This window comes from Stenotrophomonas sp. Steno-Z2 (genome assembly GCF_056393235.1).
The window spans coordinates 842848-1073533 of the sequence record NZ_JBWJOY010000001.1 but is presented as its reverse complement, the minus strand read 5'-3'; the positions used below and the strand labels follow the sequence as shown (position 1 = coordinate 1073533).

Sequence of the window (230686 nt, the reverse complement as noted above, 5' to 3'; positions counted from 1 at the left end):
GCTACCGCGAATACGAGCGGCGGCTGGCGCTGGGCCTGCAGCGCATCGGCCAGGCGCCGCTGGACGCCGGCGACCCGGCGGCGCTGGCGCCGCTGTTCGCGCGGCTGTTTCCGGGCAACGTGGACGCCACGCCACGCACCGCGTCCGTGCAGGGCGAGCTGTTCGCGCAGGCGCCCGCCGTCACGGCCTCAGAACCCGCGGAGGCCTCCATCGCCGTAGACCAGCAGGCCCGCGCCGCGGCGCTGGCCCTGCGCCACCCGCTGCTGCTGGTCACCGGCGGGCCCGGTACTGGCAAGACCACCACCATCGCGCGCCTGCTGGTGCTGCTGGCCGCGCAGGCCCAGGCCGCCGGCCGCGCGCCGCCGCGCGTGGCGCTGGCCGCGCCCACCGGCCGCGCCGCCGAGCGCATGGCCGAAAGCCTGCGCAACGCCGTGCAGCAGCTGCCGCGGCTGGGCGTGGACGCGGCGCTGTGCGCGCAGTTGCCGACCACCGGCACCACCCTGCACCGCCTGCTGGGCGTGATTCCGGATTCGCCGCGCTTCCGCCACCACGCCGACAACCCGCTGCCGTACGACACGATCGTGGTGGACGAGGCCTCGATGATCGACCTGCCGCTGATGGCCAAGCTGGTCGAGGCGGTGGCCGATGGCACCCGGCTGGTGCTGCTCGGCGACCCGGACCAGCTGCCCTCGGTGGAAGCCGGCGACGTGCTCGGCGCCATCCTGCGCGCCGCCGGCGACGGCACGCGCATCGCGCCCGACGACGCGCAGGCATTGCAGGGCCTGCTGGGCGCGCTGCCGGCGGCATCCATCGCGCCGCCGGCGACCGGTTTCGCCGGCACCCGCGTTCAGCTGCAGCGCGGCTACCGGCAGAGCGAGGCGCTGCAGCTGGCGCCGCTGGCCGCGGCGATGCGCGCGGGCGACGCCGCGCGCGCGCTGTCGCTGCTGCGCGACGGACAGCTGCCCGGCGTGCGTTTCCACGAGAACGAGGACGACCCGCTGCAGGCCTGGCGCGAACCGCTGCAACGCTACTGGGAGGCGCTGGCCGCCGCGCCGATGCCGGCGCAGGCGCTGGCCCTGGCCGGGCGCCTGCGCCTGCTCACCGCCGTGCGTGAAGGCCCGCAGGGCGCGCGCGGGCTCAACGCGCGCATCGAGGAACTGCTCGGCGGCACGACCCTGCGCGGCGGCGCCCCCGCCCACTTCCACGGCCGCCTGCTGCTGATCACCGAAAACAGCTACCGCCACCGCCTGTTCAACGGCGATGTCGGCATCTGCCTGCGCGAAGGTGATGGCGGCGCGCGCGGCGTCACCGCCTGGTTCCCGGGCGACGACCCCGACGCTCCGCGCCCGTTCCATCCGGCGGCACTGCCCGCGCACGAAAGCGCTTTCGCCATGACCGTGCACAAGGCGCAGGGTTCGGAGTTCGACGAGGTCTGGCTGCAGCTGCCGCGCCGCGACAACCGCGTGCTCAGCCGCGAACTGCTCTACACCGGCATCACCCGCGCCCGCCATGCCCTGCACTTGGCCGGCGAGGCGGCGGTGATCGACGCCGCGCTGTCGCGCCACGCCAGCCGCTGGTCGGGCCTGGCGCAGCGGCTGGGCCATCCCGGGTAGGAGCGCACTTCAGTGCGCGCGATGGGGCTTCACAGACAAGCCTCCGGCACGGCAGGCCGTGTTCCGCATGACCCGCCGTCCGGTTCCCTGTCGGCAGTAGCACACATGTGCTACTTTGGCCTGGAGCCAGCGATCCACCGGAGCACCCATGAGCACCACCACCATCCGCCTGCCTGACGAGCTGAAGGCCCGTGTCGCCGAGGTGGCGAAAGAAACCGGCATGACGCCGCATGGCTTCATCCTGGAAGCGATAGCCGAGAAAGCGGCGCTGGCCGAACGCCGCGCCGACTTCGAAGCCGAGGCGGAACGACGCCATGCCGGCATCGCCGCGTCGGGAAAAACCATCCCCTGGAACGAGATGCGCAGCTATCTGGAGCGTCGGGTGACGGGCCAGGCCGCCCGGCGCCCCGCCGCCCGCAAGCTGGCGGAATAGCGGTGACGCGGATCGAACTTGCGCCCGAGGTCGGGGAGGATTTCGAACGCATCCTCCTGCATCTCGAGCAGTACGATGCCGGACAACGCATGGCACGGCTTGGCGGCATCATCCAAGCCCTCAACGTGCTGGAAAGCAGCCCCCTGATCGGCCGCCCCTGTGGCGAGGACATGCACGAGCTGGTGATCGGCAGGGGCGCACGCGGATACGTGGCGTTGTACCGGTATGTTGCCGGTATCGACACCGTGTTCGTCCTCGCCATCAGGGCGCAGCGCGAGGCCGGGTACGTACGCTGATCCGCGGCGAGTCCAGAGGGTCTTCGGCCTGCTGGCTCGGCCGCAGGTTAGCGGCTGGCACCGGCGCCCGTCGCCCATGGCGCGCGTTCCAGGCGCGCGGCCAGGTAGTCGATCAGCCGCTGCACGCGCGCCGGCCGGCGCAGGCCGGGCGGGGTGACGATGTGCAGCGCGATCGGCTCCACCTGCCAGTCGTCCATCGCCGTTTCCAGGCGGCCGTCGCGCAGGTCTTCCCAGACCATGAACTCCGGCTGCAGCGCCAGCCCGAGGCCCTCGTGCAGCGCGACGGTGAACATCTCGGCGTTGTCGGCCTGCAACTGGCGCGGCACGGTCTGCGCGAACTCGCCATGGCGGCCGTGGCGGAAGCGCCAGGTGTTGCCGCCGCGGGTATGGCTGTACTGGAAGCCGCGGTGGCGGGCGAGGTCGCGCGGGTGCTTCGGCCTGCCGTGCTCGGCGAAATAGGCCGGCGCCCCCACCAGCAGGATGCGTACCTGGCACAGGCGCCGCGCGCGCAGGCTGGAATCGGCCAGGCTGGAAATGCGCAGCGCCATGTCGAAGCGCTCGGCCACCAGGTCCACCTGCGCGTCGCTGAGCCGGATGTCCAGTTCCACGTCCGGGTGCTCGCGCATGAACGCCGGCAGCAGCGGCGCCAGCTGCGCCACGCCGAACGACATCGGCGCGGCCACCCGCACCAGCCCGCGCAGCGTGGCCGAGCGGTCGGCGACCTCGGCTTCCACCGCCTCGCCCTCGTCGAGGATGCGCGCGGCGCGCTCCAGCGCCGCCTCGCCCGCGCCGGTCAGCGACATGCGCCGCGAGGTGCGGTGGAACAGGGTGGTGCCGATGCGCGTTTCCAGCCGGGTGATGGCCTTGGACACGGTGGCCTGCGACAGGCCCAGCGCCTCGGCGGCGCGGGCGAAGGAACCGGCCTCGGCGACCTTGGCGAAGATGGCCCAGGCTTCCAGATCGGGGAGTTGGCTCATGGTGGTGGCCGCAGGGGTGACCGGGAGATCATTGCACAAATGGAAAGAATGTCTTTTCAATCCTTCCATTCCGGATGCGAAGGTGCGCGCCTAGACTGGCCCCCATCGCAACCACCCATGCAGGAGAACGCCATGATCGAGCGTCGCCCGTTTGCCAGCCTTGGCGGAGCCAACCACGGTTGGCTGGATGCCAAGCACCACTTTTCCTTCGCCGGGTACCACGACCCGGCGCGCGTCCACTGGGGCGCCCTGCGGGTCTGGAACGACGACACCATCCAGGCGGGCACCGGCTTTCCGCCGCACCCGCACGCCGACATGGAAATCGTCACCTACGTGCGCGAAGGCGCCATCAGCCACCAGGACGACCAGGGCAACAAGGGCCGCACCGAGGCCGGCGACGTGCAGGTGATGAGCGCCGGCACCGGCATCCGCCACGCCGAATACAACATGGAGCCGGGCGTGACCCGCATCTTCCAGATCTGGATCATCCCCGACGAGCGCGGCGGCGCGCCGGCGTGGGGCACCAAGCCCTTCCCCAAGGGCGGGCGCTCCGGCCGTTTCATCGCCCTGGCCAGCGGCATCGCGGGCGACGAGGACGCCCTGCCGATTCGTGCCGACGCCCGCGTGCTGGGCGCGACGTTGAAGGCCGGCGAGAGCACCGAGTACCGCTTCAGCGACACCACCCGCCACGGCTACCTGGTGCCCAACACCGGCAGGGTGGAAGTGAACGGCGTGCTGCTCGATGCCCGCGACGGCGCCGCCATCGCCGGCGAGCACAGCATCACCGTCCGCGCGCTGGAAGACGCCGAACTGGTGCTGGTGGATACCGCCGCCTGAGCGGTGGCACCGCGCAGGACGGGATGAAGCGAAGGCGCGGGCAACCGCGCCTTCGCGTTGTGTGGCTCAACCCCGTTCGCGCTGTCCTGGCTCCGTGGAGAGGACGTCGCCCGCCTGCGCGCGGGTGACGTACGGAACATGGGGGTCACCGCCCCGGTCCGCCATCATCCACCGCGGCTCCGGAATCGCCGCCAGGCCACAACCCCGGTGCGGTATCGTGACGGCATGCGCGACCTCCTCTACTACTCGTCCCTGCTTCTTCTCGGATACGCCTGGTACCGGTTCGGGCAGAAGCAGCTCGCGAAAGTGCCATTCGACGAGAACGGCGCGCCGACCCAGGGGCTGGTCGGGCCGGTGGGTTTCCTGATGACCGCGGGCGTGGCGGGTTATGCGCTGTTCGCCGTCATGCGCGCGCTGGTGCGGGGCCAGGTGCCCTGCGTCGGCAAGGGCTGCGCCGGGCAGGTGTATACGCTGGTCGCGCATGCGGGCGCGTACTGGGCCAATGTCCTCTTCCTGGTGTGGCTGGTGCTGGCGCTGGGCTACGGGTTGTATGTGACGCTGAAGATCTGGTTCCGCTGATGATCCATCGCGTGCCGGGCGCTGCCCGTTGCACCCGGTGAGGCTGGCGCGCGTGCCCTGCCGGTAGTGCCGGCACCGCCGGATCGGGGCTCGGACACGAAGGCGCCTGCAATGGCGGCGCCCGCGGTACGTGCCTAGACTGCTTTCCCTGCCAACCAGGAATCCCGTCATGCAGGCCAAGGGCGAGTTCGACATCACGCGCGTTCCGCAGGAATCGCTGGACATCGGCGGCGGCGCGGTCGTCGGCCATGTGCGTTTCGACAAGCGGTTCCATGGCCCGCTGGACGCCACCAGCGTGGTGCACATGCTGGCGATGATGTCGCCGGCCTCCGGTTCCGGCGCCTACGTCGCCCTCGAGCGCATCGAGGGCACGCTCGGCGGCCGCCGCGGCAGCTTCCATGCCCAGCACAACGGCGTCATGGACCGCGGCACGCCCCGCCTCGATCTCAGCGTGGTGCCCGACAGCGGCACCGGGGAGCTGGTTGGCCTGCACGGCCGCATCGCCATCGACATCGTCGACGGCAGGCACCACTACACCTTCGATTACGGCTTCCGCGAGGATTGAGGCGGAAGCCCGCTGCCCGCTGCGGAAGGCGGGACCTTACGACTTCCTGCGCCGCGGGCTGCGCGCGGGCCTGCGGCCGGCCGCGGCGCCATCGTCGTCATTGCCGCCACCGGCCGTTCCGCCGCCCAGCTGCTCCAGCCACGACAGTGCATCGGCATAGGCGACGAAGTGCTGCAGGTAGTCCGGGCAGACCTCGCGCATCAGCGCCATCGCGCGGTAGGTGAGCACGCTGGAATGCAGCGGGCCGGCATCTTCCGGCAGGCCGTCCAGGCACTGGCGCAACAGGCCGTCGATGCGGATGCGGGTCCACAGCTGCTGGAACTCGTCCAGCACCGGCATCGGCGCGGTGATGTCGGCCGCCGGCGCGCGCTCTCCGCTTTCGCCGACCGGCAGCGGCACCGCCGCCGGCACGGGCGCGTCCAGCCGCGGTCCGTTGCCCAGCTGTTCCAGCAGTTGTTTCAGCGGACCGTCGCCGGTGCCACGCGGCGACGCTTCCGCGCGCGCGTGGGCCGGCAGCGCGGCATAGGCGTCGGCCAGTTCCCGCAGGCGCGCGTCCAGGCGTTGCCGCACCGCGCCGTCGTGGCGCGTCGCGCGCTGCGCCAGCGCACTCATCAGCGCGAAGCGCAGCGGATCGATGCGGTCGGCGCCCTGCCGGCGCCAGGCCTCGAGCCGTGCGTGCACGTCGGCGCCGTCAGCGGGCATCGGCCTTGCCATCGGGCGTTTCAGTGGGCCTGTGGCGCGGGATCGGCGCGATCTCCACGCGCCGGTTCTTCGCGCGGCCGGCCTCGTCGTCGTTGGAGCTGACCGGCTGTTCGGCGCCGAACGCGGCGGCGAACACCGACGAGGACGGCACGCCGTCCGCGATCAGGGTGCGGGTGACGGTGAGCGCGCGCGCCGCCGACAGTTCCAGGTTGTCGGCGAAGCGGGCGTTGGCCGCGCGCACCGGCTGGTTGTCGGTGAAGCCGCTGACCATCAGGATCTCGTCGCGCGCGGACAGGTAGTCGCGCAGCGGCCCGGCGATGCTCTGCAGCAGTTCGCGGCCCTCGGGCTGCAGCTGGTCGGAGTTGAGCGCGAACAGCACGCTGCCGCTGATGCCGATGCGGCCGTCGATCACGGTGACGCGGCCGGCGGCCAGCGGCGCGGCCAGCGCCTGTTCCAGCGTCTTCAGCCGCGCGGCCTCGGCCTGGCGCTGCTTCACTTCCTCGTCCAGGCGGTTGTGCAGCAGCAGCTGGATGCCGATGACGCTGGCCAGGATCAGCACGAACGCGCCCAGCAGCACCGACATCAGGTCGCCGAACGCGGCCCAGGTGGTGGCGCTGGATTCGGCGTCGAACTCGATCTCGTCGCTCATGCGCCGGCGGCCCCGTCGCGCGCGCCGGCCAGCTGCTGCAGCTCGCCGATGATCTGCTTCTGCGACAGCATGCTCAGCTCGATCACCTCGCGCGCCTGCGCCACGTAGTAGGCGAGCTGCTCGTCGCTGCGCGCCAGCGATTTCTCCAGCGCCGATTCGATGCCCTGCAAGCGTTCGTTCAAGGTCTCGGTGGACTGGCCGAACGCCTGCACCGCGCCGCCGAACGCCTCGCCCAGGCTCGCCACCTCCAGCGCGCTGCCGGTGACGTGCGCGGCGGCGGCATCGAGTCTGCCGGCCTCGCCTTCGACCTGCGCGGTGAAGCGGCTGCCGACGCGCTCGAGCAGTTCGGCCGAGGTGGAGACCAGCGCGTCGATGGCGCCGCGCTGTTCGGTGGAGGCGTGGTTGACCGCGTCCAGCAGGGTCTGCAGGGTTTCCAGCAGGCGCCCGCGCTCTTCCAGCATCGCGGTGTCGCGCACCATGCTGTCGGACAGTTTCTGGCGCAGCTCGGCGACCACTTCGGCCGCCGCACGCGGCGCCTCCGAGGCGGTGGCGACCAGCCGCGAGATCTCGGCCAGGGTGTCGCGGGCCTGCGCCTGCGCCTGCGCGTGGATCGCCTGGGTGGTCTGCACGAGCGTGTCGCAGACCTGCTGCTGCTGCGCGGCCACCTGCGCGCTGCTCTGTTCCCAGCGCTGGCCGAACTCGCCGGTCAGCTGGGCGAAGGCATCGCGCCACTGCGCCAGGCGCTCGCCGTCGCGTGCCTGCAGGGCGTCCTGCAGTTCGCCGTGCGAGCGCTGCAGGGCCTCGATCATCGTCTCGCTGCGCCGGGCGAAGGCCGCGGCCGCTTCGGTCAACGCCTGCGCGTTGCCGGCAATGCCGTCCAGCGCGCCGCCGGCCGCGGCCTGCAGCTGGGTCGAGACCTCGGCGGCGGTGCGGGCCAGCGCGTCGCACACCTGTTGCTGCTGCTGCGCCACCTGCGCGCCGTTGCGCTGCCAGCTTTCGTCCAGCGTGGCGAGCATGGCCGCCAGCGACTGCGACCATTGCGCCAGCCGCTGCTCGTCGCGCGCGGCCAGCGCCGACTGCAGCTCGCCGTGCGACTGCTGCAGGGTATCGACCAGGGCGCGGGCGTGCTGTTCGAAGCCGGTGGAGGCGGCGGCCAGCGCCTGTTCGTTGCGCCGGGCCAGCGCCTCGTGCGTTTCGTGCTGGCGGGCCAGCGCGCTGTTCCAGGCCTCGGCGGTGCGGGCGCTGCTGTCCTCCAGGCGCGTCGCCACGCCGTCGATCAGCGCCGCCGAGCGCTGCTCAAAGGTGCCGGCGAACTGCTGCAGCGCCTGCTGCAGGCCATCGGCCAGCGCGGTGTTGCCGCGCTGCTGCTCGGCGACCGCGGCGTTCCAGCTGTCGCGCGCGGCACTGGCCGCGCCCTGCACGGCGTTGTCCAGGCCGTCGAGCTGGCGGCGCACGGCCTGTTCGATGGCTGCGTGCAGCTGGCTGGATTTCTCGGCCAGCCCGGCCATGGTGGTGTCCACCACCGGCTGCAGCGCGGCGCCGACGGCGTTGGCCTGCTGCGCGATGCCCTCGCGCAGCGCCTGCTGCAGCGACGCGGCCAGCTGCGTCCACGCCGCTTCGCTGCGCTGGTGGAATTCCTGCTGGCTGGACTGCAGGCGGGCGCCGGCGTCGTGCTGCTGGCGTTCCAGCGTGTCGGCCAGGGCCTGCAGGCGTTCGACCAGCGCCGGCATCAGCGCGTTCTGTTCCTGCAGCAGGCGGAAGGTCTCGCGGCGCTGCGCCGACTGCGACAGATGCCCCAGCTGCGCGGCGATGCCGGCGTCCAGCTGCTGCACGGCCTGTGCGCGCTCGCGGCGCAGCAGCGCCGACAGCAGGCCCAGCGCGGCCGAGGTGGCGACGCCGGCGATCGAGGTGCCGAAGGCGAAGCCCAGGCCCTTGACCGGCGCGGCCAGCGAGCTGCGGATGGCATCCAGGTCGCTGGCGCTTTCCAGCGCCAGGCCGGTGCCGCGCAGGGTGGCCATCATGCCGAGCAGGGTGCCGAGCATGCCCAGCAGCACCAGCAGGCCGACCAGGTAGGGGGTCAGCGCCGGTGCCGGCAGGCCGGCGCGTTCGCCTTCGATGCGCAGGCGAACGCCGCTGCGCAGGCCCGGCTGCAGCCGCGACAGCCAGCCATCGAGGTTGCCGGCGGCCTCGTCCAGCGCCGGCAGCGCCTGCACCAGCGTGGCGGTGGCCTGGCGGTAGCGCAGCAGTTCGAAAGCGCCGACCAGGTAGCAGGCCGCGATCAGGGCAGCGACGGCGGCGGCCAGCGGGTGGCTGCCGAGGTAGCCGATGCCGATCCAGCACACGGCCAGCAGGCCGGTAAGGAATACGACGGGAGCGATGGGGTTTCTGGACATGGAGGGGCGGTTACCGGGTGCGCAGCGCGGCGAGCAGGCCGTCGATGGGGTGGAAGCGGACTTCCAGTTCGGCCAGCAGCGCGGTGCGCATGTCCTGGCGGAACCGTGCCAGCCAAGGGCCGGCAGGGGGAGCCGCGGGAGTATCGTCCGGCGCGTGGGCGCCGGCGGGATCGGGGGTGTCCGGGGCGCCGGCATCGCGCAGGCGCTGGAAGTGCAGGCCGAGCAGGCCGGGGACGATGGCCAGCAGCGCCTGTTCGCGCGGGCTGAGGGTGGCCTCCATCACCGCGTCCACCTCGGCCAGCCGCGCCTTGGCCGGCGACTGCAGCGCCAGCATGTCGCGCAGGCGGCCGCGCAGCAGGCCGGTGGCCGCCTGCATCGCGCGCTGCGCGGCCAGGCAGTGCTGGCGGTAGGGCAGGTAGCCGGGGTCGATGTTGGCGGCGCCGGCATCCTTGCGCCGCGGCGCGGACAGGTCGATGTCGGCGTCGATGGTGTCCAGCAGGGTCTGGCGCAGGCGCGCGCATTCGGCGTCCTGGGCGTCGTCGAACGCGGCGCCCGGCTCGGGCTCGGGCAGGCGGTTGTCGAGCGCGCGCGACAGGGTGATGGCGCGGTTCCAGTCGAACCACTGCGCCAGCCGCTCGGTCAGCACCGGCGGCGTGCGCGGAAGGTCGGCGTCGCCGAAACGGGCCAGCAGGCGGATGAACGCCGGGCCCAGCACGGGCGACCGTGTGGAAGCTTTCGCCATGGTCCTGACCGAAAAATCGGGCATTTTACATGCCCCGGCAGGAGGCGCCCCCGACCCCGCATTCATGCGCGGCGGGCGCCTGCGCAGGTACGGCCCCCTTCATCGGGCGTGGCGCTTGAGCAGTTCCAGCAGCACTTCGGCCTCGCCCGCGCGCCGGTCCGGGTCCGGCTCGGCGACGATGTGGTCGCTGAGATGGCCGGCCATCACCTCCAGCATCAGGCCGTGCATCGCGCCCTTGGCGGCGGCGATCTGCACCAGCACCGCGTCGCAGTCGTCGCCGGTTTCCAGCGCCTGCTCCAGCGCCACCACCTGGCCGGCGATGCGGCGCACGCGGGTGAGCAGCTTCTTCCGGTCGCGCTGGATATGGGCCATGACCGGGATCGTATACCCTATGGGGGTATATGAGAAGGCCGCCCCGATGAACCTTGAAGCCCTTGCCCGCTCCCGCCAGCACAGCCACGCCTTCAGCGAAGGCAACCCGATGGCGGAGAAGAACACCCGCCGTGCCATGGCGCTGACCCTGGTGATGATGGTGGTCGAGATCGCCGGCGGCTGGTGGTTCAACTCCATGGCGGTGCTGGCCGACGGCTGGCACATGAGCTCGCACGCGCTGGCGCTGGGCCTGGCCGCGTTCGCCTACGCCTGCGCGCGGCGCTACCGCGACGACCCGCGTTTCGCCTTCGGCACCTGGAAGATCGAAATCCTGGCCGGCTACACCAGTGCGATCCTGCTGCTGGGCGTGGCCGGGCTGATGGCCTTCGAGTCGATCGTGCGCGTGTTCAAGCCCAGCCCCATCCATTACCCGCAGGCCATCGCCATCGCCGTGGTCGGGCTGGCGGTGAACCTGCTGTGCGCGTGGTGGCTGCGCGACCAGCACGGCCACCACCATGGCCACGCGCACGACCATGGCCATCACCACGATCACGGCCATGGCCACCATCATCATCATCACCACCACGATCTCAACCAGCGCTCGGCCTACCTGCACGTGCTGGCCGATGCCGCCACCTCGGTGCTGGCGATCATCGCCCTGCTCGGCGGCCTGTACTTCAACGCGTCCTGGCTGGACCCGCTGATGGGCATCGTCGGCGCGGTGCTGGTGTCGGTGTGGGCCTGGGGCCTGATCCGGCAGACCGGCCGCGTGCTGCTGGACGCGGAAATGGACGCGCCGGTGGTGGCCGAAATCCGCGAGGCAGTGGAGCAGGGCGAGGTGCCGGCGCGCATCAGCGACCTGCACGTCTGGCAGGTCGGCCGTGGCCGCTTCGCCTGTTCGATGGAAGTGGCCACCGTGCCGGGCGTGGACGCGGCGGTGTTCCACCGCGCGCTGTCGGTCCACGAGGAGATCGTGCACGTTACCGTGGAAGTGCGCAGCACCGGGCCATGACCGCGGCAACGGCGGAAGCGTCCCTGCCCGCGCGAAAATTCTGTTTCCGGCGCCCCTGACAGATTTTCGATGCCGGGATGTATCGGGTACAACCTGTCCCGCAGCAGGTGTACCCCCCGCTCCCGTAAGATCCCGCGTGACCCCTCGCCTTCCTGGAGCGCGAATGAGCACGCCGCCGATCCCGTACAACCGACAGGCCAGCTTCATGGGCTTCTCGACCGAACAGCATCCAGCCATCGGGCAGGATCTCGAAGCCGAGTTCGGCGCGATCAGACAGTGCCTGGAGCAGACGCAGGATCGCCTCGCGCAGATCCTGCGCGATGACGGACTGCTCGCCAGCCTGTCCGTCCACCCGGATGCACCGAGCCAAGCGGTTCGCCCGATGCCCGGCGCCGAAGCCGGCACCCCGAAGGGCAACTGGCGGAGCGGCCTGGTCTACAACCCGAAGGACATCGTGCGGGTTGGCGCCACCCGCTATCTGGCCGTTGTCGAGCACGTGACCGGCGCCGACTTCAACGCCGACCTCGCCGCTGGCAAGTGGCTGCCGCTGTCTGCTTCCGGCGACGACGACACGCTGCGCATTGATCTGGCTGATGCCGGCAAGGGCGCCGCGCTGGTGCAGTACGACGCCGACGAGACGGTGAAGCAGCGCTTGGACGCGCTGGGCAACCTGCGCGCAGATCTCGCCAGCCCGAGCAACGGCGGCATGCTGATCGGCTTCCAGCAGGCAGGCGCCGGCGCCGTTGCGCGCACCGCGCGAGACAAGCTGCGCGAGTTCGTCAGCGTCAAGGACTTCGGCGCGCTGGGAAACGGGGTGGCCGACGACACCAACGCGATCAACGCCGCAATCACCTACGTTGGCACTGCTGGCGGCGGCACTGTGTTTCTTCCGGCCGGCACCTACCTGGTCAAGTTCCAGGGCACTGCGCTGATCGGTGACGACCGCGAGATCGCGATCAACATACAGTACAACAACGTCCACCTGCTCGGTGCCGGCCGTGGCTGCACGCTCATCAAGCAGATGACCGGCGCGATCCGCGCGCACGTCATCAAGATCGGCCGCCGCGTAGACATCCCGAACCCGGTCAGTGATTGTTCTATCCGCAGCATGACCATCGACGGCAACAAGAACACGCTGACTTCACCCAAACCGACGCCTGACGAGCGGAACGGCAACTGCATCGACGTTTCCACGGGCGCCTCGCGCGTGACTTTGGAAGACCTGCACATCAAGAACGCCGGCCACTATGGCATCGGCATGCAGCGCAACACCTTCACCGACTGCCACATCCGAAACTGCCTCATCACGGACACCAACGGCGACGGCATAGATTGGAAGATCGATACAAACTCCAGCAGCCGAAACAATACCGTTGAGAATGTGACGGTGCTGCGCTTCGGTCTGGATCGCGACTACGCCGCGCGCATGGGTTCACAGGCGGGTATCGACGTGCGCAACGGCGTAAGCGTGCTTCACTGCTACTGTGGCGAGTACCAAGATGACAGCACCGGCGTGCGCGTGCAGATCGGCGTCAACGATCTGGCCACCACCGTCCCGGTCCAGCGCAGCGTGGTGGAGGATGTCACCTGCATCGCCTCAGCGATCGGTACCGCCACCATAGGCGTTCAGCTCGGCGTGAACGGCGTCAAGGTCAACGGCGCGCACTGCTCTGGCAACAAGTGGAACTACCGCGTCCGCAGTAGCCTGAACACCGTCGAGAATATCAGCTCAGCCGGCGGCGAGATCGGCATTTGGGTGTTCGGCGACGCCAACGCCAAGCCGGACAACAACGTGTTCAGCAACATGATCGTCCGCAGCGCGACAAGCTACGGCGTCTTGGTTTCCGGTATCGCCGGCTTCGCGCCGGCCAACAACACGTTCGTTAACGTAATCTCTGCCAGCAACGCGAGCGACACGCACAACTTCGAAATCGCAGCGGCTGTCACTGGTACCCGCCTGATCGGTGGCAGCGTGGCGGCCGGCTACGTTGACGCCGGCACCGACACCGTGACCAGTGGCGTGCAGGGCCTGGTGACGTCATTGCGCGCCGGGCGGGAGATAGGCCAGCACGTCCTGATCTCTGGTGACGCGAGCACCAACTCGATCACCGGCATCTCGAAGCCGGGTTTGGCAAAACCAATGGCCGTCATGGCGGATGCCGAATCCGGCGACCTCTGGCTGCGCGCACTCAATGCCACTGCCGGCTCGCGTGTCCGTTTTGGAACGTACACGGCGAACGCAGACGCGCCCATCGTCGGCTATATCTCGATCAAGGACGACAGCGGCACGATCCGCAAGCTGGCGGTGATCTCATAAGCAACTTCAGCGCATTCGAGCTTATGGTCGGGGTTGAGGCCGGCGAGGTACATCCTGTCCCGCAGTAGCTGCGTACGCGCTCCGGTAAAATTCGGCGTGAACCATCGCCATCTGGAGCGTCCGTGAGTTCGCCACCAACTCCATACGGCCGCCAGTCGCACTTGGGCAACTTCGATTGAACCGTTCCTGACCGTTGGTCAGGACCTGGAGGAGGAAGTCAACAGCGTCGGCCGCGATGGCACCACCCAGCAGTGCCTAGTCGAGATCCAGCGCGCCGACGGTCGCTTGAAGAACCTGTCGGTGCATACCGACGCGCCGAGCGACGAAGTGAACGCGCAGCACCATCCCATGACCGCGGCAACGGCATTCAGATGATGCGCAGGGTGATCGCCTTGAGCACCGCGCGGGTGCGGTCGCGGGTATCCAGCTTGTCGAGGATGGCCGAGACGTAGTTCTTCACCGTGCCCTCGGCCAGGAACAGGCTGCCGGCGATCTCGCGGTTGCTGTAGCCGCCGGCCATCAGCCGCAGCACGGCCACTTCCTTCTGGCTGAACAGTTCCCTGGGCGCATCGTCGGCGTGGTAGCGATAGCGCTGCCGCACCGCGTCGGTGCTGACTGGCTGCAGCAGGGTCTGGCCGGCGACGATGCGCACGATGGCCTCGCGCAGGTCTTCCGGCGCGGCGTCCTTGAGCAGGAAGCCCTGCGCGCCGGCCTCGGTGGCGCGCAGCAGCAGGTCGCTCTCGTCGAAGGTGGTCAGGAACAGGCAGGGCGTGGTGTCGCCGCGCGCGCGCAGCGCCTGCAGCGCCTGGATGCCGTCCATGCCCGGCATGCGGATGTCCGAGACGATCAGCTGCACCGGCTGCTGCGGCAGCTGCGCCAGCAGGGTTTCGCCGCTCTCGGCCTCGAACGCGATGTCGATGCCCTGCTGCTGCAGCAGCGCGCGCAGGCCGGCGCGGATCAGGGCCTGGTCGTCGACCAGGGCGATGCGCGGGGCACCGCTCACGCCGCGAACTCCGCCTGGATGTGCAGCGCCCCGGCGGCGTTGCGCTGCAGCCGCAGCCGGCCGCCCTGTTCGGCGACGCGCTCGCGCATGCCGGTGAGGCCGTTGCCTTCGCGCAGCGCGCCGCGCAGCCGGCCGTCGTCGTGCATGTCCAGCCGCAGGCGGCCGTCCTGCTGGCGCAGGGCCACGTGCAGCACCTGCGCATCGCCGTGGCGCGCGCTGTTGGTAAGGGCCTCCTGCACGCAGCGCAGCAGCGCCTCGGCCATGGCGGTGTCGCGCACGTGCACGCCATCGTCCAGCTGCAGCTGCAGGCGTGGCCGCGGCAGCGGTGCGGCCAGCGCGTGCAGTGCGGTGGCGATGTCGAGCTCGCCGCTGCCGCGCAGCGACTGCACCACGGCGCGCAGGTCGCCCAGCAGTTCGGCGGACAGCCGCTCGCACAACGCCAGCCCGGCCGGCGCGTGCGCCTGCGCGGCCAGCGCGCGCAGCTGCAGGCGCAGCGCGGTGAGCTTGTGCCCGGCCACATCGTGCAGCTCGCGCGACAGCCGCAGGCGCTCGGCGTCGCGCGAGCTTTCGGCCAGCAGCGCGCGGGTGGCGAGCAGGTCGGCGTTGACCAGCGCCAGCCGGTCGCGGGCCTGCTCGGCGCTGCGCGCGTAATGCGTGGTGAGCATGGCGAAGGCCTGGAAGCCGGCGAAGATCATCACCACCACGCCGGCGTGTTCGTTGACCCCGCGCAGCACCAGGTACATGCCCACGTCCAGCATGGCGATGGCCAGCAGGGCGATGCGCAGCGGCCAGGTGGCGGCGACCTGCGCGGCCAGCATCACCAGCAGCGCCGGCGCCACGCCGCTGTAGTGCGCCAGCCGCACCAGCGCCAGCGCCGCGACGGCTTCCCCCAGCAGCAGCACCGCCCGTGGCCATGACGCCCTGGGCAGCGCCGTGGCCACCAGGAAGGCGGCCAGGAACAGCAGGGCGCAGCCCCAGCGCCACGGCTGCAGCGCGGCATCGCCGTGGGACAGGGTGGAGGCCACGGCGCACCAGGTGAGCAGGCCGGCCAGGTTGAGGGGATGAAGAAGTCCGCGCCAGCGCGACTGCGAGCCGATGTCCATGCTTGCATGCTGGTGGGCGCGCCCGCGGCCGGCAAGGGGGGCGATGCAGAAAGTGACTTCCGGCAGGGTCCGGGGGTGACCGCCGCGACTGCCGTGGCCGGCGCCGTTCCCCGAACCTGTGTCCGGGCCGCCGCATTCCGCCGGCCGTCACCGGAGGGAAGCGCCATGCCTGGATATTCGTTGTTCGTCGCGTTGCACATACTGGCCGGCGTGGTCGCCCTGGCCGGCTTCTGGTCGGCGGCGCTGATGAAAAAGGGGTCGCCGCGCCACCGCGCGCTGGGCAAGGTGTACCTGGTGGCGATGGCGGCGATCGTGGCCACCGCGCTGCCGATCACCGTGCAGTACGCCCTGTTCCGCCAGCAGCCGCTGTCGGCGCTGTTCCTGGCCTACCTGATGGCCATCACCGGCAATGCCACCTGGCTGGCGTGGCGCGCGGTCACCGACAAGCGCGACTGGAAGCGGCTGGTGGCGCGCATCGGCTGGAAGCTGGCGTTGTGGCCGATGGTGCTGCTGGCGCTGGTCACGCTGGTGGTGGGCATCCGCCAGGGCCAGCTGCTGTTCCTGGGTTTCTCGACGATTGGCCTGTGGGCCGGCTGGCGCATGCGGAAGTTCGCCCGCCGCGGCCCGGCGCGCCCGGACTGGGCGCTGCGCCAGCACTACCAGTCGATGCTGGGCGCGGGCATCGCCACCCACGTCGCCTTCCTCGGCATCGGCATGCGCCCGCTATGGCAGTGGCTGCAGGCGCACGCCACGGTACCGCCACTGCTGGTCGAGCTGTTCCCGTGGACGGCGCCGGTGCTGGTGGCGGTGGTCGTCGGCATCCGCCTGGACCGTAAATATGGTGGCCGGCGGGCCGCGATGGCGCAGGCGCCGAGGTGAGGCTTCAGGGAGGTAGGAGCGGCTTCAGCCGCGAAGAGGCATCCCCGGCAAAGCCCCTTCGCGGCTGAAGCCGCTCCTGCGGATGTGGGGTCAGACGTCGCCGCCGTCGGCCCAGCCTTCGCCGCTGCCGCGCTGGAACACCCGGTCGCCATCCTGCACCTCGCCGGCCGGGTAGTGCGCCTGTTCGGCGAGCCGCGCGTAGATCGGGGTGAAGTCCGGTTCGGTCGCCGCCATCAGCTGCTCGAAGCTGTCGATGACGAAGTAGGTCTTCTGGAAGGTGTCGATGCGGTAGCGGGTACGCATGATCCGCTCCAGATCGAAGCCGATCCGGTTGGGTGCGGCCGATTCCAGCGAGTACAGCGATTCGCCCTTGGACGAGACGATGCCGGCGCCGTAGATGCGCAGGCCTTCGCGCGTATCGATCAGGCCGAACTCCACCGTGTACCAGTACAGGCGGGTGAGGTTCTGCAGCGCCTCCGGGCCGATGGCGTGCGCCTTGACGCCGCCGCGGCCGTAGGCGGCCATGTAGTCGGCGAACACCGGGTTCATCAGCAGCGGCACATGGCCGAACAGGTCGTGGAACAGGTCCGGCTCGGCGATGTAGTCGATCTGGTCGGGGCGGCGGATCCACCACGTCACCGGGAAGCGGCGGTTGGCCAGGTGCTCGAAGAAATCCAGTTCCGGCAGCAGGCCTTCCACGCCCACCAGGGTCCAGCCGGTAGCCGCGCCCAGCACCTCGTTGAGCTGGTCGAAGCGCGGGATCATGTGCTCGCTCATGCCCATCTCGTCCTGGGCATCGAGGAATTCGCGGCAGGCGCGGCCGACCAGCAACTCGCGCTGGCGCCGGTACAGCGTGCTCCAGGTGGCATGGTCGTCGGCGCTGTAGCCGTCCCAGGGCTGCTCCACCACGGCGGTGGTATAGACCGGCACGTACCCCTTGTCGGTCTGTTGGTGTTCTACGCGGCGCGGGGTGGTGTCCATGGCGGTGTTCCGGAAAGTGGATCACCCCGATGGTAGGAAGCCGGCCGCGCAACAGGTGTGCGAAATTGCGCCGGATGCATGACATGGCGCAACATTGTTGCGTCGATTCGATGTTGCGGGGCAACAAATGAATGCCGTCTCCCTCGACCGCACCGATCTGCGCCTGCTGGCGGAAATCCAGCAGCACGGTCGCGCCACCAATGCCGAACTGGCCACCCGGGTGAACCTGTCGCCCTCGGCCTGCCTGCGCCGCGTGCAGCGGCTGGAAGCCGAGGGCGTGATCGCCGGTTACGGCGCGCGCCTGGAGCCGCGCGCCATCGGCCTGGGCCTGCAGGCCTTCGTGCGCGTGCAGCTGTCCAAGCACGGGCAGGCGGCGATCGGCCATTTCGTCGAGGCGGTGCAGCTGTGGGACGAAGTGGTGGCCTGCCACGCGCTCACCGGCGACATGGATTACCTGCTGCACATCTACGTGCGCGACCTGGACCACTTTTCCGCGTTCCTGCTCGACAAGCTGCTCGACGCCACCGGCGTGGCCGACGTCAACTCCAGCTTCGTGCTGCGCACGGTCAAGGAATTCCGCGCGCTGCCGCTGTCGCAGCTGAAGTAGGCGGCGCTCCGCGCAGGAGCGCACTGAAACGCGCTCCGGCGTCGTCCACCGGGAAGTCCAATCAAGGCGCGGAGAAGGACACGCCGGCCGCCGCTTCAGTGCGCCGGCGCGACGCAGTTGCCTTCCCTGCCACGCAGCTTGTCCAGCCGCGAGCGGCCGTCCAGGCAGCGCTGGTAGGCCTCGGCCGCCGCGGCGCTGGCGCGCGCATCGGCGTCGCGCGCGCGGGTCGCGTGCGCCTGCTGCAGGCGGGCGATGCCGGCGCGGATCTGCGGCATCGCCGCCATCGCTGCCTTCTCGCCTTCGAGGATGGCGCGGCCGCGCTGCTCGAAATCGGCCGCGCCGATGTCCAGCACCTGCGGGCGGATCACCACGTCGGCGCGCGCCAGTTCCTGCTCGCCCAGGCGCTGGCCCATGATGGCGATGGACTGGTTCACCGTGCCCAGCAGGCCGCTCGGGCGCTGGCCGCTGGCCTTGCTGGAAATGTCCACGGCGATGACGAACTCGGCGCCGAGCTGGCGCGCGGCGTCCACCGGCACCGGGCTGACCACGCCGCCGTCGACGAAGGTCCTGCCGCCGATGCTGACCGGCTCGAATACGCCCGGCACCGAACTGGAGGCGCGCACCGCCTGGCCGACGTTGCCGCGCACGAACACCGCGCGCTCGCCGGTCTCCAGCTGCGTGGCCACCGCCGCGAACGGCTTCTTCAGCTGCTCGGCCGGCTTGTTGCCGACCTGCGCGTTGACGTAGTCCTGCAGCTTCTGGCCCTGGATCAGGCCGCCGGAGAACAGGCGCACGTCGCGGATGCTGGCCTGGTCCAGCGACACCGCCTTCTGCTGCATGTCGAAGGCGTTCATGCCGCTGGCGTACAGCGCGCCGACCACGCTGCCGGCGCTGGTGCCGGCCACCACCACCGGCTCGAAGCCGTTGGCCTCCAGCATCTTGATCACGCCGATATGGGCGAAGCCCTTGGCCGCGCCGCCGCCCAGGGCCACGCCGATCTTCACCGGCTTGGCCGGCGTGCCCGGCACCGCCGCCTGCGCCGGCGTCGATGGCCGCGTGTTCTCGCCGCCGCAGGCAGCCAGCAGGCCGAACAGCGAAAGGGACAGCAGCAGGCGGGCGTTGCGCGGCTTCATGATGAATGGGTGTGCGGGAAAGGGCGCAAGCATAGCCGCAAGCGGCCAAACCGCGGGCCAACGGCCCGGGTCGTCAGAACCGGTTGTCGCCGTCCAGGATGCGCCCCAGCCCGCCCAGCACCGAGCCCTCGCCGCGGCTCTGGCCGCCGCCCTGCGGCGCGGCCGCATACATGCGCCCGGCCAGGCGCGAGAACGGCAGCGACTGCAGCCACACCTTGCCCGGGCCGGTGAGGGTGGCCAGGAACACGCCCTCGCCGCCGAAGAACATGCTCTTCAGGCCGGCCACGCGGCGCACGTCCATGTCCACGCCGGCGTGGTAGGCGACCACGCAGCCGGTGTCCACGTCGATGCGTTCGCCGGCGGCCAGCTCGCGCTCCACCACGCAGCCGCCGGCGTGCACGAACACCCAGCCGTCGCCCTCGAGCTTCTGCATGATGAAACCCTCGCCGCCGAACAGGCCGGTCATGACCTTGCGCTGGAAATGCACGCCGACCTGCACGCCGCGCGCGCCGGCCAGGAAGCTGTCCTTCTGGCAGATGAGCCGGCCGCCGTGCTCGTCGAGCTTCATCGGCAGCACGGTGCCGGGGTAGGGCGCGGCGAAGGCGACCCTGGCCTTGCCCTGGCCGGTGTGCGTGTAGAGCGTGGCGAACAGGCTTTCGCCGGTGATCACGCGCTTGCCGGCCGCCAGCAGCTTGTCCATCAGCCCGGCGCCCTGGCCTTCGTGGCGGCCGTCGCCGAACACGGTGTCCATCTGCACCGCCGCGTCCTTGTACATCAGCGCGCCGGCCTCGGCGATGGCGCTCTCGCCCGGGTCCAGTTCGATCTCCACGAACTGCATCTCGTGGCCGACGATGCGGAAGTCGATGTCGTCGGCGCGGTTGCGGCGCCCGCCCAGCGGCGGCGGCACCGGCGGTGGCGCGGCCTGGCCGCCGAACTCGGGCAGCGACGCCGCCGGCTGCCAGCCCTGCATGCCTTCGCGCCAGGCCAGGGCGTCGCGGTGCAGCTGCGCATGGCGGCGCGCGGCCTCGTCGTCGAGCGGGCCGACGCGGTCGGGCTGTCCGGGGGTGTGGAAATACCACTGGCTCATGGGCGCACCTGGCGGGGAGAGAGCCGACAGTCTATGCCGGAGCGGCGGCGCGCAGTGCCTGCGGCCGCGGCCGGCGCGCCCGCCGCCAACGGGCGTGGAACGGCCGAGTTCGCATTCATCTTTTTCCCTCGTTCTGCCGCTAAAGCGGCGGCGGCCAAGGCCGATAGCTTTCGCACCGCGCGGAAGGGCTGGACGCCATGCCACGCAGTTCTTGGCAATGCCGCCATGCTCGGTGGTTGCTGAACGGCAGCCATGAAGGCGCCACTCCATCCGCCCTGGGAAAGCGGACCGTGGCGACGGAATGAGTCAGGGCGTCCACTCATTCAAGGGGAACTTCATGTCGATCAAAACGCTGTTCATCAGTCTGTTCGCCGTCACCCTGGTCATCTTGGGCCTGGTGTTCGCCTCCATCTTCGAGGTCAAGGCGACCTCGGCGCGGTTGAAGGCGGCACAGCAGTCGCGCTACGACTCCTACCTGCTGGCCGACGAACTGCGCCAGAGCTCGGACGACCTCACCCGGCTCGCGCGCACCTACGTCGTCACCGGCGACGCGCGCGACGAGCAGGCTTACGCCGACATCGTCGCCGTCCGCAATGGCGGCAAGGCGCGCGCGGACGGCCAGGCCGTTTCCCTGCAGAAGCTGATGGAGAAGGCCGGCTTCACCGCCGCCGAATTCGCCAAGCTCAGGCAGGCCGAGGACCTGTCCAACCAGCTGGCCAAGGTGGAGAGCGCGGCCATGCACATGGTCAAGGGCCAGTACGACGACGGCAACGGCGGCTTCACCCTGGCGGGCGAACCGGACCTGGAACGCGCGCGCGCGCTGATGCACGACCAGGCCTACCAGGACACCAAGGCCGCGATCATGAAGCCGATCGGCGAGTTCTTCGTGCTGCTGGACCAGCGCACCGAAGGCCAGGTGCTGGCGGCGGAGAAGGCCAACGGCCTGTGGACCGGCATCGCCGTGACCTCGATCGTGGCCGCCCTGGTGGTGCTGCTGGGCGCGCTGCTGTTCGCCTTCCGGCGCATCATCGGCCAGCTCGGCGGCGAGCCGCAGGACGTGGTCAGGGCAGTGGGACGCATCGCCAACGGCGACCTGCAGACCCCCATTGCGCTGCGCCCGGGCGACACCTCCAGCCTGGTGCACTCGCTGCGCGCCATGCAGGGCAGCCTGACCTCCATCGTGGCCGACATCCAGTCGATGGCGGAGGCGGCGGTGCGCCGCGGCGACTTCAGCGTCAAGATGGACAGCGCCGGCCGCGCCGGCTTCATGAAGGACATCGCCGGCCTGCTCAACGAGCTGTCCGACGTGACCGAAGCCGGCCTGCAGGACATCAGCCGCGTGTCCGGCGCGCTGTCGGCGGGCGACCTCTCGCAGAAGATCGGGCAGGACTACCCGGGCCTGTTCGGCCACACCGCCGGCGCCGTCAACCACACGGTCGCGGTGCTGGCCGGGCTGGTCGATGAGATACGCGCCCTGGCCGACAGCGCCGGGCAGGGCGATTTCAGCCGCCGCATCGAACTGGACGGCAAGAAGGGCTTCGGCCAGGAGATCGGCCGCCTGCTCAACCAGCTGTCGGTCACCACCGACGCCGGCCTGCGCGACGTGCTGCGGGTCGCGCAGGCGCTGGCCCATGGCGACCTGACCCAGCGCATCGACACCGACTACCCCGGCCTGTTCGGCCAGGTGCGCGCCGGCATGAACGCCACCGTCGCCAACCTGCACCGCCTGGTGCAGCAGATCAAGGACGACGCCGACCAGATCGGGCTGGCCACCACCGAGATCGCCAACGGCAACCAGGACCTGTCCGCGCGTACCGAAACCCTGGCGGCCAACCTGGAAGAGACCGCCGCCAGCATGGAGGAGCTGACCTCCACCGTGCGCGACAACGAACTGCGCGTGGCCCGCGCCGGCGACATCACCCATTCGGCCACCGACGTGGCCGCGCGCGGCGGCGAGATCGTCAAGGCGTCGATCGCCACCATGGACGAGATCGCGCACAGTTCGCGGCAGATCGCCGAGATCATCGGCGTCATCGACGGCATTGCCTTCCAGACCAACATCCTGGCGCTCAACGCCGCGGTGGAAGCGGCGCGCGCCAGCGAACACGGCCGCGGTTTCGCCGTGGTGGCCTCGGAGGTGCGCAGCCTGGCGCAGCGCTCGGCCGAGGCGGCCAAGGACATCAAGAACCTGATCACCGATGCGGTGGCCAAGGCGGAGAACGGCACCGAGCGCGTGCACCGGGTCGGCGACGCGATGGACGAGATCGTCACCGGCATAGGCGGCGTGACCGCGATCATGTCCGAGATCCTGCTGGCCAGCCGCGAGCAGAGCAGCGGCATCAGCCAGGTGGCGCAGTCCACCACGCAGATGGACGAAGTGACCCAGAGCAACGCGGCGCTGGTGGAGGAAGTGGCGGCGGCGGCGACCTCGCTGCGTGACCGCGCGCAGAGCCTGCTGCAGTCGGTAGCGGCGTTCAACCTCGGCGGCAGCCTGCGCCTGGCGGCGTAAGCGACGCACCCCGTAGGAGCGGCTTCAGCCGCGAAAGGCTTTACCGGGAGAGCCTCTTCGCGGCTGAAGCCGCTCCTACGGGCTTTGATGGCCGGTGTCGTGCAGCGCCTTGTGCAGCACGTCCAGCAGCTGGCCGTCGTCCAGCCGGTGTTCCCAGTACATGATGCCGCCGAGCTTGTTGCGCTTGACGTACCCGGCCTTGATCGCCAGCGACTGCGGGTCGTCGTAGGTGATCAGCTGGCGGGTGGCGGGATTCCACAGCCACGGCACCTGCGCCTGCGCGTCCCAGTGGCGCTCCCAGCCCGGCGCGCCGAGCCGGCTGCGCACGATCTCGCTCCAGTCGATGAAGCCGCCTTCGCTGCCGAACGTCTGGTACAGGCCGGCATCGGCCGGCTCCACGTCGCCGAAGCGGCGGCCGTAGAACGGCACGCCGACGTTGATCTTGCCCGCCGGCACGCCGGCCTCCAGAAAGTAGCGCACCGCGCCTTCGGTGGTGCGTTCGTCCGCCGGCGCCAGCGCCGAACGCGCCAGCCCGCTCTGGTGGCCGGTGGTCGGGGTCAGGCTGCCGTGGAAGTCGTAGGTCATCAGGTTGATCCAGTCCAGCGACCGGGCAATGCGCGGCAGTTCCAGGCCCTCGGCGAAGCGACCTTCGGCCGCGGCGATGGTCAGCAGGTAGTGGCGCCGGCCGTCGCCCTCGCGGTCCAGGCGCGCGCGCAGCGCTTCCAGCAGCAGGGTGAAATTGCGGCGGTCGTCAGGGCTGTGGCTGATGTCGGCGTCGCCCAGGGTCGGGTATTCCCAGTCGATGTCCAGGCCGTCCAGGTCGAAGCGCCGCAGCAGGGCGACGCCGCTGTCGATGAAGCGCGTGCGCGCCGCTTCGGTGGCCGCCGCCTCGGAGAAGTTGCCGGCGCCCCAGCCGCCGATGGACAGCACGATCTTCAACGCGGGGTTGTCGGCGCGATGGGCGACGAGCGCGTGCACATGCGCCGGGTCGACCTTGTCGGGCAGGTACACGCTGCCGTCGGGCGCGACCCTGGCGAAGGCGAAGTTGACCACGTCCAGCTGCGCGGCCGGCAGCCGTGGCGGCGCCGGGCCGTCGGTGACGTAGCCGATCAGGCGGAAGGGCTGCGCCTGCGCGGCGGCGGCGAAGGCGAGCAGCGCGGTCGCCAGCAGGGCGCGCAGGCGGCGGTGGGGTGCGGACATGGAAGGCCCCGGCATGGATGAGGGGCCCACTCTAGCCGCTCCGGCCGACGCCGCTGCGCGCGGTAACGCCTGAAACCGGTGGTCACGACGCCTGCAGGAGCGACTTCAGTCGCGAAGGGGCGTTTCCAGTAGAGCCCCTTCGCGACTGAAGTCGCTCCTGCGGGGCGCGGCGGTCAGCGCGCTTCGGACAGGTCGGTTTCCAGCGTGGCGGCTTCGGTGGCGCAGTCGCGCGGCACCGGCAGCGCCTGTGCGCGCGCGGCGGCGATCTCGCGCCGCGCCGCGTCCAGGTCGGCGCGGAACTCGGCGTTGTCGTGCAGGCGCGCGACCGCGGCCGCGCCCATCGCCTGGCCCTGCTGCACGTCGCTGTACCAGTGCACGTTGCACACCAGCCGGCTGTGGCCGTAGTTGCGGCCGCGTTCGAGCAGCGCGGTGGCGCGTTCCGGGGCGATCTCCGACAGGATCAGCGCCCAGGCCCAGCCGATGGCGGTGTGGCCGGACGGATAGGAGCCGCTGCCGCGCAGGTGCGGCTCGTCGTCCGGGGTGCAGGTCGGCTGGCCGTTGACCATGAACGGGCGCGGCCGCCGGTAGTGGTTCTTGGCCGCGCGGGTTGCCGCGCTGGCGTCGATCAGGCTGCGTTGCAGCAGGCGGTACAGGGCCGGCGTGTGCGTGGCGTCCACCGGCACCCCGAGCGCGCAGCTGAACTGCCCGGCGCCGGTGGGGAAACGCAGGTCGGCGTCGGCGTGGGCCTGGCCGAAGCGCGCGCTGCCGCGCAGCGCGACGGCCTGGCGGGCGACCGCTTCGTCCAGTGCCGCCCAGGCCGACCCCGGCGCCGGCGGCGCGGGGCTCAGCGCCAGGCTGTCGGGGATCGCCTCACCCTGCAGGTAACCGGTCGGTGCCGACGCGGGGATTTCGCCGTGGCCGGTGGCGACGGGGGCGGGCGCGCTGGCGCAGGCGCCGAGCGCGGCGGCCAGGACGAAGGCCGCGCCCAGGCGCAGCGGAAACAGGGAACGGACCATCGTGGAAACGGGCATCGGCGGAACAGGCCGGCATCATCGCACCGATGCCGCCGGCCACCTAGACGGCGCGGGCCCAGGCGGTCAGCCGGCCGTCCTCCTCCTGCACGTCGATCGGGCCGCCGAACACCTCCGACAGCGGCCCGGCGCGCAGCAGTTCGCCGCGCGGGCCGTCGGCGAAGATGCGCCCGCCCTTCATCAGCACCACGCGCTGGATTTCCGGAATCACCTCCTCGATGTGGTGGGTGACCAGCACCAGGGTGATGCCCTGCGCGGCGAGGTGGCGCATGGTATCGATCAGGCGCTGGCGCGAGACCAGGTCCAGCCCGGTGGAGGGCTCGTCCAGCAGCAGCGCGCGCGGCTGGTTGACCAGCGCGCGGGCGATCAGCACGCGGCGGGTCTCGCCGGCGGACAGTTCGGCATAGCTGCGGCCCAGCAGCGACGAGGCGCGGGCCAGTGCCAGCGCGTGGCGCGCGCGTTCGCGCATGGCGTCGGTGACGTCGCGGTGCGCCGGCACCACGTAGCTGGCGAAGAAGCCCGAGATCACCGCCTCCTCCACGCCCAGCCCGGGCATGCCGGACAGGTTGCTGGACAGGTCGCCGGTGACGATGCCCAGCTGCGAGCGCAGCCGGTCCACCTGCCAGCGGGTCTGGCCCAGCACCTTGACCGGCACCTGCCCGTCGCCGCGCGCCAGCGGGTACAGCTCGCGCGTGATCAGCTTGATGAAGGAGGACTTGCCGCAGCCGTTGGGGCCGAGGATGGCGGTGTGCTGGCCCTGTTCGATGCGCAGGTCCAGTTCATGCAGGACCCGGACCTGGCCGCGGATGACGCAGGCGTGGTCCAGTTCGATCAGGGGGGCCGCGACGGCGGCGGGGGCGGTGGACGTCATTCAGGCAAGGGTGGCGTTGGCGGGGCAGCTGAAGGATTGGACCAAAGTAAACGCGCGGGGTGATGAAGTTTGCCGCGGCAGGCCCCATCATGTGTATCCACGGTTTCATCCGTCACCGAAACAGCCTGGAGTTCCGCGATGTCCGACACCCTCCTCGACTTCCTCACCGGCGGCGTCGCCGGCCTGGGCTGGTGGGGCATGCTGGCGGTGCTGCTGGTGTTCACCCAGCTCACCATCTTCGCGGTGACCCTGTACCTGCACCGCAGCCAGGCCCACCGCGGCGTGGACTTCCACCCGCTGGTCGCGCACTTCTTCCGCTTCTGGACCTGGCTGACCACCTCGATGATCACCCGCGAGTGGGTGGCCATCCACCGCAAGCACCACGCCAAGGTGGAAACCGACGAGGACCCGCACAGCCCGGTGACCAAGGGCATCGGCCGCGTGTTCTGGCGCGGCGTGGAGCTGTACCGCGAGGCGCGCACGATGCGCGCGGACATCGAGCAGTACGGCCGCGGCGCGCCGGAGGACTGGATCGAGCGCCACCTCTACACCCCGCACGCCAACCTCGGGCCGGTGCTGCTGTTCGCGCTGAACTTCGCGCTGTTCGGCCTGCCCGGCATCGCGCTGTGGGCGATCCAGATGGCGTGGATCCCGTTCTGGGCCGCCGGCGTGGTCAACGGCCTGGGCCACTGGTGGGGCTACCGCAACTTCGAATCGGCCGACACCTCGACCAACCTGACGCCGTGGGCGTTCTGGATCGGCGGCGAGGAACTGCACAACAACCACCATGCCTTCCCCAGCTCGGCGCGCTTCTCGATGCGCCGCTGGGAGTTCGACATCGGCTGGCAGGCGATCCGCCTGCTGCAGGCGCTGGGCCTGGCCAGGGTGCTGCGCGTGGCGCCGACCATGGACATCCGCCCCAACATCGCCGTGCCCGACGCCGACACGCTCAAGGCGCTGCTCTCGCACCGTTTCCAGGCGATGACCGACTACCAGCGCAACGTGTTCGCCCCGGCCCTGCGCGAGGAAGCCGCCGCCGCCGGCGCCAAGCTGCGCAAGCTGCTGCCGCGACGCATGCGCAGGGGCCTGGTCAACGATGGCCGCTGGCTGAAGCCGGCCTGCCGCGAACAGCTGCAGCAGTGGGTGAGCCAGCGCCCGCGCATCCAGCTTCTGGTCGAACACCGCGCGCGCCTGGCCGCGCTGCTGGAAGCGCGCACCCACGACGCCGCCGAACGCCTGCGGCACCTGCAGCAGTGGTGCCACGAGGCCGAGGCCAGCGGCGTGGCCGCCCTGCAGGCCTACGCGGCGCGGCTGAAGGGTTATTCGCTCAGCGCGGCATGACCTGCCGCGCATCCGCTTCCGCCCATGGACGCCGCCTCGTGCGGCGTCTGTCGTTCCTGCTGGCGGCGGCGACGCTGCCGTGGGCCGCGATGGCGCAGGTGCAGGACACCGCCGACTACCTGCGGCGCATGGACCTGGACGGCGACGGCCGGGTAAGCCCGGACGAATACCTGCAGTGGATGCTGTACGCCTTCGACCGCATGGACCGCGACGGCAACGGCGTGCTGGAGCCGGAAGAGCAGCCCGGCGGCCGCGGCAGGCCGATCACCCGCGAACAGCAGAAGCAGGTGATCCTGGAGCGCTTCCACAGGCAGGACGCCAATGGCGATGGCCATCTCAGCGCGCGCGAGCTGATGGCGCCGCCGCGCTGACCGCGGTTCTCCCGCTGTAGAAGCGGAGCACGTCCCGCACCTGCGATGTGCCTGGAGTAAAAAAGCCCCCTCTGAGACAGTGGGCGCGCCGAAGGCGAGGGGTGTGGCAGGCGAGAAACGGGGCCCGCGGTTTGCACCGCAGATCGTGGGGCGACAGCGCGCAGCGCTGGCGTGTCCCCGCACTACAATCGCTCCATGCCAGAACTCCCCGAAGTAGAAACCACCCGCCGCGGTCTGGAACCCCATCTGCAGGGACGCCGCATCCATGGCGTGATCCTGCGCCGGCCGGACCTGCGCTGGCCGATCCCGCCGCAGATCGAAGGCGCGCTGCCCGGCCAGCGCATCGCCGCGATCCGCCGCCGCGCCAAATACCTGCTGCTGGACACCGATGCCGGCAGCGCGCTGCTGCACCTGGGCATGTCCGGCAGCCTGCGCGTGCTGCCCGGCGATACGCCGGTGCGTGCGCACGACCACGTCGACATCAGCCTCGAGGACGGGCGCCTGCTGCGCTTCAACGACCCGCGCCGCTTCGGCTGCCTGCTGTGGCAGGCGCCGGGCGAGACCCACGAACTGCTGCGCGGGCTCGGCCCCGAACCGCTGGACGCGGCGTTCGACGGCGACTACCTGTTCGCGCGCAGCCGCGGCCGCAGCGCGCCGGTCAAGGCCTTCCTGATGGACCAGCGCATCGTCGTCGGCGTCGGCAACATCTATGCCGCCGAAAGCCTGTTCCTGGCCGGCATCAACCCGCTGCGCGAGGCCGGCAAGGTGTCGCGCGAGCGCTACCAGCGCCTGGCCACGGCGGTGAAAGGCATCCTCGGCCACGCCATCACCCGCGGCGGCACCACCCTGCGCGACTTCATCAGCCCCGACGGCGCGCCCGGCTACTTCGAGCAGGAACTGTCGGTATACGGCCGCGAGGGCGAGGCCTGCGTGCGCTGCGGGCGCGCGCTGCGCCATGCCAGCATCGGCCAGCGCGCCACTGTCTGGTGCGGCCACTGCCAGCGGTGAAGAGGCGAGGAACGAGTGGAGAGGAACGAGGAACGAGGGAAGGCAACAGCGGGAGCAGCGGCGGAGGCAGGGGCCGTCATTCCCGCGTAGGCGGGAATCGCGCTGGCTTCGCTCGTTCCTCGCTCCATTCACCCGCGCCTGCCTATCATCCGCACACCCCATTCCGGACGAACGCATGGATCGACGCGACTTCCTCCAGCGCGCCTCGCTGGCCCTGGCCGCCTTCGGCCTGCCGACGCTGCCGGCCTGCGCCGCCGCCGAACGGCAGCAGGGCCTGCGCCGCATCGGCCAGCCGCAGCCGTTCGATTTCGCCGCGCTGAAGGGCCAGGCGCGCGCGCTGGCGCAGGCGCCGTACCGCAGCCACAAGCGCAGCCTGCCGCCGGAAGTGGAAGCGCTGGACTGGGACCAGTACCAGTCCATCCGCTACCGCCAGGACCATGCACTGTGGGCCGACCAGCCCGGGAAATTCCAGGCCAGGTTCTTCCACCTGGGCCTGTACTTCCACACGCCGGTGCGCATGTTCGACGTGGTCGACGGCAAGGCGCAGGAATTGGCCTATGACGGCGCCGCGTTCGACTACGGCAGCAGCGGCCTCCACGGCGGGCGCCTGCCGGCGGACCTGGGCTTCGCCGGCTTCCGCCTCAATACCCGCAGCGATACCGAGCGCGACTTCGCCGCCTTCCTCGGCGCCAGCTACTTCCGCGCGGTGGGCAGGGAAGGCCAGTACGGCCAGTCCGCGCGCGGGCTGGCGATCGACACCGGCATGGGCCGGCCCGAGGAATTCCCCGACTTCATCGCCTATTACCTGGAACAGCCGGCCCGCGACTCGGACACCGTCGTCGTCTACGGCCTGCTCGACTCGCCCAGCGTGGCCGGCGCCTACCGCTTCGCCATCACCAACGGCGACGTGCTGCTGATGGACATCGACAGCGCGCTGTACCCGCGCCGGGAAATCGAGCGGCTGGGCATCGCGCCGTGCACCAGCATGTACCAGGTCGGCGAGAACGACCGCCGCATGGCCTGGGACTGGCGCCCGGAAATCCACGACACCGACGGCCTGTCGATGTGGAACGGCGCCGGCGAGTGGATCTGGCGCCCGCTGTGCAACCCCGCGCAGCTGCGCTTCAACATGTTCGTGGACCACAACCCGCGCGGCTTCGGCCTGCTGCAGCGCGACCGCGACTTCGACCACTACCAGGACGACGGCGTGTTCTACGAGAAGCGCCCGTGCCTGTGGGTGGAGCCGAAGGGGCAGTGGGGCGAGGGCTCGGTACAGCTGGTGGAGATTCCCACGGTCGACGAGACCTTCGACAACATCGTCGCGTTCTGGAACCCGAAGCAGAAGCCGCAGCCCGGGCAGGAACTGCTGGTCGGCTACCGCCTGTACTGGGGCGCGCAGCCGCCGGCGCGGCCGCCGCTGGCGCATTGCGTGGCCAGCCGCACCGGCCTGGGTGGGGTGATCGGCAAGAAGCGCGAGTACTTCTCCTGGCGCTTCGCGGTGGATTTCGAAGGCGGCGAACTGGCCGGCCTGATCGACAAGGCCGAGGTCGAGGCCGTGGTGGAAACCAGCCGCGGCCGCGTGGAAGTCGTCTCCGCCCGCCCGCTGCGCGAGATCAAAGGCTACCGCGCCATGTTCGACCTGGTGCCGCCGGACGACGGCACGCAGCAGATCGACATCCGCCTGTACCTGCGCAGCGGCGGCAGGACCCTCACCGAAACCTGGCTGTACCAGTACAGCCCGCCGCCGGTGGAACAGCGCACGCTGTACTGATCGATGCCCGCCACGACGCGGCGGGCCGTACGGCGCGACGCCGCGTCGTGATGGCCGCCGGTACCGCCGCCGGCGGTCTCCCGGCTGCGCGCTGATCGTGCTGCGTCGCAGCGAAAATTCCCCTTCCGACCCCACAATCGCAAGGCAGCCCGGCCTTGTGGCTATCACGTGCGGATAACGATTGACAGCGTTGTCAGCCGGCGCGTAAAACGACCTGCGCTCGGCCATGCCGCCGTGGCGAACATTCCGACGACCTTGGGGAGAGAGACCAGATGGCCAGCCAATGCCGGCAACATGCGCTTGCGCGCGCGATCTTCGCTGCACTGATCACCACCGCCACCGCATTGCCCGCCGCCGCGCAGTCGGCGCAGGAAGAAGGCAAGACCGAAGCCCGCGACGCGTCCACGCTCGACGCGGTGATCGTCACCGTCGAACGCCGCGAGCAGGATCTGCAGAAGTACGCCGGCACCGCGCAGGCGATCTCCGCCGACGACACGCGCGCGCTGGGCATCAACAACGAACTGCGCAACATCCAGGCGCTGGTGCCGGGCATGAGCATGGCCAACCAGGAAGGCAACCTGGAAATCTTCATCCGCGGCGTGGGCTCGTCCAACAACACCGAACTGGGCGATCCGGGCGCCGCGCCGCACATCAACGGTGCCTACATTCCGCGGCCGCGCGGGCTGGGCGGAATGTTCTATGACGTCGAGCGCGTGGAGATCAACAAGGGGCCGCAGGGCACGCTGCGCGGACGCAACGCGCTGGCCGGCACGCTCAACATCATCACCAAGCGCCCGGACCTGGAATCGTCCGGCGGCTACGTGCAGGCCGAGGCCGGCAACCGCGACCATCGCGGCGGCGAGTTCGCGTTGAACATGCCGCTGGGCGGCTGGGCCGCCATCCGCGTGGCCGGCTACAAGGTCGAGAAGGGCTCGTCGTTCGAGAACGCCGGCAGGATGCAGGAACTCGACCCGGCCGGCATCCAGGACGAGCGCGGCGCGCGCGTATCCTTCCTCTACCAGCCCGACGACAAGCTGTCGGTGTTCGCCATGGCCGACATGGGCAAGGAAGGCGGCACCGGCTACCCCGGCGCCACCGTCTACACCGCCGCCAAGGCCGGCTACATGCCCGACGACCTGGATCTGCGCAAGGTCGTCTACCGCGGCGCGCAGGGCACGCTGGACAGCACCAACTGGGGTGCGCAGACCAACGTCAGCTACGACTTCGGACCGGTGGCGCTGGAGTACAACGCCAGCTACCGCGATGTCGATTACCGCCAGACCAACGCGCAGAGCGAAGGCATCCTCTGGCCGGGCCGCAACATCGACCCGGTCTCGCCCGCCAATCCCGGCGGCATCGACTACGACAACTACTCCACCCAGTACTGGATGACCCAGTCGCAGTCCTACATCCACGAGCTGCGCCTGTCCTCGGCCGACGACGCGCGCCTGCGCTGGACCACCGGCCTGTTCCACTTCAACGAGGACCAGCAGGTCGGCTACCTGTCGCTGGTGGACAAGGGCAGGTGGTATTCGGGCACCGAATTCACCATGCCCAAGGTCAACGGCCGCTCCTCGGCCGCGTTCGCCGACGGCACCTTCGACGTCAATGACCGGCTGCGCCTGAAGGGCGGCCTGCGCTACACGCAGGAAGAAAAGTCGCGCTACGGCATCGGCGGCAACTGGGCGCTGGGCCTGCCGGGCGAAGGCGGCGATTTCGCCACCCGCCTCGGCACGCCGGGTTTCGTGCCGGCCTTCATGAAACGCCCCAACTTCGACGTCAGCAACATCACCTCGCAGGCGGACATGGCCCGCTTCCTGCTGCAGGGCATCCTGGCCCATGGCCGCAACGACACGCTCCTGCAGCAGATCGGCAACGTGCCCAATGGCGGCGCCTTCGGCTGCGTGGACCGCCCGGACATCGGCGGCGACACCATCGACTGCCCGTACAAGGACTGGGTGCAGGTGAGCGGCATCCCGGCGCAGCAGTTCGGCCGGAGCAAGTTCAACTTCACCGACTGGCGCGTGGGCTTCGAATACGACGTGTCCGACGACAGCCTGCTCTACGGGCTGATCTCCAGCGGCCACAAGGCGGGCGGCTTCAACGACACCTTCGACCCACAGGAGATCCCGGAGACGTTCAAGCCCGAGTCCATCGTCGCCTACGAGATCGGCAGCAAGAACACGTTCCAGATGCTGGGCCGCAGCTCCACCTTCAACGCCAGCGGTTTCTACTACGACTACAGCGACCAGGTGTTCCAGGACCTGGCGGTGATCGCCACCAACCCCACCACCGGCGAAGCCACCGGTTACTCGCTGGTCAACCGCAACGTCGGCAAGTCCGCCGTGTACGGCGTGGAGCTGGAGAGCGTACTGCGCTTCCCCGGCAACGTGATGCTGAACCTCAACGCGCTGTGGATGGACAGCGAGATCAAGGAAGGCGTCGTGGCCGACGTGCGCAGCCAGAACTACGACGCCGGCGGCGCCACCTCGTTGATCGACCTGTCCGGCAACGAACTGCCGCTGGCCTCGAAGCTGACTTTCAACGCGCGCCTGCAGCACACCGTGGAACTGCCGTTCGGCACCCTGGACTGGCAGGTGCTGGCCTCGTACCGCTCGGCCTACTACCTGACCCAGTACAACAACCGCGACGTGCAGTTCATCAGGAAGGACGCCGCCTCCGGCGAGATCGTGCCCGACCGCGTCGAAACCGCGCAGCAGGCCGGCTTCCCCGACCGCCAGCGCGCACGCACCACGGTCAATGCCGGCATCGGCCTGACCTCGCTGGACGGCCACTGGCGCGTGGAAGCCTGGGGCAACAACCTGCTGGACAACGACATCTCGCAGAAGGCGCTGGTCGGGTCGGGCATCAACGTGCGTTTCCTCAACGATCCGCGCAGCTACGGCCTGCGTCTGCGCTACCAGTTCTGATGTGACAGGATGGACCGCCCGCGGCGGATGCGCGTGGGCAACGCCACGCATGACGCCAACGTTCCGCCATGACGGAAAAGCCATGAGCCAAAAAACCCGCTGGTCGCAGTTCGGTGTACTCATCACGGTGTTCTTCTTCTGGGGCTTCGTCGCCGCCAGCAACGGCATCCTGATCCCCGTCTTCAAGAAGGCCTTCGACCTGACCCAGGCGCAGAGCATGTACGTGGCGATCGCGTTCTATGTCGCCTATACGGTCGGCTCGCTGATCTACGCGGCGGTTTCCAGGGCGATGGGCGTGGATGTGCTCAACCGCATCGGCTACAAGAACGGCATCTGCATCGGGCTGCTGATATCGGCGCTGGGTGCCGTGCTGTTCTACCCCGCGGCCAACCTGGGGTCGTTCAACCTGATGCTGTCCGGCCTGTTCATCGTCGGCCTGGGGTTCTCCCTGCAGCAGATCGCCGCCAACACCCTGGCCATCATCATGGGCGACCCGGCCACCGGTTCGCAGCGGCTGACCATGGCCGGCGGCGTCAACAACCTGGGCACCACCATCGGGCCGCTGCTGGTGAGCATCGCCATCTTCGGCAGCGTCGCCACCGGCAACACCGAGGCCAGCATCGAGAGCGTCAAGACGCCCTACCTGGTGCTGGGCGCGGCCTTCGTGCTGGTGGCGCTGTTCCTGAAGTTCTCCTCGGTGCCCAACCACATCGACCTGGAAAAACTGTCCGCGACCGAGGCGCAGGACAGCAGCAGGCTGATCCACGGGAAATCGGCGCTGGCCTACCCGCAGCTGGTGCTGGGCATGCTCGGCATCTTCCTCTACGTCGGCGTGGAGGTCTCCACCATCGACAACCTGCCGGCCTATCTGGAACTGCCGGTGGAGAAGGGCGGGCTGGGCCTGGAGACCGCGCTGATCGCGCCGTTCGTGTCGCTGTACTGGGCGAGCCTGATGATCGGCCGCTGGGGCGGTGCCACCGGCGCGTTCGACGTGGGCGCCGGCACGAAGAAGCTGCTGATGCTGGTGCTGCCGTTCGTCGCCTTCGGCGTGTACCTGGCGGTCAACGCGATCTCCGGCCACGACGCCTCGCAGTTCTTCCACTACGCGCCGGTGATCGTGCTGATGATCCTGGCCACGCTGGCCAGCCGGGGCAACCCGGCGCGCATGCTGCTGTACTTCGCCCTGTGCGGCATCGCCGCGCAGCTGGTGGGCATGTTCACCACCGGCATGACCAGCGTGATCGCCTTCATCAGCGTCGGCCTGTTCTGCAGCACGATGTGGCCGTGCATCTTCACCCTGGCCATCACCGGCCTGGGCAATGCCACCAACCAGGGCAGCAGCCTGCTGATCATGATGATCATGGGCGGCGGGCTGGTCAGCTGGGCGCAGGGCGCGCTCGCCGACAAGGTGGGCGTGCATTACAGCTTCATCGTCGGCGTGCTGTGTTTCGCCTACCTGGCCTTCTATGCCATCGCCGCCACGCGCACCCTGCGGCGCCAGGGCATCGACCTGGACAGGCTGGCGGCTCAAGGCGGGCATTGAGCGGCCCCCGGAGCCGGCCTTGCCCGCTCCGGGGGGAGCCCCGGCCTGACAGCGCAGTCACGCCGGGTCCTCCAGGCAGGGGCTGCCCCCCGGCATCCCGCTCACCGCTCTGCCGGGGTCAGCCCGGCGCGGGGCCGGTCGAGCGCCGCACCTGCAGGGTGTAGGCCACGTCGACCACGCCGCCGCTGCCCATCTCGCGGATTTCCTTGAGCAGTTCCTGCGCCGCCACCCGTCCCATGTCGCGGGTGGGCTGCCGCACGGTGGTCATCGCCGGGTAGATCTGGCGGGAGATGGGCGTGTCGTCGAAGCCGCAGACCGAAATATCGCCCGGTACCGACAGCCCGCGCTCGCACACGGCGCAGATGACGCCGGCCGCCATGTCGTCGTTGGCGGCGAAGATCGCGGTGGGCCGTTCGGGCAGGTCGAGCAGCGCGTTGGCGCCGGCGTAGCCCGATTCGTAGGAGAACTCGCCGTCCACCACCAGCGCCGCGTCGTAGCGCAGCCCGGCGCGGCGCAGGCCTTCGCGGTAGCCGGCCAGGCGCCACATGCTGGCGCCGTGCGCGGCATGGCCCTTGATGTGCGCGATGCGGGTATGGCCGAGCGCGGCCAGGTGCGCCATCAGCGCGCAGACCGCGCCGATCTCGTCCACCACCACGCCGACATGCCGGTTCTGTTCCCGGGCGGAGATGCTGGAATAGGGAATGCCCAGGTCGACCAGCCGTTCCAGCAGCGCCGCATCGTCGGTGAGCGGCGGGGTGAGCACGATGCCGTCCAGCTGCGACTGCATGATCAGCGACTCGACCTTGCCCACGATGTCCGCGGCGTCGTACACCAGCGGCGCCAGCATCAGGTTGTAGTGCTGCGCCTGGCAGGCGTCGAGCACGCCCAGTTCGATTTCCATCAGGTAGTTCGACGACGGGTTGTCGAACAGCATGGCGACCAGGTAGGAGCGCCGGCCGGCCAGCACGCGCGCCGACGGCAGCGGACGGTAGCGCAGCTTCTCCACCGCCGCTTCCACCAGCTTGCGGGTGCGCTCGGACACGTTCGGCTCGTTGTTGAGCACCCGCGAGACGGTCTTCATCGACACGCCCGCCGTTTCCGCCACGTCCTCGATGCGAACCCGCCCGGGTCTGCCCGCGGCCGCCTGCGTGGGTCCGGCCGCCGCCCGTTTCTTGCCAGTCATATGGTTCTCGGTTCCCGCCAGGCAGGTGCCATCGCGCTTGGATACAGGTGCAACTTTAGCCGCAATGCGGTGTGCCGCTATGCAGCAAGCCATCATCGTGGACTGGCGCTATTCTGCGCCTGCCTGACAACGCTGTCATGGTGGCGCGCACCATCGCGCGTTTCTCCAGCCTCCCGTCCAGGAAGACCCTCGCCCATGAAGCCCCGCCTTCCGCATCCCCGTTCCTCCGCCGGCCGCCGCCTGCGCCCGCTCCTGCTGGGCGCCGCGCTGGCCCTGGCCTGCGCGCCGGTCGCCGGCGCCGCGCCGGCACCGACAGACGCACCGGTCCGCATCGATCCGGCGCACTGGCCGCAGCCGGCCTGGCCGCTGGCGCTGGACCCGGCGATGGAGAAGCGCATCGACGCGCTCATGGCGGCGATGACGCTGGAGGAAAAGGTCGGCCAGGTGGTACAGGGCGATATCGCCAGCCTCACTCCGGAGGACGTGCGCAGGTACCGGCTCGGCTCGATCCTGGCCGGCGGCGGCTCCGATCCGGGCGGCCGCTACAACGCCAGTCCGGCCGAATGGCTGGCGCTGGCCGATGCCTTCTGGGAAGCGTCGATGGATACCCGCGGCGGCGGCAAGGCGATCCCGATCATCTGGGGCATCGACGCCATGCACGGCCAGAGCAACGTGGTCGGCGCCACCCTGTTCCCGCACAACATCGGCCTCGGTGCCGCGCGCAACCCGGAACTGCTGCGCGAGATCGCCCGCATCACCGCCGCCGAAACCCGTACCACCGGCATGGAATGGACCTTCGCGCCGACCGTGGCGGTACCGCGGGACGACCGCTGGGGCCGTGCCTACGAAGGCTACTCGGAAGATCCGGCGCTGGTGGCCAGCTATGCCGGCGTGTTCGTCGAAGGCCTGCAGGGCAAGGCCGGCGCTCCGGACTTCCTCGACGACCACCACGTGATGACCACGGTCAAGCATTTCCTCGGCGACGGCGGCACCGACAACGGCAAGGACCAGGGCGACACCACGGTGGACGAAGCGCAGCTGCGCGACATCCACGGCGCCGGCTACGCGCCGGCGATCGCCGCCGGCGCGCAGTCGGTGATGGCCTCGTTCAACAGCTTCCACGGCGAGAAGATGCATGGCCACAAGCCGCTGCTGACCGATGTGCTGAAGCAGCGCATGCAGTTCGGCGGCTTCGTCGTCGGCGACTGGAACGGCCACGGCCAGATCAAGGGCTGCAGCAACACCGACTGCGCGCAGACCTACATCGCCGGCCTGGACATGGCGATGGCGCCGGACAGCTGGAAGGGCATGTATGAAAGCACCCTGGCCCACGCCAGGGACGGCAGCCTGCCGATGGCGCGGCTGGACGACGCGGTGCGCCGCATCCTGCGCGTCAAGTTCCGCATGGGCCTGTTCGAGAAGCCGAAACCCTCGGCGCGCGCGCTGGGCGGCAGGTTCGAGCTGCTGGGCGCCCCGCAACACCGCGCGGTGGCGCGCCAGGCGGTGCGCGAATCGCTGGTGCTGCTGAAGAACCAGGGCGGCCTGCTGCCGCTGGCCCCGAAGCAGCGCGTGCTGGTGGCCGGCGACGGCGCCGACAACATGGCCAAGCAGGCCGGCGGCTGGACCCTGACCTGGCAGGGCGACGGCACGAAGCGCGCCGATTTCCCCAACGCCGACACCCTCTGGGACGGCCTGAAGGCGCAGGTGGAAGCGGCTGGCGGCAAGGCCGAGCTGGCCGTGGACGGGCGCTACAAGGCCAGGCCGGACGTGGCGGTGGTGGTGTTCGGCGAGGAGCCCTACGCCGAGTTCCAGGGCGACCTGCCCGACCTGATGTTCAAGGGCGGCAGGTCCGGCGACCTGGAGCTGATCAGGAAGCTGAAGGCCGACGGCATTCCGGTGGTGGCCGTCTTCCTGAGCGGCCGCCCGCTGTGGGTGAACCGCGAGATCAACGCCGCCGACGCCTTCGTCGCCGCCTGGCTGCCGGGCTCGGAGGGCGGCGGCGTCGCCGACGTGCTGCTGCGCCGGCCCGACGGCAGCGTGCAGCATGACTTCCGCGGCAAGCTCAGCTTCTCCTGGCCGCGCCGCGCGGACCAGTTCGCCAACAACGTCGGGCAGAAGGACTACGACCCGCAGTTCGCCTACGGCTACGGCCTGACCTACGCCGACAGCGGCGACCTGCCGGCATTGTCCGAGGAGCCGGGCATCGACCCGGCCGCCTCGCGCACCAGCGCCTGGTTCGACCGTGGCGTGGCGACCACCGGCCTGACCCTGCGCCTGGTCGGCGCCGATGGCGAAGCCTCGGACATCGTGCATCCCAATGCGGCGACCGCCGATGGTTCGGTGGTGATGACCGCGGTCAACACCGATGTGCAGGAGGGCGCGCGCCAGTTCGCGTTCCAGGGCGCCGGCCGTGTCGAGCTGCGCGCGAACACGCCGCTGGACCTGGTGCGGGAAACCAACGGCGACGTGCTGGCGATCGCCAGCGTGCGGGTCGAAGCGCTGCCCGCGGGCGCCAGGGTGGACTACCTCGTCAGCTGCGGCGACGGCTGCCGTGGCGAGGTCGCCATCGGCGACGCACTGGCGAAGCTGCCGCAGGGCCAGTGGGCGCGGCTGGGCGTGCCGCTCAAGTGCCTGCGCGGCGCCGGCGCGGACACCGCCCGGCTGGACATGCCGTTCGCGCTGCGCGGCAGCGCCGGCCTGCGCCTGTCGCTGGCAAAGGTGAGCATCGGGACGGACTACGAACAGAAGGTCGAATGCCCGGCGCCCTGAGTCCATTGCCTGCGAAAGCAGGCCCCGCCGGTGGCGAGGCGCAGGCCTGGCCACCGGCAGGGGAGCGATTCGGCCGGAAGGATCCGCCCGCGCTGCATTGGCCTGCCGGTGAAGGAGCGGAAGGAAGACGGCGGCTCCGATGAACGCAGGCGGATTGCCGCCTGCGCCCGCCTGTCGCGGCGGGGGGAACAACGAGGTCGCCTCCCGCGAGCGCGGGGCGATGGCCGCGCGGCGACGGTAGTCCGGGTGCAGCGGCTCCGGGCCGGACGATCAGGCTTCTTCCGGTGAACCCGGGCTGCGTCGCCGCGTCGCCGACGTCCGCAAGGCCAGCCAGCGCCGCGGCGTCATGCCGGTCAGGTCGCGGAAGCTGCGGCTGAAATGGGCCTGGTCGGCGAAACCCGAATCCAGTGCGATCGCCGCCAGCGGGCTGTGTTCCGCCATGCCGGCAAGCGCCTTCAGCAGCCGGCTGCGCATGCGGAACTCCACCGCGGTGATGCCGAACGCCTGGCGGAATCCGCGGCTGATGGTTTCCGGCCGAAGCCCCGCCTGCCCGGCCCATTCCTTGAGGCCCAGGTTGGGGTCGCGCCGCAGCTCCGCGGCCAGGCGGTCCGGCCAGTCGTCCGCGCTCACCGGTGAGGTCCGCAGTCCGGCCCTGAGCAGCGCCGATGCCCGGTGGATGTCCCGGTCCGCCAGCCGGGCGATGGCGTCGGCATCGTCGACGCTTCCCAGTGGCGATGCGATGGCGCCGCTCCATGGCAGGACGAGGACTTCGGCGCCGCCGCGGGCAACGGTGTTGAGGTGGGATTCGTAGGGACCATGCAGGATGACGTCGCCCGCGGCCACGCGCATGCGGCCGCGGTCGCCGGCCTCGATGTAACTGCCGCTGAGTACCAGCGCAGCGAAACCGCAGTCATGGCGATGACGGCCCAGCGTCTCGCCGGGGCGATGCCGCAGGCGTCCGGCGATCGTGGCGACGGTGCATTCACAGGCCATCCGCGCATGGTGGAAGCCCGCACGGGCCAGGTCAATCGTGTTCAAGCGCGCGCGCGGACGGGCGATTAACGTGCATTGCCCAGGCCATGGACCCTTGTCCGATGTTTTCCCGCACCCGCGCATGCCCCCGTGGATCGACGCCGCGTGCCGCCGTGGCCCGGCCCTGGTTCCTCGCCCCGCTCCTGCTGCTGCCGGTGTCCGTGGCGGGCGCCGCGGGATGGGCGCCGCCGCCGATGAGGCTGGAGGTCGATGCGCGCGAAGTGATGGCCGGTGTGCAACATGCGCAGCTCGTCGTTCCGGTCCGCCCGGGGCCGCTGGCGCTCGCCTATCCCAGGTGGCTGCCGGGGGAGCACCGGGCCAGCGGCCCGATCACCCAGCTGGTCAACCTGCGGATGGAAGCCGGCGGCAGGCCGCTGGCCTGGCGGCGCGATCCGCTCGATCCCTTCGTCTTCCGGGTGGAGGTGCCCGCCGGCAGCGACAGCCTCGATGTCCGCTTCGACTATCTGTCGCCCTCGGCGCCGTTCGGCAACGGCTTCGGCAAGGCCCCCAACATGACGCCGCATCTGCAATGGGTGCTGTTCAACCACCTGCTGCTGTATCCGGCCGATGCCGGCGCCCAGGACCTGCAGGTCCAGGCCAGCGTGAGGCTGCCCCCGGGATGGACGGCCGATGGCGCGCTGCCGGCGCGGATGCAGCGCGACGGCGCGCTGTCGTTGCCGGCCGTGAGCCTGGCCCGGCTTGTCGATTCGCCGATGCTGGCCGGGCAGTTCCTGCACTCCCTGCCGCTGCCGGCCGGGCGCCGCGCGAACGTGCGCATCAGCGTCGCCGCCGACAACCCGGCCGACGCGCGGATCGGGCTGCCGGTGCAGGAGGCGCTGCGGCGCCTGGTCGGCGAAACATTCCACCTGTTCGGCGAGGATGCGCTCCCGGGCGACGGCTACGCCTGGCTGGTTGCGCTCAGCGACCTGTTGACGCACGACGGGCTGGAGCACCTGGAGTCTGCGGATGTCCGCGCCGCGTCCGGCTTCTTCCGCGATGCGCGCCAGCGCGTGCAGTGGAGCGTGCTGTCGCATGAATTCTTCCACGCCTGGAACGGCAAGGCGGTACGCCCGGCGGAGCAGGCAGGCCGCAACTTCCAGCAGCCCATGCGCGACGGACTGCTGTGGTTCTACGAAGGATTGACCCGCTACTACGGCGACGTGGTCCTGCCGGCCCGCAGCGGCCTGGCGACGCCGCAGCAGGTGGGGAACTACCTGGCCTACGTCGCCGCGCAGATCGGCCAGGAGCGGCCTGGCCGCGCCTGGCGCAGCCTGGCCGATACCGCCGTCGCCACGCCCGCCTATGGCGAAGCGCCGCCGGAAGGCACGGCGGTCCGCCGCGGCAGCGACTATTACAACGAAATGCTGCTGGTCTGGCTGGAGGCCGACGTGCTGATCCGCCAGCGCAGCCATGGGCAACGCTCGCTGGACGACTTCTGCCGCCGGTTCTTCGCGCGCGCGCCGGGTGCCGACGGTACGCGGACCTACGCGCGTGAGGACATCGTGCGGTCGCTGCGCGCGGTGGAGGACCTGGACTGGGAGCAGTTCCTGCATGCGCGCATCGATGAGATCCGCCCGGAACCGCCGCTGGGCGGCCTGCTCGCAAGCGGTTGGAGCGTGGCTTACGACGATCGCCCCAACCCCTTCATCGATGATGTCGAGGCGGCGAACGCGTCCTACGATTTCATGACCTCGCTGGGCCTGCGGGTGGATGGCGCGGGCAGGGTGCAGGACGTGCTGCCGGGTTCGCCGGCGGCGGCGCTCCGGATCGGGCCCGGCATGCGCATCACCCGGGTCGGCCCGGCGCCGTGGTCGCTGGCGGCGCTGCGCGATGGCCTGCGCCTGTCGCCGGTGGCGCCGGTGGAACTGCAGGTGGCGTACGGCGACGTGGTGCGTACGTTGCCGGTTCCCTGGCGGGAAGGGCTGCGGGTGCCGCATCTGCGCCGCGATCCTTCGCGCCCGGACCTGCTGTCCGGTGTGCTGGCCCCGCAGGTGCCGCCGTCCGTTCCCCGCTCCGGCCCGAACAAGGAAAGATCTTTCCCATGACAGTCTCGATGAACAGGCGTTCCTTCCTGGCCCAGGCCGCCGCGGCCACGGCCGCAGGTGCCCTGCCCATGGCGGTCGCCTCCACCCCGCCGGCCGCCGGTGGTGGACTTGACGCCTTGATCCGCTACGAGCGCGCGGGAATCGTGGCGGCGATGGCCGCGCACGACATACCGGGCGTGGCGGTCTGCCTGCTCCACGGCGGCCGGCCGGCCTGGATCGAAGGCTTCGGCACGACCGGCGGCAGCGGGCCGGCAGCGGTGGACGAACGGACGATCTTCAGCATCCAGTCCACCTCCAAGAACTTCACCGCCGTGGCCGTGCTGCTCGCCGTCCAGGATGGCCTGCTGGACCTGGATGCGCCGGTTACCCGCTACCTGCCGGGCTTTTCGGTGCGCAGCCGTTTCGAGGCGCGGCCGCAGGAGCGGATGACGCTGCGGATGCTGCTGAGCCACCGCGCCGGCTTCACCCACGAGGCGCCCGTCGGCAACAACTACGAACCGGACTCCCCCGGTTTCCAGGCGCACGTGGACAGCATTTCCGATACCTGGCTGCGCTGCCCGGTCGGCGAGCGCTACCGCTACTCCAACCTGGGCTACGACCTGGCCGCGTCGATCCTGCAGGAGCGGACCGGCGTGGCCTATGCGGAATGGCTGCGCAGCAAGCTGTTCGCCCCGCTGGGGATGGACGACAGCACCGCCGCCGCGGACGTCTACACGACGCGGCGCAACCGCGCGCTGGGCCACGAGGCCGGCCATGACCGCGTGCCCGCGGTGACGCCGCTGCTGGCTTCCGGCGGCGTCTACACCAGCGCCCGCGACATGGCGGCCTACGCGGCATTCCTGCTGGGCCGCGGCAGGCGGGCGGGTACGGCCCTGCTCGATCCGCAGCTCTGGGAGGAAATGCACGGATTCGGCCTCGGCGGCGATTACGGGCTGGGCGTGATCCGCGCCGAGCTGCGCCATGGGCAGACGCCGCTGCGGATGTACAGCCACCAGGGCGGCGGATTCGGGTTCGGCTGCGTATTCGCCTATTGCCCGGACGCCGATCTGGCCTGGACCGCGATGTTCAACCGCCCGGTCTCGGCGCCCTACCGTTTCGGCCGGCGCCTGCTCGACGGCGCGTTGTCGCTGCGCTATGGCGCGCGGCAGCCGCGCCTGCCGGCGCGGGACGTCGCCTCGATCCGCCCGACGGCGGTACTGCACCGTCAACTGGTCGGCAGCTACGTGGGCCGGAACGTGAAGGCGGACATCCGCCTGCAGCCCGGCGGCCTGGTGTTCGAGGGCACCGGCAACGACACCCATGGGCCGCTGCTCGCCGTTTCGCCCGACGATTTCCTCGTGCCCGCCGCCGACGGGGAGCTGGCGGCCTACCGCTTCCATGCCGCCAGCCCCGGCCAGCCCGCGCACCTGGAGTGCTTCGAGGGCGAAGCCAGCCTGGACTTCAATGAAGGGCCGGAGGACCCGGAAGGCCCGGATGCCAGCCACTGGAAGCGTTTCGAAGGCCGCTACCGGGTCTTCCAGTGGGGGCGCCCGGCCTTCGACGTGACGGTCGAGCGGCGGCGCGGCTACCTGTACATCAACGGCATCCGCCTGGTGGTGGAAACCGAGCCGGGGCTGTTCTTCGCCAGCGATGGCGAGGCCGTCGATTTCCGGCCGGAAACACCGACCTGGCGCAGCCTGCGCCTGCAACGGCTGGCGAAGGCAACGACCTGAAGCTTCCTGGCGGCGCCGGCGGCAGGGGGGCCGCCCGGCCCAGGCTGCGGGCGTGGCCGGGGGGCGGCCGTCCGCCGATGGCCGCCGGCGCTACAGCGGCAGCGGCGCCTGCATCGGCTCGATGCGGCCCTCGCCGCGGGTGATCTTCTTGAACTCGGCGCGGCTGACCGACACGTAGCGCTCGTTGCCGCCGATCTCCACCTGCGGGCCGTCCTGCACGGCGAAGCCGTTCTCGTCCACGCGCACGGTCATGGTCGCCTTCTTGCCGCTGTGGCAGATGGTCTTGATCTCCTGCATCTCGTCGGCCCAGGCCAGCAGGTACTGGCTGCCCTCGAACAGCTCGCCGCGGAAATCGGTGCGCAGGCCGTAGCACAGCACCGGGATGCGCAGCTGGTCGACCACCTCGCTCAGCTGCCACACCTGCGCCTTGCTCAGGAACTGCGCCTCGTCCACCAGCACGCAGCCCAGCCGCCCATGCGCGGCCATGTCGCGCTCGACCAGCTGCTGCAGGTCGGTGGCAGGGTCGAAGGCGGTGGCCTCGGCCTGCAGCCCGATCCGCGAGGCGACCACGCCGCTGCCGGCGCGGTGGTCCAGGCGCGGGGTCAGGATCGCCACCCGCATGCCGCGCTCGCGGTAGTTGTGCGCCGACTGCAGCAGGGTGGTGGTCTTCCCGGCGTTCATCGCCGAGTAGTAGAAGTAGAGCTTGGCCATGGCGCATTTTAGCGTGCGCCGACCGCAACGGCCGATGGCTTACACTGCCGCCCTGCGACAGACCCGACCCCATGCTGGACTCCCTCAATCCCCCCCAACGCGCGGCGGTGCTGCACACCGAAGGCCCCCTGCTGGTGCTGGCCGGCGCCGGCAGCGGCAAGACCCGCGTGATCGTGGAGAAGATCGCCCACCTGATCGACTGCGGCCGCTACAGCGCCCGCCGCATCGCCGCGATCACCTTCACCAACAAGTCGGCCAAGGAAATGCGCGAGCGCGTGGCCAAGCGCCTGCGTGGCGGGCAGGCCGAGGAGGTGACCATCTGCACCTTCCACGCGCTGGGGCTGAAGTTCATGCAGATCGAGCACGCCGCGGTGGGCCTGAAGCGCGGTTTCTCGATCTTCGACGCCGACGACGCGGCGGCGCAGGTCAAGGACCTGCTCGGCGGCAGCAACGCCAAGCCCGACGACATCGAGGACATGAAGAACCTGATCTCGCGGGCCAAGAACGCCGGCCTGTCGCCGGAGCAGGCGATGGCGGCCGCGCGCAGCAACCGCGAGAAGGACGCGGCGACGGTCTACGCGCTGTACCAGGCGCGGCTGACCGCCTTCAACGCGGTCGACTTCGACGACCTGATCCGCCTGCCGGTGCAGGTGCTGGAAGAGAACCCGGACATCGCGCTGGCCTGGCGCGAACGCATCGGCTACCTGCTGGTGGACGAATGCCAGGACACCAACGACGCGCAGTACCGCCTGCTCAAGCAGCTGGCCGGCCCGGCCGGCAATTTCACCTGCGTGGGCGACGACGACCAGTCGATCTACGCCTGGCGCGGCGCCAACCCCGAGAACCTGCAGAACATGGCGGTGGAGTATCCATCGCTGCAGATCATCAAGCTGGAGCAGAACTACCGCTGCTCCAACCGCGTGCTGCGCGCAGCCAATGCGCTGATCGCGCACAACCCGCACGAACACCTGAAGACGCTGTGGTCCGACCAGGCCGATGGCGAGCGCATCCGCGTGTGGGAATGCCGCAACAGCGAGCACGAGGCGGAAAAGGTGGCCGCCGAGATCCAGTTCATCGCCACCAGCCGGCGCGTGCCGTGGAGCGATTTCTGCATCCTGTTCCGCGGCAACTTCCAGAGCCGGCCGCTGGAAAAGGCGCTGCAGATGGTCGGCGTGCCGTACCACCTGACCGGCGGCACCGTGTTCCTGGAACGGCAGGAAGTGAAGGACACCCTGGCCTGGCTGCGGCTGCTGGTGAACCCGGACGACGACACCGCCTTCATGCGCGCGGTGCAGGCGCCCAAGCGCGACGTCGGCGCCGGCACCCTGGCCAGGCTGGCCGAACTGGCGTCGGAGAAGGGCATGTCGATGGCGCAGGCCGCCGAGGCGATGGGCGCGCTGGCGCAGCTGCCGCCGCGCGCGGCCAACAGCCTGAGCCGGTTCACCGACATCCTGCGCGCGCTGCGCATGGACATGCGGCAGATGTCCTCCGGCGACCTGGTGCGGCGCGTGTCCAGGGATTCGGGCCTGCTGGCCGAACTGCGCCACCAGGCCAAGGACACCGCCGGCTACGAGCGCCGCGCCGCCAACCTCGAGGAACTGGCTTCGTGGTTCGAGAACGGCCCGCGCGGCGCCAGCGCCGTCGACATGGCCGCGCAGCTGGCGCTGATCTCGCGCAACGACAAGGACGACGGCGGCAACCAGGTGCGGATGATGACCCTGCACGCCTCCAAGGGCCTGGAGTTCCCGTACGTGTTCATCGTCGGCTGCGAGGACGGCGTGCTGCCGCACCAGGTCAGCCTCGACGAGGGCAACCTGCAGGAGGAACGGCGCCTGCTGTACGTGGGCATCACCCGCGCCAAGATCCAGCTGTGGATGAGCTACAGCCGCCTGACCCGCAAGTTCGGCGAACACGTGCGGCTCAAGCCCAGCCGCTTCTTCGACGAACTGCCGGCGGCCGAGATCCAGCGCGACGGCGCCGACCCGGTGGCCGACGCCGCGAACAAGAAGGAACGCGCGCAGGCCGGGCTGGCGGCGATCCAGGCGCTGTTCGACTGAATCCGGATCGGCCCGACGAGCGGCCGATCAGGGTGTGACGGTGGATGGCTGCCCGACTTCCACATCGGGCAGCCCCGTGGTGACCCGCAGGACCTGCTCCTGCCATGCCCAGTACTGCGCGGGCTCCCAGAAACGGGCCTGGTAGTAGCGGTGGGCGCTGATCCGCTCATTGCAGACGAACTGGTGATCCATGGTGATCCAGGATGTGCCGATGCACACGTCCATTTTTCCGGAGCGATGCGCGATGCGGGAGCCCACCGTTGCCAGCTGCGCCTTGCGCATCTCGCGTTCCAGCCGAGGCTGGGCCACGTCATCGGCGTACTCGTCGAAGATGGCCTTGCCGATGGCCAGCGCCCGCTGCCGCTGCGCCGTATCCAGCGCGTTCCAGAAGCGTTCGCGCTCGGCGAGGAAGAGCGGGGTGCGGCGCTCGGCGGCAAGATCCATCCAGACATAGGCGAGCGCGCGATCGGTCTCGCCCCCTTTGCCGTCCCACCACATCTGCGCCAGCATGGCCTGGGAGAGCTTGTCCGCATAACGCGACGCGAGGGTGAAGTGCCGCCTTGCCGCCACCGCGTCGCCCTCATGGAGCGCACCCTGCGCTTTCAGCCGATAGAGCTGGTCGGGATGGGCCGTGAGGAACGATTCGGTGCTGACGATCGTCACGTCTTCGCCGGTCAGTCCCGCGGCATGGGGCGGGACGTCGCTGGCCAGCGCAGTGGCGGCGAAGGGGATGCAGAGCGCAAGTGGCAGCGATCTGGGTGTCGTCATGGGCCTTCTCCTTGTCACCATGATGGGCAGGGTGGAGTATGCCCTTGCAGTGCCATCAGCTGCATGGGGCTCCATGGCCGGGCATGGATCGATAGAGGCGGGAAGACCATGATCGAAACCGAACGACTGCGCCTGCGCCTGCTGCGCGACGACGACGGCGATGCCGCGGCGATGTTGGAGCTGCTCAACGAGCCGGGCTTCCATCGCTACATCGGCGATCGCGGCGTGCGCACGCTGGCGCAGGCGCGCGACTACATCCGCAATGGGCCGCTGGTGAGTTACGGGCAGCACGGCTTTGGCATGTACGCGGTCGAGCGGCGCAGCGACGGCGCCTGGCTGGGCAATGCCGGGCTGGTGCACCGCGCCGCGCTGCCGCACGTGGATGTCGGCTATGCCCTGCTGGAACGCCATGCCGGCCACGGCTATGCGCTGGAGGCCGCGCGGGCGGTGCTGCGCCATGCGCGGGAAACGCTGGGGCTCGGCGCGCTGTGCGCGATCGTGACGCCGGGCAACGAGCGTTCGACGGCGCTGCTGCGCAAGCTGGGCTTCCAGGCCAACGGCAGCGTGCGCCTGCCCGGCAAGGACGAGGAGCTGCTGCTTTTCCTCAACGAGCCCGCAATCGGGTAGTCCGGTTCAAACCTCCGACGCTTGGGCGCCGGAACGCGCATGCCGGCGGCATGACCGCGACATGCACTGCTGCGCAGGCGAGGGGCTTGCTCCTCGCCGGGGCTTCACCGACAACGTGCTGCGGGGCAAGCCCCGCAGCTACGCTGGATCAATCGTCCAGCCGGGACTGCAGCTGCGCCAGCTGCTCCTGCAGCGCCGCCACGCTGGCCTCGAGCTGCTGCACGCGCTCTTCCAGCGCGCCGTTGTCCGCGGCCGCGCCGGCGGGCGCGCGGTATTGCGCGGCCAGGGCGTCCACGTCCACCGGGCCGCCGAGCAGGTGCATGTAGCGGTCCTCGCGCTGGCCGGCGGCGCGCGGCAGCTGCACCGCCAGTCCGCGCTGGATCAGGCGCCCGAGCTGGTGGCGCAGGTCTTCGGCGTCGGCGAACTTCGCCATCCGCTCGCTGCGCGTGGCCAGCTCGCCGGCGGTCTGCGGGCCGCGCAGCAACAGCAGGCCCAGCAGCGCGACCTGCTGCCGCGGCAGGTCCAGCCTGCCGCCGAGCAGGTGCTCGTAGCGCTCGGCGCGCGCGGAGAAGTGCTGGCGTGCCAGGCCCATCGCCTCCAGCTGGCGCAGCGCGTGCTGCACGGTGCCGGCGTCCAGGTTCATCACCGGTTCGCGTGCGGTCTTCTGGTTGGCGGCGGTCTGCGCGGCGTTGACGGTCAGCGGGTAAGTCTCGGGCGTGGTCGCTTCCTTCTCGACCAGGCAGCCGAGCACCCGCATCTGCGCGGCGTCGAGCACGGGAACGGGCGAGGGGGTGGGGGCATCGGTCATCGTCGGCATCCGGTCGCGCGAGGGGGCGCAAGCATAGCCGAGCGGGGAAGGGACCGAAGCCGGCGCAGGATTACGCCGGAACACGGCATCGCCGCAGGCCCCCGCCGGGGCGGGCCGGGCGGGGAGCCGGTAAACTTGCCGGGTTTTCGCTCTATCCGGTAGCCGTGCCCATGTCCCGAATCCCCAACTCCCTCCTGCTCGCCGCGTTGTTGTCGCTGGCCGCGTGCAGCACCTCCCGGCCGCTGGTCCACGGCGAACCCGCCGGCCCGGGTACGGCTGTCGAGGCACCGGTTGCCGTCGAGGCCGTGCCCGCCAACGACAACCTCAATGCGGTGCTGTGGGTGCAGAAGGCGCAGGAGTACCGCGCCCTGACCCTGCAGACCTGGCGCATGGCGGCGGCGACGCTGGATCGCGCCCTGGCCGACCCGCAATGGACCGCGCTGCTGCCCGGCGAAGGCGCCGAACTGCAGAAGCCCGGCCTGAAGCCGGCGGTGATCGTCGATATCGACGAGACCGTGCTCGACAATTCGCCCTTCCAGGCGCGCGGCGTGCTCGACGACACGTCGTACAAGGAAGCGGACTGGGCCGCATGGGTGGCCGAGAAGAAGGCCCGGCCGGTGCCCGGCGCGCTGGAGTTCGCCAGGGCGGCCAGCGCGCGCGGCGTGACGCTCCTCTACATCTCCAACCGCACCGAACAGATGAAGGCGGACACGCTGGAAAACCTGCGCGCGGTGGGCTTCCCGGTCGCCGACGACGGCGTTTACCTCGGCAAGGGCATGGACCTGCCCGGCTGCACCCGCACCGGCGACGACAAGGGCTGCCGCCGGATCAAGGTCGCCAGCCACTACCGCGTGCTGATGCAGGTGGGCGACCAGATCACCGATTTCGGCCAGCCGCGCAGCAATGACGACGCCGATCGCGATGCGCTGCTGTCCGGGCATGACGGCTGGATCGGCGAACGCTGGTTCATGCTGCCCGGCCCGACCTACGGCGGCTATGAATCGGCGGCGGTCGGCAACGCCCATGGCCTGTCCGAGGAGCAGCGCCGGGCCCGCAAGCGCGCGGCGCTGGAGCCGGCGCGATGAGCCGCGGCCCGCTGCCGCTGCGCACCGACGAGCGCCTGATCTTCGCGCTGGACGTGCCGGGGCGCGCCGAAGCCATCGACTGGGTGGAGCGGCTCGGCGACGCCGTGTCGTTCTACAAGATCGGCATGGAACTGCTGGCCTCGGGCGAGTACTTCGCCGTGCTCGACGAACTGGCCCGGCGCGACAAGCGCGTGTTCGTGGACCTGAAGTTCTTCGATATTCCCGCCACCATCGCCGGCGTCATCCGCCGCCTGTCGCAGTGGCCGGTAAGCTACTGCACCATCCACGGCTGGCACCCGGCGATGATGGAAGCCGCCGCCGCGGCCAACGCCTCGGACATGCGCCTGCTGGCGGTCACCGTGCTGACCTCGATGGGCCGCCCGGACCTGGCGCAGATGGGCATCGACCGCGAGCCGGTGGCGGTGGTGGTCGAGCGCGCGCTGGCCGCGCAGCGCGCCGGCATCGACGGGGTGATCGCCTCGGGCCAGGAGGCCGCGCCGATCCGCGCCGCCACCGGCGCCGGTTTCTCCATCGTCTGCCCGGGCATCCGGCCCGGCGGCCCGGTGGGCGACGACCAGCAGCGCACGGTCGGCGTGGCGCAGGCCTTCGCCGACGGCGCCGACGCGATCGTCGTCGGCCGTCCGATCCGGCTGGCACCGGACCCGCGCGCCGCGGCGCAGGCCATGCAGTGCGAAATTGCGGATTTCTTCAGTTGAAAATCAATAACTTACGCATTGATTCATGAAGTATTGCATTAACTGAAGCGGGCGCGTAGGCTGTGCGCGTCCCGGCCATGCCGGCGATGTGTCACATGTCCCCGGCCCCGCCGGTTTGAGGAGGTTCGCCACTGGCAACGGGGCGGCCTCTTTTTTTTATGCGCGGCTTTCTCCGCCCCGTAGGAGCGACTTCAGTCGCGACGGGGCTTTACCGGGAAAGCCTCTTCGCGACTGAAGTCGCTCCTACAGTTCTGCAATCCTCCGGGCACGCTTGCCGCTGTCACCGGACAGACCGCAAGATGCGACGGCCCCGGGGGAGGACCAACGACGCCATGCCACGCCGTTCATCTCGCAGCCGCTCGCATCTCGTGTTCCTGTCCTTGTGCGCCGTGGCAGTGCTTGCCGCCGGCTGCCGCCGGCCGCAGGAACCCCTGCCCGGCGCCGCCACCGAGCCGGCTGCCGCCGTGCGCCAGCTGGTCCAGCACCTGCACGACAACGACCTGGCCGGCTACGCCCGCGCGGCGGTGCCGCCGGCGCAGTACGCCGAACTGGAAGCGGCCTGGGCGCAGGGCCACAGCCGCTGGCCGCTGGACGAACTGCCCCTGCACGACAAGCTGCCGGCGCTGCTGGCCACGCTGTCCGCGCCCGATGCCGAAACCCGGCTGCAGCGCGCGTTCAAGGCGCAGCTCGCCGGGCAGGCGGCCAGCGTGCGCCAGGCCGCGCACTCGCTGGGCCTGTTCGGCGAGCAGTACATCAGCCACCAGGGCGACTACAGCGACGACGAACGCGCCCACTACGTGCAGCTGGTCAAGGCGCTCAGCGCCTGGGCGCAGGCCGCGCCGCTGTCCGATCCCAAACTGGCCGGCTCCGCCATCGCCACCCTGACCACCGCCGCACGTGCCACCGGGCTGGATAGCGACGCCGCCCTGCAGCAGGCGGGCATGACCGGCAGCCTGCAGCGGCTGGCGCCGTTCGTCGCCGCCTCCAAGCAGGTACTGGCCGGCTACGGGTTGTCGCTGGACGACAGCATCGCCCAGCTGCGCACCGGCCTGGCCCGCCAGGACGGCGACCGCGCCGTCGTGCACGTGCAATACCCGCTGGCTGGCCAGGACATCGACCTGCAGGTGGCGCTGGAGCGCCGCCAGGGGCGCTGGTACCTGGCCCGCACCCTGGCCGAGGCGGACGCCGTGCTGGCCGCCGCGCGCGCGGCCGCGGCGGCGCCCGGGGAAGGCCAGGCCGCCCCGGCCGATGCCGGCGATGACGCCGGAACCCGCCCGGCGCCGGCGGCTAAGCCATAATGTCGCCGATGTCGAAACAGAACTCCCGGCCCGAACAGGGCGAACTCCTGCCGTCGGGCGAGGCCAGCGCCCCGGCCGCCGCCCCCCTGCCGCCGGCCCCGTCCGGCCGTCCGCCCGCGCGCCAGGGCCGGCGCCCGCTGTGGGCGCGCCTGCTCGGCCGCCTGATCGAGCCGTGGCTGGGCCTGAAGATCGAGCCCGAGCAGCTGCAGCACGACCCGGCGCAGCCGGTGGTCTACGTGCTCGAGGACTACGGCCTGTCCAACGCGCTGATCCTGGACAAGGCCTGCCGCGACGCCGGCCTGCCGTCGCCGCTGGTGCCGCTGGCCGGCGACCCGACCGGGCGCAAGCGCGCCTACGTCGCGCTGTCGCGGCGTTCCAGCAACAACGCGCTGATCCCCGAGCAGCGCGGCGCCCGCACCCATTCCGATTCGCTGGCCCGGCTGCTGCAGGCGCACCGCGCCAACCCGGCGCTGGACGTGCAGCTGGTGCCGGTGTCGATCTTCGTCGGCCGCGCCCCGGACAAGCAGAGCGGCTGGTTCGCCGTGCTGTTCTCGGAAAACTGGGCGCTGGTCGGCCGCTTCCGCCGCCTGCTGGCGGTGCTGCTCAACGGCCGCGACAGCATCGTGCGTTTCGCCGCGCCGATTTCGCTGCGCGAAACCGTGCAGGAGGGGCTGGAGCCCGAGCGCACCGTGCGCAAGCTGCAGCGCGTGCTGCGCGCGCACTTCCGCCGCATCCGCGAATCGATCATCGGCCCGGACCTGTCCACCCGCCGCCTGCTGGTGGACAAGGTGCTGGAGGCCGAGCCGGTGCGCGAGGCCATCGCCGCCCAGGCCAAGCGCGACAATTCCAGGCCCACCGACGCCTGGAAGAAGGCGCAGGCCTACGCCTGGGAAATCGCCGCCGACTATTCCACCCCGGTGGTGCGCTCGGCCAGCTTCCTGCTCAGCCATGTCTGGAACCGCATCTACGCCGGCGTGCTGGTCCACCACCTGGACAAGTTCAAGGAAGCCGCGCCCGGACACGAAATCGTCTACGTGCCCAGCCACCGCAGCCACATGGACTACCTGCTGCTGAGCTACCTGCTGTACGACCGCGGCATCGTGCCGCCGCATATCTTCGCCGGCATCAACCTCAACCTGCCGGTGGTCGGAACCCTGCTGCGCAAGGGCGGCGCGTTCTTCGCAAGGCGCAGTTTCCGCGGCAATCCGCTGTATTCGGCGGTGTTCTCCGAATACATGGCGCAGCTGGTCTCCGGCGGCTATTCCATCGAGTACTTCGTCGAGGGCGGGCGCTCTCGCACCGGCCGCCTGCTGCAGCCCAAGGGCGGCGTGATCTCGATGACGCTGCGCGCCTTCCTGCGCCAGCCGCGCAAGCCGGTGCTGTTCCAGCCCATCTACATCGGCTACGAGAAGCTGATGGAGGGCAACAGCTACCTGGACGAACTGTCCGGCCGGCCGAAGGAAAAGGAATCGATCTGGGCGCTGCTGTGGGGCATCCCCAAGGTGCTCAAGCAGAACTACGGCCAGGTGGTGGTGAACTTCGGCGAGCCGATCGCGCTGAACGACGTGCTGGCCGAGCATGCGCCCGAGTGGGACGGCCAGCCGGTGCCCGAGGACGAGAAGCCGGCCTGGCTGATGAAGACCGTCGATACGCTGGCGCAGAGCATCAACGTGCACGTCAATGCCGCCGCCGACGTCAACCCGATCAACCTGCTGGCGCTGGCGCTGCTGTCCACGCCCAAGCATGCGATGGGCGAGGCCGACCTGATCGCGCAGATCGAGCTGTGCAAGAAGCTGCTGGTCGAGCTGCCGTATTCGGACCGGGTGACGGTCACCCCGCATTCGCCGGAGCGCATCATCGCCCACGCCGAGGAAATCAACGTCCTTACCCGCGTCAAGCACCCGCTGGGCGACGTGCTCAGCGTCAGCGGCGACACCGCGGTGCTGCTGAGCTATTTCCGCAACAACGTGCTGCACCTGTTCACTGCGTCCTCGTGGGTGGCCTGCTGCTTCCAGAACAACCGCCGCATGAGCCGCGCCGGCCTGCTGCGGCTGGGCCGCGGCCTGTACCCGTTCCTGCAGCAGGAACTGTTCCTGCCGTGGACCGAGGACGAATTCGCCGCGCGCATCGAGCAGACCATCAACGTGTTCGTGCGCGAAGGGCTGCTACAGCAGGTGGGCGAGGACGAGGGCGGCATGCTCGCGCGCAGCACCGGCCAGACCGACGAGGTGTTCCGCCTGCGCGCCATCGGCCATTCGCTGCAGCAGGCGTTCGAGCGCTACTACATCGCCATCTCGGTGCTGGTGAAGAACGGCCCCGGCGTGCTCGGCGCGGCGGAACTGGAGAGCCTGTGCCAGCAGGCCGCGCAGCGCCTGAGCCTGCTCTACGCCCCGGCCGCACCGGAGTTCTTCGACAAGACCCTGTTCCGCGGCTTCATCCAGAAGATGCGCGAACTGCGCCTGGTCTGGCCGGACGAGAACAGCAAGCTGCTGTTCGACGACCGCCTCGACGCCTGGGCCAAGGACGCCAAGTTCATCCTCGGCCGCGAACTGCGCCACACCATCGAGCGGGTGAGCCCGGAAGCGGTGAAGCCGGAGGAGCCGGCGGCGGGCTGACGCGCCCCGGCACCGGGCAACGGAGGGCAAGGCGATGTGGCAGGCAGCGTTCTTCGTGGCAGTGGCGGCCGCCTGCATGCTCGCGGCGGTGCACGCCATGCGCCGGAAGCCGCGCGATGTTTCCGCCTTGCCGGCGCTTTCGGACGAAGCGAAGGCGCTGCTGCGGAGCGGGCGGAAGATCGCCGCGACCCGGGCCTACCGCCGGCAATGCGGCGCGTCGTTGCTGGAAGCCAGCCGGGTCATCGACCGCCACGTGCACTGAGCGGCGGCCGTGCCGGCGCTGGAATTCAGGCCGGCTCGTCCGGAATCAGCATGCTTTCCAGCCTGGCGATGCAGTCCTTGAGCTGCAGCTTGCGCTTCTTCAGGCGCTTGGCTTCCAGCTCGTCGTCCGGGTTGGCCGCCAGCCGGGCGATGCGCTCGTCCAGGCTGCGGTGCTCGGCCCGCAGTTCGGCGGTGCGCTGGCTGATCTCGGCGGGCGTCATGGTTTCCATGGACATCGAGCATACAGGCTGCGACGGCGGCCGCGAGGGGGCGCCGCCAAGCCGGTAGAATGCACGCGATGAGTGCCGTCATTCCCCTTCCCGATCCCGCGCCGCGCGCCCGCGATCCGCGCGTGGCCGAACGCGAACACCACAAGCTCGCCAAGCGCCTGCGCCGCCAGGTCGGCCAGGCCATCGCCGACTTCGGCATGATCGAGGCCGGCGACAAGGTCATGGTCTGCCTGTCCGGCGGCAAGGACAGCTACACCCTGCTGGACATCCTGCTGCAGCTGCAGAAGAAGGCGCCGGTGCCGTTCGAGCTGGTGGCGGTGAACCTGGACCAGAAGCAGCCGGGTTTCCCCGAGCACGTGCTGCCGGAATACCTGGCCGGCATCGGCGTGCCGTACCACATCATCGAGCAGGACACCTATTCGGTGGTCAGCCGGGTGATCCCGGAAGGCAAGACCATGTGTTCGCTGTGCTCGCGCATGCGCCGCGGTTCGCTGTACAGCTACGCCGAGGCCAACGGCTTCACCAAGATCGCGCTGGGCCACCACCGCGACGACATGGTGGCCACGTTCTTCATGAACCTGTTCCACCACGCCAAGATCTCCGGCATGCCGCCCAAGCTGCGCAGCGACGACGGCAGGCACGTGGTGATCCGGCCGCTGGCCTACGTGCGCGAGAGCGACATCGTCGAGTACGCGGCCGCGCGCCGGTTCCCGATCATCCCGTGCAACCTGTGCGGCAGCCAGGAAAACCTGCAGCGCAAGCAGGTCGGGCTGATGATGAAGCAGTGGGAAAAGGAGCACCCCGGCCGCATCGAGCAGATCTCGCGCGCCATGGGCGACATCCGCCCCTCGCAGATGGCCGACCCGAAACTGTTCGACTTCCTGGCGCTCGGCCGCCGCGACGACGCGCCGCTGCCGGACGCGCATGCCTGGCTCGCCGGCGGCGAGAAGCAGGAAGAACCAGAAGCCCCCCTCCCATCGGGAGAGGGGTTGGGGTGAGGACGATGGCGTCCTGATGCCTCCGGCATCCATGGCTTCGTCCGCCCCTCATCCGCCCTTCGGGCACCTTCTCCCGGCGGGAGAAGGGAAAAACCCGCATCCCCCTTCCCAGTTCCCGGATCCCCGATGTTCTTCAAGAATCTCACCCTGTTCCGCTTTCCCACCTCCGTCGACTTCTCCGAGGTCGATACCCTGCTGCCGCACGTCGCGCTCAAGCCGGTCGGCGCGCTGGAAATGAGCTCGCGCGGCTTCATCTCGCCGTTCGGGCGCGAGGAGAAGGAGCAGTTCTCGCACCGCATCGGCGATGCGCTGTGGCTCACCGTCGGCGGCGAGGAGAAGATCCTGCCCGGCGCGGTGGTCAACGACCTGCTGGCGCGCAGGCTGGAGGAAATCGAGGAGAAGGAAGGCCGCAAGCCCGGCGGCCGCGAGCGCAAGCGGCTGAAGGACGACCTGCTGCACGAGCTGCTGCCGCGCGCCTTCGTCAAGAGCTCGCGCACCGACGCCTTCCTCGACCTGCAGCACGGTTACGTCGCGGTGGACAGTTCCAGCCGCAAGACCGGCGAGAACGTGATGAGCGACATCCGCGGCATGCTCGGCAGCTTCCCGGCGATGCCGCTGAATGCCGAAGTGGCGCCGCGCGCGATCCTGACCGCATGGATCGCCGGCGAGCCGCTGCCCGAGGGCCTGAGCCTGGGCGAAGAGTGCGAGATGAAGGACCCGGCCGAGGGCGGCGCGGTGGTCAAGTGCCAGCACCAGGAACTGCGCTGCGACGAGATCGACAAGCACCTGGACGCCGGCAAGCAGGTCACCAAGCTGGCGCTGGTGTTCGAGGACAACCTGTCCTTCGTGCTCGGCGACGACCTGATCGTGCGCAAGCTCAAGTTCCTCGACGGCGCGCTGGACCAGCTCGAGCACATCGACGAGGAAGGCCGCCGCGCCGAACTCGACGCGCGCTTCGCCCTGCAGAGCGGCGAGATCCGACGCCTGTTCCTGCTGCTGGAGCAGGCGTTCAAGCTGAGCAAGGCCGACAGCTGAACAGGCAATCCACCTACCTGCCCGGCGAACGGGCAGGGACTATGCTGGGCACATGGCCAACCTGTTCCGCCGCCTGATCGCCCCCGCCGCGCCCAGCATCCAGCGCGACACCGTGCGGCTGCGCCTGGACGATGCCGAGATCGACGTGCTGCGCGTGCGCGACCCGCGCGCGCGCCGGCTCAAGCTCAGCGTCGACGAACGCGGCGCGCGGCTGACCATGCCGCTGCGCGCCAGCCTGGTGTCCGGCGAGCGCTTCCTGCAGGCCAACCGGCAATGGCTGCAGCAGCAGCTGGCGCGTTTCGATGGCGACGGCCTGCTGGCCCCGGCGCTGGCGTTGCGCGAGCCCGGCGTGCTGCCGCTGCGCGGGGCGCTGCTGCCGGTGCGCTGGCAGGAGGGCCGTTTCACCCGCATCGAGGTGGATGCCGAAGGCGCCTGCATCCAGCTGCCGGCGCGGGCCGGCGAGGCGTCACTGCGCCGCGTGCTGCGCGAGTTCTACGAAGCGCAGATGCGCGCGGACACCGGGCGCTGGCTGCCGGCCTACCTGGCGGGGCTGCCGCGCGCGCCGGCACGGCTGCGCTTGAAGGTGATGTCCTCGCAATGGGGCTCGCTGGCGCCGGACGGGTCGATGGCGCTGGACCTGGCGCTGGCGCTGGCGCGGCCCGCGGCGTTCGAGTATGTGCTGGTCCATGAGCTGTGCCATCTGCTGCAGGCCAACCATTCGCCGGCCTTCTGGGCCGACGTGGAGGCGCGTTTCCCGCACTGGCGGCAGGAGCGCGACTACCTGCGCGAGGAAGGGCGCCGGCTCAAGGCGACCCTGCGGCAACTGCTCGCCAACCCGTAGGAGCGGCTTCAGCCGCGATGAAGCCTTCCCGGGAAAGCCCCTATCGCGGCTGAAGCCGCTCCTGCACACAAGAGTGGCATCGGCGTGGGTGCTTGCCTTGTGCTGCACGGAGAGGGCGGAAGTCGCGGACCACGGCCGCTATCGCGTCGGGCTGGTCCACGTACAGGGCATGGCGCGGCAGCGCCGCGCGCTCGCGGGGATGGCCGGCGGTTCAAGGCGGCCGCGGCAGCTCTTCCGCAAACGGCAGGAGCGGCTTCAGCCGCGATGAAGTCTTCCCAGAAAAGCCCCATCGCGGATGAAGCCGCTCCTGCAAAAGAGTGGCATCGCGCCGATACCTGCCCGGTGCTAAAGGCCGCGGATGAAGTCGCGGACCACCGCCGCCACCGCTTCGGGCTGGTCCATGTGCAGGTGATGATGGCCGGGCAGGGTGTGCAGGCGGCCCCGCGCCAGCAACGCCGCGCGCTGACTGCGTTCCGGCTCCGGAAAATACGCCTGCGCCGGCGTGGCATAGATCACCTGCGCCGGGCACTGGATGGCGGCCAGCACGTCGCGCACCTGGTCCTCGGTCATGCGCACCGCCGTGGGCAGCATCAGTCGCGGATCGCTGCGCCAGCTCCAGCCGCCCTCGACCGGGCGCACGCCGCGTTCGACCAGCAGCCGCGCCGAATCCTCGCCCAGCTGGTTGGCCAGCATGCGCGCGCGTACCGGCGCGGCCAGGTCGGCGAACACGCGCAGCTGCTTGTCGCTGAACGCGGCCAGCGCCGCCAGGTGCGCGCGCAACCGGGCCACGGTTTCCCCGGCCGGGGCGGCGAGCCCGCCCAGTGCCTCGATGGCGACCAGCGCCTGCGCCCGCTGCGGTGCCACGGCCGCCACCAGGCTGGCGATGGCCGCGCCCATCGAGTGGCCCAGCAGCACGCAGCGCTCCCAGCCCAGCGCATCCATGATCGCCAGCACCTGCACGATCGCCTGCGGCGTGGTGTAGGCCGCGTCGGCGGGCAGGGGGGCGCTCAGGCCGTGGCCGGGCAGGTCGACCAGCGCCCAGTCCAGCTCCGGCAACCGGGCCGCCAGCGGGACGAAGCTGGCCGCGTTGTCGAGCCAGCCGTGCAGGGCCAGCACCGGCAGTCCACTGCTGCTGCCGGTGCGCAGCCCGGCGACGCGCAGGCCGCCGGCGTCCAGTTCGAACGGCGTGGTCATGCGGTCTGCGCGGTCGCCAGCGCGGCCAGCGCGCGGGCGTGGGCGGGCGCGTCGTTCAGGCAGGGGATGTAGCGCAGGCGGGCGCCGCGCTCGGCGACGGTGGCGGTGAAGCCCATCGCCACCTCTTCCAGCGTTTCCAGGCAGTCGGTGGCGAAGCCGGGGCAGACCACGTCGAGGGTCTTCGCCCCGCCTTCGGCCAGCGCCCACAGCGTCGGCTCGGCGTAGGGCTGCAGCCAGCGCTCGCGGCCGAAGCGCGACTGGTAGGCCAGCTGCCAGTCGCCGTCGCCCAGTTCCAGCGCCGCGGCGATCGCCCTTGCGCTGGCTTCGCAACGCTGCGGATAGGGATCGCCGGCATCGGCCAGCCGCTGCGGGATGCCGTGGAAGGAGAACACCAGCCGGTCGCCGCGGCCGTGCTGCTGCCAGTAATCGCGGATCGAACCGGCCACCGCCGCCGCCCACCGCGGGTCGTCGGCGTAGTCGCGGACCAGGCGCACGTCCACGTCGCGGTGGCGTGCCTGCCACTGCCGCACCAGGTCCTCGACCGAGGCGGTGGTGGTGGTCGAATACTGCGGGTACAGCGGCAGCACCACGATGCGCGTATTGCCCGCGGCGGCCAGCGCGTCCAGCGCCGGCAGCAGCGCCGGCTGGCCGTAGCGCATGGCCTCGCGCACCTGCCAGTGCGGCAGCTCGCGGGCGATGTTGGCGGCCAGGCGGCGGGTGTATACCGCCAGCGGCGAGCCTTCCGGCAGCCAGACCTGCGCGTACTTGTGCGCCGAGCGTCCGCCGCGCAGCGGCAGGATCAGGCCGTACAGCAGCGGCTTCCACAGCAGCGGCGGGATCGAGACCACGCGCGGGTCGCCGAGGAACTCGGCCAGGTAGCGACGTACCGCCGGGGCGGTGGGTGTCTCGGGCGTGCCTAGGTTTACCGCGAGCAGAGCGGTGGTGGGTGCGTCGGACATGCGTGCATTGTGGCTGAAGTGCGGGAACGAGTGGGGAGGAGCGCGAGGTGGGTTGAACAAAGGGGAGCTGGAAACGGGAGAGGCGACGGCGAAGCCCAGAGCCATGGCTGCCATCTCCGGCAAAAGCGGGGTCGTCATCCCCGCGCAGGCGGGGATCGCCCCTGCTTTTTCCCACGCCCTGCTCTCGTCACTCATTCCCGAAGAGCACGATCTCCGCCTGCGCGGGGATCGCGGCCCAGGGCGCGGCTTTCGCCGTTGCCTCCGCCACGCTTCCGTTCCCCGGTCCTCCGGGCTCGTTCCTCGCCCGTTCATCGCCCCGCTTCCAATCTCGGCACCTTGTCGTATCTTTCCGTGCATCGACCTGTGGAGTCCGCCATGCGCCGCCTGCCGTTCATCGCCCTGCTGCTGTCCGCCAGCCTGTTGTCCTCCAATGCCGTGGCCGGGCCGCAGGAGGACCAGCGCGCCCGCAATGCCGTGCGCGTGCTCGGCGAAATCCAGGAGATTCCCGAGCAGGCCATCCCCGACAAGCTGCTCGACGAGGGCCGCGCGATCATCGTCATTCCCGACACGATCAAGGCCGGCCTGGTGCTCGGCGGCCGCCGCGGCCACGGCCTGATGTCGGTCAAGACGGCCGATGGCAGCTGGTCCAACCCGGTGTTCGTCAAGCTCACCGGCGGCAGCATCGGCTTCCAGGCCGGCGTGCAGTCCTCCGACGTGATCCTGGTGTTCCGCAACGACCGCAGCCTGGACAACATCGTCAACGGCAAGTTCACCCTGGGCGCCGATGCCGGCGTGGCCGCCGGCCCGGTCGGGCGCAGCGCCGCCGCCGCCACCGACGGCCAGCTCAAGGCCGAGATCTGGTCGTGGTCGCGCGCGCGCGGCCTGTTCGCCGGCGTGGCGCTGGATGGCGCGGTGCTGTCCATCGACGATGCCGCCAACCTCGATGCCTACGGCCAGGGCACCACGCCGCGCATGATCCTTGAGGGCCGCCTGAATGCGGCGCCGTCCAGCGACGTGGTCGCCTTCCGCGACCGCCTGGAGGAATCCACCTACGCCGCGCGCGAGAAGCGCGGCACCCAGGGCGCCGCCGCAGCGGTGGCCTCGTCGGCGCCGCGCGCGCAGCCGGTCACCGTGCCCGGCACTCCGCAGCAGGGCGTGGAGGCCACCACCCAGCCGCTGCAGCCGGCCACCGCCGAGCCCGCGCCGCAGCAGGGTTTCCAGCCGGTATCCGAAGGCGAAATCCGCACCGAGTCGCTGGACGGCGGCAACTGACCTTCGGCAGGGGCGTCCGGCGGGGCCGGGTGCGTTATGCTCACCGGCCTCCACACCGAATAACGCGAGCGGATCATGGGCAGTTTCAGCATCTGGCATTGGTTGATCGTGCTGGTCATCGTCGTGCTGGTGTTCGGCACCAAGCGGCTGACGAGCGGCGCCAAGGATCTGGGCAGCGCGGTCAAGGAATTCAAGAAGGGCATGCGCGAGGACGACGCGCCGCCGGCACGCCTGAACGACGAGTCGCGCGAGCGCGAATCCAGCCGCGACACGCAGGCCGAGCGCGACCGCGAGACGCGCTGAACCGAAGGTTCCAGGCGTGTTCGATATCGGCTTCGGCGAACTGCTGCTGATCGCGGTGGTGGCGCTGGTGGTACTGGGCCCGGAGCGGTTGCCCAAGGCGGCGCGCTTCGCCGGGCTGTGGGTGCGCCGTGCCCGCAATCAGTGGGATTCGGTCAGGCAGGAGCTCGAGCGCGAGCTGCAGGCCGAAGAACTGCAGCGCAACCTGCGCAATGTGCGCCAGTCGGTACAGCAGGCCGGACGCGACCTGCAGGAAGGCGCCACCGGGCTGCAGGGTGACGTCGATGCGCTGCGCCGCGAGGTCGATGCGCCCGCCGGGCCCGTGCAGGCGGTGGCCGAAGCCGAAGCGGCGGCGGACGCCCTGCCGGCACCGGCCGCCGGCGCGGACCCGGCACCGGAAGCGGCGCCGCCGGAACCGCAGGAGCGCGCGCCATGAGCGACTTCACCGAAAGCCCGCTGATCGAGCACCTGATCGAACTGCGCGCGCGCCTGGTGCGCGGCCTGCTGGGGCTGGGCGTGGTGCTGCTGGCGCTGCTGCCGTTCGCGCGCACGCTCTACAACCACCTGGCCACGCCCCTGGTCTCGCAGCTGCCCGCGGGGCAGTCGATGATCGCGACCAATCCGGCCGGGGCGTTCTTCGCGCCGCTCAAGCTGACCTTCTTCACCGCCGTGTTCATCGCCGTGCCCTGGCTGCTTTACCAGGCCTGGGCGTTCGTGGCGCCGGGCCTGTACGCGCGCGAGAAGCGCCTGGCCGTGCCGCTGCTCGCCTCGGCCGTGGCGCTGTTCTACATCGGCTGCGCGTTCGCCTATTTCCTGGTGCTGCCGGCGGTGTTCCACTTCCTGACCACCTTCCGCCCGGAGGTGATCGCCATCACCCCGGACGCCAATGCCTACCTGGATTTCGTGCTGGCGATCTTCTTCGCCTTCGGCGCCAGCTTCGAGCTGCCGGTGGCGATGGTGATCCTGGTGCTGCTGGGCTGGGTGACGCCGCAACAGCTGCGCGAGGGCCGCGGCTACGCGATCGTCGGCATCTTCGTGCTGGCGGCGGTGCTGACCCCGCCGGACGTGGTTTCGCAGCTGATGCTGGCCATCCCGATGTGCGTGCTCTACGAGCTGGGCATCCACGCCGCGCGCTGGCTGCAGCCGCGCGACCGTGAAAGAGACGTCACGTCCTGAGCCGCATCATGGACGGGGTTCGCCGGCAGGTCCGGTTGCCGTTGATGATTGAAATCCAAAGCGCCACCCGGGGCGGTGGCCAGGTCGTACCGGGGGGAGCCGCGTGAGCGACAGGAAGGAACGCTGGATCAACAATGTGCCCTTGCTGGGCAAGATGCTGGCGGCATTCGGGCTGGTGTTCCTGTGTTTCCTGGCCACCAGCGTGGTCAGCTACCGCACCTCCGGGCAGGACGATGCCGCGCGCCGGCGCGAGGGCCGGCAGATCGAGGTGATCCGCCACGTCGAGGAGGCCATCCAGGCGGTGCGCCAGCAGCAGCTGGCGATCCGCGACTACCTGCTCGGCGAAGGCGAACAGGCCCTGCAGACCCTGCGCGCGCAGCGCGCGCACCGCGACCAGGCGCTGGCCGCTGCGCTGAAGGTAGGCAACGACATCCAGAGCGAGCGCATCCGCCGCGCCTCGGTGCAGGCCGCCAACTGGGATGCGCAGGTACAGGCCGGGCTGGCGCCGGATGCGGCGCCGCAGGACGGCGCCGGCACCCTGGCAGCCGCGCGGCAGCAGTTCCACCGGGTCAGCACCGGCCAGGGCGATGCGCTGGCGGCCACCCTGGCCGAGATCTACACAACCGAGGTCAACACCCTGCTCGAAGAGCGCGGCGCGATGAGCGAATGGATCGCCCGCGCGCATGCCATCTCGCTGGTGCTGCTGGTGGTCGGGTTGCTGATCATCGTCGGCACGCTGTGGATGCTTTCGCGCCTGGTGGTGTCGCCCATCAACCGCCTCACCGCCAGGATGACGCGGCTGGCCGACGGCGACCTCGACGTGGACATCAACGGCCTGCAGCGCGGCGACGAGATCGGCGCGATCGCCCGCGCGCTGGAGGTCTTCCGACGCAATTCGCTGGCCTCGCGCGACGCCAACTGGGTCAAGCTCAGCGTCGGCGAGGTCGGTGCCGCGCTGCAGCCGGCGCAGAACCCCGGCGATTACGCGCAGGCGCTGGTGTCGGAGATCGCCCCGCGCATCGGCGCCGGCATCGGCGTGCTGTTCCTGTGGGACGAGGATGCCGCCGAGCTGCGCCTGCAGGGCAGCTATGGCTTCCAGCGACGCAAGCACCTGGGCCTGCGCTACGCCCTGGGCGAAGGCCTGATCGGCCAGGCGGCGCTGGAGCGCAAGCGCATCGGCGTGCAGCAGGTGCCGGACGAGTTCTTCGGCATCCACTCGGCGCTGGGCGAGGCGCAGCCGCGGCACCTGGTCGCGGTGCCGCTGCTGCTCAAGGGGCGCCTGCTGGGCGTGTTCGAGTTCGGCACGTTCCAGCATTTCACCCCGACCCAGGAAGCCTTCATCGACGCCGTCCTGCCGACCGTGGCGCTGGGCTTGGACAACATCCGGCGTGCCGAGGAAACCCAGCTGCTGCTGGAGCGCACCCGCGCCCAGGCCGAGGAACTGCAGCGCTCGCAGGTGGCGCTGCAGGCACAGGAAGAAGAACTGCGCGCCACCAACGAGGAACTGCAGGGCAAGACGGTGGAACTGGAGGAGCAGGCGCAGCGCCTGTCCGCCTCGGAAGAGGAACTGCGCGTGCAGGCCGAGGAACTGCAGGCCTCCAACGAGGAACTGCGGCAGAAGACCGAAGTGCTCAACGAGCAGAAGGACGTGCTGCAGGTGCTGCAGCGCGAGACCGAATTCAAGGCGCAGGAACTGGCGCGCGCCAGCCAGTACAAGACCGATTTCCTGGCCAACATGTCGCACGAGCTGCGCACGCCGCTCAACAGCCTGCTGATCCTGTCCAAGGAACTGGCCGAGAACGAGAGCGGCCATCTCGACGCCGAGGAAGTGGAAGCGGCGGCGGTGATCCACGATTCCGGTTCCAACCTGCTGCGCCTGATCAACGACATCCTCGACCTGTCCAAGATCGAGGCCGGAAAGATGGACGTGCACCGCGAGGAGGTGCGCGTGGACGCCATCGCCCGCGAAGTGACGCGCCATTTCCGCCACATGGCGGTGGAGAGCCGGCTCGAGTTCGCCATCGACGTCGACCCGCAGGTGCCCGAAGCGCTGGTGACCGACCGTTCCAAGCTGCAGCAGATCCTCAACAACCTGCTCGGCAATGCCTTCAAGTTCACCCGCGAAGGCAAGGTCACCCTGCGCCTGTCCCTGGCCGACGAGGCGCTGCTGGCGCGCGTCGGCGCGCCTGCCGGCCGCGCGCACGTGGCGCTGGCGGTGCTGGACACCGGCATCGGCATTCCCGCCGAACGCCTGGACTCCATCTTCGAGGCGTTTGAACAGGTCGATTCCAGCACCAGCCGCCACTACGGCGGCAGCGGCCTGGGCCTGGCCATCGCGCGCCGCCTGGCGCAACTGCTGGACGGCCACCTGGTGGTGGACAGCGAGCCGGGCAAGGGCAGCATGTTCGCGCTGGTGCTGCCGCTGCTGCCGCTGCCGGCAAGCGGTGGCGGCCCGGCCGCGCCGCAGGTGGAACGCCCGCTGCAGGCGCCGCCGCCGGCACGCACGGTCACCGCGCCGCTGATCGACTGGATACCCGACGACCGCCACGCCATCGCCGCCGGCGACACGGTCATCCTCACCATCGAGGACGACCCGGCGTTCGCGCGCATCCTGGTCGACCTGATCCGCCGCAAGGGCCACCGCGCGCTGGCCGCGGCCGACGGTGAGAGCGGCCTGGAACTGGCGCGCCGCTACCGTCCCACCGGCATCCTGCTCGACGTGATGCTGCCGGGCATGGATGGCTGGTCGGTGATGCAGCATCTCAAGCACGACCCGGTGACCGCGGCGATCCCGGTGCACTTCATCTCGGCGGTGGACGAGGCCGCCAAGGGCGTGGCGCTGGGTGCGGTCGGCTACCTGACCAAGCCGGTGGACCGCAAGGCGCTGATCGCCGCGTTCGACCACCTGCTGGAAGTCGCCGGCAAGATCGTGCGCAAGCTGCTGCTGGTCGACGACGACGACGATTCGCGCCTGGCCCTGACCCGGCTGCTGCAGGCCGACAACGTCGAGATCGACCAGGTCGCCTCCGGCGAGGAAGCGCTGCAGCGCATCGCCACCCACAGCTACGACTGCATCGTGCTCGACCTGAACCTGGGGGGCATTTCCGGCATCGAGTTCCTCGAGCGCGCGGTCAACCTGGTGGCGGTGCCGCCGGTGGTGATCTATTCGGCGCAGGAGCTCAGCCGCGAGGAAAGCCTGAAGCTGCGCCAGTACACCGACAGCATCGTGATCAAGGGCAAGCGCTCGCCCGAGCGCCTGCTCGACGAGGTCAGCCTGTTCCTGCACAGCATCGGTTCGCGCGGCGCCCACGCCACGCCGTCTGACGACACCCAGCTGGGCGGGCGCAAGCTGCTGCTGGTCGACGACGACATGCGCAACCTGTTCGCGCTGTCCAAGTCGCTGCGCGCGCGCGGCATGAACGTGGTCCTGGCCCAGGACGGCTACAAGGCGCTGCAGCAGCTGCAGGAGAACGGCGACATCGAGCTGGTGCTGATGGACATCATGATGCCCGGCATGGACGGCTACGAAACCACCCGCGAGATCCGCCGCCAGCCGCAGTGGGCGGAACTGCCGATCATCGCGGTGACCGCCAAGGCCATGCACGGCGACCGCGATAAATGCCTGGAAGCCGGCGCCAACGATTACCTGACCAAGCCGGTGGACCTGGACAAGCTGTTGTCGATGATCCGCGTATGGCTGCAGAAATAGGGCCCGGCGCCGGCCGCGAGGACATCGACGACATCGAGGTGGACGCCTTCGTCCAGGCGATGGCGCGGCGCCACGGCTACGATTTCAGCGGCTACGCGCCCTCCTCGCTGAAGCGGCGCGTGCTGCAGCTGGTGCAGGCCATGGGCGTGGCGCACGTCGGCGAGCTGACCGCGCGCGTGCTGCGCGACGATGCGATGGTGCCGCAGGTGATCGCGCGGCTGTCGGTGCCGGTGTCGGAGATGTTCCGCAACCCGGCGGTGTTCCGCAAGCTGCGCGACGAAGTGTTCCCGGTGCTGGCGTCCTACCCGCACATCAACATCTGGCAGGCCGGCTGCGCGCACGGGCAGGAGGTGTACTCGCTGGCGATCCTGCTCAAGGAAGCCGGCCTGTACGAGCGCTGCCAGATCTACGCCACCGACTTCAGCGACGAGGCGCTGGCGCGCGCGCAGGAAGGCATCTTCCCGATCCGCGAGGCGCGCCTGTATTCGGAAAACTACCTGGCCGCCGGCGGCCGCCACACGCTGTCGGACTACTACCACGCCCGCTACGACTTCATGAAGCTCGACGAGCGGCTGAAGGAACGGGTGACCTTCGCCAACCACAACCTGGTCTGCGACGGGGTGTTCTGCGAAGCGCAGCTGATCCTGTGCCGCAACGTGCTGATCTATTTCTCCGACGCGCTGCAGGACCGCGTGCTCGGGCTGTTCCGCGACAGCCTGTCGCGCGGCGGTTTCCTGTGCCTGGGCAACCGCGAATCGATCCGCTTCGCGCCGAGCGCGCGCGGCTTCGTGCCGCTGGACGCCGAGCTGCGCCTTTACCGCAACACCGGGGCGGTGCCGTGAGCGCCCAGCCGCCACCGCTGGCGGTCGTGGTCGGCTGCTCGGCCGGCGGCCTGGCGGCGCTGCACCTGCTGCTCGGCGGGCTGTCGCAGCCGCTGCCGGTGCCGATGGTGCTGGTCTGCCACAGCGGCTCGGAGGACATGCGGCTGTTCTGCGAACTGCTGGCCTCGCGCAGCGGCCTGCCGGTGCGCGAGGCCGAGGAACGGCAGCTGGCGCAGCCGGGGCAGGTGTACGTGGCGCCGTCCGGCTACCACCTGCTGGTCGAGCACGACGGCCGCTTCGCGCTCAGCGTCGATCCGCGCGTGGCGTTCTCGCGGCCCTCGATCGATGTATTGTTCGAGTCGGCGGCCGAAGCCTGGCGCGAGCGCCTGCTCGCGGTGCTGCTCACCGGCGCCAACGCCGACGGCGCGCACGGCTGCCGGCGGGTACGCGGACTGGGCGGCCGCGTGATCGTGGAAGATCCGCGGACCGCGCACGTCGGCACCATGCCCGCGGCCGCGCTCGAACTGGCCGGCGCCGACCATTGCCTGCCGCTGGCCGGCATTCCTCCCTTGCTGGAAACCCTATGCTCATGACCAAGCCGGTTGCCCCGCAGCGCCCGAAGATCCTGGCGGTCGACGACAACCCCGCCAACCTGCTGGTGATCCGCCGCGTGCTGGCCAGGCTCGACGTCGAGGTGGTCGAGGCCGCCTCGGGCAACGACGCGCTCAAGGCCACGCTGGACTCCGAGTTCGCGCTGGTCCTGCTGGACGTGTACATGCCCGACATCAACGGCTTCGAGGTGGCGGAGATCCTGTCGCAGGAGGAAAGCACGCGGCAGACGCCGATCATCTTCGTCACCGCCACCTACGCCGACGACGTGCACCGGCTCAAGGGCTACGGCTTCGGCGCGGTGGACTACATGGCCAAGCCGCTGGACGCGACCATCCTGCTGTCCAAGGTGCAGGTGTTCCTGGAGCTGTACCGGCACCGGGTCGCGCTGCGCGACGCGCTGCGCGAGCTGTCCGAGCGCAACCGCCAGCTGGAGCTGGAGGTCGAGCAGCGCCGGCAGATGGAGCAGGAAATGCGCCACCTGGCCATGCACGACATGCTCACCGGCCTGCCCAACCGCGCGCTGTTCATGGACCGCCTGGAGAGCGCGCACCATCGCGCGGTCCGCAACGGCGGCATGTTCGCCCTGGTCTACGTCGACGTGGACGGGTTCAAGGGCGTGAACGATACCTGGGGCCACGCCGCGGGCGACGCCCTGCTGGTGGAACTGGCGCGCCGGCTGCGCGGCTCGCTGCGCGAGAACGACACCGTCGCGCGGCTGGGCGGCGACGAGTTCGCGCTGGTGCTGGAGGACCTGGAGGACGTGGACGCGGCGCGGCGCCGGCTGGAGGACGTGCGGCTCTGCCTGCAGGTGCCGATGACCCACCTCGGCGACGGCGGCGAGGTGACCCTGGCCATCGCCGCCAGCATCGGCCTGGCGACCTACCCGGCCGACGGCGCGGAAGTGGGGGCGCTGCTGCACGCCGCCGACCAGGCGATGTACCTGGTCAAGCGCGCCCGCGATCGCTGAAGGCGCGCCGACCGCGAGCCGGTCAGGCTTCCAGCACGTGGCCGGCGGCCGGCGGCGGCGCCGCCCCGGCCGGGCCGAGCATCTGCTTCCAGGCCGCGTACACCGCGCCGGCGAACACCGGCATCAGCACCGCCATCAGCAGCAGCTGCGCCACCGCCATGGCCACGGTCTGGCCGGTGACCAGGCCGACGATCACCGCCAGGATCATCACCGCGAAATAGATCGCGAAGATGGCGATGAAGGCCAGCACGAAGAACACCAGCATCGCCGGCAGGTTGCGCAGGCTCGAGCGCAGGCTGCGGCGCAGCGCGTGCCAGCCGCCGATGCGCTGGAACATCACCTGCGGCGGCATCACGAACAGCGCCAGGGTGAGCGCGGCGAAGGCGGCCAGCATCAGCAGCAGCCACAGCAGGATGCGCCCGGCCGGCAGCGTCGCCACCAGCGCTTCGATCTGCGCCGGGTCCGGCTGCACGCCGGACTGGCTCAGTTCGTTGATCCGCAGCATCACCTCCGACAGCCGCTGCAGGCCGTCGGTGCCGACCAGCACCAGCAGCAGCGTGCCCAGCAGCAGTGCGGCCACCAGTTGCGGCAGCAGCGCCACCAGCAGGTGCGGCGCGCGGCCTTCGCGCACGCCTTCGAGCAGGTGCGAGGGGCGCGCCTGGCGGTTCTGGTCGACCTCGCGCACGGCCCACAGCAGGCCGCCCATGAACAGCGGCCCGGCCAGCAGCAGCAACAGCTGCACCAGCGTGCCCAGCGCCGGCACCAGCAGGGACAGCGACAGCACCAGCGAGGTGCCTACGCCCCACAGGATGCCCAGCGAACCCAGCGCCAGCGGCGCGCGCCTGAGCAGGCCGAAACCGGCCAGCAGCCATTCCGCGCCGGCGGAGGCCGGCACCTTGCGAATATCGCCCATTGCAGTTCCGAGAAGGGGGAGCGCCGGCACCGCGCCGGCGTGGGCCGATTATCGCCCGAACCCGGGTTACGGGCGAGTCGCGCCGCGGCAACCTGCATTCCGGCGTCGGGCGCGCTCGACCCCGTTCCGCCGGCGCTACACCGCGCGGGCGTGGCGCACGAAGCGGCGCAGCAGCTGGCGCGCCTGCGGCGCGGCGCTGACCTGGCGCGACACGGTGCGCGCGCAGCCGCCGTGGCGGGCGATGCAGTCGGCGCGGGCGCGCACGTAGCCGCGCATGTGGTGGGTAGCGAACTCGGGGTGGAACTGCAGGCCCCAGGCGTGGTCGCCCCAGCGGAAGGCATGGCAGCCGTCCTGCGCCGAACGCGCCAGCACGGTGGCGCCGTCGGGCGCGCGCAGCACGGTCTGCAGGTGGGTGGCCTGCGCCGGGAAGCTGGCCGGCAGGCCGGCGAACAGCGGGTCGGCGGCGGCGGCCGGGTCCAGCTCCAGGCGGATGGTGCCGGACTCGCGCCCGGCCGGGTTGTAGTCCACCTGCCCGCCCAGCGCATGCGCCAGCAGCTGGTGGCCGTAGCAGATGCCCAGCAGCGGCATGCCGCCGTGCGCGGCCTCGCGCAGCCAGTCGGCGCTGCGTTCGCTCCACTCGGCGCGGTCGGTGACGAAGGCGGCCGAGCCGGTGACGATGGTGGCGGCGAAGCCGTGGCGTCCGGGCAGGCGCTCGCCGTGTTCGACGTTGACCACCACGGTCTCGGCCGCCTCCAGCCCCGCGGCGACGCGGATCCAGTGCGGGAAGCGGCCGTAGCGGCGCAGGGTCGGGAACGGCTGCCCGGTTTCGATGATGAGGAACGGCGGGGACTTCATTCCGCTGGGGGCAGGACCGACAGGACTTCCTCGATTGTAGTCAGCCCCTGCGCCACCTTTTCAAGCCCGGTGCGGCGCAGGGTGCGCAGTCCGTCAGCGCGCGCGGCGCGGCTGAAACCGGCCAGGTCCATGTCCGCGCGGATCAGCGAACGCAGCCGCGGGCCCAGCGGCAGCAGCTCGTACAGGCCGATCCGGCCCAGGTAGCCGGTGCGCCGGCACTCCAGGCAGCCGACCGGCGCACAGGCGTGGATGGCATCAGGTAATGCCTCATCGCCATCACGCAGCGGCGCCCAGTCGGCCTCGTCGAGCACGTCGGCGCGCTTGCAGTGCGGGCACAGGGTGCGCACCAGGCGCTGCGCCAGCACGCCGTTGACGGTGGGGGCGATCAGGTAGTGCGGCACGCCCAGGTCGAGCAGGCGGGTGATGGCCGACGGCGCGTCGTTGGTGTGCAGGGTGGACAGCACCAGGTGGCCGGTCAGCGAGGCCTGCACCGCCATCTGCGCGGTCTCCAGGTCGCGGATCTCGCCGATCATGATGATGTCCGGGTCCTGGCGCAGCAGGGTGCGCACGCCGCTGGCGAAGTCCAGGTCGATGTTGGCCTGCACCTGCATCTGGTTGAACTCCGGCGCGATCATCTCGATCGGGTCCTCCACCGTGCACACGTTCACGTCCGGCGTGGCCAGCCGCTTGAGCGTGGAATACAGGGTGGTGGTCTTGCCCGAACCGGTCGGGCCGGTGACCAGCACGATGCCGTGCGGGCGCGCGACCAGCTCGTTCCAGCCGGCCGCCTCCTCCGGGCTGAAGCCCAGCTGCTCGATGCTCTTGAACGCCGCGTCCGGGTCGAAGATGCGCATCACGCACTTCTCGCCGAAGGCGGTGGGCATGGTGGACAGGCGCATTTCCACCTCGCGGCCGCCCGGCGAGCGGGTCTTGATGCGGCCGTCCTGCGGGCGCCGGCGCTCGGCCAGGTCCATGCGCCCGAGCACCTTGATGCGGCTGACCACGGCGGTCATCACCGCCGGCGGCAGCTCGAACACCTTGTGCAGCACGCCATCGATGCGGAACCGCACCCGGCCCATGTCGCGGCGCGGCTCCAGGTGGATGTCGCTGGCGCGCTGCTCGTAGGCGTACTGCAGCAGCCAGTCGACGATGCTGACCACGTGGTGGTCGTCGGCGTTGACGTCGCCGGCGCGGCCCAGCTCCACCAGCTGCTCGAAGCTGGGCAGGCTGCTGCCGTCGCCGCGCGCGTCGCCGCGGGCGTTGCGCACCGAGCGGGTGACGCCGAAGAACTCCATCGAATAGCGGTGCAGGTCCAGCGGGTTGACCAGCACGATCTCCACCCGGCGCCGGCTCAGGTGCTGCAGGTCGGGTATCCAGTCGCGCGCCATCGGCTCGCTGGTGGCCACCAGCGCCCGCTCGCCCTCCACCGCCAGCGGCAGGATGCGGTGGCGCCGCGCGTAGGCGTGCGAGACCACCGCGGTGGCGTTGGCCACGTCCACCCGGGTCGGATCGATGCGCAGGTAGCGGACCCCGGTGCGCGCGGCCAGCCATTCGGTCAGCCGCTCCAGCCCGAGCTCGCCGGAGGCCGGCGGCGCCGCGGCCAGCTTGAGGTTGGCCAGCAGCACCAGCGGGTGCACCTCGCTGGCGTTGCGCGCGCCCTGCGCCGAAAAACGGATGCGCTCCTGGTCGTGCGCGGCCACCAGGCCGTCGCCGAGCAGGGCCGCGGCGATGTTGGAAAACTGCAGCCGGCCGGGGGCGATGGCCACCGGCGAGGGCGGGGTCGGGGCGCTCTGCGCGGCCTGCTGTTCCACCTGAAACTCCCTTGCTGGCGCGGCCGCCGCGCGGTCGCTCGCTATACTAGCGCACCCACCCGTACGGCCCAGGCAGCATGTCCGCGACTCCCACCGTTCCCATCACTTTCCAGGGCCTGATCCAGACCCTCAACGATTACTGGGCGAAGCAGGGCTGCGTGCTGATCCAGCCGCTGGACCTGGAAGTGGGCGCCGGCACCTTCCACCCGGCCACCTTCCTGCGCTCGATCGGCCCGGAAAGCTGGAACGCGGCCTACGTGCAGCCCAGCCGCCGTCCCACCGACGGCCGCTACGGCGAGAACCCCAACCGCCTGCAGCGCTACTACCAGTACCAGGTGGCGATGAAGCCGAGCCCGGACAACATCCAGCAGCTGTACCTGGATTCGCTCAAGGCGGTGGGCATCGACCCGCTGGTGCACGACCTGCGCTTCGTCGAGGACAACTGGGAATCGCCGACCCTCGGAGCCTGGGGCCTGGGCTGGGAGGTCTGGCTCAACGGCATGGAGGTCACCCAGTTCACCTACTTCCAGCAGGCCGGCGGCCTGGAATGCAGGCCGGTGCTGGGCGAGATCACCTACGGCCTGGAGCGGCTGTGCATGTACCTGCAGAACTGCGACAACGTCTACGACCTGGTGTGGACCTACGGCCCGGACGGCCGGCCGGTCACCTATGGCGACGTCTACCACCAGAACGAGGTGGAGCAGAGCACCTACAATTTCGAGCATGCCGACGTGGCCGAAATGTTCCACCGTTTCGATGCCTGCGAGCAGGAAGCGCAGAAGCTGGTCGAGGCCGGCCTGCCGCTGCCGGCCTATGAGCAGGTGTGCAAGGCCAGCCATTCGTTCAACCTGCTGGACGCGCGCCGCGCCATCTCGGTGACCGAGCGCCAGCGCTACATCCTGCGCGTGCGCGCGCTGGCCCAGGCGGTGGCCAAACTGTACGAGGCCAAGCGCCTGGAAGCGGTGGCAGCGAAGGAGGTGCAGGCATGAGCATGCAGCCGCTGCTGATCGAACTGGGCGTGGAGGAGCTGCCGGTCAAGGCGCTGCCGGGCCTGGCGCAGGCCTTCTTCGACGGCGTGATCGACGGGCTGGCCCGGCGCGGCATCGCCTTCGAGCGCGGCGACGCCAAGCCGCTGTCCACCCCGCGCCGCCTGGCCGTGCTGCTGCCGGGCGTGGAAACCGAACAGCCCGAGCAGCACTCGGAAGTATTCGGCCCGTACCTCAACATCGCGCTGGACGCCAACGGCGAGCCGACCAAGGCGCTGCAGGGTTTCGCCGCCAAGGCCGGCATCGACTGGACCGCGCTGGAGCGCACCACCGACGCCAAGGGCGAGCGCTTCGTGCTGCGTTCGGTGACGCCGGGCGCGAAGACCGCCACGCTGCTGCCGGAGATCCTGCGCGAGGCCATCGCCGCGATGCCGATCCCCAAGCCGATGCGCTGGGGCGCGCACGAGTACGCCTTCGCCCGGCCGGTGCACTGGCTGGTGCTGCTGCACGGCAACGACGTGGTCGACGCCGAGCTGCTCGGCTTGAAGTCCGACCGCTTCAGCCGCGGCCACCGCTTCATGGCCGACAGGCAGGTGTGGCTGAGCACGCCGGCCGATTACGTCGAGTCGCTGAAGGCCGCGCACGTGCTGGTCGATGCCGACGCGCGCCGCGAGCGCATCGTGCACGAGGTCAACGCCGCCGCCGCGCAGGCCGGCGGCGTGGCGCGCATCACCGACGACAACCTGGAACAGGTGGTCAACCTGGTCGAATGGCCGTCGGCGGTGCTGTGCGGTTTCGAGCGCGAGTTCCTGGCGGTACCGCAGGAAGCGCTGATCGAGACGATGGAGATCAACCAGAAGTTCTTCCCGGTGCTCGACGCCGGCGGCAGGCTGACCGAGAAGTTCATCGGCATCGCCAACATCGAGTCGAAGGACGTGGCCGAAGTGGCCAAGGGCTACGAGCGCGTGATCCGCCCGCGTTTCAGTGATGCCAAGTTCTTCTTCGACGAGGACCTCAAGCAGGGCCTGGTGGCGATGGGCGACGGGCTGAAGACCGTCACCTACCAGGCCAGGCTGGGCACGGTGGCCGACAAGGTGCAGCGCGTATCGGCGCTGGCCCAGCACATCGCCGCGCAGGTGGGCGTGGACGTGACGCAGGCGCGCCGCGCCGCCGAGCTGGCCAAGAACGACCTGCAGTCGCGCATGGTGGGCGAGTTCCCGGAACTGCAGGGCATCGCCGGCCGCCATTACGCGCTGGCCGGCGGCGAGTCGCCGGCGGTGGCGCTGGCCATCGACGAGGCCTACCAGCCGCGCTTCGCGGCCGACGACATCGCCCTGTCGCCGCTGGGCAAGGTGCTGGCCATCGCCGAGCGCCTGGACACGCTGGCCGGTGGCTTCGCCGCGGGCCTGAAGCCGACCGGCAACAAGGACCCGTTCGCGCTGCGCCGCAATGCGCTGGGCCTGGCGCGCACGATCATCGAGTCGGGCTTCGATCTGGATTTGAAGATCCTAATTTACGAAGCCTATTCACGTGTCAATGAAGATATCGCTGCCACAGCTGCTGCCCGCAAGACAGAGGCTGCGATGGATGCAGCATTGAAGGGCGCAAAGGTGGAGGTCTCGCAAGAGAGCACCTCTGAGTTCACCAATAAAGAGCTTGCTGAGATATTTGATTTCGTCATCGACCGCCTGAGGGGCTATTACAGCGACAAGGGCGTGCCCGCCACGCACTTCAACGCCGTGGCCGAACTGAGGCCGGCCTCGCTGTACGACTTCGACCGCCGCATCGACGCCATCGGCACCTTCGCCCAGCTGCCCGAGGCCGAGGCGCTGGCCGCGGCCAACAAGCGCATCCGCAACATCCTGCGCAAGGCCCAGGGCGACATTCCCGGCACCCTCGATCCGTCGCTGCTGCGCGAGCCGGCCGAGAGCGAACTGGCCGAAGCGGTGGCCGCGGCCATCGACGACACCGGCGCCGCGCTGGCGCACAAGGACTATGTCAGCGTGCTCGGCCGCCTGGCGCGGCTGCGCCCGCAGGTCGACGCGTTCTTCGATGGGGTCATGGTCAACGCCGAAGACCCGGCCCTGCGCGGCAACCGCCTGGCGCTGCTGCGTACCCTGGGCGAGCGCCTGGGCAGCGTGGCCGCCATCGAGCACCTGTCCGGCTGAGGCATGGACGCCGCCGCCTCCTGGCAGTGCGCGCAGGCCGCCCTGGCCCGGCGCGACATGCCGGAAGCGCGCCGGCACCTGCTGGCGGTGCTGGAACGGCAGCCCGCGCATGCCTATGCGCGGGTGATGCTGGCCGGCACGGTGCTGGCCCAGGGGCGCCTGCGCGAAGCCGTGCAGCAGCTGCAGCTGGCGGCCACGCAGGAATACGACGATCCGGCCCTGCTGCTGCGGGTGGCGCAGGCGCTGCTGCGGGTGGGCGACAGCGAAGGCGTGGCGACGCTGATGCGGCAGGCCTGCGTGGCGCGCTGCGACGATGCGTCCACCCTGGCGGCTTTGGCCCACGTGCTGCAGTCGCTGGGCCTGCATGCCGATGCGTTGCGCTTGATGCGGCGTGCCGCCGCGGCCGGTTTCGACAACCCCGACTTCCACTACTTCCTCGGCGTGCAGCTGCAGTTCAACGGCGAACTGGACGCGGCCGGGCAGGCGCTGGCGCGCTGCCTGCAGTTGCGCCCGGGCCATGGCCGCGCCGCGCTGACGCGCGCGCGCCTGCGCCGCTGGCACGCCGGCGACCACCATGTCGACGCGCTGCGCCGGCAGCTGCAGGCGGTTACCGCCGACAGCGAGGACGCCGCGGCATTGTGGTTCGCGCTGTACAAGGAACTGGAAGACCTTGGCGACCTGGATGGCGCCTGGGACGCGCTGCGCCACGGCAATGCGGTGATGTGGCGGCGGCTGCGCCACGACCGGCTGGCCGACGCCGCCCAGCACGACGCCATGGCGCGGCTGGCGGCCGATGGCGTTTTCGCCGTGGCCGACGGCGTCGAGGACGACGGCGGTGCCCAGCCGATCTTCATCGTCGGCATGCCGCGCTCGGGCACCACGGTGCTGGAGCGCATGCTCGGCAATCATTCGCAGGTGGCGTCGGCCGGCGAACTGGGCGATTTCGCCCAGCAGCTGCGCTGGGCCGCCGACCAGGCCGGGCGCGCGCTGCTGGACCCGCCGCTGCTGCAGGCGCTGGCATCGCTGGACTACCGCGCCATCGGCCGGGGCTATCTGCGGCAGGTGCGCTGGCGGCTGCAGGGCCAGCGCCGCTTCATCGACAAGCTGCCGCCCAACTACCTGCTGGCCGGGCCCATCGCCCGCGCGCTGCCGCAGGCGCTGGTCGTGCATGTCCGGCGCGATCCGATGGCGGTGTGCTTCTCCAACTACCGGGCGATGTTCGGCGACTCCTACGGCTACAGCTACGACCTCGACGCCCTGGCCGCGCACCACCACGCCTACGCCGGGTTGATGCGCGCCTGGCAGCGGCACCTGCCCGGGCGGGTGCTCGAGATCGACTACGAAGCGATGGTGCGCGATCCCGAGGCCGCGCTGGCGCAGGTGCTGGGCCGCTGCGGGCTGGCCCCGGAGCAGGGCGCCAGCGACCTGACCCGCAACGCCGCGGCCACCGCCACGCTGAGCAGCGTGCAGGTGCGCGAGCCGGTGCACGCACGCAATGTCGAGGAATGGCGGCGCTACGCCGGGCCGCTCGCACCGCTGCGCGAGCGCCTGCGGGCGGCCGGATGAAACAGGGGCGGCCATGGCCGCCCCCGTTCCGTCCCCTGACCGCGCGGATTACTGGCTGCGTCCGAACCGCCAGTTCACTTCCAGCATGTACGAGCGGCCGTAGCCGTTGTAGTTGAAGATGTTGTAGTACGGGTAGCTGGTATAGGTGCGGTCGCGCGGCGGCCGTTCGCCGGTCAGGTTGTTGGCGGTCAGGCTCAGCGAAACGTCGTCGGTCACCGCGTAGTCCAGGGTCAGGTTGAAGGTGGTCCATGCCTTGACCTTGCCGGCGTTGTCGGCGGCATAGCCCTCGGTGCTGTCCTGCGCGGCGAAGTTCGGCGTGCGCCCGTAGCGGATGCCGTACAGGGTGGTGGTCCAGTCGCCCATCTGCCAGCCCAGGGTGGCGCTGAAGATGTTCTTGAACTCCGAGGAGTAGTACGGGTCGCGCAGCAGGTCGATCACCGGGTCTTCCGGGTACTGCTGGCTTTCGTGCTTGAGGGTGACGTTGTAGCGCGCGCCCAGCATGAAGCTGCCCCACGCATCGGTGGCCCAGCGGTAGTCCATGTTGGCGGTGATGCCGCTGACGTCCTCCTTGGCCACGTTGATCGGGTTCACCGCCACCGTGTTGATCTGGTTGGGCTGCGGCGCGTTGGCGCCGGCGCGGCCGATGCGCTGCAGGGCATCGACGCAGGTGGGCGAGCTGGCATCCAGCTGGCCCTGGCGGCAGGCCGCCTCGTTGCGCAGCAGCAGGTCCAGGTCCAGGTCGGCGACCTTGTTGTCGATCTTGATGCGGTAGTAGTCGGCGCTGACGGTGAACTGCGCGTTGGGCGACCACACCACGCCGCCGCCCCACGACTTGGCGGTGATCGACTTCAGGTCGGGGTTGCCCGCGCGCGAGCCGCGCACCTGTTCGTCGTTGTAGGAGCACTGGCTGATCGGCACGCCGGGTTCCTCGGTGGCGCAGCGGTAGTAGTCGGGCACGAAGGTGTAGAAACCGCTGTCGCCGGCGAACACGTAGGCCATGTCCGGCGACTTGAACGCGGTGGCGTAGTTGGCGCGGAACAGCAGCGAATCCAGCGGCCGGTACTCCAGCGCCGCCTTCCACGTCGCGCGCGAATCGCTGCCGCCGCCCTTGTTCTTGTAGTCGTCGTAGCGCCCGGACAGGCTGGCGGTGAGCCGGCTGAAGATCGGCACGCGCAGTTCCACCGCGGCGGCCCAGTTGTCGCGCTTGCCCGCGCCCTGGGTGCCGCTCAGGCCCCAGAACTGGTCGTTGACCACGCGCGGGTCGGTGGGGTTGCTCCAGGACTGCTGCCCGGCCTGCAGCACGCCGGCGAAGCCGACGTCGCCGGCCGGCAGCGAGAACAGCGCGGTGTTGGTGAACTGCAGGTTGACGTTCTGCGTCCAGGTCTTGGACTTTGTGCGGATCTCGCCCTGGAAGCTGCGGTACTGCTCGGGCGTCAGCGGCTGGTAGAAGCCGGCGTCGTTGGGCTCGTAGATCGGGTAGCCGTAATAGTCGCCCAGCTGCGGGCCCAGGAAGTGCTCGCGGAAGAAGTCCTCCATCTTGTCCTTCAGCGGCCACCACTGGCGGCTGTCGATGTGGTACTCCGAGCGCGCGTAGTAGGCGTTGTAGTCCCAGTTGGACTGGCCCACCGTGCCCTTGATGCCCAGGGCGACGTTGTAGGAATCGGCGGTCTGGCGCTCGTTGTTGAAGTCGCGGTCGCCGGTTTCCTCCGGCGAGAAGATGCGCTGGTAGCTCTCCAGGTCGCCGGTGAGGTTGTTGAAGATGTAGCCGCTGGTATCGATCGAGGGCTGCCAGAAGCGCGACCCGGAGTTGCTCTCGTTCTTGGTGCGGTTGAGCAGCACGGTGGCGTAGACGTCGGTGCTGTCGTTGAGCGCGTAGTTCAGGTTGGCGTAGCCCGACGCGCTGCGTTCCTTGTTGAGGATGGTCGAATAGCCCGGCTCGTAGCGGCTGCCGCAGTAGTTGCCGCGCCCGGGGCGGGTGTCGTAGATGGTGGTGCCGCCGAACAGCCCGGACAGCGGTGCGCAGGCGGCCTCGCCCGGGTCGATGTAGGCGCCGCTGCTGGCGTTGTGCACGAAGGTGCGGCTGCCATAGCGGGCGGCGACATCGGGGTTGTCGTTGGTGGAATCGAAATCCTTGCGGTTGAAGCCGTAGATCGGGTCCTGGTTGCTCAGCTGCAGGCCGGCGGTCAGGTCCAGCTGGTCCCAGCTGCGGCCGCTGGTCAGCTGGAAGCGCTGGTTGCCGCCGCCGCCGCCATCGTAGGCGCCCATGCGGAAGCTCATCTGGGTGCCGTCCAGCTTCTTCTTCAGGATGATGTTGACCACGCCGGCGATGGCGCTGGAGCCGTAGATCGACGACTGGTTGCCGGGCGCGATGTCGATGCGTTCGACCATCGCGGTGGGGATGCTGGCCAGGTCGACGAAGTTGCTCTGGCCGTTGTAGAGCAGCGGGTAGTCGGCCATCGGGCGGCCGTCGATCAGCACCAGGGTGAAGCCGGGGTCCAGGCCCAGCAGGCTGATCGGCTTGGCGCCGGGGGTGAAGCCGCCGGAGAACTGGCTGTCCTGCACGGCGCCGGTGGCCAGCGGCTGCGAGCGCAGCACCTCGTAGACGTCCTTGAAGCCCTGCTTCTGGATGTCCTGCGCGGTGATCGAGGTGATCGGCGTGGCGGTTTCCACCTGGACCTGCGGGATCAGCGAGCCGGTGACGGTGATGCGGTCGAGCGTCTCCACGTTGTTCCCGCTGGTGGTGTCCTGGGACTGGGCGGAGGACAGCGGGGAATAGGCGGTGATGGCCGCGCAGATGGCGGCGCTCAGCAACTGGCGTTTCATGGGTTTGGATTCCTGGCTCGCGGCGGGTGGACGGCGGGACCCAGTCGGTCCGGACGCTCTTCCAGGAGCGGGTTCGTTCGCGGCGCCGCCGCAACGATGCATGAATGGCCGGAGGGGCTGGTGCGTTTACGATAATTTAACCGTCCGGGTGAAACCGACGTGATGATTCCGGCCTTCACGAGCGACCGGTATGCTGTCGCGATGCTGCCCAAGAACCTCGCATTTCCCCTTTTTCTGGCCATGTTCGCCGCCGTTCCCTTCGCCCATGCCCGCGGCACGATCGACAAGGTGCAGATCAAGGGGCTGGACAAGGGCGACGACGCGGCCATCATCGAGAACATCGAGGTTTCGCTGTCGCTGTACGACACCATCGGCAAGGTGCAGGGCGAATCGCGCCTGGAATACCTGCTGTCGCAGGCCGAGCGGCAGACCCGGCAGGCGCTGGAGCCGTTCGGCTACTACAACCCGACCATCACCGTGGAAGCGCCGCGCGAGGGCGACACGGTGCGGGTGGTGATCCAGGTGGACAAGGGCGAGCCGGTGCGGGTGCGCCATTCGGAGGTGGTCATCACCGGCCCGGCCGCGCGCGACCGCTACCTGCAGCAGGACCTCGAGGATTTCCAGCCGCGCGAGGGCGCGCCGTTCGACCACAGCACCTACGAGGCCAGCAAGGTCGTCATCACCCGGCGCCTGTCCGAGCGCGGCTACTTCGACTCGGACTTCACCCAGCGCAAGGTCGAGATCACCCGCGCCGAGAACGCCGCCGACATCTTCCTGAGCTGGGACAGCGGCCGCCGTTACAACATGGGCCGGATCAGCTTCAACCAGGACTATTTCCGCCCGGGGCTGTTCGACCCGCTGGTGTACTGGGAGGAAGGCAGCTACTGGCACGAGGGCAAGCTCGACCGCCTGCGCGAATCGCTGACCAAGCTGGACTACTTCAGCACCATCGACATCCAGCCGCACCCGGAGGACGCCTATGGCGACGGCGAGGTGCCGGTGGACGTCAGCCTCACCCTGGCCAAGCGCACCATCTATACCGCCGGCCTGAGCTACGGCAGCGAGAGCGGCGCGGGTGTGCGCGGCGGCGTCGAGCGGCGCTACGTCAACCGCCGCGGCCACAAGCTCAATACACAGCTGGACTACGCGCAGAAGCGCAAGAGCCTGATCACCAGCTACCGCGTTCCGGCGTTCCGCTGGCTCGATGGCTGGTACACCTTCGCCGCCAGCGCCTACGACGAGCAGACGCGCTACATCGACATGCGCAACTTCAAGCTCATCGGCAGTCGCAGCGGCGAGATCAACGAGCACTGGACCGCCATCGCCTCCATCAACGCGCTGCGCGAGCGCTGGCGCTACAGTTCCGGCGACCAGTTCACCGACGCGGTCTACCAGTATTCGACGCTGGTATACCCGCAGCTGACCGCCGACTACGTGGACGTGGACGACAAGACCTTCCCGCGCCGCGGCTTCAGCGGCAACGCCACCCTGCGCGGCGGCATCGAGGGCGCCGGTTCGGACACCAGCTTCATCCAGGCCGACGCCACGCTGCGCTGGTACATGCCGCTGGGCGATGCCGACCGCCTGATCCTGCGCGGCCAGGCGGGCACCACCTGGACCAGCGACCTGGTGGCGATGCCGCCCAGCCTGCGCTACTTCGCCGGCGGCGACCGCTCGATCCGCGGCTATGCCTGGCGCGAGGTCGGCCCGCGCACGCCGGCGCCGGACAAGTACGCGCTCGGCGCCAAGCACCTGGTGGTCGGCTCGGCCGAGTACGAGCACTACTTCGGCGGCGGCCCGTGGGGCGCGGCGGTGTTCGTGGACACCGGCAGCGCCTTCGACACCACCATCGACCTGCACACCGGCGTCGGCTTCGGCGTGCGCTGGAAATCGCCGGTCGGGCCGGTGCGCATCGACATCGCCCATGGCCTGAACCACCCCGATTCGCAGTTCCAGCTGTACCTGAACATCGGAGCCGACCTGTGAGCCGCCGCCCCGATCCCGCCGCCTCCGCCGACATCACCCCCGAGGAGCGCGAGGCGCGCATCGCCGAGCTGCGCGCGCGGCGCCGGGCGCGCATGCGCACGCTGGCGATCCGCAGCGGCATCGGCATCGGCGTGGTTTCGGTGCTGGCCCTGGTTGCCCTGTACTGGCTGCTGCAGACCGTGGCCGGGCGCGACGTGCTGCTGGCGCAGGTAGTGGCGCGGCTGCCCGCCAATTCGTCGCTGACCTGGAGCCGGGTCGAGGGTCCGCTGGCCGGGCCGCTGGTGCTGCACGACCTGGATTTCCGCTACGAGGACATCCACTTCAGCGCCGGACAGGCCTACCTGGACCCGGACATCCGCCCGCTGCTGGGGCGCAAGCTGCGCCTGGACCTGCTGCGGATCAGCAATGCGCAGCTGGAGCTGGGGCCGTCGGAAGACAAGCCGTTCGAGCTGCCGCGCTGGCCCGACGTGCTGCCGGCCATCGAACTGCCGCTGGCGCTGCAGGCCGACACCATCGAGATCGACGGCCTGCGCATCGTGCAGCCGGACGCGCCGCCGATCGACATCACCCGCCTCCGCGGCGGCCTGGAGGCGGCCGACGGCGAATTCCGCGCCACCCAGCTGCAGGTCGCCAGCAACCTGGGCGATTTCCGCATCGACGGCCACTACCTGCCGCGCCGCGATTACCGCACCGACCTCACCGTGCGCGCGCTGATGCCGGCGCGGCCGGGCCAGCCGCGCGCGCGGCTGGGGCTGGTGGCGCGCGGCGACCTGGCGCACATGGAGGTGGCGCTGGCCGGCCATGCGCCCAGGCCGCTGCAGGCCAGCCTGGTGCTCGACGGCCGCACCGACCCGGTATGGAACGTGGCCGCGCGCAGCGAGGAACTGGACCTGGGCCAGCTCGTGCCGGCGCAGTACCTGGCACAGGCGCCCGCGCCGCTGGCGCTGGACTTCACCGCGCGTGGCCGCGGCGGCAATGCGCGGCTGCAGGGCCGCGTGCGCCAGGGCGACCAGGAACTGGTACTGGCGCCGTCCAACATCGGCATCGACAACCAGGTGCTGACCGTCTCGCCGCTGGTGGCCGAAGCCTTCGGCGGCAGCGTGCGCCTGCAGGGCAGCGCCGATTTCAGCGATACCCAGAATCCCGGCTTCCGCTTCGCGGTGGTGGCCCACCAGCTGACCTGGACGCCCGCGCCCGATCCGTCGGCGCCGGAGATCGCGCCGGTGCCGATGCACCTGAAGGAAGCGCGCCTGGGCGTGGCCGGCAACCTGAAGAACTGGGCGGCGATCGGCAAGGCCGAGGTCGCGCGCGAGGCGCAGGACGCCAGCCTCGATTTCGACGTGCGCGGCAGCGACCAGCAGGCGCGCATCGAGAAGCTCAAGGCGATCACGCCCGGCGGTTCGCTCGACCTCACCGGCTCGGCGGCGTGGGCGCCGGTGCTGTCGTGGGACGTGGACGCGCGCCTGGCCAGCTTCGATCCCGGTTATTTCCTGCCGGGCTGGGAAGGCAACCTGTCCGGCACGCTCGCCTCCACCGGCAAGCAGCTGCCGCCGCCGGCCGGCACCGATGACCTGCGCGTCGAAGCCACGCTGGACGTGCCGCAGCTGCGCGGTCGCCTGCGCGGACGCAGCGTCGATGCGCGCGCCAAGGTGGCGCTGCGCGGTACGCAGGGCGAGGGCGACCTGCGCCTGGTGCTGGGCGACAGCCATATCGAGGCCAGGGGCAAGGTCGGCGACCGCCTGGACGTGGACGCGAAGCTGCAGCCGCTGCATCTGTCCGACCTGCTGCCGGGCGCCAGCGGCAGCCTGGCCGGCAGCGTGCAGGTGCGCGGCACGCCGGCGCAACCAGACATCAGCGCCGACCTGCGTGGCGATGGCCTGCAGTGGGACGACTGGAAGGCCGGGCAGGTCAGCATCAACGGCCGCCTGCCCTGGCGCGGTGACAATGGCGCGCTGCAGGTGCAGGCCAACGCGGTGCAGGCGGGCATGCTGCTCGACCGGCTGCGCATCGACGCGCGCGGCAGCCTGCAGGACCTGCGCGTGGACGCGGAGGCCGGCAACGACCTGGGCGCGCTGGCGCTGGCCGGCAGCGTGCGCCAGGCCGGGCAGGCGTGGCGCGGCGAACTGGCTTCGCTGCGGGTGGCGCCGGTCAAGGGCGCGCCGTGGCAGCTGCGGCAGCCGGCCGCGTTCGCGGTGCAGGGCAGCGACTTCAGCCTGGGCGATACCTGCCTGGGCTCGGAAACCGGCGGCGCGCTGTGCGCCAGCGCGGAGTGGCCGCGCGAAGGCGTGCGCCTGCGCGGCGACGCGCTGCCGCTGGCGCTGGTGCAGCCGTGGCTGCCGCCCAACGCCGGCCGGCGCATGTACCTGCGCGGCGAACTCACCCTCGACGGCCAACTGCGCCCGCGCGGCAAGGCCTGGGAAGGCAGCTTCAAGGTCGCGTCGCTGGAAGGCGGCATCCGCCTGGGCGACAACGCCCGCGGCGAACTGGTGCGCTACGACCATTTCTCCGTCAACGTCGACATGCAGCCCGGCGGCATCAACGGCTACCTCGGCGTCGGCTTCCAGGGCGACGGCTTCGTCGATGCGAAGGTGCAGACCGGCTGGGAGCCCGACGCCGCGCTCAATGGCGAGCTGTACCTGAACATGTCGCGGCTGTACTGGATGGAGCTGTTCTCGCCCGACCTGGTGCGGCCGAAGGGGCTGGTCGAAGGCCACGTCAGCCTGCGCGGCACGCGCGCGCAGCCCACGCTCGGCGGCGAGGCGAAACTCAGCGATTTCACCGGCGAGTTCCCGGCGCTGGGCCTGACCCTGAGCGAAGGCAAGGGCAGCTTCACCGCCCAGCCCGACGGCTCGGCGCGCATCGCCGCGGAGGTGAAGACCGGCGGCGAAGGCGCGCTGAAGGTGCAGGGCGGGCTGTCCTGGTTCGGCGACGCGCAGCCGCTGCAGCTGCACATCGGCGGCGACAAGGTGCTGGTGTCCAACACCAGCGAGCTGCGCGTGGTCGCCAACCCCGACCTCGACTTCACCCTGGCCGGCACCGCCATGGAACTGCGCGGCAGCGTGCACGTGCCCGAGGCGGCGATCGACCTGGAGCGCCTGGACCGCGGCACCTCGGTGTCCGAGGATGTGGTGGTGCTCGACCCGGTCGATCCGGAGGAATCGCGTTCCTCGCCGCTGGACATGGACCTGGCGGTCAGCCTCGGCGACCAGGTGAAGATGAGCGGCTTCGGCCTGAAGGGCGCGCTGACCGGCAAGCTCCAGGTGCGCGCGCGTCCCGGCCGCGAGATGACCGCCAACGGCGGGCTGGAAGTCAGCGGCCGCTACAAGGCCTACGGCCAGGACCTGACCATCACCCAGGGCCAGCTGCTGTGGAACCACGGCGTGGTTTCCGACCCGCGCATCAACATCCGCGCCCAGCGCGGCATCGGCGAGGTCACCGCCGGCATCGTCGTCACCGGCCGCGCGCAGCAGCCGCGCGTGGACGTGTGGTCCGACCCGGCGATGTCGCAGTCCGAGGCGCTGTCCTACCTGGTGCTCGGCCGCAGCCTGAGCATGGCCAGCAGCGACCAGGCGCAGCAGGTCAACGCCGCCTCGGCGGCGCTGTCGGCCGGCAGCGGCCTGCTCGCCGCGCAGGTCGGCGCCAAGCTCGGCCTCGACGACGCCGGCGTCAGCCAGTCGCGCGCGCTGGGCGGCGCCGTGCTCGGCGTGGGCAAATTCATCACCCCCAGGCTCTACGTCGGCTACGGCGTCTCGTTGATCGGCAGCGGCTCGGTGCTGACCCTGAAGTACCTGCTGCGCCGCGGCTTCGACATCGAAGTGGAATCCAGCACCGTGGAGAACCGGGGGTCGGTGAACTGGCGCAAGGAGAAGTAGCAGGCACCGGGCCCGGGCTGCCCGCGGCGGTTCTGCGGGAGCCCGCCTGCACGCACTTCAGCGCGCGCTGAAGCTAGGCCGATGAAGCCTTCATCGGCCACTGGAATGCGCTCTTGCCAGGTGCGCCCCGGTGGCGCCGGACACCGCACGCGGCCGCGGTGCGCGCGCAACCGGTCGCGGCTTACGGCGCGCCCCCGGCCGGCAGCGCCGAGACGACCGCGCCACGCAGCAGCGGCCGGCCATCGGCCACGTCGGTCCACACCAGGTGCGCGCGGCCACCGGCGGCGAGCAGGCGCGGAAAGCCGGTACCGCGCCCGCGGCCGTGCAGCGTCGCCACCTGCAGGCGGCCGAGTTCGTGTTGCAGCGCGGGGGTGTAGCGGGCGAGCCACAGCGACTGCGCATGGGCGTCCTCGCGCAGCCAGGCCAGCCAGACACCGCCGGCGTCGGCGGCCAGCTGCACCCGGCCCTGCACCTCGATGCCGCGGTCCGGTTCGCGCGGCGCGCCGAAGGTGGCGCCGCCATCGCGGCTGTGGGCGATGCGCAGCCGCGGCTCGCCCTGCGGCGCGGTGTACCACGCCACCCACGCATCGTTGCCGCGTGCGGTCACCGCGGGGCCGTTCACCGGGCAGGCCGGCATGGTCCAGTTGTCGGCGTGCACGCGCCGTGCCGGCTGCCAGCCGCCGGCGGTGTGGCGACGCAGGTGGATGTCGCGGATCTCGCCGGCGTCGCGGCCGCGATACACCAGCAGCGTGGCGTCGGCGGCCACGCTGGCGCCGGTCTGGCAACAGTCGCAGGTCATCGCGTCCAGCTCCCGCTCGTCGTGCCTGCGCAGCCCGGCGTCGAAGCGCGCGCTGCGCAGGGTCATCGCGCCGCCGCCATGGTGGGCGCTGCCAGCGGTATGGCGCCCGTCCAGCCAGGCGATGCCCATGCCGTCGGCCCCTTCCGGCCACAGCGAAACGAAACCGTGCTCGGTGGCGGTGCCGTCGTCGTGCACGGTGACCGGCGCCGACCATTGCCGGCCGTCGGCCGAGCGCGCCAGCTGCACGTCGTAGGCATGCGGGTTGCCGGCGGACCGGCGCAGCCATTGCGCCCACAAGGCGCCATCGGCGCTGGCGGCCAGGTGCGGCGTGTCGGCCCAGTTCACGAACCAGTCGTCGCCGCGCGCGATCGGCAGCGCCGGTTGCCACTGGCCGGCGGAAAAGCGCGCATAGCGCAGCTGGTGGCCCGTGGCGTCGGGCGACAGCCACGACAGCAGCAGGCTGCCGTCGGGCGCGGCCACCAGGTCCGGCTGCGCGGCGACCGTATCGGCGGGCAGGCGCCACGGCTCGGCCTGCAGGCGCAGGGCGGGGCCGGCGGCCGGGTCGGTGGCGCGCTGGTCGCCGGAACAGGCACCGAGCAGCGTGGATGCCAGCACGAGGAAAGTCGGCAGGATGCGCATCGGCGCAGGATAGCGGCATCGTGACCGTTGGCGGTTGCCCGCCTTCCGGGGCGCGGCTACTGTCGGCGGCTGTACCGTAATCCGCTGGAGTTCCAATGAAGCGCACACCGCTTGCCGCCGCCATGGCGCTGGGCATGAGCCTGGCTGCCGCCGCCAACGCCAACGCCAACGAGGGCATGTGGATGCCCACGCAGCTGCCCGAACTGGCGAAGACGCTGAAGGAGGCCGGCTTCGAGGGCGACCCGAAGGAACTGGCCGACGTCACCGCGCCGCCGCTGAGCGCGGTGGTGCGGGTGGGCGGCGGCACCGGCTCGTTCGTTTCCGGCGACGGCCTGCTGCTGACCAACCACCACGTCGCCTATGGGGTGATCCAGTACAACGCCAGCAAGGAGCACAACTACATCGACGACGGTTTCATCGCGCAGGGCCGCGACGACGAGCGCGCCGCCAATCCGGATTACCGCGTGCTGGTGACGGTGGGCTTCGACAAGGTCACCGACGACGTGCTGAAGGACGCGCGCGGCAATACCGGCCGCGCCTACTACGACGCGGTGGAGCGCGCGCGCAAGCGCATCGTCGCCGACTGCGAGGCCGAGGGCGGCGTGCGCTGCTCGGTGGCGAACATGTATTACGGCAGCGATTTCTACCGCATCCGCCAGCTGGAGCTGACCGACATCCGCCTGGTCTACGCGCCGCCGCGCGCGATCGGCAATTACGGCGACGAGATCGACAACTTCATGTGGCCGCGCCACACCGGCGATTTCACCCTGCTGCGCGCCTACGTCGGCAAGGACGGCAAGCCGGCGCCGTACAGCAAGGACAACGTGCCCTACCACCCGCCGGCGCACCTGAAGATGTCGCTGGACGGACCGAAGGAGGGCGATTACGCCATGCTCGCCGGTTACCCGGGCGTCACCTACCGGCTGCGCACCGCCGCCGAGTTCGCCAACCAGATCGACACCGTGCTGCCGCGCCGCGTGGAGGTGTTCCAGCAGCTGATCGACACCATCGAGGCGCAGGGCAGGGGCAATGCCGATGCGCGCACCCGTTACGCCTCGCAGCTGCAGTCGCTGAAGAACAACCGCAAGCGCGCCGCGGGCGAGCTGGAAGGCCTGCTGCGCAGCGACGCCAAGGCCCAGCGCGCGCAGGACGAGCAGGCGATGCTGGCCGCCACCGACGGCAGGTACAAGGCGGACATCGATGCCCTGTTCGCCTCGCTGGCCGCCGACCGCGAGGCGGGCGCCAGCGAGTTCCTGGTGGGGCTGATGTCCAGCCAGACCCAGCTGCTGCGCTCGGCCCTGCTGCTGGAGCGCCTGCGCATCGAATCGGCCAGGCCCGATGCCGAACGCGAGAGCGGCTACCAGCAGCGCGACCAGGCGCTGATCGAGGGCGTGCTCAGGCAGGTGCAGCGACGCTACGACCCGGCGGTGGAGAAGGCTATCCTCACCGCACTGCTCACGCGTTACCAGCAGCTGCCGGATGGCCAGCGCGATGCGCACTACGACAACCTGTTCGGACGCACGCCGGCCGAATTGGCCCGGCGCCTGGATGCGCTGTACGCGGACACGAAGCTGGGCGAAGAAGCGCAGCGCCTGTCGCGCTTCGAGGCCGCGCGCAAGGGCGCTGCCATCGAGGCCGACCCGCTGGTGACGGCCGCCGCCGCGCTGGTGGCGGCGCAGCTGGACGCCGAACGCGGGAGCAAGGAACGCGAAGGCGAACAGCTGCGCCTGCGCCCGTCCTACATGCAGGCGCTGTTCGCCTGGCGCGCGAAGCAGGGCCGCGCGGTGTACCCGGATGCGAACAGCACGCTGCGCATCAGCTACGGCAAGGTCGAGGCGCTGCATCCGCGCGATGCGGTCAGCTACTCGCCGGTTACAACCGTGGCCGGCATCGTCGAGAAGAACACCGACACGGTGCCGTTCGATGCGCCCCGGCCGCTGCTGGCGGCGATCGCCAGGGGCGATTTCGGCAGCACCGCCGATCCGGTGCTGAAGACACAGACGGTCAACTTCCTGACCAACCTGGACACCACCGGCGGCAATTCCGGCTCGCCGGTGCTCAACGCCAAGGGCGAACTGATCGGCCTGAACTTCGATTCCAACTGGGAGTCGGTGAGCGCCAGCTGGTGGTTCGATCCGCGCTACAAGCGCGCCGTGCACGTGGACATGCGCTATCTGCGCTGGCTGCTGGCCAAGGTCTACCCGGCGCCGGCGCTGCTGGCCGAGATGGGCCTGCCGCGGGAGTAAGGGCTGCGGCAACCGGGGATGGCGGCGTGTTCCTGAACACGCCGCCATCCTCCCTTCAACGCATCCGGACGCCCCGCGGCGCCACTGGCTAGAATGTTCCGGCGAACAGGCCGGGCACAGGCCTTGGGGAAGCATTGATGGAGATGGATCGGGAACCCTCGGCGGCCGACGTCGCACGCCGGCTGGATGGCGTCAGGATATGGGTCGTGGAGGACGACCCCGAGTGGCGCGGGATGGTGGTTGACGAGCTCGAACACCACGGCGCCGACGTGCGTGGCATCGACAGCGTCGAAGCGCTCTATCGCGAACTGGCAGTGGACCGCTGCGACATCCTCGTGCTCGATGTCGGCCTCCCGGGCGAGGACGGACTGAGCGCCACTGGCCACCTGCGGCGCATGGACGGCATGGGCATCGTGCTGGTCACCGGTCGCAGCGGCACCGCCGACATGGCCCATGGGCTCTCGCTCGGCGCCGACGTCTACCTGCCCAAGCCGCTGGAACTGCCGGTACTGGTGGCCGCCCTGCACAGCCTGCACCGGCGCATGTCGCTGGCCGCGCCGGTCCGGCCGCCTGCCGCCGCCGGGGATGCCGACGCCGAATGGAACCTGCGCTCGGACGGCTGGGATCTGCATGCACCGAACGGCAGGGCGCTCACCCTGACCGTGGCCGAACGTGGCTTCCTGCGCGAACTGTTCGCCGCGCCCGGCGAGGCGGTGGACCGCGAGCGGCTGATCGCCGCGGTCACCGACCAGCCCTGGGATTTCGATCCGCACCGGCTGGAAGTGCTGGTGCACCGCCTGCGCGCCCGCGTGCGCAACGCCACCGGCGCCACGCTGCCGGTACGCGCGCTGCGCGGCATGGGCTACATGCTGGTATCCGACCAGACCGCCGTCGCCTGACGGGAGAACCGGCGCCGGTTCCCGCCCGTTGCAACGGGTGCGTTGGAAAACGATGTCGATCATCGATGCCGCGCCGTTGCGCGCCTTGCCCGTGAATCATTGAGAGCGACGGAGAGTTTTTGATACTGCCGCTTTTCCGGCGGCTGCCGAGAATCCAGCCCGGACGTCGGGGCCGCGCATCGTGCGGCCGGCGTGCACGGGGGTCGGCATTGGAAACGAAGCAGGAACCGCCGCTGGCGGAAGCGGTGCGCCGGTTGCAGGGGGTACGCGTCTGGGTGGTCGAGGACGATCCCGAGTGGCGCGCCCTGGTGGCCGAGGAACTCGTGCTGCACGGCGCGGTGGTCCGCGGCATCGGCAGCGTCGAAGCCCTGTACCGCGAACTGGCGGTGGATGCCTGCGACATCGTCGTGCTCGACGTCCTGCTGCCCGGCGAGGACGGCCTCAGCGCGGCCCGCCACCTGCGCCGCATCGGCGACATGGGCATCGTGATGGTCACCGGACGTGGCGGCGCCGCCGACATGGCGCAGGGCCTGTCGGCAGGCGCGGACTGCTACCTGGCCAAGCCGCTGGAACTGCCGGTACTGGTGGCGGCCCTGCACAGCCTGCACCGGCGCATGGCCGCGCGTGCCGGCAGCGCGTACCGCGAGACAGCGGAACCGGCGCGCGCCGCGGCACCTGCGCCGGACACCGGCACCGGCTGGAGCCTGCGCGCCGGCGGCTGGGAGCTGTGCTCGCCCAACGGCCGGTCGCTGGCCCTGTCGGCGGCCGAGCGCGCCGTGCTGCAGGAACTGTTCCGCGCACCCGGCAGCCCGGTGAGCCGCGAGCGGCTGATCGCCGCGCTGACGTCCACGCCCCACGATTTCAACCCGCACCGGCTGGAAGTGCTGGTGCACCGCCTGCGCACCCGCGTCCGCGACGCCACCCACCTGGTCCTGCCGCTGCGCGCATTGCGCGGAGCGGGCTACCTGCTGGTGCCTGTGCAGTCCTGATCTTCCGTTCCCGCACGAGGGCCATCGTCCGGATGGTCCGTGAGAAATCGTGAGGAAGCGACAGGAACTGCTACTGCCTTGGCCAAGCCGGCTGTCGAGAATGCCGCCCGGATGCCCGCAAGGGCGTTTCACGCCTGCCGGAACGGCAGGCACCGACAACACGCAGGGCCCGGTCCTCCGCAGGCCGGGTGGGGCGCAACAGCTGCAAGGCAGGGGAAAACCCGTGTACCAATCACACGATCAGGCCGGTCGCGCGACGTCGTCGCGCACGCATGCAAATGGATTCGCAGGCGCGGCGCGCGCAATCGCGCGCAGGCTGCTGACGGCGCTGCTGGTTCTGCCCTTGCCGCTGATGGCGGCGGATCTGCAGGTCACCACCTTCAACGACACGGGGTACGACCCGGTGCCGGCAGGCACCCGCGTGCGCTACCAGGTCAGCGTCACCAACGGCTCCAACGACAACGCCACCGGCACGGTGACGATCTTCGACCTGCCGGCAGGCACCACCCTGGCCGCCCCCATCCAGAATGGCTGCAGCGTGGCCGGCGTCGCAGCGTCGGGCACGACCCGCGTGGTCTGCACCAACCCGACGCTCAACGTGAACAACACGGGCACCACGCCTTACGCGTTCAACCTGTGGGTTTCCACCGCCGGCAGCGAGCCGGCCATCATCACGCTGGATGCCGCCATCGGCTATGCCGCGGCCCAGCCGGGCGTGGACACGCCGATCAGCAGCCTGACCGCCGCCGATCCGTTCTACGGCGCCGACACCAACAAGACCAACAACCGCGCCACCCAGACCACCACGCTGGAGGCGGCCAGCGACCTCGAACTGTCCAAGACCGCTACGCCGGACCCGGTGATCGGGGGCGGTGAAGTCACCTATAAGCTGACGGTCAAGAACAACGGGCCCAGCGCGGCCACCGGTTTCACGGTGACCGATACCCTGCCGGCCAATGTGACGCTGGTGGCGGGCAGCGCCAACGGACCCAACTGGGCGTTCAACGGCGCCAACGCCACCTACAACGGCACCCTGGCCAATGGCGCCACGGCCAGCTACGAGTTCCGCGCCAAGGTGGGCGTCGGCAGCGGCACCATCACCAACGGCGCCAATGTCAGTGGCGGCGGCACCCCGGACCCGCTGCCGGACAACAACACCGCCACCGTCAGTACCCAGGTGACCGCCGGTGCCGACATGCGGATCACCAAGACGGTCAATCCGGCGCCGGCATCGGCCGGGCAGAACGTGACGTTCACCCTGCGCCCGCGCAACGACGGCCCCAGCGCCGCGGCCGGCGTCACCGTCACCGACGACCTGCCGGAAGGCTTCGTGGTCCAGGGCACCCCGACCGCCACGGGCTGGACCTGCACCGTCAGCAACCTGGACGCCACCCACCAGCGCGTGAGCTGCACCCGCAGCGGCAGCATGGCGAGCGGCGTCGAGGAAAGCATCCCGGTGACGGCGGCGATACCGTCCACCGGGCCGAACAGCAGCGGCACGGTCACCAACACCGCGCAGGTGGCGTCGACCACGCCCGATCCGGATACCAGCAACAACACCGGTCCGGTGTCGTTCACCGTGCTGCCCGACGGCGCCGACCTGCAGATGAGCAAGTTGAAGTCGCCCGCGCTGGTACCGACCTATGCCGGCGGCAACCGTCTGGACAGCCTGATGACCTCGACGATGGGGGTGCAGAATCTCGGCCCGCGCACCGTCACCGGCCAGCTGCAGGTGGTCGATACCCTGGCCCTGGGCGAGGAATGGGTGGATACCTCCGGCAACCCGATCGCGCCGGGGACGCCGGTCGTGGTGGGAACCGGGAGCAACGCCTGGAGCTGTACGGTGAACCAGGCATGGAATGGCACCACGGCGCAGCGCGTTACCTGCGACCTGCAGGCCGGCGGCTATCCGGTGCCTGTGACCGGCGGCAACACGCGCAACCTGGTGTTGAACACGCTGGCGCGCGCGGCGGGCGCCACCCTGACCAACACGGCCTGCACCGGCGGCAGCGGCGGCTCGCTGGAGCCGCTGACCGGCGGCGGCATCAATCTCGACCCGGTCACCAGCAACGACTGCACCGGCGGCAGCGCGCGGGCCACCACCCAGCGCGCCGACCTGGGCATCACCAAATCGGCCACCACGCCGCTCGGCGGCGACAAGGTGCTGACCACGGCCGAGAGCTACGTGACCTACACCCTGGTCATCAGCAACAGCGGCGACCCGACCACCGGCGTGGTGGTGAATGATCCGATCCCGGGCTTCATCAACGGCGTCACCACGGTCAGCAATGTCACCGGCCTGCCCACCGGTTGGACGCAAAACCTCACCGGCGGCACCCTGGTCATCCGCTCCAACAGCGCCGCCCTGTCCAGCGGCGCGCCCGCCACCATCAGCTTCCGCGTCAATCGCGGCATGATCGACAGCCTGTCGGGCTCGGCGGGCACCTGTGGCGGCGGCGCCATGCCTGCCGGCAGCTGGTGCAACACCGCAGGCGTCGCCATTGATGCCGGCGTCGCCGGTTCGATCGGCGAAACCAACTTCGCCAACAACCAGGCCTCGGACTGGGTGCAGGTGCATCCAGTGGCGGACATGGCCACCACCGCCAAGAACATCACCTCCGGCACTCCGGGGCGTGCCGGCGTGGAAACCACCTACGTCATCAGCTACCAGAACAAGGGGCCGTCGCAGGTGACCGACGTGGTCTTCCGCGACACCTTCACCCTGCCGGCCGGTGATGCGGGCTTCGTGCTGCTCTCGGCGGTGCGCAGCGGCAGCGGCAGTACCACCTGCAGCGTGCAGCTGCCGCTGGCCGCGGGCATCACCACAACGTCGGCGCCAGGCGGAACGTCCTATGCCAATACCGGCGCCAGCGACGCGCCGCTGGTCATCACCTGCCCGGTGCTGGCCAGCATGGCCAGGAACAACTCGCAGAGCATGACGGTCAAGATCCGTCCGAACGTCAACGCCACCAATACCGGCCGCACCTTCCAGAACACCGGCGACTTCTACTTCGACTTCAACGGCGACGGCACGCCCGATGCCACGTCCGGCACCCTGCCGGGCGGGCAGACCTACGACTACAACAGCGATCCCAGCAACGACAGCAAGAACGCCACGCTGAACTTCGATGCCGGTGCTGTGGACCTGATCATCAACAAGGTCGACCAGGGTTTCACCGGCGCGGTCGATCCGCTGGGCTACGACTCGCGCCCGGGCATGGAGCAGAACAACTACATCTACTACCAGCTCAACGTCCGCAACAACGGCCCGTCGCTGGCGACCGGCACCACCATCACCGACACCCTCACCCCGCCGCGGCCCGACGTGGAGGTGACCTTCATCGGTACCCGCACCGGTACCGCCACCGCGATGACCGGTCCGCTGGTGACCGCCGCCGATCCGGCCAGCCCCTGCGCGCTTGCCGGCGGCAGCAGCAACCCCACCGTCGGCGCGCCGCAGGTGCTGACCTGCACCATGCCCGGCGTGGGCACCGCGCCGCTGCAGCCGGGCGTGATCGCCAACGGCCAGACCAGCTACCTGTACCTGGTCTACGAGTACGGCAACTCGCCGGAAGCCAATGGCGACACGCTGTCCAACGCGGTCACCGTGGCGTCGAGCGAAGCCGAGACCAACGTCGGCAACAACAGCGCCAGCGAAACCACCACCATCCGCATCCGCGCCGACCTGGAGATGAGCAAGACGGCGGTGATCGACCAGCCGCAGCTCGATCCGGCGCAGCCGCTGCCGGCCGACGCAGCGGCGGTGAGCCTGTACCAGCCGTTCTGGTACGTGCTGGAAGTCGACAACCGCGGGCCGGGCCACAGCCTGTCGCGCGACCGCAGCGGCACCAACCCGGTCAACGGCGATGGCGTGGTCGTCACCGACACCCTGCCCGCCGGGCTGGAAGTGCGTGGCGGCGCGGGCGCCATCCTGTGGCAGAAGATCGGCAGCACCACCGACCCGGACGTGGTCACCACCGGCACCGGCAGCTGCGCGCTGAACGGCAGCACCGTGAGCTGCCACATGGGCGACCTGGCGCTGGACGGCCGGACCCGCATCCTGGTCCCGGTGCGCTGGACGGCGATGCCGGCGACCAATCCGACGCTCAACACCGCCGAGGTCAAGAGCGAGCAGTACGACCCGGATCCGAACAACGACAAGAGCACCAAGACGGTCGAGGTGAAGAAGTCCTCGCTGGCCGGCACGGTGTTCGAGGACAGCGACCGCAGCGGCGCCAACGGCGGCATCAAGCAGGCCGCCGAGCCGGGCATTTCCGGGGTCAAGGTGCGCCTGAGCGGCACCGACGCCTATGGCAATGCGCTGGGCGGCGCCACCGGCTACATCGAAACCACCACCGATGCCAGCGGCAACTACCGCTTCGACAATCTGCCCCCGTCCGACGCGGACGGCTACACGCTGACCCAGATCCAGCCGGCGACCCATGTCAACGGCCCGGTGAATCCGCCGACCGCCGGTGGCGACGCGCCCTCCGTGGGCGGCAGCTTCGACGCCGTTACCCCGGTCAAGACCGCGGATTCGACCTACAGCGGCATCCCGCTGCCGGCCGATACCGCCGCCGTGCGCTACAACTTCCCCGAAGTGCGGCGCCCGTCGCTGTCCGGTTTCGTCTACGTGGACAGCAACTACAACAACGTGCGCGACGCGGGCGACGGCGCCATCGCCGGCGCCACCGTGGAACTGCTGGATGCGGCCGACGGCACGGTGGTCGCCAGCGTTACCACCACCGCCTCGGGCCAGTACACCTTCACCGACCTCGATCCGCTGCTGACCTACATCCTGCGCGAAGTGCTGCCGGGCACCGGCGAGTACCGCAACCGCCCGACCGCGGTGAACGTGGGCAGCAATGGCGGCGGCACGGTGGTGGCCGAGGACGCGACCACCGACCGCATCGAGGGCATCGACCTGTCCTCCGGCCTGGACGGCGCCAACTACAACTTCGGCGAGGATGCCGTGGCCGGCATTTCCGGTACGGTCTACCTGGACCGCAACGGCAACGGCGGGTTCGACACGGGCGACGCCAGCGGTCCCGATGGCGCCAACTCGCAGCCCAACGGCGGCCTGCAGGGCGTGACCGTGGCGCTGCAGGGCGCCGGTGCGGATGGCATCTTCGGCACCGCCGACGACCCGGCCCCGGTATCGGTGCAGACCGATGGCAACGGCCATTACCAGTTCGAAAATCTGACCGTCGGCCAGAAGTACCGCATCGTCGAAACCCAGCCGGCGGGCTATGCCAATGCCGCGGAGAACCCCGGCAATACGATCGACATCGCCGCGCTGCCGGCCACCGGCTCGGCCAACAACAACTTCGGCGAGAAGCTGGGCGCGCTGTCGGGCGAGGTCTACGAAGACTTCTCGGCCACCGCGGCGAACAACAACAACGGCGTGCACGACGCTGGCGAGAACCCGATCGCCAACGTGACGCTGACGCTCAGCGGCACCGACGTCAATGGTGCGGCGGTCAACCGCACCACCACCACCGACGCCAACGGCGCGTATCGCTTCGGCGACCTGCTGGAAGGCAGCTACACCATCACCCAGACCCAGCCGGCCGGTTACATCGACGGCAAGCACGCCGTCGGCAACGCGGCCACGCCGGGCAACAACACCACGGCCAACGTGCTGGGCGGCATCGGCCTGGCCGCCGGCGAGGACGCCACCGGCTACCTGTTCGGCGAGCTGAAGAGCGCACCGCTCAGCGGCACCGTGTACCTGGACCGCGACGACAACGGCGACTTCGATCCCGCCACCGACGCCCCGATCGGCGGCGTCACCATCGTGATCGAGGAGGAGACCGCGCCAGGCGTGTGGACACAGGTGCACACCCAGCAGACCGGCAGCGATGGCGGCTACAGCTACCCGGATGCGGCCATCGGCCACACCTACCGCATCACCCAGACCCAGCCGACCGGCCTGGCCGACGGCAAGGAGAATGGAAGCGCCAGCGCCACGACCAATGTGGTGACCATCACCAACCTGCCGGCGGGTGGTTCGACCGGCAACGACTTCGGCGAACTGGCCGCGTCGCTGTCGGGCGTGGTGTACCTGGACAGCAACAACAACGGCATCCAGGACGCCGGCGAACCGGGCCTGCCCGGCGTGCAGGTGGAACTGCCGGCCGGCACGCGCGATGCGCTGGGCAACGTGGTGACCGCGGCGACCACCGACGGCGACGGCCGCTACGTGTTCAACGACCTGCTGGAAGGCACCTATGCGGTGACCGAGCAGGCCGCGCAGCCGGTGTACAACGGCACCACCACCCACAACGGCATCACCACCGCCGGCAGCACCGGCGGCACGGCGACGGCGGTGGACACGCTGCCGAGCGCGATCGGCGGTATCCCGCTGGCCGCCGGCGGCAAGTCGGAGAACAACAACTTCGGCGAGATCCTGGTCTCGGCCATCACCGGCACGGTCTATGTGGACCGCAACGGCAACGGCGGCTTCGATGCCGGCGATGCCGGCGGCGACAACAGCGCGGCCAACGGCGGCCTGGAAGGCGTCGAGGTGATCCTCTACGACGCCGCCAACAACGAGGTGGCGCGTACCCGTACCGACGCGCAGGGCGGCTACGCCTTCGCCGACCTGCTGGTGGGCGCGGACTACCGCGTCGTCGAGGTGCAGCCGGCCGGCTATGCCAATGCCGGCGAGAATCCCGGCAACGAGATCACGGTGACGGCGCTGCCCCTGGCCGGCTCGGCCAACAACAACTTCGGCGAGAAGCTGGGCGCGCTGTCGGGCGAGGTCTACGAGGACTTCTCGGCCACCGCGGCGAACAACAACAACGGCGTGCACGACGCTGGCGAGAACCCGATCGCGAACGTGACGCTGACGCTCAGCGGCACCGACGTCAATGGCGCGGCGGTCAACCGCACGACCACCACCGACGCCAACGGCGCCTATCGCTTCGGCGACCTGCTGGAAGGCAGCTACACCATCACCCAGACCCAGCCGGCCGCCTACATCGACGGCAAGCACGCCGTCGGCAACGCGACCACGCCGGGCAACAACACCACGGCCAACGTGCTGGGCGGCATCGGCCTGGCCGCTGGCGAGGACGCCACCGGCTACCTGTTCGGCGAGCTGGCCAATGCGCCCATCAACGGCACGGTCTACCTGGACCGCAACGACGATGGCGACATGGACGCTGGCGATGCCGGCATCGCCGGCGTGGAAATCGTCATCACCAGCCCGGGCGCGGACGGCATCGCCGGTACTCCCGACGACGTCGAGGTGAGGCTCACCACCGACGCCAACGGCAATTACAGCTACCCCGATGCGGTGGCGGGCGTCGATTACACGATCACCCAGACCCAGCCGACCGGCCTGGCCAACGGCAGGGAGCACACCGGCAACGTCATCCAGATCACCAACCTGCCGGCGGGCGGTTCGACCGGCAACGACTTCGGCGAACTGGCCGCATCGCTGTCGGGCGTGGTGTACCTGGACAGCAACAACAACGGCGTCCAGGACGCCGGCGAACCGGGCCTGCCCGGCGTGCAGGTGCAACTGCCGGCCGGCACGCGCGATGCGCTGGGCAACGCGGTGACCGCGGCGACCACCGATGGCGATGGCCGCTACGTGTTCAACGACCTGCTGGAAGGCACCTATGCGGTGACCGAGCAGGCCGCGCAGCCGGTGTACAACGGCACCACCACCCACAACGGCATCACCACCGCCGGCAACACCGGCGGCACGGCGACGGCGGTGGACACGCTGCCGAGCGCGATCAGCGGCATCCCGCTGGCCGCCGGCGGCAGGTCGGAGAACAACAACTTCGGCGAGGTGCTGCCGGTTTCCGTCTCCGGCACGGTGTTCTTCGATGCCGACAACGACGGCGCCCAGTCCGGTGCCGCCGAGACGGGCATCGAGGGCGTGACCATCGAGCTGACCGGCACCGACGACACCGGCGCCACGGTCCGCCTCAGCACGCAGACCGACGCCCAGGGCCGCTTCAGCTTCGAGGGGCTGCGCCCGGGCCGCTACACGCTGACCGAACCCGAGCAGCCCGCCAATACCAGCAACGGCATCACCACCGCCGGCAGCGGCGGCGGCACCGCCACGCCGGTCAACACCGTGCCGAGCCGGATCAGCGACATCGACCTGTCGGTGCCGGGTACGTCCTCGGTGGACAACCTGTTCGGCGAGATCCCGCTCAACAGCGGCATCAGCGGCAAGGTGTGGATCGACCGCGACAACGACGGCGTGGTCGATCCGGACGAACCGGGCCTGCCGAACGTCACCGTCACCCTGACCGGCACCGACCTGGTCGGCAACCCGGTCACCCGCGAGGTGACCACCGATGCCGATGGCAACTACAGCTTCGACGAACTGCCGCCGGGCACCTACACGGTGACCGAGCCGCAGCAGCCGGCGGGTACCCATGACGGCAGGACCGTGCCGGGCTCGACTGGCGGTACCGGCACGCCCACCGGCACCACCCCGTCGCAGATCAAGGACATCACGCTCGGCGTGAACGAGCGCTCGGTGGACAACAACTTCGGTGAAATCCCGACCGGCACCATTTCCGGTCGGGTCTACAACGACAGCAACGACAACGGCGTGCCGGACGGCGAGGAGACCGGCTATGCCAATGTCACCGTGGTGCTGACCGGCACCGACGACCTGGGCAACCCGGTCGAGGTCACCGTCACCACCGACGCCGAAGGCCGCTACGCCTTCGAGAACCTGCGCCCGGGCACCTACACCGTGACCGAGCCGACCCAGCCGCCGCAGACGCTCAACGGCATCACCACCGCCGGCACCATCGGCGGCGCCACGGTCGGCACGGCCACCGGCAAGGACACCGTGCCGTCGGCGATCAGCGGCATCGTGCTGCCGGTCGGCGGCAAGTCGGTGGACAACAACTTCGGCGAGATCGGCGATTCGCCGGACATGCTGGTGAGCAAGTCCTCGGCCACGCCGAAGTTCACCGTCAACAACGTGGCGACCTACACCATCCGCGTGCGCAACGGCGGGCAGAAGGCCTCGTCCGGCGAGTACCTGGTGAAGGACCGCCTGCCGGTGGGCCTGACCCTGGCCGAAGTGCCGGCCGGCAACGGCTGGACCTGCACCGGCGCGGTAGGCGAAAGCCGCTTCGAATGCCGCAGCAGCGACGTGGTGGCTGCCGGCGCCACCTCGGCATCGGACATCACCGTGCGCGTGAACGTCTCCGAGGCGGCCGCGCAGGCGGGCACCGTCAACAACGCGGTCATGGTCGAAGGCGGCGGCGAGAACGAGTTCCGCACCCCGACCCCGGCCGAACGCGGCGCGTTCGAAGGCGACGTCACCGACCTGCCGGTCTGCGAGGCGGGCATCACCCGCAACGCCTGCCGCGTGCCCAACGAAGTGCAGCTGGCCGCCTCGGTCGGCGGCACCGTGTGGTTCGACGTCGGCAGCGAGGACACGCTGCTGGACGGCGGCGACCAGCGCCTGCAGAACTGGATCGTGGAACTGGTCGACCCGGCCACCGGCACGGTGCTCAAGACCACCACCACCGCCGCCGACGGAACCTACCGCTTCGGCGACGTGATCCCCGGCGTGAAGTGGAACATCCAGTTCCGCGACCCGAGCTCGGGCGTGCTGTGGGCATGGCCGGTCAACCGGGAAAGCGCCGCCGGCACCGGCGTGTCCTGCAACGCCGACGGCGCCATCGCCAACAACGGCGCCAGCGCCTGCCGCACCAGCGAGAACGGCGCCAGCCAGCTGCAGGTGGTGCTCAAGCCGGGCGAACACCTGCCGCAGCAGAGCCTGCCGGTGGATCCGTCGGGCGTGGTCTACGACGCCACCACCCGCGATCCGGTGCCGGGTTCCATCGTGACCCTGGAGCCGGTGGGCGTGTGCAACGGCTACGACCCGCTGAGCGCGATCCTCAACGCCGGCGCCGGTGGCTACACCGTCAACGGCAACGCGATCTCGATGACGGTCGGCAGCAACGGCTACTACCAGTTCGTGTTCGGTCCGGCCGCGCCGGCGCGCTGCGAGTTCCGCCTCACGGTGACGCCGCCGGGCGGCTACCAGTTCGTGTCGTCGATGATCCCGCCGCAGGGCGGCTCGCTGTCCCCGGCCGGCGCCGCGGGCAGCAGCCACCTGGTGCAGCCGCAGGCCACCGCGCCCACCGGCGCGGTCGGCACGCCGACCCAGTACTGGCTGACCCTGTTCGCCGGTTCGGCCACGGCCGGCATCGTCCACAACCACATCCCGCTGGATACCGCCGAGGCCACCGGCCTGGTCATCACCAAGACCGGCGACCGCCAGATCGCCGAGATCGGCGACACCGTGCAGTACACCATCACGGTACGGCAGACGGCCGGCAGCGCGCTGGCGACGGTGAACATCGTCGACACGCTGCCGCGCGGCTTCACCTACATCGAGGGCACCGCGCGCAGCGGCGGCCGCGCCCTGTCCGATCCGCTGGGCAGGCCCGGTCCGCGCCTGGGCTTCGACCTGGGCCCGATCGAGGTGGGCGGCCAGCTGGTGCTCACCTACCGCGTCCGCGTCGGCGTCGGCGCGCTGCAGGGCGACGGCATCAACCGCGCGCAGGCGCACGGCTGTTCGATCGCCGGCGGCTGCATCGATCCGGTGGGGTTGAACCCGCTGCCGGGCTCGATTCCGTCCAACCGCGCGCAGTACCGCGTGCGCGTCACCGGCGGCGTGTTCACCGACGAGGCCTGCGTGCTGGGCAAGGTGTTCGTGGACTGCAACAACAACCACGTGCAGGACGAGGAGGAGCTGGGCATCCCCGGGGTGCGCCTGTACTTCTCCGACGGCACCTGGCTGATCTCCGACTCGGAAGGCAAGTACAGCTACTGCGGCCTGCCGCCGAACAGCCACACGCTGAAGGTCGACCCGTCGACCCTGCCGGTCGGCTCGCGCCTGACCACCAGCAGCAACCGCAACCTGGGCGATGCCGACAGCCTGTTCCTGGACCTGAAGAACGGCGAGCTGCACCGCGCCGACTTCGTCGAGGGCAGCTGCGCCAACCCGGTGCTGGAGCAGGTCAAGGCACGCCGTACCCAGGGCGAGGTGCGCGCGCCGGAGAACGAGTCCGGCCAGTCGCAGCTGCGTTTCGAAAGCAAGCCGGTCCGTGCGCCGCAGCAGGCCACGGACTCGGCCAACCAGAGACCGATCGTGGAACCCAGACCCAACCCGCCCGCCGCATCGGCTTCGCAGGAGGTGCAGCCATGAGCCGCCGCCGCTCCCTGCGCGCGACGCCGCGCCTGAGCCTGCTGGCCTGCGCGCTGGCCACGGCCGCGATGCCGGCCCTTGCCCAGGACGTGGGCAGCAGCACCCGCTTCACCCCGGTGCTGGGCGATGCCAGCACCCTGTACCCGCGTTCGCCGGCAAGCGCCGACGCCGGGCCTGAAACGGTGGCGGCGCGTTCCGGCCAGGTCGACTACGCGCTCAACCGCGGCGTGGACCTGGTCCGCGTCGAGGTCGACCGCGACGGCGTGCCGGCCGACGGCCAGACGCCGGTGCACGTGCGCGTGCAGCTGCTCGATGGCGAGGGCAAACCGCTGTCCGGCACCTCCTACGCCACCATCGAGCACAGCGGCGGCCGCATCCGCCTGCCCGGTTCGCGCACCGACGAGTTCGGCCCCGGCGCCGCCGATGCCGACAGGGTCACCCCCGGCGTGCAGCTGGTGGTGAACGACGGCGTGGCCGAGTTCGACCTGCTGGCGCCGCACGAACCGCAGGACGTGGTGCTGCGCATCACCGCCGGCGGCCGCACCGCCGAGGGCGTGATCGGCTTCCTGCCGGAAATGCGCGAGCTGCTGGCCACCGGCCTGATCGAGGGCGTGGTCAACTTCCGCAACAAGTCCAACGCCGGGCTGATCTCGCCGGTGCAGCACCACGATGCCTTCGACCGCGACATCCGCCGCTGGGAGAAGCAGTTCAACAACGGCAAGGCCAATGCCGCCGCGCGCACCGCGTTCTTCGTCAAGGGCCGGATCAAGGGCGAATACCTGCTCACCGCCGCCTACGACTCGGACAAGGACGTGCGCGGCCGCCTGCTGCGCGACATCCAGCCGGAGGAGTTCTACCCGGTGTACGGCGATTCGTCGCTGCGCGGCTTCGACGCGCGCTCGGCCGAGCGCCTGTACGTGCGCATCGACAACAAGCGCAGCTACCTGCTGTACGGCGATTTCCAGACCGGCGACACCTTGGCCACGGCCACCGGCATCGGCGGCAGCGGGCCGATCCCGCAGCGCAGCCTGAGCACCTACAACCGCACCGCCACCGGCCTGGGCTGGCATTTCGAAAGCGAACGCGCGCGCGGCAACGTCTTCGCCATCGAGGACTCGCTGCGCCAGGTCATCGAGGAGTTCCGCAGCCAGGGCAGCGGCCCGTACGCGCTGCGCAACAACGCGGTGCTGGAAGGCAGCGAGCGCGTGGAAGTGATCGTGCGCGACCGCAACCAGCCCAGCCGCATCGTCTCGGTGCGCCCGCTGGCGCGGCTGGTGGACTACAGCTTCGAACCGTTCTCCGGGCGCATCCTGCTCAACCAGTTCATGCCGTCCTTCGACAGCGACCTCAACCCGGTGTCGCTGCGCATCACCTACGAGCTGGACCAGCAGACCGAGAAGTTCTGGGTGTTCGGCGCCGACGGCCAGTTCAAGCTGACCGACCGCCTGGAAGTGGGCGCCTCGGCGGTTGAAGACCGCAACCCCTATGCCGAGTTCCGCATGGGCAGCGTCAACGCCGGCTACCGTTTCGGCGAGAATACGATGCTGGTGGCCGAGTTCGCGCGCACCCGCAGCGAGGTCAACACCAGCTCGCTCAACCAGGTCACCTCGCAGGGGCTGAAGGACGTGGTCGGCGAGGTCGAGGGCGATGCCTGGCGCGTCGAGTTCGCGCACGACGGCGCCAAGCTCGACGCGCGCCTGTTCGCCGCGCGCACCGACCCGGCGTTCAACAACCCGGCCTCGCCGCTGTACGGCGGCCGCGGCGAATACAACGCGCGGCTGAGCTACGCGGTGGGCCCGCGCCTGGAGCTGTACGTCGAGGGCCTGCGCAGCGAGGACCGCAACCCCGATGGCGGCAAGCGCGATGCCGGCGGCGCCGGCGTGCGCGTGGGCGCCACCCAGCGGCTGACCCTGGACTTCGGCCTGCGCAGCATCCGCGAGACCATCGGCGTGACCTCGCCGTGGTCGATGGGCTCGCCGTTCGGCCAGGCCGGCGGCCTGACCGGCGGCTTCGCCACCGGCATGGGCGGCGGCGCGCTGGGCTACGGCCAGCAGGCGCTGGACCCGGCCACCGGGCTGATGGTCATCAACGGCTCGTCCTCGGGCAGCCCGATCACCAGCGACCTGCCGGTCGGCACGAAGCTGGAATCGGACAGCGCCCGCGTCGGCTTGGGCTACCGCTTCAGCGAGAAGTTCAGCGGCGGCGCCGAATACGAGCAGAGCGTCAGCGGCGAGGACCGCCACCGCGTCGCCGCCGGCGTGGACTACCAGGTGTTCGAGCGCAGCCGCCTGTACGGCCGCTACGAAAAGCAGACCGGCCTGACCAGCGCCTACGGCATCACCACCACCGACCGCGAGGCCGATGCGCTGGTGTTCGGCGTGGACAGCAGCTACCTGCGCGACACCCAGGCGTTCAGCGAATACCGGCTGCGCGATGCGATCAGCGGCCGCGACGTGCAGGCCGCCTCGGGCATCCGCAACAACTGGGACATCCGCGAGGGCCTGCGCCTGAGCAGTTCGGCCGAGCGGGTCAACGTGATCGCCGGCGACACCGGCGACAGCACCGGCCTGGCACTGGCGCTGGACTACAGCGCCAACCCGCTGTGGCGCGGCGCGGTGCGCGTGGAGCACCGCATCTCCGAGGACGTGGCGCACACCGAGGCCAACGAGGCGTTCGACACCACGCTGCTGCAGTTCATGGTGGCGCGCAAGCTCAGCCGCGACTGGACCCTGCTGGGCCGCAACTACCTGCTGGCGACCAACTACGAGGAACGCGGCGACGTCCTGCAGGACCGCTTCCAGCTGGGCCTGGCCTACCGCGACACCGACCGCAACCGGGTCAACGCGCTGATGCGCTACGAGTACAAGCTCGAGCGCGACGAAAGCGGGCTGACCCTGCTCGACGGCCAGGTGGTCAACGGCACCAGCCAGGACGTGCGCACCCGCGCCCACATCGTCTCCTCGCATGCCGACTGGCATCCGTCGCGGCCGTGGTGGCTGACCGGGCGCGTGGCCGGCAAGTGGCAGCGCGACCAGTTCGCCTACGGCGACGGCACGCGGGTCAACAGCAGCTTCCGCGCGATGCTGTTCTCCGGCCGCATCGTCTACGACATCACCGAGAACTGGGACATCGGCGTGCTCGGCTCCACCTTCCGCGGCCAGTCCGGCGCCAACCAGTACGCCTACGGCGTGGAAGTGGGCCGCCTGCTGCGGCAGAACCTGTGGTTGTCGGCCGGCTACAACTGGACCGGCTTCGAGGGCGACCGCGACCTCAACGGCTACGAGTACACCCAGCAGGGCCTGTTCCTGCGCCTGCGCTTCAAGTTCGACGAAGACCTTTTCCGCCGTGACCCGGTGCGCTACCGCGACCCGGCCCGCTGAGGACGACCCGATGAAACCCACGCACACCCGTTCCACCCTGTCCCGCGCGCTGCTGGCGACCGCCCTCCTGTCCGCCCTGGCCGGCACCGCCGGCGCGCAGCAGACCCGGCTCAACCCGCAGGAAAAGCGCATCACCGACGAGGCCATCCACGCCGACCTGCAGGGCTACGAAGCCACGCAGGGCCGCATCCAGGCGCTCAACGACGGCGGCCGCCCGGTACGCGACTACGGCATGGCCAAGGCGCAATGCTGGCTGGACGTGTCCTTCCACGAATACACCCGCAACGACCGCAGCGCGTTCCCGCAGGAAGCGCTGACCGAGTCGGAGAAGCTGATCGTGGACATGGAAAACGCCGTTGCGCCGCTGCCCACCGACACGCCGCTGGTCAACAATGCCAAGTACCTGCGCGACGACCTGTGGCAGCGCCTGAAGGCCATCCACGGCACCCCGGGCTTCAGCTGCGCGCAGCAGGCCGTGGCCTGCGGCGAGGTCGAACTGGTCCACGCCGGCAACGAGTTCAACCAGCAGCAGTGGCGCCACTCCAAGCCGTACATCCAGATCGCCGAGGACCTGGTCAACGACGCCGAGGCGCTGGCGCGCCAGTGCGGCGTGGCGCCGGACGCCGCCCCGGCGCCCACGCCCGGCCCGCTGATCGCCAACGTGCTGTTCGAGTTCGACCGCGACGGCCGCCAGGACATCCGCACCTACTCGCTGGAAAGCATCGACCGCGCCCTGGCCACCATCGACGGCGAGAAGCGCGAGCTGGCCGGCGTCACCCTGGTCGGCCATGCCGACCGCATGCAGGGCAGGGGCTTCGACTACAACCAGGGCCTGTCGCAGCGCCGTGCGCAGACCGTGCGCGAGCTGCTGATCGGCCGCGGCATTCCAGCCGACCGCATCCGCTACGAGTACCGCGGCGATACCCAGCAGGTGCAGCAGTGCGACGGCGTCACGCCGCGCGCGGCGCTGCTGGAGTGCCTGCTGCCGAACCGCCGCGTGGAAGTGCGTTTCGAACTGGCGAAGTGAACATCGCCAGGCGGGGAAAGCCCGGGCTGCGGCCGGGCTTTCCTTGCGCAGGGCGGCGGGCGCCGGCTTCAGGGCAGCTGCGAAGCCCGGTCCTGGCTGCGGGTTTCCTCGCGCGCTGACGGCGCTGGGGCAGCATCGCGCGCGGGCGTCCAGGACATCGGGCGGCCGCCGCCGACGGTGATCCAGCCCTGCGCCAGCGCGTGCTCGGGGTCGCGCAGGATGCTGTAGACGTCCACGTCGCGGCCGTCGGCCAGTCCCCACAGTCCGGCCCAGGTACCCTGGCCGCTGCGCCGCGCCACCTGCAGCGCGCGGCTGGCCACGCGCAGGCTGTCGTCCTGGCGTGCATGCGTGCCGGGAAACAGCGGATGCGGGGCTACGCCGGCCGAGAGACTGGGCGTCAGGCACTGGCCCGGCGCGATGTCCACCTGCAGCCGCTCGATGCAGCGGCACAGGTGCGCGGCCAGCGCGAACGCGGCCGCGCGCGAGGTATTGGCGCGGATCAGCATGAAGGTGGCGCCGCCCCAGCGCGCCACATGGTCGTGCTGGTCGCTGTTGCGCACCAGTTCCGCGGCCACCGCGCGCAGCAGCACGTCGCCGGCGGCGTGGCCGTGCTGGTCGTTGAGCGCCTTGAAGCCGTCGATCTCGAGCAGCAGCACGGCGTCGCGTTCCTCGCCGCCGGCCACGGCCATGGCCGCGCCCAGCAGGCGTTCGGCCTCGCGCCGGTTCGGCAGGCCGGTGAGCGCGTCGGTACTGCCCAGCACGCGCAGTTGCCGCTGCTGGGCGCGCATGCGCAGCAGCAGGCCGCCACCGCACAGCAGCAGCACCGCCGCCACGGCCAGCGCCGCATTGCGCAGCAGGCGGTCGCGGCTGGCCTCCTGGGTGGCGTTGAAGCGGATCGGCTCCAGCGCCTGCTCGGCCCGGGCCTGCAGCCGCGCCAGGCGGTCCAGGTTGTCGCCCTTCATCTTCGCCTGGTCGACCTGCCGCGCCTGGCGCAGGTAGTCGCGCGCCTGCGCCGTGTCGCCCAGCGCCAGGCTCACTTCGGCCAGCAGGTCGAGGCTGTCGCGGATGGCTTCGGGGAAGCGGCCCGGCTCGGCCAGCGCCAGCGCGCGCTCGCCCAGGCGGCGCGCCTCCCCGGGCTGTTCCTGCTCCAGCGCGATCCGCGCCAGCCGCTGCAGGGTGACGATCTGCCCCAGCGGATCGTTGCGTTCCTGCCAGGGCAGGAGCGCGAGGAACTGCGCCCGGGCCGCGTCCAGCCGGCCGGCGGCATGCTGCATTTCGGCGCGATGGCCGCGGATGCGGTGCAGCATCACGTCCTGGTCGGACAGGCGGTTGGCGATGGATTCGGCGCGCGCGAAGGCCCGTTCGGCTTCGTCGTAGCGCTTGAGCCGCAGCAGCGTGTAGCCATGGTTGTAATGCAGCATCACGTCCTGCGGCAGCGGCGGCCGGCGCAGGTGGTCGGACAGCGTGATCGCCTGCTGCTGGTAGTGCAGCGCGCCCTCGGGATCGTCCATCTGCTCTGCGCGGATCAGGGAGAGGCCGGTCAACGCGGTGATCTGCGCGCTGACGTCGCCCTCGGCGATGCCGTGCTCCAGCATCGCTTCGAGCAGCTGCAGGCTTTCGCCGGTGCGGCCATTGCGCTGCAGCAGCGTCGCGGCCATCTGCATCGCGCGGTTGCGTTCGATCACCGGCAGGCCCGGCGTGCGCAGCAGCGCCTGCAGGCGCGCCGCCGACTGCAGGCTGCCATCGCCCTGGCCCAGCAGTTGCCGGGCGAAACCGCGGCAGCCTTCCGCGCCGATCTCGACCACCGGCGGCAGCGCCGGCATGGCCAGCAGTTCTCCGGCCATCGCCAGCGCATCGCGCGGCGCGCCGTGCACCACGGTGTGGCAGCGCATCACCTGGTCCATCAGGCGCGCGTCGGCATCGGTGACCTGGGCGTGGGCGGTGCCGGCCAGCAGCATGGCCGCCAACGCCGCGCAGGGCAGCAGGCATCGGAGTCGAACGACACGAAGCGGAAAAGGCATGGCGTCAGGTGTTTCCTGGCGAAAGAGAGACCGTCCGGAAGGCGGCGCGGAATGCCCGGCGACGGATGCCCGGTAATATAGCGGCACTGCCTTCATGCCGTACCGCGCATCACGGCGACGGCGTTGGCACTTTCGTGACCGCGTGCCACGCATCAGCCGTCGCGGCGCCGGGCAGGGCCGTCGCCCGCCATGAGCCGGCGCAGGCGTCGCCGCTGGCGGTGCATGCACAGGGCCAGGCCGGCCACGCCCAGCAGCAGCAGCGCCACGCTGGCGAATGCGATGTCGCGCAGCAGGCGGTCGCGGTTGGCTTCCTGCAGCGCATTGACGCGGCCCGGTTCCAGCGCCTGCGCGGCCCGGGCCTGCATGCGCGCGAGGATGGCGAGACTTTCGGCCGACATGCGCGACAACTCCGGCTGGCGCGACTGGCGCAGGTAGTCCTGCGCCTTCGCCGCATCGCCCAGGGCCAGGTGGATCTCGGCCAGCAGTTCCAGCCGTTGGCGGCCGCCGGAGGGGAACCTGCCGGCCTGCGCCGTCGCCGCCGCCTGCTCGGCCAGGCGCCGCGCCTGTTCCGGCGCGCCTTCGTCCAGCGCGATCCGCGCCAGGTGCTGCAGGGTGGTGGCCGCGCTCAGCGGATTGTTGCGCTCCTGCCAGCGCAGCACGGCCTGCAGTTCGGCCCTGGCCGCCTGGGTCTGGCCACGCGCGCGCAGTATTTCGGCGCGGTCGCTGCGGATGCGGTGCAGCAGCACCTCCTGGCCGGACAGGCGCCGGGCGAGCGCTTCGGCGCGGTCGTACGCCTCGCTGGCTTCGGCAAGGCGCCCGAGCTGCAGCAAGGTGTAGCCGTGGTTGTAGTTCAGCGTCACGTCCTGCGGCCGCGGCAGGCGCGGCAGGTGGCCGGCCAGGGCCAGCGCCTGCCGCTGGTAGTGCAGCGCGCCTTCCGGGTCGTCCAGCTGTTCGGCGTGGACCAGCGCGATATGGCCCAGGGCGTAGATCTGGCCACCGACGTCGCCCCCGGCGATGCTGCGCTCCTGCAGGGCTTCCAGGATGCGCAGGCCTTCTTCCATGCGGCCATCGCGCAGCAGCAGGAAGGCGGCCCGGCGCTGCGCCGTCGCGTAGTTTTCGAGCGGCAGGCCCGGTGTGCGCAGCAGCGCCAGCAGCTGCGCGACCGCCTGCCGGCTTTCCCCGTTGCGGCCGAGCTGGTGCAGGGCGGAGGTGCGGCAGCTGACCGCCTCGATCTTCACCTCCAGCGGCAGCGCCGGCATGGCCAACAGGCGGTCGGCCAGCGCGAGGGCATCGCGGGGCGCGTCGTAGACCAGCGGCACGCAGCGCGCCACTTCGTCGTTCAGGCGCAGGTCCCCGTCGGCCGGCCCGGCGCAGCCGGCCACGCCCAGCGCCAGCAGCAGGCAGGCGGGCAGGCATCGGAAAACGGGGTACGGGGGCATGACGTTCCAGCGGCGGGGAATGCTCGGGTCCGCACCACCGCGTGGGCGCGTCGACAACCGATGGTCCGTAATATAGCGGCGACCTTTCATGTATCGCGTGGCACGCCGCCGCGCGGGGGATTCCATCGATGCTTTCCCGACCTTCCCTGCCCGGGGATGCGGCCGAGCCGTCGCCGACCGTTGCCGCCCGCGGGTGGATGCCGGCCGCGGTCGACGCCACCGAGGCGCGCGCCGTGGCGATGCTGCTGCGCCTGCTGCTGGCGGTGGCCGGCTACCAGCTGCTGACCCTGCTGTGGGCCCTGCCCTCGGCTGGCCTGCCGCGGCAGGCGCTGACCGTGGGCGGCATGCTGGCCTGCCTGGTGTCGCTGGAACTGCTGCGGCGCCGGCGCCTGCACCTGTCGGTGATGGTCTTCGTCGTCCTCAACCTGGCGCTGACCTCGGTGGCCTACGGCTACTGGGGGCTGCGCGCGCAGATGCCGGGGCAACTGCTGCAGCTGCTGCCGGTGCTGCTGGCCGGCGCGCTGCTGGGCCGGCGCGCGCTGTGGCTGGCGACCGCCTGGCTGGGCGCGCTGCTGGCGCTGGGGGCGTGGCTGGACGCGGCGGCCGGCTTCTACCTGCCGGTGCGCGTGGAACTGGCGGTGCGCGACCTGCTGCTGTCCGCCTTCGGCACGGCGATGGCGGCCTTCGTGCTGGACCAGTCGCTGTCCTCGCTGCGCGACAACCTGCGCATCGCGCAGCGGCGCGGCGCCGACCTGGCGCGCAAGCGCGATGCGCTGCAGCTGGAAATGCACGAGAAGGAACGTTCGCGCGAGCAACTGGTGCACGCGCTGAAGATCGAGAACGTCGGCCGCCTGGCCAGCGGCGTGGCGCACGATTTCAACCACCTGCTGGCGCTGATCATGGGCTACGCCGGCAAGGGCCGCCGCAGCGACGACCCGGCCGAGCTGAAGGCGGCGCTGCAGGGCGTGGAATCGGCGGCGCGGCGCGCCGGCGCGGTCACCCGCCGGCTGCTGGATTTCAGCCGCCAGGACGTGGCGCGGCCACAGCTGCTCGACGCGGCGCCGGTCATCGCGGCGATGGAGCCGATGCTGCGCCAGCTGTTCGACGCGCGCGTGGCGTTCGAGCTGGATACCGGCCAGGTGCGCTGCCAGATCCATTTCGACCCGGCGCAGCTGGAACTGGTGCTGCTGAGCCTGGCCGCCAACGCGCAGCAGGCCATGCCCGAGGGCGGCGTGTTCCGGCTGGCGCTGTCCTGCCCGGAGCCGGGCGGCATGCTGCGGGTGGAGGTGAGCGACAGCGGCCATGGCATGAGCGAGGAGGTGCGGCGGCGCTGCCTGGAACCGTTCTTCACCACCAAGCCCAGCGGCCAGGGCACCGGCCTGGGGCTGGCGGTGGCGGCCAACCTGATCGCCGCCGCCCACGGCCGGATCGAGGTGCGGAGCGCGCCGGGCGAGGGCACCTGTTTCCACCTGTTCCTGCCGGCGCGGCCGCTGCCCGCAGGGTCCGCGCCGCGCCCGGCGGACGGCGGGGCGATGCCCTGCTGAGCGCGCCCCGCGGCGCCGCGCCGGCGCACGCGCGGCAGCGGCTACACTGCGGCACGGCCCGTCCGGAACTTCGTCCTTGGTCTCAAGCTGGATCCTGCTGCTGGTCTCGCTCGGCTATGCCGCGCTGCTGTTCGGCGTGGCGTGGTGGGGCGACCATCGGCCGATGTATCCGGACCGGCCCTGGCTGCGGCCGGTGGTCTACAGCCTGGCGCTGGCGGTGTACTGCTCGTCGTGGACCTTCTACGGCGCGGTCGGCACCGCGGTGCGCTACGGCATCGGCTACCTGCCGATCTACCTGGGGCCGCTGCTGCTGCTGCTGTTCGGCTGGCGCATCATCGAACGGCTGGCGCTGATCGCGCGCAGCGAGAACGTGGTCTCCATCGCCGACTTCATTTCCTCGCGCTACGGCCGCTCGCGGCGGCTGGCCGCGCTGGTGGCGCTGATCGCCCTGATCGGCGTGGTGCCGTACCTGGCGCTGCAGTACAAGGCGGTGGCGATGAGCCTGCAGGTGCTCACCGGCGATGCCGGCGGCGGCGGCGTGCTCACCGACCCGGCGCTGTACGTGGCGTTGCTGATGGCGCTGTTCGCCACCCTGTTCGGCACCCGCCAGGTGGACGCCACCGAGCACCACCACGGCATGATGCTGGCCATCGCGCTGGAATCGATGATCAAGCTGCTGGCGATGGTGGCGGTGGGCGTGTTCGCCTACGTGTGGCTGTCCGGCCGCGGCACCTCGGTGGTGCAGTCGGCGCGCACCCTGTTCGAGGCGACGCCGCCGGTGGGCTTCGTCTCGCAGACCCTGCTCAGCTTCCTGGCGCTGATCTGCCTGCCGCGCCAGTTCCACGTGGCGGTGGTGGAGTGCGGCGACGTCGGCGACGTGCGCCGCGCGCGCTGGCTGTTCGGCGGCTACCTGGTGCTGATCTCGCTGATGATCGTGCCCATCGCGGTGGCCGGCAACGCGCTGCTGGGCAGCGGCGGCGTGGCCGACGACGCGCTGGTGCTGGCGCTGCCGATGAGCGGCGGCAACACCGCGCTGGCGCTGGTTGCCTATGTCGGCGGTTTCTCCGCGGCCACCGGCATGGTGATCGTGTCCTCGATCGCGCTGGCCACGATGATCAGCAACGACCTGGTCATGCCGCTGCTGCTGCGCCGCAGCGGCGACCACCGCGAGGCCGCCGACGTCGCCTCGCGCGTGCTGTGGATCCGCCGCCTGGCGATCCTGCTGCTGGCGCTGGTGGCCTACGGCTACTACCGCGGCAGCAACAACGACACCATGCTCGCCACCTACGGGCTGATGGCCTTCGCCGCGGTGGCGCAGTTCGCGCCGGGCCTGATCGGCGGCCTGTACTGGCGCGGCGCCAGCCGCCGCGGCGTCGGCGCCGGCATGGCGGTGGGCTTCGGCGTGTGGATCTACACGCTGCTGCTGCCGGCGCTCAGCCATGGCGGCTGGCTGGACGTGGCGCTGGTCGCGCACGGCCCGTTCGGCATCGGCTGGCTGCGGCCCGAGCAGCTGTTCGGGCTGAGCGGCTGGGACCCGCTGACCCATGGCACGTTCTGGTCGCTGCTGCTCAACGCCGCGACCATGCTGCTGGTGTCGATGCGCTGGCGTCCGGGCGTGGCCGAGCGGCTGCGCGTGGCGCCGTTCCTGGAGCCGTACGCGCGGCGCCCGGCGGTGGCCGGCGACTGGCCGGCGCACGTCAAGGTGCGCGACCTGCTGGCGCTGGCCACGCGCGTGGTCGGCGACGTGCGCGCGCGGCGCGCCTTCGCCGAGCAGGCGCAGGCGCTGCAGCGCGAGCTGCAGCCCGCCGCCGCCGCCGACCGCGCCTGGGTGCAGTTCACCGAGCGCCTGCTGGCCGCCTCCATCGGCGCCGCCTCGGCGCGCCTGCTGCTGACCAGCCTGCTGCGCGGCTCGGGCATGGACCTGGGCGAAGTGGTGGCGGTGCTGGACGAAGCCGGGCAGGAACTGCGCTTCAACCGCGAGATCCTGTCCACCACGCTGGAGAACATCAGCGCCGGGGTCAGCGTGGTCGACCCGGACATGCGCCTGACCGCCTGGAACCGCCGCTACCAGCAGATGTTCGGCTACCCGGACGGCATGCTCTACGTCGGCCGCCCGGTCGCCGACCTGATCCGCTACAACGCCGAGCGCGGCGAACTGGGCGAGGGCGACATCGAGGTGCAGATCAACCGCCGCATCGGCCACATGCGCGCCGGCACGCCGCACGTGTTCGAGCGCACCGGCGCCGACGGCAAGGTGATCGAGCTGCGCGGCCAGGCCCTGCCCGGCGGCGGCTACGTCACCAGCTACAACGACATCAGCGACTTCAAGCGCGCCGAGCAGGCGCTGCTGGAAGCCAACGAAACCCTGGAGCAGCGCGTGGCCGAGCGCTCGCAGGCGGCCGAGGCGGCGCAGCAGTCCAAGACCCGCTTCCTGGCCGCGATCAGCCACGACGTGCTGCAGCCGCTCAACGCCGCGCGCCTGTTCGCCTCGGCGCTGCGCGACGGCCTGCAGGAGAACGACGAACAGCGCCACTTGGCCGAACGCGTGGACGCCTCGCTGCGCGCGGCCGAGGAACTGCTCGACGGCCTGCTCGACGTATCGCGGCTGGATGCCGGCGGCCTGCGTCCCACCGTCACCGATTTCGACGCCGCGGTGCTGGTGCGCGAACTGGCCGCGCAGTACACGCCGGTGGCGGCCGGGCGCGGCCTGCGCCTGCACGTGTTCGCGCGCCAGGCATGGGTGCGCAGCGACCGCCGCCTGCTGCGCCGCGTGCTGCAGAACTTCATGGCCAACGCGCTGCGCTACACCCGCAGCGGCCGCATCGTGCTGGCGCTGCGCGTGCGTGGCGACCAGGTCGAGCTGCAGGTGTGGGACACCGGCCCGGGCATCCCCGAGCACCACATGCAGCAGATCTTCAACGAGTTCCACCGCTACCAGCAGCCGTTCGACTGGGGCGAGCAGGGCCTGGGCCTGGGCCTGTCGATCTGCCAGCGCATCTCGCGCCTGCTCGGCCACGGCCTGGACGCGCGCAGCCAGCCCGGCCGCGGCAGCATGTTCTCCATCACCCTGCCGCGCGTGCCCACGCCGGCGGTGGCGCCGCCGCCGCGCGCCACGCCCGCGTTCGGCGGCGACGAGGCGCTGGCCGGGCTGCGCGTGCTGTGCGTGGACAACGACCAGGAAATCCTCGACGGCATGCGCGCGCTGCTCGGCCGCTGGAAGGTGGAGGTGATCGCCGCCAGCACCGTGGACATGGCGTTGCAGAAGATCGCCGAACGGCCGGACGTGATGCTGGTGGACTACCACCTGCACGACCGCATGGACGGCCTCGACGCGCTGGTCGCGCTGCGCGGGGCCGCCGGCCGCCCGCTGCCCGGCGCGTTGCTCACCGCCGACGGCCGCGACGAACTGAAGCGGCTGGCGCGCGAACGCGGCTACCGGGTGCTGACCAAGCCGGTGAAACCGGCCTCGCTGCGCGCCTTCCTCACCGCCTGGCGATAGAGCCTGCGGGAAGCCGGCTGCGCCGGCGATTGCCTTCCACGTCGCGTTCCTTAGATGCGGTGCTTGCCCGTGCCGATGAGCCAATGCCTTGCAGGAACGGCACTGTAGGAGCGCACTTCAGTGCGCGATGGGGCTTTCCCGGTAGCGCCTCGTCGCGCACTGAAGTGCGCTCCTACAGGGGGCTCAGGCCGCGCCGTGCAGGTGTTCGTACAGGATGCTGGCGCCGATGACGATCAGGATCGCGCCGCCGACGATCTCGGCGCGCTTGCCGACCAGGGCGCCGAGCACGCGGCCGAGCATGATGCCCAGGGTGACCATGACCAGCGTGCACAGGCCGATGACCAGCGCGACCACGCCGATGTGCACGTCCAGGAAGGCCAGGCTCACGCCGACCGCGGCCGCGTCGATGCTGGTGGCCAGGCCGGTGGCGGCCAGGGTCCAGAAGCGGTGGTGGCGGTTGTCGTCAGCATCGGGCGCTTCATCCTCCGCGTCCGGGCGCAGGCCGGCCACGATCATGTGCACGCCCAGCGCGCCGAGCAGCACGAAGGCGATCCAGTGGTCGAAGGCTTCCACATACTGCGACGCGGCGCGGCCCAGCAGCCAGCCCAGCAGCGGGGTGAGGGCCTCGATCGCGCCGAAGATCAGGCCGGCGCGCAGCGCGTCGGGCAGGCGCGGGCGGCGCATCGCCGCGCCCTTGCCGATCGCGGCGGCGAAGGCGTCGGTGGACATGGCGAAGCCGACGAGAAGGATGGACAGAGGGGACATCGGGTTTTCCTGGTCGGGCGGAGACGGACGGCACGCGGCGCGCCCAACCTGACGTTGCGCACGCATGCCGCTGGTCTCGCCAACCGTGGAACCGGCCGCACGCGCCACGACGCAATGGTCGAGTGTGTTGACGCGTGCGCTTCCAGACGCTGGAAGCAGGCTACTCCCCAAGGGAGCGCGGATTCTAGCACGGCGCCGCCGGCATGCCGGCGGCGCGCTGACATGCCCCTGTCATCGACGGCTGGCCTCATTGCACCGCACGTGGCGGCCAGCGCGCGCCGGCTTGCGCAAGGCCCTAAAGAACGCGCGCACGCGGCCGATCCAGAGGCGTCCCCACGCCCGGAGTCCCGCCATGAAGTTCCCGCTTGGAATCGCCCAGAAGCTGCGGCTGAGCCTGCTGGCCCTGGTCGTCGGCCTGGCCGTCATCGGTTCGGCCTACGCCTGGCTCAGCGCCGGCACCCGTGCCGCCGACCAGCGCCTGCAACGTTACCAGCAGGAAGCGGCGCGGCTGGAGAACCTGGCCCGCGCCTTCGCCGAGACGCGACGCGCGCAGGCCGAATATGCCATGTCGTTTTCGGCCACCGCCGGCCAGGCGTTCGGCAGGGCACGCGCGCAGCTGGGCGAGGCGCTGGCGCCCGCGCCGGACGGCGGACCGTGGCCGGCGGAACTGGTGAAGCCGCTGCAGTCCTACCTCGAATCGGCGCAGCTGCTGGACGAGCGCATCGGCGAACTCGGCCACGATGCCGACAGCGGCATGCAGGGCGAGCTGCGCGCGGCGGTGCACACGGTGGAGAACCTGATCAGCGGTTACCGCGAGCCGGAGCTGCAGGTGTCGATGCTGAGCATGCGCCGCCACGAGAAGGACTTCATCCTGCGCCGCGAGCAGAAGTACGCCGACGAACTGGGCGCCGAGGCGATGCCGTTCGAACTGCTGCTGCAGCGCGCGCGCATGCCCGAGGACGTGCGCGCGCAGGTGCGCGAGGCGATGCAGCGCTACCAGGGCGCGTTCCTGTCCTATGCGGCGGCGCGCTTCGGCGTGGACAGCGAGACCCAGGCACTGGACGACCATGCCGCGCAGGTGGACCCGGTGATCCTGCGCCTGCAGCAGGGCCAGCGCAGCGCGCTGCAGCAACAGCGCGCCGGCCAGGCGTCCGCGCGCAGCTGGATGAACGCCGCCTTCGCCGCCACCGTGCTGCTCGTCGGCCTGCTGCTGGTGAGCCTGCTGGTACTGCTGCTGCGCGCCATCGACCGGCCGCTGGCCGATGCCGCCGCGTTCGCCCGCGCCATCGCCGACGACCACCTCGACGGCACCCTGGTGGTGCGCAACCGCCACGACGAGATTGGCCGCCTCGCCGCCGCGCTGATGCAGATGCAGGCCAGCCTGCGCGAACGCATCGCCGCCGAACGTGTCGCCGCGCTGGCCAACCAGCGCGTGCGCCAGGCGCTGGACGTGGCCCGCGCCGCGGTGCTGGTGACCGATGCCCAAGGCTGCGTGGTCTACGCCAACGATGCCCTGCGCCAGGCCTTCGCGCAGGCCGCGATCGAAACCGACATCGCAGCCGGCGCCGACGCGGCCACGCTCGGCGCCGGGGTGGCCGCGCTGCTGGCCGCGGCGCGCGACGGCGGCCGCACGGTCGATGCCGAGCTGGAACTGGGCAACACCGGCTTCCTGCTGCGCGCCAGCCCGGTGCTGGAACAGGCGCAGGTGCTGGGCCTGGTGCTGGAATGGCAGGACCGCCGCCTGGAGCGGGTGATCGTCCACGAGGTCGCGGCGGTGGTCGCCGCCGCCGCCGCGGGCGACCTGGACGGGCGCATCGAACTGGCCGACAAGCAGGGCTTCGTGCGCGAGCTGGCCGGGCGCATCAACGCGCTGCTGGACGGCGTGCAGTCGCAGGTCGACGACGCCACCCGCGTCATCGGCCACTTCGCCCGCGGCGACCTGAGCGCGCGCATGCGCGGGGACGGCCACGGCATCTACGCGCGGCTGCGGCAGGGCCTGGAAGTGGCGATGCGCCAGGTTGGCGCCATCGTCGCCGGTATCCAGCAGTCGGCCGGCAGCGTGCAGGCGGCGGTGGACGAGATGGCCAGCGGCACCCGCGCGCTGTCCACGCAGGTGCAGCAGCAGGTGGACGACGTGCACGACGCGCTGCAGCGCGTGCGTTCGGTGGCCGGCGAGGCCCGCCAGAACGCCGACAGCGCGCGCCACAGCGCGGACATCTCCGGCGCCGCCAGCGACGCCGCCGAACGCGGCCGCGCGGCCACCGCCGCCGCGGTCACCGGCATGGAACAGCTGCGCGCGTCCTCGCGCCACATCCGCGACATCGTCGCCACGGTGGACAGCCTGTCGTTCCAGACCAACCTGCTGGCGCTGAATGCGGCGGTGGAGGCAGCGCGCGCCGGCAGCCATGGCCGCGGCTTCGCGGTGGTGGCCGGCGAGGTGCGGCAGCTGGCGCAGCGCTCGGCCGAGGCCTCGCAGCAGATCCGCGCGCTGGTGGACGCGTCGCTGCGGCAGGTGGAGGCCGGCGCGCGCCTGGTCGACAGCAGCGGCGAGGCGATGCAGGACATCGACGGCCACGTGCAGCAGGTGGCGGCGGCGCTGGCGCGCATCGACGCGGCCTCGGCGCGCCAGGTCAGCGCGGTGGACGACGTCGAACGGCTGCTGCGGCGCATCGGCGAGGGCACGCGGCAGAGCGGCGCCGTCGCCCAGGCGTCGTCGCAGGCGGCGCTGGCGATGCGCACGCAGGCGCAGGAGCTGGCCGCGGCGGCGGAGAGCTTCGTGCTGGCCGGCGACGACGCGCCACGGCCGTCGCGCGCGGCCTGAGGCCCGTGTGCGTGGAGCGGCCGTGCGCCGCTCCGCCTGCGGGGCGGGGGGTCAGTCCTCTTCCGGCGGCAGCACGATGCTGTCGTCGTCGATGGCCAGCTTGCCGGCCATCAGCACCGCCTGGGTGCGGTTGGTGACGCCGAGCTTGCGCAGGATCGCGGTGACGTGCGCCTTGATGGTGGCCTCGGACACGTTCAGGTCGTAGGCGATCTGCTTGTTGAGGCGGCCGGCGCCGAGCATCTGCAGCACGCGGAACTGCTGCGGGGTGAGTTCGCGCAGGCGCTGGCCGACCTCGCGTTCCTCGTGGTCGGTGGGCGGCACGTTGTGCGCCTCGGCCGGCGCCCAGCGCTCGCCGTCGAGGATGGTGCCCAGCGCGTGGCCGATGGTGTCCGAATCGGCCGACTTGGGGATGAAGCCGAACGCGCCGTGGTCGAGCGCGCGCCGCATCACCGTCGGTTCCTCGCGCGCGGACACCACCACGATGGGCAGCTGCGGATGCAGCGAGCGCAGGTGCACCAGGGCGTTGAAGCCCTGCGCGCCGGGCATGTTCAGGTCCATCAGAACCAGGTCGGCGTCCGGATGCTGCTCGGCCAGCGCGTACAGCGCCTCGACGCTGTCGGCTTCCAGCAGCTGCACCCCGGGAATCACCCGCTGCACCGCGCCGCGCAGCGCTTCGCGGAACAGCGGGTGGTCGTCGGCGATCAGGAGCGTGGGCATGGGCAGGCGAACTGGAGTGGGGAAGTATCAAAGCCCCTCTCCCTCCGGGAGAGGGGTTGGGGTGAGGGTAAGGGGCGAAGCCCTTGCCGTGTTTGGATGCAAGAGGCTTCGCCCGTACCCTCATCCGCCCCTTCGGGGCACCTTCTCCCGAAGGGAGAAGGAAAAGCAGTGCGGCATCATCGTCGTGGCTTCAGCGCACCTTGCGCTCTTCCACCAGCGACGCCACCACCGACGGATCGGCCAGGGTCGAGGTGTCGCCGAGCTGGTCCGGCGCGTTCTCGGCGATCTTGCGCAGGATGCGGCGCATGATCTTGCCCGAGCGGGTCTTGGGCAGGCCCGGCGCCCACTGCAGGTGGTCCGGCGCGGCGATCGGGCCGATCTCCTTGCGCACCCAGGCCACCAGCTCCCTGAGCAGCTCGTCGGTCTGCGCTTCGCCGGCCACCAGGGTGACATAGGCGTAGATGCCCTGGCCCTTGATGTCGTGCGGGAAGCCCACCACCGCGGCCTCGGCCACCTTGGGGTGGCTGACCAGCGCGCTTTCCACCTCGGCGGTGCCGATGCGGTGGCCGGAGACGTTGATCACGTCGTCGACGCGGCCGGTGATCCAGTAATAGCCGTCCTCGTCGCGGCGGCAGCCGTCGCCGGTGAAGTAGCTGCCCGGGTAGGTGCGGAAATAGGTGTCGATGAACCGCTGGTGGTCGCCGTAGACGGTGCGCATCTGGCCCGGCCACGAGTCGCGGATGATCAGGTTGCCCTCGGTGGCGCCTTCCTGGATCTCGCCGTCGGCGTTGACCAGCGCCGGCTGCACGCCGAAGAAGGGCAGGGTGGCCGAGCCGGGCTTGAGGTCCATCGCGCCGGGCAGCGGCGAGATCAGGATGCCGCCGGTCTCGGTCTGCCACCAGGTGTCCACGATCGGGCAGCGCGCATCGCCGACCACCTCGTAATACCAGCGCCAGGCTTCCGGGTTGATCGGCTCGCCGACGCTGCCGAGCAGGCGCAGGCTGCTGCGCGAGGTGCGCTTGACCGGTTCCTCGCCCTCGCGCATCAGCGCGCGGATCGCGGTGGGCGCGGTGTAGAAGATGGTGACCTGGTGCTTGTCGATCACCTCCCAGAAGCGCGAGGTGTTCGGGTAGTTCGGCACGCCCTCGAACATCACCGAGGTGGCGCCGTTGGCCAGCGGGCCGTAGACGATGTAGCTGTGGCCGGTGACCCAGCCCACGTCGGCGGTGCACCAGTAGATGTCGTCCTCGCGCAGGTCGAACACCGCCTCGTGGGTATAGGCGGCGAACAGCAGGTAGCCGGCGCTGGTGTGCAGCACGCCCTTCGGCTTGCCGGTGGAACCGGAGGTGTAGAGGATGAACAGCGGGTCCTCGGCGTTCATGCGCTCCGGTTCGCACTGCGTCGGCTGCGGGTCCACCACGTCGTGGAACCAGCGGTCGCGCGGCGCCTGCATGTCCACCGCCGCGCCGGTATGGCGCACCACCAGCACGGTTTCCACGGTGTTGGTGCCGGGCAGCTTCAGCGCGGCGTCGACGTTGGCCTTCAGCGGCACCTTCTTGCCGCCGCGCAGGCCCTCGTCGGCGGTGATGATCAGCTTGCTGCCGCAGTCGCCGACGCGGTCGGCGATGGAGTTGGCGGCGAAACCGCCGAACACCACCGAGTGGATCGCTCCGATGCGCGCGCAGGCCAGCATCGCCACCGCGGCATCGACGATCATCGGCAGGTAGATGGTGACACGGTCGCCCTTCTTCACGCCGAGGTTGCGCAGCGCGTTGCCGAGCTTGCACACGCGCTCGTGCAGCTGCCGGTAGCTGACCTTCTGCGCCGGCGCGTCGGGGCTGTCCGGCTCGAACAGCAGCGCGGTCTTGTCGCCGCGCGTGGCCAGCTGGCGGTCCAGGCAGTTCACGCTGACGTTGAGCTCGCCGTCCTCGAACCACTTGATGCGGAAATCGTCCAGCTGGTAGCTGACGTTCTTGATACGGGTCGGTTTGGTGAACCAGTCCAGGCGCTCGGCGGCCTTGCCCCAGAACGCGTCGGGGTTGTCCACCGATTCGCGGTACTGCTGCTGGTACGTGGTCTTGTCGATCCGCGCCCGGGCGGCGAACGCGGGATCGACGGGATAGAGATCAGCCATGGCAACACCCTCACCTTTGCACTTGCAACCAATGGAGGGGCCGCGTCCTGCGACGCGGCCGGGACGCCCCAAGTGTGCCGCATCGCACCAGCCGCGCGCTGCCCCCCGGGCTTAGACGATGGTCGAATACCCGCCCGCTTTCGACTAATGGCGAATAGCCGCCCGCGGCGAAGGCCGCGCACCCTGCCGCTGACCGTGCGACCGACGCGGCCGTCAACGCCAGCCGGAGAGAGGCAGACCTGATGAACAGACACGTGTTGAAACGAGCGGGCAGTGCGTTCCCCGCCACGCGGGCGATGGCGCGCCGGCCTCTTGCCGCCGCGCTGTTCGTGGCGCTGCTGGCGCCGGGCATGGCGCTGGCCGGCACCGCGAAGGAAAAGGCGCTGGAAGCCCGCGTCGCCGAACTGGAGCGGCAGGTGCAGCTGCTGCTGTCCACCCAGCAGCAACAGCAGGGCGCCATCGCGCAGGCGCAGGGCGAGGTGCAGCAGGTGCGCGCCGCACAGGCGGCAGCCGCCGCCGCGCCGGCCACGCCGGCGGTGCCGGCCGGCAAGCAGCCGATCCAGGTGACCAGCATCACCCCGGGCGCCACGCCGGGCACCACCTTCAAGTTCGGCGGCTTCATCAAGGCCGACTTCCTGGCCACCCGCACCGGCGACGGCCAGCTCGCCGACGACGCCACCGGCCGCGCGCTGTACCTGCCCGGGCAGACCCCGGTGCACGGCGCCGGCGGCTCGGGCAGGGCCTCGAGCGTGGACTACAACGCGCACGCCAAGTTCTCGCGCTTCAACCTGGGCGTGGACCACGTGGCCGAGAACGGCGACAAGGCCGGCGCGATGGTGGAGATGGACTTCTTCGGCAACGCGCTGGGCAACCAGACCGCGACCAACACCTACGGCGTCACCCTGCGCCACGCCTACATGTACTGGAACAACTGGCTGGCCGGCCAGACCTGGTCCAACTTCATGGACGCGGCCTCCATCCCCGAGGCGGTGGACTTCGTCGGCCCGACCGACGGCGTGATCTTCGTGCGCCAGGCGCAGGTGCGCTACACCAAGGGTGGTTTCAGCGCCTCGCTGGAAAACCCGGAAACCACGCTGATCGGCAAGCCCAGTTCCGACCGCGGCTCGCTGCCCGACCTGACCGTGCGCTACGGCTGGAAGGGCGACTGGGGCACCTTCGGCGTGGCCGGCCTGCTGCGCCAGCTGAGAGTGGACGACCAGGCCACCGTCGGCGCGCGCGACACCGCCACTGGCGGCGGCCTGACCCTGGGCGGCAAGTGGGTGATGGGCGGCAGCGACACGCTGCACTACCAGCTCACCGGCGGCCGGGGCATCGCCCGCTACATCGGCCTGGGCATCACCGGCGACAGCGCCTGGGACGCGGTGCGCCACGAGCTCGACCCGACCGGCGTGATCGCCGGCTACGTCGGCTGGCGCCATGCCTTCAGCCCGAAGCTGCGCACCAACCTGATCTACGCGCGCAGCGACTACGACAACGACGCCTCGGTCACCGGCCCGCTGGTGACCAGGAGCGTGCAGTCGATCCGCGGCAACGTGTTCTACACGCCGATGCCCAAGGTCGATATCGGCGCCGAGCTGATGTACGGCGTGCGCGAGATCGAGGACGGCCGCAAGGGCGACATCAGCCGCGTGCAGTTCACCACCAAGTACAGCTTCTGAGGTCCCGGCACCGGCGCCACGACGGCGCCGGCGCCATCGCGGCAAAGGCAGTACGCAGCATCTCCCTGCCCCCACGGGGAGCACTCATGCCCGCGCCGGCGCGCACCGCACGCCTGCGTCCGTATTCCCGAATCTGGAGAATCCCGATGAATGCTTCCGTCGATCCCCGTGTTGAGCGGATCGCCTCCCACCCGGCGTACCAGCGGCTGCGGCGCATGCGCAACCGCCTGGGCTGGTTCCTGACCGTGCTGATGCTGCTGGGCTACTACGGCTACATCGGCTTGATCGCCTTCGACAAGGCGTTCCTGGCCCAGCCCGTCGCCGAAGGCCGCATCACCACCATCGGCATCCCGATCGCGCTGGGCCTGATGGTGTTCACCATCGCCATCACCGGCATCTACGTGCGCCGCGCCAACAAGGAATTCGACCAGCTCACCCACCAGATCGTGGAGGACGCGCAATGACCCGACCGTTCCTGCGCCCGGCCGCGCTCCTCGCCCTGCTGGCCGCCAGCGGCGCGGCCCTGGCCGCCGGCGGCGACATCGGCCAGACCGTGCGCCAGCCCACCAACTGGACGGCGATCATCATGTTCGCCGCGTTCGTGCTCGCCACCCTGGGCATCACCAAGTGGGCCGCCGCGCGCACCCGCTCGGCGTCGGACTTCTACACCGCTGGCGGCGGCATCACCGGCTTCCAGAACGGCCTGGCGATCGCCGGCGACTACATGTCGGCGGCCTCGTTCCTGGGCATCACCGCGGCGGTGATGGCCAACGGCTACGACGGCCTGATCTACGCCATCGGCTTCCTGGTCGGCTGGCCGATCCTGACCTTCCTGATGGCCGAGCGCCTGCGCAACCTCGGCCGCTTCACCTTCGCCGACGTGGCCGGCTACCGCTTCGCGCAGAAGCCGATCCGCCTGTTCGCCGCCTCCGGCACGCTGGTGGTGGTGCTGTTCTACCTGATCGCGCAGATGGTCGGCGCCGGCGCGCTGATCAAGCTGCTGTTCGGCCTGGACTACTGGATCGCGGTGGTGCTGGTCGGCGTGCTGATGATGGTCTACGTGCTGTTCGGCGGCATGACCGCCACCACCTGGGTGCAGATCATCAAGGCCTGCCTGCTGCTGTTCGGCGTGACCTTCATGGCGCTGATGGTGATGTGGAAGTTCGGCTTCAGCTTCGAGAAGCTGTTCTCCACCGCGGTGCAGGTCAAGACCCAGATCGCGGCCAACGGCGGCAAGGGCGCCGGCGAGGCGGCGGCCGCGGGCCTGTCGATCATGGGGCCAGGCGGTTTCGTCAAGGACCCGATCTCGGCGATCTCCTTCGGCATGGCGCTGATGTTCGGCACCGCCGGCCTGCCGCACATCCTGATGCGCTTCTTCACCGTCCCCGACGCCAAGCAGGCGCGCAAGTCGGTGTTCTGGGCCACCACCTGGATCGGCTACTTCTACATCCTGATCTTCATCATCGGCTTCGGCGCCATCGCCCTGGTGCTGACCAATCCGGAGTACGCCGACCCGGTCACCGGCACCATCCAGGGCGGGCCGAACATGGCCGCGGTGCTGGTCGGCAAGGCGGTGGGCGGCAACATCTTCATGGGCTTCATCTCGGCGGTGGCCTTCGCCACCATCCTGGCGGTGGTCGCCGGCCTGACCCTGTCCGGCGCCTCGGCGGTGTCGCACGACCTGTACGCCACGGTGATCAAGCAGGGCAACCCGCCGCCGGGCTCGGAGCTGCGCGTGTCGCGCGCCACCACCCTGGTGCTGGGCGTGGTCGCGGTGCTGCTGGGCATCACCTTCGAGAAGCAGAACGTGGCCTTCATGGTGTCGCTGGCCTTCGCCATCGCCGCCTCGGCCAACTTCCCGGTGCTGATCCTGTCGCTGCTGTGGAAGAACTGCACCACCCGCGGCGCGGTGATCGGCGGCTTCCTCGGCCTGGCCTCGTCGCTGGTGCTGACCCTGCTGTCGCCGTCGGTATGGGTGGACACGCTGGGCAACCCGGCCGGCAGCGCGCCGTTCCCGTACACCAGCCCGGCGCTGTTCTCGATGACCATCGCCTTCGTCGGCATCTGGCTGTTCTCGGTGCTGGACAACAGCGTGCGCGCCAGGGCCGAACGTGCCGCCTACCCGGCGCAGCAGGTGCGTGCCGAAACCGGCATCGGCGCGAGCAGGGCCAGCGGGCACTGATCGCGAACTGAAAGGAAGAACGCGAAGGCCGCCCGGCGACGGGCGGCCTTCGTCGTTTCCAGGGGTGCCGCGCCGATCGCCGCTGCCGTTACCATGCCGTTCGCGTTCCGCATCCGTTCCGTTGCCAGAGGATCTTCCATGACCGTCCGCGTCCCTCGTTCCCCGCGTCCGCGCCTGCGCGCTTCCGTGCTGGCCTCGGCCCTGCTGCTGGGCAGCCTGTGCGCCACGCCGCTGCTGGCCCAGGCGCGGCCGGCGCCGGCGCCCGCGCAGGTGAGTGCGCTGCAGGCCGAGGCCGAGCGCCTGGCCGCGCAGCTGCCGGGCGACGTCGGCGCGGCGCTGGTGCACCTGGAAAGCGGCCGCGCGGTCTACGTCAACGCCGACCGGCCGCTGCCGATGGCCAGCACCATGAAGGTGCCGGTGGCGGTGCACATCCTCAAGCTGGTGGACGAGGGCAGGCTGGGCCTGCAGCAGCAGGTGCTGCTGGGCCCGGACGACATCTACCCGGACATGGGCGGCCCGATGGACACGCACCTGAGCGCCGGTTCGGCCATCACCCTCCGCGATCTGCTGCACATGATGATCACGGTCAGCGACAACAACGCCACCGACATCCTGATCCGCACCGGCGGCGGCCCCGAGGCGGTGCAGCAGCGCATGCGCGCGCTGGGCGTCGATGGCCTGCGCGTGGACCGCTACATCTGGGAGTTGCTGGCCAACTACTACGGCGACGCCGCCTCGCATGCGCAGCCGCTGGGCCCGGCCGCCTATGGCGCGCTGTCGCGCGGCGAACGCAGCGAGGCGCAGCGGCGCGCCAACATGGACGCCTGGAACGCCGACCCGCGCGACACCAGCAGCGCCCGCGCCATGGCGCAGCTGCTGCAGCGCACCTGGAAGGGCGAAATCCTGTCGCCGGAATCGACCCGCGTGCTGCAGCAGATCATGCTCGACACCCGCACCGGCAGCGCGCGCCTGCGCGGCATGCTGCCCAGCGGCACGCCGGTGGCGCACAAGACCGGCACGGTCGGCGACGTGATCAACGACGTCGGCGTGATCGAACTGCCGAACGGGCGCGGCCATGTCGTGACCGCGGTGTTCATCCGTTCGCGCGCGTCCACCGATGCGCGCGACGCCGCCATCGCCCAGCTGGCGCGCGCCGCGCACGACTACTTCCTGTTCGTGCCCTGAGCAGAATTCCCGTTTTCCGGCGTCAGCCGGGCCGGCGCAGCGGCTCGGCCGCGTCGGCCGTCTCGCCGCCGTCGAATACCTCGTCCAGGTTGCGGTACTCGCTGGGGGTCATGCCGACGGTGGCCTTGAACTGGCGCGCGAACGCGCTCTGGTCGCTGAAGCCGCAGCGCTGGCCGATGCCGGCGATGCTGCCGGGCTCGCGCAGCAGGCGCATGGCCATCTCGATGCGCAGCTTGATCAGGTACTGCTGCGGGGTGAGCTGGAACACGTGGCGGAAATGCCGTTCCAGCTGCGCCAGCGACATGCCGGCCAGTTCGGCCAGCTGCGGCGCGCGCAGGTTGGATTCGAAATGTTCCTGCATGTGCGCCACCACCCGGTCGAGCTGGGCGAAGGCCGAGTGGCGGCTGTTGGGCCGACCCAGGTCGCGCGAGACGCCCATCAGCCCGCAGATCGCGCCGTCGCGGAACAGCGGCCGCTTGACCGTCAGGCACCAGCCGGGGCGGCGGTTCGGGTACAGGTGCACTTCCAGGCGGTCGGCGATGGGGTCGCCGGCCAGTACCTGCCGGTCCTGCAGCAGGTAGCGGTTGCCCAGCGGCGGCGGAAACACTTCCAGCGGCGAGCGGCCGATGACGTCGCCGCGCTTCCTGCGCCCCAGCCGCTGCACCAGGGTGAGGTTGCAGTGCGTATAGCGCCCCTCGCGGTCCTTCACGAAGAACACGGTATCCGGCAGCGCATCGAACAGGTGCTGTACTTCGCTTGAGGAATGCTGTGCGTCCATGGGCGTCGTCTTCGCGTTGGCGGTCGTCGGCGTGGCGTGCGGCCGATGCTAGCGCATGCGTCCGCGCCGTGGCGCGGGGTTTGCGGGGTTGTGCCGAATTCCGCACGAGGGCGCCGAATGCGCTGCTATTCGGCCGCGCGGCGGCGATGGGAGCATGTCCGCATGCACCGTTTGGACATCATCGATTCGCATACCGCCGGCGAACCCACCCGGGTCGTGCTCGGCGGCTTTCCCGACCTTGGCGGCGGCAGCCTGCAGCAGCGGCGCGAGCGCCTGGTGCGCGATTTCGACCACTGGCGCGCGGCGCTGGCCTGCGAGCCGCGTGGTTCGGACACGATGGTGGGCGCGCTGCTGCTGCCGCCGGAAGATCCGTCGGCGTGCGCCGGGGTGATCTTCTTCAACAACGTCGGCTGCCTGGGCATGTGCGGCCACGGCACCATCGGCGTGGTGCGCACGCTGGCCGAGCTGGGCCGGCTCCAGCCGGGCCGGCACCGCATCGAGACGCCGGTGGGCATGGTCGGCGTGGAGCTGTTCGACGACGGCCGGGTGGCGGTGGACAACGTCGAGAGCTGGCGCCATCTGCACGATGTCGCGGTGGACGTGCCCGGCCACGGCGTGGTGCGCGGCGACGTGGCCTGGGGCGGCAACTGGTTCTTCATCACCGAACAGGCGCCGTGCGCGCTGGCCCTGGCCAACCAGCGCGAGCTGACCGCCTACACCGAAGCGATCCGCCTGGCGCTGGAGCGCGACGGCATCACCGGCGCCGACGGCGCCATCGACCATGTCGAGGTCAACGCGGCCGCGCCCGACGGCAGCGGCACCGCGCGCAACTTCGTGCTGTGCCCGGGCCTGGCCTACGACCGTTCGCCCTGCGGCACCGGCACCAGCGCCAAGCTGGCCTGCCTGGCCGCCGACGGCAAGCTGGCCGAGGGCGCGCGCTGGGTGCAGCAGGGCATCCTCGGCAGCGCGTTCGAGGCTTCGTACCGGCGGGGCGCGCGCGGCATCCTGCCGCGCATCGTTGGCCAAGCCTGGATCACCGCGCGCGCGACCCTGCTGATCGACGAGGCCGATCCGTTCGCCTGGGGCATCGGCAGCCAGGCGTCGTGAGCGCACACAGCCGCCACGACCTGATCGTCATCGGCGCCGGCATCGTCGGCGCCGCCTGCGCCGAAGCCGCGGCCGCCGCCGGGCTGCGGGTGGCGGTGGTCGAGAGCGGCGCCATCGGCGGCGGCGCCAGCGCCGCGGCGATGGGCCACCTGGTGGCGATGGATGGCGACCCGCACGAACTGGCGCTGTGCGTGTATTCGCTGCAGTTGTGGCGGCGCTGGGCCGCATGGCCGGAGAGCGAGCACCGGCGCTGCGGCACGCTGTGGGTGGCGCGCGAGGAGGCGGAAATGGACGACGTCGCCACGCGCGTGGAAGCGCTGGCGGCGTTGGGCGTGCGTGCCGAGGCGGTGGATGCGCGCGGCGTGCAGGCGCTGGAACCCGCACTCGCGGCCGGCATGAAAGGCGGCATGCGCGTGGCCGACGACGCGGTGGTGTATCCGCCGCGCGTGGCCTGGCGCCTGATCGAAGCGGCGCGCGCGGGCGGCGCGCAGCTGTTCGCCGGCGCGCGCGCCGAATGCCTGGTCGATGGCGGCGTGCGCCTGGCCGATGGCCGCGTGCTGCACGGGCCGGTGCTGGTGGCCACCGGCGTGGCCGTGCCGGAACTGCTGCCGGAACTGCCGATGCGCGCGCGCAAGGGCCAGCTGGTGATCACCGAACGCCATCCGCCGCTGCTGCGCCACCAGCTGATCGAAATGGGCTACGCCGCCGCCGCGCATGGCGCCGACGCGGCCAGCGTGTCGTTCAACGTGCAGCCGCGGCCCAACGGCCAGCTGCTGATCGGTTCCTCGCGCGAATACGACGCCACCGGCACGGACATCTCGCTGCCGCTGCTGCGGCGCATGCTGCAGCGGGCCATCGCCTTCGTGCCGGCGCTGCGCGAGGTGCGCGCGCTGCGCAGCTGGTGCGGCTTCCGCCCGGCCACCGCCGACGGCCTGCCGTACCTCGGCCCGGTGCCGGGCCGCCGCGACGTGTGGGTGGCCGCCGGCCACGAGGGCCTGGGCATCACCGCGGCGCCGGGCAGCGCGCGGCTGGTGGTCGACGCCCTGCTCGGACGCGCGCCGGCCCTGGCGCTGGCGCCCTACCTGCCGGACCGCGCGATGCGGGGCGGCGCATGAACACCCTCGTGCTGAGCGTCGATGGCGTGCCGGTCGAAGTGCCCGACGGCGCCAGCGTGGCGGCCGCGGTCGCGCATCGCGGGCCGGTGTTCCGGCGTTCGGCCAGCGGCCAGCCACGTGCTCCGCTGTGCGGCATGGGCGTATGTTTCGAATGCCGGGTCCGCATCGACGGCGTGGCCGGCCTGCGCGCCTGCATGCTGCTGGCGCGCGCCGGCATGCGCGTGGAGACGCAGCCATGAAGCAGCGGCGGTTCGAGCTGCTGGTGGTGGGGGCGGGGCCGGCCGGCCTGGCCGCCGCGCATGCCGCGGCCCGGCGCGGGGCCAAGGTCGGGCTGGTGGATGCGCAGCCGCGCGCCGGCGGCCAGGTCTGGCGGCACGACCTGCGCTTCGGCGTGCCTGCGGCGGCGCGCACGCAGATCGACGCACTCGGCGCGGCCGGCATCGAATGGCTGCCCGGTCATGAAGTGGTCCTGGCCGACGACCACACCGTGGTCGCCGACCATGCCGACGGCGCGGTGGCGCTGCACTGGCGCAAACTGGTGATCGCCACCGGCGCGCGCGAACTGATGCTGCCGTTTCCCGGCTGGACCCTGCCCGGCGTGACCGGCGCCGGCGGGCTGCAGGCGCTGGCCAAGCAGGGCTGGCCGCTGGTCGGCAAACGCGTGGTCGTGGCCGGCAGCGGCCCGCTGCTGCTGGCGGCGGCGGCGACGCTGCGCCGCCACGGCGCGCGTGTACTCGGCATCCACGAACAGGCGCGCAGGAGCACACTGCACGCCTTCGCGCGCCGGCTGTGGCGCTGGCCGGCGCGGCTGGCGCAGGCGCTGGAACTGCGCGCGCGCCTGGCCGGCGTGCCGTGGCATGCCGGCAGCGTGGTGCTTGCCGCGCAGGGCGACGAGACGCTACGCGCGGTCGAAGTGGACCGCGGCCACGGCCGCGAATGGATCGAATGCGACCAGCTGGCGGTCGGCTGGGGGCTGGTGCCCAACGTCGAGCTGGCGCGCCTGCTGTGCTGCGCGCTGGACACCACGGCCGTGCACCCGGTGGTGCGCGTGGATGCGCGCCTGCGCAGCAGCCAGGCCGACATCCACGCCGCCGGCGAGGCGCTGGGCATCGGCGGGCGCGACTGCGCGCGCATCGAAGGCGCGATGGCCGCCTGCTTCGCGCTCGGCGACGAGCGCGGCGGCGAAGCGCTGCGCGCGCGCCGCGAGCGCGAGCGCGCCTACGCGGCCCTGCTGCACGCGCACTTCGCGCCCGGTGCCGATGTCCATGCGCTGGCGACCGCCGACACCCTGGTCTGCCGCTGCGAGGACGTGCCGATGTCCGCGGTGCATGCGCACGCCGACCCGCGCCAGCTGCGGCTGGTCACGCGCTGCGGCATGGGCGCCTGCCAGGGCCGTGTCTGCGGCGCCGCGCTGCGCGAACTGCGGCTGGCCTCGCCGTCCCTCTCCCCCACCGCCGTACGGCCGCCGCTGACTCCGGTCGCGCTGGCCGCACTGGCCGATGGTCCTTCCGACGAACCCGAACAAGGTAACGACAGATGAGCAATGCAGGTTTCTGGCGCGGCGTGCTGCCGGCCATCACCACGCCCTTCACCGCCAGCGGCGAGGTCGACCACGCCTTCCTGGTCGAACATGCCAGGCGCATGCTCGCCGCCGGCTGCAGCGGCATCGTGCCGCTGGGCTCGCTGGGCGAGAGCGCCACGCTCGGCTTCGAGGAGAAGATCGCCATCGTGCGCACCCTGGTCGCGGCCGTGGAAGGGCGTGTGCCGGTGGTGGCGGGCATCGCCGCGCTGTCCACCGCCGAGGGCGTGGCCCTGGCGCAGGCGGTCAAGGCCGCCGGCGCCGGCGGGGTGATGGTGCTGCCGCCCTACGTGTATTCCAGCGACGCGCACGAGATGGGCGCCTACATCCGCGCCATCCTCGCCGCCACCGACCTGCCGGCGCTGCTCTACAACAACCCCATCGCCTACCGCACCGACTTCAGCCCGGCGCAGATCGCGCAGTTCGCCGCCGAGTTCCCGCACGTGCAGGCGGTCAAGGAATCCTCCGGCGACGTGCGCCGCCTGGCCGCGATCCGCGAGCTGATCGGTGACCGCCTGGTGCTGCTGGTCGGCGTCGACGACCTGATCGTGGAAGGCATCGCAATGGGCGCCGAAGGCTGGATCGCCGGCACCGTCAACGCCTTTCCGGAAGAGGCGGTGCAGCTGTTCGAGCAGGCGCGCAGCGGCGGCTACGCGGCGGCGCGCGAGCTGTACGAATGGTCGCTGCCGCTGCTGCGCATGGACACGGTCCCCAAGTTCGTGCAGCTGATCAAGCTGATGCAGGAGCGCGTCGGCCTGGGCAGCGAACGCGTGCGCGGGCCGCGGCTGGCGCTGGAGGGCGCCGAGCGCGAACAGGCGCTGGCGCTGATCGACCACGCCATCGCCACCCGGAAGCGCTGAGGTGGATACGCTCGCGCCCGTGCTCGTCGCCGGCCGCTGGCAGCCCGCGCAGGAGTGCACCGGCAGCTTCCGTGCGTTCGACCCGGCCAGCGGGCAGGCCATCGGCCCGGCGTTCCCGCGCAGCGGCGCGGCCGACGTGGAACAGGCGCTGGCCGCGGCCAGCGCCGCCGCGCCGTTGCTGGCCGCCACCGACCCGGAACGCATCGCCGTCTTCCTCGAGGCCTACGCCGATGCGCTGGAAGCCGACGCCGACACGCTGGTGCAGCTGGCGCAGGCGGAAACCGCGCTGCCGGCCGCGCCACGGCTGCGCGGCAACGAACTGCCGCGCACCTGCAGCCAGCTGCGCCAGGCCGCCGCCGCCGCGCGCGGGCGCAGCTGGACGCGGCCGGTGATCGACACCGCCGCCGGCCTGCGCTCGCAGCACGCGCCGCTGGGCAGGCCGGTGCTGGTGTTCGGGCCGAACAACTTCCCGTTCGCCTTCAACGCCGTGTCCGGCGGCGACTTCGCCGCGGCCATCGCCGCGCGCAACCCGGTGATCGCCAAGGCCCATCCGGCGCATCCGGCCACCAGCCAGCGCCTGGCCGGCCATGCGCAGCGCGCCGCCGACGCCGCAGGCCTGCCGCCGGCCACGGTGCAGCTGCTGTACGACGTCGAACCGGCGCTGGGCCTGGCCCTGGCCGGCGATGCGCGGCTGGGCGCGGTCGCCTTCACCGGCAGCCGCGCCGCCGGGCTGGCGCTGAAGCAGGCCGCCGATGGCGCCGGCATTCCCTTCTTCGGCGAACTGTCCAGCCTCAACCCGGTGTTCCTGCTGCCCGGCGCGCTGGCCGAGCGCGGGCCGGCCCTGGCCGAGGAATTCAGCGGCTCGTGCCTGCTCGGCAGCGGCCAGTTCTGCACCAACCCCGGGCTGGTGATCGTGCCGGAGGGCGAGGCCGGCGATGCCTTCGTCGCCGCGGCGCAGGCGCGTTTCGCCGCCACCGCGCCGCTGCTGCTGCTGTCGCGCGGCGTGCTGGCCTCGCTGCGGCATGCGATCGCCGCGCTGCGCGATGCGGGCGCGCGGCTGCTGTGCGGCGGCGAGGCGGGCGATACCGGCTTCCGCCATGCGCCAACGCTGTTGACGGTGCGGGCGGAGCAGTTCCTCGCCGATCCGCCGCGCTTCCAGGCCGAGGCCTTCGGGCCGTGCAGCCTGCTGGTGCGCGTAGCCGATGGCGCGCAGATGCAGGCCATCGCCGCGACCCTGGAAGGCCAGCTCACCGCCGCCCTGTACCGCGCCGCCGATGGCCGCGACGATGCCGCGTGGGCGGCGCTGGCCGCCACGCTGCGGCCGCGCGTGGGCCGGCTGATCGCCGACCGCATGCCCACCGGCGTGCTGGTCAGCCCGGCGCAGCAGCACGGCGGCCCGTTCCCGGCATCGACCCAGCCCGGTTTCACCGCGGTCGGCCTGCCCGCGTCGATCCTGCGTTTCACCGCGCTGCAGGCATACGACAATGTGCCCGATGCGCTGCTGCCGCCGGAACTGCGCGACCGCAATCCGGGCGGCCTGCCGCGCTGGATCGACCAGCACTGCACCACCGCGGATATCGGAGCCACGCCATGAATGCACAGATCGGACACCTCACCCTGGAACAGGCGCGCGCGCAGCTGGCGCCGTGGCCGCACCGCGCCGCGCCCATCAGCGACGCCGAACACGCGCAGCGGCTGGAACGCGCGCGCGGGCTGATGCGCGCGCAGGGCGTGGACGCGCTGCTGGTCACCGCCGGCACCTCGCTGCGCTGGTTCGCCGGCGTGCCGTGGGGCGGCAGCGAGCGGCTGGTGGCGATGCTGCTCACCCTGGAAGGCGAGCCGCTGCTGGTCTGCCCGGCGTTCGAGGAAGGCTCGCTGGACGCGGTGCTGCGCATCCCCGCCGGCAAGCGCCTGTGGGAAGAACACGAGGACCCGCATGCTTTGGTGGCCCAGGCCATGGCCGAACGCGGCGCGCGCACGCTGGCGCTGGACCCGGAAGCGCCGTACCGCGTGCAGGTGGGCCTGGCCGCGCACCTGGGCGCGGCGGCGATCACCTCGGCCGCGGCGATCATCGACGGCTGCCGCATGTGCAAGTCGCCGGCCGAACTGGCGCTGATGCAGCAGGCCTGCGACATGACCCTGCAGGTGCAGCGGCTGGCCGCCGGCATCGCCCGCGAGGGCATCGGCACCGACGAACTGGTGCGCTTCATCGACGAGGCACACCGCGCGCTCGGCGCCGATGGCGGCTCGACCTTCTGCATCGTGCAGTTCGGCCACGCCACCGCTTTCCCGCACGGCATTCCCGGCGTGCAGCACCTGCGCCGCGGCGAACTGGTGCTGATCGACACCGGCTGCAGCGTGCAGGGCTACAACTCCGACGTCACCCGCACCTGGATCTTCGGCGAGGCCGATGCCGAACAGCGGCGCATCTGGGAGCTGGAACGCGCCGCGCAGCAGGCCGCGTTCGACGCGGTCCGCCCCGGCGTGAGCTGCGAGGCGGTGGACCAGGCCGCGCGCGACGTGCTGGAAGCGGCCGGGCTGGGGCCGGACTACCGCCTGCCCGGCCTGCCGCACCGCACCGGCCACGGCTGCGGGCTGGCGATCCACGAGGCGCCGTACCTGGTGCGCGGCAACCGCCTGCCGCTGGCGCCGGGCATGTGCTGCAGCAACGAACCGATGATCGTGGTGCCGGGCCGGTTCGGCGTGCGCCTGGAAGACCACTTCCATGTCACCGCCGACGGCGCGCAGTGGTTCACGCCGCCGTCGGTGGCCATCGACCAGCCGTTCGCCGATTGACGCCAGGGAGAGCCCCTCTCCCCCGGGCGTGCGGTTGCGCGCGCACGGCGCTGGCGTGGGGCAGGGCGAAGCGCCTGCGTGCTGATATCGCGGCGCCTTGCCCTCATCCGCCCTCCGGGCACCTTCTCCCGAAGGGAGAAGGACAGCGCGGGACACCAGAGGAAACCACGCATGCTCCATTCCGCAGACCTTCGCCGCCACGCCTTCGCCTGCCTGCTGGCGCTGTGCTGTGCCGCCATGCCGGCATTGGCCCGATCCTCCACCGCCAATGCGCCTGATGAGCCCGACGAGGCCGCCTGGCGCCGCTCGCTGCAGCTGCGCGAGCAGTGGATGTACCTGACCACCGGCCTGGCCGGCCCGGCCACCTGGATCGACGGCCAGCGCTACCGCTACCGGCGCACCGCGCCGGGCGGTTTCGAGTTCGTGGTGCGCCGGCTGGGGCAGGCGCAGGCCGAGGCCGCGTTCGACCAGGCGCGGCTGGCCACGGCGCTGTCGCCGCTGCTCGGCCGCGCGCTGGACGGCCGGCGCCTGCCGTTCGCCGACTACGAGCTGGACAAGGACGGTGCGGCGCTGCGCGCCTGGGTGGACGACGGCTGGGTGCGCTGCGAACTGGGCGGCGAGTACCGCTGCGCGCGCTGGAACGCCGCCGGCCCGTCGCCGCGGCCGCGCGGCTGGGGCGTGGTGCGCGATCTTTCGGTGGCGGCCGACGACACGCCGCGGCGCTCGCCGGACGGACGCATGGAGGCCTTCGTGCGCGACGGCAGCGTGCTGCTGCGCACGCTGGCCGACGGCACCCATGAAGTGCTGGCGCGCGATGGCACCGACACCGACTTCTACGACCCGGAAAGCATCACCTGGTCGCCCGACTCCAGCCGCTTCATGGTGCTGCGGGTAAGGCCCGGCGACGCGCGCCGGGTGACGCGGGTGGAGACTTCGCCGCGCGACCAGGTGCAGCCGCGCGTGCGTACCCAGCTGTATCCCAAGCCCGGCGACGCGGTCGACATCGACCGTCCGGTGATCTTCGAGGTCGCCAGCGGCCGCCGCATCGACGTGCCGACCACGCTTTTCCCCAACCCCTACGAGATCAGCGCGCCACAGTTCCGTGCCGATGGCCGCACCCTGGCGTTCCGCTACACCGAGCGCGGCTTCCAGCGCGTGCGCCTGATCGAGGTGGACGCGCATACCGGCGCCGCGCGCAGCGTGGTGGAGGAACGCAGCGACACCTTCGTCAACAGCTGGTGGCACCGTGCCGACTTCCACGACGTGGGCGGGCGCGGCGAGCGCATCGTGTGGATGTCCGAGCGCGATGGCTGGAACCACCTGTACATGGTCGATGGCCGCAGCGGCCGCCTGCGCCAGCTCACCCGCGGGCCGTGGGTGGTGCGGCAGATCGTCAAGGTGGACGAGCAGCGCGGCCAGATCTGGTTCGCCGCCAACGGCCGCGAGCCGGGCGACCCCTACCTGCAGCATTTCTACCGCGTGGATTTCGATGGCGGCAACCTGCGCCACATGACCCCGGGCGAGGGCTGGCACGAGCTGAGCCTGTCGCCGGACATGAACCACTACGTCGATACGTATTCGCGGCTGGACCAGCCCAACGTCACCGAGCTGCGCGACGCGCGCGACGGCCGCCTGCTGGACACGCTCGAGCGCGGCGATGCCGGCGCGTTGTTCGCCGCCGGCTACCGACCGCCGGAAACCTTCACCGCGCCCGGCCGCGACGGCAGCACCCCGATCTGGGGCCTGATCGTGCGGCCTACGCACTACGACCCGTCGCGCCGCTACCCGGTGATCGAGAGCATCTACGCCGGTCCGCACGATTCGCACGTGCAGAAGAAGTTCTGGCCGTTCGACAACCAGTCCAGCAACGAGCGCCTGATCGGCGCGCAGGCGCTGGCCGACCTGGGCTTCATCGTCGTGCAGATCGACGGCATGGGCACGATGAACCGCTCCAAGGCCTTCCACGACGTGGCCTGGAAGAACCTGGGCGACGCCGGCTTCGCCGACCGCATCGCCTGGCACCGGGCGATGGCCGCGCGCGATCCCTCCTACGACATCAGCGGCGGCGTGGGCATCTACGGCGCCTCGGCCGGTGGCCAGAACGCGCTCAACGCGCTGGAGTTCCACCCGGAGTTCTACACCGTGGCGGTGGCCTACAACGGCTGCTACGACAACCGCATGGACAAGCTCAGCTGGAACGAGCAGTGGATGGGCTGGCCGGTGGACGACAGCTACGCGCGCGCCTCCGGCGTGGACAACGCGCACCGGCTGCGCGGCCGGCTGCTGCTGATCGTCGGCGAGCAGGACGAGAACGTGGACCCGGCCTCGACCTACCAGGTGGCCGACGCGCTGATCCGCGCCGGCAAGGACTTCGACCTGCTCACCGTGCCCGGCACCGGCCACGGCGTGGGCCGCTCGCAGGAGCCGATCGACTACATCCAGCGCCGCAAGTTCGATTTCTTCGTGCGCCACCTGCTGAAGCGGCCGACGCCGGACTGGAACGCCCGCGACTGAGCGGCGCGGTGGAGTCACCCCGACCCGGTCCCGCTGCCCCGGGAACGCGCGACAGCCCGAAGCCCCTCTCCCGCCGGGAGAGGGGTTGGGGTGAGGGGCCGCCACGTTGCCGCGCCATGCCCTGCCGCCCGGTACCGCGGCGGAAACACGATCCGATCCCGCGTCCCGGCGCAGGGTCCCCCCTGAAAGAAAACAGCCACCGTGACCGGGTCACGGTGGCTGCGATGCCCGGGCGATGCTCAGAGCCGGTATTCGACCGTCACGAAGTACTCGGCGCCGGCCGGGTTGTACTTGCTGATGTCCGCGTACGGCCACCACTTCTCCGAGGCGTGGCGCCAGGGCTTCTTGTCCAGCACGTTGACCACGGCCAGGTTGAAGGAGAGCGCGTCGGTGGCGCGGTAGCCCAGCGACAGGTTCACCGTGGTCCATGGCTTGAAGCGCTCGTAGCCGTCGGCCCAGCGCACCGGCGAGGAGCCGAGCCGGTTGATGTGCACGTAGCTGGACACGCGCCTGTAGTCCCAGCCCAGGGTCATGTTGGAGCGGGTGCGGAACTCGTTGTTCCACTGCCGGTCGCGGATGTTCTCGACCTCGTCCTCCGGCAGGTAGCGGCTGAGCGTCTTGAGGATGTGGGTATAGCCGACGCGCGCCGAGAAGCGGCCCCAGCGCTCGGTCGGCAGGCTCGAGTTCCAGGTCATGTCCACGCCGTCCTGGCGGTACATGCCGGTGTTGAACGGGCTGGTGATGACCGACTGCACGCCGTCGCCGCGGCCGCCGCGCTGCACGCGCGCCAGCATGGTCTGGCACTTGGGCGAGCTGCGGTCCACGTCGCGGCCCTGGATGTCGTAGCCCAGCGTGCATTCGGCGGCGTAGCGCAGCACCGCGTCGGCGCCGATGACGCCGACCTGGTCGTTCAGTTCGACGCTGTACCAGTCCAGGCTGAAGGAGTGGTTGGCGCCGAGCTGGGCGACCAGGCCGATGGTGTCGCTGGAGCCCTTCTCCTCGCGCAGCGCCGGGTCGCCTTCGGAGTACTGGCGGATCGAGCCGGTGCCATACTTCTCGCCGCAGCCCTGCCAGCTCGCACCGCGCGCCAGGCCTTCGCCTTGCACGCAGGCCAGGTAGTCCACGCCGCTGGTATAGGACGAACTGCGCTCGGCGAACATCACGTGCATGTCCGGGGCGCGGAACGAGGTGGCGCGGGAGGCGCGCAGCAGCAGCCAGTCCGACGGCCGCCAGCTCAGGCCCGCCTGCCAGGTGAAGGCGCCACCGACGTCGGAGGCGTCGTCGTAGTAGTCGTAGCGCGCGGCCAGCTTGGCGTCCCACTGGCCGAAGCCGGAGCCGGCGGCCAGCAGCGGCACCGAGAACTCGGTGCCCAGCGCGTAGTGGTTGCGCTTGCCCTGGCCGCGGATGCCGCTCCAGCCGTAGATCTCGCCATCGACGGTGGGCTGGTCGGTGATGAAGCGGTAGCTGTCGCGGTTGGCCTCGGCCACCGCGGCGAAGGCCAGCGGCCCGGCCGGCAGTTCGAACAGCGTGCCGGACAGGTCGGCGGTGAAGGCCTGCGAGGTGGAGCGGCCGTCGCCGACCGAGGTGTACATCGCGTCGCGGAACTGGTCCGGGGTGAGCGTGCCGAAGAAATCCAGCTCGCCGTTGGGCAGCAGGTTGCCGTCGAGCCGGTCCTTGCCGACCCGCACCCAGCGACTGCCCGCCCACGGGAACGACCAGTCGCGGCCCTGCTGCCCGAACAGCAGCGAGAGCATGGCCTGGTCGTTGAAGCGGTCCACGCTGTCGCGGTAGCGGTAGCGGCCGTAGTTGTAGTTAAGGCTGTAGTCCAGCGAACCCACGGTGCCGCGGATGCCGGCGATCACCACGTCGTTGTCTTCCTTGAACGACTGGTTGCTGCCGGTGAACTCGGAATTGCGGAAGGTACGGTAAATGTGCCGCCACGCCGTGGCGTCGGGCACCGGCGCCTGCATGTCCTCGACCACTTCGTAATCCACCGCGAAGCCGTAGCGGTACAGGCCGGCGTCGGCGCGCGAACGGGTGGACAGCGCGGTGGCATACAGCTCGTGGTCGCCGAGGCGGTGGCTGAGGTTGAGGAAGCCAAACAGGCGCTTGCGGCCGTTGCGCACGGTGTAGCTGTCGAAATCGTTGTCGCCGCAGTACTTCTCGCTGCCGTCGCCGGCCCAGCCCGGGCGCACCGCCTCGTAGCCCAGCGCGCCGCAGCGGTTGCCGATGTCCAGCAGGTCCCAGCCGGTGTCGCGGTCCCAGAACGACATCACCTGGGTCGGTTCGCGGTACGCGGGGTCGGGCGAGCGGTTGGGCGAGGCGAACCAGCTGCGCTGGTCGCCGCGGATCGGCCAGCGCTTGTCCCATTCCAGCCCGGCGCTGATGCGCGTGTCGCCGAACTCGAAGCCGGTGGTGAGCGTGGCGCGCTCGGAGCGGCCGCCGCCATGCACGGTGTCGCCGTGGCGCCAGGACACGGTGGTGCCCTCGATCCGGTCCTTGAGGATGACGTTGACCACGCCGGCCACGGCATCCGAACCGTAGATGGCCGACGCGCCGCTGGTCAGGATCTCGACGCGGTCCACCGCCGAGGTCGGGATCATCGCCAGGTTGGTGACGTTGCCGCTCACCCCACCCGACGGCTTGGGTAGCACCGGGATGCGGCGGCCGTTGAGCAGCACCAGCGTGTAGCCGGGGCCGAAGCCGCGCAGGTTCAGCGCCTGCGCATTGGCGTTGAAGTTGTTGGTGCTTTCCTCGCCGACGAAGATGCCGGTGTTCACCGACAGGTTCGACAGCGCGTCGTAGACGTTGGCGAAGCCCTGGTGCTCGAGATCCTGCGCCGTGACCACCTGCACCGGGTCGATGCCCTCGATCTCGGTGCGCTTGATGCGCGAGCCGGTGACTTCCACCTTGTCCAGCGACGTGGTGGTGTCCGCGTCCTTCGTCTCCTGCGCCATGGCCGGCGCCGGCAGCAGCGCGGCGGCGATGGCGCTGGCGATGATGCTGCGTTTCCGTGAAACCCTCATATCCCCTCCCCGAGAAGTGTGTCGGCCGCGCACGCGTCGTGCATGCCACGGCGGCAAAGGACGCAATGGCGCCTCTGCCATGGTCCTGAGGGCGGGGTGCGCGCCGATAGCACGAAACGCGGGCGACCGATGCGGAACTCCGCATAACGGCGCGGCAAAAAAAAGCGACCGGGCCATGGGGCGCGGTCGCTGCGATACCGGAAGGGGGAGAGAGCAACCGGTAACGGAACCTGGGGGAATCAGCGGCCGCCGTGGGCAGCGGCCGGGGTGCCTGCGGGCATCCGGCGGGCCAGTTCGTCGGCGATGCGCTGGCGCAGCGCCTGCAGGTCCCTGGCGAAGGCGTCGATGCCGGTGGCGAGCTTCTCCGTCGCCATCGGGTCGGCGGCCATGTCGGCGTCGAACTTGGCTTCATCGATCGCCGCGATGTCCACCGCTTCGGCCGGCTGCGGGGAGAGCTTGCGTGGCAGCTCGCCCATGTCGGCGTCGAGCTTCTCCAGCAGGTCCGGCGAGATGGTCAGGCGGTCGCAGCCGGCCAGCGCCTCGATCTGCGCGGTCGAGCGGAACGAGGCGCCCATCACCACCGTGGCCGAACCGCGGCGCTTGAACTCGGCGTACACGCCGCGCACGAACTTCACGCCCGGGTCCTCGTCGATGGTGGCCGGCGCCTGGCCGTTGGCCACGTACCAGTCCAGGATGCGGCCGACGAAGGGCGAGATCAGGAACGCGCCGGCTTCCGAGCAGGCCAGCGCCTGGGTCGGGTTGAAGATCAGGGTCAGGTTGCAGTCGATGCCCTCGGCCTGCAGCACGCGCGTGGCTTCCACGCCGGCCCAGGTCGCGGCGATCTTGATCAGCACCTTGTCGCGCGGCACGCCGGCCGCTTCATACATGGCGATGAACTGGCGCGCCTTGGCGATGGTCGCTTCCGTGTCATGCGCCTGGTCGGCATCGACCTCGGTGGAGACGCGGCCCGGCACCCGTTCGGCCAGCATCGTGCCCACGCCGATGGTCAGGCGATCGACCACGGCCTTGGCGACCTCGTTGCGGTCGCCGGGCTGGGCGCGGCCCCATGCCAGCTCGCGCTCGATCAGCCCGGCGTAGACCGGCAGGTCGAGCGCCTTCTTCACCAGCGTCGGGTTGGTGGTGCAGTCGACGGGGCGCAGGCGCTTGATGGCCTCGTAATCGCCGGTGTCGGCGACGACGACGGACAGGTCACGCAGCCGGGCGAGTTTTGAAGGGGTCATGGCACGCTCCGGATCAGGGCGTGGCGCCGTCGTCGGCGACGCGGGCCAGGACCGTGGCGGTGTCCTGGTCGAACACCGGCGCGGCGAACGGCTGCGGGCCGGGGGTGCGGCCGAACACGATGGGGCGGGTGATGCCGCGGTAGCTGCCCAGCACCGGATGCGGCAGCGAGGCGATCATGTCGCCGGCCCGCACCTGCGGGTGCTCGAACATGTCCTCGACCTTGCGCGCGGCCGCGCACGGCACGTCCTCGCCGAACAGCGCTTCCCACTCCAGCGCGCCGCGCGCGGCCAGCGCGGCGTGCAGCCGCGCCAGCAGTTCGTCCGAATGCGCGGCGCGCTTGCGCACGGTGTCGTAGCGCGGGTCGGTGGCCAGTTCCGGCAGCCCGGTCTTCTCGCACAGCGCCTGCCAGAAATGCGGCGTATTGGCCGAAATGTAGAGCCAGCCGTCGGCGGTGGGGTGGATGCCGGTGACGCCGCCCGAGCGCATGTCGCGGCCCACCGCTTCCGGCTCGCCCTCGGCCCAGATCATGCGCGCAGACTGCATGGTCAGCGCGCTGCGCAGCAGCGACACGCCCACGTACTGGCCTTCGCCGCTGCGCTCGCGCTCGTACAGCGCCGAGGACACGCCCGCGGCCACCAGCGCGGCGGCGTAGTAGTCCACCACCGAGCCGTAGAGGATCTCCGGCGCGCCGCCGGGCTTGCCCTGCATCGCGCACATGCCGGTCATGGTCTGCAGCACCTGGTCGTAGCCGGCCTTGTCGCGCAGCGGGCCGGTCTCGCCGTAACCGGTGACCGCGCAGTACACCAGCCGCGGATTGAGCCGCTGCAGGCTGTCGAAATCGATGCCCAGCCGCGCCGGCACGCCGGGGCGGAAGTTGTGCACCAGCACGTCGGCCTCGCGCACCAGCCGCATCAGCACCGCGCGCTGGTCCGGCTGCTTCAGGTCCAGCACCACGCCGCGCTTGGAACGGTTGACACCGAGGAAGGCGCGGCTTTCCGCTTCCAGCGTGGACGGGTACTTGCGCAGGTTGTCGCCGGCCGGCGGCTCCACCTTGATCACCTCCGCGCCCTGGTCGGCCAGCAGCGTGCAGCCGTAGGGGCCGGCGATGTAGGCGCTCAGGTCGAGCACGCGCACGCCGCTGAGCGGGCCGGCGGCGCCGTCGCGGCGGGCGATGTCGAAGGGAGAGGGGCTGTGGCTTCCTGACATGGGGTGCACTCGATTCCTTGATTGCAGTTTCCTCCGCCGTGCCGGGAAGAAACATATCGTGCGGGTATTTTCAGCGAGGACTTAAAGCGGCGAATGGAGCGCGGGCCGGCGCCTCACGGCACCGGCGCCAGCGACAGCCAGGTCAGCCGCCAGGCGCCGTGCACGCGCCCGCCGCAGCGGTAGTAGGGCTCGAACAGCAGCGGCGCGCGGCATTCCAGGCGCATCGTCACCGGCGCGCCTTCGCCCTGGTCCTCGCCCACCTGCAGCCACGTCGAAGGATCGCCGGCCGGCAGCTTCACCGTCTCCCCGGTCTTGTAGCCGTCGATCAGCCCGGTGGCGTAGACCAGCGGGCCACGGGTCAGGCCGACGTACTCCCAGCGCAGTACTTCCTGCGCCACCGGCGAACCGTCCGGCGCGCGCGATTCCTGCACGTTGATGTTGGCCGCGCGCTGCAGCTGCGGCTGCATCGGCAGCGCCACGCTGACGATGTCGCCGGCCTGCCAGCGCCGCTGCAGCTGCACGAAGCCATCCGCGCCGGCCCGCACCGGCACGGCGGTGCCGTTGACCTGGATGCGCGCGTCCTCGGCCCAGGCCGGTATGCGCAGGCCGATGCCGAAGGTGGCGGCGCGTTCGGGCGTCACCCGCAGCGTGATCTGGCCGTCGAACGGATAGCGCGTCTGCTGCTGCAGCGTCACCGCGCCGGCCTCGGCGTGATGCAGGGTCGCCTGGCCGGGCCCGTACAGGTTCACCCGCAGGCTGCCGTCGGCGGCGGTGCCGTAGGCGATCTGCGGCAGTTCCTCCACCGCCATCGCGCCGGAGGACTTGCAGCAGCGCCAGTAGGTGGTGTGCACGCGGCGGCCGTTGGGGAAGGTGTAGTAGCACCAGTCCTCGCCATCGGGCGCCATCGCCGCCAGCAGGTCGTTGTAGGCGCTGCGTTCCAGCTCGTCGGCGTAACGCGCGTGGCCGGTGATCGCCAGCAGCTCGCGGTTGAGCTGCATCCACGCCAGCACCGAGCAGGTTTCCACGTAGGCCTGCGGGAAGAAGGTGCGCGGCGCGTTGAACACCTCGCGCGAGCGGTGCGCCACGCCGCCCCAGGGGCCGCCGCCGAGGGTGAGGTGCTGCTCGCGGATGTTGTGCCACAGCGCATCGACAGCGGCGCGGTAGGCATCGTTGCCGGTGGCCTTGTACAGCTTGGCCAGGCCGACCAGGTTCCAGCACAGCTGGTAGGCCTTGCCGGTGGCGATGAAGGCCGCGTCCTCGCCGGCCAGCGCCTTGTCGAGCAGGGCCAGGCGCGGGTTGGTGTTGGCCTGCTGCAGGATCATCTCGGCCAGGGCGAGGTAGCGCGGCTCGCCGGTGGCCAGGTACAGGTCGGCGGCCGGGTCCAGCAGCACCGTGGCCGACATGCCGTGGTGGTTGCCGAGCGTGGTGATGTCGATGCCCGACTCCAGCGCCTGCCAGCACAGGTCGGCGATGCGGCGCGCGGCCTGCAGGTAGCGTTCGTCTCCCAGGGCGCGCCAGGTTTCAAGGAACCCCAGCACCAGGTAGCTGTGGGTCCAGATGTCCCAGGTGCGCAGCGCCGGCTCGCCGTTCCAGCTCTCCGGCCTGGGCGGCTGCGGCACGGTGAAGCGGCGGTCGGCGGCGTAGGTGCCCAGGTAGCCGTCGTCGTCCTGCTGGCCGATCAGCCAGTCGGCGACGCGGCGCAGGTTGGCTTCCAGCTGCGGCTGCCCGCCCTGCGCGACCGCGCGCGCGGTGGCCGACAGCCACTTGCCGGCATGCTCGCCGTACCAGTCGCCTTCCTGGTTCTGCTGCTTGTGCGCCTGGCCGAAGATGCGGATCGACGGGCTGTCCTCGTCGACGATGAAATGGCTCAGCCGGCCGCCGCGGTTGGCCGCGAGCATCTGCCCGAACAGGCCGTCGAGGCGCACCGCCGCCGGCGCGGCCAGCTGCTGGCCGCCGTGCAGGGCCGCGCTCATGCCGCGTCCACCACGCAGCGGAAGCCGAGCATGCCGCTGCGGTCCTTGGCCGGCGCCATCAGCAGGTACTTGCCGTGCTGGTCCAGGCGCCAGGCCTGCGGGAAGTACCAGTGCGAGGTCTGCGGCTGGTAGCTGGAACCGCCGCGCAGGATCGCCGCGCGGGTGTGTTCGTCGACGAACTCGTCGGTCCACTGCCACACGTTGCCGACCAGGTCTTCCACGCCGAACGGGCTGGCGCCGCGCGGGTGCGCGTCCACGTCGTCCGGCGGCAGGATCCGGCGGCCGCGGTTCACGCGCGGCACGCGGCTCGCGTCCCAGTCGTTGCCCCACGGGTACAGCCGGCCGTCGCCGCCCTGCGCGGCGTACTGCCATTCCCATTCGTGCGGCAGGCGCTTGCCGGCCCACGCGGCGTAGGCGCGGGCGTCTTCCAGCGACACCCAGGTCACCGGCTTGTTGCCCCAGCCGGCGCGCGGCGCGCCGTCCACCCAGTGGGCGAGGAAATTGATGGCGTCGGCCGGGTGGTAGCCGGTGGCGTCGATGAAGGCCTTGAACTGCGCGTTGGTGACCGGGTGGCGGTCGATGTGGAAGGCGGCCATCTGCATGCGCCGGCGATGGTGGCGGCGCGGGCAGTCCTCCCAGGGGTACTGCACGTCCTGGCCGGCCCAGTTGAAGCCCTCGATCTCCACGCCGCCGACGGCGAACACGAACTCGCCCGCAGGAATGGTGACCATGCCTTCCGGCGCGGTGGCCTGCGCGGGCGTCGCCGCGATCGCGCGCAACTGCTGCGGGGCCGCCTTCCAGGCGCCGGAATGGCTGTTGAGCGGCCGTTCGGCGCGGCGCGCAGCTTCGGCCATGAACGCATCGAAGCCCTCCAGCGCCACGCCCGGCCGCACGCTCAGCACCGCGCCGAAGCCGCGCGCTTCCATCGGCAGCTCGATCACCGCCACGCCGTCGCGCACCGCCGGCGCCAGCTCGGCGCCATGCCACACGTCGTAGTAGCGCGTGCCGTCCACGTGCGGCAGGCCGATCTGTTCGCCGTCCACCGCGTACTCGTTGCGGTTGATGAAGGTGTGCAGGCACAGGCCATCGACCGGGAACCTGCTGGCGAAGATGCCGCCCTGGTAGCAGACCTGGTAGGGCTCCCAGTCCATCGACACCACCAGCTGCGGGAACTGGCGGTAGATGGCGGCGATGCGGCGCAGGGTTTCGCCGTCGCGCGGCGTGAACGCGTTCCAGATGCCCCAGATGTTCTCCCAGGCGTTGTAGCCGATGCCGTTGAAGAAGCAGTACTGCAGGTCGTGGTTGCGGTTGCGGCCCCAGCGGTTCTCGTAGTTGACCATGTGGCGCGGCTCGAGCCACTTCCACTTGGATACCGGCGGCACCGGGCCGTCCGGCGCCTTCTTGCCCCAGCTCTGCACGTTCCAGATCAGCTGCTCTTCGGCGCTGATGGTGGACTCGGGCTGCACCACCACCGGGTTGCCGCGGGCGTCGCAGGCGTCGAAGAACGCGCGCGGCACGCCGTTGAAGGTATCGCCGTTGATGCCGTCGGCGCCGGTGGCTTCGATGATCTCCGCCATGCCATCCCAGTGGGTCACGCCCGGGTCGCGGGTGCCGTGGTCCCACGGCTTGGCAGGCAGGAACACGCGCACGCCGCGCTGCTGGAACGCCTGCACCGCGGCCTTCAGGCCGTCGATGCCGCCGGGCAGGGTATGCGCCAGGTCGAACTGGTTGCGGTCGTCGATGCCAATGTTCGGGTAGACATACCAGATCAGCACCGAGTCGATCCCACCGAAGCGCGCGACCAGGTCGTCGAGATAGCGGTCCACCGTGTACTGCGCGGTCTCCACGTCGAAGAAGTAGCGGTCCTCGACCATCATCTGCGCATGCACGAAGTTGCGCTGCGCCCACTGCAGTTCCGGGCGCCGGTAGTTGGCGTCGGTGTAGCCGATGCGCACCAGGTGCTCGCGGCGCCAGTCCTTCAGTTCGGTCAGCCAGTCGGCGGCGCTGGCGTTGGCGTCGATCATCCAGCTGCCAATGTCGGCGAACGGCCAGGCCGGCGCCTTGCCCGGGGTGGGCAGGTAGCGGCCGGTAGTGACGTGCGAGAACTTGTATTCGGTGGTGATCGCCTCACGCCCGTGGTCGGCGGCTTCGTTGTCGTAATCGGGCGTGGTGTACGGCGTGGTCATGGCATTCATCCAACGGAAACTGAAAGGGTCAAAGCGCGCACCACGCCGCCAGCGCGGCATGGGCGTCGGGGCCGGGAACGCGCGCGGCGTCGGCCAGCAGGGCGGCAACCTCCGCATGGCCGGGGATGCTGGACTGCGCGCCCAGCCGGGTGCAGGCCAGCGCGGAGGCGGCGCTGGCGGCGAGCAGCGCCTGCGGCAGCGCCTGCCCGCGCGCCAGCGACGCCACCAGGGTGCCGCAGAACGTATCGCCGGCGGCGGTGGTATCGACCGGCGCGATGGCGAACGCCGGCTGCAGCAGGATGCGGCCTTCGCTGCGCGCCAGGCAGCCGCGCGCGCCGAGGGTGACGATCACGCACGGCACGTCCAGCCGCGCCAGGCCGCTGGCCAGGTCCGGCGGCTGGCCGGCCACCACGTCCAGCTCGCCTTCGTTGACGATCAGCAGGTCCAGCGCGGCCAGCAGGTCGGCCGGCAGCGGCTGCGCCGGCGCGGCATTGAGCGCCACCCGGACCCCGGCCGCGCGCGCGGCCCGGGCGTGGGCCAGCACGGTGGGCAGCGGCGTTTCCAGCTGCAGCAGCAGCCACTGCACGCCGTCCAGCGGCGGCAGGTGCGCGGGCTGCAGCGCCATGTTGGCGCCGGGGGCGACGGTGATGGCGTTCTCGGCGTCGTCGGACAGGCAGATGAAGGCGGTGCCGGTCGGCAGCTGCGTGTCGCGCACGATGTGCGGCCGCACGCCGGCATCCGCCAGCGAGGCTTCGATGGGCCTGGCGAAGTCGTCCGCCCCCAGCGCCAGCAGCATGCGCGTATCGGCGCCGCCGGCGCGCGCGCAGGCCACCGCCTGGTTGGCGCCCTTGCCGCCGGGGAAGGTCTGGAAACCGCGGCCGAGCACGGTCTCGCCCGGCGCCGGCACATGCGCCGCGCGCACCACGAAATCGAGATTGGCCGAGCCGGCGACGAGGACGGTGGAGCTCATGGAAGGGCCTGGTAGACGAGGTTGTAGAAGCGGGTCGACGGCGACGCCAGCGGCCGCTCGCCGCCGGGCAGGTACTGCAGCATCAGGATCGCGACCAGCCGTTCGTGGCGGTCGATGGTGAAGTAGGTCGAGGCGGCGCCGGACCAGCCGAACTGGCCCACGCTGCCCAGCCTGCCGCGCGCGGCCGGATCGGTGACGACATAGCCGCCCAGCCCGAAACCTTCGCCCGGCCCCTGGCTGGGCACCGCCGGCGCGAAACCGCCGAGCTGGTCGGCCATCATCAGCTCGACGGTCTTGCGCGACAGCAGCTGCCGCCCGTTGCCGCGGCCCTCGTCGAGCAGCATGCGCGCGAACCTGAGGTAATCGGCGGCGGTGGAATACAGGCCGCCGGCGCCACTGTCGTAGCCCTTCAGGCGCACGCCCGGACTGCGCGCGCTGGCGGTGTCGGCCACGCGCAGGCTGCCGTCGTCGTTGCCGGTGGGCAGTTCGACCACGCGCCCGCGCTGCGCGGCCGGCACCTCGAAGCCGGTGTCGCGCATCGCCAGCGGATCGAAGATGCGCTGCTGCAGGAACCGCGCGAACGGCTGGCCGCTGGCCACTTCCACCACCCGCGCCAGCAGCTCGGTATTGCTGCCTTCGTAATGGAAATGCGTGCCGGGCGCGTCGGCCAGCGGCACGGCGGCCAGGCGCGCGGCCACGTCTTCCAGCGAGGTGGCGCTGTCGACGTCGGCGGCGGTCAGCAGCCGGGTCGCGGTCGGGTGCGTGTCCGAGGCCGCGGCCAGGCCGCTGGTGTGGGTCAGCAGGTGGCGCAGGGTGATCGCCCTGGGCGACGGCGCCAGCTGCGGATGCGCGGGGTCGCCGCCAATCACCACCTGGCGGTCGGCGAATGCCGGCAGGTAGCGCGCCAGCGGGTCGTCCAGCGAGAGCCTGCCTTCCTCCATCAGCATCAGCACCGCCACCGAGGTCACCGGTTTGGTCATCGAGTAGATGCGGAAGATGGCGTCCTCATCCAGCGGCCGCGTGCCGGCGCTGTCGGCATGGCCCCAGTGGCCATGGAAGACCACGCGGCCCCGGTGCTCGACCATGGCCACCGCGCCGGGGAAGCGGCCGGGCCCGGTACTGGCCTGCAGGAAATCGTCCAGCCGCTGCCAGCGGTCGTCGGCGTGGGCCCCGGCCGGCACGATGCAGCAGGCCGCCAGCAGCACGGACAGCAGCCAGCGCGATGGTGACTGCCCTGCCGGGGAGGCTGCGGTGCCGGTTGTGGGTGCGGTGGGGTGCATGCTGCTGTTCCGTGGGGCCGGTGGTGCGGGCGCGGGAGGGAGCGGGGCGTGCGTCGTCGCCGGATGCGCGTTGCCGGACCAGCCTAGACGCAGGGCGCGCCGGCGCAAAGGGAAGTCCGCTTGCTTCAGGCCACAGCAATGCCGGGGTGATGCCGGCCCGCGCCCCGCCGTGCAAACGAAAGCGGCGTCCCGGTGAACCGGGACGCCGCCGGGCGTGCAGCGATCAGAACTTGATGCTGTGGGTCAGCGAGATCATGCGGCCGCGGCCGGACCAGTAGTTCTGCCAGCCGGGCAGCTGCGACCAGCTGAGGATGTACTGCTTGTCGAACAGGTTCTCGATGCCCAGCGCCAGCTTGCCGTAGCGGCCGGTGTCGTAGTTCACGACCAGGTCGAACAGCACGTAGCCCTGGGTGTGTTCCTCATTGCGGAACACCTCGCCGTCGCTGGCGCGGGTGTGGGTGGCGCGCAGGTCGCGGTCGAGCAGCTTGGTGGCGCCCAGGGTGACATTGGCCTCGGGGACGAAGTTCCAGGTCACCGACGCGCCGATCTTGTCCGGGTTGATGTCCAGCACGCCCATCTTCTTGATCAGGCCCGAGCCGGGGTAGTACTCGGTGGTGCCGCGGATGCGCGAGTAGATCGCCGTCGCCTTCCACGCGTCATTGAAGCGCCACTCGCCGTTGGCCTCGAAGCCCTTGATGCGGGTCGGCGCGCGGCTGAGGATGAAGTCGTTGCTGCGCGGGTCGATGGCCAGCGAGGTGCCGAACTCGGAGCGGCTGTCGTAATAGGACATGCCCAGCGCGCCGCGGTTGCCGCGCCAGTTGAAGCCGTACTCGCGGTTGTCGACGATGATCGCCTGCAGGTCGGCGATGCGGTCCACCGACTGGCCCGGCACGTTGATGTTGCGCAGCGGGATGCCGATGTTGGGCAGGCCGAAGCCCTCGCCGTAGGAGGCGAACACCGACAGTTCGTCGGTCACGCGCCAGATCGCGCCGAGGTTCTTCATGTTCTCGGTGTACTTGAGCCCGCCGCCCTGCACGAACACGCTGTTGCGGTAGGCCGTGGTGGTGTAGCTGTCGACCTTGAGCTCGCCGTCCTCGCGGCGCAGGCCGCCGCTCAGGGTCACCGGGCCGATGTCCCAGGTCAGCTGGGCGTAGGGCGCGGTGCTGGTGTACTTCATCGGCGGCACCCACAGGCGGTCGGTCAGCGCCAGCCGCTGCGCGGCCTCGTCCTTGACCAGGTCCACGCCGGCGCGCAGCTGCAGGCCTTCCACGCCGAACACGTCGCCGCGGGTCCACGAGGTACGCAGGCCCTGCTTCTTCGAGGTGATCTCGGACTGGTCGTAGATGCGCTGGCTCTCGTCGAAACCGGGGCCGACCTTGACCAGCTGCTTGTCGTCGCCGTTCTCCGGCAGGTAGCGCATGGCCTGGTCGGCCCAGTAGTAGTCGGCCACCAGGGTGCCGCCGAACAGGTCGCCGTTGCTGTAGTTGACCGCGAACTGGGTGAAGTCGTTGAACTCGGCCAGCGAGCCGGCGATGGCGCCGCGCTCGGAGGTGTTGGTGGTCGGCACCGGGCACGACACCGGGTCGTAGCGGCAGCCCTCGACCTGGTGGTAGTTGGCCTTGCCTTCGATCTTGAAGCGGCTGTAGCTGGCCTGCAGGCGCTGCGCGCCGGACTCGCCGAAGTTGTAGCCGGCCTTCAGGAACAGGTTGCGCGCTTCCGAATCGGAGGTGGAACCGCTGGTGTTCATGCCGATGCGGCGGCCGTTGCCGTCGTAGGAGATGCCGCGGTCGATGTACGAGGCGCTGAGCAGCGCGTCGAAGTCGTCGCCCTTGTAGGCATGGTTCACGCCCAGCTTCCAGCCGGCGCTGTCGTCGCCGAACTGGGTGGAGTAGCGCGAGATCACTTCCGTCTCGTGGCCTTCGACGGTCGGCACCTTGGAGATGTAGTTGATGATGCCGCCGGCCGCGCCGATGCCTTCGGAGGCGGACGGGCCGTTGATGACCTCGATGCGGCCGACCACGCCCATGTCGGTGAAGGTGCCGTTGCGGTTGCCTTCGCGCAGCGGCGAACCCTGCGGGATGCCGTCGAACAGGCGCAGCGCGATGCGGCCGCGCAGGGTCTCGCCGGTGTTGCTCATGGCCTGCGAGGATTCGGCGTAGCCGGGCACGGTGCGCGCCAGCACCGCGGTCGCGTCCTCGGTCAGGCTCAGCGTGCGCTGCACTTCTTCCCTGGACACCAGGGTGATGGCGCCGGGGATCTTGTCGATGGCGGTGGCGGTGCGGGTACCGGTGACGATCACCTGGTCCAGGTCGACGGCCTTGTCGTCCTTCTTTTCCTGGGCGTCCTGCGCCCAGGCGGCGCCGGTCATGCCGGCGAGCAGGGCCATGCCGATGGCGGCCGGAAGTGGCTTGATCATTGATTCTCTCCCCCCGAAGTGGATTGCGGCGCCGACGACCGGGGAGTCGAACGTGCCGGATATCGCGTCCGGGCTTGCGCCCGCCGGGCCGGGGTGGAGGGCGACCCTCTACGGGGTCTGGCCACGCACCGGCCGGTCATGGCCGAAGACTAGGTGCGGCTTCATGACGATAGAAGCGCGGAATCGTATGTTCATTGCCTAGGATTTGTTGCGGGTCGGGCCGGTCCGCGCGGCGGCCGGCGGCCGGCGGCAGGCGCGCTAGGACCTGCCGGGCAACAGTTCGGCGCGGCTTTCTTCCAGCAGCGCGTTGACCTGGCGGATGCGCACCGACGACCGCGACCAGACCATGCCGATGCGGCGCGGCTCGCACGGCGCGGGCAGGGGCAGCCGCGCCACCGCCAAGCCCTCGGGCCACGGCCGCGCCCAGTCCGGCACCAGCGATACGCCCAGGCCGCGGTCCACCATCACCGCGATGGCGTTGAGCGCGTTGAGCTCGAATCGCTCGCGCGGCACGATGCCGACGCGGCGCAGGTATTCGTCGGCCTGGCGCCCGCCCCACTCGTGGCGGTCGTAACGGATCAGCGGTTCGTCGCGCAGCAGATCGTGCGGGTCGCGCCCGGCCAGCCGCGCCGGCGCCAGCACCACCATCGGTTCCTCGCGCAGCAGCTGCCAGTCGCAGGTCTTGGGCAGCGAGAACGGCGCCTGCAGCACCATCGCCGCGTCCAGGTCGCCGGCTTCCACCGCGCCATACAGGTCGGCCGAATAGCCGGGGCGGATGAACACGTTGATCTCGGGGAACTTGGCCACCATGCGCGCCAGGATGTCCGGCACCAGCCCGGCCAGCGCGGTCGGGCAGGCGCCCAGCCGCAGTTCGCCGGCCATGCCGCTCTCGTTGGCCACGCTGCGCAGGTCGGACACGTCGCGCAGCAGGTCGCGCGCGCGCTGCAGGATGCGCGCGCCCTCGGCGGTGACGCTGACCGTGCGCCCGGCGCGCGCGATCAGCGGCGCGCCGAGCTCGCGCTCCAGGGTGCGGATCTGCTGGGCGACCGCGGCCGGGGTGATGTGCAGCGAGCGCGCCGCCGCGGCCATCGAGCCGCGGTCGACCACGGTGACGAACGTATTGAGGAACTGGGTTTCCACGGCTATGCCCTCCGGGTCCCGGGCAACGCTACAGCAGGGCATGGCGCGCGGCATCCGACCAACGTCACGGTCGCGCGCCCGCCGTTCATGTGGCGTCCTGCCGGTAGATGGTCAGGCCCTTGAGCGAACGCGCCGGCGCCGGGAAGCACAGGCTGGCGAGGTAGCCGATCACGATGCACAGCAGGATCGAGATGCCCAGGTAGAAGTACGGGTGCACCAGGTCGAACGACCACGCCAGCAGGGTCAGCGCGATGCTGCCGGCGATGCCGATGGCTACGCCCGGCGAGTTGGCGCGGCGGGTGAACATGCCCAGCGTGTAGGCGCCGGCGAAGCCGCCGCCGAGCAGGCCGGCCAGTTCGATGGAGACGTCGAACAGCGAGTGGATGTCGTAGCGCGAGAGCACCAGCGCCAGGCCCATGCCGGCCAGGCCGACGACCACGGTCATGATCTCGGCGAAGCGCACGCTGCCGCGCTCGGTCGGGTTCCTGGCCAGCTTGTCGTAGAAGTCCACCGACAGCAGGGTGGCCACGCTGTTGATGATGCTCGACAGCGTGGACATGGCCGCGGCGAAGATGCCGGCGATGATCAACCCGGTCACGCCCGGCGGCAGCTCGGCGGCGATGAACAGCGGGAAGGTGGCGTCGATCGGCAGCAGCGGGTCCAGCCGGCCCGGGTTGTGCTTGTAGTACATCCACAGCGCGGTGCCGATGCTGTAGAAGATGAAGCCGCCGGGGATCATGATCGCGGCGAAGATCCAGATCGAGCGCCCGGCCTCCTTGTCCGACTTGGTCGCCAGCGTGCGCTGCATCAGCACCTGGTCCTTGGGGAAGGTCAGCACCACGTCGAACACGACCAGGAAGATGAAGCCCCACACCGTGGCCTTGGTCAGGTCGAAGCTGAAGTCCAGCAGTTTGGTCTTGTGCTCGGCCATCGCCGCTTCGCGGATGCCGTCGAAGTCGGCGCCCAGCGTCCACACGATGAAGCCGATGGCGAAGATCGCGCCGCCCATCTTCACGAACACCTGCACGAAGTCGGTCCACACCACCGCGCGCATGCCGCCCATCACCGTGTAGATGATGGTGAACACGCCCATGATCAGGATGCTCCAGACCACGTCGATGCCGGTGATGGTGGCGATCGCCAGCGCCGGCAGGAACAGGATCACGCTCAACCGGCTGCCGACCTGCATGGCGATGGCCAGCGCGCTGGCGAGCATGCGGATGGCCGGGTGGAAGCGCGTCTCCAGGTAGGAGAACACGCTCATCAGGTCCAGCCGCCGCAGCAGCGGCACGATCCACACCGCCACGAACATCAGGCCCAGCACCGCGACCAGGTTGTTGGTCAGGTACTGCCAGTTGGTCTCGAAGGCCTTGGCCGGGATGGCGATGAAGCTGATCGAACTGGTGTTGGTGGCGTACAGGCTGATGCCCGCGGCCCAGAACGGGATGCTGCGGCCGCCGACGAAGAACTCCGACTCCGAGGCGGTCTGGTCCTTCAGGTAGAAGTACACGCCGATGCCGATCATGCCGACCAGGTAGATGACGATCACGCTCCAGTCCAGCCAGCCGAGCAGGTGCTTGCCGCCCTGCACCTCGGCGTAGTGCACGGCGCCGTCGGCGCCGGCCCAGGCCAGGCCGTTGCCGCGCGCGACGATGGCCAGCGGTGCCGGCGCGGCCGCCGTGGCCGGCGCATCGAGCGTGGCCCAGGCGCTGGTGATGGTGTGGAAGGTGCGCAGGCGGGTGGCGCCGGCGTCGCGCACCAGCATCAGCAGGTGCGCCTGGCCGAGCGCGCGCAGCGAGCCGGGCAGGATGTGTCCTTCCGGTTCCGGTGCCTGCCGCCAGCCCTGGTCCACGGTCCAGCGCCACAGCGCGTCGCCGGTCGCATCGCCGATGACCGCGTACAGGCCGTTCTTCTGGCCCTGCAGCGCCACCAGCGGACCCGGCGCCGGCCAGGCCGGCTGCGCCTGCCAGCCGCCGGCCTCGGCCGCCAGCGCATGCCGGTAGAGCCGCATCGAACCATCGGCGCCGGTGCCGGCCGCGTACAGCACGTCGCCGAGCGCGGCCACCTGCGCCTGGCGCAGCGCCACCGGCAGGGCGAGCGTGCGCCCCAGCGCCAGGCTGTCGCCCTGCAGGCGCACGCCCTGCAGGCGGTCGCTGCCGTCGGCGGTGCCGCGCAGCAGCCAGGTCTGGCCGCCGGCGTTGACCGCCATGCGGACGTCGGCGGTGGCCCCGGCCGGCGCCAGCGTCAGCGGCTGCCAGGCCTTGCCGTCGCTGGCCAGTGCCCAGGCCTTGCCGGCGGACAGCACGACGTCGCGGCCGTCGACCACCAGCAGCCGTGGCTGGTCGGCGCCGGCCGGCAGCGGCGCCAGGCTTCCGGAAGCCACGGTGCTCAGGTTTTCCGCCGCCGCGGTGCCGCCCAGCGCCAGCAGCGCCGTCGCCGCGAACAGGCGCAGGCCGCGCAGCAGGCGTCGGGGCAGGGAGGGGGCGGGCGCAACTGCGGGTATCGACATCGACGTGGCTCGGCAGGGCAGGGGGTCAGGAAGCGGTGCGCGTACCGCCGGCGGCGGCCAGCAGCGCCTCGGCGCGACGCAGGAAGGGCAGGTCGATCATGCGTCCCTCGAACAGGAACGCGCCACGGCCCTGCGCGGCCGCGGCCGTGGCCGCGGCGACGATGCGGCGCGCCTCGGCGAGCGCCGCGTCGGAGACGCCGAAAACCGCGTTGGCCAGGCCGACCTGGCGCGGGTGGATGCAGCTCTTGCCGATGAAGCCCAGGTCGCGGGCCATCGTCACCTCGGCACGGAAGCCCTCCTCGTCGCCGACATCGGGGAAGGCGCCATCGCAGGCGAACACGCCGGCCTCGGCCGCGGCCAGGCGCAGCGCGAACAGGGTGGCGTGGACGTTGGCGGGGGTGCGGGCGATGCCGTTGGGCGCGAACAGGTCGCCCAGCCCGAGCTGCAGGCCGGCCACGCGCGGATGCGCGGTGGCCAGGTCGGCGGCCAGGCGCAGGCCGCGCGGCGTCTCGATATTGAGCAGCAGGCTGATCGGGCGCGCGACGCCGTTGCCGGCCTCGGCGCGTTCCAGGGCCGCGGCGGCGTCGCGTACCTGCGCCACCGATTCGACCTTGGGCAGGTTGAGCAGCCAGACCGAGGGCAGCGCCACCGCCGCCAGGTCGGCGGCGAAATGGGCGGTATCCGTGCCGTTGCAGCGCACGATCAGCAGGCGGCCGCTGGCGGTGACGTCGTCGCGGCGGAGGAACGCGCCGACCTGCACCCGCGCGGCGGCCTTGCCGGCCTCCGGCACCGAATCCTCCAGGTCGAACGACAGGACATCGGCCGCGCCGGCCATCGCCTTGTCGAACAGTTCCGGGCGTGCGCCGGGCACGAACAGCTTGCTACGCATGGTTTCCCCTCATCCTGCGGGGCAGTCTGCGCGATTCGGAACGCTGAAAAAGTGCGTTCCCGGACATTCATGCGATAGCGTTTGTTTGCAATGCCCCCGTCCCCGCCGGCCCGGCGCGCGACGCCAGGCCGTAGAATCGCGCCATGAAAATCGCCTCGTGGAACGTCAATTCGCTCAATGTCCGCCTGCCGCACCTGGAACAGTGGCTGGCCGCTTTCGCCCCGGACGTGGTCGGCATCCAGGAAACCAAGCTGGAGGACCACAGGTTCCCGGACACGCGCCTGCTGGAGCTGGGCTACCGCAACGTGTTCGCCGGGCAGAAGACCTACAACGGCGTGGCGCTGCTGGCGCGCGACCCGATCGAGGACGTGCGGATCGGCATCCCCGGTTTCGACGACGAGCAGAAGCGGGCGATCGCCGGCACCGTCAACGGCGTGCGCGTGGTCAACCTCTACGTGGTCAACGGCCAGGACGTGGGCACCGAGAAGTACGCCTACAAGCTGCGCTGGCTGGAGGCGGTGCACGGCTGGATCGCCGCCGAACTGCTGAAATACCCGAAGCTGGTGGTGCTGGGCGACTTCAACATCGCCCCGGACGACCGCGACGTGCACGACCCGGCGGTGTGGAACGGCGACCACATCCTCACCTCCACCGCCGAGCGCGGCGCGCTGAACAAGCTGCTGCAGCTGGGGCTGCACGACGGCTTCCGCCTGCACAACGACGCGGGCGGCGTGTTCAGCTGGTGGGATTACCGCGCGGCCGGGTTCCGCCGCGACCTGGGCCTGCGCATCGACCTGACCCTGGTGTCCGAGGCGCTCAGGCCGCAGGCGGTGGCCGCCGGCATCGACCGCGAGCCGCGCACCTGGGACCGCCCCAGCGACCACGCGCCGGCCTGGGTGCAGCTGGCCCGCGACTGAAACGACGGAGCCCGGCCGTTGCCGGCCGGGCTCCGGGCCGCGCTGGCCCGCGGCTCAGCGGATGCTCTTGCGCGTGAACAGATTGACGATGGCCAGCAGGATCACCGCGCCGACCAGCGAGAGCAGGAACGAGCGCAGGGTGATGGCGCCGTTGATGCTGCCGCCGCTGAACAGGAAGCCGGCGATCATCGCGCCGATGATGCCCACCACGATGTTCAGGATGATGCCCTGCTGCGCGTCGCGGCGCATGATGAGGCTGGCCAGCCAGCCGACGACGCCACCCACGATCAACCAGATGATGATGCCCATGCCGATGTCTCCTTTCGTCGATGCACCCGGAGCGGTGCGACCGGTGCAGTCAAGACGATCGGGCGTGAAGCGGTTGTGGACCGGGGCCGCGCGCTGATGGAAGCGGTACGGGCCTGGCGGTTCGGGCAGGTGACGGTGTGGCAGCTGCCGCACGTGCCCGGCACCCGCGGCGAGCCGCAGGCGCGCGAACTGCTGGCGGCTGAACTGGGCGGCACCCCGCAGGCCCTGCCGCTGACCCGCGACGAGCGCGGCCGGCCCTGGCTGATCGGCGAGCTCTCGCACTACGGCACCGGCTGGAGCCACAGCGGCGGGCACCTGCTGGTGGCGCTGGGCGAACGCGCCCGGCTGGGCGTGGACCTGGAGCAGCAGCGCCCGCGCCGGCAGATGCGGCAGGTGATCGCCCGTTTCTTCCACCCCGACGAGATCGCCTGGCTGGACGGGCTGGACGATGCCGCCCGCGAACACTGGTTCTTCCGCGTCTGGTGCGCCAAGGAAGCCCTGCTCAAGGCGCACGGCTACGGCATTTCCTTCGGCCTGCACCGGCTGCGCTTCGCGCCCGGCGACGACGGCGCGCTGTACCTGGCCTGGTGCGACCCCGGGCTGGGCGAGGCCGCGCGCTGGCACCTGCACGAATGGCAGGCCGCGGCGGACTTCCGCGCCGCGCTGGCGTGGTACCCGTTCTGAAGCGCTCTGCGATAATTCCGCCATGACCGACACCTCCCTTCCGCCCGGCGTGGCCGATGAACTGCAGCGCGGCCTGCAGGCCATGGGCCTGGACGCCGCGCTGGCGCCGCCACTGCTGGCCTACCTGGCGCTGCTGGTGCGCTGGAACCGCACCTACAACCTCACCGCCATCCGCGACCCGCACGAGATGGTCACCCGCCACCTGCTCGATTCGCTGGCGATGGTGCCGCACATCGAGTCCGGCACCCTGGCCGACCTCGGCACCGGCCCGGGACTGCCCGGCATCCCGCTGGCCATCGCCCGCCCGCAGCTGCGGGTGACGCTGGTGGAGAGCAACGGCAAGAAGGCGCGCTTCCTGCGCGAGGCCGTGCGCCAGCTCGGCCTGGACAACGCCCGCGTGGCCGAATCCCGCGCCGAGGCGCTGGACGAGCCGGCCGCCTACGACAACCTGACCGCCCGCGCCATGGACACCCTGGCCGGCATCGTCGCGGTCGGCGGCCACCTGCTGCGCCCCGGCGGCCACCTGCTGGCGATGAAGGGCGTGCACCCGCACGATGAGATCGCCGCGCTGCCCGCCGACTGGCGCGTGCTGGACGTCCGCCCGCTGCAGGTGCCGGGCCTGGTGGGCGAACGCCACCTGGTGGTGTGCAGCCGCGGGAACACTGGGCAGGACGGCGCGTAAGCCACCCTCGACGCGCTCAGGTATCGGCGCTTCCGTCCGTCTCGAGCCGCGCCGGGGGCAGCGGTTGCTGGATCGGCAGCTATCGTTCCCGCTGAGAGCCGGCGCCCGGGTTGCCTGCAGCTCAATGTGGCGGAGAACCCGGCCTCCACGAGTGGATAGCCAGGAAGAGGCTCCGTCCGCGCGCCGACAGGTTCCCAGGGTGCCTGTCAGCTAATGGCAGGCCGAGAGCTCCTCATGCAATCCGTTCATGCCCCTGACCTTGGCAAGTTCGGCTGATTTCGAGCGATATCCGATGGCCTGCGTGCAATCGGCATAGCCGTTGGCCAGGAGTACACCGATGACATCAGAGCTGCCTTCAAGAATGGCGGTAGCCATGGCATCGGTGTGGCCCGGGGTGTGATAACCAGGGGGTACGCCAAGTTTCAAAATGGTCTGCGCTGACCTTGGGCTGTTGCACAGGGCCGCAGCGGCCAGGACAGCAAATTTCTGCTCTGTGGAAACATCGAACAGAACTCCGTCAGAGATGCGCTCCACCAGCTCGGCATCGTCGTAAGCGACGGCGATCTTTGAAATGGCCTCGTAATTGTCTCGTACCTGGTCCGCATTGCCTTCCAGGATGGCTGCCCAGGGAGCGCCGTCCGCCCGGGCCCTTTTGCCGACGATCGTCAGGATTGGCGAGGCTTCATAGCTGCCGTCCGTCTCCACGATTTCCCGGCAGGGGTACGCGCCGGCCAGGATGGGTTGGCCACAAAGCCAGAAGAACAAAGAGACCGCCACTGCCCGGGGGATCATTCGCCACCTCCATAACCTTAGCCTGGCCGGATTCCCGGGCAGGTACTCATCGCCCGGGGAGGGCACATCATTCCCGCATCGGCCCCGGCAGGTTGCCCACGTCTGCCAAGGCTTGCGGCCCGCCGCGCCCGGGTTGGGCACGCCTTGACGCTCAAGGAATTCATTGCCTGGGTTTCCCCTGCGCGACCGCTTCAGGCCGTTGCCCGCGCCGGCTCACCGGATCATACCGTTGAAGCGATGGGGTCCACCTGGAGTCCGGCCGCAGGCGCTGCAAAGTTCCCCCCTGCAGGTCTGGTGGGCAGGACCGATACCTCGTCCGCATCGGGGTGACACCATTCGTCCGGCTCGTGAGCACGGGCGGGCCTTGCCAAGGTGCCATGTGTGATTCCCGCGCCACCCACGCGCTGCAGGACCGTACGGTATCCACAAGGACGAAGACGCCGTTGGTCGTCTGGCAATCCTGGAATCCGCCACGGCCCATCGCCCGGCCTGGCGGGTCCGGCCGCAGGGTCCCCGGGGCGCCATAGTCTGTTCGCTGGCCCGGATTTCCCCGATCCGGCCCCCAGCCCGCATAATGCCCAGTCCCAACCTTCCAGCCCATGAGGCCCACCCGCATGGCTCGCATCATCGCCATCGCCAACCAGAAAGGCGGCGTCGGCAAGACCACCACCGCCGTGAACCTGGCCGCCGCCCTTGCCGCAGCGCCCCGGCGCGTGCTGCTGGTCGACCTGGATTCGCAGGGCAACGCGACCATGGGCAGCGGCGTGGACAAGCGCGAGGTCGCGGCCTCCACCTGCGACCTGCTGCTGGGTGAGAGCGGCGCGGCGGACATCCGGGTGAAGGCGCCGGAAGGCTACGACCTGCTGCCGGGCAACATCGACCTGACCGCGGCCGAGATCCAGCTGATGGAGCAGGAAGGCCGCGAGCAGCGGCTCAAGCGCGCGCTGGCGCCGATCCGCGGCGAATACGACTTCATCCTGATCGACTGCCCGCCGGCGCTGTCGCTGCTGACGCTCAACGCGCTGGCCGCCGCCGACTCGGTGCTGGTGCCGATGCAGTGCGAGTACTACGCGCTGGAAGGCCTGAGCGCGCTGGTGGAGACCATCGAGGCGCTGCGCGCCAGCCTGAACCCCAGCCTGGAAATCGAAGGCGTCCTGCGCACCATGTTCGACGTGCGCAACAACCTGGCCAATGCGGTGTCGGCCGAGCTCACCGAGCATTTCGGCGACCGCGTGTTCCGCACCATCGTGCCGCGCAACGTGCGCCTGGCCGAGGCGCCGAGCCATGGCCAGAGCATCGTCGGCTACGACCGCACCTCGCGTGGCGGCGTGGCCTACCTCGGTCTGGCCGGAGAGCTCATCCGCCGCACCGATGAACGCAACAGGGCCGTCAGGGCCATGGAGGCTGTCTGATGAGCGCTGCAAAGAAACGTGGGCTGGGCCGTGGCCTGGACGCGCTGCTGGGTCCCAAGGGCGCGGTGACGCCGGTATCGGTGGCCGCCGTGGCCGAGCCGCAGCCGGGCGAAGTGCTGCGCAAACTGCAGATCGACCTGCTGCAGCCGGGCAAGTACCAGCCGCGCCGCGAGATGGACGAGGCCAAGCTGTCCGAGCTGTCCGAGTCGATCAAGGCGCAGGGCGTGATCCAGCCGATCCTGGTGCGCCAGGTCGAGGGCGGCAAGTACGAAATCGTCGCCGGCGAACGCCGCTGGCGCGCCTCGCGCCTGGCCGGGCTGGACGAAGTGCCGGTGGTGGTGCGCGAGCTGGAAGACCGCACCGTCATCGCGATGGCGCTGATCGAGAACATCCAGCGCGAGGACCTCAACCCGCTTGAAGAAGCCGAGGCGCTGCAGCGGCTGATCTCCGAGTTCTCGCTGACCCATGCCGAGGCCGCGCAGGCGGTGGGCCGCTCGCGCGCCTCGGTGTCCAACCTGCTGCGCCTGATCGACCTGCCCGTCGGCGTGCGCGTGCTGCTGGAAAGCCGCCGCCTGGAAATGGGCCACGCCCGCGCGCTGCTGACGCTGGCGCCGGAGCTGGCGACCAAGCTGGCGCAGGACGCCGCCGACGAGGGCTGGTCGGTGCGCGAGGTCGAACACCGCGCCCAGCAGTTCGCCGCCGGCAAGGTGCCGGGCGCGCGCAACGCCAAACCCGCGCCGGCCGCGCCGCAGGCCGACATCGCTTCGCTCGAGACCGAGCTGTCCGAAACGCTGGGCACCAAGGTCGCGATCAACCACGGCCGCGGCGGCAAGGGCAGGCTGGTCATCCACTACACCGACCTGGACACGCTCGACGGCGTGCTGGAAAGGCTGCGTACCCGTCGGCAAGGCTGACGTCCCCCTCCCCTCCGAGGTGCATGCAAGGCAATGAACCCCACCAAGGTCGACCGCAATCACCTGTTGCGTCTGACCGACCTGCCGAATGTCGGGCCGGCCTGTGAAAAGGATCTCCGTCTGATCGGGATCCGGGTTCCCGCGCACCTGCGCGGGCGCGATCCCTACGACATGTACGCGCAGCTGTGCCTGAAGACGGGGGTGGTGCACGACCCCTGCGTGATCGACGTGTTCCTGTCGATCGTGCGCTTCATGGCCGGGGAGGCGCCGCAGCCGTGGTGGGCCTTCAGCGCCGAGCGCAAGCAGGCGCTGGCCAAGGATCCAATGACGCTGTAGAGCCGTTCCCTTCTCCCAGTGGGAGTAAGGTGCCCCGAGGGGGCGGATGAGGGTGCAAGCGAAGCCCTTTGCAACCGATTGATTGTGAGGCTTCGCTCCGTACCCTCTCCCCCAACCCCTCTCCCGGAGGGAGAGGGGCCTACTTCCAGCAATGTCCGGAAACATATAGATGACCGTCCTCGTCACCGGCGCCGCCGGCTTCATCGGCGCCTACACCTGCCAGGCCCTGGCCGCGCGCGGCGAGCGCGTGGTCGGGCTGGACAACTACAACGATTACTACGACCCGCGGATCAAGCGCGACCGCGTCGCCGCGCTGTGCCCGCAGGTCGACATCCGCGCGCTGGACCTGACCGACCGCGACGGCCTGGCCGCGCTGTTCGACGAGATCCGCCCCACGCGGGTGATCCACCTGGCCGCGCAGGCCGGCGTGCGCTACTCGCTGCAGAACCCGCATGCCTACGTCGACAGCAACCTGGCCGGCTTCGTCAACATGCTGGAGCTGTGCCGCCACCGCGGCGTGCAGCACCTGGTCTATGCCTCGAGCAGTTCGGTCTACGGCGATTCGGCCACCCCGCCGTTCTCCGAGGACCAGCGCGTGGACCAGCCGCGCTCGCTGTACGCGGCGACCAAGGCCGCCAACGAACTGATGGCCCATACCTACGCGCAGCTGTATGGCCTGCGCGCCACCGGCCTGCGCTTCTTCACCGTGTACGGCCCCTGGGGCCGGCCGGACATGGCGCCGCTGCTGTTTTCGCGCGCGGTGCTGGCCGGGCGGCCGATCGAGGTATTCAACCAGGGCCGCATGCGCCGCGACTTCACGCATGTTTCCGACATCGTCGCCGGTATCCTTGGCGCGCTCGACCACCCTTCGGAGGACGCCGTGCCGCACCGGGTATTCAACCTCGGCAACCACACGCCGGTGGAGCTGGAGCGCTTCATCGAGGTGATCGCCACGGCCGCCGGCCGCCCCGCGCAGAAGGTCTACAAGCCGATGCAGCCGGGCGACATGGTGGAGACCATGGCCGACACCGCGCGCGCGCGCGCCGCCTTCGGCTTCGACCCGGTCACGCCGATCGAGGCCGGGCTGCCGCCGGTGGTGGCCTGGTGCCGCGATTACTTCGGCGACGCGGCCTGACTCATCTTCCATCAAGCCGCGCACTGGAAAATGCGCGGTCTTTTTCCCCAGGGCACGAACGGATCCCCCGCGATGAACCAACCCGCACTTTCGGTGGTCGTCCCCGTCTTCAACGAACGCGACAACGTCGCGCCCCTGGTCGGCGAGATCACCGCCGCGCTGCGCGGGCGGGTGGACTTCGAGATCGTCTACGTCGATGACCACTCCAGGGACGACACCCTGCAGGTGCTGCGCTCGCTCAAGGCCGCCAACCCGGAACTGCGCGTGCTGCACCACGTGAACCAGAGCGGGCAGAGCACCGCCGTGCGCACCGGGGTGAAGGCCGCGCGCGCGCCGTGGATCGCCACCCTCGACGGAGACGGCCAGAACGACCCGGCCGACATCCCGAAACTGCTGGCCGCGCGCGATGCCGCCGCGCCCGAGGTGAAGCTGTTCGCCGGCTGGCGCGTCAACCGCCAGGACTCCGGCTCCAAGCGCTGGGCCAGCCGCTGGGCCAACCGCATCCGCGCGCGCATGCTGCGCGACGACACCCCCGACACCGGCTGCGGCATCAAGCTGTTCGAGCGCGCGTCCTTCCTCGACCTGCCGTACTTCGACCACATGCACCGCTACCTGCCGGCGCTGATGCAGCGCGCCGGCTGGAAGACCGTGAGCGTGCCGGTCAACCACCGCCACCGCACCGCCGGCGTGTCCAAGTACAACAACCTCGGCCGTGCCCTGGTCGGCATCCGCGACCTGCGCGGGGTGGCCTGGCTGATCGTGCGCAGCAAACGCACGGCGGTGGAGGAGCTCTGAGCATGGACTTCATGAACCAGCCGCTGCCCTGGCTGGAGTGGACCGGCGTGCACATGTCGCCGTGGAAGCTGATCGGCCTGACCGGCACCCTGATGTTCGGCGGCCGCTGGCTGGTGCAGTTCGTCGCCAGCAAGCGCCAGGGCAGGCCGGTGATCCCGCGCCTGTTCTGGTACATGAGCATCTTCGGCAGCCTGATGACGCTGAGCTACTTCATCTTCGGCAAGAACGACGCGGTGGGCATCCTGGGCAACCTGTTCCCCACCTTCACCGCGCTGTACAGCCTGTACCTGGACATCCGCCACCGCGGCTGGAAGCGGGACAAGGCCGGGCACTGAGCGCGCAGGCGCGCGACGGGGCCCTGCCGGCATCGCCTGAGGGCAGCGGCCTGCGCTGCCACGGGCAGGACTTTTGAACCATGCACCGGCTGCCTGCCGGTGACATGATCCGGGTCTGTTTCCCCGAAGAGTCCGCCGTTCGTGAAGACCGCCCTGTCCGCCGCCCTGCTGCTCGCCCTTGCCCTGCCGGGCGCCGTCGTCCACGCCGCGCCCGCGAAGGCGTCCGCGCCCGCCACGCTGGCCGCGCAGAATGCCGATGCCCGGTTCAAGGCGATCTACGAGAAGGAATGGGCCTGGCGCCAGGCCGGTGGCGGCGAGGCCAGCGAGGACGAGGACGGTCCGGCCAACGCCACCCGCCTGCCGGACGTCGGCCCGCAGGCGCAGCAGGCCCGGCTCAAGGTCTGGGACGAGGTGCTCGGGCAGCTCAGGACCATCGACCCGGCCACGCTCTCGGCCGAGAACCAGGTCAACTACGCCATCTACCGCTACCAGGTGGAGAACCTGGCCGACGCGGTGCGCCTGCGCACCTACGAGATGCCGTTCAATTCGGACTCCTCGTTCTGGTCGAACCTGGGCTTCATGGCCCGGCGCGAGATGAAGACCGCGCAGGACTACCGCAACTACATCGCGCGCCTGAACGACGTGCCGCGCTACTTCGACCAGCAGACGGCCAACATGCGCGCCGGCCTGGAGCGCGGCTTCAGCGTGCCGCGCGCGGTGCTGGAAGGTCGCGACGTGTCGATCTCGACCGTGGCCGAACTCAAGGACCCCACCGAATCGCCACTGTATGCGCCGTTCAGGAAACTGCCGGCCAGCATTTCCGCCGACGAGCAGCAGAAGCTGCGCGAGGAGGCGCGGCAGGCGATCGGCGGCAGCGTGATCCCCGCTTTCGGCAAGCTGCTGGCGTTCTTCCGCCAGGAATACGTGCCGCAGGCGCGTACCACCCTGGCCGCCGAGAAGATGCCCGGTGGCGAGGCGTTCTACCGCCAGCAGATCCGCGAGTACACCACGCTGGACATGAGCCCGCAGCAGATCCACGCGCTGGGCCTGAGCGAGGTCAACCGCATCCAGCAGGAGATGAACGCGATCATCGACAAGGTCGGCTTCAAGGGAAAGAGCGAGCAGACCCGCTTCGCCGATTTCCTCGAATTCCTGCGCACCGACCCGCAGTTCTACGCCAAAACCCCGGAAGAGCTGCTGTGGCGCGCGGCGTGGATCTCCAAGCGTGTGGACGGGGTGATCGGCAAGTTCATGACCCTGCCGCGCGCGCGCTTCACCATCGTGCCGGTGCCGCCGGACATCGCCCCGTTCTGGACCGCCGGCCGCGGCGGCATGGGCACTTACTGGGTCAACACCTACAACCTGCCGGCGCGCCCGCTGTACAACCTGCCGGCGCTGACCCTGCACGAATCCGACCCGGGCCATGCGCTGCAGGGCGCGCTCGCCGCCGAGCAGGGCGAGCAGCCGGACTTCCGCCGCGGCGCCTATATTTCCGCCTACGGCGAGGGCTGGGGGCTGTACAGCGAGAAGCTCGGCATCGAGATGGGCATCTACGAAACCCCGTACGAGGATTTCGGGCGCCTGACCTACGAGATGTGGCGCGCCTGCCGCCTGGTCATCGACACCGGCGTGCACCACTACGGCTGGAGCCGCGAGCGCGCCATCGCCTACCTGCGCGACCACACCGCGCTGAGCGAGCATGAAGTAACCACCGAGGTGGACCGCTACATCTCCTGGCCGGCGCAGGCGCTGAGCTACAAGCTGGGCGAGATCACCATCGTCAGGCTGCGCGCGCAGGCCGAGAAGGAACTGGGCGACAAGTTCGACGTGAAGTCCTTCCACGACGCCGTGCTGCGCCAGGGCTCGGTGCCGCTGCCGGTGCTGGAGCGCCAGATCAAGGCCTACATCGAGGAACGCAAGAAGGCCTGAGGCGGTCGTGCGTGGCGGCCCCAAGGAGCGTCAGCACGCCGTAACCTCGTAGGAGCGACTTCAGTCGCGACCGGCGCTTTCCCGGCGAAGCGCATCGCGGCTCAGGTTTCTCCTGCGATCCGGATGCGGCCAGCGCAGGGAGTCCGCACGTTCCCCGCGCGACCCCTGCGATTGTGTAACGCGACATGCCGCGGCTACCCTGCCGCGCATGATCGCGTTCCTGCGCCGCCGCCCGCCGTCGCTGCTGCTCCGCCTGCTGGTGCTGGCGGTGGTCGCGCTCGGCACCGCCGGCGGCACGCTGGCCTCGGCGCTGGGCGAGCTGCACGCGATGAGCCACACCGATCATCCGGCCACCGTGCACGACCCGGTGCTGGAAGCCGATACCGGCCACGACGAAGCCGACGGCAGCGCCCGCCTGCTGCACGCGCTCGTGCATTGCGGCCACTGCCATGGCCACGGCGGCGTGTTGCCGTTCGCCGCGGTGGCCTGGGACGTGGCGATGCCGCCGGCCGCCACCGGCGCCACCGCGCACGACACCCACTGGCGCCCGGCGCCCACCGAAAGCCTGCTGCGCCCTCCGATTCCGGGCTGATCCCGCGTCCGCCGCGCGGACCTTGATCCCTTCCCGAAAACCGGAGATTCCCCATGTGGAAACGCCTGGCCGCGCTCGCGGCCCTGGCGGTCGCACCGTGCGCCATCGCGCAGGTGCCATCGTCGCCCGCACCCCTGACCCTGGACGAGGCGGTCAGCCGCGTCGCCCGCACCCATCCCGACCTGCGCTTGCCCGAGCTGCGCCGCGCCGCCGCCCAGGCCCGCCATGATGGCGCCGGCCTGAAGCCGCCGCTGGTGTTCGGCGTGGACATCGAGAACGCACTGGGCAGCGGCGACAGCCGCGGCTTCGACGCCGCCGAGGTCGCCGTCTCGCTGGCCGGCGTGCTCGAACGCGGCGGCAAGCTCGATGCGCGCCGCGCGCTGGCGCAGGCCAACATCGACGCGCTGGCCCCGCAGCGCGAAATCACGCGCCTGGACCTGATGGCCGAAGTGGCGCGCCGCTACCTGGCCATCACCGCCGCGCGCGGTCAGCAGCGGATCGCGCTGGACGACATCGAGCAGCGCCGCCGTGCGGTCGCCGCCGCGCGCCTGCGCCTGCAGGCCGGCGCTTCGCCCGCGTCCACGCTGATGACCGCGCAGGCGGCGCTGGCCCAGGCCGAACTGGACCGCGACCGCGCCGGGGAAGCCGAGCGCGCCGCGCGCCTGGCGCTCGCTGCGTTGTGGAACGCGCGCGAAGCGGACTTCGCCGCGGTCAGCGGCGATCCGCTGCGGCTGCCGGCGCTGCAGGATTTCCAGCAGCTGGCGACGCTGCTGTCCGACACGCCGGAACTGGCCGCCATCGCCGGCGAGGCGCGCGTGCGGCAGGCGCAGCTGCAGCTGGCGCGCAGCCAGCTGCGCGGCGATCTGTCCTGGCAGCTGGGCGTACGCAACGACCGCGCGAGCAATGACACCGCGCTGGTCGGCGGCTTCAGCCTGCCGCTGGGCAGCGCCCGCCGCGCCGGGCCGGAGATCCGTGCCGCCGAGGCCGAACTGGCGATGAGCGCGGTGGAACGCGAAGCGCGCGCGCTGCAGCTGTACGCCACGCTGGCCGAAGCGCATGGCCGTTACGGCACCGCGCGGCTGGAAGTGGCGCGCATGGACAGCGACGTGCTGCCGCAGCTGCAGCGTGCCGAGAAGGCCGCCGAAACCGCCTGGCGCGCCGGCGCCATCAGCTACCTGGAATGGGCGCAGCTGCAGGCCATGCGCATCGAGGCGCGGCAACGCCAGCTCGATGCCGCGCTCGCCGCGCAGACCGCCCTGATCGAAATCCAGCGCCTGACCGGGCAGCCCCTGGTCGCCACCGCTTCCGAAGGAAACACGCCATGAAGGCTTCCCTGCATTTTTCCCCGATGTTCCGCTTGGCCGCGCTGGCCGTGCTGCTGGCCGCGCTCGCCGGCTGCGGCGGCGATCCCGCCGCTACCGGCAAGGACGCCGCCCAAGACAGCCACGGCCATGCCGAAGGCGAGGGCGAGGACCACGCGGACAACGCGCCCGAACAGACCACCATCCCCGCCGCGCGCGCCAAGGCCGCCGGCATCGTCAGCGCCGCCGTCGGCCCGGGCACCATCGCCGACGAGCACGACGTGCAGGGCCTGCTGGCGCCGATCGACGGGCGCATGGCGCAGGTCACCGCGCGTTTCCCCGGCCCGATCCGCGCGCTGCGGGCCAACGTCGGCGACCGCGTGCGCGCCGGCCAGCCGCTGGCCAGCATCGACAGCAACCTGAGCCTGACCACCTACGCCATCAGCGCGCCGATCTCCGGCGTGGTGCTGTCGCGCCAGGCGCAGGTGGGCGGGGTCGCCGGCGAGGGCCAGCTGCTGTTCGAGATCGGCGACCTCTCGCAGCTGTGGGTGGACCTGCACATCTTCGGCGCCGATACCCAGCACATCACCGCCGGCGTGCCGGTCACCGTGACCCGCATGACCGATGGCGTCAGCCAGACCACCACGCTCGAACGTGTGCTGCCGGGCACCGCAACCGCCAGCCAGAGCACGGTGGCGCGCGCCACCGTGGACAATGCCGACGGCCTGTGGCGCCCGGGTGCGGCGGTGCGTGCGCGCATCGTCGTGGCCAGCACGCCGGCCGACGTGGTGGTGCCGCTGGGCGCGCTGCAGAGCATGGACGGCCGCGACGTGGTGTTCGTGCGCAACGGCGAGACCTACCAGGCGCGCCCGGTCGCGCTCGGCGCGCGCGATGCGCGGCAGGTGGCGGTAAGCGCCGGCCTGCAGGCCGGCGAAGAGGTGGTCGTCGAACAGAGCTATACGGTGAAGGCCGACATCGGCAAGGCGGGGGCAGGCCATGAGCACTGACCTCGCGCCGCGCGCCGGCCTGCTCGAACGCATCATCGGCGCGGCCATCGCCCACCGCTGGCTGATGCTGCTGCTCACCGCCGCGCTGGTGCTGCTCGGCGCCTGGAGTTTCACCCGCCTGCCGATCGACGCCACGCCCGACATCACCAACGTGCAGGTGCAGATCAACACCGCCGCGCCGGGCTATTCGCCGCTGGAAACCGAACAGCGCATCACCTTCCCGGTGGAGACGGCGCTGGCCGGGTTGCCGAAGATGGAGAACGTGCGCTCGCTGTCGCGCTACGGGCTGTCGCAGGTGACGGTGGTGTTCGCCGACGGCACCGACCTGTACTTCGCCCGCCAGCAGGTGGCCGAACGCCTGCAGCAGGCGCGCTCGCAGATCCCGGACGGCCTGGACCCGCAGCTCGGGCCGATCGCCACCGGCCTGGGCGAGATCTTCATGTACACCATCGACGCCGACCCGGGGGCGCGCAAGGCCGACGGCAGCGCGTATACCGCCACCGACCTGCGCACCCTGCAGGACTGGGTGATCCGCCCGCAGCTGCGCAACGTGCCCGGCGTCACCGAGGTCAACACCATCGGCGGTTTCCAGCGCCAGGTGCACATCACCCCGGACCCGGCAAAGCTGCGCGCGCTGGGCTTCACCCTGGAGGACGTCGCCGCCGCGGTCGAGGCCAACAACCAGAACGTCGGCGCCGGCTACATCGAGCGCAACGGCCAGCAGTTCCTGGTGCGCGTCCCCGGCCAGGTCGCCGACCTGGAGCAGATCGGCAATATCGTGCTCGACCGTCGCGAAGGCGTGCCGATCCACGTGCACGACGTCGCCACGGTGGCCGATGGCCCGGAACTGCGCAGCGGCGCGGCCACCCAGAACGGCCACGAAGTGGTGATGGGCACGGTGGTGATGCTGGTCGGCGCCAACAGCCGCGCCGTGGCGCAGGCCGCGGCGGCGAGGCTGGCGCAGGCGCAGCGCAGCCTGCCCGAGGGCGTGACCGTCACCGCCAGCTACGACCGCACCGCGCTGGTGGACCGCACCATCCAGACCGTGGCCAAGAACCTGCTGGAAGGTGCGCTGCTGGTCATCGTGGTGCTGTTCCTGCTGCTGGGCAATTTCCGCGCGGCGCTGATCACCGCCGCGGTGATCCCGCTGGCGATGCTGTTCACGTTGACCGGCATGGCGCGCGGCGGCGTGTCGGCCAACCTGATGAGCCTGGGCGCGCTGGATTTCGGCCTGATCGTGGACGGCGCGGTGATCATTATCGAGAACTGCCTGCGCCGCTTCGGGCAGTGCACGCATGCGCTGGGCCGGGCGATGACCCGCGCCGAACGCTTCGCCGAAACCGCCGCGGCCACCGCCGAGGTGATCCGCCCCAGCCTGTTCGGCCTGGGCATCATCACCGCCGTGTACCTGCCGATCTTCGCCCTCACCGGCGTGGAAGGGAAAATGTTCCACCCGATGGCGATCACCGTGGTGCTGGCGCTGAGCGGGGCGATGCTGCTGTGCCTGACTTTCGTGCCGGCGGCGATCGCGCTGTTCCTCGGCGGCCGCGTGCAGGAGCAGGAGAACCGGCTGATGGCCTGGCTGCGCCGGCGCTACCAGCCGCTGCTGGACCTGGCCCTGCGCCGTGGGCGCTGGATGGTGGCCGGCGCGCTGGCGCTGGTGGTCGGCTGCGGCCTGCTGGCAACAAGGCTGGGCAGCGAATTCGTGCCCAACCTCGACGAGGGCGACGTGGCGATGCACGCCATGCGCATACCCGGCACCAGCCTGACCCAGTCGGTGCGGATGCAGCAGCAGATCGAGCTGCGCCTGCTGCAGTTCCCGGAAGTGGCCAAGGTGTTCTCCAAGATCGGCACGCCGGAAGTGGCGTCCGACCCGATGCCGCCGTCGGTGGCCGACACCTTCATCATGATGAAACCGCGCGGGCAGTGGCCGGACCCGCGCAAGCCGCGCGCAAGCCTGCTGGCCGAGCTGGAAGAAGCGGTGGAGGAACTGCCGGGCAACAACTACGAGTTCACCCAGCCCATCCAGATGCGCATGAACGAGCTGATCTCCGGCGTGCGCGCCGACGTGGCGGTGATGCTGTACGGCGACGACCTGGACACGCTGATGGATGTCGGCCGCCGCATCGAGAAGGTGGCCGCGGCCGTGCCCGGCGCCGCCGACGTGCGGCTGGAGCAGACCAGCGGCCTGCCGCTGCTCACCGTCACCCCGGACCGGCAGAAACTCGCCGGCTATGGCCTCAACCCGGGCCAGGTGCAGTCCACCGTGGCCACCGCGGTGGGCGGGCAGGTGGCGGGGCAGCTGTTCGAGGGCGACCGCCGCTTCGACATCGTGGTGCGCCTGCCCGAGGAACTGCGCCAGGACCCGGCGGCGCTGGCGGACCTGCCGGTGTCGCTGGAAACCGCGCTGGCCAGCGGCAACGCCGACGAACTGAGCCGCGGCGGCGCCGCCGGCGCGCTCACCGGCAACCCGCGCACGGTGCCGCTGCGCGAACTGGCGCGCATCGAAACCAGCGAAGGCCCGAACCAGATCAACCGCGACAACGGCAAGCGCCGCATCGTGGTCACCGCCAACGTGCGCGACCGCGACCTGGGCGGCTTCGTCGCCGACCTGCAGCAGGCCATCGACGCCCGCGTGCCGCTGCCACCCGGTTACTGGATCGACTATGGCGGCAGCTTCGAGCAGCTGATCTCGGCCAGCCGGCGCCTGGCGGTGGTGGTGCCGGCGACGCTGGCGCTGATCTTCGCGATGCTGTTCTGGGCGTTCGGCTCGGGCAAGGATGCGGCCATCGTGTTCAGCGGCGTGCCGCTGGCGCTGACCGGCGGCGTGCTGGCGCTGGCGCTGCGCGGCATCCCGCTGTCGATCTCGGCCGGCGTCGGCTTCATCGCGCTGTCCGGCGTGGCGGTGCTCAACGGCCTGGTGATGATCAGCTTCGTGCGCAGCCTGCGCGAGCAGGGGCGGCCGCTGTCCGAAGCGGTGCGCGAAGGCGCGCTGGGCCGCCTGCGGCCGGTGCTGATGACCGCGCTGGTGGCCTCGCTCGGCTTCGTGCCGATGGCCTTCAACGTCGGCGCCGGCTCGGAAGTGCAGCGCCCGCTGGCCACGGTGGTGATCGGCGGCATCGTGTCCTCCACGCTGCTGACCCTGCTTGTGCTGCCGGTGCTGTACCGCTGGCTGCATCGCGCGGAGCGGTAAGCCATGGCCTCCCCGCCGGCCGCGCAGCGTCGCGCCGGCGGGGCAGGGCGCGGCGGAAAGGTGCGCGGATGAACTGCCGGCCGTCGGCCGTTGCCGGGGCAGGCTGCAGCGCGCGCTGCAACTTCTCCGCATCGGTGCGAACATCCGCTGCACCCCTTGCCTGGAACCGGAATGAGCGACTGTTGCGGCTGCGGCAGAACCCTGGACGTCGCGCGCATGCAGGCGCGCCAGCGGCGGGCGCTGCTGTGGGTGCTGGCGATCAACCTGCTGAGCTTCGCGATGATGATGGCGGCCGCCTGGCACAGCGGCTCGGCCTCGCTGCTGTCCGGCAGCCTGGACAACCTGGGCGACGCGCTGACCTATGCGCTGAGCCTGGCGGTGGTCGGCGCCAGCCTTGCCGCCAAGGCGCGGGTCGCCCTGCTCAAGGCGGCCTTCATCCTGTGTGCGGCCATCGCGGTGGCGGTGGGCATCGGCTGGAAGCTGGCGCATCCGCACGTGCCGCTGTTCGAAAGCATGGGCATCGCCGCGCTGCTCAACCTCGCCGCCAACCTGCTGTGCCTGCGCCTGCTGTGGCCATACCGGCAGGGCGACATCAACCTGGCGTCGGCCTGGATGTGTTCGCTGAACGACGTTTACGAGGGCGGCGCCGTGATCCTGGCCGCGCTGGCGGTGTGGGCGTTCGGCGCCGGCTGGCCGGACCTGCTGATCGCCGTGGTGCTGCTGCTGTTGTTCCTGCATTCGGCATGGACGGTGGCGCGCGCGGCCTGGCGCGAACTGCGCGCGTCGCGCCCGCCGTACTGACTTGCTGCCGCTGGCTGGAGTCGGGCGCTACGTCCAGGGAGCGGGTCATGCGCCTGCGCCGTGCTGCGGTGGTGGGACTGTTGTCGTTGTGCACGGGTAATGCCGCAGCGGCGGACGACAGCGCCGTCTACATCGAATTGCTGTGGTCGAAACCGCCGGCCGATGCGATCGCCTGGCGCCGCGCCAGCAGCGCCTCGATCGCCGCCACCGCGGTCGCCACGCCATCCTCGGCGGCCATCGACCGCCCCAGGGCGGTGGCACTGGCGCGGGCCTGCGCCGACTCGGCGAATGCGATGGCCTTCGCCAGCGTCGGGCCGTCCAGCCGGTAGGGCGACAGCGCGGGCGGCGCCACGCCCAGGCGCCGCAGGCGGTCGGCCCAGAAGAACTGGTCGCCGGCGAACGGCACCACCAGCGACGGCACGCCGGCGCGGCAGGCCGAATGCGAGGTGCCGCTGCCGCCGTGGTGGATCACCAGCGCGCAGCGCGGGAACAGCGCCTCATGCGGCGCCGGCCCGATCACGAAGACGTTGTCCGGCAGCGGCGCATCCGGCAACCCCGCCCAGCCGGGAAACAGCAGCACGCGGCGCGGCGCCAGCGCGGCCAGCAGGGCCGGCAGCACCTTGTCGCGGTCGAACCCGGCCATGCTGCCGAAACCGAGGTACACCGGCGGCGGACCGGCATCGAGGAAGGCGCGCAGGTCGGCGGGCGGCGCCCAGTCCGCCTCCGGCACGCGCCACTGGCCGCAGACGCGGTGGTCGGCCGGCCAGTCGTCCGGGCGCGGCAGCAGGCTGGGCGAGATGCCGTACAGCATCGGCAGGCCGGTCCACAGCGAACGGCGCAGCGGCAGGCCCAGCACCTGCTGGCGGGCGCGGTTGATCGGGCCGCGGAACTGGCGCCAGATCAGCCCATTGACCAGGCCGTAGCTGGCGCGGCCGAGCCAGCCGGCGATCCGCCCCGGCGGCAGGAACGGCGAGGGAAAGGCGCGGGTCGGGGTCAGCGGGATCATGCCGGTGCCGATCAGCGGCAGGCCGTGGCGCTCGGCCACGCTCATGCCGACGAAAGCCGCCAGGCCCCCGGCCAGGACCGCGTCGCACTCCCGCGCGGCGGCGTCGGCCTGCCGGGTCCAGCTGGCGATATGCCGCCGGGCCAGGCCGGCCAGGCCGCGGGTGGTGGCGGCCACGCCGCTGCCGCCGGCGACCAGGGCGCCGATCTCCTGGCGCATGTCGCCCTCCAGCGCCGCATGCGGCACGCCGAGCGCCCGCGCGCTGTCCAGGGTGCCGCCGTCGGCCAGCAGGGTGGCGGCATGGCCGGCGGCGATCAGGCCGTGGCACAGCGCGGCCAGCGGCCGGGTGTCGCCTTCGGTGCCGTAGGTCAGAGCCAGCAGTCGCATCGCGCCTCCCGGGCGGGTGTCTGTGGACAACTTGCCATTGCGGCGGCCAGCGCGCATAATGCGCGGCTCGCTGTGCCCGGAATCCCGGGCCGGCGGCCGGCAGCACGTCGCCCGGCCGCCCTGCAGCGTACCCCTGACTCCCGTGACGTGTGGCGGACAACCGCCGGGGCCGCCATCTTCCTGGCCAAGGAAGATACAACCGACATTACCGAGGTGCGCAATGTCCCGAGTTTGCCAAGTCTCCGGCAAGAAGGTGCAGACGGGTAACAACGTCTCGCATGCCAACAACAAGACCCGTCGTCGCTTCCAGCCGAACCTGCACGAGCGCCGTTTCTGGGTCGCCAGCGAAAACCGCTGGGTCAAGCTTCGTGTTTCCGCGCATGCACTGCGCACCATCGACAAGAACGGCATCGATTCCGTTCTGGCTGAGCTGCGTGCCCGCGGCGAAAAGGTCTGAGGAGTAAAACATCATGGCAGGCAAGCGCGACAAGGTCCGTATGATTTCCTCGGCCGGTACCGGCCACTTCTACACCACGGACAAGAACAAGAAGAACACCCCCGGGAAGATGGAATTCCTGAAGTACGACCCGGTGGTGCGCAAGCACGTTCTGTACAAGGAAGGCAAGATCAAGTGATGTAGCGGCGCGTTCGCGACGCGGACGCCCTTGCCGCTGCCTCCTCCCCGCGCAGGCGGGGATCGGAAGCTTCCAGCAAAACCCGCCGCAAGGCGGGTTTTGTGTTTCATGGCCGTGAAACGCGCCATCAGCGTGTTCCATCAGCACATGCGGCGGCGGCATCAGGCCCCGGTGGCGGCATCGCCTACAATCGGCGCATGACAGTCTCCGACCAGACGCAGGCCTGCGACATCGCGATCATCGGCGGTGGCGCCGCCGGCGTGCTCACCGCGATCGGCGTGCTGCGTGGCGCCAGGGGCGCGCTGCGCGTGGCGATCGTCGAGCCGCAGCTGCCGCTCGGCCGCGGCGTGGCCTATGCCACGCGCCATCCCGGGCATCTGCTCAACGTGCCCGCCGGCAAGATGAGCGGCTTCCCCGACCGGCCGGACGATTTCCTCGACTACCTCCTCGCGCAGGACGCCTTCCCCGGCGTCGGCCGCGACGCGCTGGCGCAGACCTTCGTCGCGCGCCACCACTACGCTGCCTATCTGCGGCAGCGCCTGCAGGAGGCGGTGGACGCCAGCCCGGCGCAGCTGGACGTACGCGCCGCGCGCGTGGTCTCGCTGGAAACGCAGGTCGACGGCATCGCACTGCAACTGGATTCGGGCCAGGCGCTGCTGGCCGCGTCGGTGGCGCTGTGTACCGGCAATGCGCTGCGGCCGCTGCCCGCGCGCGGCGCCGGCGCGGTGCCGCCGGGCAAGCGCATCGAGGCCTGGGATTTCGACGCGGTGCAGGACATCGCCGCGACCGCCGACGTGGCCATCGTCGGCTCCGGCTTGAGCATGGCCGACAGCGTGGTGTCGCTCGCCGCCGCCGGGCACCGCGGCCAGGTGCACGTGCTCTCGCGCCATGCGCTGCTGCCGCTGCCGCACGCCACGGGCCCGGCCGCCGACTACGATCCCGAACCGCTGCTGGCGATGAACCTGCGCCAGCGCGTGCGCGCGCTGCGCCGCCATGCCGCCGAGGCCGCGCCGCGCGGCATCCCCTGGCAGAGCGTGATGGAGCGCATCCGGCCGCTGGGCCAGGCGCTGTGGCAGTCGCTGTCCTTCGACGACCAGCGCGGCTTCCTGCGCCACGTGGTGCGCTACTGGGACGTGCACCGGCACCGCATCGCCGCGCCGGTGCACACGCAGCTGGTGGAACTGCGGCGGCAGGGCCGCCTGCACCTGCACCGCGGCCGCCTGGAAAGCGCGATCGCCGAGGGCGCCTGCGTGCACCTGGGCGCGCTCGATGCGCGCCGGCGGCCGTTCCAGCTCGATGCGCACTGCGTCGTCAACGCCACCGGCGTGGAGATGCGCGCGCAGGCCATGCGCAACCCGCTGCTGCAGCAGATGCTGGGCAGCGGCGTCGCCCGCCCCGGCCCGCATGGCATCGGCGTCGACAGCGCAGCGGACGGCAGCCTGCTCGACGCTGGTGGCGCTCCCGAACCGCGCATACAGGTCGTCGGCAGCCTGCGCATCGGCCGCCTGTGGGAAAGCCTGGCGATACCGGAGCTGCGCGGCCAGGCGCAGCAGGCGGCGGCTGCGCTGCTTCCGTAGCAAGCGCGCCCGGCGCGCACCAGGGCGCGCGCCGGCGACAGCCAGCTTCGGGTTTGGCTTCGGGCTAAAATGCGCCGATGGATGTTTCCCACCTGCTCGACGGGCTGAATCCGGCCCAGCGCGAGGCCGTTTCCGCCGCGCCCGGCCATTACCTGATCCTCGCCGGCGCCGGTTCAGGCAAGACCCGCGTGCTCACCCACCGCATCGCCTGGCTCAACGAAGTGCACGGCGTGCCGACCCACGGCATTTTCGCGGTGACCTTCACCAACAAGGCCGCCGGCGAGATGCGCCACCGCATCGATCTGCAGCTGCGCAACGGCGCGCGCGGCATGTGGATCGGCACCTTCCACGGCCTGGCCCACCGCCTGCTGCGCCTGCACTGGGCCGACGCGAAGCTGCCCGAGGCCTTCCAGGTGATGGATTCGGACGACCAGCTGCGGCTGGTCAAGCGCGTGGTGCAGGCGCTGGAACTGGACGACGGCAAGTTCCCGCACAAGCAGATCGCGTGGTGGATCAACGCGCAGAAGGACGAGGGCCGGCGCCCGCAGCACATCCAGCCCGAGCCGCACGACGCCTGGCTGGAAACCATGCGCCAGGCCTACATCGAGTACCAGGCGCGCTGCGACCGCGCCGGGCTGGTGGATTTCGCCGAGCTGCTGCTGCGCGCGCATGAACTGCTGCGCGACAACCCGGCGCTGCTCGCCCACTACCGCGCGCGCTTCCGCGAGATCCTGGTCGACGAGTTCCAGGACACCAACGCCATCCAGTACGCCTTCGTGCGCGTGCTGGCCGGCGACTCGGGCAACGTGTTCGTGGTCGGCGACGACGACCAGGCCATCTACGGCTGGCGCGGCGCCAAGGTCGAGAACGTGCAGCGCTTCCTCAAGGATTTCCCGGGCGCGCAGACCATCCGCCTGGAGCAGAACTACCGCTCCAGCGCCAACATCCTCAATGCCGCCAACGCGGTCATCGCGCACAACCCGGACCGCATCGGCAAGCAGCTGTGGACCGACAGCGGCGACGGCGAGCCGATCGACCTGTACGCCGCCTACAACGAGATGGACGAGGCGCGTTACCTGGTCGAGCGCGCGCGGCAGTGGGTGCGCGACGGCGGCAGCTACGGCGACATCGCCGTGCTCTACCGCAGCAACGCGCAGTCGCGTGCCTTCGAAGAGGCGCTGCTGTCCGAGCAGGTGCCGTACCGCGTGTACGGCGGCATGCGCTTCTTCGAGCGCGCCGAGATCAAGGACGCGCTGGCCTACCTGCGGCTGCTGACCAACCGCAACGACGACGCGGCGTTCGAGCGTGCGGTGAACACGCCCACGCGCGGCATCGGCGAGCGCACGCTGGACGAGGTGCGGCGCATCGCCCGCGCGCAGGCGCTGTCGCTGTGGGAGGCGGCGATGCTCGCCACCCAGGGCAGCGACCTCACCTCGCGCGCGAAGAACGCGCTGGCCGGCTTCCTCAACCTGGTCCAGCAGGTCGGCGGCGAAACCGCGCACATGGCCCTGGCCGAGCGCATCGACCACGTGCTGGTGCGTTCGGCGCTGCGTGAGCACTGGAGCAAGGAAAGCCGCAACGCGCTCGACTCGGAATCGCGCAGCGACAACCTCGACGAACTGGTGTCGGTGGCCTCGCGCTTCATCCAGCGCGAGGAGGACGAGGAAGGCGCGGCCGACATGAGCGAGCTGGTCGCATTCCTGTCCTATGCCTCGCTGGAGGCCGGCGAGGGCCAGGCCCAGGCCGGCGAGGACGGCGTGCAGCTGATGACGCTGCACTCGGCCAAGGGCCTGGAATTCCCGCTGGTGTTCCTGGCCGGGCTGGAAGAGGGGCTGTTCCCCGGCGCGCGTTCGCTGGAGGAAAGCGGCCGGCTGGAGGAAGAGCGTCGCCTGGCGTACGTCGGCATCACCCGTGCCCGGCAGAAGCTGGTGCTGGGTTATGCCGAATCGCGCCGCATCCACGGCCAGGACAACTACAGCCTGCCGTCGCGCTTCCTGCGCGAGATCCCGCGCGAACTGCTGCACGAAGTGCGGCCCAAAGTACAGGTCTCGCGCCCGGCCTCGCTCGGCACCAGCCGGGTGATGGGCCATGCCGCCATCGAAGCCCCGCCGGTCAAGCTCGGCGCGCTGGTGGCCCATCCCAAGTTCGGCGAGGGCGTGGTCACCGACTACGAAGGCAGCGGCGCGCACGCGCGCGTGCAGGTGGAGTTCGCCGACGCCGGCAGCAAGTGGCTGGTGATGGCTTACGCCAACCTGACCGTGCTTTGACGGGCGCCGCCAGCGGCGGCCGAGGCCGCCGCCGGGGCGATGCGGGCTACACTGCGCCGGCGAAACGCCGCACAAGGACAGGAAAGATGGGAGCGAACCCGCTCGCAGTCCGCTGAGCCGCAACAACGTTGTGCTGTTGTTGCGGCGATCCGGCTGTCTCCCTCCATCGTGAACCAGCAGGTCGCCGTCGATACCGATCGTACGGAGGCTTCGCCATGCCCGTTCAACCTGCCCGCGACTGGGCCTATCCGCTGCCATCGGCCCTGCTGCTGATGGTTCCCTTCGACCTGCTTGCCTCGCTGGCGATGGACGTGTATCTGCCCGTCATCCCGCAGATGCCGGCGGCGTTGGACACATCGCCCGCGCTCGTCCAGCTCACCCTGAGCGCCTACATGCTGGCCGTCGGCCTGGGGCAGCTGCTCTTCGGCCCGTTGTCCGACCGCATCGGCCGGCGTCCGGTGGTGCTCGGCGGCGCGCTGCTGTTCTCGCTGGCCTCGCTCGCGCTCGCGGCCACCCAGGGCGGCGGCCTGTTCCTTGCCCTGCGCGTGGCGCAGGCGCTGGGGGCGTCGGCCGCGCTGGTCGCCACCTTCGCCACGGTGCGCGATGTCTACGCCGGTACACCGCAGGGCAATACGATCTACGGCCTGTTCGGCGCGATCCTGGCCTTCGTGCCCGCGCTGGGGCCGATCGTCGGCGCGGCGGTCGCGCTGGGCCTGGGCTGGCGTGCGATCTTCATCCTGCTCGGGCTGTCGGGTCTGGTGGCCTGCGCCCGCGCATGGCCACGCTGGCACGAAACCCGCCCCGGCCGATCGCACGGGCATGGAGCGGGATTCGCCCGCATCCTGCGCGATGCGCCATTCAGGGCCTACACGCTGGGCTTCGGCGCGGCGATGGGAACGTTCTTCGTGTTCTTCTCCATCGCACCGCGCGTGCTCATCGGGACGGCAGGGATGCCGCCGATGGCCTTCAGCGCCGCGTTCGCCACCGTCGCGCTGGTGATGATCCTGGCTACGCGCACCGTAGGACGTTTCGTCGTGCGCTGGGGCGTGGCCGGCTGCTGCGCGCGCGGCGCCCTGACGATGGTGGCGGGTGCGGTGCTGCTGGGCATCTGCACCTTCGCCCTGCCGCCGTCGTTCGTCGCTCTGGTGGTGCCGATGTGGGTGATCGCCGTCGGCATCGTGCTGGTGGTGTCGGTCACCGCCAACGGCGCGCTCGCGGCGTTCGGGGACGAGGCTGGCGCGGCCGTCGCGCTGTACTACTGCCTCCAGGGCCTGCTGGCGGTCGGCCCGGGCACGCTGATGGTCCTGCTGCTTGATGGCGATACGGCATGGCCGCTGGTCGCCTACGCGCTGTTCATGCCGGCGCTCAGCCTGGCCGGATTGTGGACGATCCGGCGTGCGTGACAGGGCCGCGACGGTGCCGGGCAGTCGGTTTGATCCGGCTCAATGCACGGCGGCAACATCGGGTATGCAATGGTGGCCTCCCACCCTTCCCAAGGAGAACCGCCATGTACAAGCGCATCCTGATCGCGACCGATGGCTCCGAACTCGCCGGCAAGGGCCTGCAGAAGGGCCTGGAACTGGCGGCGCAGCTCGGCGCCAAGGTCGACATCGTCACCGTCTCCGAGCCCTGGGCCGTGGGCATGTACGACGCCATGGGCTGGAGCGCCGGCTACGAGGCCAGCCCCGAATACCGGCAGGACCGCGAGGCCGCGGCGCAGAAGATCCTGCAGCCGTCGCTGGAGGCGGCGCGCGCGGCCGGCGTGGCCGAGGTGCTCGGCCACCACGTGCTGGACCGCTATGCCGCCGACGGCATCATCGAGACCGCCGACGCCTGCGGCAGCGACCTGCTGGTGATGACCTCGCATGGCCGCCGCGGCGTGACCCGCGTGCTGCTCGGCAGCCAGACCGCCGAGGTGCTGGCGCGCAGCACGGTGCCGGTGCTGGTGATCCGCTGACATCGCGCACTGAAGTGCGCTCCTACGGTGCGCTACTGTGAAGTCGTAGATGCGGGGCTTGCCCTGCTGGGCCTTCCCGGCCAACGCGCATGCGGGGAAGCCCCGCATTCACGAGTGACTGGTTCGCTGCAGATGTTCACCGGATGCATCTGGAGGAAAGCCCCCTGAGTCAGGGGGCGCGCCGAAGGCGCGGGGTATGGCAAGCGTGAGCCGGGGCCCGCGGTTTGCAGTGCAAACCGCGGGGCGGCAGCGCGAAGCGGTGGCGCGGCATCACCAGCTGTACAGCTTCCAGTACACCGGGGAAACACCGTCCTTGTCGTTGTCCAGGCGGCCGTCGCCGTTGCGGTCGTAGAGGTAGAACGGCGCGCCGCGCGCCGGCGTGACCTTGACCATGCGCAGCTGGCTGCCGACCCGGTATTCCTCGATGGTGTCGCCGTTGTCCATGGTGCGGCGGGTGACGTCGGCGCCGGTCACGTCCACCGGCGGCGTGTCGGCGTCCCGGCCCATGCTGGCGCAGCCGGCCAGGGCAAGCAGGGGAATCAGCAGCAGGTGTTTCATGACGGCGGCTCCTCGCATCGGTATCGGCCCGGATTATGCCTGCGCGCGGGTTGCGCGCGCGTCGCCGCCGGCCCGGCCGCGTAGAATCGGCGCATGAGCAGATTAGTCCTGATCGACGGGTCCAGTTACCTGTACCGCGCGTTCCACGCGCTGCCGCCGCTGTCCAACGCCGCGGGCGAGCCCACCGGCGCCCTGTTCGGCGTGGTCAACATGCTGCGCGCCACGCTGAAGGAAAAGCCCGACTACGTGGCCTTCGTGGTCGACGCGCCGGGCAGGACCTTCCGCGACGACCTGTACGCGGAGTACAAGGCCAACCGTCCGCCGATGCCCGACGAACTGCGCGCGCAGGTGCAGCCGATGTGCGACATCGTGCACGCGCTTGGCATCGACATCCTGCGCGTGCCCGGCGTGGAGGCCGACGACGTGATCGGCACCCTGGCGCTGGCCGGCGCCGCCGACGGGCTGGCGGTGACCATCTCCACCGGCGACAAGGATTTCGCCCAGCTGGTGCGCCCGGGGGTGGTGCTGGTCAACACCATGACCGGCAGCCGCACCGATTCGGATGCGGCGGTGATGGACAAGTTCGGCGTGCGCGCCGGGCAGATCGTCGATTACCTGGCGCTGATGGGCGATGCCGTGGACAACGTGCCCGGCGTGGAGAAGTGCGGCCCCAAGACCGCCGCCAAGTGGCTGGCCGAATACAACGACCTGGACGGCGTGATGGCCGCGGCCGCCACCATGAAGGGCAAGATCGGCGAGAACCTGCGCGCCGCGCTGCCGCGGCTGCCGCTCAACCGCGAGCTGGTCACCATCCGCACCGACGTGGAACTGGAGCAGGGGCCGCGCGACCTGCGCCTGCGCGAGCAGCACGTGGACAGCCTGCGCGAGCTGTATGGCCGCTATGGCTTCACCCAGGCGCTGCGCGAGCTGGGTGGCGTCGCGGCGCCGGCCGCGGCCGACGAGGCCAAGGTCAGCCTGCGCGGCACCGCCGCCGGCTTCGCCCGTTCCAGCGAGGGCGTGCCGGCCGTCCAGACCGATCCGGCGATGGCGGGCAAGGGCGAGTACGAAACCGTGTTCACCGCCGAACAACTGCAGGCCTGGGTCGAACGCCTGCAGGCCGCGGCCGAGTTCACCTTCGACACCGAGACCGATGCACTGGACGCGATGCGCGCGCGGCTGGTCGGCGTGAGCCTGGCGGTCGAACCGGGCAAGGGCGCCTACATCCCGGTCGGCCACGACTACCCGGGCGCGCCGGCGCAGCTACCGGCGGCGCAGGTGCTCGACGCGCTGCGCCCGCTGCTCGAGGACGCCGGCAAGCGCAAGCTCGGCCAGCACGGCAAGTACGACATCCACGTGCTGCGCCGCCACGGCGTGGAGGTGGACGGCTATGCCGACGACACCATGCTGGAGAGCTTCGTGCTCAATTCCACCGCCACCCGCCACGACATGGATTCGCTGGCGCAGCGTTACCTCGGCTATACCACCACCAAGTTCGAGGACGTCGCCGGCAAGGGCGCCAAGCAGATCTCCTTCTCGCAGGTGGGCATCGACGAAGCCGGCCATTACGCCGCCGAGGACGCGGACATCACCCTGCGCCTGCACCGCGTGCTGGCGCCGCAGCTGGCGGCCGAACCCGCGCTGGAAAAGGTCTACCGCGAGATCGAGATGCCGCTGGTACCGGTGCTGGCGCGCATCGAGGCCAACGGCGTGTGCATCGACGGCGCCGAACTGCGGCGGCAGAGCGCGGACCTGTCCTCGCGCATGCTGGCCGCGCAGCAGAAGGCCACCGAGCTGGCCGGGCGCAGCTTCAACCTGGACTCGCCCAAGCAGCTGTGCGCGGTGCTGTTCGAGGAACTGGGCCTGCCGGCGCTGGTGAAGACGCCCAAGGGCCAGCCCAGCACCAACGAAGAGGCGCTGGAAGCCATCGCCGACCAGCACGAGCTGCCGCGCGTGATCCTGGAATACCGCGGCCTGGCCAAGCTGCGCAGCACCTATACCGACAAGCTGCCGGAGATGGTCAACCCGGATACCGGCCGCGTGCACACCAGCTACCACCAGTCCGGCGCCGCCACCGGGCGCCTGTCCTCGTCCGATCCGAACCTGCAGAACATCCCGATCCGCACCGACGACGGCCGCCGCATCCGCAGGGCCTTCGTCGCGCCGCCGGGGCGCAGGCTGATGGCCTGCGACTATTCGCAGATCGAGCTGCGCATCATGGCCCACCTGTCCGAGGACCCGGGCCTGATCCGCGCCTTCGAGCAGGGCGTGGACGTGCACCGCGCCACCGCGGCCGAGGTGTTCGGCCGCACGCTGGAGGAGGTCACCGCCAACGAGCGCCGCGCCGCCAAGGCGATCAACTTCGGCCTGATGTACGGCATGAGCGCCTTCGGCCTGGCCAGGAACCTGGGTATCGACCGTGGCCAGGCGCAGGACTACGTGGCGCTGTACTTCAGCCGCTACCCGGCGGTGCGCGATTTCATGGAGCGCATGCGCGTGCAGGCGCGCGAGCAGGGTTACGTGGAAACCCTGTTCGGCCGCCGCCTCTATCTGAACGACATCCACGCCCGCAACCAGGGCCTGCGTGCCGGCGCCGAACGCGCGGCGATCAACGCGCCCATGCAGGGCACCGCCGCGGACATCATCAAGCGCGCGATGGTCAGCGTGGACGGCTGGCTCGCCGCGCACCGGGAGCGCGCGCAGATGATCCTGCAGGTGCACGACGAACTGGTGTTCGAGGCCGACGCCGACTTCATCGACACGCTGCGCGCGGCGGTGGAGTCGCGCATGACCGCGGCGGCGGAACTGCGGGTGCCGCTGGTGGTGGATTCGGGGGTGGGCAGCAACTGGGACGAAGCGCACTGACGATCGCGGCCGTCCGTTTCGCCGCCGCCCGGCGAAACGGCGGAGACCGGCGGATCAGGCATCTGCCGTTCCCCGGGTATTCGCGCAGCGAATGGGGTCCAGTGCGTTTCTCGATGCATGCCGCTCCATCTGCAATGAACAGCACGGATTTCCAATTATTTAACGCTAGTAATGCCATGGCTGGAACGTTGCGTAATGCATTGCGCGGCCAATCATGCGCACCTTCTTTTTCGGATGAATCCCTCCTTAATCGTCCTGAAATAAATAGCCGTTCTTCACGAACCATCAATGTCCGGGGTGGTGATATAGCCCTCGACAGGTGCAACGCCTGTCGCGGATCTCTCCCATCCCCTGGAGCAGATCTCGGAGCGGGGATTCCTCCCCAAATCGCCGCTCCTCCAGCCCCGTCGACCCCCCCCTGGTCGGCGGGGCTTTTTTTTGCGCGCCGGAAGGCCATGCGAAGATCGCGCCGTCCTTTCCCGTGCGGGTGCCAGCCGTGTCCGATCTCTTTGTGTTGTCCGCCCCCTGGTGGCATTTCGTCCTGCGCGGGGTGGCGATGTACCTGCTGGTGACGGTGCTGATGCGCCTGTCGGGCAAACGCGCGGTGGGCCAGTTCACGCCGTTCGACATGATCCTGCTGATCCTGATCGGCAACACGGTGCAGAACGGCATCAACGGCGGCGACAATTCCATCACCGGCGCCTGCGTGATGGCCTGCACGCTGTGCGCGCTGAACTGGGCAGTGGCGTGGCTGTCCTCGCGTTCGCTGCGCTTCCGCTGGCTGGTCGAGGGGCGGCCGACGCTGCTGGCCGAGGACGGCCGGGTGTTCCGCCAGGTGCTGCGCCGGCAACTGGTCAGCGACGCCGATTTCGAGGTGGCGATGCGGCTGGCCGGCTGCGCGCACGTGGGCGACATCAGGCGCGCCATCCTGCAGCCCAACGGTCACATCATGATCGAGACCCGCGACGGCAAGTGGAGCTGAGCCGGGAGCGTGGATCGCCCGCAGGAGCGGCTTCAGCCGCGAACGCTTTCTGCGACGCGACCGCCAGACGCATCGCGGCTGAAGCCGCTCCTGCGGAATCTGGGCGCCGCTGCGGGAACAGGCGCTGCGGGCTTGCCCGCTACAGCCAGGCGCGCGGGACCAGGTACTCGGCCAGCCGCGCCTCGTCGCTGCCGGCGTCGGGCTGGTAGCCGTACTCCCAGCGCACGCGCGGCGGCAGGCTCATCAGGATGCTCTCGCTGCGGCCGCCGCTCTGCAGGCCGAACAGCGTGCCGCGGTCGTAGACCAGGTTGAACTCGACGTAGCGGCCGCGCCGGTACAGCTGGAACTCGCGCTCGCGCTCGCCGTAGGGCGTGTCCTTGCGGCGCGCGACGATGGGCAGGTAGGCATCGAGGAAGCCGTCGCCCACCGCACGCAGGTAGGCGAAGTCGCGCTCGAAATCGCCATGCAGGTCGTCGAAGAACAGGCCACCGACGCCGCGCGTCTCGTTGCGGTGTTTGATGAAGAAGTACTCGTCGCACCAGCGCTTGTGTTCGTCGTAGCGCTCCCCGCCGAACGGTGCGCACAGGTCGCGCGCGACTTCGTGCCAGTGGCGCACGTCCTCGTCGAACGGATAGAACGGGGTCAGGTCGAAACCGCCGCCGAACCAGGCCGCCACCGCCTTGCCGTCGCGTTCGGCCTGGAAGTAGCGCACGTTGGCGTGGGTGGTGGGCAGGTAGGGATTGAGCGGGTGGAACACCAGCGACACGCCGCAGGCGCGCCACGAGGCGCCGGCCAGTTCCGGGCGGTGCGCCGACGCCGAGGGCGGCAGGCGGGTGCCGGCGACGTCGGAGAAACCGATGCCGGCCTGCTCGAACACCGCGCCATCGCGCAGGATGCGGGTACGGCCACCGCCGCCCAGGGATGGGCCAGTGTCACGGGAGGCAGGAGGCCGGGAGTGACCGCCGCCCTCGGCGCGCTGCCAGCGGTCTTCGACGAAACGGGCCCGGCCGTCGGCCGATTCGATGGCCTGGCAGATGCGGTCCTGCAGGCCGGTGAGGTAGTCGCGTACGCGTTCGAAATCGTCCATGCGCGTACTGTAGCGCAGGCATTCAGCGGAACAGCGCGCGTACCTCGTCGCGGCACAGCCGGATCACCAGCCAGCCGTGCAGGCCGGCGAAGGCCAGCGCGGTGGCGCCGGCGCTGAGCAGGGCGGTCCAGCGGCTGGCCTGGATCTGCGCCAGGGCTTCCTGGCCGTCGGGCGAATCCTGGAAGCCGGGCGGCAGGATGGACTGCATCGCCGCGAACATGCCGTCGACCAGCGGCAGCGTGGCGAAGTTGGCCACGGCCACCACGACCAGGAACACGATGAAGCCGATCCGCCCCCATTCGTGGCGCCGCAGCAGCCCCCACGACACCGCGAGCAGGGCCACGGACAGCAGCAGCATCAGCAGGGTCAGCGACAGCGCATGGCGCGCGGCCCACTGCATCGCCGGTGGCACGGGAAGCCCTTGCTGCTGCAGCCAGCCCAGGGGGTCGAGCCGGCCGAACAGGGCGACCAGCAGCAGCTGGAACAGGCTCCAGGCGATGGACAGGCCGGCCATCAGCAGCGACAGCCTGGCGGTGACATCGACGAAGCCGGCGGCCGCGGGGCGCGCCGGGTGGAGCGGAGGAGGTGCGGGCTGGGTCACGCGGGCACGCTGCGGGAAACGGTGGAGCGCACTATCGCCGGCTTCAGCCGGCTTGCCCAGCCCCGGCCACCTGTTGCGCCGCCGCCGGCAATACATGGCGTTCGCTCAAGGGCGCGAGCTTCACGCCATGGGGTGGGCGCAGCGGAATCCAGGCCAGTTCGGCGATTTCCGCCTGCGCGCGCGGCGTGCCGTCCACCTGCACCAGGAACGACTCGCCCTGCACGCGCCGTCCCGGCTCGTTTACCGCGTCGTCCTCGAAGGTGCCCAGGGCAACCGCCTCGCCCGCGCGCAATGCCACATCCAGTTCCTCGCGCAGTTCGCGCGCCAGCGTGCGCAGCGCGTCCTCACCGGATTCGCGCTTGCCGCCCGGCTGGATGAAGGCGGGCGAGCCGTGCTTGCGCACCACCAGCACGCGGCCGGCGTCGTCGAGGATCACCGCGATGACGATGCGGATGGGGGACAAGGCGGGCTCCATTGCAGGTGATGCCTGCGCGACAGGGGCGACCAGTGGCCGCCCCTGCTGCTTACTTCAGCGTTTCCTCGAACAGCTTGAGGATGCGCTTGTACTGGTCCAGCCAGGAATCGGCGCGCGTATAGCCGTGGCGTTCCAGCGGGTAGGGCGCGATGGTCCAGTTGTCCTTGTGCAGCTCGATCAGGCGCTGGGTCATGTTGACCGAGTCCTGGAAGAACACGTTGTCGTCCATCATGCCGTGGGCGATCAGCAGGTGGTCCTGCAGGCCTTCGGCGTACTCGATCGGCGAGGACACGCGGTAGGCCTCGGGGTCGATGTCCGGGGTGTTGAGGATGTTGCTGGTGTAGCCATGGTTGTACTGGTGCCAGTCGCCGACCGGGCGCAGCGCGGCGCCGGCCTTGAACGTGCCCGGCGCGCGGTACAGCGCCATGAAGGTCATGAAGCCGCCGTAGGAGCCGCCGTAGATGCCGGCGCGGTCGCGGTCGCCCTGCTGGGTTTCCACCAGCCAGTCCAGGCCGTCCTGGTAGTCCTCGAGCTCCGAGTGGCCCATGTTGCGGTAGATGGCGGTGCGCCAGTCGCGGCCGTAGCCCTCGCTGCCGCGGTAGTCCATGTCCAGCACGATGTAGCCCTTCTGCACCAGCAGGTTGTGGAACATCTGCTCGCGGAAGTAGGTGGGGTAGCGCTGGTGCACGTTCTGCAGGTAACCGGCGCCGTGCACGAACATCACGATCGGGTACTTCCTGCCCGGCTCCTTCTGCGCGGGGCCGTAGTACTTGGCCCAGACCACGCCGGCGCCATGCTTCGACGGCACCGCCACCAGCTGCGGCTGGATCCACTCGCGCGCCTTGAACTCGGCGCTGCGGGTGTCGGTAAGCACGCGCGCGCTGCCGCCGGCGGCCGGCACCACCGCCAGCTGCGCCGGCAGGTAGGCGCCGGAGTAGCGCACCAGCAGCTGCTGGCCGTCGGGCGAGAGCGAGAAATCCTCCACGCCGTTGAGGTCGGTCAGCTCGCGCACCTGGCCGCTGGCGGCATCGACGCCGCACACCTCGTAGTCGTGTGGCGCCTGCTGGTTGCACAGCACGTAGAAGCCCTTGCCATCGGCCGAGGGCACCGGCGCGGAGGTTTCCCACCTGCCGCTGGTCAGCGCGCGCGGCTTGGCGGTGCCGGCCTGGGTGTACAGGTGCGAGAAGCCCGATTCCTCGGACAGCAGCCACAGCGTGCTGCCGTCGGCCATCCAGCCGAAATCGTTGAAGCCCCAGTTGATCCAGCCCGGGTCGGTGAGGCGGTGGCGGTTCTGCATGCGGCCGTCGGCGCCGACGCTGACGATCCAGCGGTCCTTGTTGTCGTTGGCGCGCAGCATCACCGCCGCCTGCCTGCCGTCGGCGCTCCAGCGGATGCCGCCGCCCATGAAATCGCCCATCACCTGCACGGTGCGGTCGCCCTTGAGCGGTTCCTTGCCGGCGGCCTTGCGCAGCGCGGCCAGCGGATCGGTGCCGATGCCGGGCAGGGCGTCCAGCGCCAGCGGTTGGACCTGGCCGGTGGCTACGTTCACGAACCACAGCGCATGCGGCGCGAAGCCGTTGCGGCCGACACGGGTGCGGGTGTCCTCGGTTTCCTCGTAGCCGGATTCGGTCACGTACAGCGGCATCTTGCCGCCGCGCCCTTCCTCGAAGTTCTTCGGCTTGGTCACCACGATCAGGTGGGTGGCGTCGGGCGAGAGCACGCTGTCCACGATCTCCACGTCCGCGCCCAGGTAGACCGGGCCCGGCGCGCGGGTCGGGTCGGCCTGGCGCCAGCGCTCGCCCTGCTCGCGCAGCGCGTCGCGCTGGGCGCGGTCGCGGCGCAGGGTTTCCAGCGTGCGCATCTGCTGGTCGCGCAGCACATCGGCCTTGGGCGCGTCGGCGGGATTCTTCTCGGCCTTGAGCTGGGCGACCAGTGCGATCGCGCCGCTGCTGGCGTTCCAGTGGTACCAGGTGTTGCCGACGTTCCAGATCACGCCGCCGTCGGTGGCGAAATCCACGCCCGAGGCGCGCTCGTTGCCGCGGGTGAGCTGGGTCAGCGCGCCGCTGCGCAGGTCGCGCACGAACACATCGCCGTTGCGCACGAAGGCCATGCGCTGGCGCTGGCGGTCGTAGACGCGGTTGGCCGCGTCCAGGGTGCCGCGCTGGTCGTCGGCCACCTGCTGCGCCACGCCGCCGGCCACCGGCTGGCGGAAGGTGTCGCGTACCGGGCTGCCCTTGCGCTTGAGCGTGTACTCCACCTGCTGGCTGTTCCACGACCACCAGGCCGATTCCACCGGCGGCCCGATCCAGTCCGGGTCGGCCATCGCCTGTTCGATGGTGATCGGCGTTGGGGCGGCGTGGACGCCGCCGACGGCGGCCAACAGCAGCAGGGACAGGGGCAGGAGTCTGGACATCGCGGGTACCGGTGGAGAAAACCGGCAAAGCCTAGCAGCCCGGTCCGCCGCGGGGCTGGGCCACAGGTCATGGACGAGGCCGGCGAACCGCCGGCCAGGCCGCAGCGGCGGGCGATCCGGTGCCACCGCCGCGTTTGTCCGGTTTCCGCCAGCGGCTATGCTGGGCGCCGGCCGCGCCCTGGTTCCGCGACCGTTCTTCCCGAAGGTTGTCCCGCGTGCCTGCTGCCCATCCGATGTCTTCTTCCCTGCTTCCCCTCGCCGTTGGCGCGCCCGGCCGGCCGCTGGCGGTGGCCGGCGCCTCGCGGATCGACCTGGCCACTTTCCTCGAGCACGTGCGTGGGGTGGCGGCGCTGCTGCCGCCGGGACGCCATGCGGTCAACCTGTGCGAGGACCGCTACCGCTTCCTGGTCGGTTTCTGCGCGGTGGCCCTGCGCGGGCAGGTGAACCTGCTGCCGCCCTCGCGCGCGCCGGCGGTGGTGGCCGAGGTGCAGCAGCGCCATGCGCAGGCCTGGTGCCTGGGCGACACCGCGCCCGATCCCTTGCCGGCCGGCTGGTTCGCGCTGCCGGAGGAACTGCCGCGCCTGCCCGGCGATGTCCCGCAGCTCGATGCGGCGCAGCTGGTCGCCATCGGCTTCACCTCCGGCAGCACCGGCGCGCCGGCGGCCAACCCCAAGACCTGGGGCGCGTTCGTGACCAGCACCGCGCAGAACCTGCAGGCGCTGGGCGACCTGTGGGGCGGGCACGCGCCCGCGGTGGTCGCCACGGTGCCGCCGCAGCACATGTACGGCATGGAGATGTCGGTGCTGCTGCCGCTGCTGGCGCCGGCGGTGCTGCATGCCGGCCGGCCGTTCTTCCCGCAGGACGTGGCGCAGGCGCTGGCCGAGATGCCCGCGCCGCGGCTGCTGGTCACCACGCCGGTGCACCTGAAGGCGCTGGTCGAATCGGGCGTGGAGCTGCCGCCGCTGGCCGGCATCGTCACCGCCACCGCGCCGCTGCCGCCACCGCTGGCCGAAGCCGCCGAAACGCGTTTCGCCACCGAGGTGCGCGAGGTGTTCGGTTCCACCGAGACCTGCATCTTCGCCCGCCGCCGCACCGCGCGCGAGCAGGCGTGGACGCTGCTGCCGGGCGTGCGCCTGGAACCGCAGGAGGACGGCACCCGGGTGCACGCGCCGCACCTGCCGGGGGCGGTGCTGCTGGCCGACCTGGTCGAGCTGCTGCCGGAAGGGCGTTTCCTGTTGCGCGGCCGCCGCGCCGACCTGCTGGAAATCGCCGGCAAGCGCGCGTCGCTGGGCGACCTGACGCGGCGCCTGCTGGCGGTGCCGGGCGTGCGCGACGCGGTGATGGTGCAGCTGGACCCGGAGCCGGGGCAGGCGGTGGGCCGCATCGCGGCGCTGGTGGTGGCGCCGGAGCGCGAGGAGGCGGACATCCTGCGCGAGCTGCGCGCGGGCATGGACCCGGTGTTCCTGCCGCGGCCGTTGCGCAGGGTGGAGTGCCTGCCGCGCAATGAGACGGGGAAGCTGCCGAGGGATGCGGTGCTGGCGTTGCTGCGCGGCGAGGGCTGACCCAGCCGCTACCGTTGTCTGTGCCATTGCCGTGATTTTGCTTTTGCTTTTGCCTGGCTTTTGACTTCCGGGCCCCCTTCCGCAGCGACGGAGCCGGCGGGAAAAACCCGAAGGGCGACGCACATGGATGTGCGTCGTTTTTCGACGAGACAGGGATGTCTCGTCGAAAAATCCCGCCGGCGGAGTGGACCCACGGCACGCAGTGCCGTGGGCGCGGAGGCAGGGGCGTGCTTTCTCTTGGTTACTTCTCTTTGCACGAGCAAAGAGAAGTAACTCGCTCCTGCGAAGCAGGGGCGAAAGCTCTGCTTTCAAGCTTTCGCTTCTCGCTTTGCCTCTGGCTCGATCCACCGACTTTTTGGCCACCGCTTTGGTACGGATGCCCGGATCTTCGCTCTTGGCGATCCAGGGGAAGCCAGAGCAAGGGCAGAAACAGAATCAAGGGCTTTCGCTCCCCTTCGGGGCGCGAGCCACCTTTCTTTGCTCGTGCAAAGAAACGTGGCCCAAAGAAAGCACGCCCTGCCTCCGCGCCCTCCGTGCCTGCGGCACTCCGGGTCCACTCCGCCGACGGGATTTTTCGACACGACATCCCTGTCGTGTCGAAAAACGACGTGCATCCATGCACGTCGCCCCTGCGGGGTCTTGTCCGTCGGCTCCGTCGCTACGGAAGGGGGCCCGGAAGTCAAAAGTCAGGGCAAAAGCAGAAGCAAAATCACCGCAACCGCAGCCGCAACCGCAACGGCAACCGCGGTCAGGCGCCGTGTACTCCGTCGATCTCCACCCGCAGATCGCGCCGGCACACTTCCGCATGCAGCACGATGTACGGCACCTCCGGCGGCAGATGCCGCGCCAGCGCCTGGCGGACGGCCGGGATCTCCGCCTCATCGCGCACGTAGACCTTCAGCCGGCTGCCCGCGCCGAAATGCGCCGGCAACGCCGGCAGCCGCGCGCGCGCCGTGCCCACCAGCGCGTCGAGGTTGGCGAAGGTTTCCTCCAGCTGGCGCAGCGTGTCATCGCCGTGCAGGGTGGCGTGGCCGACCACGCTGGCCGTGCCCGACAGCAGCAGCGGCAGCGCGCTGCCCGGCGCGGCCAGCATGCCGCGGGCGAAGCTGGGCGACTGCGGGCCGTACTGGCGCGGATACCGCCACGCGCTGACCTGGCGCGGGTTCTCCAGCGGCGTGCCGGGCTCGCGCGCGGCCAGCCAGTAGACCTGCAGCACGCGCACGCCATCCAGGCGGCCGATGGCGGTAGCCGCCGGCAGGGTGCCGGCGTCGATGGTGCCGATGCCGCGCGCGCGGCCGACGCAGAACTGGCGGTAGCGCTCGTCGTCGCCTTCGCCCTCGGTGATCGCGTCCAGGTAGTTCCAGATGCGCAGCAGGTGCGGGTAGCCGTGCTGCGGCAGCGCCGACAGCAGCCGCGCATAGGCGTGCGCGCCGGCCTCGAGGATGCCGCCGTGGCGGGATTCGTCGATCTGCAGCGCGCCGAACATCAGCGCGCCGTCGCAGGCCCAGGCCAGGCCGTCGTCCTCGCGGCCGCTGCGCACCGTGCCGATGCCGCGCCAGACCTCCAGCCGCGGCTCGCCCTCGGGCTGCAGGCCGACCTGCAGGTAGCGCGGGTCGGCGCTGGCGGGGGCCGCGTCGCCGGCCTGGAAACCGAACACCGCCAGCACCTGCGGATCGGCCAGCAGGGCCGGCAGCCGCGCCGGATCGGCGTAGTCCACCGCCAGCCCGGCGGCGGGCGCGAAGCCGGAAACCGCGTTCATCGCGCGCTCCCGCGGCCACGGCGGCCGGCAGCGGGGACGGGCGGGGAAACGGAAGCGGGGCAGGGGAACGGAGACGTCATCGTGCGGGCGGATCGGTGCTGCAGAAAGCGGCATGATACCGCGCGCGCCGCGACGGCCATGGTTGCGCCGCGGGCGGCGATACCGGATCGTTGCGCATCATCTCTTCATGGAAGTGGCAATGTCGCAACAAACCGAGGCCGAGCGCGAGCTGGCGCAACTGCTGGTCGAGAGCCTGAACCTGGAAGACGTGGACCCGGCGGCGATCGACCCGGAGGCGGCGCTGTTCAACGACGGGCTGGGCCTGGATTCGATCGACGCGCTGGAACTGGCCCTGGCCATCGGCAAGCGCTACGGCTTCCAGCTGCGTTCGGACAACGACGACAACCGCCGCATCTTCGCCTCGCTGCGCGCGCTGTCGGCGCACGTGCAGGCCAACCGGACCGCCTGAACGCCATGAGCGGCGCCGGCCACGCGCCCGGCCACGGCGCGGCCGCCAGCCTCCTGCGGGTGGCGCTGCTGCTGGCCTATCCGGTGCTCTCGCACGTGGCCAGCCTGCGCAGCGAAGGCGGCTGGGCCGCGCTGGCGCTGTTCGGGCTGGTGCTGCTGTGCCTGCTCGACGCGCTGGGGCGCCGGCGGCCGGGGGCCTGGGCCGCGCTTGTGGCATCGGGCCTGCTGCTGGCCTGGCTGGGGCGCTCGCCATGGGCGTGGATGCTGCTGCTGGCGCCACCGGTGGTGTTCCCGCTGCTGGTGGCCTGGGGCTTCGCGCGCTCGCTGCGGCCGGGCCGGGTGCCGCTGATCACCCGCATCGTGCAGGCCCTGCATGCGCGCGCCGGGGTGCCGGTCGAGGAACGGCTGGAGCGCTATACGCGGCGTCTGACCGCGGCCTGGGCGGCGCTGCTGGCGCTGCTGGCGGCGATCAACCTGGCGCTGGCGATGAGCGCGGTGCCCGATGGCCTGCTGGCCGCGTTCGGCCGCCAGCCGCGCTGGCCGCTGAGCCATGCGCAGTGGTCGTGGTGCGCGAATGTCGCCGACTGGGGCCTGATCGGCGGCTTCTTCGTCGCCGAATACGCGCTGCGCTGCCGGTTGTTCCCGCAGCGCCCGTACCGCAGCGCCGGCCAGTTCGTGCGCCAGATGGGGCAGCTCGGCCCGGCGTTCTGGCGCGACCTGCTGCGTTGAACGCGGTGGGCCGCGGGTATCCTGTGGCCCACGCCGCCGCCCGCCACGCCATGCAGTTCACCATTGCCCACGACCATCCCTGCCTGCCCGGCCATTTCCCGGGCCGGCCGCTGGTGCCGGGCGTGGTGGTGCTGGAACAGGTGCTGCGCGCGGTCGAGGCGCAGGCCGGGGTGCCGTTGGCGGCGCTGCGCCTGCCGCAGGTGAAGTTCATGGCGCCGCTGCTGCCGGGGCAGACCGCGCGGATCGAACTGGACGGGCAGGCGCCGCGCTGGAAGTTCCGGGTGTGGCGCGGCGAGGAACTGCTGGCGCGTGGTGAACTGGCCGCCGCAAACGGGGACGCGGCGGCATGAGCGAGGCCGACTGGAAGCGCCGGCCCGAGGGCGGCGGCCGCGCCGCGATCCGCCTGATCGCCGCCATCGCCCGCCATGGCGGGCGCGGCATCGCCCGGCTCTGCCTGTATCCGATCACCGCCTATTTCCTGCTGGTGCGCGGCGCCGAACGTCGCGCCTCGCGCGCGTACCTCGGCCGCGCGCTGGGTCGCCGCGCCGGCCTGTGGGACGTGGCGCGCCACATCCACACCTTCGCCGCCACCATCCTCGACCGGGTGTTCCTGCTCGGCGGGCGCATGAACCTGTTCGACATCCGTACCGAGGGCACGCGGGAGCTGCTCGCGCAGCTGGACGAAGGCCGCGGCGTGCTGCTGTTCGGCTCGCACCTGGGCAGCTTCGACGCGCTGCGCGCGCTGGGCCGGCAGCGGCCGGACCTGAAGCTGCGGGTGCTGCTGGACCGCGCCCACAACGCCGCCATCACCGAGTTGCTGGCCGAACTCGACCCCGGCCTGGCCGCGGGCATCATCGATGCCGGGCAGGGCGGGCCGGCGGTGGTGCTGGCCATCCAGCAGGCGCTGGAGGAAGGCGCGATGGTGGCGTTGCTGGTGGACCGCGCGCGGCCGGGCGAAACCGCCCTGCACGCCCCCCTGCTCGGCGCGCCGGCGCCGTTCCCCACCGCGCCGTGGCTGATTGCCAGCGTGCTGAAGGCGCCGGTGATGCTGGCCTTCGGCCTGTACCGCGGCGGCAACCGCTACGATCTCCTGTTCGAGCCGTTCGCGCCGGCGCTCGAGGTGCCGCGCGTGCAGCGCGCCGAGGCCCTGTCGGCGCTGGTTCACCGTTATGCCGGCAGGCTGGAACACCACCTGCGCGGCGCCCCCTGGAACTGGTTCAATTTCTATGATTTCTGGCATTCCGAAGCCTCACACCCCGCGCCGCTGGATGCTGGCGGCGTTGCTGGCCGCCTGCGCCAGCGCGCCGGCGATGGCGGCCGACGTTGATGCGGCGTGGATCCTGCGCCAGCTGGCGCAGCCGGCGCCGAGCCAGACCGGCTTCGTCGAGCTGCGCGGTTCGGCGCTGCTGAAAGAACCGCTGCGGGTGGAAGGCCAGTACCGGCGCCCGGATGCCGGCACCCTGGTGCGCGAGGTGCGCGCGCCCTATGCCGAAACCACCACCATCGCCGATGGCAGGGTCAGCATCGCCCGCGCCGGCAAGCCGCCACGCGTGTTCTCGCTGCAGCGCGTGCCCGAGCTGTCGGACCTGCAGGCCAGCTTCGGCGCGCTGCTGTCCGGCGACCTGGCCGCGCTGGAACAGGCCTACCGCCTGCAGGCGTCGGGCACCGCGCAGCGCTGGCAGCTGGTGCTCACGCCGAAGGCGCAGGCACTGGCCGCGCGCGTGCGCGCGGTGACGCTGCGCGGCCGCGATGGCGAGCTGCGCTGCATCGAGACGCAACCGGCACGCGGCGAGCTGCAGCGCACCCTGCTCGGCAGCGCGGCCGGCGCCGCCAGCGGCGTGCGCCAGGCCGATGCCCTGGCCGCGCTGTGCCATGACGGCGCGGGCGCCGCTCCGGCGCCGGCAGGGAGCCGCCGTTGAAGCTCACCCCGCGCCGGCGCATCGGCCTGGCGATCGCCTGGATGCTGCTGCTGGGCCTGCTCAGCGCCTGGGTGAGCGCGCGCATGCAGGTCAGCGGCGACCTGCGCAAATTCATGCCCGATGCGCGCACCCCGGCGCAGAAGCTGCTGCTCGACGAGCTGGGCGAAGGCCCCGGCGCGCGGCTGCTGCTGCTGGCGCTGTCCGGCGCCGCGCCGGAGCAGCTGGCCGCGCAGTCACGGCAGCTGCAGGAGGCACTGGCGGGCGATCCGCAGTTCGAACTGGTCGCCAACGGCGGGCAGGCCGGGCTGGACGCGTTCCCCGAACGCCTGCTGCCCTATCGCTACCTGATCGACGACCTGCCCGGCGATGCGTTCGGCGCCGACCACCTGCACGACGAACTGCAGGCGCGGCTGCAGGACCTGGGCTCGCCCGCCGGCGCGCTGGTCGAGCCGCTGCTGCCGTCCGATCCCACCCTGCAGGTGCTGCGCGTGGCCGAGGCGCTGCAGCCGGCCAATGCGCCGCAGCGCATCGACGAGGTCTGGTTCGACCGCAGCGGCCGGCAGGCGCTGCTGCTGGTGCAGACGCGCGCGGCCGGCTTCGATCCCGGCGCGCAGCAGCAGGCGGTGGACACCATCGAGGGCGCGTTCGCGCGCATCGCCGGCGACAGCGGCAGCCGCCTGGAGATGAGCGGGCCGGGCGCGTTCTCGGTGAAGATCGGCAACCGCACCGCGCGCGAGGCCGGCCTCATCGGCAGCATCGACACGGTCGGCATGATCCTGCTGCTGTGGATCGCTTACCGCAGCTGGAAGATGCCGATCCTGGGTTTCCTGCCGCTGGCCAGCGCCGGCCTGGCCGGGCTGTCGGCGGTGGCGCTGGCCTTCGATGGCGTGCACGGCATCACCATCGCCTTCGGCTTCACCCTGATCGGCGTGGTGCAGGACTATCCCATCCACTTCTTCAGCCACGAACGCCCCGGCCGCTCGCCATGGGACAACGTGCGCGCGCTGTGGCCGACGCTGGGCACCGGCGTGGTCGCCACCTGCATCGCCTACCTCACCTTCCTGTTCTCCGGCGTCGCCGGGCTGAAGCAGCTGTCGGTGTTCACCATCACCGCGCTGGCCACCGCGGCGCTGGCCACGCGCTACCTGCTGCCGGCGCTGGTCGACCCGGCCACCCGCGATTTCGCCGATTCGGCGTGGCTGGCGCGGCTGTGGCGCCACACCCGTCGGCTGCCGCGCCCGCGCTGGTCGCTGGCGGTACTGGCGGTCGCCGCGCTGGTGGTACTGGTGTGGGCGCCGGGGCCGTTCTGGCAGAACGACCTGGGCAGGCTGACGCCGGTGGACCCGGCCGACCTGCAGCGCGACGCGCAGCTGCGCGGCGAACTGGGCGCGCCCGACGTGCGCTACGTGGTCACCGTGCGCGGCAGCGATGCGCAGGCGGCGCTGGCCGCCAGCGAGGCGCTGCGGCCGGTGCTGGACCAGCTCGTCGCCGACGGCGCGCTGGACCGCTACGACATGGCCGCGCGCTACCTGCCCAGCGCCGCGCTGCAGCGCCAGCGCCAGCAGCGCCTGCCGGACGAGGCCACGCTGCGCTGCGCGGTGGCCGCGGCGGTGGCCGGAACGCCGTTCCGCGACGATGCCTTCGAACCCTTCATCGCCGACGTGCAGCGCGCCCGCAACGCGCCCGCGCTGCAGCCGCGGGATCTGCACGGCACGCCGCTGGCCACCGCGGTCGACGGCCTGCTGCTGCAGGGCGATGGCCATGCCACCGCGCTGGTGTCGCTGAGCGGCCTGCGCGACGTGGCCGCGGTGGCGACCAGCGCGCGCCTGCACGGCGCCGAGCTGCTGGACCTGAAGCACGCCTCCGAATCGCTGGTAGCCGAGTACCGCGGCCGCGTGCTGGTGGCGCTGGCGGTGGCGGTGCTGCTGCTGTCGGCCACCGTGTGGGCGGCACTGCGCTCGCCGCGCCGCGTGCTGCGCGTGCTGCTGCCGATGCTGCTGACCACGCTGCTGGTGCTGGCGCTGCTGCGCGCCAGCGGCGTCGAACTGAACCTGTTCCACCTGATCGGGCTGATCCTTGCCGCCGGCCTGGGCCTGGACTACGGCCTGTTCTTCGAACACGCCGGCGACAGCCACGCCGACCAGCTGCGCACCCTGCATGGCCTGCTGGTGTGCAGCGCGATGACGCTGCTGGTGTTCAGCCTGCTCGGCCTGTCGTCGATCCCGGTGCTGCGCGCGATCGGCAGCACGGTGGCGCTGGGCGTGGTGTGCAATTTCGCGCTGGCGCTGCTGATTTCGCGCCAGCCCTGGCAGGAGGGGGCCACCGATGCTGGCGCGTGAGGACATCCTCCAACTGGTGCCACACCAGGGCGGCATGTGCCTGTGGGACGAAGTGGCGGCATGGACCGCATCGGACATCGCGCTGCGCGCGTTCAATCATCGCGATCCGGCGCACCCGCTGCGCAGCGACGGGCAGCTGCGCGCCATCCATCTGTGCGAATACGGCGCGCAGGCGATGGCGGTGCACGGTGGCCTGCGCGCGCGCGGACGCGGCGGCGCGGTGGTGCCCGGCGTGCTGGTGGCGCTGCGTGACGTGCAGCTGCATGTCGCGCGCATCGACGATCTCGACGGCGCCATCGAAGCGACCGCGCAGGTGCTGGCCGAAGCGGAAACCAGCCAGCAGTACAGCTTCCGCATCACCCACGGCACGCGCGTGCTGGCCGAAGGCCGCGCGGCGGTGATGCTGCAGCCGGGACAATGACCGCAAAGACATGCAGGAAGAAACCGCGATGAGTACGAAACGACGCGCGCTGGTGACCGGCGGCAGCGGCGACCTGGGCGGGGCCATCTGCCGGCGCCTGGCCGCCGATGGCGCCCATGTGATCGTGCACGCCAACGGCAACCTGGCGCGCGCGCAGGCGGTGGCGGCGGAGATCGCCGCGGCCGGCGGCAGCGCGCAGGCGGTGGCCTTCGACGTGGCCGACGGCGAGGCGACCGCGGCGGCGCTGGAGCAGCTGCTGGCCGACGGCCCGATCCAGATCGTGGTCAACAACGCCGGCGTGCACGACGACGCGCCGATGGCCGGCATGGACGCGGTGCGGTGGCGGCGGGTGATCGATGTGTCGCTGCACGGCTTCTTCCACGTCACCCAGCCGCTGCTGCTGCCGATGGCGCGCACGCGCTGGGGCCGCATCGTCAGCGTCTCGTCGGTGGCGGCGGTACTCGGCAACCGCGGCCAGACCAACTACGCCGCGGCCAAGGCGGCGCTGCACGGCGCCTCGAAGTCGCTGGCGCGGGAAATGGCCAGCCGCGGCATCAGCGTCAATGTCGTCGCGCCGGGCGTGATCGAAGGCAGGATGGTGGCCGATGCGTTCCCGCCGGAACTGATCAGGCAGACCGTGCCCGCCGCGCGCGCCGGCCGGCCGGAGGAGGTGGCGGCCCTGGTCGCCTTCCTGTGCGGCGACGATGCCGGCTACATCAACGGCCAGGTGATCGGCGTCAACGGCGGCATGGGCTGAGGCACCGGGGAGCGGGAACGGGTTCCTGTTCCCTAGTTGCCGCCTTCATCGATGACCGGCGGATGCGCGCGGATCGTGCGGTGCACCTGCCGCACGTGGCCATGGCGCAGCGCCAGCCGCACGATGTGCACGGTGATGCGGGTCAGGTCGCGCAGCGGGCGGAAATGGCTGGGGCGGAAGCATTCGTCGCTGCCGGCGGCGCGGTAGCGCGATTCGATCGGCACCGACACGCAGCGCGTGCCCAGTTGCCGCGCGGCCGAGATCAGCACCTGCGCCTCGAATACGAAATCCTCGCCGGGCACCTCGCGCAGCGCGATCACCTCGGCGGGGTAGAAGCGCTGCCCGCTCTGGCTGTCGGCGACCTGGTAATGCGTGCCCCAGGCCACGCCCCAGTCGCCGAATTCGTTGGCCAGCCGCCGCAGCAGCGGCTGCGAGGCGCGCTTGCGCAGGCGCGCGCCGATGATGATGCAGCCGGGGTGGCGGTTGGCGCTGGCCAGCAGCCGCGGCAGGTCGGCGGCGGCATGCTGGCCGTCGCCGTCCAGGGTCAGCACGCCGCGCAGGCCGCGCCGCACCGCTTCGGCGAACCCGCTGCGCAGCGCCTGGCCCTTGCCGCTGCGCCGGGCATGGCGCAGCACGGTAACCGGCAGGTCTGCGATGCAGTCGGCGGTACCGTCGTCGGAACCGTCGTCGACCACGATCACGTGCGGGAAGAACGCGAGCGCGCCGCTCGCCACCTCGCGGATGCGCAGCGCTTCGTTGAGCGCCGGGATCACCACCGCCACGTCGTCCGGTCGCAGCATGCGCGGCTCAGCCATGGCCGATGTCGATCCGCAGCCACTGGTCCGCGCCGGCCGGCAGCAGTACCTGCCCGCGTTCCAGCGCGAGCGCTTCCAGCAGCGGCAGCGCCGGTTGCATGGCATTGCCGGCCAGCAGCCGCGATAGCGGCCCGGCAGCGTCGTCGCGGTCCATGCCGGCGTGCTGCGCCAGTTCCATGCGCAGCACCGGCAGGCCGGGGCAGGGCACGCGCGACAGCACCAGGGCGACGCCGAGCAGGCCTTCGCTGGGCGCCATTTCGGCGAGCGGCCCGCAGGCCGGTCCGTCGTAGGCGACCAGCAGCACCGCCTCGCTGCCGGCGGCCAGCTGCGCCATCGCTTCGACCAGGCCCTGCGCGAAGCTGCCGTGGCCGGCGCTGATCGCGGTGGCCGGCACGTGCGCGCCGGTGCCGATGGTCCAGTAGCCGGCGGCGGCGTTGTGCACCGAGTTGTGGAAACGGGTGGGCGACACCGCGCGCGGGTCGCTGGCCAGCGTCGCGCACATGTAGTCGGTGATCGACATCTCGCCGTGGGTGGAGGCGAACACCGACGGCAGCGCGGTGGGCTCGCGTCCGGCCGCCTCGCAGGCGGCCAGCGCGGCTTCCAGCGCCACCGCCACCGTGGCCGGCGCGCGGCGGCGCTCGTTGGCCGCCAGCAGGGCGGGCGCCGGGCGCGCCGGCGCCTGCGCGGGGTGCTGGCCCGCGCGCGCCCAGGCGCAGGCCGCGTCCCAGTCCGGCAGGCCGCTGCCCCAGAAACCGATGCCTTCGACGATCGCTTCGCGCATGCGCTTCATTCCACCTTGCCGAATACCAGCGAGCAGTTGTTGCCGCCGAAGCCGAAGGAGTTGTTCATCGCGTGGCCGATGTCCGCCCGCGCGTTGTCGAACCGGATCTGCGGGCCGCAGGCCGGATCGGGAGCCGTGCTGTTGAGCGTGCCCGGCAGCAGCCCGTCGGACAAGGCCAGCAGCGCGAACACCGATTCGACGATGCCGGCCGCGCCCAGGGTATGGCCGGTCCAGCCCTTGGTCGAACTGGCGTGCAACGACGGCGGGAACAGCGCGGCCACCGCGGCGGCTTCGATGCTGTCGTTGGCCGGGGTGGAGGTGCCGTGCAGGTTGAGGTAGCCCAGCTGCGCCGGCTCGAGCCCGGCGCTGCGCAGCGCCTGCTCCATCGCCAGGCGCGCGCCCAGCCCCTGCGGATGCGGCGCCGACATGTGGTGGGCGTCGCTGGATTCGCCGTATCCGCGCAGCTGCAGCGCGGTGGCGGGGCCGGCACCGGCGCGTTCCAGCACCGCGTAGCCGCCGGCCTCGCCCAGCGACAGGCCGCTGCGGCGCGCGTCGAACGGCTGGCAGGGCGCGCTGGCGACCAGCTGCAGCGAGTGGAAGCCGAACAGCACGCTGCCGCACAGCGTATCGACGCCGCCGACCAGGGCGGCATCGGCGAAACCGGCGTGGATCAGCCGCGCGGCCTGCGCGAATACCTTGGCGCTGGACGAACAGGCGGTGGCCACGGTGACGCAGGGACCCTGCAGGCCGGTGGCGGCCTGGACGAAATCGCCCAGCGCATGCGGGGTGTGGATGCGCGGGTGGCGCAGGTCCGGCGGGAAATGCGCCACGCCTTCGGCATCGGTGGACAGGCGTGCATAGGCCTCCTCGGTGGCGCCGATGGCGGAGGTGGAGGTGCCCATCACCACCGCCACGCGGCGGGCGCCATGGCGGGCGACGACGCCGGCCAGCGCATCGGTCAGGCCGTCCTGCTGCAGCGCCAGCCACGCCAGCGCGTTGTTGCGGCAGGCGAAACCGGCCAGCGCCGGCGGCAGCGCCACGTCCTCCACGCCCTCGACCCGGCCGATCCAGCAGTCCAGCGGGTCGCTGCCGAAATCGTTGCGGCGCAGTCCGCTGCGGCCCTGCGCCAGCGCCTGGCGCTGCGCATCCAGCCCCGCGCCCAGCGCCGTGGTGGCGCTGTACGCGAGCAGGTTCAGCGGGGGCAGGCGCGGTGGCGAGGCTTCAGTCACGCGGTCTTCCGGGGCTTGGACGGGGCGCGAGTATATCGGGGTGCCCTCCGCCGCACGGTGTCCTGCGTGGACCGATGCCGGCGTGTTTCTTGATGAACATGAATGAAGTGCTGGCGAAGAAACCGCCAGCTCTGTAGGGGAATGCCTTTCACCAGCGTCGGGTTTCCGACACAATCTCCTGCATTCCCAAGCAGGGCAAAGCCCGCGGGCATGCAAGCCTACGTTTATAAAAGCCAACGCAAGCAGGACACCTACGTCTACCTTGCCAAGCGCGACGACTTCGACGCGATCCCGGCCACGCTCGGCGCCGCCCTGGCGCCGTTCGCGTTCGTGCTGGAAGTGGCCCTGACCCCGGAACGGCGGCTGGCGCAGGCCGACGCCGCGCTGGTGCGCGCCAACCTGGCCGCGCATGGCTTCCATCTGCAGCTGCCGCCGCAGCCCCTGGCGCCGGTGAAGATCGCCCGCATCGACGGCCGCGATGACTGACGCCCTGCGTAACCGTGCCCTCGGCGCGCTGGCGGCAGGCGCGCTGCTCGCGCTCGTCGCCGGCTTCGGCGGCGTGGCGGCCGCCCTCTGCGGCCTGCTCGCGCAGCCGGCGTTCGCGCTGGGCGTGTCGTGGTGGCGGCGCACGCGCGCGGCCGCGCCGTTGTCCGCGCTGCCGCGGCAGGACCTGCCCGGCCTGCTCGCCATCTGGGCTGGCGGCCCGCTGCTGCTGGCGCTGCTGGTGTCCTGGCCGCTGGCGGCGCTGCACGACAGCGGCAGCCTGCAGGCGGTGCTGGCGTTGTGCGTGGCGGTGAGCATCGCGGTGGCCGCGCTGTGGCGCACCTGGCCGCTGTGGCAGGCGCTGGAACGCGAAGGCGGCGCGCTGCGCGCGCAAGGGCAGGCGCTGTCCGCGCGCGCCATGGATTCCTGGCACGGCGTCGGCGCGGCGCTGGTGCTGTGCCTGCTGTGCGCGGCAGTGGTCGTCCCGGCCTGGCCCGGCCTGCTCGGCGACGGCCTGCGCTGGCCGCTGGCGATCGCCACCGCACTGCTTTCGCCGCTGCTGCATGCCGCGCTGCAGGTCCTGCCCGCGGCGCCGGCCGCGCCGGTCGCGGCGGCGCCGGCCTTCGATCCGTTCGCCGAGGCCCAGGCCGAACCGGCGCCACTGGAGCCGCTGGCACAGCACGAGCTGGTGCCGCAGCTGTACGAGGCCGCGCGCGTGGGGCGCGTCGACCGCGCGCTGCAGCTGCTCGATGCCGGCGCCGATCCGCATGCGCCGCCGCCCGCCGACTGGCGCGACCAGCGCAGCCTGGCGGTGCTGGCCGCGGTCCTGCCCGACCTGCGCCTGCTGCGCGCGCTGATCGCCCGCGGCGTGGACGTGAACCTGGCCCACCGCGGCATGACCCCGCTGCTGGCCGCGACCCGCGACAGCTGGCACGGCCGCCCCGAGGCGGTGATGACCCTGCTGGCCAACGGCGCCGATCCGCGCGCCACCGACGCCGACGGCAACACGCCGCTGCACCATGCCGCGCGCAGTTCCGACCCCGGCGTGGCCGCGCTGCTGCGCGATGCGGCGGCCGAGATCGACGCGCTCAACCAGGAAGGCCACAGCCCGCTGGCGGTGGCCTGCCAGGCCGGCAACTGGCGCCTGGCGCGGTTCCTGCTCGAGCGCGGCGCCAAGGTCGAGCCGGCCGACGGCGTGCCCGTGCTCATTCCCGCCGCCGCCACCGAGGACGACGACGCGGCCGGCGTGCAGCTGCTGCTCAAGCACAAGGCGCGGCTGGACGCGCGCGACCGCCGCCGCCGCAGCGCGCTGCACGAAGCCGCCGCGGCCGGGCATGGCGACATCGTCGAGGCCCTGCTCGCCGCCGGCGCCAACGTCGAACCGCGCGACGCCGCCGGCCGCACGCCGTGGCTGGACGCGGCCGCGCATGGCCATGCCGGCGTGCTCGAACGCCTGCTCGCGCACAAGCCCGACGTCGCCGCGGTCGACGGCGAGGGCTGCAATGCCGTGCTGCTGGCCTGCCGCGCGGAGAACGTGACCGCGGCGCTGGTGCGGCGCCTGCTGGACCTGGGCATCGCCGCCGATGTCGCCGCCGCCGATGGCCGCCGCGCCATCGACCACGCGGCCGCGGCCGGGCGCTGGAGCATCGTCTCGCTGCTCGACCCGGCCTATCCGCTGCCGGCCGCGGTCAGCGACGCGCTGGCCGGCGGCGACGCCGGCGAGGGCGCCGCCGCGCCGCAGCTCAACGACCGCGCGCCGCTGGCGCTGCTGCGCGAGGCGCTGGTCTGCGGCAATACCGAGGGCATGGCGCCGCTGGCGCGGCTGTGCGCGGCGCAGGAGCTGGGCGCGCTGCTGCACGAGGTGGAACTGGCGCTGCAGCCGCGCGTGGTGGACTGGCTGCTGGCGCAGGGCGCCGATGCCGAGGTGGCGGACGCCTGCGGCGATACGCCGATGTTCGCGCTGCTGGCGCGCGGCGTGGATGCCATCCCGACGCTGCAGGTGCTGCTGCGGCACGGCGTGTCGCCGGCCGGCCGCGGCGGGTTGGGGCGCCTGCTGGCCGCCTGCGCGCAGCACGACCAGGGCTCGCGCGGCACCGAACAGTTCGCGCTGGAGCTGCTCGAACGCGGCGCCGACCCGTTCGGCGCCTCGCCGGCCGGCGATCCGCCGCTGGCGCTGGCGGTACGCCTGGGCTGGCTGAAGGTGCAGCACTGGCTGCTGGCGCACGGCGCGGACCGCGAGGCGCGCGACAGCCACGGCATGACCGCGCTGCACCTGGCCACCGCGCTGGCGCGCGAGGCCTCGCTGAAACTACTGGTGATGCAGGGCGCCTCGCCGGATGCGCGCGCCGCTGACGGGCAGACGCCGCTCGGCGTGGCCCTGTCCAGCGGCCGCCGCGACCTGGCCGACTGGCTGGACTGGCGCGGCTGGCCGCTGCCGCTGCGCCCGCTGCGCGAGGCCGACGTGCCCGCCGCGGCGATGGCCGGCGACGCCGACGCGGTGCGCCGCCTGATCGAACTGGGGCTGCCGGTGGACGCGGTCGACGCGCAGGGCTGCACCGGCCTGCTGCGCGCGGCCGGCGGCGGCCATGTCGCCACCGTGGACCTGCTGCTGGCGCGCGGTGCCGACCCGCAGCACGCGGCCGCCAGCGGCGCCACGCCGTTGTCGGCGGCGGTGAGCATGCGCCAGGCCGCCATCGTCACCGCCCTGCTCGACGCCGGCGCGCGCATCGACCACCGCCTGCCCGGCGGCGTCACCGTGCTGATGCTGGCCGCGGCGCTGGGCCTGCCGGACATCGTCGCCAGGCTGCTGACCGCCGGCGCCGACGTGCACGCCGGCGACGACCAGCAGCTGGCGCCGCTGCACTGCGCCGCGCTCTACGGCTTCACCGCGCGCGACCGCCCGCGCCTGCTGGCGCTGCTGGACACCCTGCTGCTGGCCGGTGCCGAAGCCGACCAGCCCTCGGCCGGCACCGTCACCCCGCTGCTGCTGCTGCTGGGCGCGCGCGCCGAACCGGGCACCGCCTGCGACGAGCACGTGGTGCTGGCCGCGGTCGAACGCCTGCTGGACGAGGACGTGGCGCTGGACGTGCGCGACCCGCGCGGCTTCGGCCCGCTGCACCTGGCCGCGCTGCACGGCCTGCCGCTGCTGGTGCAGCGCCTGCTGCGCGCCGGCGCCGACCCCGACCTGCGCGACGCGCTGGGCCGCAGCCCGCGCGAGATCGCGGTCATGCGCGGCTTCATCGACGTGGCCGGCGAGTTCGAACCGGCGGTGCCGGGCGTCTCCTCCATGGCCCGTTTCCTGCGCGACCGCGGCTGAGCGCGCCGTACGCGTGCTGCGGTGGATGGCGCGCGCCACGTAGGAGCGGCTTCAGCCGCGATGGAGCGTTCCCGACAAGGCCCTTCGCGGCTGAGGCCGCTCCTACGGGGTTTGCGGCATGGCTGGGGGTGAATGTTCCTTGCGGTGGATGTTCCCGGCAGCACCGCGCTGCAGCCGAACATCCCCGCCTGCGTAGGAGCGGCTTCAGCCGCGATGGGGCGTTCCCGATAAAGCCCGTTCGCGGCGGACGCCGCTCCCGCGGAAAACGGCGGGTGTGCTACTCGCCGGCCGCCGGTTTTTCGGCGACCGCGTCGGCATCGCCGACATCGGCCTCGAACAGGTGCATCAGGTCGGTGCGGGCGTCGCGCGAGGTCTGCATCACCGCCGCCTCGTCGTCGTAGACCAGGTGCTGGGCCTTGAGCAGCTTTTCGTCGTGCTCGCGGAAACGGCGCACGTGCTCGCGCGCGGTGTGCTCGGCCATGCCCAGCGCGGTGAGCACGCGCTCGCTGATCTCCAGGCTGGAACCGAACACCTCGCGGAACGGCTCGGCCGACATGTCCATCAGCTTCCACGCGTGCTGGCGGTTGCGCGCGCGCGCCAGCACGCGTGCCTGCGGGTACAGGCGCCGCACCAGCCGCACCGCGCGCAGGTTGGTGTCCGGGTCGTCCATGGCCATCACGAACACGCGGATCTGGTCGCCGCCGGCCGCGCGCAGCAGGTCCGGCCGGGTGGGGTCGCCGTAGTAGAGGTGGTTGCCGAAGCGGCGCAGGTCTTCCACCGTGTCCGGGTCGGCTTCCAGCGCCACGAACGGAATGCGCTGCGCGGTCAGCAGGCGCGCGACGATCTGGCCGAAGCGGCCCATGCCGGCGATCAGCACCTGAGGGTGCTGGGCCTGGGCATCGTTCAGGTTGTCCGGCGCGCGTTCCGGGCCCCGGCTTGGGGCGTGCGATCGCAGCAGGTACTTGAGGCCGATCATCAACAGCGGGGTCAGCGCCATCGACAGGCTGACGATGGCCACCAGGCGGTCGTGGTTGATGCGGCCCAGCAGGCCGGCGCGCTCGGCCTCGTTGAACACCACGAAGGCGAACTCGCCGCCCAGCCACAGCACACTGCCGAGCATCAGCGCGCTGCGCAGCGGCATGCGCGCGGCCAGGCCGATCAGCACCAGCAGGCCGAACTTGACCGCGAGCAGCAGGCCGACGCCGATGGCGATCACGGTCGGCTCGGCGGCGATACGCGCCAGGTCGATGCTCATTCCCACCGCGATGAAGAACAGCCCCAGCAGCAGGCCCTTGAACGGCTCGATCTGCGATTCGATTTCGTGGCGGAATTCGGAATCGGCCAGCAGCACGCCGGCCAGGAACGCACCCAGGCTCGGGCTCAGCCCGGCCTTCTGCATCAGCCAGGCGGTGCCCAGCACCACCAGCAGTGCGCTGGCGGTGAACACCTCCGGCATGCGCGTGCGCGCGACCATGCCGAACAGGCAGCGCAGCACCGGCCGCCCGAGCAGGATCACCACGGCCAGCGCGCCGACCGCGGTGGCCACGTTCTGCCAGGTCAGGGTCTCGTTGCGGATGCCGCCCAGCAGCGGGATCGCCGCCAGCAGCGGGATGGCGACCAGGTCCTGGAACAGCAGGATGGCGAAGCCGAAGCGGCCGTAGTCGCTGTTGAGCGCCTTGTGCTCGGACAGCAGCTGCAGGCCGATCGCGGTGGAGGACAGCGCCAGCGCGGTGCCGATCACTAGCGCGCTCTTCCAGTGGAAGTGGTACAGCAGCAACAGCCCGCCGAGCACGCCGGCGGCGAGCAGCACCTGCGTCGTGCCGCCGCCGAACACCGGGCGCCGCATCACCATCAGCCGCGCCGGCGAGAGCTCCAGCCCGATCAGGAACAGCAGCATCACCACGCCGATCTCGGCCGCGTTGAGGATGCGGTCGGCGTCCTGCACGAAGGCCAGCACGTGCGGGCCCAGCACCACGCCGGCGGCGAGATAGCCCAGCACCGCGCCCAGGCCGAAACGCTTGAACACCGGCACGGCGATCACCGCCGCCAGCAGCAGCACCAGGGCCAGTTCCAGACCGCCGCCATGCATCGGGATCACGCTCGAGGAAAGTGAGGGGGAACGACAGCGCGGCGGCCGGGCGGGCGCAGGCGCATGCCTGTGCGGAAGAGTAACGCGCGCCCGCCGGCTTGGAAAATTCCACGGCATGGCGCTTGACCCTGCCGCACGACGGTCGCAGACTCGCGCAGCCGCCGGCCCATGCCGCGCGGCGATCCCTTCGGAGTCCCACCCATGCCCAGCGACAGTAGAAGTCGATCTCGTTCGACGCCGGTGACGGCGAACGCCTGAGGGGTGGTTCGCCGTTGCCGGCGTTGCGCCCGCAACCCGGCAGCCGACCCGGTCGGCAAGGCGAAACACGATGAACCAGAAGCAACTCCTGCGTCCGGCCGCGGACGCCAGCGCCCTGAGCGCGCCCCTGGCGGAATTCAACACCGCCGACGCGGTGGTCTACCTCAACCAGCTCGAACAGGCCGACGCCGGCGCCGTGCTGGCCGCGCTGCAGCTGCCGCGCGCGGTCAAGCTGCTGGAAGCGCCTGAGCTGCAGCGCGCCGGCGAACTGGTCGCGGCGATGCCGCCTGCCCGCGCCGCCGCGCTGCTCGGGCTGATGGCCGACGACCGCGCCACCGACATCGTGCACGAACTGGACGAGGACGAGCGCGCGCGGCTGATCCCGCTGCTCGAGCCGGAGGCGCGCCGCTCGATCCAGCTGCTGCTCGGCTACCCGCCCAACACCGCCGGCGCGCTGATGACCACCGAGTTCGTCAGCGTCCCCGCCGACTGGACCGTCGCCCGGACCCTGCAGCACATCCGCGAGGTCGAGCGCAGCCGCGAGACGGTCTACGCGATCTACGTGCTCGACCCGCAGACCCGGCAGCTGCGCCAGGTGGTGACCATGCGCCGGCTGATCACCGGCGCGCCGGAGGATTCCATCCTCGACGTGGCCCAGGTCAACCCGCCGGTCAGCGTCGGCCCGCAGCTGGACCAGGAAGAGGTGGCGCAGCTGATCCGCCGCCACGACCTGCTGGCGATCCCGGTGGTGGACGCGCAGCAGCGCATGCTCGGCATCGTCACCGTGGACGACATCCTCGACGCGCTGATCGACGAATCCACCGAGGACGTGCACAAGTTCGGCGGCGTCGAGGCGCTGGACCGGCCCTACATGCAGATCGGCTTCCTCGACATGATCCGCAAGCGCGCCGGCTGGCTGAGCGTGCTGTTCCTGGGCGAGATGCTCACCGCCAGCGCCATGCAGCACTACGAGGACGAACTGGCGCGCGCGGTGGTGCTGACCCTGTTCATCCCGCTGATCATGAGTTCGGGCGGCAACTCCGGCTCGCAGGCGACCTCGCTGCTGATCCGCTCGCTCGCCCTGCACGAGCTGCGCCTGCGCGACTGGTGGAAGGTGGCCCTGCGCGAGGTGCCCACCGGCGTGGTGCTGGGCGCCATCCTCGGCCTGCTGGCCGTCGTGCGCATCACCGTCTGGCAGCTGGCCGGCCTGCACGACTACGGCCCGCACTGGAAGCTGCTGGCGGCCACCATCGGCGCGGCGCTGGTGGGCATCGTCACCTTCGGCTCGCTGTCCGGCTCGATGCTGCCGTTCGTGCTCAAGCGGCTGGGCTTCGACCCGGCCAGCGCCTCGGCGCCGTTCGTGGCGACCCTGGTGGACGTGACCGGCCTGGTCATCTACTTCAGCATCGCCGCGATGATCCTGGGCGGGACGCTGTTGTAGCGCGGTGGCGGCCGGTTGGCGGGCCGTTGGCGCAGGCCTGGCGTGGCATGATCGGTGGCGGAACCTACAGTCGGGGCTCCCCATACAGGAGCCACCGCATGGAGCAGGACATGAAGTTGAACCCGACGGTCATCCGCCGCCTGCGCGAGGCCAGGCACTGGTCGCAGGAACAGCTGGCCGCCGCCGCCGGCCTGAGCCTGCGCACCGTGCAGCGGGTGGAGACCGAGGGCGCCGCCTCGCGCGAGACGCGGGTCTGCCTGGCCGCGGCGCTGGATACCGATGTCAGCGCGATCCTGGAAAGCGAACCCGGTCCATCCATGGCGGCGCGCTGGAATCCATGGATGCTGCCGGTCCTCGCCGGCGTACTGGTGTTCGCCATCGGCACCGCGCTGGGCGCGCCGCGGGTCGTGGATTACTGCGCGATCCTCCTGGTGTCCATCGGCGTGCTGGGCCATTCGCTCCGGAAGTGATTCCCGCCGCATGTCGCCACGAAGGTGGCGCGGCCGGTGCCGCTTGATCGCGCTCATGCCACGCCGCCCCCTGCGCGTGTACCTTTGATCGTGTTCCCGTTGTCGGCGTCGCGATGAGCACCTATCACCTGCAGACCGTGTTCCGCCCCCGCTCCGTGGCCGTGGTCGGCGGCAGCCCGCGCGAACGCTCGGCCGGGCGCGCGGTGGTGCGCAACCTGCGCGCCGGCGGTTTCGCCGGGCAGATCGGCTGGGTCAACCCGCGCCATGCGCAGATCGACGGCATGCGCACGGTCAAGCGGCTCAAGGACCTGCCGTGGGTCCCGGACCTGGTGGTGATCACCACGCCGGCGCCGATGGTGCCGCAGGTGGTGGCCGCGGCCGCCGGGCTGGGCGTGGCCGCGGCCATCATCCTCACCGCCGGGCTCGGCCACGGCCCCGGCTCGCTGGCCGCGCAGGTGGAGGCGGCGGCGCGGCCCAGGGGCATGCGCATCCTCGGCCCGCACTGCCTGGGCGTGATCGCGCCGCATGCGCGGCTCAACGCCTCCATCGCCGCGCATACGCCGCAGGCCGGCGACCTGGCGCTGATCTCCGAATCCAGCGCGATAGCGGCCGCTCTGGTGGAGTGGGGCGTGGCGCGCTCGATCGGTTTCTCGGCGGTGGTGTCGCTGGGCGACGCGCTGGACGTGGATTTCGGCGACCTGCTCGACTACTTCGCCGCCGACTACCGCACCCGCGCGATCCTGCTCTATGTCGACCAGGTCAGCGACGCGCGCAAGTTCATGTCCGCCGCGCGCGCGGCCGCGCGCGCCAAGCCGGTGGTGGTGGTCAAGTCCGGGCGCCAGCCGCGCGGCGCCGAGGCGCGCGCGCCCACACATTCGCAGGCGCTGGCCGCTTCCGACGCGGTGTACGGCGCGGCCTTCAACCGTGCCGGCCTGCTGCGGGTGAACGCGCTGGACGAACTGTTCACCGCCGCCGAGACCCTGGGCCGGCTGGGCACGTTTCCCGGCCACCGGCTGGCGATCCTCAGCAACGGCGGCGGCATCGGCCGGCTGGCGGTGGACCAGCTGCAGGCGCTGGGCGGCACGCTGGCGGCGCTGTCGCCGGCCACCGTGGCGCACCTGGACCAGGTGCTGCCGCAGGGCTGGTCGCGCGACAACCCGGTGGACATCGTGGTCGATGCCGGCGGCGAGCGCTACGCCGCCGCGGTGGAAGCGCTGCTGGCCGACGAGGCCAACGACGCGCTGCTGGTGGTCAACGTGCCCACCGCGTTCACTTCTTCGGCCGACGCGGCGCAGGCGCTGACCCGCACGCTCGGCCTGCGCCCGCGCCAGCTGCGCGACAAGCCGGTGTTCGCGGTGTGGCTGGGCAACGACGAACAGGCCACGGCCACGCTCAATACCGCGCGGGTGCCGACCTACCCCAGCGAGGCCGAGGCGGTGCGCGGCTTCCAGCACCTGGTGCGCTACCGCCAGGCGCAGGCGGCGCTGATGGAAACGCCGCCGAGCCTGCCCGCCGATTTCGTGGTGGACGCCGCGGCCGCGCGCGCGCTGGTGACGACGGCGCTGGCGGACGGCCAGCAATGGCTGGACCCGGTGGCCACGCACGCGCTGCTGCAGGCCTACGGCATTCCGTCGCTGGCGGTGATGGTCGCGCGCGACGCGCACGAGGCGATGGACCTGGCGCAGCCGCTGCTGGAGCGGGGCGCCACGGTCGCGGTGAAGGTGTTCTCGCCGGACATCCCGCACAAGTCCGATGTCGACGGCGTGCGCCTGAACCTGGGCACGCTGCCGGCGGTGCAGATGGCGGCCACCTCGATCCTGCAGCGCGCGCGCGAGCTGCGCCCGCAGGCGCGCATCGAAGGCGTGCTGGTGCAGCCGACGCTGGTGCGGCCCAAGGCGCGCGAGCTGATCGCCGGCATCGCCGACGACCCGGTGTTCGGCCCGGTGCTGGTGTTCGGCCGCGGCGGCACCGCGGTGGAAGTGATCGACGACAAGACCCTGGCGCTGCCGCCGCTGGACCTGCGCCTGGCGCACGAGGTGATCGACCGCACCCGCGTCTCGCGCATCCTCAAGGCCTATGGCGACGTGCCGGCCGCCGACGAGCGCGCGGTGGCGCTGGTGCTGGTCAAGCTGGCGCAGCTGGCCGCCGACATCCCCGAGATCCGCAGCCTGGACCTCAATCCGCTGCTGGCCGACCGCGACGGCGTGATCGCGCTGGACGCGCGCATCGCCATCGCCCCGGTGCGGCGCCTGCACAAGGGCCGCGGCCACCCGCGCTTCGCGATCTTCCCGTATCCCACCGAGTGGGAACGCAGCATCGACCTGTCCGACGGCGGCAAGGCCTTCGTGCGCCCGGTGCGGCCGGAGGACGACGCGCTGTTCCGCGCGTTCTTCGCCCGCGTCACCGACGACGACCTGCGCCTGCGTTTTTTCCAGTCGGTCAAGCATTTCAGCCACGAGTTCATCGCGCGCCTGACCCAGCTCGACTATGCGCGCTCGATCGCGCTGGTGGCCATCGACCCGAAGAGCGGCGACATGCTGGGCGCGGTGCGCCTGCACGCCGACGCCGACTACGACCGTGGCGAATACGGCATCCTGATCCGCTCCGACCTCAAGGGCCACGGCATCGGCTGGAAGCTGATGCAGATCATGATCGAATACGCCGGCTGGCAGGGCCTGAACGTGGTCGAGGGCCAGGTGCTGCGCGAGAACAGCACCATGCTGGCGATGTGCCGCACGCTGGGTTTCCAGGTCAGGCCCGATCCGGACGACCCGACCCTCATGAACGTCACCCTGCCGGTGCGTTCCAGCGGTGGCGGTACCGGCTGAGCGCCGACGGCGCGACAATGGCGCCATGCAAACCGACACCGCCGGCAACGCACCGGCAACAAGGATCCCGCTGCTGCTGCTGCCCGGCCTGCTCAACGATGCGGAGCTGTGGCGCGCGCAGATCGCCGACCTGTCCGACATCGCCGACTGCATCGTCGGCGACCAGACCCGCGGGGACACGCTGCAGGCGGTGGCCGAGGACGTGCTGGCGCAGGCGCCGCCGCGGTTCGCGCTGGCGGGGTTCTCGCTGGGCGGCTTCGTCGCCCAGCAGATCCTGCGCATCGCCCCGGAGCGCGTGCGGCGGCTGGCGCTGATCGACACCTCGATCCATGCCGATTCGCCGGAACGCGCCGCCCAGCGCCGCGCGCAGCGGGCCAGCGTGCGCCTGCCCGGCACCTTCCATGGTTTCGGCGACCGGCTGATGTGCAGCTACATCGACGCCTCGCGCCTGGACGACCACGCGCTGGTGCAGCGCGTGCGCGAGATGACCACGCGCCTGGGTGCGGAGGTGTTCCTGCGCCAGAGCGCGCTGGAGCGGCCCGACGGCCATGACGTGCTGGCCGCCTACCGCGGCCCGCTGCTGATCGTCTGCGGCGCCAACGACCGCATCACGCCGCTGGCGGTCAGCGAGGAAATGCACGCGCTGGCGCCGCACTCGCGGCTGCTTGTGCTGCCCGGCTGCGGGCACCTGGCGCCGATGGAGAAGCCCGACGAGGTGAGCGCCGCGCTGCGCGCCTGGCTGCTGGCGCCGGCCTGAGCCGGCGCGCGCCTCAGTGCGTGGACTGCGCCTGCTCGGCGTGGTGCCAGGCATGGCGCACCAGCCAGCGCGCCTCGTCCCACGGCACGGCCAGCGCCGGCGCATGCCGGTGGTAGCTGTCCTGCAGCACGCGGTAGAGCTGTTCCTCGCTGGCGCGCGGCCACGCCATGTATACCTCGAAGCCCATCCGCAGCAGGCGCCGGTACTGGTCGAAGTCGTGGTGGCCGAGCCGGCCGATGGCATGGACGCCGCGCCAGTAGGCCATCTCGGCGTCCAGGTCGAGCGTGCGACGGCTTGCAGTGTGCGGGTTCTGCATGGCGGTCTCCGTTCGCGGTCCGCCCCCTGTAGGCCGGATGCTACGACCGGGCCGGCGCGGGGTTCAACCCGCGCCGCATTCAGGCTTCGGCGCTGGCGGCGTCGAGCTGGGCGATGTCCTGCGCCGACAGCGACAGCCGCGCGGCGGCGAGCACCTCGTGCAGCTGCGCCACGCCGGTGGCACTGACGATGGGCGCGGTGATGCCGGGCCGCGCGATCAGCCAGGCCAGCGCCACCTGCGCGGGCGTGGCGCGGTGCGCGGCGGCGACATCGTCGAGCGCGCCGAGGATGCGCAGCCCGCGCGGGTTCAGGTAGCGCGCGACGACCTTGGCGCCGCGCGCGCCGCTCTTGCCGGCGTCCTCGGCGCTGCGGTACTTGCCGCTGAGGAAGCCGCTGACCAGCGCGTAATAGCCGATCACGCCCAATCCCTGTCCGCGCGCCAGCGGCTCGAGTTCCGCTTCGTAGCCGGCGCGGTCGTAGAGGTTGTACTCGGGCTGCAGGCTTTCGTAGCGCGGCAGGTGGTAGTCGGCCGATACCTTCAACGCGTCGCGCAGGCGCGTGGCGCTGTAGTTGGATGCGCCGATCGCGCGCACCTTGCCCGCCTCGATCAGCCGCGCGAAGGCGCCCAGGGTTTCCTCCAGCGGCACCGACTCATCGTCCTCGTGCGCCTGGTACAGGTCGATGACATCGGTGCCCAGGCGCCGCAGCGAATCGTCGACGGCGGCGTGGATGTTGTCGGCCGACAGCCCCGGGCGCTCGGCCCATTTGCCGACCTTGCTGGCCAGCACCACCTTGTCGCGCCTGCCGCCGCGCGCCAGCCAGCGGCCGATGATGGTTTCCGATTCGCCACCCCTGTTGCCGGGCACCCACGCCGGGTACACGTCGGCGGTATCGACCAGGTTGAAGCCGGCCTCGACGAAGGCGTCGAGCAGGGCGAAGGCGGTCTTCTCGTCCACGCTCCAGCCGAACACGTTGCCGCCGAAGGCGATGGGGCCGACCTGCAGGCCGGAACGGCCGAGTTCGCGGAACCGGGTCATGCGCACCTCCTTGGAATCGGCACACCAGCATAGACGCCACATGGGGCGGTTCCGTTGCGGCATGGTGAAAACAGTGTTCCGTGCGGTGGCCGCGCGCCAACAGGCCGTGAACATCCTGGCCGTGCAGGCGCATCACGCGCGCGTGCTAGGCTCGCTGCACTCCAACCGTGGAACATTCCGATGAAGACCACCGCCCCGCTGGTTGCCGCCTGCCTGCTGTTCGCCACGCTGCCCGCCGTCGCGCAGGAACACGCGCACGCCGGCCACGACCACGCCGCCATGCAGGGCGCGCCGGCCACGTCCACCTCCGCGCAGTTGCAGGCCGCGGTGTCCGGCGACTGGCGCAGCGCCGCCAACACCGCGCGCGATCAATACCGGCATCCGCTGCAGACCCTGCAGTTCTTCGGCGTGCAGCCGCAGCAGACGGTGGTCGAGATCACCCCGGGCGGCGGCTGGTACGCCGAAATCCTCGCGCCCTACCTGCGTGGCCATGGCCATTACGTGGCCGCGGTGGTCGACCCGATGGCCCTGCCGGCCGGCAGCGGCCGTGACTACCAGCAGCGCACCCGCGACGGGCTGGAAAAGAAGTTCGCCGAAGCGCCGGCGCTGTTCGACAAGGCCACCGTCGTGGCCTACGACCCGGCCGCGCCGGTGCTCGGCACGCCGGGTTCGGCCGACGTGGTGCTGACCTTCCGCAACGTGCACAACTGGCGCGCCGCAGGGCAGGCCGAGGGCATGTTCCGTGCGTTCTTCGCGGTGCTCAAGCCGGGCGGCACGCTGGGCGTGGTCGAACACCGCGCCAGGGCCGACGTGCCGGCCGACGACAAGAGCGGTTATGTCGGCCAGGCGCAGGTGATCGCCATGGCCGAGGCGGCCGGCTTCAAGCTGCAGGAAAGCAGCGAGGTCAACGCCAACCCGCGCGACACCAAGGATCACCCCAACGGCGTGTGGACGCTGCCGCCGTCCAACAACCACGACGCCGCCGATGCGGACAAATACAAGGCGATCGGCGAAAGCGACCGCATGACGCTGCGCTTCGTGAAGCCGTGAAAGGCGGGGAAGGGGGAACAGGGAAGGGGGAGGGTTGCGCGATGCGCCGTGTTGGCGAATCGCGTGATTTACCGTTTCTGCTGGACCGAAGCGCAGGTGCATGACGTCCGCGCATACGGCCGTTTCCCGTTTCCCGTTTCCCCGTTCCCATGCTCGTAGCCTTCAACAAGCCCTTCAACGTCCTGTGCCAGTTCACCGACCGCAGCCAGCCGCCGCGGGCGACGCTGGCCGGTTTCGGGCTGCCGAAGAACGTGTACGCGGCCGGGCGCCTGGACTACGACAGCGAAGGCCTGCTGCTGCTCACCGACGACGGCGGCCTGGCGCACCGGCTGACCGACCCGCGCCACAAGCAGGACAAGACCTACTGGGTGCAGGTGGAAGGCGTGCCGGCCGCGGAGAAGCTGCAGGCGCTGCGCGAGGGCGTGCTGCTCAACGACGGGCCGACCCTGCCGGCGCGCGTGCAGCTGCTGGAAACGCCACCGGCGTTGTGGCCGCGCGATCCGCCGGTGCGGTTCCGCAAGACCGTGCCCGATGCCTGGCTGGCCATCACCCTGCGCGAAGGGCGCAACCGCCAGGTGCGGCGCATGACCGCCGCGGTGGGCCTGCCGACGCTGCGGCTGGTGCGGGCCTCGATGGGGCCGCATGCGCTCGACGGCCTGCAGCCCGGGCAGTGGCGGGTGGTGCAGGGCTAGGAGCCAGGAGCGCACCCCGGGTGCGCTCCTGCGTATTGTCAGGTGTCGCTGCCGATGTCGCTGGTCTCGTCCACCGTGGTTTCGGCGCGGCGGCGCTGGGCGATCTGCTGCGATTTCGCTTCCAGCGCGGCGTTGTCGCGCCTGTTCTTGCGGTAGATGGCGTAGCCGATCAGGCCCAGGCCGACCGCGGCCACGGCGATGGTGGCGGTGGGGTTGCGGCGCGCCACCCGGCCCACGGCGCGGCCGCCGGTCTTCATCGCGCCGATCGCGGCGCCGGCCTTGAGCCAGTCGGCGGCGTTGGAACCCCCGCTCTTGAGGCTGTCGCCGGCGTGGCTGGCCAGTTCCATGGCCCGTTCCAGGGCCGATCCGGTGATGTCGCTGAACTTGCTCATGGGGGAATCCTCGATTGCAGGGGCAGGCCCCGCAGTGTCGCGGGACGCGCGTGCAGGAAATGTTAGTCACGGGTGGGTAGGACGCACCGCGCCGCGCCACGCTGGATCTGGGTAGTCCAGTCCTCTTTCACCGTCGCCACGGGAGGCGATCTTTTACGTCCCGCGTGGTTCTGCGCGATGCGTGGCGGTCGCGTTCCGTGAGTCGTCAGGCCGCGCCACGCTGGATCTGGGTAGTCCAGTCTTCTTCACCGTCGCCACGGGAGGCGATCTTTCACGTCCCGCGTGGTTTTGCGCGATGCGTAGCGGTTGCGCTCCAGGGATCGTCTGGCCACGGATGCCTCGGATACCTCCCCTTCATCTCCTTCTTCACCTCCGCATAGGTGTTCTCCCAGAAGTTGCGCAGGTCGCCGGTGACCTGCAGCGGCTTGCCGCCGGGGGAAAGCAGGTGCAGCAGCAGCGGCACGCGACCATCGGCGATGCGCGGGGTGTCGGCCAGGCCGAACAGTTCCTGCAGCTTCACCGCCAGCACCGGCGGGCGCGGGGTGATGCCGTCGTCGTCCATCGCGTAGTCGATGGCGCGGTCCATGCCGGAGGGCACGCTGATGCGCACCGGTGCGTGGCGGTCGACCAGCTGGCGCGTGTTCCAGTCGATGCCCGATTTCAGCGCCTCGCCCAGTTCCTGTTCGGCCAGTGCGTCCAGGCGGGTCTTGCCGGCGAAGGCCGGCAGCAGCCAGGCATCGAGCGTGGCCAGCAGCGCCGCGTCGGACAGGTCCGGCAGGTCCAGCTCCGGCATCCAGTGGCGCAGGCCCTGCACGCGGTGGCGCCACTGCCGCAGGTTGCCGGTCCACGGCAGCGCTTCCAGGCCGAGCTCGCGCACGGCGTCGGTGAGCGCGCGCGCGGCCTGCGCCGGGTCGACCTTTCCGGCGGGGCGGCTGTCCAGCACGATGCGGTCGAAGCCGGATTCGCGGCGCGCCTCCAGTGCGCGGCGCTCGCCGTTCCAGCGCACCACGTCGTGCTGGTGGAAACGCCGCGGGAAGTCGGCGCGCAGGCGCGCCTCGTCCACGGGCGCGGCGCGCAGCACCAGCGCATCGCGCGCTTCGTGGCGCAGTTCGCTGATCACCAGCCAGGGTTCGCCGCGCAGGTCGCTGGTGTCGAACAGGCGCGCGCTGCGGCCGTTGGCGAGCTGGTAGCGCAGCGGATCGGTGGCGTGGCGCGCGGCGATGCGGTCGGGGAAGGCATGGGCGAGCAGGTCGCCGAGCTCATGCGCCTCGATGTCGGCCGGCGGCGCGGCATCGCAACGCAGGCGCCGCCGCCATTGCCTGGCGGCCGTATCGATGGCGGCCAGTGCGCCGCGGCTGGCGTCCTGCGGCGCGCGCCCGTTGCGGAACGCGGACAGGGCGCGCCAGCGTGCGGCCAGCGCATCGCCGCCCTGGCGCAGCGGATCGCGCGCTTCCAGCAGCGCGGCCAGGTCGGCGGCCAGCGCCTGCTCGCGCGGATCGGCCGCGGCGATCAGCATCGCCGCCAGCCGCGGGTGCGTGCCCAGCGCGAGCATGCGCCGGCCGGTGCCGGTGATCGTGCCGCCGTCGAGCGCGCCGAGCCGCTGCAGCAGCTCGCGCGCGGCGGCCAGCGCGCCGGCCGGCGGCGGATCGACGAAGCGCAGCTCGTCGCTGCCCCAGGCGGCCAGCTCCAGCGCCAGCGCGGCCAGTTCCACCTGCGCCATCTCCGGACGTCGCTGCGCTTCCAGCCGCTGCGACTGCGGCCACAGCCGCAGCGCCCAGCCGGCGGCCACGCGCCCGGCGCGGCCGGCGCGCTGGTCGGCCGAGGCCTGCGAGATCGCCACCGCGTCCAGCCGCGAGAAACCGCTGTTGGGGTCGTAGCGCGGCTCGCGCGCCAGGCCCGCATCGATCACCACGCGCACGCCGGGCAGGGTCACCGAGGATTCGGCCACGTTGGTGGCCAGCACCACGCGGCGGCGGCCGTCCGGGTCGGGCTGCAGCACGCGCGACTGCTGTTCGACGGGCAGTTCGCCGTGCAGCGGCAGGACATCGGTATCGGCGGGGAGCACCGGCTCCAGCGCGGCCTGCACGCGCGCGATCTCGCGCTGCCCGGGCAGGAACACCAGCACGTCGCCCGGGTGCGCCGCCAGCGCCTGTTCGACCGCGCGCCGCGCCTGCGCCTCCAGCGCCTCGTCGCGCCGCGCCGGGAAGTGGCTCACGTCCACCGGGAAGCTGCGGCCCTCGCTGGACAGGCGCGGTGCGTCGAGGAAGGCGGCCAGCCGCTCGCCGTCGAGCGTGGCCGACATCACCACGATGCGCAGGTCCTCGCGCAGCCCCGACTGCACGTCCAGCGCCAGTGCCAGGCCGAGGTCGGCGGCCAGGTGGCGCTCGTGGAATTCGTCGAACAGCAGCGCGCCCACGCCTTCGAGCAGGGGATCGTCCTGCAGCATGCGGGTGAGGATGCCCTCGGTGACCACCTCGATGCGGGTGCGCGCGGAGACCTTGTTCTCGAAGCGGATGCGGTAGCCGACGGTCTCGCCGACCGGCTCGCCCAGCTGCCGGGCCATGAACTGCGCGGCGCTGCGCGCGGCGACGCGGCGCGGTTCCAGCATCACGATCCTGGCGCCCTGCAGCCACGGCGCGTCGAGCAGCGCCAGCGGCACCTGGGTGGTCTTGCCGGCACCGGGCGGGGCTTCGAGCACCAGCCGCGGGTGCGCGGCCAGGCTGTCGGCGATGGCCGGCAGCAGCGCGGAAATGGGGAAGGCGGTTTGCATCGCGACATTGTAGGTGCGGGCCGTCCGGCACGGCTGCCAGCGGGCACGTCCGGCCCTGCATTTGGTCGCGGCTCGCGCCACTCCTACAATTCCCGCGTCCCTGTTCCCGGTTCCCCGCTCCATGCAACTGATCGACATCGGCGCCAACCTCACCCACGAATCCTTCGCGCGCGACCTGGACGCGGTGCTGGAGCGCGCCCGCGCCGCCGGCGTGGTGCAGATGGTGGTGACCGGCGCCAGCCGCGAGCACTCGCCGATGGCGCTGGCGCTGGCAAGGCAGCATCCCGGTTTCCTGTACGCCACCGCCGGCGTGCACCCGCACCACGCGGTCGAATACACCGACGAATGCGACGCGGAGATGCGCGCGCTGCACGCGCACGCCGAAGTGGTGGCGGTGGGCGAGTGCGGGCTGGACTACAACCGCGATTTCTCGCCGCGCCCGGCGCAGCGCCGGGCGTTCGAGCGCCAGCTGCAGATCGCTGCGGACCTTGCCGTCGACGGCGTGGGCAAGCCGCTGTTCCTGCACCAGCGCGACGCGCACGAAGACTTCCTGGCGATGATGAAGAATTTCGACGGTAAACTCGGGCCGGCGGTGGTGCACTGCTTCACCGCCGAGCGCCGTGAACTGTTCGATTACCTGGACCGCGACTGGCACATCGGCATCACCGGCTGGCTGTGCGACGAGCGCCGCGGCGCGCACCTGCGCGAGCTGGTGAAGCACATCCCGGCCGGGCGGCTGATGATCGAGACCGACGCGCCCTACCTGCTGCCGCGCACGCTGCGGCCGCTGCCGAAGGACCGCCGCAACGAACCGGCGTTCCTGTCGCACATCGTCGAGGAACTGGCGCGCGACCGCGGCGAGGACGTGGCGCTGACCGCGGCCAACGCCACCGCCGCCACGCGCGCGTTCTTCCGGCTGCCGGACGCCGGCTAGCGGGCGGCGTCGGCGGCGGGTCGCCCGTCGCCGGCTTCCCACGCATCGCGCAGGCCTTCGCGGTAGCTGCGGAAACGCGGCTGCCATTGCAGCGCCTCGCGCGTGCGGCGGCTGTCGATGCGCTTGTTGCTCGCATGGAAGCGGCGCAGCGCCGGCTCGAGTGCGGGGTCGTCCCAGGCCAGCGCCGGCGGCAGCGCGAAACCGCCGAGCCGCGCGGCGTGGGCCAGCACCTCCTGCGGTGGCGCCGGCTCGTCGTCCGCCGGCAGGTACAGCGCGTCGTGGACCGGCCGGCGCATCGCCGCGACCACCGCGTCGGCCAGGTCGTCCACGTGCAGCCGGTTGAATACCAGGCCTGGCCGCACCACGTGGCGCGCCTTGCCCTGCGCCAGCCGCACCAGCGCATTGCGGCCGCGGCCGTACAGGCCGGGCAGGCGGAACACCGCCGAGGCGATGCCGCAACCGGCAGCCAGCGCGCGCCACTGCGCCTCGGCGCGGAGCCGCCGCGTCGCGGTGGCATCGGTGGCGTCGGCGCGCGAGCCTTCGTCGATCCAGCCGCCATCGCGGTCGCCGTATACGGCGGTCGAGGACAGGTAGCCGGCCCAGCGCAGCGTGGGGCTGGCGCGCAGGGCGGGGGCGAGCAGGCGCAGCGCGGGGTCGCCGTCGGCATCGGGCGGTACGCTGCCCAGCACCGCGTCGGCCCGCGCGACGGCGGCGAGCAGCGCCGCGTCGGGAAGGTGATCCGGGTGCAGGCGATGGCGCGTGATGCCGTCTTCGGGCGCGGCTGCGGGCTCGCGCACGCTGCCCTCGACGACCACGCCGAGCGGGCGCAGGCGGTGTGCGAGCGCGCGTCCGGCGTGGCCCAGCCCGAGGATCAGCACCCGCCGCGGCAGGGCGCCGGCGGTCATGCGCCGCGTTGCGCTTCGTAGGCCTGCAGGTGGCAGTACGCGGCCTGCAGCCGCGGCGCGGCGTGTCCTGCGGCCAGCGCGCGGTCGAGCATGTCGCCGACGATGTGCGCCGCCTCCACGCGCTGCCCGGCTTCCAGGTCGCGCAGCATCGAGGCCTTGGTCGGCGAACCGGCCTTGGTCAGCGCGGCCAGGGCGATTTCCCGCGCCTTCGCCGGTATCGGCTGGCTGGCGTGCGCGGCCACGGCCAGGCACTCGTCGTACAGCGCGCGCATGAACGCGCTGCCATGGTCGCTGGCGACGATGTGGCCGATGTCGGCGCGCATCAGGCAGGTGCCGGCCGCCAGCGTGGCCAGGAAGGTGTATTTGATCCACTGCTCGCTGGCGATGTCCTCCGCTGCGAGGTGGTCGATGTCCGCGGCTGCGCAGGCCGCCGCAAGCGCGGCCACGCGCGCGCTGCCGGCGGCGCCATCGCGTTCGCCGAAGGTGAGGCGCGCGGGCTTGTCCAGGTGCACGATGGCGCCATCCTCGGCCTTGGTCGCGCTGATGAAGCACAGCCCGCCGAGCACCGCATCGCGGCCGAAGCGCGCGTCCAGCGCCGCGTAGTGGCGCAGGCCGTTGAGGATCGGCAGCACCGTGGTGCCAGCGCCGACCGCCGGCGCGATGGCCTGGATCGAACTGTCCAGGTCGTAGGCCTTGCAGCTGAGCATCACCAGGTCGAACGACCGCGCCGCGGCCAGCGCCGGCAGCACGTCGGCGGTGACATGCGCCACCGGGAACGCCGCATCGCCCAGCGGGCTGCGGATCACCAGCCCGTCGCGCTGCAGCTGCGCCGCGCGCGCCGGGCGCACCAGGAAGGTCACGTCGACGCCGGCCTGGGCCAGGCGTCCGCCGAAATAGCCGCCGGTACCGCCGGCGCCGAGGATCAGGATGCGCATCTGCTGGAAACCTCCAGGCAGGAGAGTGGGACCGCCAATGATAGTGAGTCCGTCGGCGGAGGCGCCGCCGCCGCGGGTCTCAATCAGCCATGCCCTTGGGCGTGTTCAACGCATCGGGCCTGGCGTAGGCCGCCGCATCCAGCGGTTCGTAGCTCACCCGCGAGGCGCGGAAGCTGCGGCTGTCCTGGCGGTTGCCCCGCGTGCCGCGGTAAGCCAGCAGCAGCCCGGTTTCGCTGTCTATCCACAAGGTGCCGCGGGTGGTGCCGTCGGGACCGCGCCGGGCATGGTCGTAGTTCAGGCCCCTGGCCAGGCGGCCGGCGATGAATTCGCCCGGCGCCGGGGAACAACGGCCCTGCACGCTGTCGCAGGGGCGGCGCACGTCGTACCAGTACGGTCCGCTGGCGTCGTTGGCCGGGATCATGTAACGCCCTCGCGGGCTGATCCACCAGGCCCGCGGTTCGTCGTAGCGCTTGAGCAGGTAGACATCCGAGCTGCCGGAGTCGAAATGGAAATCCGCACGCATGCCATCGGCACCGGTGCGCAGGGTCAGGCGGATCGGCTTGTCGGTGCCACGCGGCGCCAAGTTGCCGTAGCCTTCCACCGTCGCCTCGATGCGCGCCTGCATGCCCCGCGGCTGCGCCTGCACGGCGCCTGCCGCCAGCAGGGCCAGCGCCAACGCCGCCAGCGCGTTGCGGCGATCAGCGTGCAAGGCGGCTGCTGTCATGGATGGGCGTCTGCATGCGGACCACGGCGTAGGATTCGATCGGCAGGCGGCGGTGGCCGCTGACCGGCTCCTCGATCAGCATCGAGGCCGGACGGTAGCTCTCGCCTTCGGTCAACAGCGACGACAGCCCGGCGATCACCCGGTCGGCGAAGGGCACGATCAGCGGCAGCCTGTAGGTCACCTTGATCTTGAGCAGGTTGGCATCCTGCACGCTGACCTGGCTGCCGCCGACACGATTGTCACGGAAGGCGAGGCTGTCGTTGGGCAGGGCGTAACGGCCGTCGTACTGCCGCTCGCGGAATTCGTTGAAAGCCGCGCGGGTGGGAGCGATGACCTCGATATCGGCGAACGCCCGCGTTTCCAGTTCGGCACGGGCGCGGGCACGGGCGACACCGGCCGCGTCCGGGGACGTGGTCAGCAGCGGGGTCAGGCCAAAGGCCAGGGCGCTGCGCATCCTGGCGTGGTCCGCGCCATTCACGGCGCCGGCACGGGCGGCCTGGAAAGCGGCGTAGTCCAAGGTGGTCTTGGCGCGGTAGATCAGCACCAGCTGGAAGGTCACCAGTATCAGGAACAGGAACGCCGGCACGACGATGCAGAACTCGACCAGCGACTGCCCGGATTGGCGCCGGCGCGAAGCGTGGCGTGATTTCATCGCAGGTCTCCATTGGCCGCGCGGACCGGGGAAGGATCAGGGACGGGCCGCCAATGCAGCCGCTCGCCGACGAGCAGCGACAGCGTGGCCAGCGTGCCGGCAGGCAGTTCCAGCGTGCTGCGCGCGCCGCGCTGCGCCGCCGCGCGCCAGGGCGGCACGGCCTCGCGCCAGCCCAGTACCTGGCCCTCGCCCGAAAGGAACAGCAGGTCCAGCGGGTAACGCATGCCCAGCGTATGCACGCTGGCGCAGGGTTCGATCAACAGGCCCTGGCCGTCACGCAGGCGGGGCAGCACCAGCAGCCCGAACAGGCGCCGGTACCAGGCGCGGGCATGCCGTACCTGCGGTACCAGACAGTGCGTGCCACGGTACAGGGCCAGGGTCTTCATCACAGGATTCCCTGCTGCTTCATCTGCAGATAGATGAAGTACGCCAGGACCACGAAGATCAGCGGGAAGAAGAACATCACCAGTGGCAGCATCATCTTCACCGGTGCCTCCAGCGCAAGCTTCTCGGCGCGCAGGAAGCGTTCCTCGCGGCGCTGGTTGGCCTGCGCGCGCAGGGTGTCGCTGAGATTGGCGCCGACCTTGTCGGCCTGGATCAGCGCACTGGTGAAGCTGGTGACCTGCGAGATGTCCATCCGGTCGGCCATGCGCCGCAGCGACTCGGCGCGCGGCAGGCCGGCGCGCATGTCGCGCAGCATGCGCGAGAACTCCTGCGACAGCGGGCCGGATGGACCGCGCTGCACCGACTGCTCGATCGAGCCGGAGATGTTCAGGCCCGCTTCCACGCCCATGGTGATGAAGTCCAGGAACACCGGCAGGTCGCGCACCACATACTTGGCGCGGGCCTTGCGGCGCTCGCCCAGCCACAGCGAGGGATACATCCAGCCCAGCGGCAGGCCGAACAGCAGGCAGAAGAGCAGGATGCCGGGACCGGCCTTGCCCAGCAGTACTACCACCAGCACCAGGAACAGCGCCACCGCGCCGGCCGAGACGATGCGCGTGCCGTACAGCTCCTCGGGCGTCAGCACGAAGTCCTGGCCGGCCGAGGTCAATGCGCGGTGCGCGCGTTCCAGCTGGGCGGCCTTCAGGCGCGGGCCGACCGCATGGGTGGCCGCCACCACCACCGGCCACAGCAGGCGCAGCATGCGCGGCAGCGGATCCTGGTAGTCGCGGTCGCTCTGCGGCACCTGCTGCAGCATGCCGCGCACGGCGAACATCACCAGCATCACCGCGCCGACGGCCATCAACGCAACGAGGATGATCATCCAGCTCATATGTCGATCGTCATGATTTTCCGGCACATGCGATAGCCCAGGTATTCCAGCACGCAGATCAGCGCGATCACGCACCAGCCCTGCCAGGTGTGGAACATCGGGTTCATCGTTTCCGGATAGAACAGCACCAGAAAGCCCACCAGGCCGGCCGGCAGCATCGCCATCACGATGCCCTGCAGTCGGCCCTGCGCGGTGAGCGCCTTGACCTTGCCTTCCATCATCAGCTTGCGGCGCAGGGTTTCGGCCAGCGTGGCCAGCGTTTCGGCCAGGTTGCCGCCCACCTCGCGCGAGATCGTCACCGCGGCGACGAACAGCTTGGCGTCATCGATCGGCACGCGCTCGGCGAAGTGCTCCAGCGCCTCCTCGGTGCGCACGCCCATGTGCTGCTCGCGCAGGATCAGCGAAAGTTCCTGCGCCAAGGGGGGCTGCCCGTCCTGGGCCAGGGTTTCCAGCGCCGGGTTGAAGCCGACGCCGGCGCGCAGGCTGCTGGCCAGCATCAGCAGGCCGTCGGGCAGCTGCGCCTGGATACGGTCCAGCCGGCGCTGCTTGAGCCACAGGTAGATCTTGCGTGGCAGGACGGCCAGCAACAGCAGCGCAACGACGGGCAGCAGCAGGTTGCCGGTGACCAGCCACAGCAGCAGCGGCAGTACGGCCAGCAGCAGCGCATTGCCGACGAACAGCGCCTTCGGGTCTACGAACAAGAACATGTCGGCCAGGTTGAGCCTGGCCTGGTTCATGAAGTTCTCGCGATAGCGCTCCATGAACCCGGCGCTGCTGCTGGCCAGGTACATGCCGGCCAGCGCGACACTGCCGAAGGCCAGCAGCGCGATCAGCCAGACTTCGCTCATCCAGCGCCTCCCGTGCGGAAGATGCCCAGGTCGATGTTGACGCCGCGCTCGGCCAGGGTCTCGTAGAACTCCGGCACCGCGCCGGTGGCGCGGAACTCGCCGACCACCTTGCCGTCGCGGCCGTGGTAGGAACGGGGGACGAACAGGAAGATGTCCTGCAGCTGGATGGTGCCGCTCTCGATGCCGGTGACCTCGGAGATGTGGCTGACCTTGCGCGAGCCGCAGGGATACCGCTTCTGGTGCACGATCAGGTCCACAGCCGAGGCGATCTGCTCGCGCACCACCGCCATCGGCAGTTCCATGCCGGCCATCATCACCATTACTTCCAGGCGCGACAGCGTTTCGCGCGGGTTGTTGGCGTGGGCGGTGGTCAACGAGCCTTCGTGGCCGGTGTTCATGGCCTGCAGCATGTCCAGCGCTTCGCCGCCGCGGCACTCGCCGACCACGATGCGGTCCGGGCGCATGCGCAGCGCGTTCTTGACCAGGTCGCGGATGGTGATCTGGCCCTTGCCTTCCATGTTCGGCGGGCGCGCTTCCAGTGCGACCAGGTTGGGCTGGGCCAGCTTCAGCTCCGCCGCGTCCTCGATGGTGACCACGCGGTCTTCGTCGGGAATGAAGTTGGACAGGATGTTGAGCAGGGTGGTCTTGCCCGAGCCGGTGCCGCCGCTGACCACGATGTTGCGGCGCTCCTTCACCGCCATGATCAGGAACTCCAGCATCTGCGGGCTTAGCGAGCCGAACTTCAACAGGTCCTCGCCGTGCAGCTTGCGCTTGGAGAACTTGCGGATGCTGATGCTGGGGCCGCGCAGCGCCACCGGCGGGATCACCGCGTTGACGCGCGAGCCGTCCTTCAGGCGGGCATCCACCAGCGGCGAGCTCTCGTCGATGCGCCGGCCCAGGGGAGTTACGATGCGCTCGATGGCCGACAGCACCGCGCGGTCGTTGGTGAAGTTGACCGTGGACTGCTCGATCCGGCCGGCACGTTCGATGAAGATCTGGTCGTGCGCGTTGACCATGATCTCGGTGACGCTGTTGTCGTCCAGCAGGTCTTCCAGCGGACCCAGTCCGATGGCCTCGTCCAGCACCTCCTTGGCCAGCCTGCGGCGGTTGATGGTTGCGGGCAGGTCGGCGAACTCCTTCTCCATCACGCTGTCGATCAGGTTGATGGTGGTGGCGCGCAGTACGTCGTCGCTCATGCCGCGCACGTCGACGCGGCGCAGGTCCATCTGCTTGACCAGGGCGGCATGCACGCGCGCGCGCCACACCGTGTTGTCGACCGCGAGTTCGGCGGGCCTGGCCAGGGATTGCGAGGTCGCCGCGGGGGCTTCGCCGGGATCATTGGCCGGCGCCGGGGCCGGCGTCGCCTGCAGCGCCGCCACCGGTTCGTCCGGCCCGGCCGGCGGGTCCTCGTCGATCACCTGCAGGCGATAGTCGCCGATCTCCACGCTGTCGTTGCTGCTCAACGGACCATGCGAGTCCTTCACGTCCCGGCCGTTGACGCGGATGGCCGCGCGCGTGCTCAACGACTGGATGAAGATGCCCGCGTCCTCGCGCTTGAGCGCGGCGTGCTGCTGGGCGATGCTCCAGCCCTGCAGGATGATCAGGTTGCCGTCGCCACGGCCGATGCTGCACTCGCGGTGCATGCAGCGCACGCGCCGTTCCTCGCGATTGGATGTGGTGATCAGTACGTTGAACATGGTGATTCCTACTGCACGAACTCTTTGTTGCGGCGGGACATGGCCTCCTTGCCGCGCTGCTGGATGCTGTTGCCGCGTTCCAGCGCGTCGATGTTCTCCTGCGAGTCCGGGGTGATCACGCGCGGGGTGACGAACATCACCAGCTCGGTGCGGTTGCCGCGGAAGCCGTCGGAGCGGAACAGCTTGCCCAGGATCGGGATCTCGCCGAGGATCGGGAACTTCTCCGCGCTCTTGGCGGCGTTGCTGTCCACCAGTCCGGAAACCACGATGGTTTCGCCGGCGCGCACGTTGATCTCCGAGGAGGTGCGGCGCGTGGTGAAGCCCGGTACGCCCTGCACCATCACCGTCGGGTCGATGCGGCTGACCTCGGCCATGAAGGTGGTGGAGATCTCGTCGTTGGAGTTGACCAGCGGCTCGATGTCCAGCTTGATCCCGTACTCCTTGAAGTCGACGGTTACCTGGCCGAAGCCCTGCGGAATCGGGATGGGAACCTCGCCGCCGACCAGGAACTTGGCCGAGCCGCCGCTGCGTGCGCTCAACTGCGGCGAGGCCAGCATGACCGCCTTGCCCTTGTTCATCAGCAGGTTGATGCTGGAGCCGATGGTGGTGGCGATGCCGAAGAACGCCTGGGTGCCACGCACCGCATTGGGCAGCGGGGGCTGCAGGCCCTGGAACGGCGATCCTTCCGGCAGCACGCGATAGTAGTCGTTGGTGGTGAAGTCCTTAAGCAGGCCGCCCGAGGGGCCGCGGATGACGTTGTCCCACTTGATGCCCAGCTCTTCCAGCGCATTGGAGTCGAACTCCATGATCTTCACGTCCATCAGCACCATCGGGCGCATGCCGACCGGGTCGGAGGAGGTGAAATCCAGCAGCTGCGGGTAGATTTCCTTCAGGCTGGCGATGCGCGCGGCGATGCCGGGGTGCACGTCCTGGCCGGTCACCACGACGCGGTCGGCGATGGTATGCACAGTGATGCCGCTGGCATCGGCGAGCAGGGTGCGCACGGTATCGGCCAGGCCTTCGGCGTCGCTCTCTCCGACGGTGACCGGTACCTCGATCTGGCTGCCGTCCTGCATCCACAGGTGGATGGTGCTGTCACCGGCCTTGTTGCCGATCACCACCAGCTCATTGCGGCCGATGTTGGTGACCTGCAGCATTTCACCATTGCCCACCGCCACACGCTTGAGCGCGTGCGGCAGGCGGTACACCGCCGCCTGCCCGACGTACAGGCGGGCACGCTCGGGCAGCGGTACCGCCTGGCGGCTGCCGGCGGGACGGCTGTAGGCGGCGTTGGCCACCGGAGCCGGGAACTGATGGCCCGGAACCAGCGAGCCGGCGCCTGCATTGGATGCCGGTGCCGCCGGCGTGGCCGCGGCAGGTTGCACCAGGATCGGCATCTGCTGTGGTGCCTGCGGTACGGTGGGGGTGGATCCGGACACCATGTCCACCTGCTGCGCGCCGACGGCGCCGGGCAGGGATATGGCGAATGCGCCCAGCATTGAAAAACGTGAGATGCGAGTACGCATGCTTCAACCCTTGCCTCCGATGATGAAATGAACGCCGCTGCCCTGCGAACCGCTGGACTCTTTGCCTTTCTGCAACAGCTGTTTCTGGGTCAGGCCACCGAGGCCGAATGACTCGGAGTCCTCGTTGTGGCGCAGCATCACCCGCAGGCCACCGGCCTTGCTGGCCACGGTCAGGCGCTCG

The 230686-nt window shown here is 70.9% G+C and carries 176 protein-coding genes and 1 riboswitch (2 of these 177 running past the window's edge); of the genes, 105 read left to right on the top strand and 71 right to left on the bottom strand.

All coding sequences use genetic code 11. The features are described 5' to 3' along the window. From recD to AC06FP_RS04655, 3 genes are all read left to right on the top strand, one after another. Positions 1-1613: the 3' portion of an exodeoxyribonuclease V subunit alpha gene (gene recD / locus AC06FP_RS04665; protein WP_478074678.1), read on the top strand. It extends 328 nt beyond the left edge of the window; 1613 of the gene's 1941 nt are visible here — the last part of the coding sequence; its start codon lies off the left edge, out of view; it ends in the stop codon at positions 1611-1613. 148 nt (positions 1614-1761) lie between these two features. Then, positions 1762-2046 carry a CopG family transcriptional regulator gene (locus tag AC06FP_RS04660; protein ID WP_478074677.1) on the top strand — a complete coding sequence of 95 codons (285 nt, stop codon included), beginning with the start codon at positions 1762-1764 and terminating at the stop codon, positions 2044-2046. Between the two features lie 2 nt (positions 2047-2048). Continuing rightward, positions 2049-2342: a type II toxin-antitoxin system RelE/ParE family toxin gene (locus AC06FP_RS04655; RefSeq protein WP_478074676.1), complete on the top strand. Its 294-nt coding sequence runs from the start codon at positions 2049-2051 to the stop codon at positions 2340-2342. Between the two features lie 47 nt (positions 2343-2389). Here the strand turns inward: AC06FP_RS04655 and AC06FP_RS04650 are convergent, their stop codons facing one another. Next, on the bottom strand, positions 2390-3319 hold the full coding sequence (locus tag AC06FP_RS04650) for a LysR family transcriptional regulator (RefSeq protein ID WP_478074675.1): 930 nt from the start codon (positions 3317-3319) through the stop codon (positions 2390-2392). 132 nt (positions 3320-3451) lie between these two features. Between AC06FP_RS04650 and AC06FP_RS04645 the strand changes: the two genes are divergently transcribed. The 3 genes from AC06FP_RS04645 (at position 3452) to AC06FP_RS04635 (ending at position 5300) form a co-directional block, all read left to right on the top strand. After that, positions 3452-4156, top strand: a complete 705-nt coding sequence (locus AC06FP_RS04645) for a pirin family protein (protein WP_478074674.1) — start codon at positions 3452-3454, stop codon at positions 4154-4156. Between the two features lie 225 nt (positions 4157-4381). Further along, positions 4382-4735 (top strand): hypothetical protein, encoded by a 354-nt coding sequence (locus AC06FP_RS04640; RefSeq protein WP_478074673.1) that lies wholly within the window; start codon positions 4382-4384, stop codon positions 4733-4735. 169 nt (positions 4736-4904) lie between these two features. Continuing rightward, complete coding sequence (locus tag AC06FP_RS04635; protein ID WP_478074672.1) at positions 4905-5300, top strand: DUF3224 domain-containing protein; 396 nt, start codon at positions 4905-4907, stop codon at positions 5298-5300. A 36-nt stretch (positions 5301-5336) separates the two neighbouring features. Here AC06FP_RS04635 and AC06FP_RS04630 read toward each other — a convergent pair whose 3' ends face one another. From AC06FP_RS04630 to AC06FP_RS04610, 5 genes are all read right to left on the bottom strand, one after another. Beyond that, a complete protein-coding gene (locus AC06FP_RS04630) occupies positions 5337-6002 on the bottom strand; it encodes a DUF2894 domain-containing protein (RefSeq protein ID WP_478074671.1) in 666 nt (221 codons plus the stop codon). Continuing rightward, complete coding sequence (locus AC06FP_RS04625) at positions 5992-6651, bottom strand: OmpA family protein (protein ID WP_456117590.1); 660 nt, start codon at positions 6649-6651, stop codon at positions 5992-5994. The genes AC06FP_RS04630 and AC06FP_RS04625 overlap by 11 nt, the downstream gene beginning before the upstream one ends. After that, positions 6648-9044 (bottom strand): DUF802 domain-containing protein, encoded by a 2397-nt coding sequence (locus AC06FP_RS04620; protein WP_478074670.1) that lies wholly within the window; start codon positions 9042-9044, stop codon positions 6648-6650. The genes AC06FP_RS04625 and AC06FP_RS04620 overlap by 4 nt, the downstream gene beginning before the upstream one ends. A gap of 10 nt (positions 9045-9054) precedes the next feature. Beyond that, a complete protein-coding gene (locus tag AC06FP_RS04615) occupies positions 9055-9786 on the bottom strand; it encodes a DUF3348 domain-containing protein (protein ID WP_478074669.1) in 732 nt (243 codons plus the stop codon). A 99-nt stretch (positions 9787-9885) separates the two neighbouring features. Beyond that, positions 9886-10158 carry a metal/formaldehyde-sensitive transcriptional repressor gene (locus AC06FP_RS04610; protein WP_478074668.1) on the bottom strand — a complete coding sequence of 91 codons (273 nt, stop codon included), beginning with the start codon at positions 10156-10158 and terminating at the stop codon, positions 9886-9888. 46 nt (positions 10159-10204) lie between these two features. Here AC06FP_RS04610 and dmeF point away from each other — a divergent pair, with 46 nt between their 5' ends. Together dmeF and AC06FP_RS04600 are read left to right on the top strand one after the other, a co-directional pair. Continuing rightward, positions 10205-11170 carry a CDF family Co(II)/Ni(II) efflux transporter DmeF gene (gene dmeF / locus AC06FP_RS04605; protein WP_478074667.1) on the top strand — a complete coding sequence of 322 codons (966 nt, stop codon included), beginning with the start codon at positions 10205-10207 and terminating at the stop codon, positions 11168-11170. A gap of 163 nt (positions 11171-11333) precedes the next feature. After that, positions 11334-13487, top strand: coding sequence for a glycosyl hydrolase family 28-related protein (locus tag AC06FP_RS04600; RefSeq protein ID WP_478074666.1), 2154 nt, complete (start codon positions 11334-11336; stop codon positions 13485-13487). 367 nt (positions 13488-13854) lie between these two features. On the opposite strand, the gene AC06FP_RS04595 is transcribed toward AC06FP_RS04600, so the two are convergent. Together AC06FP_RS04595 and AC06FP_RS04590 are read right to left on the bottom strand one after the other, a co-directional pair. Then, positions 13855-14490 (bottom strand): response regulator transcription factor, encoded by a 636-nt coding sequence (locus AC06FP_RS04595; RefSeq protein ID WP_478074665.1) that lies wholly within the window; start codon positions 14488-14490, stop codon positions 13855-13857. Next, positions 14487-15593, bottom strand: coding sequence for a sensor histidine kinase (locus AC06FP_RS04590; RefSeq protein ID WP_478074664.1), 1107 nt, complete (start codon positions 15591-15593; stop codon positions 14487-14489). The genes AC06FP_RS04595 and AC06FP_RS04590 overlap by 4 nt, the downstream gene beginning before the upstream one ends. A 165-nt stretch (positions 15594-15758) precedes the next feature. On the opposite strand from AC06FP_RS04590, the gene AC06FP_RS04585 reads away from it, so the two are divergent. Further along, positions 15759-16472: a hypothetical protein gene (locus AC06FP_RS04585; RefSeq protein WP_478074663.1), complete on the top strand. Its 714-nt coding sequence runs from the start codon at positions 15759-15761 to the stop codon at positions 16470-16472. 90 nt (positions 16473-16562) lie between these two features. Here AC06FP_RS04585 and phhA read toward each other — a convergent pair whose 3' ends face one another. Next, positions 16563-17453 (bottom strand): phenylalanine 4-monooxygenase, encoded by an 891-nt coding sequence (gene phhA, locus AC06FP_RS04580; RefSeq protein WP_478074662.1) that lies wholly within the window; start codon positions 17451-17453, stop codon positions 16563-16565. A 127-nt stretch (positions 17454-17580) separates the two neighbouring features. Here phhA and AC06FP_RS04575 point away from each other — a divergent pair, with 127 nt between their 5' ends. After that, complete coding sequence (locus tag AC06FP_RS04575) at positions 17581-18060, top strand: Lrp/AsnC family transcriptional regulator (RefSeq protein WP_456117582.1); 480 nt, start codon at positions 17581-17583, stop codon at positions 18058-18060. 95 nt (positions 18061-18155) lie between these two features. On the opposite strand, the gene AC06FP_RS04570 is transcribed toward AC06FP_RS04575, so the two are convergent. Continuing rightward, on the bottom strand, positions 18156-19193 hold the full coding sequence (locus AC06FP_RS04570; protein ID WP_478074661.1) for a patatin-like phospholipase family protein: 1038 nt from the start codon (positions 19191-19193) through the stop codon (positions 18156-18158). Between the two features lie 73 nt (positions 19194-19266). Further along, the gene (locus AC06FP_RS04565; RefSeq protein ID WP_478074660.1) at positions 19267-20280 is read right to left on the bottom strand and encodes a TIGR00266 family protein; all 1014 of its coding nucleotides are present in this window, start codon (positions 20278-20280) and stop codon (positions 19267-19269) included. Positions 20281-20617: 337 nt separating this feature from the next. On the opposite strand from AC06FP_RS04565, the gene AC06FP_RS04560 reads away from it, so the two are divergent. Beyond that, positions 20618-22789: a methyl-accepting chemotaxis protein gene (locus AC06FP_RS04560; protein ID WP_456117579.1), complete on the top strand. Its 2172-nt coding sequence runs from the start codon at positions 20618-20620 to the stop codon at positions 22787-22789. Between the two features lie 75 nt (positions 22790-22864). Here AC06FP_RS04560 and AC06FP_RS04555 read toward each other — a convergent pair whose 3' ends face one another. The 3 genes from AC06FP_RS04555 to AC06FP_RS04545 all read right to left on the bottom strand — a co-directional run bounded on the left by AC06FP_RS04555 (position 22865) and on the right by AC06FP_RS04545 (position 25891). Next, entirely contained in the window at positions 22865-23989 is a 1125-nt protein-coding gene (locus AC06FP_RS04555) for a glycoside hydrolase family 18 protein (protein WP_478074659.1), read from the bottom strand. A gap of 173 nt (positions 23990-24162) precedes the next feature. Then, positions 24163-25005 carry an acid phosphatase gene (locus tag AC06FP_RS04550; protein WP_478074658.1) on the bottom strand — a complete coding sequence of 281 codons (843 nt, stop codon included), beginning with the start codon at positions 25003-25005 and terminating at the stop codon, positions 24163-24165. 58 nt (positions 25006-25063) lie between these two features. Beyond that, positions 25064-25891 (bottom strand): ABC transporter ATP-binding protein, encoded by an 828-nt coding sequence (locus AC06FP_RS04545; RefSeq protein ID WP_478074657.1) that lies wholly within the window; start codon positions 25889-25891, stop codon positions 25064-25066. A gap of 138 nt (positions 25892-26029) precedes the next feature. Here AC06FP_RS04545 and AC06FP_RS04540 point away from each other — a divergent pair, with 138 nt between their 5' ends. From AC06FP_RS04540 to AC06FP_RS04515, 6 genes are all read left to right on the top strand, one after another. After that, positions 26030-27232, top strand: coding sequence for a DesA family fatty acid desaturase (locus AC06FP_RS04540; protein ID WP_478074656.1), 1203 nt, complete (start codon positions 26030-26032; stop codon positions 27230-27232). Beyond that, positions 27229-27603 (top strand): EF-hand domain-containing protein, encoded by a 375-nt coding sequence (locus AC06FP_RS04535; RefSeq protein ID WP_478074655.1) that lies wholly within the window; start codon positions 27229-27231, stop codon positions 27601-27603. Before AC06FP_RS04540 ends, AC06FP_RS04535 begins: the two co-directional genes overlap by 4 nt. A 195-nt stretch (positions 27604-27798) precedes the next feature. Beyond that, on the top strand, positions 27799-28611 hold the full coding sequence (mutM, locus tag AC06FP_RS04530; RefSeq protein WP_456117573.1) for a bifunctional DNA-formamidopyrimidine glycosylase/DNA-(apurinic or apyrimidinic site) lyase: 813 nt from the start codon (positions 27799-27801) through the stop codon (positions 28609-28611). Between the two features lie 175 nt (positions 28612-28786). Further along, entirely contained in the window at positions 28787-30382 is a 1596-nt protein-coding gene (locus tag AC06FP_RS04525; protein WP_478074654.1) for an OpgD/OpgG family glucan biosynthesis protein, read from the top strand. A gap of 272 nt (positions 30383-30654) precedes the next feature. Beyond that, positions 30655-33312 (top strand): TonB-dependent receptor, encoded by a 2658-nt coding sequence (locus AC06FP_RS04520; RefSeq protein ID WP_478074653.1) that lies wholly within the window; start codon positions 30655-30657, stop codon positions 33310-33312. Between the two features lie 82 nt (positions 33313-33394). Next, positions 33395-34855 (top strand): MFS transporter, encoded by a 1461-nt coding sequence (locus AC06FP_RS04515; RefSeq protein ID WP_478074652.1) that lies wholly within the window; start codon positions 33395-33397, stop codon positions 34853-34855. 118 nt (positions 34856-34973) lie between these two features. On the opposite strand, the gene AC06FP_RS04510 is transcribed toward AC06FP_RS04515, so the two are convergent. After that, positions 34974-35936: a LacI family DNA-binding transcriptional regulator gene (locus tag AC06FP_RS04510; RefSeq protein ID WP_456119508.1), complete on the bottom strand. Its 963-nt coding sequence runs from the start codon at positions 35934-35936 to the stop codon at positions 34974-34976. A 297-nt stretch (positions 35937-36233) separates the two neighbouring features. On the opposite strand from AC06FP_RS04510, the gene AC06FP_RS04505 reads away from it, so the two are divergent. Continuing rightward, complete coding sequence (locus AC06FP_RS04505; protein WP_478074651.1) at positions 36234-38807, top strand: glycoside hydrolase family 3 protein; 2574 nt, start codon at positions 36234-36236, stop codon at positions 38805-38807. A 270-nt stretch (positions 38808-39077) separates the two neighbouring features. On the opposite strand, the gene AC06FP_RS04500 is transcribed toward AC06FP_RS04505, so the two are convergent. After that, the gene (locus AC06FP_RS04500; RefSeq protein ID WP_478074650.1) at positions 39078-39923 is read right to left on the bottom strand and encodes a helix-turn-helix domain-containing protein; all 846 of its coding nucleotides are present in this window, start codon (positions 39921-39923) and stop codon (positions 39078-39080) included. Positions 39924-39952: 29 nt separating this feature from the next. On the opposite strand from AC06FP_RS04500, the gene AC06FP_RS04495 reads away from it, so the two are divergent. Then, complete coding sequence (locus AC06FP_RS04495) at positions 39953-41884, top strand: M61 family metallopeptidase (protein ID WP_478074649.1); 1932 nt, start codon at positions 39953-39955, stop codon at positions 41882-41884. 8 nt (positions 41885-41892) lie between these two features. Then, the gene (locus AC06FP_RS04490) at positions 41893-43596 is read left to right on the top strand and encodes a serine hydrolase domain-containing protein (RefSeq protein ID WP_478074648.1); all 1704 of its coding nucleotides are present in this window, start codon (positions 41893-41895) and stop codon (positions 43594-43596) included. A 90-nt stretch (positions 43597-43686) separates the two neighbouring features. Here the strand turns inward: AC06FP_RS04490 and AC06FP_RS04485 are convergent, their stop codons facing one another. After that, positions 43687-44307, bottom strand: a complete 621-nt coding sequence (locus AC06FP_RS04485; protein WP_456117565.1) for a thymidine kinase — start codon at positions 44305-44307, stop codon at positions 43687-43689. A 74-nt stretch (positions 44308-44381) separates the two neighbouring features. Here AC06FP_RS04485 and AC06FP_RS04480 point away from each other — a divergent pair, with 74 nt between their 5' ends. Continuing rightward, positions 44382-46364, top strand: a complete 1983-nt coding sequence (locus tag AC06FP_RS04480) for a UvrD-helicase domain-containing protein (RefSeq protein WP_478074755.1) — start codon at positions 44382-44384, stop codon at positions 46362-46364. A 27-nt stretch (positions 46365-46391) separates the two neighbouring features. Here the strand turns inward: AC06FP_RS04480 and AC06FP_RS04475 are convergent, their stop codons facing one another. Beyond that, positions 46392-47132 carry an SEL1-like repeat protein gene (locus AC06FP_RS04475; protein ID WP_478074647.1) on the bottom strand — a complete coding sequence of 247 codons (741 nt, stop codon included), beginning with the start codon at positions 47130-47132 and terminating at the stop codon, positions 46392-46394. Positions 47133-47240: 108 nt separating this feature from the next. Between AC06FP_RS04475 and AC06FP_RS04470 the strand changes: the two genes are divergently transcribed. Then, complete coding sequence (locus AC06FP_RS04470; RefSeq protein WP_478074646.1) at positions 47241-47759, top strand: GNAT family N-acetyltransferase; 519 nt, start codon at positions 47241-47243, stop codon at positions 47757-47759. Positions 47760-47907: 148 nt separating this feature from the next. Here AC06FP_RS04470 and AC06FP_RS04465 read toward each other — a convergent pair whose 3' ends face one another. Further along, positions 47908-48567 carry a YceH family protein gene (locus tag AC06FP_RS04465; RefSeq protein ID WP_456117562.1) on the bottom strand — a complete coding sequence of 220 codons (660 nt, stop codon included), beginning with the start codon at positions 48565-48567 and terminating at the stop codon, positions 47908-47910. A gap of 170 nt (positions 48568-48737) precedes the next feature. Here AC06FP_RS04465 and AC06FP_RS04460 point away from each other — a divergent pair, with 170 nt between their 5' ends. The 5 genes from AC06FP_RS04460 (at position 48738) to AC06FP_RS04440 (ending at position 54543) form a co-directional block, all read left to right on the top strand. Next, positions 48738-49652: a 5'-nucleotidase, lipoprotein e(P4) family gene (locus AC06FP_RS04460; RefSeq protein WP_478074645.1), complete on the top strand. Its 915-nt coding sequence runs from the start codon at positions 48738-48740 to the stop codon at positions 49650-49652. After that, the gene (gene pyrF, locus AC06FP_RS04455; protein WP_478074644.1) at positions 49649-50368 is read left to right on the top strand and encodes an orotidine-5'-phosphate decarboxylase; all 720 of its coding nucleotides are present in this window, start codon (positions 49649-49651) and stop codon (positions 50366-50368) included. Before AC06FP_RS04460 ends, pyrF begins: the two co-directional genes overlap by 4 nt. A 332-nt stretch (positions 50369-50700) precedes the next feature. Continuing rightward, the gene (locus AC06FP_RS04450; RefSeq protein WP_478074643.1) at positions 50701-51666 is read left to right on the top strand and encodes a hypothetical protein; all 966 of its coding nucleotides are present in this window, start codon (positions 50701-50703) and stop codon (positions 51664-51666) included. Next, complete coding sequence (plsB, locus tag AC06FP_RS04445; RefSeq protein WP_478074642.1) at positions 51666-54281, top strand: glycerol-3-phosphate 1-O-acyltransferase PlsB; 2616 nt, start codon at positions 51666-51668, stop codon at positions 54279-54281. Before AC06FP_RS04450 ends, plsB begins: the two co-directional genes overlap by 1 nt. 34 nt (positions 54282-54315) lie before the next feature. Further along, positions 54316-54543, top strand: coding sequence for a hypothetical protein (locus AC06FP_RS04440; RefSeq protein WP_478074641.1), 228 nt, complete (start codon positions 54316-54318; stop codon positions 54541-54543). 25 nt (positions 54544-54568) lie between these two features. Here the strand turns inward: AC06FP_RS04440 and AC06FP_RS04435 are convergent, their stop codons facing one another. Continuing rightward, positions 54569-54772: a YdcH family protein gene (locus AC06FP_RS04435; protein WP_478074754.1), complete on the bottom strand. Its 204-nt coding sequence runs from the start codon at positions 54770-54772 to the stop codon at positions 54569-54571. Between the two features lie 68 nt (positions 54773-54840). Here AC06FP_RS04435 and ttcA point away from each other — a divergent pair, with 68 nt between their 5' ends. The 3 genes from ttcA (at position 54841) to AC06FP_RS04420 (ending at position 57646) form a co-directional block, all read left to right on the top strand. Further along, the gene (gene ttcA, locus AC06FP_RS04430) at positions 54841-55770 is read left to right on the top strand and encodes a tRNA 2-thiocytidine(32) synthetase TtcA (protein ID WP_478074640.1); all 930 of its coding nucleotides are present in this window, start codon (positions 54841-54843) and stop codon (positions 55768-55770) included. A 126-nt stretch (positions 55771-55896) separates the two neighbouring features. Next, positions 55897-56805 (top strand): recombination-associated protein RdgC, encoded by a 909-nt coding sequence (locus tag AC06FP_RS04425; protein WP_478074639.1) that lies wholly within the window; start codon positions 55897-55899, stop codon positions 56803-56805. Positions 56806-56857: 52 nt separating this feature from the next. Beyond that, a complete protein-coding gene (locus AC06FP_RS04420) occupies positions 56858-57646 on the top strand; it encodes a M48 family metallopeptidase (protein ID WP_478074638.1) in 789 nt (262 codons plus the stop codon). A 345-nt stretch (positions 57647-57991) separates the two neighbouring features. Here the strand turns inward: AC06FP_RS04420 and AC06FP_RS04415 are convergent, their stop codons facing one another. Both AC06FP_RS04415 and hemH read right to left on the bottom strand, forming a co-directional pair. Next, on the bottom strand, positions 57992-58840 hold the full coding sequence (locus tag AC06FP_RS04415; RefSeq protein ID WP_478074637.1) for an alpha/beta fold hydrolase: 849 nt from the start codon (positions 58838-58840) through the stop codon (positions 57992-57994). Continuing rightward, the gene (gene hemH, locus AC06FP_RS04410; RefSeq protein ID WP_478074636.1) at positions 58837-59799 is read right to left on the bottom strand and encodes a ferrochelatase; all 963 of its coding nucleotides are present in this window, start codon (positions 59797-59799) and stop codon (positions 58837-58839) included. The genes AC06FP_RS04415 and hemH overlap by 4 nt, the downstream gene beginning before the upstream one ends. Before the next feature lie 375 nt (positions 59800-60174). Between hemH and AC06FP_RS04405 the strand changes: the two genes are divergently transcribed. The 8 genes from AC06FP_RS04405 to AC06FP_RS04370 all read left to right on the top strand — a co-directional run bounded on the left by AC06FP_RS04405 (position 60175) and on the right by AC06FP_RS04370 (position 68656). After that, positions 60175-61071 carry a lipid-binding SYLF domain-containing protein gene (locus tag AC06FP_RS04405; RefSeq protein WP_478074635.1) on the top strand — a complete coding sequence of 299 codons (897 nt, stop codon included), beginning with the start codon at positions 60175-60177 and terminating at the stop codon, positions 61069-61071. Between the two features lie 75 nt (positions 61072-61146). After that, positions 61147-61374, top strand: a complete 228-nt coding sequence (gene tatA, locus AC06FP_RS04400; protein ID WP_456117547.1) for a Sec-independent protein translocase subunit TatA — start codon at positions 61147-61149, stop codon at positions 61372-61374. 16 nt (positions 61375-61390) lie between these two features. Further along, a complete protein-coding gene (gene tatB / locus AC06FP_RS04395; RefSeq protein WP_478074634.1) occupies positions 61391-61807 on the top strand; it encodes a Sec-independent protein translocase protein TatB in 417 nt (138 codons plus the stop codon). Continuing rightward, a complete protein-coding gene (gene tatC / locus AC06FP_RS04390) occupies positions 61804-62547 on the top strand; it encodes a twin-arginine translocase subunit TatC (protein ID WP_456117545.1) in 744 nt (247 codons plus the stop codon). The genes tatB and tatC overlap by 4 nt, the downstream gene beginning before the upstream one ends. Before the next feature lie 103 nt (positions 62548-62650). Next, positions 62651-66256 carry a hybrid sensor histidine kinase/response regulator gene (locus AC06FP_RS04385; RefSeq protein ID WP_478074633.1) on the top strand — a complete coding sequence of 1202 codons (3606 nt, stop codon included), beginning with the start codon at positions 62651-62653 and terminating at the stop codon, positions 66254-66256. Beyond that, positions 66241-67098 (top strand): CheR family methyltransferase, encoded by an 858-nt coding sequence (locus AC06FP_RS04380; protein WP_478074632.1) that lies wholly within the window; start codon positions 66241-66243, stop codon positions 67096-67098. The genes AC06FP_RS04385 and AC06FP_RS04380 overlap by 16 nt, the downstream gene beginning before the upstream one ends. Then, positions 67095-67670, top strand: coding sequence for a chemotaxis protein CheB (locus AC06FP_RS04375; protein ID WP_456117542.1), 576 nt, complete (start codon positions 67095-67097; stop codon positions 67668-67670). Before AC06FP_RS04380 ends, AC06FP_RS04375 begins: the two co-directional genes overlap by 4 nt. Further along, positions 67667-68656 carry a diguanylate cyclase domain-containing protein gene (locus AC06FP_RS04370; RefSeq protein ID WP_456117541.1) on the top strand — a complete coding sequence of 330 codons (990 nt, stop codon included), beginning with the start codon at positions 67667-67669 and terminating at the stop codon, positions 68654-68656. Before AC06FP_RS04375 ends, AC06FP_RS04370 begins: the two co-directional genes overlap by 4 nt. A 22-nt stretch (positions 68657-68678) precedes the next feature. Here AC06FP_RS04370 and AC06FP_RS04365 read toward each other — a convergent pair whose 3' ends face one another. The 3 genes from AC06FP_RS04365 to AC06FP_RS04355 form a co-directional block, all read right to left on the bottom strand. Next, entirely contained in the window at positions 68679-69569 is an 891-nt protein-coding gene (locus AC06FP_RS04365; RefSeq protein WP_478074631.1) for a BPSS1780 family membrane protein, read from the bottom strand. Between the two features lie 135 nt (positions 69570-69704). Then, positions 69705-70424, bottom strand: a complete 720-nt coding sequence (locus AC06FP_RS04360; RefSeq protein WP_456117539.1) for a glutamine amidotransferase — start codon at positions 70422-70424, stop codon at positions 69705-69707. Continuing rightward, positions 70421-72190 (bottom strand): GspE/PulE family protein, encoded by a 1770-nt coding sequence (locus tag AC06FP_RS04355; RefSeq protein ID WP_478074753.1) that lies wholly within the window; start codon positions 72188-72190, stop codon positions 70421-70423. The genes AC06FP_RS04360 and AC06FP_RS04355 overlap by 4 nt, the downstream gene beginning before the upstream one ends. A gap of 122 nt (positions 72191-72312) precedes the next feature. On the opposite strand from AC06FP_RS04355, the gene glyQ reads away from it, so the two are divergent. Genes glyQ through AC06FP_RS04340 form a run of 3 tightly spaced genes read left to right on the top strand, consistent with a single transcriptional unit; the run spans position 72313 to position 76955 of the window. Beyond that, positions 72313-73224, top strand: coding sequence for a glycine--tRNA ligase subunit alpha (gene glyQ, locus AC06FP_RS04350; RefSeq protein ID WP_478074630.1), 912 nt, complete (start codon positions 72313-72315; stop codon positions 73222-73224). Next, positions 73221-75389 (top strand): glycine--tRNA ligase subunit beta, encoded by a 2169-nt coding sequence (glyS, locus tag AC06FP_RS04345; RefSeq protein WP_478074629.1) that lies wholly within the window; start codon positions 73221-73223, stop codon positions 75387-75389. Before glyQ ends, glyS begins: the two co-directional genes overlap by 4 nt. Positions 75390-75392: 3 nt before the next feature. After that, positions 75393-76955, top strand: coding sequence for a sulfotransferase family protein (locus AC06FP_RS04340; protein ID WP_478074628.1), 1563 nt, complete (start codon positions 75393-75395; stop codon positions 76953-76955). A gap of 48 nt (positions 76956-77003) precedes the next feature. Here AC06FP_RS04340 and AC06FP_RS04335 read toward each other — a convergent pair whose 3' ends face one another. Then, the gene (locus AC06FP_RS04335; protein WP_478074627.1) at positions 77004-79778 is read right to left on the bottom strand and encodes a TonB-dependent receptor; all 2775 of its coding nucleotides are present in this window, start codon (positions 79776-79778) and stop codon (positions 77004-77006) included. Positions 79779-79979: 201 nt separating this feature from the next. On the opposite strand from AC06FP_RS04335, the gene AC06FP_RS04330 reads away from it, so the two are divergent. Both AC06FP_RS04330 and AC06FP_RS04325 read left to right on the top strand, forming a co-directional pair. After that, positions 79980-81764: an autotransporter assembly complex protein TamA gene (locus AC06FP_RS04330; RefSeq protein ID WP_478074626.1), complete on the top strand. Its 1785-nt coding sequence runs from the start codon at positions 79980-79982 to the stop codon at positions 81762-81764. A 92-nt stretch (positions 81765-81856) separates the two neighbouring features. After that, entirely contained in the window at positions 81857-85636 is a 3780-nt protein-coding gene (locus AC06FP_RS04325; protein ID WP_478074752.1) for a translocation/assembly module TamB domain-containing protein, read from the top strand. A 181-nt stretch (positions 85637-85817) separates the two neighbouring features. Here AC06FP_RS04325 and AC06FP_RS04320 read toward each other — a convergent pair whose 3' ends face one another. Next, complete coding sequence (locus AC06FP_RS04320; protein ID WP_478074625.1) at positions 85818-87074, bottom strand: sialidase family protein; 1257 nt, start codon at positions 87072-87074, stop codon at positions 85818-85820. Positions 87075-87169: 95 nt separating this feature from the next. Here AC06FP_RS04320 and AC06FP_RS04315 point away from each other — a divergent pair, with 95 nt between their 5' ends. The 6 genes from AC06FP_RS04315 (at position 87170) to AC06FP_RS04290 (ending at position 106821) form a co-directional block, all read left to right on the top strand. After that, positions 87170-89320: a S46 family peptidase gene (locus tag AC06FP_RS04315; protein ID WP_478074624.1), complete on the top strand. Its 2151-nt coding sequence runs from the start codon at positions 87170-87172 to the stop codon at positions 89318-89320. Between the two features lie 137 nt (positions 89321-89457). After that, the gene (locus AC06FP_RS04310; RefSeq protein ID WP_478074623.1) at positions 89458-90219 is read left to right on the top strand and encodes a response regulator transcription factor; all 762 of its coding nucleotides are present in this window, start codon (positions 89458-89460) and stop codon (positions 90217-90219) included. Between the two features lie 209 nt (positions 90220-90428). After that, complete coding sequence (locus AC06FP_RS04305; protein WP_478074622.1) at positions 90429-91208, top strand: response regulator transcription factor; 780 nt, start codon at positions 90429-90431, stop codon at positions 91206-91208. Positions 91209-91560: 352 nt separating this feature from the next. Next, positions 91561-102414, top strand: a complete 10854-nt coding sequence (locus tag AC06FP_RS04300) for an SdrD B-like domain-containing protein (protein WP_478074751.1) — start codon at positions 91561-91563, stop codon at positions 102412-102414. Then, positions 102411-105794 (top strand): hypothetical protein, encoded by a 3384-nt coding sequence (locus tag AC06FP_RS04295; protein ID WP_478074621.1) that lies wholly within the window; start codon positions 102411-102413, stop codon positions 105792-105794. Before AC06FP_RS04300 ends, AC06FP_RS04295 begins: the two co-directional genes overlap by 4 nt. Before the next feature lie 10 nt (positions 105795-105804). Continuing rightward, the gene (locus AC06FP_RS04290) at positions 105805-106821 is read left to right on the top strand and encodes an OmpA family protein (protein WP_478074620.1); all 1017 of its coding nucleotides are present in this window, start codon (positions 105805-105807) and stop codon (positions 106819-106821) included. A 68-nt stretch (positions 106822-106889) separates the two neighbouring features. Here the strand turns inward: AC06FP_RS04290 and AC06FP_RS04285 are convergent, their stop codons facing one another. Beyond that, positions 106890-108842 (bottom strand): GGDEF domain-containing protein, encoded by a 1953-nt coding sequence (locus tag AC06FP_RS04285; RefSeq protein WP_478074619.1) that lies wholly within the window; start codon positions 108840-108842, stop codon positions 106890-106892. Between the two features lie 152 nt (positions 108843-108994). Further along, positions 108995-110281, bottom strand: a complete 1287-nt coding sequence (locus tag AC06FP_RS04280) for a hypothetical protein (RefSeq protein WP_478074618.1) — start codon at positions 110279-110281, stop codon at positions 108995-108997. 128 nt (positions 110282-110409) lie between these two features. On the opposite strand from AC06FP_RS04280, the gene AC06FP_RS04275 reads away from it, so the two are divergent. Further along, entirely contained in the window at positions 110410-111825 is a 1416-nt protein-coding gene (locus tag AC06FP_RS04275; protein WP_478074617.1) for a sensor histidine kinase, read from the top strand. A gap of 76 nt (positions 111826-111901) precedes the next feature. Next, a complete protein-coding gene (locus AC06FP_RS04270) occupies positions 111902-115324 on the top strand; it encodes a hybrid sensor histidine kinase/response regulator (protein WP_456117523.1) in 3423 nt (1140 codons plus the stop codon). A 183-nt stretch (positions 115325-115507) separates the two neighbouring features. On the opposite strand, the gene mntP is transcribed toward AC06FP_RS04270, so the two are convergent. Then, positions 115508-116089 (bottom strand): manganese efflux pump MntP, encoded by a 582-nt coding sequence (gene mntP / locus AC06FP_RS04265; RefSeq protein ID WP_478074616.1) that lies wholly within the window; start codon positions 116087-116089, stop codon positions 115508-115510. Between the two features lie 9 nt (positions 116090-116098). Then, a riboswitch (yybP-ykoY riboswitch) is annotated at positions 116099-116260 on the bottom strand. A gap of 181 nt (positions 116261-116441) precedes the next feature. Between mntP and AC06FP_RS04260 the strand changes: the two genes are divergently transcribed. Further along, positions 116442-118910: a methyl-accepting chemotaxis protein gene (locus AC06FP_RS04260; protein ID WP_478074615.1), complete on the top strand. Its 2469-nt coding sequence runs from the start codon at positions 116442-116444 to the stop codon at positions 118908-118910. Between the two features lie 51 nt (positions 118911-118961). Here the strand turns inward: AC06FP_RS04260 and AC06FP_RS04255 are convergent, their stop codons facing one another. Then, positions 118962-119627 (bottom strand): response regulator transcription factor, encoded by a 666-nt coding sequence (locus AC06FP_RS04255; RefSeq protein WP_054668422.1) that lies wholly within the window; start codon positions 119625-119627, stop codon positions 118962-118964. Between the two features lie 190 nt (positions 119628-119817). After that, entirely contained in the window at positions 119818-121761 is a 1944-nt protein-coding gene (gene acs, locus AC06FP_RS04250) for an acetate--CoA ligase (protein ID WP_456117520.1), read from the bottom strand. A 242-nt stretch (positions 121762-122003) separates the two neighbouring features. Between acs and AC06FP_RS04245 the strand changes: the two genes are divergently transcribed. From AC06FP_RS04245 to bla, 4 genes are all read left to right on the top strand, one after another. Beyond that, positions 122004-123440, top strand: coding sequence for a DcaP family trimeric outer membrane transporter (locus tag AC06FP_RS04245; protein ID WP_478074614.1), 1437 nt, complete (start codon positions 122004-122006; stop codon positions 123438-123440). 146 nt (positions 123441-123586) lie between these two features. Continuing rightward, on the top strand, positions 123587-123904 hold the full coding sequence (locus tag AC06FP_RS04240; RefSeq protein WP_433852986.1) for a DUF485 domain-containing protein: 318 nt from the start codon (positions 123587-123589) through the stop codon (positions 123902-123904). Continuing rightward, a complete protein-coding gene (locus AC06FP_RS04235; protein WP_478074613.1) occupies positions 123901-125622 on the top strand; it encodes a cation acetate symporter in 1722 nt (573 codons plus the stop codon). The genes AC06FP_RS04240 and AC06FP_RS04235 overlap by 4 nt, the downstream gene beginning before the upstream one ends. Before the next feature lie 138 nt (positions 125623-125760). Beyond that, the gene (gene bla, locus AC06FP_RS04230; protein ID WP_478074612.1) at positions 125761-126807 is read left to right on the top strand and encodes a class A beta-lactamase; all 1047 of its coding nucleotides are present in this window, start codon (positions 125761-125763) and stop codon (positions 126805-126807) included. Positions 126808-126829: 22 nt separating this feature from the next. Here bla and AC06FP_RS04225 read toward each other — a convergent pair whose 3' ends face one another. Next, positions 126830-127585 (bottom strand): PAS domain-containing protein, encoded by a 756-nt coding sequence (locus AC06FP_RS04225; RefSeq protein WP_478074611.1) that lies wholly within the window; start codon positions 127583-127585, stop codon positions 126830-126832. Between the two features lie 162 nt (positions 127586-127747). Between AC06FP_RS04225 and AC06FP_RS04220 the strand changes: the two genes are divergently transcribed. From AC06FP_RS04220 to AC06FP_RS04185, 8 genes are all read left to right on the top strand, one after another. Then, complete coding sequence (locus AC06FP_RS04220; RefSeq protein WP_478074610.1) at positions 127748-128692, top strand: proline racemase family protein; 945 nt, start codon at positions 127748-127750, stop codon at positions 128690-128692. Then, positions 128689-129807 (top strand): NAD(P)/FAD-dependent oxidoreductase, encoded by a 1119-nt coding sequence (locus tag AC06FP_RS04215; protein ID WP_478074609.1) that lies wholly within the window; start codon positions 128689-128691, stop codon positions 129805-129807. Before AC06FP_RS04220 ends, AC06FP_RS04215 begins: the two co-directional genes overlap by 4 nt. Continuing rightward, a complete protein-coding gene (locus AC06FP_RS04210; protein WP_478074608.1) occupies positions 129804-130046 on the top strand; it encodes a (2Fe-2S)-binding protein in 243 nt (80 codons plus the stop codon). The genes AC06FP_RS04215 and AC06FP_RS04210 overlap by 4 nt, the downstream gene beginning before the upstream one ends. Further along, positions 130043-131347, top strand: coding sequence for an FAD-dependent oxidoreductase (locus tag AC06FP_RS04205; protein ID WP_478074607.1), 1305 nt, complete (start codon positions 130043-130045; stop codon positions 131345-131347). Before AC06FP_RS04210 ends, AC06FP_RS04205 begins: the two co-directional genes overlap by 4 nt. Beyond that, positions 131344-132246: a dihydrodipicolinate synthase family protein gene (locus AC06FP_RS04200; protein WP_478074606.1), complete on the top strand. Its 903-nt coding sequence runs from the start codon at positions 131344-131346 to the stop codon at positions 132244-132246. The genes AC06FP_RS04205 and AC06FP_RS04200 overlap by 4 nt, the downstream gene beginning before the upstream one ends. Before the next feature lies 1 nt (position 132247). Next, on the top strand, positions 132248-133840 hold the full coding sequence (locus AC06FP_RS04195; protein WP_478074605.1) for an aldehyde dehydrogenase family protein: 1593 nt from the start codon (positions 132248-132250) through the stop codon (positions 133838-133840). After that, positions 133837-135042, top strand: a complete 1206-nt coding sequence (locus AC06FP_RS04190; protein WP_478074604.1) for a M24 family metallopeptidase — start codon at positions 133837-133839, stop codon at positions 135040-135042. The genes AC06FP_RS04195 and AC06FP_RS04190 overlap by 4 nt, the downstream gene beginning before the upstream one ends. Positions 135043-135213: 171 nt before the next feature. Next, a complete protein-coding gene (locus AC06FP_RS04185; protein ID WP_478074603.1) occupies positions 135214-137556 on the top strand; it encodes a S9 family peptidase in 2343 nt (780 codons plus the stop codon). 239 nt (positions 137557-137795) lie between these two features. Here the strand turns inward: AC06FP_RS04185 and AC06FP_RS04180 are convergent, their stop codons facing one another. The 11 genes from AC06FP_RS04180 to AC06FP_RS04130 form a co-directional block, all read right to left on the bottom strand. Further along, a complete protein-coding gene (locus tag AC06FP_RS04180) occupies positions 137796-140582 on the bottom strand; it encodes a TonB-dependent receptor domain-containing protein (protein ID WP_478074602.1) in 2787 nt (928 codons plus the stop codon). A 239-nt stretch (positions 140583-140821) separates the two neighbouring features. After that, a complete protein-coding gene (locus AC06FP_RS04175) occupies positions 140822-141823 on the bottom strand; it encodes a transaldolase (RefSeq protein WP_478074601.1) in 1002 nt (333 codons plus the stop codon). Between the two features lie 13 nt (positions 141824-141836). Then, positions 141837-143030 carry a CaiB/BaiF CoA transferase family protein gene (locus AC06FP_RS04170; RefSeq protein ID WP_478074600.1) on the bottom strand — a complete coding sequence of 398 codons (1194 nt, stop codon included), beginning with the start codon at positions 143028-143030 and terminating at the stop codon, positions 141837-141839. 113 nt (positions 143031-143143) lie between these two features. Further along, on the bottom strand, positions 143144-145003 hold the full coding sequence (locus tag AC06FP_RS04165; RefSeq protein ID WP_478074599.1) for a glycoside hydrolase family 127 protein: 1860 nt from the start codon (positions 145001-145003) through the stop codon (positions 143144-143146). Continuing rightward, on the bottom strand, positions 145000-147189 hold the full coding sequence (locus tag AC06FP_RS04160) for a formylglycine-generating enzyme family protein (RefSeq protein WP_478074598.1): 2190 nt from the start codon (positions 147187-147189) through the stop codon (positions 145000-145002). Before AC06FP_RS04160 ends, AC06FP_RS04165 begins: the two co-directional genes overlap by 4 nt. A 28-nt stretch (positions 147190-147217) precedes the next feature. Next, the gene (locus AC06FP_RS04155) at positions 147218-148159 is read right to left on the bottom strand and encodes a ribokinase (RefSeq protein WP_478074597.1); all 942 of its coding nucleotides are present in this window, start codon (positions 148157-148159) and stop codon (positions 147218-147220) included. Beyond that, entirely contained in the window at positions 148156-149439 is a 1284-nt protein-coding gene (locus tag AC06FP_RS04150) for a serine hydrolase domain-containing protein (RefSeq protein ID WP_478074596.1), read from the bottom strand. Before AC06FP_RS04150 ends, AC06FP_RS04155 begins: the two co-directional genes overlap by 4 nt. Positions 149440-149662: 223 nt before the next feature. Beyond that, positions 149663-151855, bottom strand: coding sequence for a TonB-dependent receptor (locus AC06FP_RS04145; protein ID WP_478074595.1), 2193 nt, complete (start codon positions 151853-151855; stop codon positions 149663-149665). A gap of 258 nt (positions 151856-152113) precedes the next feature. Next, a complete protein-coding gene (locus AC06FP_RS04140) occupies positions 152114-152995 on the bottom strand; it encodes a LysR family transcriptional regulator (RefSeq protein ID WP_478074594.1) in 882 nt (293 codons plus the stop codon). An 85-nt stretch (positions 152996-153080) separates the two neighbouring features. After that, a complete protein-coding gene (locus tag AC06FP_RS04135) occupies positions 153081-155504 on the bottom strand; it encodes a sodium:solute symporter family protein (protein WP_478074593.1) in 2424 nt (807 codons plus the stop codon). 25 nt (positions 155505-155529) lie between these two features. After that, positions 155530-156393 carry an HpcH/HpaI aldolase/citrate lyase family protein gene (locus AC06FP_RS04130; RefSeq protein WP_478074592.1) on the bottom strand — a complete coding sequence of 288 codons (864 nt, stop codon included), beginning with the start codon at positions 156391-156393 and terminating at the stop codon, positions 155530-155532. Between the two features lie 143 nt (positions 156394-156536). Here AC06FP_RS04130 and xth point away from each other — a divergent pair, with 143 nt between their 5' ends. Further along, a complete protein-coding gene (gene xth, locus AC06FP_RS04125; RefSeq protein ID WP_478074591.1) occupies positions 156537-157310 on the top strand; it encodes an exodeoxyribonuclease III in 774 nt (257 codons plus the stop codon). 54 nt (positions 157311-157364) lie between these two features. Here the strand turns inward: xth and AC06FP_RS04120 are convergent, their stop codons facing one another. Beyond that, positions 157365-157619: a GlsB/YeaQ/YmgE family stress response membrane protein gene (locus AC06FP_RS04120; RefSeq protein ID WP_104939941.1), complete on the bottom strand. Its 255-nt coding sequence runs from the start codon at positions 157617-157619 to the stop codon at positions 157365-157367. A 96-nt stretch (positions 157620-157715) separates the two neighbouring features. Between AC06FP_RS04120 and AC06FP_RS04115 the strand changes: the two genes are divergently transcribed. Together AC06FP_RS04115 and rsmG are read left to right on the top strand one after the other, a co-directional pair. Continuing rightward, complete coding sequence (locus AC06FP_RS04115; RefSeq protein ID WP_478074750.1) at positions 157716-158303, top strand: 4'-phosphopantetheinyl transferase family protein; 588 nt, start codon at positions 157716-157718, stop codon at positions 158301-158303. A gap of 22 nt (positions 158304-158325) precedes the next feature. Then, positions 158326-158985, top strand: a complete 660-nt coding sequence (gene rsmG / locus AC06FP_RS04110; protein WP_478074590.1) for a 16S rRNA (guanine(527)-N(7))-methyltransferase RsmG — start codon at positions 158326-158328, stop codon at positions 158983-158985. A gap of 210 nt (positions 158986-159195) precedes the next feature. On the opposite strand, the gene AC06FP_RS04105 is transcribed toward rsmG, so the two are convergent. After that, complete coding sequence (locus tag AC06FP_RS04105; RefSeq protein WP_478074589.1) at positions 159196-159777, bottom strand: hypothetical protein; 582 nt, start codon at positions 159775-159777, stop codon at positions 159196-159198. Positions 159778-160391: 614 nt separating this feature from the next. Between AC06FP_RS04105 and AC06FP_RS04100 the strand changes: the two genes are divergently transcribed. The 12 genes from AC06FP_RS04100 to AC06FP_RS04045 all read left to right on the top strand — a co-directional run bounded on the left by AC06FP_RS04100 (position 160392) and on the right by AC06FP_RS04045 (position 173527). Then, positions 160392-161189 carry a ParA family protein gene (locus AC06FP_RS04100; RefSeq protein ID WP_456117493.1) on the top strand — a complete coding sequence of 266 codons (798 nt, stop codon included), beginning with the start codon at positions 160392-160394 and terminating at the stop codon, positions 161187-161189. Beyond that, a complete protein-coding gene (locus AC06FP_RS04095; protein WP_478074588.1) occupies positions 161189-162103 on the top strand; it encodes a ParB/RepB/Spo0J family partition protein in 915 nt (304 codons plus the stop codon). The genes AC06FP_RS04100 and AC06FP_RS04095 overlap by 1 nt, the downstream gene beginning before the upstream one ends. A gap of 33 nt (positions 162104-162136) precedes the next feature. Beyond that, positions 162137-162439: a helix-hairpin-helix domain-containing protein gene (locus AC06FP_RS04090; protein WP_478074587.1), complete on the top strand. Its 303-nt coding sequence runs from the start codon at positions 162137-162139 to the stop codon at positions 162437-162439. Between the two features lie 169 nt (positions 162440-162608). Further along, the gene (locus AC06FP_RS04085; RefSeq protein ID WP_478074586.1) at positions 162609-163574 is read left to right on the top strand and encodes an SDR family NAD(P)-dependent oxidoreductase; all 966 of its coding nucleotides are present in this window, start codon (positions 162609-162611) and stop codon (positions 163572-163574) included. Between the two features lie 72 nt (positions 163575-163646). After that, a complete protein-coding gene (locus AC06FP_RS04080; protein WP_456117489.1) occupies positions 163647-164369 on the top strand; it encodes a glycosyltransferase family 2 protein in 723 nt (240 codons plus the stop codon). A 2-nt stretch (positions 164370-164371) separates the two neighbouring features. Beyond that, complete coding sequence (locus AC06FP_RS04075) at positions 164372-164704, top strand: lipid-A-disaccharide synthase N-terminal domain-containing protein (RefSeq protein ID WP_456117488.1); 333 nt, start codon at positions 164372-164374, stop codon at positions 164702-164704. Between the two features lie 141 nt (positions 164705-164845). Beyond that, positions 164846-166633: a DUF885 domain-containing protein gene (locus AC06FP_RS04070; protein WP_478074585.1), complete on the top strand. Its 1788-nt coding sequence runs from the start codon at positions 164846-164848 to the stop codon at positions 166631-166633. A gap of 208 nt (positions 166634-166841) precedes the next feature. Beyond that, positions 166842-167225 (top strand): hypothetical protein, encoded by a 384-nt coding sequence (locus AC06FP_RS04065; protein WP_478074584.1) that lies wholly within the window; start codon positions 166842-166844, stop codon positions 167223-167225. Between the two features lie 53 nt (positions 167226-167278). Further along, a complete protein-coding gene (locus tag AC06FP_RS04060) occupies positions 167279-168550 on the top strand; it encodes a TolC family protein (RefSeq protein WP_478074583.1) in 1272 nt (423 codons plus the stop codon). Continuing rightward, complete coding sequence (locus AC06FP_RS04055; RefSeq protein WP_478074582.1) at positions 168547-169533, top strand: efflux RND transporter periplasmic adaptor subunit; 987 nt, start codon at positions 168547-168549, stop codon at positions 169531-169533. Before AC06FP_RS04060 ends, AC06FP_RS04055 begins: the two co-directional genes overlap by 4 nt. Before the next feature lie 19 nt (positions 169534-169552). Continuing rightward, positions 169553-172726 (top strand): efflux RND transporter permease subunit, encoded by a 3174-nt coding sequence (locus AC06FP_RS04050; protein WP_478074749.1) that lies wholly within the window; start codon positions 169553-169555, stop codon positions 172724-172726. A 171-nt stretch (positions 172727-172897) separates the two neighbouring features. Then, complete coding sequence (locus AC06FP_RS04045; RefSeq protein WP_478074581.1) at positions 172898-173527, top strand: cation efflux transmembrane domain-containing protein; 630 nt, start codon at positions 172898-172900, stop codon at positions 173525-173527. A 127-nt stretch (positions 173528-173654) separates the two neighbouring features. Here AC06FP_RS04045 and AC06FP_RS04040 read toward each other — a convergent pair whose 3' ends face one another. Continuing rightward, complete coding sequence (locus AC06FP_RS04040) at positions 173655-174917, bottom strand: glycosyltransferase (protein WP_478074580.1); 1263 nt, start codon at positions 174915-174917, stop codon at positions 173655-173657. Between the two features lie 220 nt (positions 174918-175137). Between AC06FP_RS04040 and rpmB the strand changes: the two genes are divergently transcribed. The 6 genes from rpmB (at position 175138) to AC06FP_RS04010 (ending at position 181353) form a co-directional block, all read left to right on the top strand. After that, entirely contained in the window at positions 175138-175374 is a 237-nt protein-coding gene (gene rpmB, locus AC06FP_RS04035) for a 50S ribosomal protein L28 (RefSeq protein ID WP_054668347.1), read from the top strand. Between the two features lie 10 nt (positions 175375-175384). Beyond that, positions 175385-175552: a 50S ribosomal protein L33 gene (gene rpmG / locus AC06FP_RS04030; protein WP_169411268.1), complete on the top strand. Its 168-nt coding sequence runs from the start codon at positions 175385-175387 to the stop codon at positions 175550-175552. Positions 175553-175749: 197 nt separating this feature from the next. After that, positions 175750-177129, top strand: coding sequence for an FAD/NAD(P)-binding protein (locus tag AC06FP_RS04025; RefSeq protein WP_478074579.1), 1380 nt, complete (start codon positions 175750-175752; stop codon positions 177127-177129). A 77-nt stretch (positions 177130-177206) separates the two neighbouring features. Then, the gene (gene uvrD / locus AC06FP_RS04020) at positions 177207-179396 is read left to right on the top strand and encodes a DNA helicase II (protein WP_478074578.1); all 2190 of its coding nucleotides are present in this window, start codon (positions 177207-177209) and stop codon (positions 179394-179396) included. A 215-nt stretch (positions 179397-179611) separates the two neighbouring features. Beyond that, positions 179612-180799, top strand: a complete 1188-nt coding sequence (gene cml / locus AC06FP_RS04015; protein ID WP_478074577.1) for a CmlA/FloR family chloramphenicol efflux MFS transporter — start codon at positions 179612-179614, stop codon at positions 180797-180799. A 104-nt stretch (positions 180800-180903) separates the two neighbouring features. Next, a complete protein-coding gene (locus AC06FP_RS04010) occupies positions 180904-181353 on the top strand; it encodes a universal stress protein (protein ID WP_456117478.1) in 450 nt (149 codons plus the stop codon). 270 nt (positions 181354-181623) lie between these two features. Here AC06FP_RS04010 and AC06FP_RS04005 read toward each other — a convergent pair whose 3' ends face one another. Next, positions 181624-181911, bottom strand: a complete 288-nt coding sequence (locus tag AC06FP_RS04005; protein WP_478074576.1) for a DUF2782 domain-containing protein — start codon at positions 181909-181911, stop codon at positions 181624-181626. Positions 181912-182004: 93 nt separating this feature from the next. Between AC06FP_RS04005 and polA the strand changes: the two genes are divergently transcribed. Then, positions 182005-184773 carry a DNA polymerase I gene (gene polA, locus AC06FP_RS04000; RefSeq protein ID WP_478074575.1) on the top strand — a complete coding sequence of 923 codons (2769 nt, stop codon included), beginning with the start codon at positions 182005-182007 and terminating at the stop codon, positions 184771-184773. A gap of 496 nt (positions 184774-185269) precedes the next feature. After that, on the top strand, positions 185270-185755 hold the full coding sequence (locus tag AC06FP_RS03995) for a DUF421 domain-containing protein (RefSeq protein ID WP_433852937.1): 486 nt from the start codon (positions 185270-185272) through the stop codon (positions 185753-185755). A gap of 139 nt (positions 185756-185894) precedes the next feature. On the opposite strand, the gene hemF is transcribed toward AC06FP_RS03995, so the two are convergent. From hemF to AC06FP_RS03975, 4 genes are read right to left on the bottom strand one after another with little or no spacing between them, the layout of a single operon-like run. Next, complete coding sequence (gene hemF / locus AC06FP_RS03990) at positions 185895-186842, bottom strand: oxygen-dependent coproporphyrinogen oxidase (RefSeq protein WP_478074574.1); 948 nt, start codon at positions 186840-186842, stop codon at positions 185895-185897. A 22-nt stretch (positions 186843-186864) separates the two neighbouring features. After that, a complete protein-coding gene (locus tag AC06FP_RS03985) occupies positions 186865-187443 on the bottom strand; it encodes a hypothetical protein (protein WP_478074573.1) in 579 nt (192 codons plus the stop codon). A 43-nt stretch (positions 187444-187486) separates the two neighbouring features. Further along, positions 187487-187918 (bottom strand): NUDIX hydrolase, encoded by a 432-nt coding sequence (locus AC06FP_RS03980; RefSeq protein WP_478074572.1) that lies wholly within the window; start codon positions 187916-187918, stop codon positions 187487-187489. A gap of 49 nt (positions 187919-187967) precedes the next feature. Beyond that, complete coding sequence (locus AC06FP_RS03975) at positions 187968-190331, bottom strand: S9 family peptidase (RefSeq protein ID WP_478074571.1); 2364 nt, start codon at positions 190329-190331, stop codon at positions 187968-187970. A gap of 233 nt (positions 190332-190564) precedes the next feature. Here AC06FP_RS03975 and AC06FP_RS03970 point away from each other — a divergent pair, with 233 nt between their 5' ends. After that, positions 190565-191893 (top strand): AMP-binding protein, encoded by a 1329-nt coding sequence (locus AC06FP_RS03970; protein ID WP_478074570.1) that lies wholly within the window; start codon positions 190565-190567, stop codon positions 191891-191893. 748 nt (positions 191894-192641) lie between these two features. Here AC06FP_RS03970 and AC06FP_RS03965 read toward each other — a convergent pair. After that, positions 192642-193652: a chorismate transformation FkbO/Hyg5 family protein gene (locus AC06FP_RS03965; RefSeq protein WP_478074569.1), complete on the bottom strand. Its 1011-nt coding sequence runs from the start codon at positions 193650-193652 to the stop codon at positions 192642-192644. A 199-nt stretch (positions 193653-193851) separates the two neighbouring features. Between AC06FP_RS03965 and AC06FP_RS03960 the strand changes: the two genes are divergently transcribed. From AC06FP_RS03960 to fabG, 8 genes are read left to right on the top strand one after another with little or no spacing between them, the layout of a single operon-like run. Further along, on the top strand, positions 193852-194121 hold the full coding sequence (locus AC06FP_RS03960; protein WP_433852931.1) for a phosphopantetheine-binding protein: 270 nt from the start codon (positions 193852-193854) through the stop codon (positions 194119-194121). A gap of 5 nt (positions 194122-194126) precedes the next feature. Further along, positions 194127-194849 (top strand): ketosynthase, encoded by a 723-nt coding sequence (locus AC06FP_RS03955; RefSeq protein WP_456117468.1) that lies wholly within the window; start codon positions 194127-194129, stop codon positions 194847-194849. A gap of 50 nt (positions 194850-194899) precedes the next feature. Continuing rightward, a complete protein-coding gene (locus AC06FP_RS03950) occupies positions 194900-195199 on the top strand; it encodes an ApeI family dehydratase (protein WP_478074748.1) in 300 nt (99 codons plus the stop codon). Beyond that, positions 195196-196176 (top strand): LpxL/LpxP family acyltransferase, encoded by a 981-nt coding sequence (locus AC06FP_RS03945; protein WP_478074568.1) that lies wholly within the window; start codon positions 195196-195198, stop codon positions 196174-196176. Before AC06FP_RS03950 ends, AC06FP_RS03945 begins: the two co-directional genes overlap by 4 nt. Next, on the top strand, positions 196076-196768 hold the full coding sequence (locus tag AC06FP_RS03940) for a LolA-related protein (protein ID WP_478074567.1): 693 nt from the start codon (positions 196076-196078) through the stop codon (positions 196766-196768). The genes AC06FP_RS03945 and AC06FP_RS03940 overlap by 101 nt, the downstream gene beginning before the upstream one ends. A 41-nt stretch (positions 196769-196809) precedes the next feature. After that, positions 196810-199107 carry an MMPL family transporter gene (locus tag AC06FP_RS03935; RefSeq protein WP_478074747.1) on the top strand — a complete coding sequence of 766 codons (2298 nt, stop codon included), beginning with the start codon at positions 196810-196812 and terminating at the stop codon, positions 199105-199107. Further along, on the top strand, positions 199094-199528 hold the full coding sequence (locus AC06FP_RS03930) for a hotdog family protein (protein ID WP_478074566.1): 435 nt from the start codon (positions 199094-199096) through the stop codon (positions 199526-199528). The genes AC06FP_RS03935 and AC06FP_RS03930 overlap by 14 nt, the downstream gene beginning before the upstream one ends. 28 nt (positions 199529-199556) lie before the next feature. After that, complete coding sequence (fabG, locus tag AC06FP_RS03925) at positions 199557-200285, top strand: 3-oxoacyl-ACP reductase FabG (protein WP_478074565.1); 729 nt, start codon at positions 199557-199559, stop codon at positions 200283-200285. A gap of 32 nt (positions 200286-200317) precedes the next feature. Here fabG and AC06FP_RS03920 read toward each other — a convergent pair whose 3' ends face one another. Genes AC06FP_RS03920 through AC06FP_RS03910 form a run of 3 tightly spaced genes read right to left on the bottom strand, consistent with a single transcriptional unit; the run spans position 200318 to position 203086 of the window. Beyond that, the gene (locus AC06FP_RS03920; RefSeq protein ID WP_478074564.1) at positions 200318-201085 is read right to left on the bottom strand and encodes a glycosyltransferase family 2 protein; all 768 of its coding nucleotides are present in this window, start codon (positions 201083-201085) and stop codon (positions 200318-200320) included. A gap of 7 nt (positions 201086-201092) precedes the next feature. Further along, positions 201093-201881 (bottom strand): beta-ketoacyl synthase chain length factor, encoded by a 789-nt coding sequence (locus tag AC06FP_RS03915; RefSeq protein ID WP_478074563.1) that lies wholly within the window; start codon positions 201879-201881, stop codon positions 201093-201095. Positions 201882-201886: 5 nt separating this feature from the next. Further along, complete coding sequence (locus AC06FP_RS03910) at positions 201887-203086, bottom strand: beta-ketoacyl-[acyl-carrier-protein] synthase family protein (protein ID WP_478074746.1); 1200 nt, start codon at positions 203084-203086, stop codon at positions 201887-201889. Positions 203087-203320: 234 nt separating this feature from the next. Here AC06FP_RS03910 and AC06FP_RS03905 point away from each other — a divergent pair, with 234 nt between their 5' ends. Next, on the top strand, positions 203321-203596 hold the full coding sequence (locus AC06FP_RS03905; RefSeq protein WP_055767125.1) for a YcgL domain-containing protein: 276 nt from the start codon (positions 203321-203323) through the stop codon (positions 203594-203596). After that, positions 203589-206909 carry an ankyrin repeat domain-containing protein gene (locus tag AC06FP_RS03900; protein WP_478074562.1) on the top strand — a complete coding sequence of 1107 codons (3321 nt, stop codon included), beginning with the start codon at positions 203589-203591 and terminating at the stop codon, positions 206907-206909. Before AC06FP_RS03905 ends, AC06FP_RS03900 begins: the two co-directional genes overlap by 8 nt. Positions 206910-207186: 277 nt before the next feature. On the opposite strand, the gene AC06FP_RS03895 is transcribed toward AC06FP_RS03900, so the two are convergent. Then, positions 207187-208998 (bottom strand): monovalent cation:proton antiporter-2 (CPA2) family protein, encoded by a 1812-nt coding sequence (locus tag AC06FP_RS03895; RefSeq protein WP_478074561.1) that lies wholly within the window; start codon positions 208996-208998, stop codon positions 207187-207189. Between the two features lie 328 nt (positions 208999-209326). Here AC06FP_RS03895 and mgtE point away from each other — a divergent pair, with 328 nt between their 5' ends. From mgtE to AC06FP_RS03875, 4 genes are all read left to right on the top strand, one after another. Next, a complete protein-coding gene (gene mgtE / locus AC06FP_RS03890; protein WP_478074560.1) occupies positions 209327-210697 on the top strand; it encodes a magnesium transporter in 1371 nt (456 codons plus the stop codon). Between the two features lie 110 nt (positions 210698-210807). After that, positions 210808-211167 carry a helix-turn-helix domain-containing protein gene (locus tag AC06FP_RS03885; RefSeq protein ID WP_478074559.1) on the top strand — a complete coding sequence of 120 codons (360 nt, stop codon included), beginning with the start codon at positions 210808-210810 and terminating at the stop codon, positions 211165-211167. 113 nt (positions 211168-211280) lie between these two features. Next, on the top strand, positions 211281-213995 hold the full coding sequence (locus AC06FP_RS03880) for a bifunctional acetate--CoA ligase family protein/GNAT family N-acetyltransferase (RefSeq protein WP_478074558.1): 2715 nt from the start codon (positions 211281-211283) through the stop codon (positions 213993-213995). A gap of 25 nt (positions 213996-214020) precedes the next feature. Further along, on the top strand, positions 214021-214752 hold the full coding sequence (locus AC06FP_RS03875) for an alpha/beta fold hydrolase (RefSeq protein ID WP_478074557.1): 732 nt from the start codon (positions 214021-214023) through the stop codon (positions 214750-214752). Between the two features lie 13 nt (positions 214753-214765). On the opposite strand, the gene AC06FP_RS03870 is transcribed toward AC06FP_RS03875, so the two are convergent. Continuing rightward, a complete protein-coding gene (locus AC06FP_RS03870) occupies positions 214766-215068 on the bottom strand; it encodes a hypothetical protein (RefSeq protein WP_456117455.1) in 303 nt (100 codons plus the stop codon). A 79-nt stretch (positions 215069-215147) separates the two neighbouring features. Continuing rightward, complete coding sequence (locus tag AC06FP_RS03865; RefSeq protein WP_478074556.1) at positions 215148-216104, bottom strand: aldo/keto reductase; 957 nt, start codon at positions 216102-216104, stop codon at positions 215148-215150. Positions 216105-216284: 180 nt separating this feature from the next. Here AC06FP_RS03865 and AC06FP_RS03860 point away from each other — a divergent pair, with 180 nt between their 5' ends. Both AC06FP_RS03860 and AC06FP_RS03855 read left to right on the top strand, forming a co-directional pair. Then, positions 216285-217154 carry a class I SAM-dependent methyltransferase gene (locus tag AC06FP_RS03860; RefSeq protein ID WP_478074555.1) on the top strand — a complete coding sequence of 290 codons (870 nt, stop codon included), beginning with the start codon at positions 216285-216287 and terminating at the stop codon, positions 217152-217154. A 149-nt stretch (positions 217155-217303) separates the two neighbouring features. Then, entirely contained in the window at positions 217304-217846 is a 543-nt protein-coding gene (locus AC06FP_RS03855) for a pseudouridine synthase (RefSeq protein ID WP_456117452.1), read from the top strand. A gap of 38 nt (positions 217847-217884) precedes the next feature. Here the strand turns inward: AC06FP_RS03855 and AC06FP_RS03850 are convergent, their stop codons facing one another. Next, positions 217885-218238, bottom strand: coding sequence for a hypothetical protein (locus AC06FP_RS03850; RefSeq protein WP_456117451.1), 354 nt, complete (start codon positions 218236-218238; stop codon positions 217885-217887). Positions 218239-218509: 271 nt separating this feature from the next. Continuing rightward, positions 218510-221008 carry an ATP-dependent helicase HrpB gene (gene hrpB, locus AC06FP_RS03845; RefSeq protein WP_478074554.1) on the bottom strand — a complete coding sequence of 833 codons (2499 nt, stop codon included), beginning with the start codon at positions 221006-221008 and terminating at the stop codon, positions 218510-218512. Between the two features lie 121 nt (positions 221009-221129). Here hrpB and AC06FP_RS03840 point away from each other — a divergent pair, with 121 nt between their 5' ends. Beyond that, positions 221130-221942: a TatD family hydrolase gene (locus AC06FP_RS03840; RefSeq protein WP_478074553.1), complete on the top strand. Its 813-nt coding sequence runs from the start codon at positions 221130-221132 to the stop codon at positions 221940-221942. Here AC06FP_RS03840 and AC06FP_RS03835 read toward each other — a convergent pair. The 10 genes from AC06FP_RS03835 to cpaB all read right to left on the bottom strand — a co-directional run. Further along, positions 221939-222847, bottom strand: a complete 909-nt coding sequence (locus AC06FP_RS03835; RefSeq protein ID WP_478074552.1) for a Rossmann-fold NAD(P)-binding domain-containing protein — start codon at positions 222845-222847, stop codon at positions 221939-221941. The two genes, AC06FP_RS03840 and AC06FP_RS03835, sit on opposite strands and share 4 nt — an antisense overlap. Further along, positions 222844-223782, bottom strand: coding sequence for a 2-dehydropantoate 2-reductase (panE, locus tag AC06FP_RS03830; protein ID WP_478074551.1), 939 nt, complete (start codon positions 223780-223782; stop codon positions 222844-222846). Before panE ends, AC06FP_RS03835 begins: the two co-directional genes overlap by 4 nt. Positions 223783-223861: 79 nt before the next feature. Next, entirely contained in the window at positions 223862-224491 is a 630-nt protein-coding gene (locus AC06FP_RS03825) for a hypothetical protein (protein WP_478074550.1), read from the bottom strand. Next, positions 224481-225158: a TadE/TadG family type IV pilus assembly protein gene (locus tag AC06FP_RS03820; RefSeq protein ID WP_456117445.1), complete on the bottom strand. Its 678-nt coding sequence runs from the start codon at positions 225156-225158 to the stop codon at positions 224481-224483. The genes AC06FP_RS03825 and AC06FP_RS03820 overlap by 11 nt, the downstream gene beginning before the upstream one ends. Next, positions 225155-225544 (bottom strand): DUF192 domain-containing protein, encoded by a 390-nt coding sequence (locus AC06FP_RS03815; RefSeq protein ID WP_478074549.1) that lies wholly within the window; start codon positions 225542-225544, stop codon positions 225155-225157. Before AC06FP_RS03815 ends, AC06FP_RS03820 begins: the two co-directional genes overlap by 4 nt. Then, the gene (locus AC06FP_RS03810; RefSeq protein WP_478074548.1) at positions 225544-226434 is read right to left on the bottom strand and encodes a type II secretion system F family protein; all 891 of its coding nucleotides are present in this window, start codon (positions 226432-226434) and stop codon (positions 225544-225546) included. The genes AC06FP_RS03815 and AC06FP_RS03810 overlap by 1 nt, the downstream gene beginning before the upstream one ends. After that, positions 226431-227282, bottom strand: coding sequence for a type II secretion system F family protein (locus AC06FP_RS03805; RefSeq protein ID WP_478074547.1), 852 nt, complete (start codon positions 227280-227282; stop codon positions 226431-226433). The genes AC06FP_RS03810 and AC06FP_RS03805 overlap by 4 nt, the downstream gene beginning before the upstream one ends. Further along, positions 227279-228979 carry an ATPase, T2SS/T4P/T4SS family gene (locus AC06FP_RS03800; RefSeq protein ID WP_478074546.1) on the bottom strand — a complete coding sequence of 567 codons (1701 nt, stop codon included), beginning with the start codon at positions 228977-228979 and terminating at the stop codon, positions 227279-227281. Before AC06FP_RS03800 ends, AC06FP_RS03805 begins: the two co-directional genes overlap by 4 nt. Before the next feature lie 8 nt (positions 228980-228987). Continuing rightward, the gene (locus AC06FP_RS03795; protein ID WP_478074545.1) at positions 228988-230478 is read right to left on the bottom strand and encodes a type II and III secretion system protein family protein; all 1491 of its coding nucleotides are present in this window, start codon (positions 230476-230478) and stop codon (positions 228988-228990) included. A gap of 30 nt (positions 230479-230508) precedes the next feature. Continuing rightward, positions 230509-230686 carry the 3' portion of a Flp pilus assembly protein CpaB gene (gene cpaB / locus AC06FP_RS03790; RefSeq protein ID WP_478074544.1) on the bottom strand. Its footprint extends 611 nt past the window's final position, so only the last 178 of its 789 coding nucleotides appear in the window; its start codon lies off the right edge, out of view — the gene reads right to left on this strand; its stop codon occupies positions 230509-230511.

Excerpts from the sequence above, each read along its gene's own strand:
- AC06FP_RS03840 (WP_478074553.1), top strand. The coding sequence starts at position 221,130 with ATGCAACTGATCGACATCGGCGCCAACCTCACCCACGAATCCTTCGCG.
- ttcA (WP_478074640.1), top strand. The coding sequence starts at position 54,841 with ATGAGTGCCGTCATTCCCCTTCCCGATCCCGCGCCGCGCGCCCGCGAT.
- AC06FP_RS04075 (WP_456117488.1), top strand. The coding sequence starts at position 164,372 with ATGGACTTCATGAACCAGCCGCTGCCCTGGCTGGAGTGGACCGGCGTG.
- AC06FP_RS04175 (WP_478074601.1), bottom strand. The coding sequence starts at position 141,823 with ATGACCCCTTCAAAACTCGCCCGGCTGCGTGACCTGTCCGTCGTCGTC.
- AC06FP_RS04370 (WP_456117541.1), top strand. The coding sequence starts at position 67,667 with ATGACCAAGCCGGTTGCCCCGCAGCGCCCGAAGATCCTGGCGGTCGAC.
- AC06FP_RS04590 (WP_478074664.1), bottom strand. The coding sequence starts at position 15,593 with ATGGACATCGGCTCGCAGTCGCGCTGGCGCGGACTTCTTCATCCCCTC.
- AC06FP_RS04170 (WP_478074600.1), bottom strand. The coding sequence starts at position 143,030 with ATGTCAGGAAGCCACAGCCCCTCTCCCTTCGACATCGCCCGCCGCGAC.
- AC06FP_RS04645 (WP_478074674.1), top strand. The coding sequence starts at position 3,452 with ATGATCGAGCGTCGCCCGTTTGCCAGCCTTGGCGGAGCCAACCACGGT.
- AC06FP_RS04120 (WP_104939941.1), bottom strand. The coding sequence starts at position 157,619 with ATGGGCATCATCATCTGGTTGATCGTGGGTGGCGTCGTCGGCTGGCTG.
- mutM (WP_456117573.1), top strand. The coding sequence starts at position 27,799 with ATGCCAGAACTCCCCGAAGTAGAAACCACCCGCCGCGGTCTGGAACCC.
- AC06FP_RS04115 (WP_478074750.1), top strand. The coding sequence starts at position 157,716 with ATGGAAGCGGTACGGGCCTGGCGGTTCGGGCAGGTGACGGTGTGGCAG.
- AC06FP_RS03875 (WP_478074557.1), top strand. The coding sequence starts at position 214,021 with ATGCAAACCGACACCGCCGGCAACGCACCGGCAACAAGGATCCCGCTG.
- AC06FP_RS04475 (WP_478074647.1), bottom strand. The coding sequence starts at position 47,132 with ATGACGACACCCAGATCGCTGCCACTTGCGCTCTGCATCCCCTTCGCC.
- tatA (WP_456117547.1), top strand. The coding sequence starts at position 61,147 with ATGGGCAGTTTCAGCATCTGGCATTGGTTGATCGTGCTGGTCATCGTC.
- AC06FP_RS03865 (WP_478074556.1), bottom strand. The coding sequence starts at position 216,104 with ATGACCCGGTTCCGCGAACTCGGCCGTTCCGGCCTGCAGGTCGGCCCC.
- AC06FP_RS04450 (WP_478074643.1), top strand. The coding sequence starts at position 50,701 with ATGCCACGCCGTTCATCTCGCAGCCGCTCGCATCTCGTGTTCCTGTCC.
- AC06FP_RS03805 (WP_478074547.1), bottom strand. The coding sequence starts at position 227,282 with ATGAGCGAAGTCTGGCTGATCGCGCTGCTGGCCTTCGGCAGTGTCGCG.
- AC06FP_RS04185 (WP_478074603.1), top strand. The coding sequence starts at position 135,214 with ATGCTCCATTCCGCAGACCTTCGCCGCCACGCCTTCGCCTGCCTGCTG.
- AC06FP_RS03960 (WP_433852931.1), top strand. The coding sequence starts at position 193,852 with ATGTCGCAACAAACCGAGGCCGAGCGCGAGCTGGCGCAACTGCTGGTC.
- AC06FP_RS03895 (WP_478074561.1), bottom strand. The coding sequence starts at position 208,998 with ATGCATGGCGGCGGTCTGGAACTGGCCCTGGTGCTGCTGCTGGCGGCG.
- glyQ (WP_478074630.1), top strand. The coding sequence starts at position 72,313 with ATGTCCGCGACTCCCACCGTTCCCATCACTTTCCAGGGCCTGATCCAG.
- pyrF (WP_478074644.1), top strand. The coding sequence starts at position 49,649 with ATGAGCCGCGGCCCGCTGCCGCTGCGCACCGACGAGCGCCTGATCTTC.
- rpmB (WP_054668347.1), top strand. The coding sequence starts at position 175,138 with ATGTCCCGAGTTTGCCAAGTCTCCGGCAAGAAGGTGCAGACGGGTAAC.
- AC06FP_RS03945 (WP_478074568.1), top strand. The coding sequence starts at position 195,196 with ATGAGCGAGGCCGACTGGAAGCGCCGGCCCGAGGGCGGCGGCCGCGCC.
- AC06FP_RS04085 (WP_478074586.1), top strand. The coding sequence starts at position 162,609 with ATGACCGTCCTCGTCACCGGCGCCGCCGGCTTCATCGGCGCCTACACC.
- acs (WP_456117520.1), bottom strand. The coding sequence starts at position 121,761 with ATGGCTGATCTCTATCCCGTCGATCCCGCGTTCGCCGCCCGGGCGCGG.
- AC06FP_RS03870 (WP_456117455.1), bottom strand. The coding sequence starts at position 215,068 with ATGCAGAACCCGCACACTGCAAGCCGTCGCACGCTCGACCTGGACGCC.
- AC06FP_RS04310 (WP_478074623.1), top strand. The coding sequence starts at position 89,458 with ATGGAGATGGATCGGGAACCCTCGGCGGCCGACGTCGCACGCCGGCTG.
- AC06FP_RS04415 (WP_478074637.1), bottom strand. The coding sequence starts at position 58,840 with ATGACCACGCCGTTCGAACTGGACGCCGGCGGCCTGCGCGTCGCCGGG.
- AC06FP_RS04640 (WP_478074673.1), top strand. The coding sequence starts at position 4,382 with ATGCGCGACCTCCTCTACTACTCGTCCCTGCTTCTTCTCGGATACGCC.
- AC06FP_RS04460 (WP_478074645.1), top strand. The coding sequence starts at position 48,738 with ATGTCCCGAATCCCCAACTCCCTCCTGCTCGCCGCGTTGTTGTCGCTG.
- AC06FP_RS04315 (WP_478074624.1), top strand. The coding sequence starts at position 87,170 with ATGAAGCGCACACCGCTTGCCGCCGCCATGGCGCTGGGCATGAGCCTG.
- AC06FP_RS04405 (WP_478074635.1), top strand. The coding sequence starts at position 60,175 with ATGCGCCGCCTGCCGTTCATCGCCCTGCTGCTGTCCGCCAGCCTGTTG.
- AC06FP_RS03800 (WP_478074546.1), bottom strand. The coding sequence starts at position 228,979 with ATGTTCAACGTACTGATCACCACATCCAATCGCGAGGAACGGCGCGTG.
- AC06FP_RS04245 (WP_478074614.1), top strand. The coding sequence starts at position 122,004 with ATGAACAGACACGTGTTGAAACGAGCGGGCAGTGCGTTCCCCGCCACG.
- AC06FP_RS04360 (WP_456117539.1), bottom strand. The coding sequence starts at position 70,424 with ATGAAGTCCCCGCCGTTCCTCATCATCGAAACCGGGCAGCCGTTCCCG.
- AC06FP_RS03860 (WP_478074555.1), top strand. The coding sequence starts at position 216,285 with ATGAAGACCACCGCCCCGCTGGTTGCCGCCTGCCTGCTGTTCGCCACG.
- phhA (WP_478074662.1), bottom strand. The coding sequence starts at position 17,453 with ATGGACACCACCCCGCGCCGCGTAGAACACCAACAGACCGACAAGGGG.
- AC06FP_RS04190 (WP_478074604.1), top strand. The coding sequence starts at position 133,837 with ATGAATGCACAGATCGGACACCTCACCCTGGAACAGGCGCGCGCGCAG.
- AC06FP_RS04275 (WP_478074617.1), top strand. The coding sequence starts at position 110,410 with ATGCTTTCCCGACCTTCCCTGCCCGGGGATGCGGCCGAGCCGTCGCCG.
- AC06FP_RS04290 (WP_478074620.1), top strand. The coding sequence starts at position 105,805 with ATGAAACCCACGCACACCCGTTCCACCCTGTCCCGCGCGCTGCTGGCG.
- AC06FP_RS04205 (WP_478074607.1), top strand. The coding sequence starts at position 130,043 with ATGAAGCAGCGGCGGTTCGAGCTGCTGGTGGTGGGGGCGGGGCCGGCC.
- AC06FP_RS04055 (WP_478074582.1), top strand. The coding sequence starts at position 168,547 with ATGAAGGCTTCCCTGCATTTTTCCCCGATGTTCCGCTTGGCCGCGCTG.
- AC06FP_RS04560 (WP_456117579.1), top strand. The coding sequence starts at position 20,618 with ATGTCGATCAAAACGCTGTTCATCAGTCTGTTCGCCGTCACCCTGGTC.
- AC06FP_RS03970 (WP_478074570.1), top strand. The coding sequence starts at position 190,565 with ATGTCTTCTTCCCTGCTTCCCCTCGCCGTTGGCGCGCCCGGCCGGCCG.
- mntP (WP_478074616.1), bottom strand. The coding sequence starts at position 116,089 with ATGTCCCCTCTGTCCATCCTTCTCGTCGGCTTCGCCATGTCCACCGAC.
- AC06FP_RS03920 (WP_478074564.1), bottom strand. The coding sequence starts at position 201,085 with ATGCTGCGACCGGACGACGTGGCGGTGGTGATCCCGGCGCTCAACGAA.
- AC06FP_RS04260 (WP_478074615.1), top strand. The coding sequence starts at position 116,442 with ATGAAGTTCCCGCTTGGAATCGCCCAGAAGCTGCGGCTGAGCCTGCTG.
- AC06FP_RS04160 (WP_478074598.1), bottom strand. The coding sequence starts at position 147,189 with ATGACCACGCCGTACACCACGCCCGATTACGACAACGAAGCCGCCGAC.
- AC06FP_RS03820 (WP_456117445.1), bottom strand. The coding sequence starts at position 225,158 with ATGAAATCACGCCACGCTTCGCGCCGGCGCCAATCCGGGCAGTCGCTG.
- AC06FP_RS04095 (WP_478074588.1), top strand. The coding sequence starts at position 161,189 with ATGAGCGCTGCAAAGAAACGTGGGCTGGGCCGTGGCCTGGACGCGCTG.
- AC06FP_RS04320 (WP_478074625.1), bottom strand. The coding sequence starts at position 87,074 with ATGCGCATCCTGCCGACTTTCCTCGTGCTGGCATCCACGCTGCTCGGT.
- AC06FP_RS04090 (WP_478074587.1), top strand. The coding sequence starts at position 162,137 with ATGAACCCCACCAAGGTCGACCGCAATCACCTGTTGCGTCTGACCGAC.
- AC06FP_RS04660 (WP_478074677.1), top strand. The coding sequence starts at position 1,762 with ATGAGCACCACCACCATCCGCCTGCCTGACGAGCTGAAGGCCCGTGTC.
- AC06FP_RS04025 (WP_478074579.1), top strand. The coding sequence starts at position 175,750 with ATGACAGTCTCCGACCAGACGCAGGCCTGCGACATCGCGATCATCGGC.
- AC06FP_RS04165 (WP_478074599.1), bottom strand. The coding sequence starts at position 145,003 with ATGAGCGCGGCCCTGCACGGCGGCCAGCAGCTGGCCGCGCCGGCGGCG.
- AC06FP_RS04545 (WP_478074657.1), bottom strand. The coding sequence starts at position 25,891 with ATGACGTCCACCGCCCCCGCCGCCGTCGCGGCCCCCCTGATCGAACTG.
- hemF (WP_478074574.1), bottom strand. The coding sequence starts at position 186,842 with ATGGACGATTTCGAACGCGTACGCGACTACCTCACCGGCCTGCAGGAC.
- AC06FP_RS04600 (WP_478074666.1), top strand. The coding sequence starts at position 11,334 with ATGAGCACGCCGCCGATCCCGTACAACCGACAGGCCAGCTTCATGGGC.
- AC06FP_RS04130 (WP_478074592.1), bottom strand. The coding sequence starts at position 156,393 with ATGCGTAGCAAGCTGTTCGTGCCCGGCGCACGCCCGGAACTGTTCGAC.
- AC06FP_RS04040 (WP_478074580.1), bottom strand. The coding sequence starts at position 174,917 with ATGCGACTGCTGGCTCTGACCTACGGCACCGAAGGCGACACCCGGCCG.
- cml (WP_478074577.1), top strand. The coding sequence starts at position 179,612 with ATGCCCGTTCAACCTGCCCGCGACTGGGCCTATCCGCTGCCATCGGCC.
- AC06FP_RS03950 (WP_478074748.1), top strand. The coding sequence starts at position 194,900 with ATGCAGTTCACCATTGCCCACGACCATCCCTGCCTGCCCGGCCATTTC.
- AC06FP_RS04420 (WP_478074638.1), top strand. The coding sequence starts at position 56,858 with ATGGCCAACCTGTTCCGCCGCCTGATCGCCCCCGCCGCGCCCAGCATC.
- AC06FP_RS03855 (WP_456117452.1), top strand. The coding sequence starts at position 217,304 with ATGCTCGTAGCCTTCAACAAGCCCTTCAACGTCCTGTGCCAGTTCACC.
- glyS (WP_478074629.1), top strand. The coding sequence starts at position 73,221 with ATGAGCATGCAGCCGCTGCTGATCGAACTGGGCGTGGAGGAGCTGCCG.
- AC06FP_RS04620 (WP_478074670.1), bottom strand. The coding sequence starts at position 9,044 with ATGTCCAGAAACCCCATCGCTCCCGTCGTATTCCTTACCGGCCTGCTG.
- AC06FP_RS03955 (WP_456117468.1), top strand. The coding sequence starts at position 194,127 with ATGAGCGGCGCCGGCCACGCGCCCGGCCACGGCGCGGCCGCCAGCCTC.
- AC06FP_RS04080 (WP_456117489.1), top strand. The coding sequence starts at position 163,647 with ATGAACCAACCCGCACTTTCGGTGGTCGTCCCCGTCTTCAACGAACGC.
- AC06FP_RS04145 (WP_478074595.1), bottom strand. The coding sequence starts at position 151,855 with ATGATCAAGCCACTTCCGGCCGCCATCGGCATGGCCCTGCTCGCCGGC.
- AC06FP_RS04210 (WP_478074608.1), top strand. The coding sequence starts at position 129,804 with ATGAACACCCTCGTGCTGAGCGTCGATGGCGTGCCGGTCGAAGTGCCC.
- AC06FP_RS04575 (WP_456117582.1), top strand. The coding sequence starts at position 17,581 with ATGAATGCCGTCTCCCTCGACCGCACCGATCTGCGCCTGCTGGCGGAA.
- AC06FP_RS04235 (WP_478074613.1), top strand. The coding sequence starts at position 123,901 with ATGACCCGACCGTTCCTGCGCCCGGCCGCGCTCCTCGCCCTGCTGGCC.
- AC06FP_RS03930 (WP_478074566.1), top strand. The coding sequence starts at position 199,094 with ATGCTGGCGCGTGAGGACATCCTCCAACTGGTGCCACACCAGGGCGGC.
- plsB (WP_478074642.1), top strand. The coding sequence starts at position 51,666 with ATGTCGCCGATGTCGAAACAGAACTCCCGGCCCGAACAGGGCGAACTC.
- AC06FP_RS04535 (WP_478074655.1), top strand. The coding sequence starts at position 27,229 with ATGACCTGCCGCGCATCCGCTTCCGCCCATGGACGCCGCCTCGTGCGG.
- hemH (WP_478074636.1), bottom strand. The coding sequence starts at position 59,799 with ATGTCCGACGCACCCACCACCGCTCTGCTCGCGGTAAACCTAGGCACG.
- AC06FP_RS04180 (WP_478074602.1), bottom strand. The coding sequence starts at position 140,582 with ATGAGGGTTTCACGGAAACGCAGCATCATCGCCAGCGCCATCGCCGCC.
- AC06FP_RS04490 (WP_478074648.1), top strand. The coding sequence starts at position 41,893 with ATGAACAGGCGTTCCTTCCTGGCCCAGGCCGCCGCGGCCACGGCCGCA.
- AC06FP_RS04065 (WP_478074584.1), top strand. The coding sequence starts at position 166,842 with ATGATCGCGTTCCTGCGCCGCCGCCCGCCGTCGCTGCTGCTCCGCCTG.
- AC06FP_RS04280 (WP_478074618.1), bottom strand. The coding sequence starts at position 110,281 with ATGCCCCCGTACCCCGTTTTCCGATGCCTGCCCGCCTGCCTGCTGCTG.
- AC06FP_RS04585 (WP_478074663.1), top strand. The coding sequence starts at position 15,759 with ATGCCTGGATATTCGTTGTTCGTCGCGTTGCACATACTGGCCGGCGTG.
- AC06FP_RS04425 (WP_478074639.1), top strand. The coding sequence starts at position 55,897 with ATGTTCTTCAAGAATCTCACCCTGTTCCGCTTTCCCACCTCCGTCGAC.
- AC06FP_RS04510 (WP_456119508.1), bottom strand. The coding sequence starts at position 35,936 with ATGAAGACCGTCTCGCGGGTGCTCAACAACGAGCCGAACGTGTCCGAG.
- AC06FP_RS04335 (WP_478074627.1), bottom strand. The coding sequence starts at position 79,778 with ATGAAACGCCAGTTGCTGAGCGCCGCCATCTGCGCGGCCATCACCGCC.
- AC06FP_RS04380 (WP_478074632.1), top strand. The coding sequence starts at position 66,241 with ATGGCTGCAGAAATAGGGCCCGGCGCCGGCCGCGAGGACATCGACGAC.
- AC06FP_RS04520 (WP_478074653.1), top strand. The coding sequence starts at position 30,655 with ATGGCCAGCCAATGCCGGCAACATGCGCTTGCGCGCGCGATCTTCGCT.
- AC06FP_RS03975 (WP_478074571.1), bottom strand. The coding sequence starts at position 190,331 with ATGTCCAGACTCCTGCCCCTGTCCCTGCTGCTGTTGGCCGCCGTCGGC.
- AC06FP_RS04255 (WP_054668422.1), bottom strand. The coding sequence starts at position 119,627 with ATGCCCACGCTCCTGATCGCCGACGACCACCCGCTGTTCCGCGAAGCG.
- AC06FP_RS04285 (WP_478074619.1), bottom strand. The coding sequence starts at position 108,842 with ATGCCTTTTCCGCTTCGTGTCGTTCGACTCCGATGCCTGCTGCCCTGC.
- AC06FP_RS04100 (WP_456117493.1), top strand. The coding sequence starts at position 160,392 with ATGGCTCGCATCATCGCCATCGCCAACCAGAAAGGCGGCGTCGGCAAG.
- AC06FP_RS04005 (WP_478074576.1), bottom strand. The coding sequence starts at position 181,911 with ATGAAACACCTGCTGCTGATTCCCCTGCTTGCCCTGGCCGGCTGCGCC.
- AC06FP_RS04365 (WP_478074631.1), bottom strand. The coding sequence starts at position 69,569 with ATGGGCGATATTCGCAAGGTGCCGGCCTCCGCCGGCGCGGAATGGCTG.
- AC06FP_RS03940 (WP_478074567.1), top strand. The coding sequence starts at position 196,076 with ATGATTTCTGGCATTCCGAAGCCTCACACCCCGCGCCGCTGGATGCTG.
- AC06FP_RS04060 (WP_478074583.1), top strand. The coding sequence starts at position 167,279 with ATGTGGAAACGCCTGGCCGCGCTCGCGGCCCTGGCGGTCGCACCGTGC.
- AC06FP_RS03810 (WP_478074548.1), bottom strand. The coding sequence starts at position 226,434 with ATGAGCTGGATGATCATCCTCGTTGCGTTGATGGCCGTCGGCGCGGTG.
- AC06FP_RS04610 (WP_478074668.1), bottom strand. The coding sequence starts at position 10,158 with ATGGCCCATATCCAGCGCGACCGGAAGAAGCTGCTCACCCGCGTGCGC.
- AC06FP_RS04555 (WP_478074659.1), bottom strand. The coding sequence starts at position 23,989 with ATGTCCGCACCCCACCGCCGCCTGCGCGCCCTGCTGGCGACCGCGCTG.
- AC06FP_RS04435 (WP_478074754.1), bottom strand. The coding sequence starts at position 54,772 with ATGGAAACCATGACGCCCGCCGAGATCAGCCAGCGCACCGCCGAACTG.
- polA (WP_478074575.1), top strand. The coding sequence starts at position 182,005 with ATGAGCAGATTAGTCCTGATCGACGGGTCCAGTTACCTGTACCGCGCG.
- AC06FP_RS04295 (WP_478074621.1), top strand. The coding sequence starts at position 102,411 with ATGAGCCGCCGCCGCTCCCTGCGCGCGACGCCGCGCCTGAGCCTGCTG.
- AC06FP_RS03915 (WP_478074563.1), bottom strand. The coding sequence starts at position 201,881 with ATGCGCGAAGCGATCGTCGAAGGCATCGGTTTCTGGGGCAGCGGCCTG.
- AC06FP_RS04615 (WP_478074669.1), bottom strand. The coding sequence starts at position 9,786 with ATGGCGAAAGCTTCCACACGGTCGCCCGTGCTGGGCCCGGCGTTCATC.
- AC06FP_RS04565 (WP_478074660.1), bottom strand. The coding sequence starts at position 20,280 with ATGAGCCAGTGGTATTTCCACACCCCCGGACAGCCCGACCGCGTCGGC.
- AC06FP_RS04325 (WP_478074752.1), top strand. The coding sequence starts at position 81,857 with ATGCGCACGCTGGCGATCCGCAGCGGCATCGGCATCGGCGTGGTTTCG.
- AC06FP_RS03935 (WP_478074747.1), top strand. The coding sequence starts at position 196,810 with ATGCTGCTGCTGGGCCTGCTCAGCGCCTGGGTGAGCGCGCGCATGCAG.
- AC06FP_RS04220 (WP_478074610.1), top strand. The coding sequence starts at position 127,748 with ATGCACCGTTTGGACATCATCGATTCGCATACCGCCGGCGAACCCACC.
- AC06FP_RS04465 (WP_456117562.1), bottom strand. The coding sequence starts at position 48,567 with ATGACCGATGCCCCCACCCCCTCGCCCGTTCCCGTGCTCGACGCCGCG.
- AC06FP_RS04155 (WP_478074597.1), bottom strand. The coding sequence starts at position 148,159 with ATGAGCTCCACCGTCCTCGTCGCCGGCTCGGCCAATCTCGATTTCGTG.
- AC06FP_RS04340 (WP_478074628.1), top strand. The coding sequence starts at position 75,393 with ATGGACGCCGCCGCCTCCTGGCAGTGCGCGCAGGCCGCCCTGGCCCGG.
- AC06FP_RS03885 (WP_478074559.1), top strand. The coding sequence starts at position 210,808 with ATGAAGTTGAACCCGACGGTCATCCGCCGCCTGCGCGAGGCCAGGCAC.
- tatC (WP_456117545.1), top strand. The coding sequence starts at position 61,804 with ATGAGCGACTTCACCGAAAGCCCGCTGATCGAGCACCTGATCGAACTG.
- AC06FP_RS03815 (WP_478074549.1), bottom strand. The coding sequence starts at position 225,544 with ATGAAGACCCTGGCCCTGTACCGTGGCACGCACTGTCTGGTACCGCAG.
- AC06FP_RS04240 (WP_433852986.1), top strand. The coding sequence starts at position 123,587 with ATGAATGCTTCCGTCGATCCCCGTGTTGAGCGGATCGCCTCCCACCCG.
- AC06FP_RS04330 (WP_478074626.1), top strand. The coding sequence starts at position 79,980 with ATGCTGCCCAAGAACCTCGCATTTCCCCTTTTTCTGGCCATGTTCGCC.
- uvrD (WP_478074578.1), top strand. The coding sequence starts at position 177,207 with ATGGATGTTTCCCACCTGCTCGACGGGCTGAATCCGGCCCAGCGCGAG.
- AC06FP_RS04300 (WP_478074751.1), top strand. The coding sequence starts at position 91,561 with ATGGCGGCGGATCTGCAGGTCACCACCTTCAACGACACGGGGTACGAC.
- AC06FP_RS04500 (WP_478074650.1), bottom strand. The coding sequence starts at position 39,923 with ATGCGCGGGTGCGGGAAAACATCGGACAAGGGTCCATGGCCTGGGCAA.
- AC06FP_RS04470 (WP_478074646.1), top strand. The coding sequence starts at position 47,241 with ATGATCGAAACCGAACGACTGCGCCTGCGCCTGCTGCGCGACGACGAC.
- AC06FP_RS04525 (WP_478074654.1), top strand. The coding sequence starts at position 28,787 with ATGGATCGACGCGACTTCCTCCAGCGCGCCTCGCTGGCCCTGGCCGCC.
- AC06FP_RS04650 (WP_478074675.1), bottom strand. The coding sequence starts at position 3,319 with ATGAGCCAACTCCCCGATCTGGAAGCCTGGGCCATCTTCGCCAAGGTC.
- AC06FP_RS04150 (WP_478074596.1), bottom strand. The coding sequence starts at position 149,439 with ATGCACCCCACCGCACCCACAACCGGCACCGCAGCCTCCCCGGCAGGG.
- rsmG (WP_478074590.1), top strand. The coding sequence starts at position 158,326 with ATGACCGACACCTCCCTTCCGCCCGGCGTGGCCGATGAACTGCAGCGC.
- AC06FP_RS04570 (WP_478074661.1), bottom strand. The coding sequence starts at position 19,193 with ATGAAGCCGCGCAACGCCCGCCTGCTGCTGTCCCTTTCGCTGTTCGGC.
- AC06FP_RS03880 (WP_478074558.1), top strand. The coding sequence starts at position 211,281 with ATGAGCACCTATCACCTGCAGACCGTGTTCCGCCCCCGCTCCGTGGCC.
- bla (WP_478074612.1), top strand. The coding sequence starts at position 125,761 with ATGACCGTCCGCGTCCCTCGTTCCCCGCGTCCGCGCCTGCGCGCTTCC.
- AC06FP_RS04135 (WP_478074593.1), bottom strand. The coding sequence starts at position 155,504 with ATGTCGATACCCGCAGTTGCGCCCGCCCCCTCCCTGCCCCGACGCCTG.
- AC06FP_RS04105 (WP_478074589.1), bottom strand. The coding sequence starts at position 159,777 with ATGATCCCCCGGGCAGTGGCGGTCTCTTTGTTCTTCTGGCTTTGTGGC.
- AC06FP_RS04630 (WP_478074671.1), bottom strand. The coding sequence starts at position 6,002 with ATGCCCGCTGACGGCGCCGACGTGCACGCACGGCTCGAGGCCTGGCGC.
- AC06FP_RS04540 (WP_478074656.1), top strand. The coding sequence starts at position 26,030 with ATGTCCGACACCCTCCTCGACTTCCTCACCGGCGGCGTCGCCGGCCTG.
- xth (WP_478074591.1), top strand. The coding sequence starts at position 156,537 with ATGAAAATCGCCTCGTGGAACGTCAATTCGCTCAATGTCCGCCTGCCG.
- AC06FP_RS03965 (WP_478074569.1), bottom strand. The coding sequence starts at position 193,652 with ATGAACGCGGTTTCCGGCTTCGCGCCCGCCGCCGGGCTGGCGGTGGAC.
- AC06FP_RS04200 (WP_478074606.1), top strand. The coding sequence starts at position 131,344 with ATGAGCAATGCAGGTTTCTGGCGCGGCGTGCTGCCGGCCATCACCACG.
- AC06FP_RS03850 (WP_456117451.1), bottom strand. The coding sequence starts at position 218,238 with ATGAGCAAGTTCAGCGACATCACCGGATCGGCCCTGGAACGGGCCATG.
- AC06FP_RS04550 (WP_478074658.1), bottom strand. The coding sequence starts at position 25,005 with ATGGTCCGTTCCCTGTTTCCGCTGCGCCTGGGCGCGGCCTTCGTCCTG.
- AC06FP_RS04515 (WP_478074652.1), top strand. The coding sequence starts at position 33,395 with ATGAGCCAAAAAACCCGCTGGTCGCAGTTCGGTGTACTCATCACGGTG.
- AC06FP_RS04225 (WP_478074611.1), bottom strand. The coding sequence starts at position 127,585 with ATGGACGCACAGCATTCCTCAAGCGAAGTACAGCACCTGTTCGATGCG.
- AC06FP_RS04505 (WP_478074651.1), top strand. The coding sequence starts at position 36,234 with ATGAAGCCCCGCCTTCCGCATCCCCGTTCCTCCGCCGGCCGCCGCCTG.
- AC06FP_RS03980 (WP_478074572.1), bottom strand. The coding sequence starts at position 187,918 with ATGGAGCCCGCCTTGTCCCCCATCCGCATCGTCATCGCGGTGATCCTC.
- AC06FP_RS03900 (WP_478074562.1), top strand. The coding sequence starts at position 203,589 with ATGACTGACGCCCTGCGTAACCGTGCCCTCGGCGCGCTGGCGGCAGGC.
- AC06FP_RS04440 (WP_478074641.1), top strand. The coding sequence starts at position 54,316 with ATGTGGCAGGCAGCGTTCTTCGTGGCAGTGGCGGCCGCCTGCATGCTC.
- dmeF (WP_478074667.1), top strand. The coding sequence starts at position 10,205 with ATGAACCTTGAAGCCCTTGCCCGCTCCCGCCAGCACAGCCACGCCTTC.
- AC06FP_RS04045 (WP_478074581.1), top strand. The coding sequence starts at position 172,898 with ATGAGCGACTGTTGCGGCTGCGGCAGAACCCTGGACGTCGCGCGCATG.
- panE (WP_478074551.1), bottom strand. The coding sequence starts at position 223,782 with ATGCGCATCCTGATCCTCGGCGCCGGCGGTACCGGCGGCTATTTCGGC.
- AC06FP_RS03905 (WP_055767125.1), top strand. The coding sequence starts at position 203,321 with ATGCAAGCCTACGTTTATAAAAGCCAACGCAAGCAGGACACCTACGTC.
- AC06FP_RS04635 (WP_478074672.1), top strand. The coding sequence starts at position 4,905 with ATGCAGGCCAAGGGCGAGTTCGACATCACGCGCGTTCCGCAGGAATCG.
- AC06FP_RS04485 (WP_456117565.1), bottom strand. The coding sequence starts at position 44,307 with ATGGCCAAGCTCTACTTCTACTACTCGGCGATGAACGCCGGGAAGACC.
- mgtE (WP_478074560.1), top strand. The coding sequence starts at position 209,327 with ATGAACCAGAAGCAACTCCTGCGTCCGGCCGCGGACGCCAGCGCCCTG.
- fabG (WP_478074565.1), top strand. The coding sequence starts at position 199,557 with ATGAGTACGAAACGACGCGCGCTGGTGACCGGCGGCAGCGGCGACCTG.
- AC06FP_RS04010 (WP_456117478.1), top strand. The coding sequence starts at position 180,904 with ATGTACAAGCGCATCCTGATCGCGACCGATGGCTCCGAACTCGCCGGC.
- AC06FP_RS03835 (WP_478074552.1), bottom strand. The coding sequence starts at position 222,847 with ATGACCGCCGGCGCCCTGCCGCGGCGGGTGCTGATCCTCGGGCTGGGC.
- AC06FP_RS03795 (WP_478074545.1), bottom strand. The coding sequence starts at position 230,478 with ATGCTGGGCGCATTCGCCATATCCCTGCCCGGCGCCGTCGGCGCGCAG.
- AC06FP_RS04625 (WP_456117590.1), bottom strand. The coding sequence starts at position 6,651 with ATGAGCGACGAGATCGAGTTCGACGCCGAATCCAGCGCCACCACCTGG.
- hrpB (WP_478074554.1), bottom strand. The coding sequence starts at position 221,008 with ATGCAAACCGCCTTCCCCATTTCCGCGCTGCTGCCGGCCATCGCCGAC.